Source organism: Ruegeria sp. 6PALISEP08, from assembly GCF_001238295.1.
Classification (GTDB): domain Bacteria; phylum Pseudomonadota; class Alphaproteobacteria; order Rhodobacterales; family Rhodobacteraceae; genus Ruegeria.
Window position 1 is genome coordinate 111,460 of sequence record NZ_LGXZ01000006.1, and the last position, 196,537, is coordinate 307,996.

At 57.2% G+C, this 196,537-nt stretch carries 195 protein-coding genes, 3 tRNA genes and 1 pseudogene (1 of these 199 cut by a window edge); 103 read left to right on the forward strand and 96 right to left on the reverse strand.

Annotated elements, in window-relative coordinates; genetic code table 11:
• Window positions 1-22, forward strand: the end of a protein-coding gene (locus ALB80_RS10665; RefSeq protein ID WP_050604049.1) for a pyridoxamine 5'-phosphate oxidase family protein. Its footprint begins 584 nt before the window's first position; the window shows 22 of its 606 coding nt (coding positions 585-606); its start codon lies beyond the left edge, outside the window; its stop codon occupies window positions 20-22.
• Between the two features lie 21 nt (window positions 23-43).
• On the opposite strand, the gene ALB80_RS10670 is transcribed toward ALB80_RS10665, so the two are convergent.
• Window positions 44-637: an NAD(P)H-dependent oxidoreductase gene (locus tag ALB80_RS10670; RefSeq protein WP_050604050.1), complete on the reverse strand. Its 594-nt coding sequence runs from the start codon at window positions 635-637 to the stop codon at window positions 44-46.
• Window positions 638-739: 102 nt separating this feature from the next.
• On the opposite strand from ALB80_RS10670, the gene ALB80_RS10675 reads away from it, so the two are divergent.
• Window positions 740-1,318, forward strand: coding sequence for a TetR/AcrR family transcriptional regulator (locus tag ALB80_RS10675; protein WP_050604051.1), 579 nt, complete (start codon window positions 740-742; stop codon window positions 1,316-1,318).
• A 22-nt stretch (window positions 1,319-1,340) separates the two neighbouring features.
• Here ALB80_RS10675 and lpdA read toward each other — a convergent pair whose 3' ends face one another.
• From lpdA to mdh, 11 genes are all read right to left on the reverse strand, one after another.
• Window positions 1,341-2,729 carry a dihydrolipoyl dehydrogenase gene (gene lpdA, locus ALB80_RS10680; protein ID WP_050604052.1) on the reverse strand — a complete coding sequence of 463 codons (1,389 nt, stop codon included), beginning with the start codon at window positions 2,727-2,729 and terminating at the stop codon, window positions 1,341-1,343.
• 69 nt (window positions 2,730-2,798) lie between these two features.
• Window positions 2,799-3,209: an MAPEG family protein gene (locus ALB80_RS10685; protein ID WP_050604232.1), complete on the reverse strand. Its 411-nt coding sequence runs from the start codon at window positions 3,207-3,209 to the stop codon at window positions 2,799-2,801.
• Window positions 3,210-3,293: 84 nt separating this feature from the next.
• Window positions 3,294-3,563, reverse strand: a complete 270-nt coding sequence (locus tag ALB80_RS10690) for a hypothetical protein (protein ID WP_050604053.1) — start codon at window positions 3,561-3,563, stop codon at window positions 3,294-3,296.
• A 2-nt stretch (window positions 3,564-3,565) separates the two neighbouring features.
• Window positions 3,566-5,065: a 2-oxoglutarate dehydrogenase complex dihydrolipoyllysine-residue succinyltransferase gene (gene odhB / locus ALB80_RS10695; protein WP_050604054.1), complete on the reverse strand. Its 1,500-nt coding sequence runs from the start codon at window positions 5,063-5,065 to the stop codon at window positions 3,566-3,568.
• 3 nt (window positions 5,066-5,068) lie between these two features.
• Window positions 5,069-8,026 (reverse strand): 2-oxoglutarate dehydrogenase E1 component, encoded by a 2,958-nt coding sequence (locus tag ALB80_RS10700; RefSeq protein ID WP_050604055.1) that lies wholly within the window; start codon window positions 8,024-8,026, stop codon window positions 5,069-5,071.
• Window positions 8,023-8,562, reverse strand: coding sequence for a DUF805 domain-containing protein (locus ALB80_RS10705; protein WP_050604056.1), 540 nt, complete (start codon window positions 8,560-8,562; stop codon window positions 8,023-8,025). The genes ALB80_RS10700 and ALB80_RS10705 overlap by 4 nt, the downstream gene beginning before the upstream one ends.
• Complete coding sequence (locus ALB80_RS10710; protein WP_157054187.1) at window positions 8,559-9,056, reverse strand: DUF805 domain-containing protein; 498 nt, start codon at window positions 9,054-9,056, stop codon at window positions 8,559-8,561. Before ALB80_RS10710 ends, ALB80_RS10705 begins: the two co-directional genes overlap by 4 nt.
• A gap of 122 nt (window positions 9,057-9,178) precedes the next feature.
• Complete coding sequence (sucD, locus tag ALB80_RS10715) at window positions 9,179-10,060, reverse strand: succinate--CoA ligase subunit alpha (RefSeq protein WP_050604058.1); 882 nt, start codon at window positions 10,058-10,060, stop codon at window positions 9,179-9,181.
• 12 nt (window positions 10,061-10,072) lie between these two features.
• Window positions 10,073-10,474, reverse strand: a complete 402-nt coding sequence (locus ALB80_RS10720; RefSeq protein WP_050604059.1) for a hypothetical protein — start codon at window positions 10,472-10,474, stop codon at window positions 10,073-10,075.
• Window positions 10,475-10,555: 81 nt separating this feature from the next.
• Window positions 10,556-11,749 carry an ADP-forming succinate--CoA ligase subunit beta gene (gene sucC / locus ALB80_RS10725; protein ID WP_050604060.1) on the reverse strand — a complete coding sequence of 398 codons (1,194 nt, stop codon included), beginning with the start codon at window positions 11,747-11,749 and terminating at the stop codon, window positions 10,556-10,558.
• A gap of 310 nt (window positions 11,750-12,059) precedes the next feature.
• A complete protein-coding gene (gene mdh / locus ALB80_RS10735; RefSeq protein WP_050604062.1) occupies window positions 12,060-13,022 on the reverse strand; it encodes a malate dehydrogenase in 963 nt (320 codons plus the stop codon).
• A gap of 161 nt (window positions 13,023-13,183) precedes the next feature.
• On the opposite strand from mdh, the gene ALB80_RS10740 reads away from it, so the two are divergent.
• A complete protein-coding gene (locus tag ALB80_RS10740; RefSeq protein WP_050604063.1) occupies window positions 13,184-13,939 on the forward strand; it encodes a sulfite exporter TauE/SafE family protein in 756 nt (251 codons plus the stop codon).
• Here the strand turns inward: ALB80_RS10740 and ALB80_RS10745 are convergent, their stop codons facing one another.
• On the reverse strand, window positions 13,940-14,245 hold the full coding sequence (locus ALB80_RS10745; protein WP_050604064.1) for a hypothetical protein: 306 nt from the start codon (window positions 14,243-14,245) through the stop codon (window positions 13,940-13,942). It abuts the gene before it with no gap.
• Between the two features lie 170 nt (window positions 14,246-14,415).
• On the opposite strand from ALB80_RS10745, the gene ALB80_RS10750 reads away from it, so the two are divergent.
• From ALB80_RS10750 to ALB80_RS10805, 12 genes are all read left to right on the forward strand, one after another.
• On the forward strand, window positions 14,416-15,273 hold the full coding sequence (locus tag ALB80_RS10750) for a CoA ester lyase (protein WP_050604065.1): 858 nt from the start codon (window positions 14,416-14,418) through the stop codon (window positions 15,271-15,273).
• A gap of 6 nt (window positions 15,274-15,279) precedes the next feature.
• The gene (locus ALB80_RS10755) at window positions 15,280-15,846 is read left to right on the forward strand and encodes an NnrU family protein (protein ID WP_050604066.1); all 567 of its coding nucleotides are present in this window, start codon (window positions 15,280-15,282) and stop codon (window positions 15,844-15,846) included.
• Entirely contained in the window at window positions 15,846-16,052 is a 207-nt protein-coding gene (locus tag ALB80_RS10760; RefSeq protein WP_050604067.1) for a DUF1737 domain-containing protein, read from the forward strand. The genes ALB80_RS10755 and ALB80_RS10760 overlap by 1 nt, the downstream gene beginning before the upstream one ends.
• Window positions 16,052-17,080, forward strand: coding sequence for a MaoC family dehydratase (locus ALB80_RS10765; protein WP_050604068.1), 1,029 nt, complete (start codon window positions 16,052-16,054; stop codon window positions 17,078-17,080). The genes ALB80_RS10760 and ALB80_RS10765 overlap by 1 nt, the downstream gene beginning before the upstream one ends.
• Window positions 17,081-17,134: 54 nt before the next feature.
• Window positions 17,135-17,797 (forward strand): DUF1194 domain-containing protein, encoded by a 663-nt coding sequence (locus tag ALB80_RS10770; RefSeq protein ID WP_050604069.1) that lies wholly within the window; start codon window positions 17,135-17,137, stop codon window positions 17,795-17,797.
• A gap of 215 nt (window positions 17,798-18,012) precedes the next feature.
• A complete protein-coding gene (gene sdhC, locus ALB80_RS10775) occupies window positions 18,013-18,399 on the forward strand; it encodes a succinate dehydrogenase, cytochrome b556 subunit (RefSeq protein ID WP_050604233.1) in 387 nt (128 codons plus the stop codon).
• Between the two features lie 13 nt (window positions 18,400-18,412).
• Window positions 18,413-18,784: a succinate dehydrogenase, hydrophobic membrane anchor protein gene (gene sdhD, locus ALB80_RS10780; RefSeq protein WP_050604070.1), complete on the forward strand. Its 372-nt coding sequence runs from the start codon at window positions 18,413-18,415 to the stop codon at window positions 18,782-18,784.
• Window positions 18,785-18,802: 18 nt separating this feature from the next.
• Complete coding sequence (gene sdhA, locus ALB80_RS10785; protein ID WP_050604071.1) at window positions 18,803-20,608, forward strand: succinate dehydrogenase flavoprotein subunit; 1,806 nt, start codon at window positions 18,803-18,805, stop codon at window positions 20,606-20,608.
• A gap of 95 nt (window positions 20,609-20,703) precedes the next feature.
• Entirely contained in the window at window positions 20,704-21,330 is a 627-nt protein-coding gene (locus ALB80_RS10790; RefSeq protein ID WP_157054188.1) for a sulfotransferase, read from the forward strand.
• Between the two features lie 31 nt (window positions 21,331-21,361).
• The gene (locus tag ALB80_RS10795) at window positions 21,362-22,141 is read left to right on the forward strand and encodes a succinate dehydrogenase iron-sulfur subunit (protein ID WP_050604073.1); all 780 of its coding nucleotides are present in this window, start codon (window positions 21,362-21,364) and stop codon (window positions 22,139-22,141) included.
• Between the two features lie 121 nt (window positions 22,142-22,262).
• A complete protein-coding gene (locus tag ALB80_RS22405) occupies window positions 22,263-22,403 on the forward strand; it encodes a hypothetical protein (RefSeq protein WP_172677882.1) in 141 nt (46 codons plus the stop codon).
• Between the two features lie 291 nt (window positions 22,404-22,694).
• Window positions 22,695-23,558, forward strand: coding sequence for a DUF1989 domain-containing protein (locus ALB80_RS10805; RefSeq protein ID WP_050604234.1), 864 nt, complete (start codon window positions 22,695-22,697; stop codon window positions 23,556-23,558).
• A 33-nt stretch (window positions 23,559-23,591) separates the two neighbouring features.
• Here ALB80_RS10805 and deoD read toward each other — a convergent pair whose 3' ends face one another.
• The 3 genes from deoD to ALB80_RS10820 all read right to left on the reverse strand — a co-directional run bounded on the left by deoD (window position 23,592) and on the right by ALB80_RS10820 (window position 26,727).
• On the reverse strand, window positions 23,592-24,302 hold the full coding sequence (deoD, locus tag ALB80_RS10810) for a purine-nucleoside phosphorylase (RefSeq protein WP_050604075.1): 711 nt from the start codon (window positions 24,300-24,302) through the stop codon (window positions 23,592-23,594).
• 18 nt (window positions 24,303-24,320) lie between these two features.
• Window positions 24,321-24,638 (reverse strand): H-NS family nucleoid-associated regulatory protein, encoded by a 318-nt coding sequence (locus ALB80_RS10815; protein WP_050604076.1) that lies wholly within the window; start codon window positions 24,636-24,638, stop codon window positions 24,321-24,323.
• A gap of 121 nt (window positions 24,639-24,759) precedes the next feature.
• Complete coding sequence (locus ALB80_RS10820) at window positions 24,760-26,727, reverse strand: protein meaA (protein WP_050604077.1); 1,968 nt, start codon at window positions 26,725-26,727, stop codon at window positions 24,760-24,762.
• Window positions 26,728-26,870: 143 nt separating this feature from the next.
• Between ALB80_RS10820 and ALB80_RS10825 the strand changes: the two genes are divergently transcribed.
• The 6 genes from ALB80_RS10825 (at window position 26,871) to ALB80_RS10850 (ending at window position 33,782) form a co-directional block, all read left to right on the forward strand.
• Window positions 26,871-28,235, forward strand: coding sequence for a 1-acyl-sn-glycerol-3-phosphate acyltransferase (locus ALB80_RS10825; RefSeq protein ID WP_050604078.1), 1,365 nt, complete (start codon window positions 26,871-26,873; stop codon window positions 28,233-28,235).
• Window positions 28,236-28,371: 136 nt separating this feature from the next.
• Complete coding sequence (ccrA, locus tag ALB80_RS10830; RefSeq protein WP_050604079.1) at window positions 28,372-29,655, forward strand: crotonyl-CoA carboxylase/reductase; 1,284 nt, start codon at window positions 28,372-28,374, stop codon at window positions 29,653-29,655.
• Window positions 29,656-30,022: 367 nt separating this feature from the next.
• Window positions 30,023-30,742 carry a LuxR family transcriptional regulator gene (locus tag ALB80_RS10835; RefSeq protein WP_050604080.1) on the forward strand — a complete coding sequence of 240 codons (720 nt, stop codon included), beginning with the start codon at window positions 30,023-30,025 and terminating at the stop codon, window positions 30,740-30,742.
• Window positions 30,743-30,825: 83 nt separating this feature from the next.
• Complete coding sequence (locus ALB80_RS10840; protein ID WP_050604081.1) at window positions 30,826-31,464, forward strand: acyl-homoserine-lactone synthase; 639 nt, start codon at window positions 30,826-30,828, stop codon at window positions 31,462-31,464.
• Between the two features lie 60 nt (window positions 31,465-31,524).
• Window positions 31,525-33,057 carry an ATP-dependent RecD-like DNA helicase gene (locus ALB80_RS10845; protein ID WP_050604082.1) on the forward strand — a complete coding sequence of 511 codons (1,533 nt, stop codon included), beginning with the start codon at window positions 31,525-31,527 and terminating at the stop codon, window positions 33,055-33,057.
• The gene (locus ALB80_RS10850) at window positions 33,054-33,782 is read left to right on the forward strand and encodes an SDR family oxidoreductase (RefSeq protein WP_050604083.1); all 729 of its coding nucleotides are present in this window, start codon (window positions 33,054-33,056) and stop codon (window positions 33,780-33,782) included. The genes ALB80_RS10845 and ALB80_RS10850 overlap by 4 nt, the downstream gene beginning before the upstream one ends.
• Before the next feature lie 3 nt (window positions 33,783-33,785).
• On the opposite strand, the gene ALB80_RS10855 is transcribed toward ALB80_RS10850, so the two are convergent.
• The 14 genes from ALB80_RS10855 to trpS form a co-directional block, all read right to left on the reverse strand.
• A complete protein-coding gene (locus tag ALB80_RS10855; RefSeq protein WP_050604084.1) occupies window positions 33,786-34,553 on the reverse strand; it encodes a TIGR02186 family protein in 768 nt (255 codons plus the stop codon).
• A 2-nt stretch (window positions 34,554-34,555) separates the two neighbouring features.
• Window positions 34,556-35,476, reverse strand: a complete 921-nt coding sequence (locus ALB80_RS10860; RefSeq protein WP_050604085.1) for a sulfite exporter TauE/SafE family protein — start codon at window positions 35,474-35,476, stop codon at window positions 34,556-34,558.
• Between the two features lie 90 nt (window positions 35,477-35,566).
• Complete coding sequence (locus ALB80_RS10865) at window positions 35,567-36,490, reverse strand: sulfite exporter TauE/SafE family protein (RefSeq protein ID WP_050604086.1); 924 nt, start codon at window positions 36,488-36,490, stop codon at window positions 35,567-35,569.
• Between the two features lie 90 nt (window positions 36,491-36,580).
• Window positions 36,581-37,549: an ABC transporter permease gene (locus ALB80_RS10870; RefSeq protein WP_050604087.1), complete on the reverse strand. Its 969-nt coding sequence runs from the start codon at window positions 37,547-37,549 to the stop codon at window positions 36,581-36,583.
• Complete coding sequence (locus ALB80_RS10875; RefSeq protein WP_050604088.1) at window positions 37,549-38,643, reverse strand: ABC transporter permease; 1,095 nt, start codon at window positions 38,641-38,643, stop codon at window positions 37,549-37,551. Before ALB80_RS10875 ends, ALB80_RS10870 begins: the two co-directional genes overlap by 1 nt.
• A 1-nt stretch (window position 38,644) precedes the next feature.
• Window positions 38,645-40,174, reverse strand: coding sequence for an ABC transporter ATP-binding protein (locus ALB80_RS10880; protein WP_050604089.1), 1,530 nt, complete (start codon window positions 40,172-40,174; stop codon window positions 38,645-38,647).
• Between the two features lie 86 nt (window positions 40,175-40,260).
• Window positions 40,261-41,259: a BMP family protein gene (locus ALB80_RS10885; RefSeq protein ID WP_050604090.1), complete on the reverse strand. Its 999-nt coding sequence runs from the start codon at window positions 41,257-41,259 to the stop codon at window positions 40,261-40,263.
• Window positions 41,260-41,416: 157 nt separating this feature from the next.
• On the reverse strand, window positions 41,417-41,830 hold the full coding sequence (locus ALB80_RS10890) for a GNAT family N-acetyltransferase (RefSeq protein ID WP_083445268.1): 414 nt from the start codon (window positions 41,828-41,830) through the stop codon (window positions 41,417-41,419).
• Window positions 41,827-42,417 carry a tRNA (adenosine(37)-N6)-threonylcarbamoyltransferase complex dimerization subunit type 1 TsaB gene (gene tsaB / locus ALB80_RS10895; RefSeq protein ID WP_050604091.1) on the reverse strand — a complete coding sequence of 197 codons (591 nt, stop codon included), beginning with the start codon at window positions 42,415-42,417 and terminating at the stop codon, window positions 41,827-41,829. Before tsaB ends, ALB80_RS10890 begins: the two co-directional genes overlap by 4 nt.
• Entirely contained in the window at window positions 42,407-42,970 is a 564-nt protein-coding gene (locus tag ALB80_RS10900; RefSeq protein ID WP_050604092.1) for a NifU family protein, read from the reverse strand. The genes tsaB and ALB80_RS10900 overlap by 11 nt, the downstream gene beginning before the upstream one ends.
• A gap of 69 nt (window positions 42,971-43,039) precedes the next feature.
• Window positions 43,040-43,633: a 2-hydroxychromene-2-carboxylate isomerase gene (locus ALB80_RS10905; protein ID WP_050604093.1), complete on the reverse strand. Its 594-nt coding sequence runs from the start codon at window positions 43,631-43,633 to the stop codon at window positions 43,040-43,042.
• A 9-nt stretch (window positions 43,634-43,642) separates the two neighbouring features.
• Window positions 43,643-44,098 (reverse strand): universal stress protein, encoded by a 456-nt coding sequence (locus tag ALB80_RS10910; protein ID WP_050604094.1) that lies wholly within the window; start codon window positions 44,096-44,098, stop codon window positions 43,643-43,645.
• 77 nt (window positions 44,099-44,175) lie between these two features.
• Window positions 44,176-45,039, reverse strand: a complete 864-nt coding sequence (locus ALB80_RS10915) for a branched-chain amino acid aminotransferase (RefSeq protein WP_050604095.1) — start codon at window positions 45,037-45,039, stop codon at window positions 44,176-44,178.
• Window positions 45,040-45,098: 59 nt separating this feature from the next.
• Complete coding sequence (trpS, locus tag ALB80_RS10920; protein WP_050604096.1) at window positions 45,099-46,127, reverse strand: tryptophan--tRNA ligase; 1,029 nt, start codon at window positions 46,125-46,127, stop codon at window positions 45,099-45,101.
• A gap of 87 nt (window positions 46,128-46,214) precedes the next feature.
• On the opposite strand from trpS, the gene ALB80_RS10925 reads away from it, so the two are divergent.
• Window positions 46,215-46,901: a rhomboid family intramembrane serine protease gene (locus ALB80_RS10925; protein WP_050604097.1), complete on the forward strand. Its 687-nt coding sequence runs from the start codon at window positions 46,215-46,217 to the stop codon at window positions 46,899-46,901.
• Here ALB80_RS10925 and murJ read toward each other — a convergent pair whose 3' ends face one another.
• Genes murJ through ALB80_RS10940 form a run of 3 tightly spaced genes read right to left on the reverse strand, consistent with a single transcriptional unit; the run spans window position 46,902 to window position 52,391 of the window.
• A complete protein-coding gene (gene murJ, locus ALB80_RS10930; protein ID WP_050604098.1) occupies window positions 46,902-48,443 on the reverse strand; it encodes a murein biosynthesis integral membrane protein MurJ in 1,542 nt (513 codons plus the stop codon).
• Window positions 48,440-51,259, reverse strand: coding sequence for a [protein-PII] uridylyltransferase (locus ALB80_RS10935; protein ID WP_050604099.1), 2,820 nt, complete (start codon window positions 51,257-51,259; stop codon window positions 48,440-48,442). The genes murJ and ALB80_RS10935 overlap by 4 nt, the downstream gene beginning before the upstream one ends.
• Entirely contained in the window at window positions 51,219-52,391 is a 1,173-nt protein-coding gene (locus tag ALB80_RS10940) for a penicillin-binding protein activator (protein ID WP_050604100.1), read from the reverse strand. Before ALB80_RS10940 ends, ALB80_RS10935 begins: the two co-directional genes overlap by 41 nt.
• Before the next feature lie 88 nt (window positions 52,392-52,479).
• Here ALB80_RS10940 and rsmI point away from each other — a divergent pair, with 88 nt between their 5' ends.
• The 3 genes from rsmI to gshB all read left to right on the forward strand — a co-directional run bounded on the left by rsmI (window position 52,480) and on the right by gshB (window position 54,704).
• The gene (gene rsmI, locus ALB80_RS10945; protein WP_050604101.1) at window positions 52,480-53,334 is read left to right on the forward strand and encodes a 16S rRNA (cytidine(1402)-2'-O)-methyltransferase; all 855 of its coding nucleotides are present in this window, start codon (window positions 52,480-52,482) and stop codon (window positions 53,332-53,334) included.
• A gap of 4 nt (window positions 53,335-53,338) precedes the next feature.
• Complete coding sequence (locus ALB80_RS10950) at window positions 53,339-53,710, forward strand: YraN family protein (protein ID WP_050604102.1); 372 nt, start codon at window positions 53,339-53,341, stop codon at window positions 53,708-53,710.
• Window positions 53,711-53,771: 61 nt separating this feature from the next.
• The gene (gene gshB / locus ALB80_RS10955; RefSeq protein WP_050604103.1) at window positions 53,772-54,704 is read left to right on the forward strand and encodes a glutathione synthase; all 933 of its coding nucleotides are present in this window, start codon (window positions 53,772-53,774) and stop codon (window positions 54,702-54,704) included.
• Here the strand turns inward: gshB and ALB80_RS10960 are convergent.
• The 4 genes from ALB80_RS10960 to cobU are packed head-to-tail and all read right to left on the reverse strand — an operon-like array spanning window position 54,701 to window position 58,299.
• Window positions 54,701-56,215 (reverse strand): YifB family Mg chelatase-like AAA ATPase, encoded by a 1,515-nt coding sequence (locus tag ALB80_RS10960; protein ID WP_050604104.1) that lies wholly within the window; start codon window positions 56,213-56,215, stop codon window positions 54,701-54,703. The genes gshB and ALB80_RS10960 overlap by 4 nt on opposite strands.
• Window positions 56,216-56,262: 47 nt before the next feature.
• Window positions 56,263-57,147, reverse strand: a complete 885-nt coding sequence (locus ALB80_RS10965) for a glutathione S-transferase (RefSeq protein WP_050604105.1) — start codon at window positions 57,145-57,147, stop codon at window positions 56,263-56,265.
• A gap of 58 nt (window positions 57,148-57,205) precedes the next feature.
• A complete protein-coding gene (locus ALB80_RS10970; RefSeq protein WP_050604106.1) occupies window positions 57,206-57,781 on the reverse strand; it encodes a histidine phosphatase family protein in 576 nt (191 codons plus the stop codon).
• Window positions 57,778-58,299: a bifunctional adenosylcobinamide kinase/adenosylcobinamide-phosphate guanylyltransferase gene (gene cobU, locus ALB80_RS10975; RefSeq protein ID WP_050604107.1), complete on the reverse strand. Its 522-nt coding sequence runs from the start codon at window positions 58,297-58,299 to the stop codon at window positions 57,778-57,780. Before cobU ends, ALB80_RS10970 begins: the two co-directional genes overlap by 4 nt.
• Before the next feature lie 99 nt (window positions 58,300-58,398).
• On the opposite strand from cobU, the gene ALB80_RS10980 reads away from it, so the two are divergent.
• The 6 genes from ALB80_RS10980 to ALB80_RS11005 all read left to right on the forward strand — a co-directional run bounded on the left by ALB80_RS10980 (window position 58,399) and on the right by ALB80_RS11005 (window position 64,969).
• Window positions 58,399-59,277 carry an RNA polymerase factor sigma-32 gene (locus ALB80_RS10980; protein WP_050604108.1) on the forward strand — a complete coding sequence of 293 codons (879 nt, stop codon included), beginning with the start codon at window positions 58,399-58,401 and terminating at the stop codon, window positions 59,275-59,277.
• On the forward strand, window positions 59,274-60,098 hold the full coding sequence (locus tag ALB80_RS10985) for a ChaN family lipoprotein (protein WP_050604109.1): 825 nt from the start codon (window positions 59,274-59,276) through the stop codon (window positions 60,096-60,098). The genes ALB80_RS10980 and ALB80_RS10985 overlap by 4 nt, the downstream gene beginning before the upstream one ends.
• A gap of 63 nt (window positions 60,099-60,161) precedes the next feature.
• A complete protein-coding gene (gene coaBC, locus ALB80_RS10990) occupies window positions 60,162-61,358 on the forward strand; it encodes a bifunctional phosphopantothenoylcysteine decarboxylase/phosphopantothenate--cysteine ligase CoaBC (protein WP_050604110.1) in 1,197 nt (398 codons plus the stop codon).
• Window positions 61,359-61,373: 15 nt separating this feature from the next.
• On the forward strand, window positions 61,374-61,829 hold the full coding sequence (gene dut / locus ALB80_RS10995; RefSeq protein WP_050604111.1) for a dUTP diphosphatase: 456 nt from the start codon (window positions 61,374-61,376) through the stop codon (window positions 61,827-61,829).
• Window positions 61,829-62,878: a molybdopterin-synthase adenylyltransferase MoeB gene (locus ALB80_RS11000; RefSeq protein ID WP_050604112.1), complete on the forward strand. Its 1,050-nt coding sequence runs from the start codon at window positions 61,829-61,831 to the stop codon at window positions 62,876-62,878. Before dut ends, ALB80_RS11000 begins: the two co-directional genes overlap by 1 nt.
• A gap of 75 nt (window positions 62,879-62,953) precedes the next feature.
• Window positions 62,954-64,969, forward strand: a complete 2,016-nt coding sequence (locus ALB80_RS11005; RefSeq protein WP_050604113.1) for a M3 family metallopeptidase — start codon at window positions 62,954-62,956, stop codon at window positions 64,967-64,969.
• A 2-nt stretch (window positions 64,970-64,971) separates the two neighbouring features.
• Here the strand turns inward: ALB80_RS11005 and ALB80_RS11010 are convergent, their stop codons facing one another.
• The 6 genes from ALB80_RS11010 to ALB80_RS11035 are packed head-to-tail and all read right to left on the reverse strand — an operon-like array spanning window position 64,972 to window position 71,538.
• Window positions 64,972-65,904 (reverse strand): glyoxylate/hydroxypyruvate reductase A, encoded by a 933-nt coding sequence (locus ALB80_RS11010; protein ID WP_050604114.1) that lies wholly within the window; start codon window positions 65,902-65,904, stop codon window positions 64,972-64,974.
• A gap of 15 nt (window positions 65,905-65,919) precedes the next feature.
• The gene (gene rodA / locus ALB80_RS11015) at window positions 65,920-67,059 is read right to left on the reverse strand and encodes a rod shape-determining protein RodA (protein WP_050604115.1); all 1,140 of its coding nucleotides are present in this window, start codon (window positions 67,057-67,059) and stop codon (window positions 65,920-65,922) included.
• Window positions 67,056-69,005, reverse strand: a complete 1,950-nt coding sequence (mrdA, locus tag ALB80_RS11020) for a penicillin-binding protein 2 (protein ID WP_050604116.1) — start codon at window positions 69,003-69,005, stop codon at window positions 67,056-67,058. The genes rodA and mrdA overlap by 4 nt, the downstream gene beginning before the upstream one ends.
• Entirely contained in the window at window positions 69,002-69,538 is a 537-nt protein-coding gene (locus ALB80_RS11025) for a hypothetical protein (protein WP_050604117.1), read from the reverse strand. The genes mrdA and ALB80_RS11025 overlap by 4 nt, the downstream gene beginning before the upstream one ends.
• On the reverse strand, window positions 69,531-70,433 hold the full coding sequence (gene mreC, locus ALB80_RS11030; RefSeq protein ID WP_050604118.1) for a rod shape-determining protein MreC: 903 nt from the start codon (window positions 70,431-70,433) through the stop codon (window positions 69,531-69,533). Before mreC ends, ALB80_RS11025 begins: the two co-directional genes overlap by 8 nt.
• A 58-nt stretch (window positions 70,434-70,491) precedes the next feature.
• The gene (locus ALB80_RS11035) at window positions 70,492-71,538 is read right to left on the reverse strand and encodes a rod shape-determining protein (RefSeq protein ID WP_039523195.1); all 1,047 of its coding nucleotides are present in this window, start codon (window positions 71,536-71,538) and stop codon (window positions 70,492-70,494) included.
• Window positions 71,539-71,693: 155 nt separating this feature from the next.
• On the opposite strand from ALB80_RS11035, the gene rlmJ reads away from it, so the two are divergent.
• Window positions 71,694-72,479 carry a 23S rRNA (adenine(2030)-N(6))-methyltransferase RlmJ gene (gene rlmJ, locus ALB80_RS11040; protein ID WP_050604119.1) on the forward strand — a complete coding sequence of 262 codons (786 nt, stop codon included), beginning with the start codon at window positions 71,694-71,696 and terminating at the stop codon, window positions 72,477-72,479.
• A 168-nt stretch (window positions 72,480-72,647) separates the two neighbouring features.
• Here the strand turns inward: rlmJ and ALB80_RS11045 are convergent, their stop codons facing one another.
• The gene (locus ALB80_RS11045) at window positions 72,648-74,216 is read right to left on the reverse strand and encodes a 2-isopropylmalate synthase (protein ID WP_050604120.1); all 1,569 of its coding nucleotides are present in this window, start codon (window positions 74,214-74,216) and stop codon (window positions 72,648-72,650) included.
• A 291-nt stretch (window positions 74,217-74,507) separates the two neighbouring features.
• Between ALB80_RS11045 and ALB80_RS11050 the strand changes: the two genes are divergently transcribed.
• Complete coding sequence (locus ALB80_RS11050) at window positions 74,508-75,173, forward strand: SDR family NAD(P)-dependent oxidoreductase (protein ID WP_050604236.1); 666 nt, start codon at window positions 74,508-74,510, stop codon at window positions 75,171-75,173.
• A 4-nt stretch (window positions 75,174-75,177) separates the two neighbouring features.
• Here ALB80_RS11050 and ALB80_RS11055 read toward each other — a convergent pair whose 3' ends face one another.
• Window positions 75,178-76,656 (reverse strand): MORN repeat-containing protein, encoded by a 1,479-nt coding sequence (locus tag ALB80_RS11055; RefSeq protein ID WP_050604121.1) that lies wholly within the window; start codon window positions 76,654-76,656, stop codon window positions 75,178-75,180.
• 153 nt (window positions 76,657-76,809) lie between these two features.
• Between ALB80_RS11055 and ALB80_RS11060 the strand changes: the two genes are divergently transcribed.
• From ALB80_RS11060 to ALB80_RS11070, 3 genes are all read left to right on the forward strand, one after another.
• Entirely contained in the window at window positions 76,810-78,468 is a 1,659-nt protein-coding gene (locus ALB80_RS11060) for an NAD+ synthase (protein WP_050604122.1), read from the forward strand.
• Window positions 78,469-78,732: 264 nt separating this feature from the next.
• Window positions 78,733-79,008: a hypothetical protein gene (locus ALB80_RS11065; RefSeq protein WP_050604123.1), complete on the forward strand. Its 276-nt coding sequence runs from the start codon at window positions 78,733-78,735 to the stop codon at window positions 79,006-79,008.
• Window positions 79,009-79,143: 135 nt separating this feature from the next.
• Window positions 79,144-80,475 (forward strand): FAD-binding oxidoreductase, encoded by a 1,332-nt coding sequence (locus ALB80_RS11070; RefSeq protein WP_050604237.1) that lies wholly within the window; start codon window positions 79,144-79,146, stop codon window positions 80,473-80,475.
• Between the two features lie 4 nt (window positions 80,476-80,479).
• Here ALB80_RS11070 and ALB80_RS11075 read toward each other — a convergent pair whose 3' ends face one another.
• The gene (locus ALB80_RS11075) at window positions 80,480-81,412 is read right to left on the reverse strand and encodes an MBL fold metallo-hydrolase (protein ID WP_050604124.1); all 933 of its coding nucleotides are present in this window, start codon (window positions 81,410-81,412) and stop codon (window positions 80,480-80,482) included.
• 116 nt (window positions 81,413-81,528) lie between these two features.
• Here ALB80_RS11075 and ALB80_RS11080 point away from each other — a divergent pair, with 116 nt between their 5' ends.
• Both ALB80_RS11080 and gltX read left to right on the forward strand, forming a co-directional pair.
• A complete protein-coding gene (locus ALB80_RS11080; protein ID WP_050604125.1) occupies window positions 81,529-81,963 on the forward strand; it encodes a DUF1801 domain-containing protein in 435 nt (144 codons plus the stop codon).
• A gap of 75 nt (window positions 81,964-82,038) precedes the next feature.
• The gene (gene gltX / locus ALB80_RS11085; RefSeq protein WP_050604126.1) at window positions 82,039-83,364 is read left to right on the forward strand and encodes a glutamate--tRNA ligase; all 1,326 of its coding nucleotides are present in this window, start codon (window positions 82,039-82,041) and stop codon (window positions 83,362-83,364) included.
• 51 nt (window positions 83,365-83,415) lie between these two features.
• On the opposite strand, the gene ALB80_RS11090 is transcribed toward gltX, so the two are convergent.
• Window positions 83,416-83,985 carry a gamma-glutamylcyclotransferase family protein gene (locus ALB80_RS11090; protein ID WP_050604127.1) on the reverse strand — a complete coding sequence of 190 codons (570 nt, stop codon included), beginning with the start codon at window positions 83,983-83,985 and terminating at the stop codon, window positions 83,416-83,418.
• Window positions 83,986-84,078: 93 nt separating this feature from the next.
• Between ALB80_RS11090 and ALB80_RS11095 the strand changes: the two genes are divergently transcribed.
• On the forward strand, window positions 84,079-84,525 hold the full coding sequence (locus ALB80_RS11095; RefSeq protein WP_050604128.1) for an Rrf2 family transcriptional regulator: 447 nt from the start codon (window positions 84,079-84,081) through the stop codon (window positions 84,523-84,525).
• 2 nt (window positions 84,526-84,527) lie between these two features.
• On the opposite strand, the gene ALB80_RS11100 is transcribed toward ALB80_RS11095, so the two are convergent.
• Together ALB80_RS11100 and ALB80_RS11105 are read right to left on the reverse strand one after the other, a co-directional pair.
• Window positions 84,528-87,056: an ABC transporter permease gene (locus ALB80_RS11100; RefSeq protein ID WP_050604129.1), complete on the reverse strand. Its 2,529-nt coding sequence runs from the start codon at window positions 87,054-87,056 to the stop codon at window positions 84,528-84,530.
• Window positions 87,053-87,748, reverse strand: coding sequence for an ABC transporter ATP-binding protein (locus ALB80_RS11105; protein WP_050604130.1), 696 nt, complete (start codon window positions 87,746-87,748; stop codon window positions 87,053-87,055). Before ALB80_RS11105 ends, ALB80_RS11100 begins: the two co-directional genes overlap by 4 nt.
• Before the next feature lie 66 nt (window positions 87,749-87,814).
• On the opposite strand from ALB80_RS11105, the gene ALB80_RS11110 reads away from it, so the two are divergent.
• Entirely contained in the window at window positions 87,815-88,438 is a 624-nt protein-coding gene (locus ALB80_RS11110) for an arylesterase (protein ID WP_050604238.1), read from the forward strand.
• Window positions 88,439-88,444: 6 nt separating this feature from the next.
• Here the strand turns inward: ALB80_RS11110 and ALB80_RS11115 are convergent, their stop codons facing one another.
• On the reverse strand, window positions 88,445-88,999 hold the full coding sequence (locus ALB80_RS11115) for a L,D-transpeptidase (protein ID WP_050604131.1): 555 nt from the start codon (window positions 88,997-88,999) through the stop codon (window positions 88,445-88,447).
• Window positions 89,000-89,162: 163 nt separating this feature from the next.
• On the reverse strand, window positions 89,163-89,369 hold the full coding sequence (locus ALB80_RS11120; protein ID WP_050604132.1) for a cold-shock protein: 207 nt from the start codon (window positions 89,367-89,369) through the stop codon (window positions 89,163-89,165).
• A 463-nt stretch (window positions 89,370-89,832) separates the two neighbouring features.
• On the opposite strand from ALB80_RS11120, the gene ALB80_RS22175 reads away from it, so the two are divergent.
• Window positions 89,833-90,222 carry a hypothetical protein gene (locus tag ALB80_RS22175; protein ID WP_157054189.1) on the forward strand — a complete coding sequence of 130 codons (390 nt, stop codon included), beginning with the start codon at window positions 89,833-89,835 and terminating at the stop codon, window positions 90,220-90,222.
• A 542-nt stretch (window positions 90,223-90,764) separates the two neighbouring features.
• Here the strand turns inward: ALB80_RS22175 and ALB80_RS11130 are convergent.
• Complete coding sequence (locus ALB80_RS11130; RefSeq protein WP_050604134.1) at window positions 90,765-91,496, reverse strand: hypothetical protein; 732 nt, start codon at window positions 91,494-91,496, stop codon at window positions 90,765-90,767.
• Between the two features lie 239 nt (window positions 91,497-91,735).
• Window positions 91,736-93,391 carry an energy-dependent translational throttle protein EttA gene (gene ettA / locus ALB80_RS11135; RefSeq protein WP_050604135.1) on the reverse strand — a complete coding sequence of 552 codons (1,656 nt, stop codon included), beginning with the start codon at window positions 93,389-93,391 and terminating at the stop codon, window positions 91,736-91,738.
• A gap of 66 nt (window positions 93,392-93,457) precedes the next feature.
• Here ettA and ALB80_RS11140 point away from each other — a divergent pair, with 66 nt between their 5' ends.
• The 4 genes from ALB80_RS11140 to dacB all read left to right on the forward strand — a co-directional run bounded on the left by ALB80_RS11140 (window position 93,458) and on the right by dacB (window position 96,949).
• A complete protein-coding gene (locus ALB80_RS11140; RefSeq protein ID WP_157054190.1) occupies window positions 93,458-94,288 on the forward strand; it encodes a hypothetical protein in 831 nt (276 codons plus the stop codon).
• The gene (locus ALB80_RS11145; RefSeq protein WP_050604137.1) at window positions 94,281-94,751 is read left to right on the forward strand and encodes an MOSC domain-containing protein; all 471 of its coding nucleotides are present in this window, start codon (window positions 94,281-94,283) and stop codon (window positions 94,749-94,751) included. Before ALB80_RS11140 ends, ALB80_RS11145 begins: the two co-directional genes overlap by 8 nt.
• A gap of 32 nt (window positions 94,752-94,783) precedes the next feature.
• Window positions 94,784-95,404, forward strand: coding sequence for a nicotinate-nucleotide adenylyltransferase (locus ALB80_RS11150; RefSeq protein WP_050604138.1), 621 nt, complete (start codon window positions 94,784-94,786; stop codon window positions 95,402-95,404).
• A 66-nt stretch (window positions 95,405-95,470) separates the two neighbouring features.
• A complete protein-coding gene (gene dacB / locus ALB80_RS11155) occupies window positions 95,471-96,949 on the forward strand; it encodes a D-alanyl-D-alanine carboxypeptidase/D-alanyl-D-alanine-endopeptidase (RefSeq protein ID WP_050604139.1) in 1,479 nt (492 codons plus the stop codon).
• A 24-nt stretch (window positions 96,950-96,973) separates the two neighbouring features.
• Here the strand turns inward: dacB and ALB80_RS11160 are convergent, their stop codons facing one another.
• From ALB80_RS11160 to ALB80_RS11170, 3 genes are all read right to left on the reverse strand, one after another.
• Window positions 96,974-97,396 (reverse strand): tellurite resistance TerB family protein, encoded by a 423-nt coding sequence (locus tag ALB80_RS11160; protein WP_050604140.1) that lies wholly within the window; start codon window positions 97,394-97,396, stop codon window positions 96,974-96,976.
• 102 nt (window positions 97,397-97,498) lie between these two features.
• Window positions 97,499-97,873 (reverse strand): EamA family transporter, encoded by a 375-nt coding sequence (locus ALB80_RS11165; RefSeq protein WP_083445269.1) that lies wholly within the window; start codon window positions 97,871-97,873, stop codon window positions 97,499-97,501.
• Window positions 97,870-98,607: a bifunctional 2-polyprenyl-6-hydroxyphenol methylase/3-demethylubiquinol 3-O-methyltransferase UbiG gene (locus ALB80_RS11170; protein WP_050604141.1), complete on the reverse strand. Its 738-nt coding sequence runs from the start codon at window positions 98,605-98,607 to the stop codon at window positions 97,870-97,872. The genes ALB80_RS11165 and ALB80_RS11170 overlap by 4 nt, the downstream gene beginning before the upstream one ends.
• Window positions 98,608-98,986: 379 nt before the next feature.
• Between ALB80_RS11170 and ALB80_RS11175 the strand changes: the two genes are divergently transcribed.
• The 5 genes from ALB80_RS11175 to ALB80_RS11195 all read left to right on the forward strand — a co-directional run bounded on the left by ALB80_RS11175 (window position 98,987) and on the right by ALB80_RS11195 (window position 104,381).
• Window positions 98,987-100,561 (forward strand): lysine--tRNA ligase, encoded by a 1,575-nt coding sequence (locus ALB80_RS11175; protein ID WP_050604240.1) that lies wholly within the window; start codon window positions 98,987-98,989, stop codon window positions 100,559-100,561.
• 49 nt (window positions 100,562-100,610) lie between these two features.
• Window positions 100,611-101,012 (forward strand): DUF4864 domain-containing protein, encoded by a 402-nt coding sequence (locus ALB80_RS11180; RefSeq protein ID WP_050604142.1) that lies wholly within the window; start codon window positions 100,611-100,613, stop codon window positions 101,010-101,012.
• Between the two features lie 138 nt (window positions 101,013-101,150).
• Window positions 101,151-103,439, forward strand: coding sequence for a glycosyl hydrolase family 28-related protein (locus ALB80_RS11185; protein ID WP_050604241.1), 2,289 nt, complete (start codon window positions 101,151-101,153; stop codon window positions 103,437-103,439).
• Between the two features lie 143 nt (window positions 103,440-103,582).
• Window positions 103,583-103,909, forward strand: a complete 327-nt coding sequence (locus ALB80_RS11190) for an antibiotic biosynthesis monooxygenase (RefSeq protein ID WP_050604143.1) — start codon at window positions 103,583-103,585, stop codon at window positions 103,907-103,909.
• 64 nt (window positions 103,910-103,973) lie between these two features.
• Complete coding sequence (locus tag ALB80_RS11195) at window positions 103,974-104,381, forward strand: universal stress protein (protein ID WP_050604144.1); 408 nt, start codon at window positions 103,974-103,976, stop codon at window positions 104,379-104,381.
• A 3-nt stretch (window positions 104,382-104,384) separates the two neighbouring features.
• Here the strand turns inward: ALB80_RS11195 and ALB80_RS11200 are convergent, their stop codons facing one another.
• The gene (locus ALB80_RS11200; RefSeq protein ID WP_083445270.1) at window positions 104,385-104,984 is read right to left on the reverse strand and encodes a pyridoxamine 5'-phosphate oxidase family protein; all 600 of its coding nucleotides are present in this window, start codon (window positions 104,982-104,984) and stop codon (window positions 104,385-104,387) included.
• Here ALB80_RS11200 and ALB80_RS11205 point away from each other — a divergent pair.
• Window positions 104,983-105,405 carry an excalibur calcium-binding domain-containing protein gene (locus ALB80_RS11205; protein ID WP_050604145.1) on the forward strand — a complete coding sequence of 141 codons (423 nt, stop codon included), beginning with the start codon at window positions 104,983-104,985 and terminating at the stop codon, window positions 105,403-105,405. The two genes, ALB80_RS11200 and ALB80_RS11205, sit on opposite strands and share 2 nt — an antisense overlap.
• Window positions 105,406-105,423: 18 nt before the next feature.
• Here the strand turns inward: ALB80_RS11205 and ALB80_RS11210 are convergent, their stop codons facing one another.
• On the reverse strand, window positions 105,424-105,852 hold the full coding sequence (locus tag ALB80_RS11210) for a hypothetical protein (protein WP_050604146.1): 429 nt from the start codon (window positions 105,850-105,852) through the stop codon (window positions 105,424-105,426).
• A 220-nt stretch (window positions 105,853-106,072) separates the two neighbouring features.
• Here ALB80_RS11210 and ALB80_RS11215 point away from each other — a divergent pair, with 220 nt between their 5' ends.
• A complete protein-coding gene (locus ALB80_RS11215) occupies window positions 106,073-106,363 on the forward strand; it encodes an antibiotic biosynthesis monooxygenase (RefSeq protein ID WP_050604147.1) in 291 nt (96 codons plus the stop codon).
• A 139-nt stretch (window positions 106,364-106,502) separates the two neighbouring features.
• Complete coding sequence (locus ALB80_RS11220; protein ID WP_157054191.1) at window positions 106,503-107,147, forward strand: hypothetical protein; 645 nt, start codon at window positions 106,503-106,505, stop codon at window positions 107,145-107,147.
• Between the two features lie 227 nt (window positions 107,148-107,374).
• Here the strand turns inward: ALB80_RS11220 and uvrB are convergent, their stop codons facing one another.
• Entirely contained in the window at window positions 107,375-109,561 is a 2,187-nt protein-coding gene (uvrB, locus tag ALB80_RS11225; RefSeq protein WP_050604149.1) for an excinuclease ABC subunit UvrB, read from the reverse strand.
• 81 nt (window positions 109,562-109,642) lie between these two features.
• Window positions 109,643-110,122, reverse strand: coding sequence for an SRPBCC family protein (locus ALB80_RS11230; RefSeq protein ID WP_050604243.1), 480 nt, complete (start codon window positions 110,120-110,122; stop codon window positions 109,643-109,645).
• A 157-nt stretch (window positions 110,123-110,279) separates the two neighbouring features.
• On the opposite strand from ALB80_RS11230, the gene ALB80_RS11235 reads away from it, so the two are divergent.
• The 15 genes from ALB80_RS11235 (at window position 110,280) to ALB80_RS11310 (ending at window position 124,241) form a co-directional block, all read left to right on the forward strand.
• On the forward strand, window positions 110,280-110,591 hold the full coding sequence (locus ALB80_RS11235; RefSeq protein WP_050604150.1) for an ETC complex I subunit: 312 nt from the start codon (window positions 110,280-110,282) through the stop codon (window positions 110,589-110,591).
• Window positions 110,592-111,068 (forward strand): GNAT family N-acetyltransferase, encoded by a 477-nt coding sequence (locus ALB80_RS11240; protein WP_050604151.1) that lies wholly within the window; start codon window positions 110,592-110,594, stop codon window positions 111,066-111,068.
• A 21-nt stretch (window positions 111,069-111,089) separates the two neighbouring features.
• A tRNA-Arg gene (locus tag ALB80_RS11245) sits at window positions 111,090-111,166 on the forward strand.
• A gap of 343 nt (window positions 111,167-111,509) precedes the next feature.
• Complete coding sequence (locus ALB80_RS11250) at window positions 111,510-113,030, forward strand: hypothetical protein (RefSeq protein WP_172677883.1); 1,521 nt, start codon at window positions 111,510-111,512, stop codon at window positions 113,028-113,030.
• Window positions 113,031-113,216: 186 nt separating this feature from the next.
• Window positions 113,217-113,285, forward strand: a tRNA-Lys gene (locus ALB80_RS11255).
• Window positions 113,286-113,662: 377 nt separating this feature from the next.
• Window positions 113,663-114,676 carry an inositol 2-dehydrogenase gene (gene iolG / locus ALB80_RS11265; RefSeq protein ID WP_050604154.1) on the forward strand — a complete coding sequence of 338 codons (1,014 nt, stop codon included), beginning with the start codon at window positions 113,663-113,665 and terminating at the stop codon, window positions 114,674-114,676.
• A 124-nt stretch (window positions 114,677-114,800) separates the two neighbouring features.
• Window positions 114,801-115,721: a sugar ABC transporter substrate-binding protein gene (locus ALB80_RS11270; protein WP_050604155.1), complete on the forward strand. Its 921-nt coding sequence runs from the start codon at window positions 114,801-114,803 to the stop codon at window positions 115,719-115,721.
• A 68-nt stretch (window positions 115,722-115,789) separates the two neighbouring features.
• On the forward strand, window positions 115,790-116,896 hold the full coding sequence (locus tag ALB80_RS11275) for an ABC transporter permease (RefSeq protein WP_050604156.1): 1,107 nt from the start codon (window positions 115,790-115,792) through the stop codon (window positions 116,894-116,896).
• Window position 116,897: 1 nt separating this feature from the next.
• Window positions 116,898-117,719: an ATP-binding cassette domain-containing protein gene (locus tag ALB80_RS11280; RefSeq protein ID WP_050604157.1), complete on the forward strand. Its 822-nt coding sequence runs from the start codon at window positions 116,898-116,900 to the stop codon at window positions 117,717-117,719.
• A gap of 147 nt (window positions 117,720-117,866) precedes the next feature.
• The gene (iolD, locus tag ALB80_RS11285) at window positions 117,867-119,699 is read left to right on the forward strand and encodes a 3D-(3,5/4)-trihydroxycyclohexane-1,2-dione acylhydrolase (decyclizing) (RefSeq protein ID WP_172677885.1); all 1,833 of its coding nucleotides are present in this window, start codon (window positions 117,867-117,869) and stop codon (window positions 119,697-119,699) included.
• Window positions 119,696-120,595: a myo-inosose-2 dehydratase gene (iolE, locus tag ALB80_RS11290; RefSeq protein WP_050604159.1), complete on the forward strand. Its 900-nt coding sequence runs from the start codon at window positions 119,696-119,698 to the stop codon at window positions 120,593-120,595. The genes iolD and iolE overlap by 4 nt, the downstream gene beginning before the upstream one ends.
• Before the next feature lie 48 nt (window positions 120,596-120,643).
• Window positions 120,644-121,825: a phytanoyl-CoA dioxygenase family protein gene (locus ALB80_RS11295; RefSeq protein ID WP_050604244.1), complete on the forward strand. Its 1,182-nt coding sequence runs from the start codon at window positions 120,644-120,646 to the stop codon at window positions 121,823-121,825.
• A gap of 47 nt (window positions 121,826-121,872) precedes the next feature.
• Window positions 121,873-122,679 (forward strand): 5-deoxy-glucuronate isomerase, encoded by an 807-nt coding sequence (iolB, locus tag ALB80_RS11300; protein ID WP_050604160.1) that lies wholly within the window; start codon window positions 121,873-121,875, stop codon window positions 122,677-122,679.
• Window positions 122,676-123,434, forward strand: coding sequence for an SDR family NAD(P)-dependent oxidoreductase (locus tag ALB80_RS11305; RefSeq protein ID WP_050604161.1), 759 nt, complete (start codon window positions 122,676-122,678; stop codon window positions 123,432-123,434). Before iolB ends, ALB80_RS11305 begins: the two co-directional genes overlap by 4 nt.
• 27 nt (window positions 123,435-123,461) lie before the next feature.
• Window positions 123,462-124,241 (forward strand): TIM barrel protein, encoded by a 780-nt coding sequence (locus ALB80_RS11310; RefSeq protein ID WP_050604162.1) that lies wholly within the window; start codon window positions 123,462-123,464, stop codon window positions 124,239-124,241.
• Window positions 124,242-124,256: 15 nt separating this feature from the next.
• On the opposite strand, the gene ALB80_RS11315 is transcribed toward ALB80_RS11310, so the two are convergent.
• From ALB80_RS11315 to iolC, 3 genes are read right to left on the reverse strand one after another with little or no spacing between them, the layout of a single operon-like run.
• On the reverse strand, window positions 124,257-125,096 hold the full coding sequence (locus ALB80_RS11315; RefSeq protein ID WP_050604163.1) for a class II fructose-bisphosphate aldolase: 840 nt from the start codon (window positions 125,094-125,096) through the stop codon (window positions 124,257-124,259).
• Entirely contained in the window at window positions 125,093-125,929 is an 837-nt protein-coding gene (locus ALB80_RS11320) for a 5-deoxy-glucuronate isomerase (RefSeq protein WP_050604164.1), read from the reverse strand. The genes ALB80_RS11315 and ALB80_RS11320 overlap by 4 nt, the downstream gene beginning before the upstream one ends.
• A gap of 9 nt (window positions 125,930-125,938) precedes the next feature.
• Window positions 125,939-126,919 carry a 5-dehydro-2-deoxygluconokinase gene (gene iolC / locus ALB80_RS11325; RefSeq protein WP_157054193.1) on the reverse strand — a complete coding sequence of 327 codons (981 nt, stop codon included), beginning with the start codon at window positions 126,917-126,919 and terminating at the stop codon, window positions 125,939-125,941.
• Window positions 126,920-127,031: 112 nt separating this feature from the next.
• Between iolC and ALB80_RS11330 the strand changes: the two genes are divergently transcribed.
• Both ALB80_RS11330 and ALB80_RS11335 read left to right on the forward strand, forming a co-directional pair.
• Window positions 127,032-128,135 carry a Gfo/Idh/MocA family protein gene (locus tag ALB80_RS11330; protein ID WP_050604165.1) on the forward strand — a complete coding sequence of 368 codons (1,104 nt, stop codon included), beginning with the start codon at window positions 127,032-127,034 and terminating at the stop codon, window positions 128,133-128,135.
• A 38-nt stretch (window positions 128,136-128,173) separates the two neighbouring features.
• Entirely contained in the window at window positions 128,174-129,307 is a 1,134-nt protein-coding gene (locus ALB80_RS11335; protein WP_050604246.1) for a Gfo/Idh/MocA family protein, read from the forward strand.
• Here the strand turns inward: ALB80_RS11335 and ALB80_RS11340 are convergent, their stop codons facing one another.
• Window positions 129,308-130,306 carry a LacI family DNA-binding transcriptional regulator gene (locus tag ALB80_RS11340; RefSeq protein WP_050604247.1) on the reverse strand — a complete coding sequence of 333 codons (999 nt, stop codon included), beginning with the start codon at window positions 130,304-130,306 and terminating at the stop codon, window positions 129,308-129,310.
• Between the two features lie 483 nt (window positions 130,307-130,789).
• On the opposite strand from ALB80_RS11340, the gene ugpB reads away from it, so the two are divergent.
• The 6 genes from ugpB (at window position 130,790) to ALB80_RS11370 (ending at window position 136,743) form a co-directional block, all read left to right on the forward strand.
• Window positions 130,790-132,106 (forward strand): sn-glycerol-3-phosphate ABC transporter substrate-binding protein UgpB, encoded by a 1,317-nt coding sequence (gene ugpB, locus ALB80_RS11345; RefSeq protein WP_050604166.1) that lies wholly within the window; start codon window positions 130,790-130,792, stop codon window positions 132,104-132,106.
• Between the two features lie 76 nt (window positions 132,107-132,182).
• Window positions 132,183-133,064, forward strand: coding sequence for a sn-glycerol-3-phosphate ABC transporter permease UgpA (gene ugpA / locus ALB80_RS11350; protein WP_050604167.1), 882 nt, complete (start codon window positions 132,183-132,185; stop codon window positions 133,062-133,064).
• On the forward strand, window positions 133,064-133,912 hold the full coding sequence (gene ugpE / locus ALB80_RS11355) for a sn-glycerol-3-phosphate ABC transporter permease UgpE (protein ID WP_050604168.1): 849 nt from the start codon (window positions 133,064-133,066) through the stop codon (window positions 133,910-133,912). The genes ugpA and ugpE overlap by 1 nt, the downstream gene beginning before the upstream one ends.
• A 1-nt stretch (window position 133,913) precedes the next feature.
• The gene (locus ALB80_RS11360) at window positions 133,914-134,999 is read left to right on the forward strand and encodes an ABC transporter ATP-binding protein (protein ID WP_050604169.1); all 1,086 of its coding nucleotides are present in this window, start codon (window positions 133,914-133,916) and stop codon (window positions 134,997-134,999) included.
• On the forward strand, window positions 134,996-135,973 hold the full coding sequence (locus ALB80_RS11365) for an HAD-IIA family hydrolase (RefSeq protein WP_050604170.1): 978 nt from the start codon (window positions 134,996-134,998) through the stop codon (window positions 135,971-135,973). Before ALB80_RS11360 ends, ALB80_RS11365 begins: the two co-directional genes overlap by 4 nt.
• A gap of 20 nt (window positions 135,974-135,993) precedes the next feature.
• Window positions 135,994-136,743, forward strand: coding sequence for a DeoR/GlpR family DNA-binding transcription regulator (locus tag ALB80_RS11370; RefSeq protein WP_157054194.1), 750 nt, complete (start codon window positions 135,994-135,996; stop codon window positions 136,741-136,743).
• Between the two features lie 89 nt (window positions 136,744-136,832).
• Here ALB80_RS11370 and ALB80_RS11375 read toward each other — a convergent pair whose 3' ends face one another.
• The 7 genes from ALB80_RS11375 to xdhA all read right to left on the reverse strand — a co-directional run bounded on the left by ALB80_RS11375 (window position 136,833) and on the right by xdhA (window position 146,211).
• Complete coding sequence (locus ALB80_RS11375) at window positions 136,833-137,906, reverse strand: BMP family ABC transporter substrate-binding protein (protein ID WP_050604172.1); 1,074 nt, start codon at window positions 137,904-137,906, stop codon at window positions 136,833-136,835.
• Between the two features lie 32 nt (window positions 137,907-137,938).
• Window positions 137,939-138,859, reverse strand: coding sequence for an ABC transporter permease (locus tag ALB80_RS11380; protein WP_050604173.1), 921 nt, complete (start codon window positions 138,857-138,859; stop codon window positions 137,939-137,941).
• Entirely contained in the window at window positions 138,859-139,941 is a 1,083-nt protein-coding gene (locus ALB80_RS11385; RefSeq protein WP_050604248.1) for an ABC transporter permease, read from the reverse strand. The genes ALB80_RS11380 and ALB80_RS11385 overlap by 1 nt, the downstream gene beginning before the upstream one ends.
• A gap of 63 nt (window positions 139,942-140,004) precedes the next feature.
• The gene (locus ALB80_RS11390; RefSeq protein WP_050604174.1) at window positions 140,005-141,522 is read right to left on the reverse strand and encodes an ABC transporter ATP-binding protein; all 1,518 of its coding nucleotides are present in this window, start codon (window positions 141,520-141,522) and stop codon (window positions 140,005-140,007) included.
• Window positions 141,519-142,454: a xanthine dehydrogenase accessory protein XdhC gene (xdhC, locus tag ALB80_RS11395; protein WP_050604175.1), complete on the reverse strand. Its 936-nt coding sequence runs from the start codon at window positions 142,452-142,454 to the stop codon at window positions 141,519-141,521. The genes ALB80_RS11390 and xdhC overlap by 4 nt, the downstream gene beginning before the upstream one ends.
• Complete coding sequence (xdhB, locus tag ALB80_RS11400) at window positions 142,454-144,856, reverse strand: xanthine dehydrogenase molybdopterin binding subunit (RefSeq protein ID WP_050604176.1); 2,403 nt, start codon at window positions 144,854-144,856, stop codon at window positions 142,454-142,456. Before xdhB ends, xdhC begins: the two co-directional genes overlap by 1 nt.
• A complete protein-coding gene (gene xdhA, locus ALB80_RS11405) occupies window positions 144,853-146,211 on the reverse strand; it encodes a xanthine dehydrogenase small subunit (protein WP_050604177.1) in 1,359 nt (452 codons plus the stop codon). The genes xdhB and xdhA overlap by 4 nt, the downstream gene beginning before the upstream one ends.
• 343 nt (window positions 146,212-146,554) lie before the next feature.
• On the opposite strand from xdhA, the gene dnaE reads away from it, so the two are divergent.
• The 3 genes from dnaE (at window position 146,555) to ALB80_RS11420 (ending at window position 150,744) form a co-directional block, all read left to right on the forward strand.
• A complete protein-coding gene (gene dnaE, locus ALB80_RS11410) occupies window positions 146,555-150,055 on the forward strand; it encodes a DNA polymerase III subunit alpha (protein WP_050604178.1) in 3,501 nt (1,166 codons plus the stop codon).
• Between the two features lie 85 nt (window positions 150,056-150,140).
• Window positions 150,141-150,359 (forward strand): hypothetical protein, encoded by a 219-nt coding sequence (locus ALB80_RS11415; protein ID WP_050604179.1) that lies wholly within the window; start codon window positions 150,141-150,143, stop codon window positions 150,357-150,359.
• Window positions 150,360-150,375: 16 nt separating this feature from the next.
• A complete protein-coding gene (locus ALB80_RS11420; protein ID WP_050604180.1) occupies window positions 150,376-150,744 on the forward strand; it encodes a hypothetical protein in 369 nt (122 codons plus the stop codon).
• 4 nt (window positions 150,745-150,748) lie between these two features.
• On the opposite strand, the gene ALB80_RS11425 is transcribed toward ALB80_RS11420, so the two are convergent.
• A complete protein-coding gene (locus ALB80_RS11425) occupies window positions 150,749-150,943 on the reverse strand; it encodes a SlyX family protein (RefSeq protein WP_050604181.1) in 195 nt (64 codons plus the stop codon).
• Window positions 150,944-151,072: 129 nt separating this feature from the next.
• Here ALB80_RS11425 and hisS point away from each other — a divergent pair, with 129 nt between their 5' ends.
• The 3 genes from hisS to hisG are packed head-to-tail and all read left to right on the forward strand — an operon-like array spanning window position 151,073 to window position 154,335.
• On the forward strand, window positions 151,073-152,557 hold the full coding sequence (gene hisS, locus ALB80_RS11430) for a histidine--tRNA ligase (protein ID WP_050604182.1): 1,485 nt from the start codon (window positions 151,073-151,075) through the stop codon (window positions 152,555-152,557).
• 3 nt (window positions 152,558-152,560) lie between these two features.
• Complete coding sequence (locus ALB80_RS11435; RefSeq protein ID WP_050604183.1) at window positions 152,561-153,649, forward strand: ATP phosphoribosyltransferase regulatory subunit; 1,089 nt, start codon at window positions 152,561-152,563, stop codon at window positions 153,647-153,649.
• Window positions 153,646-154,335: an ATP phosphoribosyltransferase gene (gene hisG, locus ALB80_RS11440; protein ID WP_050604184.1), complete on the forward strand. Its 690-nt coding sequence runs from the start codon at window positions 153,646-153,648 to the stop codon at window positions 154,333-154,335. The genes ALB80_RS11435 and hisG overlap by 4 nt, the downstream gene beginning before the upstream one ends.
• On the opposite strand, the gene ALB80_RS11445 is transcribed toward hisG, so the two are convergent.
• Window positions 154,332-154,763, reverse strand: a complete 432-nt coding sequence (locus ALB80_RS11445; RefSeq protein ID WP_050604185.1) for a DUF1489 family protein — start codon at window positions 154,761-154,763, stop codon at window positions 154,332-154,334. The genes hisG and ALB80_RS11445 overlap by 4 nt on opposite strands.
• Before the next feature lie 129 nt (window positions 154,764-154,892).
• On the opposite strand from ALB80_RS11445, the gene ALB80_RS11450 reads away from it, so the two are divergent.
• From ALB80_RS11450 to ALB80_RS11460, 3 genes are all read left to right on the forward strand, one after another.
• Entirely contained in the window at window positions 154,893-157,175 is a 2,283-nt protein-coding gene (locus tag ALB80_RS11450; RefSeq protein ID WP_050604186.1) for an adenosylcobalamin-dependent ribonucleoside-diphosphate reductase, read from the forward strand.
• A 42-nt stretch (window positions 157,176-157,217) separates the two neighbouring features.
• Window positions 157,218-157,706, forward strand: coding sequence for an autotransporter outer membrane beta-barrel domain-containing protein (locus tag ALB80_RS11455; protein WP_256364018.1), 489 nt, complete (start codon window positions 157,218-157,220; stop codon window positions 157,704-157,706).
• A gap of 221 nt (window positions 157,707-157,927) precedes the next feature.
• On the forward strand, window positions 157,928-158,107 hold the full coding sequence (locus ALB80_RS11460) for a hypothetical protein (protein ID WP_050604188.1): 180 nt from the start codon (window positions 157,928-157,930) through the stop codon (window positions 158,105-158,107).
• 57 nt (window positions 158,108-158,164) lie between these two features.
• On the opposite strand, the gene ALB80_RS11465 is transcribed toward ALB80_RS11460, so the two are convergent.
• On the reverse strand, window positions 158,165-159,067 hold the full coding sequence (locus ALB80_RS11465; RefSeq protein ID WP_050604189.1) for a LysR family transcriptional regulator: 903 nt from the start codon (window positions 159,065-159,067) through the stop codon (window positions 158,165-158,167).
• 154 nt (window positions 159,068-159,221) lie between these two features.
• Between ALB80_RS11465 and ALB80_RS11470 the strand changes: the two genes are divergently transcribed.
• The gene (locus ALB80_RS11470) at window positions 159,222-160,796 is read left to right on the forward strand and encodes an arylsulfatase (protein ID WP_050604190.1); all 1,575 of its coding nucleotides are present in this window, start codon (window positions 159,222-159,224) and stop codon (window positions 160,794-160,796) included.
• Between the two features lie 532 nt (window positions 160,797-161,328).
• Here ALB80_RS11470 and ALB80_RS11475 read toward each other — a convergent pair.
• From ALB80_RS11475 to ALB80_RS22485, 3 genes are read right to left on the reverse strand one after another with little or no spacing between them, the layout of a single operon-like run.
• Window positions 161,329-162,657, reverse strand: coding sequence for a HAMP domain-containing sensor histidine kinase (locus ALB80_RS11475; RefSeq protein WP_050604191.1), 1,329 nt, complete (start codon window positions 162,655-162,657; stop codon window positions 161,329-161,331).
• Window positions 162,657-163,316, reverse strand: a complete 660-nt coding sequence (locus ALB80_RS11480) for a response regulator transcription factor (protein WP_050604192.1) — start codon at window positions 163,314-163,316, stop codon at window positions 162,657-162,659. Before ALB80_RS11480 ends, ALB80_RS11475 begins: the two co-directional genes overlap by 1 nt.
• Before the next feature lie 38 nt (window positions 163,317-163,354).
• Window positions 163,355-164,053, reverse strand: coding sequence for a PepSY domain-containing protein (locus tag ALB80_RS22485; protein ID WP_050604193.1), 699 nt, complete (start codon window positions 164,051-164,053; stop codon window positions 163,355-163,357).
• A gap of 168 nt (window positions 164,054-164,221) precedes the next feature.
• Between ALB80_RS22485 and ALB80_RS22490 the strand changes: the two genes are divergently transcribed.
• On the forward strand, window positions 164,222-165,391 hold the full coding sequence (locus tag ALB80_RS22490) for a hypothetical protein (RefSeq protein WP_216597674.1): 1,170 nt from the start codon (window positions 164,222-164,224) through the stop codon (window positions 165,389-165,391).
• Window positions 165,392-165,635: 244 nt separating this feature from the next.
• Here ALB80_RS22490 and ALB80_RS11495 read toward each other — a convergent pair whose 3' ends face one another.
• Window positions 165,636-165,821 (reverse strand): hypothetical protein, encoded by a 186-nt coding sequence (locus tag ALB80_RS11495; protein ID WP_050604194.1) that lies wholly within the window; start codon window positions 165,819-165,821, stop codon window positions 165,636-165,638.
• Between the two features lie 1,131 nt (window positions 165,822-166,952).
• On the opposite strand from ALB80_RS11495, the gene ALB80_RS11505 reads away from it, so the two are divergent.
• The gene (locus ALB80_RS11505; RefSeq protein ID WP_305809694.1) at window positions 166,953-167,834 is read left to right on the forward strand and encodes a cation diffusion facilitator family transporter; all 882 of its coding nucleotides are present in this window, start codon (window positions 166,953-166,955) and stop codon (window positions 167,832-167,834) included.
• 163 nt (window positions 167,835-167,997) lie between these two features.
• Window positions 167,998-168,801 carry a hypothetical protein gene (locus ALB80_RS22630; protein WP_253276861.1) on the forward strand — a complete coding sequence of 268 codons (804 nt, stop codon included), beginning with the start codon at window positions 167,998-168,000 and terminating at the stop codon, window positions 168,799-168,801.
• 75 nt (window positions 168,802-168,876) lie between these two features.
• Here ALB80_RS22630 and ALB80_RS11515 read toward each other — a convergent pair whose 3' ends face one another.
• The 3 genes from ALB80_RS11515 to ALB80_RS11525 form a co-directional block, all read right to left on the reverse strand.
• Window positions 168,877-169,524 carry a response regulator transcription factor gene (locus ALB80_RS11515; protein WP_050604197.1) on the reverse strand — a complete coding sequence of 216 codons (648 nt, stop codon included), beginning with the start codon at window positions 169,522-169,524 and terminating at the stop codon, window positions 168,877-168,879.
• Window positions 169,521-170,846 carry a sensor histidine kinase gene (locus tag ALB80_RS11520; RefSeq protein ID WP_172677884.1) on the reverse strand — a complete coding sequence of 442 codons (1,326 nt, stop codon included), beginning with the start codon at window positions 170,844-170,846 and terminating at the stop codon, window positions 169,521-169,523. The genes ALB80_RS11515 and ALB80_RS11520 overlap by 4 nt, the downstream gene beginning before the upstream one ends.
• A 181-nt stretch (window positions 170,847-171,027) precedes the next feature.
• A complete protein-coding gene (locus ALB80_RS11525) occupies window positions 171,028-171,426 on the reverse strand; it encodes a MerR family transcriptional regulator (RefSeq protein WP_050604250.1) in 399 nt (132 codons plus the stop codon).
• Window positions 171,427-171,524: 98 nt separating this feature from the next.
• Between ALB80_RS11525 and ALB80_RS11530 the strand changes: the two genes are divergently transcribed.
• The 4 genes from ALB80_RS11530 to ALB80_RS22640 all read left to right on the forward strand — a co-directional run bounded on the left by ALB80_RS11530 (window position 171,525) and on the right by ALB80_RS22640 (window position 173,641).
• Window positions 171,525-171,848, forward strand: coding sequence for a hypothetical protein (locus tag ALB80_RS11530; protein ID WP_050604199.1), 324 nt, complete (start codon window positions 171,525-171,527; stop codon window positions 171,846-171,848).
• Window positions 171,849-171,852: 4 nt separating this feature from the next.
• Complete coding sequence (locus ALB80_RS22635; RefSeq protein ID WP_083445272.1) at window positions 171,853-172,071, forward strand: GDCCVxC domain-containing (seleno)protein; 219 nt, start codon at window positions 171,853-171,855, stop codon at window positions 172,069-172,071.
• An 861-nt stretch (window positions 172,072-172,932) separates the two neighbouring features.
• Window positions 172,933-173,505: a DNA helicase gene (locus tag ALB80_RS11535; RefSeq protein ID WP_253276863.1), complete on the forward strand. Its 573-nt coding sequence runs from the start codon at window positions 172,933-172,935 to the stop codon at window positions 173,503-173,505.
• Window positions 173,489-173,641 (forward strand): hypothetical protein, encoded by a 153-nt coding sequence (locus ALB80_RS22640; RefSeq protein ID WP_253276864.1) that lies wholly within the window; start codon window positions 173,489-173,491, stop codon window positions 173,639-173,641. The genes ALB80_RS11535 and ALB80_RS22640 overlap by 17 nt, the downstream gene beginning before the upstream one ends.
• Window positions 173,642-173,960: 319 nt before the next feature.
• Here ALB80_RS22640 and ALB80_RS21835 read toward each other — a convergent pair.
• Window positions 173,961-174,077, reverse strand: a pseudogene (locus ALB80_RS21835) (integrase core domain-containing protein); the annotation flags it as partial.
• A 225-nt stretch (window positions 174,078-174,302) separates the two neighbouring features.
• Here ALB80_RS21835 and ALB80_RS11545 point away from each other — a divergent pair.
• The 4 genes from ALB80_RS11545 to ALB80_RS11560 are packed head-to-tail and all read left to right on the forward strand — an operon-like array spanning window position 174,303 to window position 179,372.
• The gene (locus ALB80_RS11545) at window positions 174,303-175,553 is read left to right on the forward strand and encodes a sarcosine oxidase subunit beta family protein (protein WP_050604201.1); all 1,251 of its coding nucleotides are present in this window, start codon (window positions 174,303-174,305) and stop codon (window positions 175,551-175,553) included.
• Window positions 175,554-175,565: 12 nt separating this feature from the next.
• Window positions 175,566-175,862 (forward strand): sarcosine oxidase subunit delta, encoded by a 297-nt coding sequence (locus ALB80_RS11550; RefSeq protein ID WP_050604202.1) that lies wholly within the window; start codon window positions 175,566-175,568, stop codon window positions 175,860-175,862.
• Complete coding sequence (locus ALB80_RS11555; RefSeq protein ID WP_050604203.1) at window positions 175,859-178,816, forward strand: sarcosine oxidase subunit alpha family protein; 2,958 nt, start codon at window positions 175,859-175,861, stop codon at window positions 178,814-178,816. The genes ALB80_RS11550 and ALB80_RS11555 overlap by 4 nt, the downstream gene beginning before the upstream one ends.
• Entirely contained in the window at window positions 178,809-179,372 is a 564-nt protein-coding gene (locus ALB80_RS11560; protein WP_050604204.1) for a sarcosine oxidase subunit gamma, read from the forward strand. The genes ALB80_RS11555 and ALB80_RS11560 overlap by 8 nt, the downstream gene beginning before the upstream one ends.
• Window positions 179,373-179,375: 3 nt before the next feature.
• Here ALB80_RS11560 and ALB80_RS11565 read toward each other — a convergent pair whose 3' ends face one another.
• The 5 genes from ALB80_RS11565 to ALB80_RS11585 form a co-directional block, all read right to left on the reverse strand.
• Window positions 179,376-180,380 (reverse strand): GlxA family transcriptional regulator, encoded by a 1,005-nt coding sequence (locus ALB80_RS11565; RefSeq protein ID WP_050604205.1) that lies wholly within the window; start codon window positions 180,378-180,380, stop codon window positions 179,376-179,378.
• Between the two features lie 77 nt (window positions 180,381-180,457).
• Window positions 180,458-181,141, reverse strand: a complete 684-nt coding sequence (locus ALB80_RS11570; RefSeq protein ID WP_050604206.1) for a GntR family transcriptional regulator — start codon at window positions 181,139-181,141, stop codon at window positions 180,458-180,460.
• Window positions 181,142-181,247: 106 nt separating this feature from the next.
• Window positions 181,248-181,970: an NAD(P)-binding domain-containing protein gene (locus ALB80_RS11575; RefSeq protein WP_050604207.1), complete on the reverse strand. Its 723-nt coding sequence runs from the start codon at window positions 181,968-181,970 to the stop codon at window positions 181,248-181,250.
• Between the two features lie 13 nt (window positions 181,971-181,983).
• Complete coding sequence (locus ALB80_RS11580; protein WP_050604208.1) at window positions 181,984-182,316, reverse strand: hypothetical protein; 333 nt, start codon at window positions 182,314-182,316, stop codon at window positions 181,984-181,986.
• Window positions 182,317-183,012: 696 nt separating this feature from the next.
• A tRNA-Val gene (locus ALB80_RS11585) sits at window positions 183,013-183,088 on the reverse strand.
• 309 nt (window positions 183,089-183,397) lie between these two features.
• On the opposite strand from ALB80_RS11585, the gene modA reads away from it, so the two are divergent.
• Genes modA through modC form a run of 3 tightly spaced genes read left to right on the forward strand, consistent with a single transcriptional unit; the run spans window position 183,398 to window position 185,972 of the window.
• Complete coding sequence (modA, locus tag ALB80_RS11590; protein ID WP_050604251.1) at window positions 183,398-184,177, forward strand: molybdate ABC transporter substrate-binding protein; 780 nt, start codon at window positions 183,398-183,400, stop codon at window positions 184,175-184,177.
• 5 nt (window positions 184,178-184,182) lie between these two features.
• Window positions 184,183-184,875, forward strand: a complete 693-nt coding sequence (gene modB / locus ALB80_RS11595; RefSeq protein ID WP_050604252.1) for a molybdate ABC transporter permease subunit — start codon at window positions 184,183-184,185, stop codon at window positions 184,873-184,875.
• Window positions 184,872-185,972 carry a molybdenum ABC transporter ATP-binding protein gene (gene modC, locus ALB80_RS11600; RefSeq protein WP_050604209.1) on the forward strand — a complete coding sequence of 367 codons (1,101 nt, stop codon included), beginning with the start codon at window positions 184,872-184,874 and terminating at the stop codon, window positions 185,970-185,972. Before modB ends, modC begins: the two co-directional genes overlap by 4 nt.
• A gap of 2 nt (window positions 185,973-185,974) precedes the next feature.
• Here modC and ALB80_RS11605 read toward each other — a convergent pair whose 3' ends face one another.
• Together ALB80_RS11605 and ALB80_RS11610 are read right to left on the reverse strand one after the other, a co-directional pair.
• Window positions 185,975-186,901 carry a Hint domain-containing protein gene (locus tag ALB80_RS11605; protein ID WP_050604210.1) on the reverse strand — a complete coding sequence of 309 codons (927 nt, stop codon included), beginning with the start codon at window positions 186,899-186,901 and terminating at the stop codon, window positions 185,975-185,977.
• Window positions 186,902-187,414 carry a toxin-activating lysine-acyltransferase gene (locus ALB80_RS11610; protein ID WP_050604211.1) on the reverse strand — a complete coding sequence of 171 codons (513 nt, stop codon included), beginning with the start codon at window positions 187,412-187,414 and terminating at the stop codon, window positions 186,902-186,904.
• Window positions 187,415-187,596: 182 nt separating this feature from the next.
• Here ALB80_RS11610 and ALB80_RS11615 point away from each other — a divergent pair, with 182 nt between their 5' ends.
• A complete protein-coding gene (locus ALB80_RS11615) occupies window positions 187,597-188,004 on the forward strand; it encodes a hypothetical protein (RefSeq protein ID WP_050604212.1) in 408 nt (135 codons plus the stop codon).
• Between the two features lie 3 nt (window positions 188,005-188,007).
• Here the strand turns inward: ALB80_RS11615 and hemF are convergent, their stop codons facing one another.
• From hemF to clpS, 4 genes are read right to left on the reverse strand one after another with little or no spacing between them, the layout of a single operon-like run.
• Complete coding sequence (hemF, locus tag ALB80_RS11620; protein ID WP_050604213.1) at window positions 188,008-188,892, reverse strand: oxygen-dependent coproporphyrinogen oxidase; 885 nt, start codon at window positions 188,890-188,892, stop codon at window positions 188,008-188,010.
• Window positions 188,893-188,897: 5 nt separating this feature from the next.
• Complete coding sequence (locus ALB80_RS11625; protein ID WP_050604214.1) at window positions 188,898-189,698, reverse strand: SDR family NAD(P)-dependent oxidoreductase; 801 nt, start codon at window positions 189,696-189,698, stop codon at window positions 188,898-188,900.
• A 36-nt stretch (window positions 189,699-189,734) separates the two neighbouring features.
• The gene (locus ALB80_RS11630) at window positions 189,735-190,700 is read right to left on the reverse strand and encodes a class I SAM-dependent methyltransferase (protein WP_050604215.1); all 966 of its coding nucleotides are present in this window, start codon (window positions 190,698-190,700) and stop codon (window positions 189,735-189,737) included.
• A gap of 46 nt (window positions 190,701-190,746) precedes the next feature.
• The gene (gene clpS, locus ALB80_RS11635) at window positions 190,747-191,088 is read right to left on the reverse strand and encodes an ATP-dependent Clp protease adapter ClpS (protein WP_050604216.1); all 342 of its coding nucleotides are present in this window, start codon (window positions 191,086-191,088) and stop codon (window positions 190,747-190,749) included.
• Window positions 191,089-191,181: 93 nt separating this feature from the next.
• Here clpS and ALB80_RS11640 point away from each other — a divergent pair, with 93 nt between their 5' ends.
• Window positions 191,182-191,883: an HAD family hydrolase gene (locus ALB80_RS11640; protein WP_050604217.1), complete on the forward strand. Its 702-nt coding sequence runs from the start codon at window positions 191,182-191,184 to the stop codon at window positions 191,881-191,883.
• 301 nt (window positions 191,884-192,184) lie between these two features.
• On the forward strand, window positions 192,185-193,552 hold the full coding sequence (locus ALB80_RS11645; protein ID WP_050604218.1) for a D-alanyl-D-alanine carboxypeptidase family protein: 1,368 nt from the start codon (window positions 192,185-192,187) through the stop codon (window positions 193,550-193,552).
• Between the two features lie 87 nt (window positions 193,553-193,639).
• Here ALB80_RS11645 and ALB80_RS11650 read toward each other — a convergent pair whose 3' ends face one another.
• From ALB80_RS11650 to ALB80_RS11660, 3 genes are read right to left on the reverse strand one after another with little or no spacing between them, the layout of a single operon-like run.
• The gene (locus ALB80_RS11650) at window positions 193,640-194,401 is read right to left on the reverse strand and encodes a LamB/YcsF family protein (protein ID WP_050604219.1); all 762 of its coding nucleotides are present in this window, start codon (window positions 194,399-194,401) and stop codon (window positions 193,640-193,642) included.
• A 12-nt stretch (window positions 194,402-194,413) separates the two neighbouring features.
• Window positions 194,414-195,412, reverse strand: coding sequence for a biotin-dependent carboxyltransferase family protein (locus ALB80_RS11655; protein WP_050604220.1), 999 nt, complete (start codon window positions 195,410-195,412; stop codon window positions 194,414-194,416).
• Entirely contained in the window at window positions 195,409-196,158 is a 750-nt protein-coding gene (locus ALB80_RS11660; protein ID WP_050604221.1) for an allophanate hydrolase subunit 1, read from the reverse strand. Before ALB80_RS11660 ends, ALB80_RS11655 begins: the two co-directional genes overlap by 4 nt.
• Window positions 196,159-196,537: the final 379 nt, after the last annotated feature.

Below are 196,537 nucleotides of genomic sequence, written 5' to 3' on the forward strand. Positions count from 1 at the left end.
CGCCGCCAAAACGATGTGGTAGGCGAAACATGCTGCTGCGGTTTCAAACCGCGGCTGCTCCGATTCTGGAAACCTTTTCGATCCAGCGGTCTACGCTTCTCGGTTTGGGATAACTCGCGCCTGCGAAATAGGTGAAACGGGTTGGTTTGAAGCCGACAAATCCAAGGATCTGATCCCGAACCTGTCGGATAAGAGCTTGCCGATAGATCAGCCGCATAAACCAGCCCGGTGTGTCTGACGTCAGGATGACGCGTGCAGTCCGCCCTGTCAGCATGGGGGCAGGGAACCCGATCTTTGTAGTATTGCGCGTGTCGAAAGTTCGGCCAGGGATGAACGTTCGGTCGATCAGTCCCTTGAGTTTTGCCGGAAGGCCGCCCCACCACATCGGGGTGGTCAGAACCAGGTGATCACTCCACTCAAAGTCTTGCAACACTTGTTCCAGAACCGGCTCAAGCGGCTTGAAGTCGTGATAATTGCCCTGACCAAAATCAAAATCGAACTGCAGATCGCTCAGATGAACCATTCGGACGTCGTGCCCGTTTCTTAGGGCGGCGTCTCGATATGTTTCGGCAAAGGTGCGGGACAGACTGCTGTCTGCCGGGTGTCCGTCAAGGATGAGGATTTTCTTGGGTTGCATCGTGATTCTCCTAAAAATGACCGTGGTCAATTTGTAGGATGAAAAAATGACCACGGTCAATATTAAATTTGACCACGGTCAAAAACTGTGCGATTGAGCGGTATGCAAAAGGCGATTCAGAATCGTACAATCAAAACCCGCGCCAAGCTTCTCTCGGCTGCTGAGGCGGTTATCCAAAGTGATGGCTACCAAGCTTTGCGAGTGGAAGAAGTGGTAAAGGCGGCGGGCGTCGCCAAGGGCACTTTCTTTGCGCATTTCAACGACAAGGATGCGCTTATGGAAATCCTGATCGGTGAAAGATTGAATGCGTGTCTGGATCAGGCCGAAGCCGGAACACCGCCCAAAACCGTTCCTGAGATCATCGCGGCACTTGAACCGGCGCACAGCTTCATGACGTCCGAGCGATACGTATTCGATCTGTTGATCAGGTATTCCGGCGCGACTGCTGTCGCAGACATAGGCCCGATTGCCTATTGCTTTGAGCGATACTTCCGTGTCGTGATGCTGTGGCTTGAAGCTGCGGACATGCGCAAGGACGTGTCATCCGAGCTTTTGGCCGAAGGTGTGCAGGCCTTTGCAATTCAGGCCATGTCGTTGAGGTTTTGCGCGTTGCATTCAGCAACGACATTCACCGACAGGCTCGAGACTTATCTGGATGCGTGGCTGACCCCGACAGGCTGATGGGCTGCCGGGGTCAAAACTCTTAGCTGTGAATCGGGCCGTCCCCGCAAGCCAACGCAGCCTCACGAACGGCTTCGGAATAGGTCGGGTGCGCGTGGCAGGTCAGGGCCAGATCTTCAGCCGAAGCACCGAATTCCATCGCAACGCAAACCTCGTGGATCAGATCACCAGCGGCCGGGCCGATGATATGTGCACCCAGAATGCGGTCGGTTTCCTTGTCGGCGAGGATTTTGACGAACCCATCAGAGGCAAAGTTCGCCTTGGCGCGCCCATTTCCCATGAACATGAACTTGCCAACCTTATAGGCGCGGCCCTGTTCCTTGAGTGTCGCTTCGGTTTCACCCACATTGGCAACCTCGGGCCAAGTATAGATCACTCCCGGAATGACGCCGTAGTTTACATGGCCATGCTTACCTGCAACCTGTTCGGCTGCGGCCATGCCCTCGTCTTCGGCTTTGTGCGCCAGCATCGGACCTTCGGTTACGTCGCCAATGGCATAGATGCCCGGCACGTTGGTTTGCCAGTCGGCACCCACCTTGATCTGGCCGCGTGGGGTCATCTCAACGCCCAAAGCGTCCAGCCCCAACCCGTCGGAATAAGGCTTGCGTCCGGTGGCGACCAGCACGGTATCGGCGTCGATCACATGCTCGCTGTCATCCTTGAGCAGCTTGTACGTCACCTTGGCCTTGGTCTTGGTGGCTTCGGTCTTTTGCACCGCCGCGCCCATGACAAAGTTCAGGCCCTGCTTCTTCAGGATGCGCTGGAACGTTTTCTGTACCTCGGGGTCCATGCCTGGCGTGATTTCCTTGAGGAACTCGATCACCGTGACCTCGGCACCGAGCCGCTGATAGACCGAGCCAAGTTCCAGCCCGATCACGCCCGCGCCGATCACAACCATTTTCTTCGGGATCTTGCCCAGAGACAACGCGCCGGTCGAGGTCACGACAACCTTTTCATCTACGTCTACACCCGGCAGCGAAGATGGCTCGGAACCCGAAGCAATGATGATATTCTTGGTGGCGTGGACCTCGTCACCCACTTTGACCTGACCAGCGGCAGGGATCGAACCCCAGCCTTTCAGCCAGTCGATCTTGTTCTTTTTGAACAGGAATTCGATGCCCTTGGTGTTGCCGTCGATCACCTCGTCCTTATAGGCCTGCATCTGTTTCCAATCGACCGACGGGCTTTTGCCCTTTAGGCCCATCTTGGCAAAGTTATGCTCGGCCTCGTGCAACTGATGGCTGGCGTGCAGCAGCGCCTTTGACGGGATGCAGCCCACGTTCAGACAAGTGCCACCAAGCGTCTCGCGCCCCTCGACTACAGCGGTTTTCAGCCCCAGCTGCGCGCAACGGATGGCGCAGACATAGCCGCCGGGACCGGCGCCGATTACAATAACGTCATAGTTTGCCATGGAAGATCTCCTTGAGAATTCGGGCTGCTGCAGGGCGGGAACCTCTGAACAGGATATGGACTGGTGGTCTCACAACAACACCACCAAAAGCATGAGGGTGGTGGCGAAAAACCCGACGAACCAAACGACGCTGCGCCAGGGTTTCCAACCAAAATAGTACGCAGGAACATACAGCACGCGCGCGACCAGATAGGCCCAAGCGCAGGTGGCCGTCAGCGCGCTGTCTTTGCCTGACACGGTGACGACAACACAAGCGACCGCAAACAGGATCAGCCCTTCGAAATGGTTGTTGAGGGCCCGGTATAGGCGGGCGGTCCCATCCGAGAGCTGATCCTCCAAAGATCCACCCAACCTGGCTCTGTCACGGGGTGACATGGTTTTGCCCGGGCCCAACTCCAGGTTTGCAGGGACGGCCATAAGAACAAACTGCAAAACCTGTAGAAGGGCTGCCAAAGTCAGTGCTGTCAGTTCTGCGTTCATTACAAGACGCCGCATTGGAGTTTGATGTGTATGACGGCAGGGCGCAGAAGCAGATGTGTAACCGCTTGCGCTCTGCCATCGCGTTTAGACAGGTGTCAGAACCTTGGTCTGAATATGCGCCACACCTCCACGTTCGTGGTGCATGGCCAATTCTTCAGATTCGATAAAGTTCTGTGCGCGGTCCAGATCGGTGATTTCGAACAACGCCACCGCGTGATCCTTTTGCTCCGGATCTTGCCAGATGTGAAGGTCGCGGATACCCGCGGCCTTGCGCATTGGTTTGTCCTCGCGGAACACTTTCAACCACACGTCGAAATCGGCCACATCGGCCTGCCAGAGTACATGTGTTGCCATGATTACAGATCCATCAGCAGGCGGCGCGGATCTTCCAGCGCCTCTTTAACGCGAACAAGGAAGGTCACGGCGCCTTTGCCGTCAACAATCCGGTGATCATAGGACAGGGCCAGATACATCATCGGGCGGATCTTGATCTCACCATTGATGACCATCGGACGGTCCTGGATCTTGTGCATCCCCAGAATGCCCGACTGCGGTGGGTTCAGGATCGGCGACGACATCAGCGAGCCATAGACACCTCCGTTCGAGATTGTGAACGTACCGCCCTGCATCTCGGCCATCGAAAGCTTGCCGTCACGGGCGCGCTTGCCCTTTTCGGCGATGGCTTTTTCGATCGCAGCAAAGGACATTGAGTCCGCATCGCGGATCACCGGAACCACCAGACCCTGAGGCGTGCCAGCAGCAACGCCCATATGGACGAAGTTTTTGTACACGATGTCGGTGCCGTCGATCTCGGCGTTGACCTCGGGAACTTCTTTCAGCGCATGGCAGCAGGCTTTGGTGAAGAAGGACATGAAGCCCAGACGCGCGCCGTGCTTCTTTTCGAACTGGTCTTTGTACTGGTTGCGCAGCGCCATCACCTCGGTCATGTCCACCTCGTTGTAGGTGGTCAGGATCGCAGCTGTGTTCTGCGCATCCTTCAGACGCTTGGCGATGGTTTGACGCAGACGGGTCATGCGCACGCGTTCTTCGCGTGCTTCATCTTCAGCTGCAACAGGTGCGCGTGGCGCTTGGGCAACGGGCGCAGCCGCTGCAGGTGCCGGGGCCGCAGCCGTCGCCACGGCTTTTGCAACGTCTTCCTTCATGACGCGGCCATTGCGACCTGTGCCGGTGACTTGATCGGCGGACAACCCGGCCTCTGCCATCGCTTTTTCGGCGGATGGAGCGTTTGCCACGTCCTTGCCGGTGCTTGCTGCAGCCGGAGCCGCCGCCGGAGCGGGTGCGGGCGCAGCACCTGCGGCAGCGCCCGAGATTACAGCCAGCTTAGCAGTTGCATCCACAGTGGCACCTTCCGGCGCGACGATTTCGGCCAGAACGCCCGAAGCCGGGGCCGGTACTTCAACCGACACCTTGTCGGTTTCCAGCTCACACAACATCTCGTCCTGTGCGACGCTGTCGCCGACTTGTTTGAACCAGGTCGAGACGGTGGCTTCAGTGACAGATTCACCGAGTGTAGGCACCATCACATCAACCGACCCGCCAGTCGCAGGGGGCGAAGCTGCCGGAGCTGCCGCCGCCGCTGGGGCGGGGGCCGCGCCCTCGCCAGCCGTAATGGTGGCCAGCAGAGCATCGGCACCAACGGTATCGCCCTCGGCGGCTACAATCTCACCCATCACACCAGCAGAGGGAGAGGGCACTTCGACCGTGACCTTGTCAGTCTCCAGCTCACACAGCATCTCGTCCACGGCGACCGCATCACCGGGTTTTTTGAACCATGTTGCGACAGTGGCTTCGGTGACAGACTCGCCAAGCGTGGGAACACGAACTTCAATCGTCATCGCTTACTTTCCTTCGATGCTCAGCGCTTCGTTAACCAGCGCTTCTTGTTGGGCTTTGTGTTGGCTGGCCAGACCCGTCGCGGGCGAGGCCGATGTTGCGCGACCAGCATAAGCCGGACGAGTGTGTTTTGCTCCGATGCGGGACAGAACCCATTCGATATTGGGTTCGATAAAGGTCCACGCACCCTGGTTCTTGGGCTCTTCCTGACACCAGACCATTTCGGCATTCTTGAACCGTTCGAGCTCGTTGATCAGCGAGTGGGCCGGGAAGGGATAGAACTGTTCGATCCGCATCAGGTAGACGTCGTCGATTCCACGTGCATCGCGTTCCTCCAGCAGGTCAAAATAGACTTTCCCGGAACACATCACGACGCGTTTGATCTTCTCGTCTGCCACCAGCTTGGTGTCAGAGTTACCTTTCTGCGCATCATCCCAAAGCACCCGGTGGAAGCTGGACCCGGTGGTGAAATCCTCCGCCGTGCTGACTGCCAGTTTGTGGCGCAGCAGCGATTTTGGTGTCACCAGGATCAGCGGCTTGCGGAAGGTGCGGTGCAGCTGCCGGCGCAGGATATGGAAATAGTTCGCAGGCGTTGTACAGTTCGCCACGATCCAGTTGTCTTGACCGCACATCTGTAGGAACCGCTCCAGTCGCGCCGACGAGTGTTCAGGGCCTTGCCCTTCGAACCCGTGCGGCAGCAGGTTTACCAGACCTGACATCCGCAGCCATTTTGACTCACCCGAGCTGATGAACTGGTCGAACATGATCTGCGCTCCGTTGGCGAAATCGCCAAATTGCGCCTCCCACAGAACCAGCGCGTTGGGTTCGGCCAGCGAGTAGCCGTATTCAAATCCAAGAACCGCGTACTCTGACAGCATCGAGTCGATTACTTCGTAATGCGACTGACCCGCACGAATGTTGTTCAGCGGGTAATACCGTTCTTCGGTTTCCTGGTGGATGAACCCCGAATGGCGTTGGCTGAAGGTGCCGCGCGTGGCGTCCTGCCCGGCCAGACGTACCGGGTACCCCTCGGTCAGCAACGACCCAAAGGCCAGAGCCTCGCCGGTGGCCCAGTCAAAGCCCGTACCGGTTTCAAACATCTGCTTTTTGTGCTCAAGCAGACGACCGACTGTCTTGTGCATGGCAAATCCGCCTGGTGCGCGGGTCAGCGCACCGCCAATTTCGGCCAGAGTGTCCGGCGTGATCGCGGTCTCGCCGCGCATGTATTCGTCTTTGTTCTTGTCCAGATGCGACCAGCGCCCATCCAGCCAGTCGGCCTTGTTGGGCTTATAGTCTTTTCCGGCCTCGAATTCGTCGTTCAGATGCGCCTGGAAGGCGGCCTTCATGTCTTCGATCTCACCCTCGGGGATCAGGCCGTCCTTGACGAGGCGCTCGGTGTACAGAGACAGCGTGGTTTTGTGCGTCTTGATCTTCTTGTACATGATCGGGTTGGTGAACATGGGCTCGTCGCCCTCGTTGTGACCAAACCGGCGGTAGCAGAAGATATCCAGAACCACGTCCTTGTGGAATTTCTGACGGAACTCGGTCGCCACTTTGGCGGCGTGGACCACGGCCTCTGGGTCATCACCGTTCACGTGGAAGATCGGCGCTTCAACCATCAGCGCGATATCCGTCGGATAAGGGCTGGAGCGCGAGAAATGCGGCGCGGTGGTGAACCCGATCTGGTTGTTCACAACGATATGCATGGTCCCGCCGGTGCGATGCCCGCGCAGACCGCTCAGGCCAAAGCCTTCGGCCACAACACCCTGACCGGCAAACGCCGCGTCCCCATGCAGCAGAATGGCCATTGCCTTGGTGCGATCAGTATCACCAAGCTGATCCTGCTTGGCGCGAACTTTGCCTAGAACCACCGGGTTCACCGCCTCAAGGTGTGAGGGGTTGGCGGTCAGCGACAGGTGCACAGAGTTGCCGTCGAATTCGCGGTCGCTGGAGGCCCCGAGGTGGTATTTCACGTCACCCGAGCCATCCACTTCGTCCGGCTTGAAGCTACCACCCTGAAATTCATTAAAAATGGCGCGATACGGCTTGCGCATCACGTTGGCCAGTATGTTCAGACGACCCCGGTGCGGCATCCCGATCACGATGTCGCTAAGGCCAAGCGCGCCACCGCGCTTGATGATCTGTTCCATCGCGGGGATCAGAGCTTCACCGCCGTCCAGACCAAAGCGCTTGGTGCCCATGTATTTGACATGCAGGAATTTCTCGAAGCCTTCGGCCTCGACCATCTTGTTCAGGATCGCCTTGCGGCCTTCTTTGGTGAAGGCGATTTCCTTGCCATAGCCCTCGATCCGCTCTTTCAGCCACGCCGCCTCTTCGGGGTTCGAGATATGCATGTATTGCAGCGCGAAGGTGCCACAATACGTCCGCTTCACGATCTCGACGATCTGCCGCATCGAGGCGACCTGAAGCCCCAAGACGTTGTCGATAAAGATCGGGCGATCCATGTCGGTGTCGGTGAAGCCATAAGTCTTGGGGTCGAGCTCAGGGTGATTAGTTGCCGCGCGCATGCCAAGCGGGTCCAGATCAGCGGCCAGATGCCCCCGAATACGATAGGCCCGGATCAGCATCAGCGCCCGCAGACTGTCCAGTACCGCGCGCTTGATCTGGTCATCGCTGACCTCGACACCCTTGTCGGTGGCCTTGTCCTTGATCTTCTTGCCCGCCGCTTTGGCATCAATCTCGGCCCATTCCCCGGTCAGGGCACCAGTCAGATCGTCGGCAGGCACCGGGGGCCAGTCGGTGCGCGCCCAGGACGGCCCCTCGGCTTCGCGTTGCACATCCGGCGCGGCGTCGCCCATGGCCCTGAAGAACTCGACCCAGGCAGCGTCTACTGCACCGGGGTTCTTGGTGTATTGGGCATAAAGTTGCTCCAGGTATTCGGCATTATGCCCCTGCATGAAGCTTGAGGCATGAAAGGCAGAGTTGGGCGAGTGTTCGGTCATTGGGCTACCTCTGTTGGGTTGGGACCGTATTGATTGGCACCTGGTTGGCTGGGGCGGGTCAGCCACCACAGAACCAGAAGGGGCGACACAAACAGAACGATAAGTGTCGGAATGACGATCAGCAATGTTGCGCGGGTAAACAATATGTCGAGCGTTCCGCCATGGAACTGGCTGGCAAGGCCGATGCCGAAGATCAGAACGGCAAAGGCCCCAACAATCAGCAGGATCGGCAGCAGAGCATACAGCCCACTGCGCCCTGTATCGTGCATACGCCGGAACGCGACCGCCAGATGCGGGAAGAACACGATCAGACCGACGATGCTCTGCACCGGTTGGCGGGACGTAGCGGTGATGGATTTGACCTCGTCGCTTTCTGTGATCGCGACCTGAGTGAAGAACTGCCAGTCGATGATCCCTGCGATGAAGCTCCAGATCACGATGAAAAGAAAAAAGAACCAGTATTCGGGGCGCGAGGCACGGCCCGAGAAGGTGAAGAACTTGGAGAAACAGGTGCGGATGGCGTCAGAGAAGGTCATGCGGGCACATCTCCACATGGCACGCCAAATCGATTAATCTTGGGCTCAGACGCAACAAGCATCATTCCTACGATGTTTGCTGTTACCATCACACTCGCTACGAGTGCCGCCAGAAAAACTGGCCCTAGGGTCAGGAATGCTAAGATCAGCCACAAAATCGGCCCACCTATCAGCAAACTAAACCCCAAGAAGACCTGATATCCGAGCCAGACGAGGATAATCAATAGGAAAGGATACACGGCCTGGTGACCCTCCTCGCCAGCATCCTGTAGCCGTTGGCTTATAGCAGAGAGCAAAGGGAGAGAGGCCGCCATCACCAAAAGCAACTGCCCAACTCCCCAGCTCAAGGAAACGCTCCATTCAAGGCTCATTGCTACAGCTGCAGGCAGCATAGCGGCCACTGGCGCGAACCACCAAAACTCGGCGCGGGGAGCCCTGCCCGAGAAGACGAGCGCTTTTAGAAAACCAAACGATATGGCTTGTTTAGGTCCCATCAAGGCCATCCTGCCCAGCGACACTGCCAGGCAGCGCCCGACCGCTCCCATGGGCGGGCGCTTCGCACCCACCCGCGGACGGGTGCTGCCCTCAGCACATATGTGCAAGGGACAGTCACAGTTTACCCAATCGCTTCCAGCACAGCCTCACCCAGCTGCGCCGGGCTTTCGGCCACGACGATACCGGCTGAGCGCATGGCTTCGATCTTGTCCTCGGCACCGCCCTTGCCACCGGCGACGATGGCGCCCGCGTGGCCCATGCGGCGGCCCGGAGGGGCTGTGCGGCCTGCGATGAAACCCGCCGTGGGCTTCTTGCGGCCCTTCTTGGCCTCATCGGCCAGGAACTGTGCGGCTTCTTCCTCGGCTGACCCACCGATCTCACCGATCATGATGATCGAGTGGGTCTCGTCATCGGCCAGGAACCATTCCAGCACGTCGATATGCTCGGTGCCTTTGATCGGGTCGCCGCCGATGCCCACGCAGGTGGACTGGCCCAGACCCACGTCGGTGGTCTGCTTGACCGCCTCATAGGTCAGGGTGCCCGAACGCGACACAACGCCGACCGAGCCACGCTTGTGGATGTGGCCGGGCATGATGCCGATTTTGCAGGCGTCGGGAGTGATGACACCGGGGCAGTTGGGGCCGATCAGGCGCGAGCTTGAGCCTTCCAGTGCGCGCTTCACCTTCATCATGTCCAGAACCGGGATGCCTTCGGTGATGCAGACGATCACCTCCATCTCGGCATCGATCGCTTCGAGAATCGAGTCCGCTGCAAAGGGCGGTGGCACATAGATCACCGACGCGTTCGCTTCGGTCACATGCTTGGCCTCGTGGACCGAGTCGAACACGGGCAGGTCGAGATGGGTCATCCCGCCTTTGCCGGGGGTCACACCGCCGACCATCTTGGTGCCATAGGCGATGGCTTGTTCGCTGTGGAATGTGCCCTGCGAGCCGGTAAAGCCCAGACAGATCACTTTGGTATTTTCGTCGATGAGGACTGCCATTTTAGGAGTCTCCTATTTCAGTTTCTCTGCGGCGACAGAAAAGAAGCCCGTCGCCTTATCGAATTCTTGAACGCGCCAACCATGGTTTGCGCGCTGCGCGGGCAACCAAGGATCAGCAGCGCCATATCCTTGTCCGGGAAAACCATTGACTACGATCACGTCTACCCAACCATCGAACTCCGAAACGGCACGATCAAGGTGGTTCGTGCGCTTTTTGTGTCCGGGTAGGTTTCCCCAATCAGTCGAGCTAGGCGTCCCCCGTGTCCAAAGATCAAGACGCGGAGGTACTGGGGTCCATTGAACTTCGGATTTCCAGAGTGTGATGCAAACTCCATCATCTTTCTCGGCACTCCAATCCTGACGTGGATTTGGAACTTCGTACCCAAGTGAATTGAAGGCTTCTACATATTGCATCACATACCCCCGGGCTCCGCCCGTTCGTGCCTCAAACGCTCCGCTGGAGCGTTTGCCGGGGCAAAAGCCCCGGATTGGCCCTCACCCCTTAACCGCCTTCACGATCTTCTCGGCACCGTCTTTCAGGTTGTCCGCCGCGATCACGTCCAGGCCAGAAGTGTTGATGATCTCCTTGCCTTTCTCGACATTGGTGCCTTCCAGACGCACGACCAGCGGAACTTGCAGGCCAACTTCTTTCACCGCAGCGACAACGCCCTCAGCAATCACATCGCAGCGCATGATGCCGCCGAAGATGTTGACCAGAATGCCTTTGACCTGCGGGTCTGACGTGATGATCTTGAACGCTTCGGTCACTTTCTCTTTGGTCGCACCACCACCCACGTCGAGGAAGTTGGCAGGTTCGGCCCCGTACAGCTTGATGATGTCCATCGTCGCCATCGCCAGACCGGCACCGTTGACCATACAGCCGATCTCACCATCCAACGCGATGTAGTTCAGGTCGTACTTGGAGGCTTCCAGTTCCTTGGGGTCTTCCTCGGTCGTGTCGCGCAGCTCGGCGATATCCGGGTGTCGGTAGACCGCGTTGCCGTCAAAGCCAACCTTGGCATCCAGCACTTTCAGGTCGCCCTTATCCGAGACGATCAGCGGGTTGATCTCCAGCATCTCCATATCCTTCTCGACGAAGGCGTTATAGAGCTGGTTCATCAGTTTTACGCATTGCTTGACCTGCGCGCCTTGCAGACCCAGCGAGAAGGCGATGCGGCGGCCATGGTAGGGCTGATAGCCGGTGGCCGGATCGACCGAGAAGGACAGGATTTTTTCGGGCGTGGCAGCGGCTACTTCTTCAATGTCCATGCCGCCTTCGGTCGAGCAGACGAAAGAGATGCGGCTGGTCTGACGATCTACCAGCAGGGCGAGATACAGCTCGCGCTCGATGCCGGAGCCGGCCTCGATATAGATGCGGTTGACCTGCTTGCCTGCGGGGCCGGTCTGATGTGTGACCAGCGTACGGCCCAGCATCTTCTTGGCTTCCTCGGCCGCTTCTTCAACCGACTTGGTCAGACGGACACCGCCTTTTTCACCTGCATCGGCCTCTTTAAAGGAACCCTTGCCGCGTCCGCCTGCGTGGATCTGAGCCTTGACCACCCAAAGGGGGCCGTCCAGTTCACCGGCTGCGGTTTTGGCTTCCTCGGCGCGCAGCACGGCGCGACCATCGGAGACCGGAGCGCCATAGCTGCGTAGAAGAGCCTTGGCCTGATATTCGTGAATGTTCATCGAAATTGTCCCGTCTGACTGCGTTTAACCGTTATAGGGGTGTCTAGCGGTCAAATTTAAAGGGTTTTTTGACGTGCATGAGGTTTTTAGCGAAGATTTTTGCTATTTGTGATCACGGGTTTTTGGGGTGTGATCACAAAATTTGCCGCTTTACTCGTTGATTCGAAAAACTTGTGCAGGTACTGGAAATCACATTCAAAAAAAGGATTTGCGACGTTTGCGCCAACATTGGCGACCCGGATTAGCCTGGATCAAAAGAAAACCGGCCCAAAAAAATGGGCCGGCCTTATCTGTGAGTCTATGGTTTGACTTACGCCAGCGAGTTGTCGATGCCTTTGCACGCGTCGATCAGGCCCTTCACGGCGTTGACCGAGTTGTCGAAACCGGCTTGTTCGTCTTCGTTCAGCTTGATGTCGACGATACGTTCCACGCCACCGGCACCGATTACAGTCGGGACACCAACGTACAGGCCGTCTACACCCAGTTCACCGTTGCAGTACGCCGCACAAGGCAGAACGCGCTTTTGGTCTTTCAGAAAGGCTTCGGCCATTTCGATCGCCGAGGTGGCGGGCGCGTAATAAGCCGAGCCGGTTTTCAGCAGGCCAACAATTTCGGCACCGCCATCACGGGTGCGCTGAACGATGGCGTCCAGATTTTCCTGCGTGGTCCAGCCCATCTCGACCAGATCGGGCAGCGGGATACCGGCTACGGTCGAGTAACGTACTGACGGCACCATGGTGTCGCCGTGGCCGCCCAGCACAAAAGCGGTGACGTCACGCATCGAGACGTTGAACTCTTCCGACAGGAAGTGTGCAAAGCGTGCCGAGTCCAACACGCCAGCCATGCCGCAGACTTTGTTATGCGGCAGGCCAGAGAATTCGCGCAGCGCCCAGACCATGGCGTCCAGCGGGTTGGTAATGCAGATCACGAACGCATCGGGCGCATGTGCGGCAATGCCTTCGCCGACAGACTTCATGACTTTCAGGTTGATACCCAGCAGGTCATCGCGGCTCATACCCGGTTTGCGGGCCACGCCTGCGGTCACGATGCACACATCCGCACCGGCGATATCGGCATAGTCGCTGGTGCCTTTCATTGAGGCGTCAAAGCCTTCGGACGGGCCGGACTCGGCGATGTCGAGCGCCTTGCCCTGCGGCAAGCCGTCAGCGATGTCAAACAGGACTACATCACCCAGTTCTTTGACAGCTGCAAGATGCGCAAGCGTGCCGCCGATGTTCCCCGCGCCGATCAGCGCAATCTTGGGTCTGGCCATTTGGAATATCTCCGGTCGGTATTGAAATCGCGGTTGTGCTAGTCGTTAAAACGTCAATAGGCAAGGGTTCAGCGACGTGGCATACAACCGCATACCGTTTGCAGGCCCTGCTTTGATTGCGCTAAACGGCCTTTGAGACAAGCCAAAACCGGGACCGTCACATGTTCGAATTGAACCTGATGTTTTTTGCCGTGGCGATCCCGGCAGTGATCTTTGCCGGTATCTCAAAGGGTGGTTTCGGTTCTGGCGTGGCCTTTGCCTCTTCGTCGATTCTGGCCTTGATCCTGACGCCTGGGCAGGCTTTGGCCTTGATGCTGCCGATTCTGATGGTGATCGACGTGGCCACACTGGGTCCGTATTGGAAACGGTGGAACTGGCCGGATTCACGCCTGCTGATTTTGGGTGCCTTGCCGGGTGTCGCGCTGGGCGCATGGCTTTTTCGGGCAACGGATGACGATCTGCTGCGATTGCTGATCGGGGGCATTTCGGTCGGGTTTGTTATCTGGCACATTGCGCAGACCAGAGGCTGGGTACGTGGATTCGTCAATCGCCTGCCACCTTCGGCTGGGCTGTTTGCCGGATTGGTCGCTGGTTTCACCAGTTTTGTCAGCCACGCCGGAGGACCGCCCGCCGCTGTATATCTGTTATCGCAACGGCTGTCGAAGACCGAGTTTCAAGCCAGCACCGTGCTGGTCTTCTGGGTCATCAATATCGCGAAATTTATACCCTACGCGTTTTTGGGCATGTTCACTTGGCATACAGCATTGGCGGATTTGTTGCTGACACCCTTTGCCATCCTTGGGGCATGGCTTGGCGTTCGGGCGCATTTCATGATGTCCGAGCGCCTTTTCTTTGGAATTGCCTATGTGTTGCTGACGTTGACGGGCAGCAAGCTGATCTGGGACGCGCTCACATGATCAGGCATTTGGAGGCAGGGCATCGGCCACGTCCTCATACGCCTGACCAGAAGCCACCAGGCAGGTGATCCCGTTGGGCAAAGTCACGGTGATTGTCCAACTGCCGCTTTCGCCCGAGGCAAAAAGCTCCATCACAGCGCCTTGTCGGGCTAGCCCAAGGCCCCGGCGTGTTTCGCCATAGGCTTCATGCAACCGCGTCAACACGTCCTCTCGCGGTCCGCAATTCTGACCCTGAGCCTGAACCTGTTGTGCTGCCAGAACCATGATCCCAAGGCCCATCGTCATCTTAAGCAGTGTCTTTTCCATCCCGTACCCTTTTCGATTCCACGTTCTGGTCAGGGTGGGGCGGAGGCGACGAATTTCAGTTAAGGCAAAGCACGTTGCGTCGCTTTCGCTGCGCTGCGGCGTTTTTCTTCTTGAACTTTCCGACAAAAAATGCCCCATTTCGCGCAACTTTATTTCAAAGGGAGTGGTCCATGGATCCTCGTCAGCGCCCCTACCGTTCGGTTCTCTATATCCCGGGTTCGAAAGACCGGGCCTTGGACAAAGCCCGCACTTTGCCTGTGGATGCGATCATCTTCGATCTGGAGGATGCAGTCGCAGCGGACGAGAAGGACAATGCACGCGAAACTCTCAAGGCGGCTCTGGCTGCCGGAGGTTACGGGGCGCGGGTCAAGATCGTCCGGATCAACGGGCTGGACACCGAATGGGGCCGTGCCGATGCCGAGGCGGTGCGCGATATGGATGCCGACGTTGTCCTTCTACCCAAAGTGAACTCGGCGGCCGACGTGGATGCACTGGCAGCGATCACCGGAGATCTGCCGATCTGGGCCATGATGGAAACGCCGCGCGGAATGCTCAACGCGGCAGAGATCGCCACTCATCCCATGATGGCCGGGTTTGTGATGGGCACAAACGACCTTGCGAAAGAACTGCAAACCCGTTTTCGTCCCGACCGTCTGCCGCTGATGACCTCGATGGGTCTGTGCTTGCTGGCGGCCAAGGCCGAAGGGCTGATCATCGTCGATGGTGTCTATAACGCGTTCAAGGATGGCGAAGGTCTGGCCGCTGAATGTGCGCAAGGTCGCGACATGGGATTTGATGGCAAGACTCTGATCCATCCCGCGCAGGTTGAGATCACAAATGCCGCCTACGCACCGTCTGACGCGGAGATAGATCTGGCGCGCCGACAGATCGTTGCGTTTGAAGAAGTCGAAGCGCAAGGGCAGGGTGTCGCTGTCGTCGATGGCAAAATTGTTGAGAACCTGCACGTTGCAACTGCCCGCGAAATTCTGGCAAAAGCAGAAGCGATTTCAGCTTTGCAAGCGGGGTAAGCCATCATGGGCTTTGTTCTTCTAATTCTTGGTGTGGCGCTGTGGTGGGCGGCACATCTGTTCAAACGCGTGGCGCCTGAACGCCGCGCAGAGATGGGCGGCGAGGGTAAAGGCGGCGTTGCTTTGGCTCTGGTCGCATCCATTCTGTTGATGATCTTCGGCTATCGTATGACCGATTTCATCTATGTCTGGGCACCTCCAACCTTCCTGATCCACGTCAACAACCTTTTGGTGCTGATCGCGATCTACATGATGAGCCCTGCCGGTACAAAAGGCCGGGTGCTGAACAAGCTGCGCCACCCGATGCTGGGCGGTTTCAAGCTGTGGGCATTTGCGCATTTGTTGGTGAACGGCGATCTCTCCTCGATCATCCTGTTCGGCGGCCTTCTGGCTTGGGCCGTGGTCGAGGTGATCGTAATCAACAAGTCCGAACCCGACTGGACCCCGGCTGAGCCCGGCACTTATGGCAAGGATGCGATGTTCTTTGTGGGTTCGATCGTTCTGTTGGGGGTTATCGGCTATATCCATGGGCTGGTCGGCCCGTCTCCGTTCGGCTCATTGGGACCTGACTGATGGCAAAACTCTATCGTTTGTTGACCGAGGAAGACACATCGGCCTTCTGCCACAAAGTGTCTGACGCGCTGGCCAAAGGGTGGGAGCTGTATGGCGACCCGTCCTATGCCTTTGACACTGCAAACAACATGATGCGTTGTGCGCAGGCAGTGACCAAAGAGGTCGAGGCCGACTATTCCCCCGAAATGAAACTGGGACAGCAGTAATGGCAAAAACAAATCCGGGCCGATTTTTTGAGGATTATTCCGTCGGGCAGGTGTTGCAACATGCCGTGCCACGCACGGTGACTGAGGGAGAGCGCGGCCTGTACCATGCGCTCTATCCGGCACGCCATGCGCTGTACTCCTCGGACGAATTTGCCCGGGATTGCGGTTTGCCTGAAAGCCCGATTGATGATCTGGCCGCGTTTCATCTGGTGTTTGGTAAAACGGTGCCTGATGTTTCGCTGAATGCGGTTGCCAACCTTGGTTACGCAGAGGGTCGTTGGCTGAAACCTGTCTATGCTGGTGATACGCTTCGATCAGTATCCGAGGTGATCGGTGTCAAGCAGAACTCCAACGGAAAAACCGGTGTTGTTTGGGTGCGCACCCGCGGTCTGAACCAGTTGGACGAGGTTGTGCTCGAATACGTTCGTTGGGTCATGGTGCGCAAAGCAAATGTCGACGCGCCAGCGCCCGAAACAGTTGTTCCCGAGTTGAAAAAGACGCTCGATCCGAAGGACCTCATCGTTCCCGAAGGCCTCGATTTCTCGAACTACGATTTTGCTTTGGCTGGTGAGCCGCACCGCTGGGGGGACTATGAAATCGGCGAGAAGATCGACCATGTCGATGGTGTCACCGTGGAAGAGGCCGAGCATATGTTGGCCACCCGCCTGTGGCAGAACACTGCCAAGGTGCATTTCGATCTGACGTTCCGGCCTGAAGGCCGGTTGATCTATGGGGGCCATGTCATTTCGATGGCGCGCGCCTTGTCGTTCAATGGTTTGGCAAATGCGCAAATGATCGTTGGCCTGAACGGTGGGGCACATGCCAACCCTTGCTTTGCAGGCGATACCATCAAGGCTTGGTCCGAGGTTCTGGACAAGGCAGAAACCGGCGTACCAGGTGTGGGTGCGATCCGACTACGCTTGGTTGCGACCAAAGGAGGTGCGCCGTTCGCGTTGAAAAACGACGACGGACGGTATTTGCCAGACGTGCTTCTGGATCTCGATTATTGGGCGCTGATGCCGCAATAAGCGAACTGACGGTTATGTGACCTCATAGCGTGCAGGGCGTGCTAGGTTTGCACCATGCATGTTCTGCGCGCGATAGTGACCAGCCTTTTTTTGGCACCGGCGGCCCACGCCTGCGATTTGGCTTTGGCCTTGGCAGTGGATGTGTCCGGCTCGGTTGACAGCAATGAATTCCGCATTCAGATGGATGGCCTGGCCGCCGGTCTGCGTGACCCAATCGTGTCCGAGGCATTGGTCCGTGGTCAGGCGCAGCTGATGCTGGTGCAATGGACCGGATCGTCGCGCCAGCGGATTACGATTCCCTGGACCCGTATCGACAGTTTCGCTGCTTTGGATCGGTTTGCGGGTCAGGTTTCTGCTGATCCGCGCATCTGGCGGAATTTCTCAACTGCGATTGGGGAAGCGCTCCAAACGACGCTCGACTCGTTCGAGCCGGTTTCCAACTGCGCCCGGCATCTAATCGATTTGTCAGGTGACGGCGTCTCGAATGAAGGCGTCGAGCCGACGCAGGTCCACACGGCCTTGCGGGACAGAGGCGTTGTGGTAAACGCATTGGCCATCGAGGAAAGCGAACCGGATCTGACAGCATACTTCTTTGAAAATGTCATCGTGGGCGAGGGGGCTTTTGTGGTTTCCGCAGCCGGGTTCGCCGACTATCCGGAACGAATTCGCAAAAAACTGTTGCGCGAAGTGACGCAGCAAACCGCAGGGCTGAAATGACATGTTAAAGGATTCGTGATCACATCCTTTTGCCTTTGAAAACGCTAACATTGATGAAGAGGAATGTCATATGTGATCACGACATTATTTTGTGTGATCACATATTGGGAATATCCGCCAATTTGCGCCGAATTTACCGTTTTTTGCAGCCGCAGCACGTGACAGTGTCGCAAAAAACAGTAAAACGTTCGGTAGCCAACCGAAAAGGAGCCGCCATGGCCGATGTAAATCGGGGCAACCGCCCACTTTCGCCGCATCTGTCGATCTACCGTCCGCAGCTGACGTCGGTCACATCCATCCTGACACGCATTACCGGCAACGCCCTGCTTGTGGCTGGCCTGCTGATCGTCTGGTGGTTCTTGGCCGCTGCCACGTCGCCCGAGGCGTTTGCAGTGGCAAATGGGGTGATCACCTCGATGCTTGGGGATCTGGTAATGGCGCTGTCCGTTTGGGGCCTTTGGTATCATACGCTGGCAGGCGTCCGGCACCTGATCTGGGACAACGCGGTTGGCCTGGACCTTCCCACCGCTACAAAGCTTGGCTGGGCGGTTGTGATCGGGTCGGTCGTCCTGACCCTTCTGACCCTTGTTATCGTCGCGTGATTGGAGGACTGAGATGCGTTACCTAACCGATCGAAAACGCGCAGCGGGTCTTGGCTCGGCGAAATCCGGTACTGCCCACTTCTGGGCCATGAAAGTCAGCTCGGTGGCTTTGCTGATCCTCGTGCCGTTGTTTGTCTTCACTTTCGGCCCGGTTCTGGGTCAGCCGTTTGACGTGGTTCTGGATTACTATTCACGTCCCTTCCCTGCAATTGTTGCAGCGCTGACGTTGGCGGTCGGCTTCAAACATTTCGCAGACGGCGCGCAAGTGATGCTGGAAGACTATGTTCATGGCACGCTTGAAAAGGTCCTGATCATTCTGGTGACCTGTTTGTCTTATGGCGCAGCAGCGGCTGGCATCTTCGCCATCGCGCGCATTGCCCTTTAATTCCCGGAGCTGAAAGAAATGGCTGCATACGAATACGAAACGCATGATTATGACGTGGTCGTTGTCGGCGCCGGTGGGGCCGGTCTGCGGGCGACTTTGGGCATGGCAGAGCAAGGTTTGCGCACGGCCTGTGTGACCAAGGTGTTCCCGACCCGCTCTCATACTGTGGCAGCGCAGGGCGGCATCGCCGCATCGCTATCGAACATGGGTCCAGACACCTGGCAGTGGCACATGTATGACACCGTCAAAGGCTCGGACTGGCTGGGCGACACCGACGCGATGGAATACCTAGCGCGCGAGGCGCCCAAGGCGGTTTACGAACTGGAACATTATGGTGTTCCATTCAGCCGTACCGAAGAAGGCAAGATCTATCAGCGCCCCTTTGGTGGTCACACCACCGAGTTCGGCGAAGGCCCTGCCGTGCAGCGCACCTGCGCCGCGGCCGACCGGACCGGCCACGCGATCCTGCATACGCTGTATGGTCAGTCTCTCAAGAACAATGCTGAGTTCTATGTCGAGTATTTCGCCATTGACCTGATCATGTCCGATGATGGTGAATGTCAGGGCGTCGTCTGCTGGAAATTGGACGACGGCACGATGCATGTTTTCAACGCCAAGATGGTGGTGCTCGCGACCGGTGGTTATGGTCGTGCGTATTTCAGCGCAACCTCGGCCCATACATGCACCGGCGACGGTGGCGGTATGGTGGCGCGTGCCGGCCTTGCGCTGCAAGACATGGAGTTTGTGCAGTTCCACCCAACCGGTATCTACGGTTCGGGCTGCCTGATCACCGAAGGTGCACGCGGCGAGGGCGGCTATCTGACCAACTCGGAAGGCGAGCGGTTCATGGAGCGTTATGCGCCCCAGTACAAGGACCTCGCGCCGCGTGACTATGTCTCGCGTTCGATGACGATGGAGATCCGTGAAGGCCGCGGTGTCGGGGCGGAAGGGGATCACATCCACCTGAACCTGTCGCACCTGCCTGCCGAAGCTCTGGCCGAGCGTCTGCCCGGTATTTCGGAAAGCGCCAAGATTTTCGCAGGCGTGGACGTCACCAAGGAACCCATCCCGGTTTTGCCGACGGTGCATTACAATATGGGCGGTATTCCGACCAACTATTGGGGTGAGGTTCTGAACCCGACTGCTGATGACCCGACGGCTGTTGTCCCCGGCTTGATGGCCGTGGGTGAAGCTGGTTGTGCTTCGGTCCACGGCGCAAACCGGCTGGGTTCGAACTCGCTGATCGACCTCGTGGTGTTTGGCCGCGCGGCTGCAATCCGGGCTGGTAAAGTCGTGGATGCCGAATCTGCCAACCCGGTTCTGAACCAAGCGTCGGTCGACAAAGCCTTTTATCGGTTCGATGCGGTTCGCAACGCCAGTGGTTCAGTCCCGACCGCAGAACTTCGGCTGGAGATGCAGAAAACCATGCAGGCGGACGCAGCCGTTTTCCGTACCGCCAAAACCATGGCCGAGGGCGTCGAAAAGATGACCGCGATTGCTGCCAAGATGGATGATTTGCAAGTCACCGACCGCTCGTTGGTCTGGAACAGCGATCTGATGGAAACGCTGGAACTGACGAACCTGATGCCCAATGCGCTGGCCACTATCGTCGGTGCTGAAGCCCGCAAGGAATCCCGTGGTGCCCATGCGCATGAGGACTTCAGCGAGCGTGATGATGAAAACTGGCGGGTGCATACGGTCAGCCGGGTTGAGGGCGGCGCAGTTGACCTCAGCTATCGCCCGGTCATCGTTGATCCGCTGACGACCGAAGACCAGGGCGGTATCAGCCTGCAGAAGATCGCGCCCAAAGCGCGGACGTTCTAAGGGCTGGGAAAACTCGCAATGCAGTGCAAGCGCCAAATTCCCACGACCCTGACGTTGGCGATCAGCCTGCAGATGACGTGTGCTTGGTGCTTGTCATGACGGTCGAAGTTCTGAATTCGGGGTCAAGCGATCCCAAGATCATCCTGATCGGTTTGAACCGCTGTGCGACGACCTCGTTTCATAAGCTGTTCCAAAACAGCGGAATCCCGTCCGTGCATTGGGAAGATGAGCAAGGCCAAAACCTTGCACATCGCATGATGACCAATATTGCCATGGGGCGTAGGCCCTTGGATGGGTTCGGTGTGGTTCGGGCTTTCACCGACATCGCCTTTGTCAATTCGCGCTTCGTGCTGGACGGTGCACGGTTCTTTCGTGAACTTCACGCGGCTTACCCGGACGCCTACTTTTTGCTGAACACACGTAATCGCGAGGAATGGATCAACTCACGGGCCAGCCATTCCGGTGGTGGCTATCTGGAACGATGCTGCAAGGCCAATGGCCTGACAGCGGATGAGGTGAAACAAGGCTGGGCGTATATGTACGATGTGCACCACGCCGAGGTCGAAGCCTATTTCGACGGAAATCCCCGTTTCCTGCGCTATGATATCGACAAAGATGACCCGCAAAGCGTTGCGGACTGGCTCTCGCCGGATTTTGACGTGAACATCGCCCATTGGGGGCATTACAATCGAGGGGCGTCCCAGAACGCCCGGACAGGCTGAAAGGCGGCCTTGTGTTGAATGGAGAATTGACATGGTTCAACTGACCCTGCCGAAGAATTCCCGGATTACCACCGGCAAGACCTGGCCCAAGCCGGACGGCGCCAAAAATGTGCGCAAGTTCCAGATCTATCGCTGGAATCCCGATGACGGACAAAACCCGCGCGTCGACACGTATTTCGTCGATATGGACACGTGCGGTCCGATGGTTCTGGACGCTCTGATCAAGATCAAGAACGAGATTGATCCGACGTTGACATTCCGCCGGTCTTGCCGCGAAGGCATCTGTGGCTCTTGTGCGATGAACATCGATGGGATCAACACGCTGGCCTGTATCTATGGCATGGATGAGATCAAGGGCGACGTGAAAATCTATCCGCTACCGCATATGCCGGTGGTCAAGGACCTGATCCCTGATCTGACACACTTCTATGCTCAACATGCATCGATCATGCCGTGGCTGGAAACCAAGACCAACCGCCCTGCGAAGGAATGGAAGCAGTCGATCGAGGACCGAAAAAAGCTGGATGGTCTGTATGAATGCGTGATGTGCGCCAGTTGCTCGACATCTTGCCCCAGCTACTGGTGGAACGGCGATCGGTATCTTGGCCCAGCCGCGTTGCTGCACGCTTATCGCTGGATCATCGACAGCCGGGATGAAGCCACGGGTGAGCGTCTGGACGAGCTGGAAGATCCGTTCAAGCTCTATCGCTGTCACACTATCATGAACTGCGCCAAGACCTGCCCGAAGGGTCTGAACCCGGCCAAGGCGATTGCCGAAATCAAGAAGATGATGGTCGAACGCGCAGTTTAAGCGCGAAGTCGGTTTGCGATAAGCGCATGTCCAACTTGCAAAATTAGGCGATGCAGCCCCGGCTGTGTTGCCTTATTTTTTGGTCAGGGAGGAGTGATGAGATTAAGTCAGGATCACTCCAATGAGCACAGCGACATCCAAACAGAAAGTCGACGCCCAAGAGGCACTGAAACTGCTTGAACAGGCATGGGCTTATTACACGCCAGAGCCGGTTCAGGCCGACAAGGAACCCGAGCTGTTCGAATACGCAAACGCGGCCTAATAACGGGCTGCGGCACTTGAAAAGCGTCCGTTAATCAGCAAAGCAGAAGAATGCCTGTTCTTCTGCTTATTTTGGCGGCCGGAGTGTTCGCCTATTTTTTCTGGCGCGCGCGCCATTCTGCGCTTACGCGTGAGTGTCGGTGGCGACAAGACAAAAGCCATGGTGTTTGGCGGTGCAGCTACTGCGGTGCCGAAATCACAGCCCAAAGCCAACCTTTGCGATGTTTGAAGGCACGTGACGCGTGAAAATCTTGCCTTTTCGCCGACAGAGTTATGCGTCAATCTGCGTCGCATGACCAATATTGAGACCTCTACCCGCCCGCCCGAAGATGCCGAAGCGCGTCGCGCAGTGGCCCCTGTCATCTGCTATCCGAACGATGCCTTGCCGCGTCCCGATGTTTCATGGATGCGATCCGTTCGCCAACGTGCGGTAAAAACTGGCGAGGTCCTGATTCCTCCGCGCGATGCGCGCTGTTTTGATGTGCCCGCTGGGCACTTCTTTCGTATCACCTCAGTCGAAGGGCCGCAGGTCGGTGATTTGAACCTGTGGAACCTAAATGACTTGTCCGAGCGGTTCTATTCCGGGAAAACCCGCGCTTTACATGGAACGCATCTGACCACAGGCGAGCGGATGTGGTCCAGCTTCCCCCACCTGCGTCCGATGGCCACGATCATTGCGGACACGCTGGAATGGTACGGGATTGATCCTTTTGGTGGGTCGGTTCACGACGTGATCGGTACGCGGTGCGATCCATATACGGGCAATCTGTTGTCGGGCACGCAATATCATCATTGCTGCCATTCAAATCTGACCCGCGCGCTTGCAGACCATCTGGATCTTCCACTGGCCGAAGCCGAACCCGCGGTGCACGACGTTCTGAATGTCTTTATGTGCACGGGGTTCACCCGTGACACTGGTCAGTATTTCATGAAAGCCTCACCCGTGCGCCCCGGTGATCATCTTGAGTTCTTTGCCGAGATTGATCTGCTGGGCAATCTGAGCGCGTGCCCAGGCGGGGATTGTTCGTCCGAGCATTCTTCTGACACGGCGGCCTGTTTTCCGCTGTTGGTCGAAACCTTCGCCCCTGTCGAAGGTGATTTGAAAGGGTGGGAAAGCCCGGCGCGCAACGGGTATGATCGCACGCACGGGCGATAAAACTGACAGACACCGAGCGGTACCTGTCTTTTGTCAGCTGTTCGGGAAAGCCGCCTGAAGCGCAATTTCCACCATGTCACCAAAACTGCTCTGGCGTTCGGACGAAGGCAGAGCTTCTCCTGTCAGAAGGTGATCGGAAACCGTGAGTACGGCCAAAGCCCTGCATTTGTGGCGTGCCGCCAGTATGTACAGTTCCGCGGCTTCCATCTCGACGCCCAGAATGCCGTGACGCACCATCTGTTCGTTCAGATCCGGGCGCTCGTCATAAAAGACGTCGGATGAGTAGATTCCACCAATATGGGTCGGTGTTCCCTTTGCCGCTGCTGCCACTGCCGCAGCCTGCAACAAGTCCCAGTCAGCGCAGGGGGCAAAGTTCAGCTCTTTCATGATGCCGCTGGACGGTGTGTTCAGCGTGGTAGAAGTCATCGCCAGAATGACCTCGCGCAGTTTGACACTGTCCTGCATTCCACCACATGAACCGATACGGATCAGGGTTTTTGCACCGTAATCGCGGATCAGCTCGTTCACGTAAATGGAAAGAGAAGGCATTCCCATGCCACTGCCCTGAATTGTAACAGGGTTTCCTTTCCAATTTCCGGTAAAGCCAAGCATTCCTCGAACGTCATTGACCTGTTTTACATCGGTCAAAAACGTTTCAGCGGCCCATTTTGCCCGATAAGGATCTCCGGGCAATAGAACGGTTTCCGCGATTTCGCCTTGTTCGGCGCCAATGTGAATGGTCATTTGCTCAAGTTACCCAGATCAAATTTCCAGTTTAGAAATATCGGCACCCGCCTTTAGGGCATCATGCACCCATTGAGGTTTACGGCCACGGCCTGACCACGTCTGGTCCGGGTTCGACGGGTTGCGATATTTGGCTTTGGTTTTCGGCGCTTTTCCACTGCGTGGTGCGTCGGTGGACAACTCAGACAGCGAAAAGCCAAACTCTGCGACGGCTTTTTCGGCCGCCTTCAGCGCGTCCTGACGATCGCGCTTTTCGGCGCTTACAAGCGCTTTGTCGATGTCGTTACGTAAAGCCAACAGCTCTTTTCGTGACATCTCTTCCAGATTGATCCCCATTTTTTTCTCCGAGCAAACTTAATTACGGTGCGTATCGGCGCGCACCGTAATTCCAAATGCCGGTTTATTCCATCCCCAATCCCTAATGGATAGAAACGGGAATAAGACGCAGGCGCTTCAATTATTCAGCAGCAAGTGTTTTCGGGTCTGCCAAAACGACGATATCGCCCATGATTGCGTTTAATTCGAAGTTTTTCGGGGTATAAACCTTGGCCACACCCATGGCTTTCAATTTTTCGGCATCTTCATCGGGAATAATTCCGCCAACAACAACCGGTATATGGGGCAGCCCTGTTTTTTGCAGGCGCGCCAAAACCTCTTCGACCAGCGGCAGGTGGCTGCCGGACAGTATGGACAAGCCAATCACATGCGCATCGTCTTCGCGTGCTGCGTCCACGATTTCCTCTGGGGTCAGGCGGATACCCTCATAGCTGATATCCATACCGCAATCGCGGGCGCGGAAGGCAATCTGTTCGGCGCCGTTGGAATGGCCGTCCAGCCCCGGCTTGCCGACAAGGAATTTCAGGCGGCGGCCCAATGTGTCACTGACCGCGTCGACAGCGGCACGCAGATCGTCCAGCCCTTCGGTCTTGTTTGAAACCGAGCCCGAAACGCCAGTAGGGCCGCGATAGGTGCCATAGACCTTGCGCATCTCTTCCGCCCATTCGCCTGTGGTGACGCCCGCCTTGGCGGCCGCAATGGACGGCTCCATCACGTTGGCCCCGGTCTGTGCGGCCTCACGCAGCGCAGCCAGAGCTGCTGCAACAGCCGAGTCGTCCCGTTCGGCACGCCAGACGTTCAGGCGGTCAATCTGTTCCTGTTCCACGGCTGGATCGACAACCATGATGCCGCCATCTTCGGTCTGCAAGGGGGATGGCTCACCTTCGATCCATTTGTTGACGCCAACAACGACGGTTTCATTGCGTTCGATACGGTTCAGCCGTTCTGCGTTGGACTCTACCAAGCGAGATTTCATATACCCGATCGAGGCCACAGCGCCGCCCATCGAGTCTAGGTTCGCCAGCTCGGCACGCGCGCCTGTTTTAAGGTCTTCGACTTTGGCATCGACTGCAGGGTTGCCGTCGAACAGATCATCGAATTCCAGCAGGTCAGTCTCATAAGCCAGAATTTGCTGCATCCGCATCGACCATTGTTGATCCCATGGGCGCGGCAGGCCAAGCGCCTCGTTCCACGCGGGCAACTGCACCGCGCGCGCGCGCGCGTTTTTTGATAGCGTCACGGCCAGCATCTCGATCAGGATGCGATAGACGTTGTTTTCAGGCTGCTGTTCGGTCAGACCCAACGAGTTCACCTGTACACCATAGCGGAATCGACGGAATTTCGGGTTCTCGACACCATAGCGTTGTTGCAGAATCTCATCCCAAAGGTCGACAAAGGCGCGCATCTTGCACATTTCGGTGACAAAGCGGATGCCTGCGTTTACGAAAAACGAAATCCGGCCGCACAGGGCTGGGAAATCCTCTGCCGGAACGCGCGGGCGCAATTCGTCCAACACGGCGATGGCGGTGGCCAACGCGTATGCCAGTTCCTGTTCTGGTGTCGCGCCCGCTTCTTGCAGGTGGTACGAGCACACATTCATTGGGTTCCACTTGGGAACGTTGGTATAGCAATACTCGGCCACGTCCGCGATCATCTTCAGCGAAGGTTTGGGCGGGCAAACATAGGTGCCGCGGCTCAGGTATTCTTTGATCAGATCATTTTGCACCGTGCCCTGCAGTTTCGACACATCTGCGCCTTGCTCTTCCGCGACGGCGATATAAAGCGCCAAAAGCCATGGGGCAGTTGCGTTGATGGTCATCGAGGTGTTCATCTGCTCCAGCGGAATCTGGTCGAACAGAACCCGCATGTCGGCCAGATGGCAAACCGGTACACCCACTTTGCCGACTTCACCGCGTGCCAATGTGTGGTCGCTGTCATAACCTGTTTGCGTCGGCAGATCGAAGGCCACGGACAAGCCGGTTTGCCCTTTCGCCAGATTCCCCCGATAAAGCGCGTTCGAGGCTTTGGCCGTGGAATGACCGGCATAGGTTCGGATGAGCCAGGGGCGATCTTTCTGCGTCTGCGTCATAGCGGGCCTCGTGTTTCAGTGGGCAATAAAATTACGTCTTGAAGCTCTAAAGCGCAATTTTCGGGATATGTCAATTCGCTGCGTTGCGGCATCGTTTGATTGTTCAGATTGTGAGCGGTTGCGATTGATGGCAATGTGCGGCCATGACGCAAACCGTGGAACTTCCGCTTTGGCTTTTCCTGCTGATCGTGGTCTTTGCCATGGTCACTTTTGCTTCGCATTTCCTGTTCCCTTCGGTGCGTTGGTTTTTTCGCCGTAGGCTGGAACGGGCCGTTTCACGCCTCAATCAAAGGCTTCAACGTCCCATTCAGCCGTTCAAGTTGGCGCGGCGACACGACATGATCCAGCGGTTGATTTACGATCCACAGGTCGGCCAGGCCGTTCAGCAACACGCGCGGGACGAAGGCGTTCCTGAAGCGGTGGCCTCTGAAAAGGCGCGCCGCTATGCGCGCGAAATTGTCCCGTCGTTTTCAGCCTTTGCATATTTCAGCTTTGCTATCCGTCTGGCTCGCCTGCTGAGCAATACGTTTTACGAGGTCCGACTCAGTTATAAAGACGAGGCTGCGATAAAAAACATCGACCCTGATGCGACCGTGGTATTTGTGATGAACCATCGCAGCAATATGGACTATGTGCTTGTCACCTATCTGGCAGCACAGCAGTCGGCCTTGTCTTATGCCGTCGGAGAATGGGCGCGCGTTTGGCCGCTTAGCCGTTTAATCCGTGCGATGGGGGCGTACTTCATTCGGCGCAAATCGGGCAGCGAGCTCTACCGGCAGGTTCTGTCCTGTTATGTGCGCCACGCGACTGAAGCTGGTGTGACGCAAGCCATGTTCCCGGAAGGCGGTTTAAGCCTGACCGGCGCGTTGGGTCGCCCCAAGCTTGGTTTGCTGAAATACATTATGGATGGAACTTCGATCGACGGGCGCGATGTCGTTTTTGTTCCTGTGGCGCTGAACTACGATCGGGTGCTTGAAGATACGATCCTGACTCGCGCCGCCTTGGGCTCTGAGCGCCGGTTCCGTGCTCGGATCGGGGTAATCTCGCGCTGGGTTCTCAAGCAGCTCTGGCGACGCCTGATCGGGCGGTACAAGCGGTTTGGCGTTGCCTCGGTGCGATATGGGGTTCCGATTTCACTCAAGGAATTTCGCGCTGTCAGCGGTGACGATGTCATGACTGACCTCGCCCGAGAATTGATGCAACGCATCGGTCAGGCCATCCCGCCGGTTCCGGCACCGGCTGCGTGCCGGTTGTTGCAGGAAAACGGGTCTTTGCCTGAAGAAGCCGTACGATCCCAAATACTGTCCATGTTGGCTGAAGGTGGTCATGCATCAGATGGAGACGAAGCGGCGGTCGACAATGCCCTGAATCAGTTGGTCGAGCGCAGGATCTTAAGCCGGGAAAGGGGCAATCTGGCCTTTTCAGGTCAACGTGAGGATCTGTTGGATTATTATGCAGCCTCGGTTCCCATCCATGAGAAATCTGGAAATACTGCGGCTGCGAAATAACTTTCTGCATTTGCAGGGTCATAAAATTACAAATCCCGACCAAAAACAGTTGCATTATTACCCATCGACCAATATCTCAGTCTGTGAAGCGCGCGATTCTGCGTTGCGGCAATGATATTGAGAATAGGAGGCCAGCATGGCTTTGGACACCGAAAGCGGTATCGCGTCGTACGAGGCACCCGAAAAGGACCTCTATGAAATGGGTGAGATCCCTCCGATGGGATTTGTCCCCAAGCAGATGTATGCCTGGGCTATCCGTAAGGAACGCCATGGCGAGCCGAACACTGCAATGCAGCAAGAAGTGGTCGACGTACCCGAACTGGACAGTAACGAGGTGCTGGTTCTGGTGATGGCGGCCGGCGTCAACTATAATGGTGTCTGGGCCGCCCTGGGGCAGCCGATCAGCCCGTTTGATGGCCACAAAGCCCCCTATCACATCGCCGGTTCAGACGCGTCGGGCATTGTCTGGGCCGTTGGCGACAAGGTGAAGCGCTGGAAAGTGGGGGATGAGGTGGTCATTCACTGCAACCAGGACGATGGCGATGACGAGGAATGCAACGGTGGCGATCCGATGTACTCTCCCAGCCAGCGGATTTGGGGGTACGAGACGCCGGACGGATCGTTCAGCCAGTTTACCCGCGTTCAGGCACAACAGCTGATGCCGCGCCCCAAGCATCTGACCTGGGAAGAAGCGGCGTGCTACACGCTGACGCTGGCCACCGCATACCGGATGCTATTTGGTCATGAACCTCACGATCTGAAGCCGGGTCAGAACGTTCTGGTTTGGGGTGCGTCGGGCGGTCTGGGTTCGTATGCGATCCAACTGATCAATACGGCCGGTGCAAATGCAATTGGCGTGATCTCGGACGAAAGCAAGCGTGACTTCGTCATGGGGCTGGGCGCCAAGGGTGTACTGAACCGAAAGGACTTTAACTGCTGGGGTCAATTGCCCACGGTAAACACCCCGGAATATGCCGAATGGTTCAGGGAAGCCCGCAAGTTTGGCAAGGCGATCTGGGACATTACCGGCAAAGGCAACAATGTGGATATGGTGTTTGAACACCCCGGTGAAAGCACGTTCCCTGTATCGACGTTTGTTGTCAAAAAAGGTGGCATGGTTGTGATCTGCGCCGGGACCACCGGCTTCAACTGCACCTTTGACGTGCGCTACATGTGGATGCACCAAAAACGCCTGCAAGGTTCGCACTTTGCCCACCTGAAACAGGCGGCTGCCGCAAACAAGCTGATGGTCGAGCGTCGTCTGGACCCCTGCATGTCCGAAGTGTTCACCTGGAACGATCTGCCCGAGGCCCACATGAAGATGCTGCGGAACGAACATAAGCCGGGCAATATGTCTGTCCTTGTTCAAGCGCCCCGCACTGGCCTGCGGACCTTGGAAGAGGTTCTCGACGCAGGCTGATCACCCTTTGGGTCGTAGACAAAAAACACCCGCGAATCGCCTGTCCGGTTCGCGGGTGTATTGCGTTTCGACAAAGCCTTTCGGACTTTCAAACACTTACATTTTCCGCCCCCGCTATTTTTGGGGAGTAGAAACCGGTGAATAGGTCGAAAAAGATCATACATGTTATGGTTGTGTTAACGCTTCGTTAACTGTTTCAGAGAGACCCTAATGGCGCAGAATGAGTGGATATTGGACGTACTGTCGGACCTCAATGCTTTCGCCGTTGCGAACGGGTTGAGCGCGCTTGCCGAGCAGCTTGATGACACAAGATTGATCGCAGCGGCCGAGATTGCGTCCCTGAAGAACGAGGCACGAGCGCCCGCGGATGGGAACAGAAGTCGAATTGGGTCAGATCCTTCAGGATTTGGAAAACACCAACACGCTTGAAGAACTCAGCAATGTTGCAGAGCGATTGCGGGGTATTCTGCAGGTCGAACATTTGACCTATCACTGGGTCGATGGCGCTGGCGATCAATACGGCTACACCACCTATTCAGATGCCTGGGACGAGCGCTACCGAAACAAGAATTACCATCGTATTGACCCGGTTATTCTTGGATGCTTCCAAAGATTTCATCCGGTCGACTGGAAATCTCTGGACTGGTCGAGCAGGATCGCAAAATCCTTTCTTGAAGATGCCAGAAGCCACGGTGTTGGCAATCAGGGCTATTCCATTCCGATCAGGGGCCCGAATGGGCAGTTTGCCCTGTTCACTGTAAACCACAGTTGCGATGATCAGACCTGGCAACGCTTTATTTCAACCTACGGGCGGGAGTTAATTCTGGTTGCGCATTACATCAATCGCAAAGCGCTTGAATTCGAAAAAGACAGGCAACCGGATTCCGCACGCAATCTGTCACCACGGGAAATCGACGCGATCACCCTTTTGGCTTTGGGCTACAGCCGGGCACAAGTGGCGCATTCTCTGTCGATTTCAGAGCATACGCTGCGTGTCTATATCGAAAGCGCCCGGTCCAAATTGGGTGCCCATAACACCACCCATGCCATCGCAACTGCGCTCAGCCGAGGATTAATAGTCGTTTAAGGCGAGCGCGCCTTCCACACGCAATATTAACCACGACTCTGTACCCCCTTCGTTCCTGCACAGGACTACAAGGGGAACAAGTCATGTTGCGTTATTTATATGCCGATCAGTTGTACAGATTTCCAACTCTGGCGGAAGGGATGTTCAAGGATCGTGCGGATCAGTTCAAAACCCGGCTGGGGTGGGATGTCCATGTCAATGAACAGGGGGAAGAGCGGGGTGAGTATGATGCGCTCAACCCGCTCTATGTCATTTGGGAAGAGCCGGACGGCAGTCATGGCGGGTCAATGCGGGTTCTGCCCACAACGGGCCGGGTGATGATCAACGAGATATTCGGGCATCTTAACGGTGGCAAACCCATTTGCAGCCCGCTGATCTGGGAAGTGACCCGGTTCTGCCTGTCAAGCAACGCAGGTCCACATACGGCTGGAGCCAATATGCTGAGCGGCGGCGAAATGATGGAAGGTTTTGGCCTGACCCATATCGCCGGTGTCTTTGATGCGCGTATGATCCGTATCTATCGTCTGATCGGCTCGTCGCCCGAGGTTCTGGGCACCCAGGGCAGAGGACGGGATCAGGTCTCGATCGGGTTGTGGCCTTATTCGGCGGATGACTGCAATCGCGTGGCGGAACGCGCTGGTATCCCGCGCGAGCTTTCGCGCCTGTGGTTCAACACAGCGTTTGGGCCCAAAAAACAGCACCGGTTTGCCTTGTCCGCGTAAGCAGTTGAAAACGCCATTCCACATCTGGTGATGGTCGGCGCGGCCCTGTAGGGTCGCGCCATGTCTTTGCAAAATGTAACCTTCTCGGATGACCAGGCCGCCGCATTTGACAGCATCGCAGAGATGCTGCGATCAGCGGGTGTCGATCTGGAAGATGACGCCCTACTCAAGCTGCCGGGGGCAGGGAAATCCGGCGTAATGGCCGTAATCGGTAAGGCCGGTTCAGGTAAAACCCTGCTGTTGGCTGAACTGTACAAAGCGCTGGCAGAGACCGGGGTGCAGATCGTGTCCGGTGACTATGAAAGTCGCAAGTCCAGGGACAAGCGCAGCCTTGCCATTCTGGCCCCCACAAACAAGGCTGCAAGCGTTCTGCGACTGCGTGGCGTGCCTGCCACTACAATTCACCGCATTCTCTATACGCCGGTTTATGACCCGGAATACGAGCGCATTGCCGAATGGCTGGCGGGCAACGATGAACGCCCCGAGATCGAAGGGCTGACAGATGAAGCCCTGGATCGGGCCGCGGCGTTTTACGAAAACAACAAATCCATCCCGGGAGCACTGGCCGCGGCCGGTTTGCGGGGATCGGATTTCATCACGGGGTGGAAACGCCGCGAAGAACCTTTGGACATCGGATTTGTCGATGAAGCGTCGATGCTGGACGACCGTCAGTTCGAGGATCTGAAAGAGATTTTCGCAACTCTTCTGTTGTTTGGTGACCCGGCACAGCTGGCACCAGTAAATCAATCAGGCAGCATGGTGTTTGAGGCATTGCCCGAACCCCGGAAGCTGACCCTTGAACGGGTTCACAGGCAGGATGCGGACAATCCAATCCTCGATCTGGCCCATGCTTTGGCTGATCCGGCGATGGGGTTTGAAGATTTCGAACGTTTGGTCGAAGAGATAGCCCGCCGCGACGACCGGGTGGTCTGGGGGCAGCGGGTCGAGGTCGACCTGATGGCGCGCAGCCCGGTTCTGGTCTGGCGCAACGCCACGCGCATTCGTCTGATTCAGGCGTTCAGGAACGTCCATGGCGCACCAGAGACGGAGCTGTTGGAGGGAGAGCCGCTGATTTGTGACGGGCTCGAATTGCCGTTGAAACATCGAAAGAAACGTCTGGATCTTGAGGCGCGCGGACTGATCAAGGGGGCTCAGGTCGTGTATCTGGGGCCGGGGCGAAAGCCGGGATTCTCGCGGTTGCATGTTATGGGGGCTGAAGACCCTCAGGTCAGCGCGGCGTCGATTGTTCAGATCGAGAAGCCAGATGAGGAAGAACCGTTCATTCCTTTTGCCGCGCGTATGGGCGCGACGTTTCTGCACGGTGCGGCGGTGACGATTCACAAGGCGCAAGGATCGCAATGGGATACGGTTCAGGTCTTTGCGCCGGATATCTATGCCGCAGCCCGAATGGGCCGGACTGAGGCCGGCCAGCCCTTATGGAAACGTTTGGCTTACGTGGCGATCACCCGCGCGCAAGAGCGGCTGATCTGGGTTGTGCGCAACCGGTTGTCGAAACCAACGTACCCGTTGCAGGTGGATGACTTGCGGGCGGTTCCTGCGGCGTCACTGACACTGGAGGCAGAAGAGACATGACATCCATCATCGTTACCGGCGCAAGCTCTGGTATAGGTCTGGCCACGGCTGAACTGTTCCTGGCCCAAGGATGGACAGTCGGGGTGTTGGCGCGCAGTGCGGATAAGCTGAATGCCCTGGCGCAAAAACACGGCAATGCGGTATCCTTGCCAGCTGATGTAACTGACCCCGAGGCTGTGACGACAGCGTTCCGCAAGTTTAAGGACGAGGTCGGGCGTCTGGATGTCTTATTCAACAACGCCGGTATCTTTGCTCCGGGGGGCACTATTGACGAAATCGCACTTGAGGATTGGTATCAAAGCGTCAGTGTCAACCTGAACGGCATGTTCCTGTGCGCACGCGAAGCCTTTCGGATCATGCGTCATCAGAACCCGCAAGGTGGGCGGATCATCAACAATGGCTCGATTGCCGCACATGTTCCGCGTCCGAACTCTGTGCATTATTCGGCTACAAAACACGCGATTACCGGACTGACCCGCAGCTTGTCTTTGGACGGGCGGCCTTTTGGAATAGCCTGCGGGCAGATCGACATCGGGAACGCCCGCACGCAAATGGTTCAGGGTCTTGTGGAGGCCGCGCAGGCGGCGGGGGACACGCCAGACCCGACCATGGCCGTCGAAGACGCGGCGCGCTCCGTCCTGCATATGGCAACCCTGCCGCCCGAGGCGAATGTTCAGTTCATGACCGTCATGGCCACGACCATGCCTTATGTCGGCAGGGGTTGACCGTTACTTGTCGCGCAACAGACGGAAAGCCGTCGAAGCGCCCCAACCTGCCGCAATCGCGATAACCAGCGACATCAAACCGTACCAGACGGGTTGCTGGCGCGACATGTTGTACAGGAACCGTTCCAGGCCGACTTTGCGGACATCAATGGTCGTCTCGTATTGCGAAACCACCTCTCCACTGCGGGTCAGGAAAATACGGGCAGTATAGTCCCCCTCAGTCAGGTCGGCGGGCATGTCGATTGAGGTGCGGAACAGGGTTTGTTCGTCCACAGCCACCGTGGCTTCGCGAATGGAATAGAGGTTTTCATCTTCGCGGATGCGAACCACAGCATCTGCGAAATCCTGCGCTCCGCGGATATGCATCGCAGCACCAACAGAGCGGATCGCACGTTCGATCGACACGCGATAGCGCAGATCTTCAGTGTCAGTCAGAATGTCATCCAAAGGTCCGCTGGTGGCGACGGCATAGAAACTGGGCGCAAGGTCGACAAGGACACTGTCGGTGTTGACCCAGATCCCCAGCTTTCGTTCCTTGCGGCGCACGGTGACCGGCTCAGAAGGACCGGCGACCGCGACGATGACCTCGACGGGTGGGCCGGGCGGAATAGGGGTTTCCCGTTTGATGGCCCCGAAAATGAGAAGCTCGGAGCCGTCAAAGGTCGCCGTGATCGCAACCCGATCCTGGCTAAGACCCAGAACAACCTGTTCTTCCGCTGCAGATACGGGCAGGCACAACAGACAAAAAGCGGCAATGAGTGAACGCAGCATCCTCAGTGTCCTCCCCCGTTTCCAAGTGAGTAAAGCTCGGCAGGCTGCAAAAGCAGATCAAGAGCCAGCTTGCCACAAACCACCAGAACCAGAGCAGCCAGCAGAACGCGCAGCTGTTCCGCCGGCATCCGCGCGCCAATCACGGTACCGATCTGCGCACCAATTACGCCGCCGACCAACAACAATACGGCCAGAACAACGTCGACCGTGTAGTTGGTTGTGGCATGAAGCATCGTGGTGAAGGCTGTCACGAAGATGATTTGAAACAGGGATGTGCCAACAACAACCTTTGTAGGCATGCCCAGCAGATAGATCATGGCTGGAACCATGATGAAGCCGCCACCAACACCCATGATTGCCGACAAGACGCCGACGCAAAGCCCAACCAAAACAGGCGGAATGACCGAGATGTAAAGACCTGATGTGCGGAACCGCATCTTGAAGGGCAGGGCGTGAATCCAGCCGCGCTGACGGCGTTTGGCAGGGGCGGCTCCACCCCTTTTGGCCTTGCGCAGTGCCCTGAGGCTTTCGACGAACATCAGGCTGCCGATGACGCCAAGGAAAACCACGTAACACAGCATAACCAGCAGATCGACCTGACCCAGACTTTTGAGGTAGTTGAAAACAACCACACCCAAAGCAGCGCCTATAAGGCCCCCGACCAGCAGCACCGTTCCCATCTTGAGGTCCACGGTTTTTCGTCGGAAATGCGCCAGAACACCGGAAAAGGACGACGCCACAATCTGGTTGGCCTCGGTCGCAACGGCCACAGCCGGGGGGATGCCGATGAAGAACAGAAGCGGCGTCATGAGAAAACCGCCGCCGACTCCGAACATCCCGGACAGAACGCCAACCATCCCACCCAGACCAAGCAGGAGGAATGCATTCACCGATACTTCGGCTATGGGCAGGTATATATACATGGTACCGTCACTCTGCGTTTTTCTTCGCGTTGTCGCCTATTGAAGTTGAATAAAAAAGAGGTAGTTGCCGCGCGATGCGTTTTGTCACGGTCAAACCCCTCCGGGCTCGGTGAGCGAGAAGACCTCATCCGGATGCACAAGCAGGTCAAAGCCGATCTTGATAGCAACGCTCATGACAAGAAGCGCCAGCAGAATGCGCAACTGCTCAGCCCGCAAGCGGGCACCAATCATCGTTCCGAACTGCGCGCCCAGAACACCACCCAGCAACAATAGAACGGCCAGGATGATATCGACGCTGAAGTTGGTCGAGGCGTGGATCATCGTGGTGAACCCGGCCACAAAAATGATCTGAAACAAGGATGTTCCGATGACCACTTTTGTCGGGATGCCAAGCACGTAGATCATCGCGGGTACCATGATGAACCCGCCACCCACACCCATGATCGCCGACAGAATACCGACGCCGAACCCGACCAACACTGGCGGGATGACCGAGATGTATAGGCTGGAGGCCCGAAACCGTGTTTTGAACGGCAACGCATGTATCCAATTGCGCTGGCGTCGTTTGGGAGCGGGGTTTCTGCCTGCCTGTTTGGCGCGACGGATGGCGGACAAGCTTTCGATGAACATCAAAGTGCCGATGACGCCAAGAAAGAAGACGTAACACAACTGTACGGCCAAATCGACCTGACCCAGATGTTTCAGGAAATTGAAGGCCACCATACCCAATCCTGCACCAAACACTCCGCCGATCAGCAGCACCGTTCCCATCTTCAGATCTACGGTTTTGCGTTTCAGATGCGCCATCAATCCCGAGAAAGAGGATGCAACGACCTGATTGGCCGAGGTCGCCACCGCAACCGCAGGGGGAACGCCAATGAAAAACAGAAGCGGTGTTATCAGAAACCCGCCACCTACGCCGAACATGCCCGACAAAACACCCACAAGCCCACCGATCCCCAACAGCAGGAATGGGCTGACAGACACTTCGGCTATGGGCAGGTAGACGTGCATACCCCCTTAGAGCGGGTGCGGCATACAAAATCAACTCTGCATGCCGCTCTGCAGCGAACAGGATTTAAATTTGTCCCGGAACTGGACTTATCAGCGTTCCTTTACATAGGGCTCGCCACCCGCACGTGGCGGTACGGCCTTACCGACGAAGCCAGCCAGAATCACCACCGTCAGGATATAGGGCAAGGCGTCCATCATCTGCACCGGGATCACGATCCCGCCCAGATCGATATTCTGGAACCGCAGCGCAACGGCCTGCAACAGGCCAAACAGTAGGCAAGCCCACATGGCGTGCCAAGGGCGCCATTTGGCAAAGATCAGCGCGGCCAGCGCGATGAACCCGCGACCGGCGGTCATTTCCTTGACGAACCCAGCTTGCAAGGCAGTGGCCAGATAAGCGCCTGCGATGCCGCACAAAACGCCACAGATGGCGACTGCGGCAAAACGCAGACCAACCACGGATACACCTGCTGTATCCACTGCCGCGGGGTTTTCCCCCACGGCCCGCAGGCGCAGGCCGAACCGGGTGCGATACAAAACCCACCACGTTGCTGGAACCATCAGAAACGCCACATAGACCAGGATCGAATGACCCGAGAGCAACTCGGAATAAATCGGGCCGAAAATGGGTACACCACTGAGCGATTCAGCAAACGGGAAATTAATGGGTTCAAACCGCCCGCCGCCAAAAAGGGATGGTGTGCGACCGCCTTGCTGGAACCAGCTTTGGGCGATCAAAACGGTCAGCCCCGAGGCGAGAAAGTTGATGGCCACACCCGAGATCAGCTGATTGCCTCGGAATGTGATCGACGCCAGCCCGTGCAGGCCCGACAGCAACATCGAGGACGCGATACCGGCCAGCAACCCCAGCCAAACAGATCCCGTGACGGCTGCGATGGCTGCCGAAAAGAAAGCCGCCATCAGCATTTTACCTTCGAGGCCGATGTCAAAGATACCTGCGCGTTCCGAAAAGAGACCAGCCAGACACGCCAGAAGCAGGGGCGTGGACAGGCGGATCGTCGAATCCAGAACCTGGATGAGGGTAACGAAAAATTCCATCACTCAGCCCTCTTCCGCATACCAAGGAACAGTTTTTCAAGCGGCATCCGCACCATGTTGTCCAGTGCACCGGTGAACAGAATGACTAAAGCCTGAATGACCACGATCAGCTCACGCGGGATTTGGGTCCAAAGCGCCAGTTCCGCGCCGCCCTGATAGAGAAACCCGAACAACAGTGCCGCAAGGAAAACCCCAAACGGGTGCGACCGGCCCATCAGCGCGACGGCGATACCGATAAAACCAGCGCCTTCGGTTGGGTTCAGCACCAGACGTTCAGCCTCGCCCATGACGTTGTTGATGGCCATCATGCCCGCCAATCCACCCGAAATCAGCATCGCAATGATCGTGATCCGTACAGGCGAAATGCCGGCATAAACGGCGCCAGTTTCAGAATGTCCGTAGGCCCGAATTTCATAGCCCAGTCGCGTCCGCCAGATCAGGGCCCAAACCACAAAGCAAGCCAGAACTGCCACAAAGAAAGAGATGTTTGCAGGAGCGCCCCGGAATACAACATTGTCTGCGGTCGAGAACATCGACTGAAAACTCGGCAAGTGCGTGGCTTCGGGGAAGCGCGCCGTTGCAGGGTCCTGCGAGCCGGCCGGTTTCATTATATTCACCAGCATGTAGTTCAGGAAGGCGGCGGCGATGAAGTTGAACATGATCGTGGTGATCACGATATGGCTGCCACGCTTGGCTTGCAGATAGGCTGGGATTGCAGCCCAGGCCGCACCAAATAAGGCCGAGGCGGCGCAGGCGGCGAGCAAAGCAATGCTCCAGTGCGGCCATGGGACCGAAAGACAGATGATCGCGACACCCAGCCCGCCCAGCATGGCCTGACCTTCGCCACCGATGTTGAACAGCCGGGCGTGAAAGGCGACGGCGACCGCAAGGCCCGTGAACATGAAATTGGTCGCGTAGTAGAGCGTATAGCCCCAACCATAGGTCGACCCCAGCGCGCCGGTCACCATCAGCTTCACAGCGTCGATCGGGTTCTCGCCGATGGCCAGAATCACAAGCGCCGATAAAATGGCCGCCAGAAGCAAACTGATCAGAGGGATCAGGATTACATCGGCCCATTTAGGCATTTTTTCCATGTTACGCGGCCTCCCCCGCAACACCGGCCATCAACAGGCCCAGTTCTTTTTCATCTGTTTCGTGAGGCAGGCGTTCGCCCATGATGTGACCGTCGAACATCACCGCAATCCGGTCGGATAGCGAGAAGATCTCTTCCAGTTCGACCGAGACAAGCAGGATCGCTTTGCCCTGATCCCGCAGCGCGACGATTTGCTTGTGAATGAACTCAATCGCACCGATGTCCACGCCGCGGGTCGGTTGTCCGACCAGCAGAAGGTCCGGGTTCCGCTCAATCTCGCGCGCGACGACGATCTTCTGTTGGTTGCCGCCCGAAAAGCTCTTGGCGGCCAGCCATGCGTCGGGCGGACGGACGTCGAATTTCTCGATTTTGGCTTCGGTATCGGCGCGCAGGGCAGCATTGTCCATGAAGATGCCACGTTGGTAGGCCGGGTCGCGGTGATAGCCGAAGGCCACATTCTCCCAAGCGTGGAAATCCATAATCAGGCCCTCGCGCTGCCGATCTTCCGGCACATGCGCGATATGCTGGGCACGGCGGGCCTGCCCGTCCGATCCTGCGCCGCTCAGCGCCAGAGTCTGGCCGTTCAGTTTGATCGTGCCCTGACCCGGGCGCATACCGCCCAGAACCTCAAGCAACTCTGACTGACCGTTCCCGGCGACACCAGCAATGCCAACGATTTCACCGGCACGCACTGTCAGGTCGATACCTTTGACCCGTTCCACACCCGCCGCATCGAAAACGCTCAGTTTTTCAATTTCAAGGATGGGTTTGCCGGGTTTTGCGGGCACCTTGTCGACCTGCAACAGAACCTTGCGACCTACCATCAGCTCGGCCAGCTCTTCGGGGCTGGTCTCGGACGTTTTGACAGTCGCTGTCATCTGCCCCCGCCGCATGACCGAAACGGTGTCAGTGTTTTCCATGATCTCGCGCAGCTTGTGCGTGATCACGATGATCGTTTTCCCCTCGGCCCGCAGACGATCGAGAATGCGGAACAACTGATCGGCTTCAGCCGGGGTCAGCACGCCAGTGGGTTCGTCCAGAATCAGAATCTCGGCCTTGCGATACAGCGCTTTCAGGATCTCGACCCGCTGCTGCATCCCCACGCCAATCTCATCGATACGCTTGTCGGGATCAACGAACAGTTCGTATTCTTCCTCAAGCTCTTTGAGCTCTTTACGGGCTTTGGACAAAGACGGCGCCAGCAGCCCGCCATCTTCGGCACCCAGAACGATGTTTTCCAGAACGGTAAAATTCTCCACCAGCTTGAAGTGCTGGAACACCATCCCGATGCCCGAGGCGATGGCTGCCTGGCTATCGGGGATATCGGTCTTGGTGCCGTTAATCCAGATTTCACCTTTGTCGGCTTTGTAGAAGCCGAAGAGGATGCTCATCAACGTAGATTTACCCGCACCGTTTTCACCGATGATCCCATGGATCGTCCCGGGGGCGACGCTGATGGAAATGTCTTTGTTGGCCTGAACCGGCCCAAAGGCTTTGGAAATCCCTTTGAGCTCAATGGCGGGGACGGTCATGTCTTGTCCTCAATTGCCGAAGGGGCCGCGCAGACGGCGCGGCAGAGTAGAGGCGAGGCGGAGGAAACCCCCGCCCCGCGTGTGTCTTAGAACTGCAGTGCCGGGCAGCTGTCGTTCTCGTAGTAGCTGACAACGTTGATATCACCGTTGATGATACCCTTGCGGGCTTCGTCCACAGCATCGCTCATGCGAACCGAAACAAGCTCTTTGTTGTTTTCGTCCATGGCGACGCCAACACCGTCGTCGGCCAGACCCATTACGAAGACACCGGTTTCGACGCCGTCACCCGCTTTCATCGCTTCATACACGGCTACGTCCACACGTTTCAGCATTGAAGTCAGCACTTTGCCGGGATGCAGGTGATTCTGGTTGCTGTCGACACCGATCGACAGGATGCCTTCGTCAGCTGCGGTCTGCAGAACGCCAACGCCAGTTCCGCCTGCCGCGGCATAAATCACGTCAGCGCCTTGGCTGATCTGTGCTTTGGTAAGCTCGGAACCTTTTACAGGATCGTTCCATGCAGCTGGGGTCGTTCCGGTCATGTTGGCAATTACGTTAACATCCGGGTTAACGGCCTTGGCACCCTGTGCATAACCGCAACCAAAGTGACGGATAAGCGGTACGTCCATGCCTCCGATGAAACCAACCGTGCCAGATTCGGACGCCATGGCCGCCATCATTCCAACAAGATACGAGCCCTCATGTTCGGCAAAGCCGACCTGACGCAGGTTCGGCGCGTCCAGCCAAGTCACATCAACAACAACAAATTTGGTGTCGGGATAGTCCGGTGCGACCGTGCTGAGAGGGTCTGCCATGGCAAATCCCATGGTGATGATCGGGTTCGCGCCTGCTTCGGCAAAACGGCGGAGGGCCTGCTCGCGCTGGGCTTCCGATTGCAGTTCAATCTCGCGGTACTTCCCGCCCGTTTCGTTCGCCCAACGTTGTGCACCGTTATGCGCGGCTTCGTTGAACGATTTGTCGAACTTGCCGCCCAGATCAAAGATCAGCGCCGGTTCGGCCAGTGCGGCACCTGCGGTCAGCGCGACCGCAGCGGCAGCACCCATCAAGGATTTCATCAGGGTCATTTCAGTCTCCCAGTTTTATGTTGGCACGGGTTTAGATTAGTCCCGTTTACCCACTTTTAGCGAGCATAACTGTTGTGATGGCGGGTATTAAGAGGGTTTGCAACCGTCGGGGTCAATTGATTTCTGACCAAATGGTCTAAAAAATCACTGATTTCCGTTACGGCAAGCTGCGTTCCATTACGAGTGCGTCGATTTTCGGGCCGAATTCCCGCGCATAGTAGTCTTTTCGCAGGCCGCATTGATAATATTCACAGCGTTGGTACAGCTTGATGGCCGCCATATTGTCTGCCGCGACGTCCAGAAATGCCCGACTCGCCTTCATAGCGACGGCTTGTTCGTGCCAATGGCGCATGATGTTAAGCGCCAGACCTTGCCGTTGCATTGAGGGGTGAGTCGCAATCGTCAACAGTTCGGCCTCACCCGCGATCACCTGGACCAGGGCGAAGCAGTTTGAATCCCCAACATAATAGGCGAACGGGTTCACAAGCAGGCTGGCAAATTCGCTGGTAGACCACGGGCGCGATTGCGTGAAGGCTGCGGCATGAGTCGATGCCATCTCGTGCGGGGTCATTCGTCCAACAGGACCGGGGGCACATCGCGCGACGGGGCGGCATCTGCGGGTCTGACATACAGAGGTGCTGGTGATGCGCTGACATCGTGCCACCGTTCGGCGGTCAGTCGGGCAATGGCGCGGGCCTGTTTTTCTGGATCGGTGCAGGAAAACAAAGGTCCGAGCGACTCGGCTTCAACCCTTTGCATCAGACGTGGATCGAAGCCAGGGACCTGCACATAAACCTGATCACGCGGGGCAGGAATACAGGGAAGCTGGTCCGCATTGATTAGTTCCGTCAAAGCATCGAACCCTGAAACGCCCACGGCCGGAACGCCGAGACCCAACGAAAGCCCGCGTGCGGCAGAGACCGAGATTCGAATGCCTGTGAAATTTCCTGGGCCGATGCCCACACCGATTGCATCCAAGTCCGCCCATACGCAATCGGCCTGGGCAAGCACGTCTTCGAGCAGCGGTACAAGGCGCTCGGCTTGCCCGCGTGACATTGCTTCGGCCCGAGATGCAACGATTTCGCGGCCACGCAGCAAAGCGGCCGCGCAATGCGCGGCCGATGTATCAAATGCCAGAATCGTCGGGTCAGACGGCAACAGGGCGAACCTCGGTCACTTCTGGGATGTAGTGGCGCAGCAGGTTTTCGATACCCATCTTCAGGGTCAGCGTCGAAGACGGGCAGCCTGCGCAGGCCCCCTGCATGTGCAGGTACACGACGCCCCGATCAAACCCGTGGAACGTGATGTCACCGCCATCTTGTGCCACTGCAGGGCGTACTCGACTGTCCAGCAAGTCTTTGATCTGGTTGACGATATCAGCATCTTCTCCGGTGTGTTCGGCATGGCCCGAGGCCGCGACGGCATCTGCGCCCATGACTGGTTGACCGGATTGATAATGCTCCATCACCGCGCCCAGAATGGCCGGTTTGATGTGATCCCATTGAACGTCATCGGATTTGGTTACAGTGACAAAATCATTGCCAAAGAACACACCGGTGACGCCATTGACGGCAAAGATTCGATTGGCCAACGGGGACTTCTCGCCCGCTTCTGCCGTAGGAAAATCGGCGGTTCCAGCCTCAAGCACCGTTTGGCCGGGCAAGAATTTCAACGTGGCCGGGTTTGGGGTGGATTCGGTCTGGATGAACATGAGGCAGCTCCGTCTGATGTGCCTTTGATATGCGCGCAGGGGCGCGGGAAGTCAAGATTTGGAACTATTCTAAATTGTAGCCGCGTGATCCAGGGCTGCGTCCAGCCGATCATCACCCCAATACAATTCATCTCCGGCTAAAAAACTGGGTGCTCCGAACAGATCAAGCTCTTTGACGCGCGCCGATTGCGCAAACAGGGCTGCCTTGATGTCCGCGTCTTGTGTGCGGTTCAGTATGTTAAGCGGCAGACCCGCCGTTTCCAGGCACCTCTTCAACACATCCTTTTCCGAGATATCCTGGCCTTGCCCAAACTCTGCCCGATAGACAGCCCGCACAAATGCGGCCCTTTCGGAGTGCTGTTCGATGGCCAGTGTCAGGCGCGCCGCTGTCAGGGAGTTTTGTGGAAATGGGTCGGGTCGCACAAAGGGCAGCCCCCGTGCCGCGCAAAGGCGTTCCATGTCACGCCACATGTAACGGCCTTTGGCTGGATAGATGTTGAACGGTGAGTTGCGCCATCCCTGATCCGCGAAAACCGGCCCAAGCAAGAAAGGATGCCATTCGACGGAAACACCCTTTTCCTGCGCGGCATCTTCGATCCGCATCGCACTGAGATAGGAATAGGTCGAGGCGAATTCGAACCAGAACTGTATCGTCTTCGCCATCCTCGGTCCTCAGGTAATTTCTTCCAGCTTCTCTTTGCTCAGATCGCCGGGCACGATCGTGATCGGGATTGGCAGGCTGCCCGAGTTCTTCGTTAACTGAGTCACCAGTGGGCCGGGGCCCTTCTTGTCGGTACCCGCCCCAAGCACAAGCACGCCGATCTCGGGGTCTGACTGCACATGTTCTATGATTTGCGACACCGGATCACCTTCGCGAATGGCCAGCTCAGGTTCGATGTTTTGTTTGTCGCGCATCCATTTTGCAAAAACCTCGAAATGGGCATGGATACGCTCGCGTGCTTCTTCACGCATGGTTTCAGCCACACCAATCCAGTGGTTGAACTCATCTGGCGGGATCACCGACAGGATCGTCACTCCGCCACCTGTGTGTGCGGCGCGCATCGCGGCAAATCGCATCGCATTCAGACATTCGCGGCTGTCATCCAGAATAACTAGAAACTTACGCATGGGTGTCCTCTTCAAGTTTCAGGGATCATGCCCCAGAGGTTGCGCGCTGGCAACTCGGACACGTCCAAAGCGACAGGCTAGCGTTCGCTTGCAGCCCAGTCCCAATAAAGTGTGCGGGCCCGGCGGGCAATAGGGCCAACCTGAAATTGCGTATCGTCCAGAGCGGTGACAGGCGTGACCTTGTTCATGTTGCCGGACATGAACACTTCGTCGGCCTCGTGAAAACCCTCAAAGCTCAGAACCGTCTCGTGAATCGTCACACCATCCTCGCGCAGATTCTTGATATGCCGCGCCCGCGTGATCCCTGCCAGGAAAGTGCCGTTCGGGGCAGGCGTAAACACTTCGCCGTCCCTGACCATGAAGATGTTGGCTGTTGCGGTCTCGGCCACATTTCCCATCGCATCAGCGACCAGAGCGTTCGAGAACCCTTTTGATCGCGCCTCTTGCAGCATGCGTGCGTTGTTGGGGTACAGGCAACCGGCCTTGGCATTTACGACCGAACTTTCCAGCACAGGACGGCGGAATCGTGTCGTTGTCAGTGTGACCGAGGCGGTTTCCGGCGCCATCGGTATCTCTTCCAGACAAATGGCAAAACCCGTGCTGTTTTCCTGCGGAACGATCGCGGTTTGGTCCCCGTCGATCCCCCAATACATCGGGCGGATGTAGACGGCTGTGTCCGGGCTGTAGGCCTGCAATCCTTCGTGCACCAGTTCAACCATCTGTTCCGTCGAAAAGGTAGGGGTCAGCATCAAGGCTTCGGCGGACCGGTTCACCCGTGCGCAATGCGCGTGCAAGTCGGGCGCAAGGCCGTCGAAATAACGTGCGCCGTCAAAGACGGACGACCCCAGCCAGGCACCATGATCAGCTGCGCGCATGATTGGCGCGTTGCCCTCATGCCATTGCCCTTCAAAATAGGTCCGGATGTTCTTGCCGGTTGCCATGACGCCCTCCTCTTATTCAGGCAAACCCTAGGAGGGCGTCAGGCGAAGGTCCAGCCCAATCAGCGCGTTGCTGATCCAACCATACCCACGATTTCGTAGGTCTTTTGCAGGACCGGGGCTGCGATCTCGCGCGCGCGTTCAGCCCCACGGGCCAGAATCCGGTCAATCTCGGCCTGATCTGCCATCAAACGAGACATCTCGGTCGAAATCGGAGCCAGTTTCGCCACTGCCAGATCGGCCAGCATCGGTTTGAAGTCACCAAACTGCTTGCTGCCTACCTCTGACAGAACCTGTTCTACGCTCTGATCGTTCAGGGCTGCGTAGATATTGACTAGATTGCGCGCCTCGGGTCGGTCCTCCAACCCTTCGGTATCCGACGGCAGCGCATCGGGGTCAGTCTTGGCTTTGCGGATTTTCTTGGCAATCGTGTCTGCGTCGTCGGTCAGGTTGATGCGACTCATGTCCGAAGGGTCGGATTTCGACATCTTCTTTGATCCGTCCCGCAAGCTCATGACGCGGGTTGCCGCGCCTTCGATCACCGGCTCGGTCACAGGGAAGAAATCGACGCCAAAATCGTTGTTGAATTTGATCGCAATGTCGCGCGTCAACTCAAGGTGCTGTTTCTGATCCTCACCGACCGGCACGTGTGTCGCGTGATAGATCAGAATGTCAGCTGCCATCAGGGACGGATAGGCAAAAAGTCCCAGAGACGCGTTCTGCTGGTTCTTGCCTGCCTTGTCCTTCCACTGGGTCATCCGCTGCATCCAGCCCATGCGGGCGACACAGTTGAAAACCCACGCCAATTGCGCATGTTCGGGTACTTGGCTTTGGTTGAACAGGATCGATTGTTCGGGGTCGATGCCCGCCGCGATGAAACCTGCGCACAACTCACGTGTATTGTGGGACAGCGCTGCGGGATCCTGCCATGTGGTGATCGCATGCAGATCGACCATGCAATAGATGGTTTCGAACTCTGTACCCTGCATATCCACAAAGCGCTTCATCGCGCCCAGATAGTTGCCCAGGGTCAGCCCACCAGAAGGCTGGATGCCGGAAAACACGCGCGGCGTGAACTGGGTCTCGGTCATCGAAGGGAACTCCCGTCTGGAAAAATCAGCCCCCGTCGCTTACCCATGAGGCACAGGGACGTCAACAGCCGCGAAAGGCCCCGCCCAATGAGCAGTGAGCATTATACACCCGCCGTGAACCCTTTGCCGCCTGCAGTTGTGGCGCTGGTTCTGTTCATCATCGGAATTGAACTTGCTTTCACCTTGGGATCGCGCGGTTTGGTCGGAGGGCCTGACGCGGTGGGCTGGCGGTTGGATGCGATACAGCATTATGCGTTCTCAGCAGATATTTTCGACTGGATGGTGTTGAACGGGCGCTGGCCGTTTGAGCATGTGATCCGATTTGTGACCTATCCTTTTGTGTCGGCCAATTTTACGCAGGCTGTTTTTGTCTGCGTTTTCGTTCTGGCTATGGGCAAGATGGTCGGTGAAGTGTTTGGCGGCTTCCCCATGCTGCTGATCTTTGTCGTCTCAGGGATCGGGGGCGCATTGGCCTATGCTGTTTTGTTGGATCCCCGCTATCCGTTGATCGGAGGGTTTCCTCCGGTTTACGGGCTGATCGGGGCGTTCACGTGGTTGTTGTGGCGCAAACTGTCGTTGGTTGGCGCAAATCAGGCACGGGCTTTTCAGCTCATTGCCGTGCTGATGGGCATTCAATTCCTGTTTGGTCTGATATTTGGAGGCAATTGGGAATGGGTTGCCGACCTGGGCGGGTTTGCCACCGGTTTCGGCGTATCTTTCCTTGTCGCACCCGGTGCCTGGGACCGCATCGTTGGGCGCATTCGTCGCGACTGATCAGGATCGGCGCAGCGCGCGTTTGAACTCGGACAGTTTAAATGCGCCCAAGAGATGGCCAAGACAGAAGTAAGAAGCTGCCGCGACGCAAATCAGGACAAGAAGCGCCAGATATCGCCAACCGGGAACACCCAGCGTCCACCCAAATGCCTGAAGCGCCGCGTACAAGACCACGCCCATGCCGATCGAGGCCAGCACGATCCGGCCTGCGCGCTGTTTGAACCGGTCATCGAACCGCGCTTCTTCCCCCATGCTTCGCGCCCCCAAGGCCAACAGCACGACCATGGCCCAACCCGCTGTAGATGCGGCAATAGCTGGTGCGATCCAGCCCACTACAGGGAAGAGGCCAAAAGCCAAAGCCGCATTCACGATCATTGCCACGATGGCATAGTGAAACGGAGCGCGCGTATTCTCGCGCGCGAAATACAGGGGTTGCAGCAGTTTTTGCAGCGTGAAGGCAGGTAGCCCAACGCCATAAATCGCAACGGCTAACGCTGTGGCTGTGGTATCTTCGGCGCTGAACTGCCCCCGTTGGAACAGGACCGAGACCAGCGGGTTGGGGATGACCAGAAACGCCACGGTCGAAGGCAGGGTCAGCAGCAGCATGAATTCCCCAGCGCGGGAAAATGCGTTGCGGGCACCATCCTTGTCCTCTGCACGCAGGCGGCGCGAGAGATCGGGCAATAAAACAATGCCAATGGCGATCCCGACCACACCCAGCGGCAGTTGATACAGCCGATCTGCGGCAAACAGCCAGCTCACGGCTTTTTCGGTTTTCGACGCAACCAACTGTCCGACCACCAGATTGACCTGTGTGACCCCCATGGCCAGAGCGGCGGGGACTGCGATGCGGACCATCCGGCGCATCTCGGGCGTCAGATGGGGCAGGCCGGGTCGAATGCGAATGCCGGCGCGCTCGGTCGCCACCCAGACCAGCGCCAACTGTGCGATACCGGCAACCGGGATGACCGAGATCAGCCATCGGATCACTTCGCCGCCGGACAGGGCTCCGGCAATCAGGGCGGTGCAGGCAAAAATGTTCAGCAAAACCGGCGCGGCTGCCGCTGCCGCGAACCGACCGGTTGCGTTCAGAACACCGGAAAAGAGGGCGGCCAGAGACATGAACAGGATGTAAGGGAAGACAACATACCCATAATCCACCGCCAGATCGAACCGCTCATCTCCGTAGAACCCTTCTGCTGTCAGCCACACCAGACCGGGCATGAAAACCAGCGCCAGCCCGACCAGTGCCAAAACAGCAAGCGCCAACAGGTTAAACGCATCCTGCGCAAAACCCTGCGGATTTTGGTCCGCTTCCAACCGCTTTGAGAACAAGGGCACAAAGGCCGCGTTAAAGGCACCTTCGGCAAAAAAGCGGCGGAACATGTTCGGCAGGCGGAATGCTGCAACAAACGCATCCATAATCGGCCCGGGGCCGATAAGCGCGGTCAGCAGAATTTCACGCAGGAATCCCAGAATGCGGCTGGCCAGTGTCCAGAAGCCAACCGTGAAAAAGCCCGAAATCAACCGGATTTGCTTCATGAGGCCGCACGCTCGGCGCCTTCGGTGATCGCCGTGCGCAGTTTCGCCTCAAGCCCGCGCTGCTTGCTTTCCGAGTGGTATTTCAATCCGAACATATCCTTGACGTAAAAGGCGTCCACCACCTGTTCGCCATAGGTCGCGATCACGGCATTAGCGATGTAGACATTCGCAGCCGCCAGCGTTCGGGTCAGGTCATATAGCAGACCGGGTCGGTCGCGCGTGTCGACCTCGATGATCGTGTAGATTTCGGACCCTTCATTATCAAAGATGATGTGGGTCGGCACGTTGAAGGCGCGTTCGCGCTTCTTGATCTTGTCGCGTGATTTCAAGGCTTCCTTGGCAACCACTTCCCCACGCAACGTCTTGTGGATCATCTGCGTCAGGCGGGGCAGGCGCGTGGCTTCGAAGGGACGCCCGTCGGCATCCTGAATCCAGAACGCATCCGTGACATAGCCGTCTTTAGTGGTGTAGCTGCGGGCATCCACAACGTTCGCGCCGACAAGGGCCAGGGCCCCGGCGATGCGGGCAAAAATCCCGGGATGGTCGCCCATTGCAAAGCAAGCGCGCGTCGCGTCACGATCCTCGTCAGGTTCAAGCCTGATCTCCATTGCGCCCGGATCGCCGCTTTGTTCCAGTGCGCGCAGCATCTCGGCAAACTCGACATGCGTCGCCAGATTGAGACCTTGCCAATAAGGATCATAGTGACGCACTGTTTCAGCTTTGAGATCGGTTTTGGACCATCCCGCCAACTCCGTACGCAAGGCTTTCTTTGCCTCAGCCCCGCGATTGGCGCGGTTGAGGTCTTCCATCCCGGTTTCCAGCGCCCGCTTGGTTTCTGCGTGCAAGGCGCGCAGCAACGTGGCTTTCCAATTGTTCCAGGTGTTGGGGCCTACACCGCGAATGTCGCAGACCGTGAGTACGGTCAGCAGGTCCAGCCGTTTGACCGTTTGAACAGCCTTGGCAAAATCACGAACGGTGCGCGGATCCGAGATGTCGCGCTTTTGCGCCATGTCCGACATCAGCAGGTGATACCGCACGAGCCATTCAACTGTTTCCGATTCTGATTTGCTCAGCCCCAATCGCGGGGCCACCTTGCGCGCGACCTGCGCGCCCAGAATCGAGTGATCCTCGGGGCGGCCTTTGGCTATATCGTGCAGCAGCAGCGCGACGTAAAGCACCTTTCGGTTGACCCCACGTTCAAGGATCGAAGAGGCAAGCGGCAGGGATTCCACCAGTTCTCCGCGTTCGATCTGGGCCAGATTGACGATACACTGGATGGTATGCTCGTCCACTGTATAGCTGTGATACATGTTGAACTGCATCATTGCTACGATGTGCTCGAACTCGGGCAGGAAGGCCGAGAGGACACCCAGTTCGTTCATCCTACGCAAGGCACGTTCCGGGTTGCCGTGTTTAAGCATCAGATCCAGAAAAATGCGCTTGGCTTCTTTGTCGTTGCGCATTTCATCGTCGATCAGATGCAGGTTGGCGCTGACAAGTCGCATCGCGTCGGGATGGATTAACATTCCGGTGCGCAGCCCTTCTTCGAACAGCCGCAGAAGGTTTACCTTGTCCAACAGGAACGTCTGAGGGTCGGCCACATCCAGCCGACCATGCACCACCTTATATCCGGCCTTGACCCTTGGGCCTCTTCGAAAAATCCGCTCAAGCAAAGGAGCGCCTTTCATGTGCAACGCTTCGAGCTTGGTCAGGAAAATCCGCGTCAGTTCGCCCACACAGGTGGCCTCGCGGAAATAGCGCTGCATGAACACCTCGACCGCACGTCGCCCGGCGCGGTCTTCATAGCCCATGCGCGCTGCAACCTCGACCTGCATGTCAAAAGTCAGCTGCTCGGTGGCGCGGCCCGTCACCAGATGCAGATGAGACCGGACGGCCCAGAGGAACTCTTCGGCCTGAACAAAAGTCTCGAACTCCTCGGGTGTGAACAAACCTAAAGGAACCAATTCGGCCACATCCTGAACGCCGTATATGTATTTTGCGATCCAATAGAGGGATTGAAGGTCGCGCAGGCCGCCCTTGCCCTCTTTCACATTGGGCTCGACCATGTAACGTTCACCCTGTTTAAGGTGCCGCTCGTCCCGTTCCTTCAGCTTCGCTTCAATAAATTCGCGTTCGGTTCCTTTGAACAACTCGCTTTTCAGGCGTTGATCCAACTCATCCGCCAGCGCCTTGTCGCCTGCAAGGTAGCGTTGTTCCAACATGGCTGTGCGGATCGTGAAATCCTCTGCGCCCAGCCGCAGGCAGTCTTTGATCGTGCGCGAAGAATGCCCGACTTTCAGCCTCAGGTCCCACAAAATGTAGAGCATCGATTCGATGACGCTTTCAGCCCAGGCGGTGATTTTGTAGGGGGTCAGGAATAGCAGATCGACATCCGACGATGGCGCCATTTCTCCGCGCCCGTATCCGCCAACCGCTAGAACCGCGATCTTTTCGCCTTGGGTAGGCGTCGCCAACGGGTGCAGGCGTGTGCTGGATACTTGCATTGCAGTTCCAACAAGTTGATCCGCCAGATAGGTGTATGACCGCGTCAGCGCGCGGGCCTCGAAAGGCTGTTTGCCAAAGGCTTCGGCAATAGCTGCGCGCCCGGCCTTTTGTGCATCGCGCAGGACCCGTACTGTTTCGGCACGCATTTTGCTGTTGTCCGGACATGACTCAAACGCCAGTGCCAGCGCGTCATTGACGCCAGCGCTGTCGAAGATGTCCTTGGCGGGGCAGATGAACAGGCTTTCGGATGCGGGGCTGGCACCCGGCTGATCAGAAGCCGGCGCCAGAGAAGCTTTGTGGGGCAGGGTCAATCACAACTACCTGTTTGTTCTGGATCGTGGCGACCGCCAGACCGCGTTCATTGGTGCCGTTCGGACGCAGGCGGAAGATGCCGCCAACGCCTTGGAAACCGGCGTTCTGTGTCAGGGCCGCAGCTGTCAGAGCATCGGATTTACCCTGGCTGACCAGAGCGCCGATGGCCGCAATACCGTCATAGGCCAGCCCGCTGATCGGATGGGGCGCTTCGCCATATGTCGCGTTATAGCGTTGGCGGTAAGCTTGTGCCTTCGACGGATCGGGCAGGGCAAACCATCCGCCCTGGACACCCGGCAGTTCCAACGTCTGTGGGGGAATATCCCAGCGCGTCAGGCCGATGAATTGCGTCGTTGCCTGAGACACTCCGGCCTCGGGCAACAATTGCGAGAACAATGGCAGTGCGCCCGCCGTTGTGGCCGTCAGGAAAACCGAATCGGCTCCGGTCGAATCAATTGTGGCTTTGATTGCGGGCACCGAGTTGATAACGCCCTGCTGCGAGCGGTCGTATCCCACAGTTCCGGCGTTGTTGACCGGGCTGCTTGCGAGCGCGTTGGCGATGGCAGCTTGGCCCTGCTGACCGGCGGCGTCGTTGCTGTGCACGATCACGGTGTTGGCTTTGCCCTGCCTGCCCGCAAAGCTCACCAGCCTGTTGGCCGTATTGTCAAAGGTCGGACCCAGGACAAAGACGTTGCCGCCAGCGATGCTGGTGTTGTTCGAAAACGAAAGAACATTGACGTTGTTACTCAACACCGCCAATCCGGCAGCATTTGCGGCCTGAGCGTATACCGGGCCGATAATTATCTTGGCACCATCCGCGACAGCTTGCTGGGCGACAGCTGTCGCCGTATTCGGGTTTCCGGCGGTGTCGTAAACACGCAGGTCAATGGTCACATTGGGCAGATCAGACATCGCCAGACGCGCTGCATTTTCCAGGCTTTGCGCCAATGCAGCATCACCTGACTGGCCAGACCCGCTGGGAACCAGCAACGCCACCGGAACCGGAGCAGAGGTATTGATCGAAGGTCCACCCCCAAAGCCGCCCGGCTCACAAGCGGCCAGAAATGCGGCGGTTGTCAGGGCAGCGGCGACTTTCGCCAGCTTGCTAACGGGCTTGCAAACGGTAAACATCTAAATGAAAACTCCCTGGTCCGGCGGCGATGAATGCTTCTGTTCTGTCGAGCCGCGATAATAAACGTCACGCTGTGAGGGTCCAGCTTTGAATTTCCAAAAGATCAGATTGGCTGCGGGCCTGTATTTTGTTGCCACTCCGATTGGAACTGCGCGCGACATTACGCTCAGGGCATTGGACGTTCTGGCCTCAGCCGATGTGATCGCGGCAGAGGACACCCGAAGCCTGCGCCGGTTGATGGAGATCCACGGCGTCCCGCTAGAGGGGCGTCGAATTCAAGCCTATCATGACCACAGCGGCGCAGGCGCGCGCGGCAAAATCATGGAGGCGCTGGCGCAGGGGCAATCAGTTGCCTATGCGTCCGAGGCGGGAATGCCGCTTATTGCTGATCCGGGCTATGATCTGGGCAAGCAGGCGGCTGAAGCCGGGCATATGGTAACGTGCGCCCCAGGCGCATCGGCCGCTGTGACAGCGTTGACTCTGGCGGGTCTTCCGACGGATGCGTTCTTTTTTGCGGGGTTTCTGCCAAATGCATCGGGTGCACGCCGCTCCCGGATTGAAGCGCTGAAGGAAATTCCGGGCACGTTGGTGTTCTACGAATCTCCGAAACGTGTGTCATCCAGCTTGTCGGATCTGGCCTTGGTTCTGGGGGCAGACCGCCAGGCGGCGCTGTGTCGCGAATTGACCAAGAAATTCGAAGAGATCCGCCGTGGAACCCTGGCCGAATTGGCCGAGGAGTATCAAGACAAGACGGTCAAGGGTGAAATCGTTCTGCTGGTAGATCGCGGCCATTCGCAAAGCGTTAACGAATCTGACGTAGAAGACGCTTTGAAGCGAGCGCTGGAAAACCACTCGGTTCGGGATGCGGCAGATTTTGTTTCAAAAATGTATGACCTGCCGCGCCGACCGATTTACCAGAAAGCTCTGAAACTGGGAAAATGATGACATGGGTCGGCGGACAAATCAGGGCTCTGTTTCCTATCATGCCGGGCAAGCGGCAGAGCTGCGGGTCGCCGAGGACTATGAGCGCCGTGGCTTGACCATTCTGCATCGCCGCTGGCGCGGTGCGGGCGGTGAAATCGATCTGATCGCGCGCAACGGCGATGGGCTTGTGTTCATCGAGGTCAAGAAAAGCAGCAGTTTCGACAGGGCGGCTGCCCGGATCAGCCGCAAACAGATTGACCGAATCTGTACCTCAGCCGCGCAATTTCTCGAGAACGAACCCAACGGGCAACTGACCGATGTGCGCTTTGATGCAGCGCTTGTAGATGGTTCAGGCGCTGTTCAAATCATCGAAAACGCCTTCGGTCACGCCTAAGCCCCATTGAACCCCGGGACCTGCTGGGCCATGTATCTGGCGTGAAACTGAGGGACACGCCATGAAAATCGCCTTTCAAATGGACCCGATCGGGGCCGTGGACGTCAACGCCGACAGCTCATTCCGTCTGGCGGAAGAGGCGCAGGCGCGCGGGCATTCTTTGTTTTTCTACGGGCCGGATCAGTTGGCCTATCAAGAAGGTCGCATCACGGCGCGTGGCCATGACATGACCGTGCAGCGGATCGAGGGTGATCCGGCTGTGCTGGGGCCGGAACGCGAAGTTGATTTGGCCGATTTTGATGTGGTTTGGCTGCGGCAGGACCCTCCGTTTGACATGCACTACATCACGTCCACGCATTTGCTGGATCGCATCAACGGTCAGACGCTGGTGGTCAATGACCCTTTTTGGGTGCGCAACTATCCGGAAAAGCTGCTGGTCCTGGATTTCCCTGACCTAACTCCGCCGACAACGATTGCGCGCGACCTGCAGACGATCAAAGCGTTTAAGGAAAAACATGGGGATATCATCCTCAAGCCGCTCTATGGCAACGGCGGCGCAGGGGTGTTCCGGCTGGATGCCAAGGATCGCAATCTGACGTCCCTGCACGAACTGTTTACGGGGTTCTCGCGTGAACCCCTGATTGTGCAGAAGTTCCTGCCGGATGTCAGTAATGGCGACAAGCGGGTGATCCTTGTAGATGGTGAGCCGGTTGGTGCGATCAACCGGGTTCCTGCGGCGGGGGAAACGCGGTCCAACATGCATGTGGGCGGGCGTCCGGAAAAGATCGGCTTGTCCGAGCGTGATCTTGAGATTTGCGCAGCAATCGGACCCCTGCTGAAAGAAAAAGGTCAGATCTTTGTCGGGATCGACGTCATTGGCGACTATCTGACTGAGATCAATGTGACCTCGCCCACTGGCATTCAGGAACTTGAACGCTTCGATGGTGTCAACATTGCCGAAAAAATCTGGCAGGCCATCGAAACCAAAATCTAAGCCATGACACGGGCGCTGATGCGAAAGCTCAGCGCCTCGGCCACATGCGGTCTGTGGATGTTTGCGGAACCGTCCAGATCAGCGATGGTGCGCGCCACCCTCAGGATCCTGTGGAACGCGCGGGCGGACAAACCAAATCGGTCTGCAGCTTTCAGCAACAGCTCTTTGCCTTCCGCATCGGGTGTTGCGATCTCCTCCAGAACCTTACCTTCTGCATCCGCGTTTTGGCGCAGATGTGGGGTTTCTCGAAATCGGTTTGCCTGAATGGCGCGGGCATTATCGACCCGTTCGGCGACCGTGGCAGAGCTGTCGCCGGATGGCGGTAAGTCAAGATCGGTGAACGCCACCGGCGGCACTTCAATCCTCAGGTCGAACCTGTCCATCAATGGCCCTGAAATGCGGTTCAGATAGTCCTCGCCACAGCCCGGTGCGCGCGAGCAGGCCCGAGAGGGGTCCGTCAGATAGCCGCATTTGCAGGGGTTGGCCGCAGCCACCAGCATAAAACGGCAGGGATATTTCACATGGGCATTTGCACGCGCCACCATGACTTCACCGGTTTCGATGGGCTGGCGCAGGGTTTCCAGAACAGTGCGTGGAAACTCAGGAAACTCATCCATGAACAGCACACCGTTATGAGCCAGTGAAATCTCCCCAGGTTTCGCCCCTTTGCCGCCTCCGACGATGGCCGCCATCGAGGCCGTATGGTGAGGCTCGCGAAACGGGCGCGTGCGATTGATGCCGCCTTCGTCCAGCAAACCGCACAACGACTGGATCATCGAGGTTTCTAATGCTTCGACTGCGGTTAAGGGCGGCAGGATACCTGGCAGTCGCGCCGCCAGCATGGATTTGCCTGATCCCGGCGTGCCGATCATGATCAGGTGGTGACGTCCTGCTGCGGCAATTTCCAGGGCGCGTTTGGCACGTTCCTGCCCTTTTACATCGCGCAGATCTCTTGCGCTGCGCGTCAGATTCACCTCGCCGGGCTGCGCGGTAGGCAGGGGTGATTGGCCCGAGAAATGGCGGACAACATCGCCCAGAGATTCCGCGCCGATCACCTGGGTCGCGTCAACCCAGGCCGCTTCGGCGCTGGAAGCTTTGGGGCATAGCAACATGCGATCATCGGCCGCCGCCGTCATCGCCGCGGGCAGAGCGCCGACCACCGGGACCAGCGAGCCGTCGAGTGAAAGCTCTCCCAGCGCTACGGTGCTTTCCGCGGCATCGGCAGGAATGATCTCGAGCGCTGATAACAGCGCGACCGCGATGGGCAGGTCGAAATGGCTGCCTTCTTTGGGCAGGTCAGCGGGGGACAGGTTGATGGTTATCCGCTTTGAGGGCAAGGCGATTGCCATCGCGGTCAGCGCGCTGCGCACCCGGTCGCGGGCTTCGGATACGGCCTTGTCCGGCAGGCCCACGATGGAAAATGCCGGCAGGCCGGGAGACACGGCGCATTGCACTTCAACCGGGCGGGCATCGACCCCTTGGAAAGCGACAGTGTGGGCGCGGGCGACCATGGCAGTCCTGTTCTTGGTTAACAGGACGTTGATGTCATGGTTGTGGTTTAAGAGTCGTTAACGGATGCGCGCAAGGCAGTGAATTTGGACCACGCGCCGGGGTCAGCTACTGTTTTGTCGCGACAGAACGGATTGCAGAATCCCCAGCACTGGCCGTCCAATTCCAGAAAGTCGGCGACCGGTTTGCCGGAGTACGGGCAAATCTTGTTGAGAGAGGGGCCGCCTGAAACCGCCATGGCATTTGAAACCCCTCCGACGGGCCAAGGTGCGGACGGCAGGTCCTGCGGATAGGGAAACGGCTCATATCGAATGGTCAGACCCATTGCACGCCATTGTCTGACGGTCGGGTCTGACAGCAAGTCCAAACAATAGGCTCGGTTTGCTTCGGACACTGGCAGCCCATAGCCGATGATCCGTGCGGCAACAGGAGTGTAGAACACGTCTGCCAGAGTGTATGCGCCAAACAAAGGACCTTCTTCCGCGCCAGAGATGCGTCTCGCGTGCGCCCAGAGCGTCTCAATCCGCTCAAGATCGGCTAAAGTCTGGGATGACGGGGCAAATCCTTGCCACACATGCTGTAACTGCATCGGGCATTGGCCACGCAGGGCGCTGAAACCGGCGACCATTTCAGCGCAGAGCCAGCGCGCGGTTGCTCGTGCAGCATGATCTGCAGGCCACAGCCCTGCTTCCGGGTGACGTTCTGCCAGCGTTTCGGCCATGGCCAGGCTTTCGCCTACGACCGTCCCCTCGAGCAAGCGTAAGGCGGGAACCAGACGGGCCGGGGCAAGCGGTTCCATGTCTTGTTTCATGCTGCCCGAGTAAAGGCCGATCATGTGGCTGCGATAGGGCAGGTTGAATTTCTCAAGCATCAACCAGCCGCGCATGGACCAACTGGAAAAGAGGCGGTCGCCGATATACAAGTCATAAGTCATGTTGAAACGATGCCGCAGGTTTGCGGCTTGGTAAAACAGTGATTTGTGCGGGGCCTGTTCACGGAAGGTGATTGATCTTTCCGACCGACCAATTGCTGCCCAAAGTTACATCTGTAACTGACAGATTATCGATCCGGTGTGAAAAGGTCTGTTGCCCATCCAGATCGAGGGCGCGTTGTACCTGGGTAAGGATCACACCGAAATGTGCGACGATCACCAGATCTCGAGCTGTATGAGTTGAAACAAGCGCGTCGATGGCCGCGTCGACCCGGGCACGAACGTCGTTCCAGCTTTCGCCTTGTGGCGGACGGACGTCGCCGGGATTGTCCCAATAAGCAAAGGCCAGTTCCGGGTCTTCTGCTTCGATTTCTGCAAAACCCCGCAGTTCCCAGTTGCCGAAATGAATCTCACGAAGGTCTGGATCATGAGGCAGGCGTTGGCGCTGGCCCTGAATGGCTGATGCTGTGTCCATGGCGCGGGACAGGTCAGAAGAGATCACAAGTGCGTCGGGCGGCAGATGGTCGTGCAGACGCTTCAGGGCCTCTTTGTCGCTCAGGTCAGCGGGCAGATCGGACCAGCCAACCATGGTTTTTGCATGGGTTGGGCCGTGCCGGACGAGGTGAAGACGCGTCATGGCAATTGCCCTTTCAGAACCAAAGGCAACCCGGCTGTCACCTGCACCACCAGATCCGCCTGCGCCGCCAACGCGATGTTCAGCCGCCCTTGCGCCTCGCGGAATCGGCGGGCGAGCGCGTTGTCCGGGACGATCCCATGACCCACTTCGTTCGAGACGATCACAACCTGGGTCGGGCAAGCGCTCAGGGCGTCCAGCAGGTCGGTCTGTGCCGTATCCAGATCGGAGTCCGCCAGCAGATGATTGCTCAGCCACATGGTGGCACAGTCGATCAGGCAAATCTGATTTTGGGACAAGCGGGCCAGAACCGGACCCAGATCAAGAGGTTCTTCAACCGTGGTCCAGCCGTCGCCCCGTTGCACGAGATGGCGATCAACCTTCTGGCGCATCTCGTCATCAAACACTTGTGATGTTGCAAGGTAAACGCGGCTTTTCCCTGCGGAAACAATCCGTTCTTCGGCAAAAGCCGACTTTCCTGAGGCGGCTCCACCCAGAACCAAGGTTAAATCCGGCGACACAGTTCTTACCTATTGATGATCCACATAGCGCTGTTTTGCGTATCGGTCATAGGTCGGCAAAGCAAGCCCGGCCAACGCCTGCAAACACGGGAGAGGTTTATGGCACTGGATAATGCGACAGACTTTTCGATGTCCCGGCAAGCGATGAAGGCCGAGCTGCTGGATGCGGAGACGGAACTCAAGCTGGCTTACGCATGGCGCGATGAGCGTGATGAAAAGGCTCTGCACCGGCTGATTACGGCGTATATGCGGCTGGCGATTTCGATGGCGGCCAAGTTCAAACGCTATGGCGCGCCGATGAACGACCTCATCCAAGAGGCGGGCTTGGGGCTGATGAAAGCTGCGGACAAGTTCGACCCGGACCGTGGCGTGCGCTTTTCGACCTATGCCGTCTGGTGGATCAAGGCGAGCATTCAGGATTATGTTATGCGCAATTGGTCCATGGTGCGGACGGGTTCGACCTCGGCTCAAAAATCGCTGTTTTTCAACATGCGGCGCGTTCAGGCCCGGTTGGAGCGTGAGGCTGCAACGGAAGGGTTCGAGTTGGATCGCCACCAATTGCATCAGATGATCGCCACAGAAATCGGCGTTCCCCTGCGCGATGTTGAGATGATGGAAGGGCGTCTGTCCGGTTCGGATTTTTCTTTGAACGCCGTGCAGTCGGCGGACGAGGATGGCCGCGAATGGATCGACGCATTAGAAGATGATCGCGAACAAGCGGCTGAAGCGGTTGAACACAGCCACGATACCGAGCAATTGCGCGAATGGTTGCTGACGGCGATGTATGCGCTGAACGATCGCGAACGCTTCATCGTGCGCGAGCGTAAGCTGCGCGAGCCCGCCAGAACGTTGGAGAGCCTGGGCGATGAGCTGGGATTGTCCAAGGAACGCGTGCGCCAGCTTGAGGCTGCGGCCTTTTCAAAAATGCGTAAGAACCTTGAAGCCCAGTCGCGCGAGGTGCAACACTTCATCGCATGAAACATCTTGCGATTCTTGTGTGTGTTCTTAGCCTTACGGTTTCCTCAGCGCGACCGGGGGTGTCAGAAGGTTTGTTACCCGATAACGCGCTGACCGCGATGCGGGGTGCTGATGTCGTGATCCTGGGCGAAGTGCATGACAACCCCAGGCATCACCACGTACAGGCCGAAGCGCTTGAAGCTGTGTCGCCTTCGGCTGTTGTATGGGAGATGGTGACCGAAGAGGGCGCTCAACGGCTGTCGCAAAAGGCAGTTTCTGACCCTGATGAGCTGGGCCGTATCCTGAAATGGGCTGAGAGCGGGTGGCCGCCGCTCAGCATGTATTACTCCGTTTTCCAAGCCTCAAGTGCGCCAGTTTACGGGGCAATGGTGCCCCGAACGGCTGCGCGCGCCGCGATGGAACGCGGGGCGGCGACAGCTTTGGGCGCGGATGCAGCGCGGTATGGCTTGACCGTGCCACTGCCGCCCGAGGAACAGTCCGCGCGCGAGGCGGATCAACTGGCCGCCCATTGCGATGCTCTGCCGGCTGAAATGTTGCCTCAGATGGTTGCGATCCAACGCTTGCGCGATGCGGTTCTGGCCCGTGCAGTCGTGCGAGCGATGGAGGAAACCGGAGGGCCGGTTGCCGTGATCACAGGCAATGGCCATGCGCGGACAGATCGGGGTATCCCAACCTATCTCGCACGCCTTCAACCGGGGTGGAAGGTGGTTGCCGTAGGACAATCCGAAGACGGCGTCATTGATGGTGACTTCGACATCGTAATCGACAGTCCAACGATAGTGCGCGAAGACCCTTGTGCAGCGTTTCAGGTGCAGAATTAATCGCTGGAACTACCTGCGGGCCTTGCCTAATGTCAGGGCCGACCGGCACAGGAAGGGCTGAACATGCTGTCATCCAAACGCATTCTGCTGATCATCGGCGGCGGGATCGCGGCCTATAAGTCGCTGGACCTGATCCGCAGGCTGCGCGAGCGTGGGGCCGCCGTGACGCCTGTTCTGACCGGCGCAGCGGAAGAATTTGTGACCCCCTTGTCTGTGTCCGCGCTTGCAGGTGAAAAGGTGTATCGCGATCTGTTCGATCTGACCGATGAGGCCGAGATGGGGCATATTCAATTGTCACGCTCGGCCGACCAGATCATCGTAGCCCCGGCAACGGCGGACCTGATGGGCAAGATGGCTGCTGGGCTGGCCAATGATTTGGCGTCGACCCTTCTGATGGCCACCGACACACCTGTTCTGTGCGCGCCCGCAATGAATGTGCGTATGTGGGACCATCCGGCCACGCAACGCAACCTGAAGCAGCTTCAGGAAGATGGCGTGCGCTTTGTCGGCCCGAACGAGGGCGATATGGCCTGTGGCGAGTACGGCCCCGGGCGCATGTCCGAACCGCTGGAAATTGTGGCTGCGATTGAGGCGGAGCTAACCGCGGGCCCTTTGCTGGGCAAGTGCGTGCTGGTGACCTCTGGCCCAACGCACGAACCGATTGACCCGGTACGTTATATCGCGAACCGGTCGTCCGGGGCGCAAGGTGCCGCTGTGGCGCGTGCTCTGGCGGATTTGGGGGCCGAGGTGATCTTTGTCACTGGCCCCGCAGATGTGCCTCCTCCGGCGGGTGTGCAGGTCGTATCGGTCGAGACAGCGCAACAGATGTCGGATGCCGTCGATGCGGCTCTGCCCGTGGACGCGGGCGTGTTCGCAGCAGCAGTGGCGGATTGGCGTGTTGCCAGCGCGTCGGACAACAAGCTGAAGAAAAGCCGCGACGGCCTGCCTGTACTGGAATTTGCCGAAAACCCGGACATCCTGAAACGAGTATCCCGAATGGAGGTGGGCCGCCCACCGCTGGTGGTTGGCTTTGCAGCTGAAACGGACGATGTGGTCGAACACGCAACGGCCAAACGGTTGCGCAAAGGCTGCGATTGGATCGTCGCCAACGATGTCAGCCCGGCAACCGGCATTATGGGTGGGTCCGAGAATGCGGTCATCCTGATCTCGGACAGCGGAGCTGAGGAATGGCCGCGTCTGGGCAAGGACGAAGTTGCCCGGCGGCTGGCGGCAAAGATCGCAAACGCATTGGCAGGCTGAAGGAAAGGCAAGGGCATGGTTGCAATTCGAGTAATCCGTGAAGACGGAGCAGACCCCGCCGTGGCGCTTCCATCTTATGAAACGTCAGGGGCGGCTGGCGCGGATGTGCGTGCTAATCTACCCGACGGCGTGCCGATAGCTCTGGATCCCGGTCAACGGGCGCTGGTGCCAACCGGCCTGCGCATCGAAATCCCGCAAGGGTATGAGGTTCAGGTTCGGCCCCGCTCGGGTCTAGCATTGAAACACGGGATTACACTGCCCAACACGCCAGGCACCATTGACAGCGATTATCGCGGCCCCTTGGGTGTGATCGTTATGAATGCAGGCCAGGACCGGTTCGAGATCGCCCATGGCGACCGCATTGCGCAGCTTGTGGTCGCGCCGGTCGTGCAGGCCAAGTTTGAACTGACCGGGGTGCTGGGCGATACGGATCGTGGGGCTGGCGGTTTCGGCTCAACCGGGCGCGGCTAATGCTGCTTGTTCTTGGTCTGGCCGCGGGACTTTGGGGTGTTGGCTATATGGCCGGTACGTCAAAAACAGCGCGTGTGGTTTCGGTCAGTGTGCTGTTGGCGGGGGTGATCCTGTCTCATCTTACTCTGCCCGACGGACATCCGCTGCGTCAGGCGACGGGCGGCTCGGCTGCAATGTGGCTGATCCTTGCGGGTTTCGCGGCCATCATTTTGCTATATGGCAGAGTTCTGAAAGCCCTGCGAAATCGCGCGGGGTCAGTTTCAGACCAGGAACCCTCCATGCCCACCGACCGATTTACCGAGACCGAGCTGGACCGCTATGCCCGCCATATCGTATTGCGCGAACTGGGCGGGCCGGGTCAGAAAAAGCTGAAAAAGGCGCGGGTTCTGGTGATTGGCGCGGGTGGTTTGGGTGCCCCTGCTTTGCAATATCTGGCGGCCGCTGGCGTAGGCACAATCGGTGTCATCGATGACGACGTCGTCGAGAACGCCAACCTGCAGCGACAGGTCATTCATCGGGATACAGATATCGGGATGCCCAAGGTTTTTTCGGCTCAGCAAGCGATGGAGGCACAAAACCCGAACGTGGTGGTTCTGCCTTATCATCGCCGGTTGAGCGATGAGATCGCGACCGACCTGTTTGCCGACTTCGATCTGATTCTTGACGGCACCGACAATTTTGAAACCCGCTATCTGGCCAACCGAACGGCTGTTGCGCTGGGCAAGCCATTGATCTCGGGGGCTTTGTCGCAGTGGGAGGGGCAGCTGAGTGTGTTTGACCCGGCCAATAGCAGCCCTTGCTATCAGTGCATTTTCCCCGAAGCTCCGGCCCCCGGATTGGCCCCGTCCTGTTCCGAGGCTGGTGTGATCGGCCCGCTGCCGGGTGTTGTTGGATCAATGATGGCAGTTGAGGCGGTCAAGGTAATCACGGGCGCAGGAATGGCGCTGCGCGGCGAGATGCTGATCTATGACGCGCTGTACGGGGAAAGCCGCAAGATCACTCTGACCCGCCGCGCCGATTGCCCTGTCTGCGGTACCGCAAACGATTAACATTTCTTTACGCAGGCTTGGGGTTCTGGAACACCCGGCCATGGCGACTTAGCTATAGGGTCAAAGGAGATCTGCATGACCAATCCGATCCTGTCCAATTGGACCACCCAATATGAAATCGCGCCTTTCACTGATATCTCGGATGATGATTTCTCGCCTGCGCTGGATAAGGCGATGAATGCGCATAATGCCCAGATTGACGCAATTGCAGCGAATCCAGAGGTGCCTACATTTGCCAACACGGTTGAGGCGCTTGAGGCCGCAGGCGAGCAACTGGACAAGGTTCTGTCGGTCTTTTTCACTGTCGCAGGTGCAGACAGCAATCCCAAGCGGGAAGAGCTGCAACGGGAGTTTTCCCCCAAGCTTTCGGCACATTTTTCGGGCATTTCCTCTAATAAGGCGCTGTTCAAACGCGTTGCCGACCTTTGGACGCGGCGTGATGATCTGAACCTTTCCGAAGAACAGGCCCGCGTGCTGATGCTGACTCATCGGGGTTTCGTGCGCGCTGGTGCAGCTTTGGAAGGGGACGCTGACGCCCGTATGCAAGAGATCAAATCGCGTCTCGCCTCATTGGGCACATCCTTTACGCAGAACCTGTTAGCGGATGAGCGAGACTGGTTCATGGATCTGACCGAAGAGGATTTACAGGGCCTGCCGGAATTTGTCGTGGACGCGGCCCGTGCTGCTGGGCAAGAGAAGGATGCCGAGGGGCCAGTTGTTACCCTGTCGCGGTCATTGATTGTTCCGTTCCTGCAGTTCTCGCCCCGCCGGGACCTGCGTGAAAAGGCCTATCGCGCCTGGGCTGCGCGCGGTGCCAATGGTGGCGAGACTGACAACCGCGACATTGCGGCTGAGATTTTGGTGCTACGCAAGGAACGCGCCAACCTGCTGGGCTATGACACTTTCGCCGATTATAAGCTGGAAACCGAAATGGCCCGCACGCCGGACCGCGTGCGAGATTTGTTGATGCAAGTGTGGGAACCGGCCAAGTCCCGCGCCGATGCCGACGCTGAAATCCTGACGCAGATGATGCAGGAAGACGGCATCAATGGCCCGCTGGAAGCCTGGGATTGGCGTTACTACGCCGAAAAACGGCGCAAGGCGGAACACGATCTGGATGAGGCGGCGTTGAAACCCTACCTGCAACTGGATCGTATGATCGAAGCTTCGTTTGCATGTGCCAACCGGCTGTTCGGGTTGGAGTTCAAACCGTTGGATGTACCGCTCTATCACCCTGACTGCCGAGCTTGGGACGTCACTCGTGACGGGCAGCACATTGCCGTTTTCATCGGTGACTACTTTGCCAGGGGTTCCAAGCGATCTGGCGCGTGGTGCAGCGCGATGCGGGCGCAGGCGAAGTTCCCGATAGTTCAGGCACCGGTTGTCATCAATGTCTGCAACTTCGCCAAAGGTGAACCCGCCTTGCTGTCTTACGATGACGCGCGGACGCTGTTCCATGAATTCGGCCATACCCTGCATCAGATGCTGTCCGATGTGACCTATGAAAGCATCTCGGGCACGTCCGTGGCGCGCGATTTCGTCGAACTGCCCAGCCAGCTTTACGAACACTGGTTGGAAGTGCCCGAGGTTCTGGCCGAGTTTGCGACACATGCCGAAACGGGCGAACCGATGCCGCAAGAGATGCTGCAAAAGGTACTAAACGCCGCCAATTTCGATCAAGGGTTCCAGACAGTTGAATATGTCGCCTCGGCCCTTGTTGATCTGGCATTCCACGACGGTGAGGCACCGGCAGATCCGATGGCAAGACAGGCCGAAGTTTTGGCGGAATTGGGGATGCCGCGTGCCATCGGAATGCGCCACGCGACCCCGCATTTTGCGCATGTCTTTGCGGGTGATGGCTATAGCTCGGGTTATTACAGCTACATGTGGTCCGAGGTGATGGATGCAGATGCCTTTGCCGCCTTTGAAGAGGCGGGTGGTGCCTTTGATCCGGAACGTGCCAAGGCGCTAGAGGACAATATCCTGTCCACCGGCGGGTCGCGCGAGGCGGAAGACCTGTATCTGGCGTTCCGGGGTCGATTGCCGGGTGTGGACGCCCTGTTGAAGGGCCGCGGCTTGATCGCGGCCTGAGTTCAGTAGCCCAGAGTGCGATCCACCAGATGCACAAAGGGTTCACCGGCCTCGCCACGTCGGATGTTTTCGCAAATGACCTGCGCGGCTGTGACCGGGCGGGTTTCGGATGCGATGTGAGGGGTCACAGTGACGTTCGGATGCGCCCAATAGGGGTGATCGGCGGGTAGGGGCTCGACACGGAACACGTCCAGCGTCGCGTGGCCGACCTGCCCCGTGTTCAGGGCATCCAATAGCGCCTCGTCGTCGATCAGCGGGCCGCGACCCGGGTTAATGATCCGCGCACCCTTGGGCAGCAAGGCCAGCGTTTCGGCGTTCAGCGCGTTTTCTGTGGCGGGGGTATCGGGCAGCAACAGCGCCACGATCTCGGCCTGAGAAAGCGCTTGGCGGAGCCCTTCGTGGCTATGCAGGCAGGTCACACCGGGGATGTCCTTGGCGGTGCGGCTCCAACCGGTGACTTGAAAGTTAAGCGCCGCCAGCGCACGGGCTGCGGCTTCGCCCAAGGCGCCAAGGCCAAGAATGCAGACATTGCGGTCTTGGGCCAATGGAATTGCGTCCGGGGCCCATACGCCATCCTGTACGGTGATGTGCCGGTCCATCCTCAGATGATAGCGCAGCACGTGGCCAACCACCCATTCAGTCATGCCTTGCGTTAGGCCATGATCCACCATCCGGGCCAGCGGAACGGTCAGCGTTTCATTATCCGCGATCTTTTCGACCCCGGCCCAGAGACTCAGTACCGCTTTCAGACGCGTGAAGGGTGCAAAATCCAGCAACCCGCCATTTGGAGCGTAGATTACGTAATCGACTTGATCCGGTTCAAAATCCGTTCCAAGCCGGACGTCCACACCGGCCTCATCAAGATATTGCGTCAGCAGGGGTTCATACACAGGCCAAAGGGCAGGGCGCGCAGAAAACAGGACGTTTACGGACATCAGGGGCCTTTCAAATCAGCGGGGACGGTGGATATGTGCGCTTTGGACGATGCCAAATGCGGCCATCAGAACCAACATGGCCGAGCCGCCATAGCTGACCATTGGCAGCGGCACGCCGACGACTGGGGCCATGCCCATCACCATCGACATGTTGACAGCAAAGAACAGGAAGAAGTTCAATGCAATGCCCAGAGTGACCAGTGAAGAAAACCGATCCTTGGTTGCCAATGCTGTGACCATACAGAACAAAAGGATCAGCGCGTAGAGGATCAACAGCGTGATACCGCCGACAAATCCGAACTCTTCCGCCAGCGTCGTGAAAATGAAGTCGGTGTGCTTTTCAGGCAGAAAGTTCAACCGGGACTGTGTCCCTTGCATGAACCCGCGCCCGTTCCAGCCGCCGGACCCAAGGGCGATCTTGGACTGAGTGATATGGTACCCCGCGCCCAATGGATCGGTCGAAGGGTCAAGAAACGTGTCTATGCGGCGAAACTGATAGTCCTTGAGTAACTGCCACTCGGTTCCTCGGCTATTGAACACAGTGGCGATCAACCCCACAACCGCTGCGATAACGGCTGCGAAATAGGCCCAGTGGACACCTGCGAGAAACATCAATCCTCCACCTGCGGCCAACAATAGGATCGACGTACCAAGGTCCGGCTGTTTCAGAACCAACAAGGTGGGCAGGATGATCAGCGCCACCGGGATAAAAACCCATAGCGGGCGAGAGGTCTTGTGCGACGGCAACCAGTCGTAATAGGCCGCCAGAACCATGACCAGCGCGACCTTCATGACTTCTGAGGGTTGCAGACGCATGAAACCTAGGTCAATCCACCGTTGCGCGCCCATACCGATGGTCCCGAACAGTTCAACAAACACCAGCAATGCGACTGAGCCCAGATAGGCCAGAACGGACATGTTGCGCCAGAACCAGATCGGCACCAGCGCAATGATGAACATCGCAGTCAAGCCAAGTCCGAAACGTTCCATTTGCGGCTCGGCCCAGGGTGTCCACGACCCGCCAGCGACCGAATACAGCATCAGGAACCCCGCACTGGCCGTGCTGATCAGCAGCAGGGTCAGCGGCCAGTTCATGTACAGGAATTTGCGAAACCCCGACGGCGTGGATTTGACCGCATATTCAAGATAACTCATGCGCGGTCCTTTCCGTCCGGACGCGCTTTGGGCCGACGGTCGCCTTCAAGCCGTTTTTGCTGTTCCTTGATACGCTCGCGATCCGCAACGGGGTACGCATCGAGAGGAGGCGTGCCGTCATAGAGCGCTTGAAGCATGATATCCCGCGCCACGGGGGCCGCGGCCTTGGACCCGCCGCCGCCATGTTCAACCACGACCGCAATGGCGTATTTGGGTTTGTCGTACGGGGCAAAACTGACGAACAGCGCGTGGTCGCGGCGTTCCCAGGGCAGATCCTCGTTACGGATCACACCGGCGGCACGTTCGGCTTTTGTGATATTTCGCACCTGGCTGGTGCCGGTTTTACCCGCCATGCGGAAATCTTCCGCGATAATGCGGCTGCGATAAGCCGTACCGCGACGGTCGTTCGAAACAGACCACATCGCGTCGCGGATATATTTGAGATTGGTGGGGCTGATCTCAAGAGGTTCACCCGCACCGCTGGGCTGCTCAACCCCGTTGACAGATCGCACCAGACGGGGCGAGACCGCGCGTCCTGTGGCGATCCGAGCGGTCATCAACGCCAATTGCATGGGCGAGGCCAGCATGAATCCCTGCCCGATCGACGCATTGGCGGTATCGCCGCTAAGCCACTCTTGGCCATGGACCCGTTGTTTCCATTCCTGATTGGGTGCCAACCCGGCGCGCACGGCAGACATGGGGATGTTGTGCTTGATGCCAAGCCCCAAGGTGCGCGACATGTCGGAAATTCTATCGATCCCAACCTTCAAGGCCACGTCGTAATAATAAACGTCGCAACTGCGCTTCAATGATGTATTGAGGTCCACCATGCCATGTCCGCCGCGCTTCCAGCAGTGGAAGCGGCGGCTGCCGACTTTCAGATGGCCGGGGCAGTAAACGGTGTTGCCGGGGCCGATGACACCGGCCTCAAGTGCGGCCAGCGCGGTAACCATCTTAAAGGTCGAACCCGGCGGATAAGTGCCCTGGACCGTCTTATTCGCCAGCGGGCGGTACTTGTCCTGCGTCAGCATCCGGTAGTCCGCGACCGAGATACCACGCACGAACAGGTTTGGATCGAAACTGGGCGCAGAGGCCATCGCACGCAAGTCACCGGTTTCACAATCGATCACAACAGCGGCGGCGCTTTCCCCGGCCAGACGGGCCTGTGCGTATTGCTGCAGGTCTGCGTCGACAGACAGCTGCAAGTCGGCTCCGGGTTGGCCTTCTTGCCGGTCCAGCTCGCGCATGACACGACCGGTCGCGTTGACCTCGACACGCTTGGCGCCGGCCTTGCCGCGCAAAGAAATTTCTTGCTTCGCCTCAAGACCCACCTTGCCAATCTGAAATCGGGGGATTCGCAGAACGGGTTCAGGGTCTTCGATCAGGCTGAGGTCGTAATCACTGACCGGCCCGACATAACCAACGATATGGGCGAAATCCTCATAGCGTGGATATTGTCGCGTCAGACCTACTTCGGGTGTGACACCCGGTAGCGCCGGGGCGTTGACGGCAACTTTCGATATGTCTTCCCACGTGACCTGATCGGCCAGCGTGACCGGCAGGAACGGGGCCGAACGGCGCATCTCGGTCCGGGCCCGTTCGATCTCGTCATCATTCAGCGGGATCAGTTCGGACAATTTGCTGATCACCTGGTCCACATCACCTGCATCTTCGCGCACTATGACGATGCGGTACGAGGGCGAGTTCTGCCCAATGATCTGCCCGTTGCGGTCGTAGATTCGCCCGCGGTTCGGGGGGATCAGGCGGATGTTGATGCGGTTTTCCTCGGCCAGCAGGCGATATTCATCGGCCTGGTCCACTTGCATGAACCGCATACGTGCTGCCAGCCCGCCAACAAAGGCCGCTTGCAGACCACCCAGTAGCAGTGCCCGCCTTGGCAGGCGTTTATAGGCCAGACCCTGAGACTTGGGCTTGCGCGGTTTCATGCCCGACCTCCTACGGCACCGGCATCCGACGCAGACATGCGACGAACTCCGAACACGCCTTGGCTCAGTGCCACAAGGATCGGATAGCAGGCAAGTGTCAGCACGAGTTGGATCAATACGGGCCACAGCGCGGCCTGTTGCACGGACAAGATTGAAAGAATGACTCTGTTCACCAGAAAGACACCTGTGATGACCACGCCAACGGACATCCATTCACCGATAAAACCGGTATCTTTCATACCCGGCGCCGCCGAGCGCAGATAGGCTGATCCAAAGACAACCAACGCTGCCAAAAGGCCAGGTGGGCGTTGCAGTAGAAGATCCGCCATCAGCATGACGAAAGCAACCAGCAGGGTTGGGACATAGTCGGGGCGACGCAGCACCCAGGCAAAGGTCAGGGCAATCAGAACGTCAGGAAAGGGCCAACGGTCGGGTTGTGCATCCAACGGCAACAAGTGCAGGAACAGCACCACAAAGGCCAGCGCCGCATAAAGGCCACGCATGGCCCAGTTATGTGAGGTGGGCTTATCCATCGCTCAGCTCTTCGGGCGACAGGGCGACTTCGGGGCGGGTGGGGCCGACGATCCCGCCGGGATCTTGAATGGTCGGGGCCGAGTTGAACCGCAGAACCCGCAGAAACTCCAGCCGTTCGAAATCGGCCGACAAACGCACGCGCAATCGACCACCCGGGTCCGATGCGATCTGACCGACCAGCAATCCGGCCGGAAACACGCCGCCGTCGCCGGAAGTAATGACGCGATCTCCGGGACGAACCAGTTCACGGTTTTCAAGGAACTCGACCACGGGTGCCGACGTGTTGTCCCCTTTGATCAACGCGGTCTGGCCCGAGGGCTGGATGGTTGCGGGGATGGCGCTGGTGGCATCTGTCACCAGAATAACGCGGGCGGTGTCCGGGCCAACGCCCGATATACGCCCAACCAAGCCGATGCCATCCATCGTGGCCCATCCATCGACGATGCCGTCGCGTTGACCCACATTCAGCAAAACAGATTGCCGGAAGGGCGAGCCGCTGTCAGCCATCACAACACCGGTGATATAGGTCAGACGTGGGTCAAGCCGCACATTGTTCAGATCGAGCAGCCGCGCGTTTTCCTGTTCCAGTTGCAGCGCCGCTTCTTTCCAGGCGCGCATCAGGCGCAATTCGCTGCGCAGCTCACGGTTTTGTTCGCTCAGGCGCTGATAGCTTTGGAAATCGCGTACAAGGTTCACGGCGGCGGTCACGGGAACCATGGCCCATTCCATCGAAGGAACCACAGCATCCACCACCTGCGCGCGGAACCGTTCTACGCGCGGACTGTCGATACGCCAGACCAGAAAGATTCCCAAAAGGCACAGGATAACGATGCCCAGCAGCAAGCGCCGCAAGGGGGTTGTGTAGTCATCGCGCTGTGATCGGTCTTTTGCCACAGGTTACCTTCCCGTGCTGCTCGTGCCGAATTTACCCTATGTGCAAAGGGTGCGCGCCTTAGCTTTCGTAGTCAATTGCATGGCGCAGCTGTTTTTCATATTCTAGCGCCTTACCGGTGCCCAAAGCCACACAATTCAGGCTTTCGTCGGCAATCGACACGGCCAGACCGGTCTGTTCACGCAGGGCCAGATCCAGATCACCCAGCAGCGCACCGCCGCCGGTCAGCATCACGCCCCGGTCCACAATGTCCGCAGCCAAATCGGGAGGAGTGGTTTCCAGAGCGGTCATCACCGCCTCGCAAATCTGCTGAACAGGTTCCGAGAGCGCTTCGGCAACCTGCGCCTGGCTGATCTCGATTTCTTTGGGCACACCGTTCAACAAGTCGCGCCCACGGATGTGCATCGACTGACCACGGCCATCATCTGGCATACGGGCGGTGCCGATGGTGGTCTTGATCCGTTCTGCCGTGGATTCACCGACCAACAGGTTCTGCTGACGGCGCAGGTACGAGATGATTGCTTCGTCCATACGGTCTCCACCAACGCGGACCGAGCGGGCGTAAACGATGTCACCCAGCGACAAAACCGCAACTTCGGTTGTACCACCACCGATATCGACGACCATGTTGCCGGTCGGGTCGGTGATCGGCATACCCGCGCCGATCGCCGCTGCAATCGGTTCTGCAATGAGGCCCGCGCGACGCGCGCCTGCGGACAGAACCGACTGACGGATTGCGCGTTTTTCAACCGGGGTCGCACCATGAGGCACGCAGACGATGATTTTGGGTTTTGAGAAGGTCGAACGTTTGTGCACCTTGCGGATGAAGTGCTTGATCATCTCTTCCGCCGTGTCGAAGTCGGCAATCACGCCTTCGCGCATCGGGCGGATGGCTTCGATCGAACCGGGGGTCCGGCCCAGCATCAGCTTGGCGTCTTCGCCGACAGCGAGAACTTTTTTCACACCGTCCTTGACGTGGTAGGCAACCACCGAGGGTTCAGACAGGATGACACCGCGCCCCTTGACGTAAACCAGCGTGTTTGCTGTTCCAAGGTCGATAGCCATGTCCGCTGTGAACAGGCCGCCCAGATTGCCAAAGATCCCCATGTTTCCCCTGATCCTGTATGTCGGTTTTTCTACTGCCCGCGACTCGACGGTTCCGGGACGGATGACTTATAGGGTGCCATCACGCCCGGTAAAAGGGCTGATTCCGCGACAATCAGCACCTTTCCGCCTTATTGAATGGGACTTTAGAAGGCAAAATGCTCTCTTATCAACACATTTACCACGCCGGCAATCTGGCTGATGTCCAAAAGCACGCTTTACTGGCGTGGGTGCTGAATTATTTGACGCGCAAGGACAAGCCGCTCAGCTATGTCGAAACGCATTCCGGGCGGGGCTTGTACAAGCTGGATGCGGCCGAGGCCGTGCGCACCGGAGAGGCGGCTGCAGGGATTCAGCGGGCACGGCAAGAAGGGTGGTTCGGACCGGACCATCCGATGGCGCAGGTTTTGGAAAACGTGCAGGCCCGTCACGGCGTTTCCGCTTATCCGGGCTCACCTCTGGTTGCGGCCAATCTGCTGCGGGATCAGGACAGCCTGCATTTTGCAGAGTTGCATCCGCAGGAACATGCGGCTCTGGCTTTGGCCATGTCGCCCTATGGGGCCAGGGTTTACCAGCAAGACGGTTTTGCGCTGGCGCAGTCATTGCTTCCACCTACACCGCGCAGGGGAATGATGCTGATCGACCCGAGTTACGAGGTCAAAACCGATTATGACCGCTTGCCCGGGATCATCGCCAAGCTGCACCGCAAGTGGAATGTCGGGGTCATCGCGCTGTGGTATCCAATCCTGATGGACAAGCGCCACCTGCCCATGATCCGCGCGCTGAAGTCGCAAAGCTACCCCAAAGCAGCCTGTCACGAGGTGACGTTCCCTCCGGTTCGTGAAGGGCATCGGATGATCGGATCTGGGATGTTCATCATCAACGCCCCGTTTAGCATCGAAGATGAAATGGACCGTCTGTCCGCTTTGTTCGGCCGGCTTTGAACAAAGGTTTGGTGAACCGTACCGGCGGCTCCCTCCTCGTTGGGCTGCATCAAAGATGCTGTCAAACAAATTGGGCCCGGCGGCGCGTCTATGGCGCGCTGCCGGGCCCAAAACCCAAGAAGGGCCGGCGAAGCCGGGCCGCCGCGGATGCGGGAGCCCCTGGGCCGTTCAGGTCAGATCTTTGTAGCTGATCTCACGCGCGTCTGCGCCCGGACCGGCCTTTTCTCGACGCATGATCAGGCGGTTCAATGCATGGATATATGCTTTGGCCGAGGCAACGACCGTGTCTGTATTGGCCGACTGACCTGTAGCGATCATGCCGTCCTCGCTCAGGCGAACAGAAACGGTGGCCTGCGCATCGGTGCCTTCGGTGACCGCGTTCACCTGATACAGCTGCAGCCGTGCTGTATTAGGATAGATTGCCCGGATCGCTTTGAAGGTCGCGTCCACCGGTCCGTCACCATGTTCAGTGGCGACAATGTCCTTGCCGTCCATTTCCAATTCAACGGTCGCTTCCGCCTGACCACCCGTGCCGCAGGTCACTTTCATCGAGACAAGCTGCAGGAAGTCATCGTGTTCATCCATCGTCATCAACGCGATCAGGTCGTCGTCAAACACCTCTTTCTTGCGATCAGCCAGATCCTTGAACCGCACAAAGATGTCTTTGAGTTGGTTGTCACCGACCTCAAAACCCAAAGTCTCAAGCTTGTCGCGCAGCGCTGCGCGGCCCGAGTGTTTGCCCAACGGCAGAGATGTGCCGGAGAGGCCAATGTCCTCGGGGCGCATGATTTCAAAGTTTTCGCGGTTCTTGAGCATCCCGTCCTGATGGATGCCGCTTTCATGGGCAAAGGCGTTCTTGCCGACGATGGCCTTGTTGAACTGCACGCTGAAGCCCGACACGGTCGCCACCCTGCGCGAGATGTGCATGATCTTGGTGGTGTCGATACCGGTGTGCCACGGCATGATGTCATTGCGGGTGCGCAGGGCCATGACGACCTCTTCCAACGCTGTGTTGCCAGCACGTTCGCCCAGCCCGTTGATGGTGCATTCGATCTGGCGCGCGCCTCCTGCGACGGCGGCCAGCGAGTTCGCGGTCGCCATGCCAAGGTCATTGTGGCAGTGGGTGGCGAAGATTACTTCATCCGCGCCTGGAACCGTTTCGATCAGGCGTTTGATCAGGTCAGCAGACTCTACGGGCGCGGTATATCCCACGGTGTCGGGGATGTTGATCGTGGTTGCCCCGGCCTTGATCGCAATCTCGATCACGCGGCACAGATAGTCCCACTCTGTCCGGGTCGCATCCATCGGCGACCACTGAACGTTTTCGCACAGGTTGCGCGCGTGGCTGACTGTTTCGTGAATCTTTTCGGCCATTTCATCCATTGTCAGGTTTGGAATGGCGCGGTGCAGCGGAGAGGTGCCGATGAAGGTGTGAATCCGGTTCTTTTCGGCGTGTTTCACCGCTTCCCAACAACGATCAATGTCGGCGAAATTGGCGCGGGCCAGACCGCAGATGCGGCTGTTCTTCGCGCGTTGGGCAATCTCGGATACCGCTTTGAAGTCACCTTCGGACGCAATTGGAAAGCCGGCTTCGATGATGTCGACGCCCATCTCGTCCAGAAGCTCGGCGATTTCCAGCTTTTCGTCATGGGTCATGGTGGCGCCGGGGCTCTGCTCGCCGTCGCGCAAAGTGGTGTCAAAGATCAAGACGCGGTCTTGGTCGGTCACGTTGGTCATGGGAATCTCTTTCTTGTCTGTCCTAAAGCCTTATTGGCGCGCTGGCGTCCTCCTCTGAGCGGGCGCGCCGGATGGCACGCTCAGAGGCGGATTAGGATCAGTAGGCCACGCAGAGACGCACCGCGCAGGGCGGTGTCGGCACAATGGATATTTGCATGGTTGATCATGGGATTGAGGTTATACAGAGCCCGTCGGGAATGAAAAGACCAATTTGCGCCCAAGAGGTCATCCACTGGCATTCTCATTCCAGCCCAACTTGATTGTGCCATCTGCGCAGCTAGCTGGATGCAGATGAAAACAGCATTGATCATCGGAGCCTCGGGCGGAATTGGCGCAGCGGTCCGCACCATCTTGGAAACGCAGGGCATTTCGGTGACGGGCCTGTCGCGGTCATTGGACGGGTTCGATCTAACTGATCCGGATCACGCTTTGCAGATACTTGATGGGCAGGCAGGCCCGTTTGACTTGATTCTGGTCGCGTCCGGGGCGTTGGAGATCGAAGGGGCTGCGCCGGAAAAGACAATTCGTGCGGTTTCGGCCAAGGCGATGATGGATCAGTTTGCCCTTAACACGGTTGGTCCGGCTTTAGTCCTGAGCCGGTCGCATAAGCTGTTGCCCCGCAAGGGACGATCGGTTTTCGCGGTCCTGTCGGCGCGGGTGGGGTCCATAGGGGACAATCGGATGGGGGGCTGGATCAGCTACCGGGCCGCCAAGGCCGCGGTTAATCAGGTTGTTCATACCGCGGCCATCGAGCTATCGCGCACGCATAAACAGGCGATTTGCGTCGCCCTGCACCCGGGAACCGTGAAAACTGCGTTCACACAGAAATACCTGAACCGGCATCCCGCTGTAGAGCCTGAAGACGCCGCTCAGAATCTGTTGTCCGTGATCAGTGGGCTCACACCGACAGATACCGGCGGGTTTTTCGATTGGGCCGGGCATCCCGTTCCTTGGTGAGGGCTTACCCGTCGGATGCCTCGGGCGCTTCGGCTGGATCATCAGGCGCAGGCTGTGGATCTTGATCATCTGATTCGCTTTGCTGTTCAGAAGCCTCGCCCGGCAACACTCCGTTTTCCCAGATGCCGGTTTCTTCCTGCCCATTGGCATAGCGCATCGTACCGCTGCCCTGCCGTTTGTTGTCGACAAAGTTGCCTTCATACACATCGCCGTTTGAATAGGTGGCGACGCCCTCGCCTTCGATCTTGCCCTCGGACCAGTCGCCTACGAATTTGAACCCGGCAGGGGTCACAATTTCCCCTTTGCCATGCCGTTTTCCGTTCAGGAAATCACCAGTATAGACTGTCCCGTCGGAATAGGTCGCTTTGCCCTTGCCCTGCCGAACACCATCGATCCATTCACCGTCATAGACCGACCCGTCCGCACGTGTCACCACACCCTTGCCGTGGCTTTGCGCGTTCTTGAACTGGCCCTTGTAGATCATACCGTTGGCATAGGTGGCCGTGCCCTGACCCTCGATCACGCCCGCAATCCAATCGCCTTCATAGGTTGACCCATCGGGATACGTGATGCGGCCGGTCCCCTCGGCCAGATCAGCAACAAAATCGCCAACGTAGACCGAGCCATCGGGATAGGTCAGCTCTCCCAAGCCTTCGATCTGTCCTTGGTTCCAGTCGCCGGTATACACAAATCCATCCGTACCGGTGAACGTGCCCTTGCCCTGACGGCGATCATCGACAAAATCGCCTTCATATACGTCGCCTTGCGCGTGGGTCACTTTGCCTTTGCCCTGACGGCGCCCTTCCACCAGATCACCTTCGTATACATCGCCATTGGCATAGGTCAGACGACCGGTGCCTGTGATCTGATCCTGAGCCCATTCACCGGAATAGATCATGCCGTCGGGCATGGTTTGCATGCCTGTGCCATTGCGCAAGCCAGCACTGACATCACCTTCATACACACTGCCATCTGCATAAGTGATTTTGGCCTTACCTTGCCGCTGACCATCAACCCAGTCGCCATCATAGATGTATCCGTCGGGATAGGTCAGAACGCCTTTGCCGTGCCGCTGGGCGTTTTTGAACTCACCTTCATAGCGTGTGCCGTTTGCAAATTCGGCAACACCAGTGCCGTTGATCGACCCGTTGGACCATTCACCGTCATAGCTGCTGCCATTGGCGTAGACGATCTTGCCGCGCCCTTCCGGCTGGCCCTTGGCAAAACTGCCTTCATAGATCGATCCGTCGGGATAGCGGGTGACGCCCTGGCCTTGAATCTCGCCCTCGACCCATTGGCCAGTATATTCAAACCCGTTGGGCAGCCGGTATGTTCCCGTCCCGTGGCGCAACCCGTTTTCATAGGTGCCTTCATAGACACCGCCAACCTCGTCATCCTTTACGATGACAGTTCCGTCCTGAGCAAACGCCGTCGCAGCCAGACTCATCCCCGCTGCCAGAATCGTGTATCGGATTACGTTCATTTTTATCCTGCCTGCCGGGTCATCGCTGGTTGCATCTTTGCACGCAAAACTAGGATACCGTCGAGGGCAGGGCAACGGCTTTTGCCGCATTGGCCTTTTACTCGCGCGGTGATCTGCTAAATGGCAATAGGACTGACGAGGCAAGAGGGCAGCATGGCCGACCGTTTCCGCATCACTTTGGCGCAACTGAACCCGACTGTGGGCGACATCGAAGGCAACGCAGCCAAGGCCGTTTCCGCGTGGGAGAAAGGCAAGGCAGCCGGTGCTGATCTGGTGGCCTTTCCCGAGATGTTCATCACCGGGTACAACACGCAGGATTTGGTCCAGAAGCCGGTGTTTCACCGTGCAGCCATGGAGGCGGTCGAGGCGTTGGCCAAGACGTGTTCAGACGGCCCAGCGATTTCCATAGGCGCGCCCTGGTCCGAAGAGGGCAAACTGTTCAATGCCTACCTGATCCTCAAGAACGGGCGGATCACCAGCAAGGTTTTGAAACATCATCTGCCGAACGAAACCGTGTTTGACGAAGTGCGCCTGTATGATGCCGGTCCTCTAGGCGGGCCCTATTCAGTTGGAAACTTCCGAATTGGCAGCCCAATCTGCGAGGATGGCTGGCACCCGGACGTGGCGGAAACACTCGAAGAAACCGGGGCCGAGTTTTTGCTGATCCCCAACGGATCGCCCTATTTCCGCGACAAATACGACGTGCGCCTCAACCATATGGTGGCACGGGTGGTCGAAACAGGTTTGCCACTGATCTATCTCAACATGGTTGGCGGGCAGGACGATCAGGTCTTTGACGGGGCCAGCTTTGGCCTGAATCCGGGCGGAGAGCTGGCCTTTCGGATGCCTGTATTTGACGAAACTGTCTCTCAGGTTGACGTTGAGCGTGGTGACGATGGTTGGCGGATCGTGACTGCCGAAATTGTTCCTCAGCCAAGTGTGTGGGAGCAGGATTATCGCGCGATGGTGCAATCGCTGCGCGACTATATGGGCAAGACGGGTTTCAAAAAGGCGCTTCTGGGCCTGTCTGGGGGCGTCGATTCCGCGCTGGTGGCGGCAATCGCGGTCGATGCTATCGGGGCTGACAACGTGCGTTGCGTGATGTTGCCGTCGGAGTACACCAGCCAGGCCTCGCTTGACGATGCAGAAGCCGTCGCCAAGGCATTGGGCGTGCACTACGATTTTGTGTCGATTTCCGAAGGCCGGGCAGCGGTAACAAATACTTTGGCCCCTTTGTTCGAAGGTTTGGACGACGGGCTGACCGAGGAAAACATTCAGTCCCGCCTGCGCGGGCTGCTGCTGATGGCGATCTCGAACAAGTTCGGTGAAATGCTGTTGACCACCGGCAACAAATCCGAGGTCGCAGTGGGGTATGCCACGATCTATGGGGACATGAACGGCGGCTATAACCCGATCAAAGACCTGTACAAAACGCGCGTGTTTGAAACGTGCCGCTGGCGCAATGCCAATCATCGCGACTGGATGATGGGCCCCGAGGGCGAGGTGATCCGCCCCTCGGTCATCGACAAACCGCCAAGCGCAGAGTTGCGGGAAGATCAGAAAGACAGCGACAGCCTGCCAGATTATCCGGTGTTGGACGGTATCCTTGAGATCCTTGTCGATCAGGATGGATCCATCGCCGATTGCGTTGCGGCCGGGTATGACGAAGCAGAGGCGCAGCGGGTCGAGCACCTGATCTATATCAGTGAATACAAGCGGTTCCAGTCCGCACCAGGGACGCGCCTTAGCAAGCGGGCGTTCTGGCTGGATCGGCGCTATCCAATTGTGAATCGCTGGCGCGATCGGACCTGAGTTTCGGGTTTGAGTTGAAGCCTGCGGAAACAGTACCTAACCCTCAGGGTGATTGTGCCTATTTCGTGGGAAATGAGGTTTGATTTGAGGCGGTTACAGCTGTCTCAGTCTTGTTTTTGTGACATTTTTCTGCCACATTTTTGCTTGGAAGTTGCCCGATGTGGGGCGGATGCGGCGCATTTCTAAGTGGTACACGTAGTTTCGGTTCTAGGTACGTGCGGCGCATCCCGGGTTGGATGTCTGAGTGAATGGTGTGGTGTTACAATGTACAAGGAATATGATAACTCGCTTCATGGTCCGATGCGATTTCGGACCATGGAATCTCCACCGCAAGATGTGGATGAAGAAAAACTGGATGCGGCAATTGCCGGCCTTCTGGACGAACAGCGGGAATTGGATGAGCAAGCTGCGCTCCATTTCCGAACCGAGTTTCCGAGACTGCTGCCTCAGAAGGAAGTGACAGCACAAACACCTAGCAAACAAAGCGGGTTGTCCGCGATATTGCGCCAGAAATGGGCTGAGCTGTCGGGCGCAGCATAGCACAGCTTTAGCGACGCAGGTGTTGGTGTCTGGGCCACAGGCGCCAAAATACTGTAGCGATGTCTTAGATTCATATTGCTTAAATGCCATTAGCGGGTCTCCATGCCGGTCCGAGTGACCTTGTATGATCTGCTGATGACCGCGCCCAAGCCGACCCCTGTAGAATCCGAATTGGCCCTTCCCAAAGCAGTAGATGTTGTTGTCATTGGCGGCGGCATCATTGGGACGTCCACCGCGTTGGAACTGGCAGAGCGTGGTGCGTCTGTCCTTTTATGTGAAAAAGGCCAGATCGCGGCCGAACAAAGCTCGCGCAACTGGGGTTGGGTGCGTCTGGGAATGCGCGACCCCAGGGAAATCCCTCTGATGCAAGAGGCTTTGCGCATCTGGCAATCGCTGGACGAACGTCTTGGGCGCAAAACGGGCTATACCCAATCCGGCATCCTGTTTGGGGCGTCTGGCAAACGGGACATCGGCAATCTGAAGCGGTGGATGCAGCATGTGGAGGGCTTGCAGACGGGTGCCCGGATGGTGTCTGGGGATGAGCTTGCAGATTTGCTGCATGGGCATCAAACGGGTCTGGAAACAGCGCTTTTCATGCCGCAGGAGGGTCGGGCCGAGCCGCAATGGGTTGCTCCCGCAATTGCCGAAGCTGCACGAGCCCGGAGCGCCGTGGTCATGACGCAGTGTGCCGTCCGCAGTGTGGAAACCAAGGATGGGCGCATATCCGGTGTCTTTACAGAGCGTGGAAAAGTGAACTGTAAGCATGTCGTTCTGGCGGGGGGCGCGTGGTCGCGGTTGTTTGCCGGGAATGCGGGGATCGAGTTGCCGCAACTTAAGATTCTGAACACGGTTCTGCGCACGTCCCCCCTGCAAGAGGGGCCTGGGCCTGCCCTTTGGTCCGACGACTTTGCGATCCGCAAGCGGGCCGATGGCGGTTACTCAATCGCGTCCGGCCACGAAAACACCGTGGACATCGTACCTGACAGTTTTCGCTTGGCGCGGCAATTTCTGCCTGCCTTTGCGCTGGAGTGGAAATCTCTGCGTTTCCGTCTGTCCAAGCGCTGGGCCATCGAAGCGAGGCAAGATCGAAGTTGGTTGCCAACCGATGTGACGCCCTTCGAAAAGTGCCGGATACTGGACCCTGAGCCATCACAAAGGGATTTGCGCCAGGCTTGGGCCAGCGCCTGCAAAGGGTTTCCTGCACTGCTAAACGCTGAGGTTATTCAAAGCTGGGCGGGTATGATCGATGTGACCCCGGATGCGATTCCTGTAATTTCGGGCGTGGACGAATTGCCGGGAATGTACATTGCCACAGGGTTTTCCGGCCACGGTTTTGGAATCGGACCTGGCGCAGGGCGATTGATGGCTGATCTGGTTGCCGAAACAACGCCTTGTGTGGACCCGGCTGCCTTTCGCCTGTCGCGATTCACCGACGGGTCAAAAGTGCGACCGGATCCGGGGTACTGACAGCTTAACCCATCATCTGGTAGCTGACCGGGACAAAGCGGAAGCCTTCTCCGCGCGCCTCAACATAGCCGGCACCGGGGAAGGGCATGTGATAGCCGACCATCGGCACCTTGTCGGCAGCCAGCATGCCAAGCACTTTGCGGCGCGCGGCGGTTGCGGCGGCCTTGTCCATATCGAACCGGACCTCCCATTCCGGATGAGCGAAAGACCAGACATAGTGGTTGGCCAGATCCGCGGTCAGCACAAGACGCTGTCCGTTGCTTTCCAGATGGTAGACCGTGTGACCCGGAGTGTGGCCGAAAGCGGCAACTGCGGTGATGCCCGATGCGACCTCGCCCCCATCCTCGACAAAGGTCATCTTCTCGGCCAGCGGCGTGACTTTTTCAGCGACCAGATCACCGACACGATTGCCTGCATCCTGAGCTGCCCAGAAATCATATTCCGAAGCGGCCGTCACATAGCGTGCATTGGCGAAAGTGGGCGCACCATCGGTCGTCATGCCGCCGATATGGTCGGGGTGCATATGTGTGATCACAACCACATCGACCTGGTCCGGGGTCACGCCTGCATCGGCCAACGCGGCCTGAATGCCACCTTGCCCCAGACCGGTGTCAAACAGAACCAGTTCCGAGCCTGTGTTGACCAGTGATGGGGTAAAGAAGAACTGAGCGGCGTCTGCCGGAATGAAGTTTTCCGCCGAAACTTTGGCGAATTCTTCGTCCGTCGCTCCGCCGCCGAAAATCTCTTTGGCTCCGTCGCGTGGAAAGCTGCCATCCAGCAGGGTCGTGACTGTGAAGTCGCCAACATGAAGTGACTTGGCGATGGTCGAGTTTGCTTTGGTTTCCGGGCTTGCGGCCAGAACCGGTGCGGCTGCAGTTGCAAACGGCAAGGCAGCAGCAGTTCCCAAGGCGGCGCGGCGTGTGAGTTTAATCGTCATCTTCGTTCTCCCTGTCAGGACATCATTGGTTTAATTAGGGCGTCGTGAGTCTCTTGCCAGCTTATACGCCATCCAGATGGGGTGCGTGGATGAACATTACGTGTTAATTTTTGTTCATGGCGCGATCAGGCAACAAGACCCTTCCAACAGATCAAAGCGTTGCGGATTTCCTCGCGACGGTCCAACCGACGCGCCGCGCCGAAGAGGCACGTTCGCTGGACAAACTGTTTCGCGCCACCACCGGTTTTGCACCGGTCATGTGGGGCCCGTCGATCATCGGGTATGGCCGCTACCACTATCGCTACAAATCCGGTCGCGAGGGAGACTTTCTGGCAACCGGGTTTTCCCCCCGCAAATCAGCGCTGGTGATCTACATCATGCCGGGTTACGCAGATTTCGGGGAAATCATGACCAGATTGGGAAAGCACAAGCTGGGTAAATCCTGTCTCTATGTGAACAAGCTGGCGGATATCGACACGGGTGTTTTGTCTGAGTTAATCCGTGCCGGATTGGACGATCTGAACAGGTTGGGGCCAGTGGAACCTGTCTGAATCACCTGATTGACCAAGCGGCGGCTGGACAAAATCGCCCCTATGTGACAAGAGCCGCGCCAACAGGAGACACCCATGACAACCACCCGTTTTGCCCCGTCGCCCACCGGATACATCCACGTGGGCAACCTGCGCACCGCCCTGATGAACTATCTGATCGCCCGCAAGTCGGGCGGTACGTTCATTCTGCGTATTGACGACACCGACCCCGAACGCTCGAAAGAAGAATATGTCGATGCCATCAAGCAGGACCTGGAATGGCTGGGGCTGCATTGGGATAAGGTCGAGCGTCAGTCGGACCGACTGGACCGCTATGCTGAAGCTGCGGACAACCTGCGTGAGATGGGCCGGTTTTATGAGGCGTTTGAGACGCCGACCGAGCTGGACCTGAAGCGCAAGAAGCAACTGAACATGGGCAAACCGCCAGTCTATGACCGCGCCGCGCTGAACCTGTCGGAAGCCGAGAAAGAGGCGTTGCGGGCCGAGCGTGGCAGTGGCGTCTGGCGCTTCAAGCTGGATCACGAGCGGATCGACTGGACTGATGGAGTTCTGGGCGACATTTCGATCGACGCGGCTTCGGTATCAGATCCGGTTCTGATCCGGGGTGATGGTCAGGTGCTTTATACGCTGGCCTCCGTGGTGGACGACACCGAAATGGGCGTGACCGATGTGGTGCGTGGCTCGGACCATGTGACCAATACCGCGACCCAGATTCAGATCATCGAGGCGTTGGGCGGCACCTGCCCCCGATTTGCGCACCATTCGCTGTTGACCGGTCCGCAGGGCGAGTCGCTATCGAAACGTTTGGGGACGTTGGCACTGCGCGACCTGCGCGAGCAAGGCGTACAGCCAATGGCGCTGCTGAGCCTGATGGCGCGGCTGGGCTCGTCTGATCCGGTCGAGCTGCGTTCGGACATGGCCGAGCTGATCGACGGGTTCGACATCACGCGCTTTGGTGCTGCGCCGACCAAGTTCGACGAGCAGGACCTGTTCCCGCTGACAGCCAAGCATCTGCAATCACTGCCGCTGGCCGATGTGTCCGATGCCGTATCGGGTGCAGGTGTTCCGGCAGAACTGGCCGAGCCGTTCTGGGCCATGGCGCGCGAGAACATTACCACTCTGGCCGATCTTAAGGGCTGGTGGTCGCTGTGCCGCGACGGGGCCGAGCCGCTGATCGCCGATGAAGACCAAGAGTTCATCGCCGAGGCGATGGCTTTGCTGCCCGAAGGCCCGTTCGATGGTGAGAGCTGGGGCACCTGGACCAAGGCCGTTAAGGAGGCGACAGGCCGCAAAGGCAAAGGCCTGTTCATGCCGCTGCGCAAAGCGCTGACCGGTATGGAGCGCGGGCCGGAAATGGCCGCTCTGTTGCCGCTGTTGCAGGTGATCCGCGCGCGCGGCTAACCTGATTGAGAGATGCAGAATGGGGCCGTGCCAGTGGCGCGGCCCCTTTTGTTATGAGGGCAGGTCTTTCCGGACAGACAAGCCAGATAGTCGATCATCGACAAAATCCCGCTCAGCAGGTTGGAGTTGTTGGTGACGCGGATAACGCGGTTCGGCGCGATCATTCAGAATCGGGGCGTCCCAACCACTGGTTGTTGCGAAGAACCGGTCCGCGCCGTCCACTCCAAACGCTCGCAAATAACCCTGCACGACAACGTCGATGTAACTGAGTAGTAGCGGATGGTGGTTGCTGGGCGCGTTGTGCCGGTCATGGGGCACTGCGTAAACCGCGATTTCGACTTCATGCGTCAGCGGATGTGAAATGGCGTCAGTCGCGGGAATCCGGTCATAGGCCCATTCCCGCTGATCCAGAGCGATCCAGTCGTTTTTCGGTACATGGGCGATCATACCTTCGATCTCGGACCCTGCATCCGGCACTGCGGTCAGAAAGGCCACGGGGCGCAGGTCGGTGTGCCGCCATGCCCGTTTCCAGCCTTTCAGTTTTGCTGGGCGCGGGTCGGGAAAATCATGGGTGGCGAGGTTCACAAGGCTGCCATAGCCAAAGAAATAGGGGTCGGGCATGGATAAGGCGTCCTTTTGATCGATTGATGTATGTCAAACCGCTTTTTTCCCGGACATGCAATAAGGTTGCATCTTGAATTCAGGGAGGCCCTCATGCGGATTACCAAACGGACGAATATCGCTGTGCGCCTGTTGATGTATTGCGCAGCGCACCCGGACAGGCTGGTCACCAAGTCGGAAATTGCCGAAGTGTGCAATATTTCGGAAAACCATCTGGCGCAGGTGATCAACCAGCTGAGCCAGTTGGATTATCTGAGCACGCAACGGGGACGCAATGGCGGCATGTCGCTGGCACGCCCGGCTGATGAAATTCGGATTGGCGCAGTGTTCCGGCACGTTGAGGGAGCCTTGCCCATTGCCGAGTGTTTTGCGGATGCGGACAACACCTGTCCCTTGACGGATGCCTGCCGCTTGCGGCTGGCGCTACAGGACGCGGCCGAGGTGTTTTATGCCTCTCTCGATGATGTTTCGCTGGATGCGCTGGTCTGTGACAATGATCCGTTGCTGAAACTTCTGCAGCCCGTGGCTTGTGTGCGCTGAGCTCAGTCGCTGGCACGCAGGATACGGGCTGGTCGCGCAGAAAGCGGGCGCAGCGCAAAGGCGAGACCTGCGCAGAGCGTGACGCCGATCCCGGCCAGAACAATGCCGAGGGCCGAAGACCAGATGACCGCAAAACCCGTCTCGAATATGTAGGTGGCAACAGCCCAGCCGCCCAGAATGCCGACCAGCAATGCGACACAGCCTGCAGCGGCCCCTAGCAAAACAGAGCGCAGGCCAAAGCTGCGCAGGATGCGGCCCCGGTTGGCCCCCAGGGTTTTGAGGATCGCCGCCTCGTATCTGCGGGCAGGTTCGCCCGCTGCTGCGGCTCCGATCAAAACCAGAAACCCGGTCAGCAAAGACACACCCGCACCGTAAGATGTGGCGGCGGCGATACCGGCCAACAGGCCCGAAACGCGGTCGATGGCGTCGCGTACCCGAATGGCAGTTATGTTGGGGAACTGGCCAGCGAGGTCACTGAGGATGGCAGCTTCGGCCTGCTCTTCGGCATAGACAGTGGCGATGAAACTGTGTGGCGCGCCGGACAGGGCGGAGGGGTTCATTGACATGATGAACCCCATGCCTACGGTAGAGAAATCCACTTCGCGCATTGAGGTCAGTTCTGCCGTTATGTCGCGACCGAGGATATTGACGGTCAGTTGGTCACCAAGTTGCAGACCCATTTCGGCTGCTTCTTCAGCGGCAAAGCTGACCTGCGGCGCACCCGAATAATCCTTGGCCCACCACTCCCCTTCCGTCACGTTTGCGTTTGCAGGGGGCTGGGCAGAGTAGGTAACACCCCGGTCGCCTTCGAGCACCCAATGATCACCAGCCACGTCGCGGGCAGGACGGCCATTGATCTGTGTGATGATCCCACGCAGCATCGGCGCGCTTTCGATGCGGCTGACGGCGGGGTCCGAGTTCAGACGATCTGTAAAGCCTGGCATCTGATCCTTCTGGATGTCGACGAAGAAATACGAGGGCGCAACGTCTGGCAGGTTGCCTGAAATTGCATTGCGCAGCGTGCCGTCGATCTGTCCAACCGCGGCCAGAACGGACAAGCCCAGACCGAGCGACAGAACCACCGAGCCTGCGCCTTCACGCGGGTCTGAAATGGCGGACAAGGCCCATCGTAAGGCGGGGCGTCCACGTGCCAATGGAGCACCGGCCCGGGCCAGTTTGCGAATGGCATAGGCAGCGAGGGTCAGCAAAACCAGCGCACCCACAAGCCCGCCGCTTGTCCAAAGGGTCAATCGGGTGGATCCGCTGAACCACGCGGCGATGGCGATAAGCAACGTAAGCCCGATGCCGGTGGCGACGACATAGATCGGGCGAGGAAATGCGCGGGCCGTGCTCAGCGCATCGCGAAACAGGGTTGCGGCCCGTACATCTTCGGTTCTTGCCAACGGCCAGAGTGTGAACAGAAACGCTGTGAGCAACCCATAGATCGCGGCCTCGATCAACGGTTGCGAATAGAGCGAGAATACCGCCGGGACCGGTAACTGGCTTTCCAACAGAGGAGCCAGAAGAAGTGGCGCCAGTCCACCCAGCACCAGACCGATCACAATCCCTATCAAAGAAAGCACGCCGATCTGAATCATGTAGGTTTGAAAAATCGTCGCGCGATCCGCCCCCAAGGTGCGCAGGGTCGCCACGGTTTCCGTTTTTTGGGACAGATATGCGCGCACGGCCGCAGATACACCTATGCCACCCACCGCAAGACCGGAGAGGCCAACAAGGACCAGAAAGGCGCTGAGGCGGCTGACAAATTCGGATATTCCGGGGGCACCGTTGCGTGCATCGCTCCATCGCATTCCCGTGCCGTCAAAGGCGTTGCTGGCATCGGCAGCGACCTCGGCAAGGGCGACTGTGTCAGGCAGGTTCAATCTATACTTAGTCGTGAACAGAGTGCCGGGTTCCAGCAACCCGGAGGCCTGTAGTGCCTCGGTCCGCACCAATGTTCTCGGCCCCAGACCAAACCCGTCCGCCGCACTGTCCGGTTCGTTCAGCAGCGCGGCCGTCAGGATGAATTCCTGTGTACCAAGCTTGAAACGATCACCAACAGACAGCCCAAGCCGGTCGATCAGCACGTGCTCCATAATCGCTCCGGGCAAACCGGATGCCCCGCTCAGGGCGTCTTCCAACGCTATGTCAGGCTCAAGCTTAACCGAACCAATCAAGGGATACGCAGTGTCGACGGACTTAACCTGGGTCAGTGCACGTTCCGATCCGGCGGCGCGGGGCACAACAGCCATCGAACGGAAATCGACGATCTCGGACACCTGCTCGGACGCTTGCTGCATCCAGGCGCGTTCGGCCTCATCGGCAAAGCGATAGGTGAACTCAAGCTGGGCATCGCCGCCCAAAAGCGACGCACCTTCTTGCGCCAATCCGGTCTGGATGGCCTGCCGCACCGACCCGACGGCAGCAATGGCTGCGACGCCGAGGGCCAGACAGGCCAGAAAGATGCGAAATCCGCGCAAGCCGCCGCGCAGCTCGCGACGGGCGAGGCGTCCCGCCAGTCGCAGGCTCATTCGGCAGCCTCCTGCTGGGTCTCTTCTGCGATTCGCCCGTCACGCAGCCGAACGACCCGGTCACAGCGCTCTGCCAGGGAATGGCTGTGAGTGACAAGAACAAGAGTTGCCTCATATTTCCGACGCAGTCCAAACAGCAGATCAACAATCGCGGCACCGTTTGCTTCATCCAGATTCCCGGTCGGTTCATCCGCCAAAAGGATTTTGGGACGCGGCGCAGTGGCACGGGCCAGGGCCACCCGTTGCTGTTCACCGCCTGACAGTTGCGCCGGATAGTGATCGCGCCGATGGGAAAGCCCAACAGCGTCCAGTTCAGCCTCGGCACGGTCGAACGCATCCTTGTGACCCGACAGCTCCAGCGGGGTTGCCACGTTCTCCAGCGCTGTCATGGTCGGGATCAGGTGGAAGTTCTGAAACACCACCCCCATGGTGTTGCGGCGAAACCGGGCCAGTGCGTCTTCGTCCATGCTGGTCAGGTCCTGATCCAGAGCGGTGATTTGGCCACTGGTCGCCTGTTCCAACCCGCCCATCAACATCAGCAGCGAAGATTTGCCCGAACCGGACGGCCCGATCAGGCCCAGTGTCTCACCCTTGGTCACTTTCAACGTAATGTCATGCAGAATATCGACCCGTCCGGCATTGCCATCCAGAGATAAAGCAGCATTTTGGAGGGTGAGAACAGCAGATGTCATGGGTCTACCCGTTTGAGGAGCGGTCTTTTGGGATATGGAGCGATCAGCACATTGCGCAAGACTTTGATGACAGGTCTGTTTGTCTGCTGCGGTTTCACGGCCACAGCCGAGCAAGTGGTGATTGCCGCCTTGGGGGATTCGCTGACACAGGGCTATGGGCTGGTGGAAGAGGATGGGTTCGTCCCACAGCTTGACCGTTGGATTCAGGCGCAGGGTGCAGATGTACGGGTGATAAATGCCGGAGTTTCGGGTGACACAACGGCAGGCGGGGCTGCGCGGGTGGAATGGACCCTGACGCCGGATGTTGATGGAATGATCGTCGCCTTGGGCGGAAATGACTTGTTGCGCGGGATCGATCCTGCGGTCTCACGCACCAACCTGCGCAACATCCTTGAGGTTGCGCGGGATAGCGATGTCGCCGTTCTGCTGATCGGAATGCAAGCGCCGGGCAATTACGGTGCCGAATACAAGCAGGCGTTTGACGCTATGTATCCTGAACTGGCGCAGGACTATGGGGTCTTGTTTGCCAGTAGTTTCTTTGAAGGGCTGGCAGCAGACGGTGATCCCGGTGCAGTGTCGCAATTCATGCAGGCTGACGGCATTCACCCCAACGCCGCCGGGGTAGCTAGGATCGTCGACGCGTTGGGCCCATCCGTTCTAGAGCTTGTTGAACTGGCAACGGCCCCCTGATTTCGATCAGACGACCGTGACAACGGTTCCGATTGGGACCCGGTTGTACAAATCAACGACATGTTCATTCAGCATTCGAATGCACCCGTTTGATACTGCCCGACCAATTGTTTGCGGCTGAGTCGTGCCGTGGATGCGGAAATAGGTATCGACCCCGTTCTGAAACAGATACAGCGCCCGTGCGCCCAAGGGGTTATCTCCGCCACCGGGTTGGACATAGTCATTGTCCTTGAATTTAGCGTAGGCCACCGGGTCGCGCTCGATCATTTCATTGGTCGGACGCCAGGTGGGCCATTCCTTTTTCACGTCGATGGTGGCTGTGCCGGTGAACTCCAGCCCTGCTTTGCCAACACCACAACCATAGCGGATCGCTTTGCGCGGTTCAGTGACGTAATAAAGATAGAACGAGCGAGGGGCCACCAGAAGCTGCCCGGGCAAGAATTGCTTTTTGATGCGTACGAATTGCGGTGTCGGATCGTACTCGACCGCTTTCTTGGCGCTGGCGATACCTGGCAACAAACTGACTGCAGAACCTGCCAGAAAAACACGGCGTGTGAACATCGAAACCCTCATCGAATGACCAATGAAACCTAAGAACCAGTTTCATCATGATATGATATTTGGTCAATTCTAGGGCAAGCATCACACAGTCGTGATGTGTCCCGCCTGCCACCAGAGGTGGCGGTGGAAAAGGGCGAGGGGGACCCCTCACCCAATCTCAAGCTTATGCAAGCTGGATATTGTCGGCGCTTTCGCGACCGTCACGACCAGCGCGCAGCTCGTATGTGACTTTCTGGTTGTCGGCCAGACCGGTAAGGCCCGAACGCTCGACGGACGAGATGTGAACGAAGATGTCTTTGCCGCCATCTTCGGGTGCGATAAAGCCGTAGCCTTTGGTTGTGTTGAACCATTTTACGGTGCCTGCGGGCATATCCGTTGTCTCCTGTTTAGTGCTGCCCACGGTGTTGCGGCAGCCCGGCGTCGTTGTCTGTATCGATAGACTGAGCGCCGGAATCGGAGACAGTGGGTCGAATAGAAAAACGTTAGCCCTTTTCATATGGCATTGAGGTGGCCATGTGGCAAGGGACGATCGCCTGGATTAAACAATGGCACCAGAGCATATTGAGGCGATTCAAGGGAATTTTTTTCAAAGGGCCGGACCAGCCATACCTTGCTCACTCGACCAGCGGTCGCCCGCGTTTTCGAACAAACGCATAATGTGACTAATCAGAATCACACCTCTGCATTTTGGCGGTTTGAGGCTCAGGACCAGAGGTATCATGTTCGGGCACGTCTTCGTAGATCTCACAAGTTCTCATTTTTATTCAATTATTGTGATGTTTGAAAAAAGACTCCGGAATGCTATACTCAACTGCATAAACGTGGGGGCGGGTATGAGACTTGTATGCACATTAGCGGTTCTGTTCTGGGCCGGAGCTTCAGATGCTTTGACCATCTCGGATGGGTCGGAAAGTGCGACTGCGGGTAATGATCAAATTATACCCGAGCTTCAATCAGTCTTTGACAGTGAAAGACATCGTGAAGAGATGGAATGGGAAAACCTGCGTTTGACCAAAGTCCCCGAAACCTCAGACCATGACCGGCATCTCGAAGAGCTGGAGTTGTTGCAGGAACAGACCACTCAGGAGCAGGGCGTGACGGAAGGCAATGTGACAGAGGCAAACCTCTCGGCCGTCCCTATTCCAGCCAGTTGGTTGCTGCTGGTTGGCGCATTGGCGGGGCTGTTTGGTCTCGGGAAGCTTCACGGAAACCGGTCAGCTTAAGGGCCATAGCTGCAATCATCCATAAGAGTTTTGACTAGGACGCCGGAGTTTGGTTGCTTTGAGCAGCCTTGAGGCGATCGAGCGCGGCTAGTGGCATTCAGCCCCGTAACCGCATTCGTCCATCCATCGTGATATCCGCACGTGTCGGGTTGATCCGGAATGGAGTGGTGGTGTCACCAAGGGCATGCTCGCAGAGCCGTAGGATGGGGTTTTACCCCATCATTTGAGATAGTTGGATTTGGAGGAGTGAGGAGCAATGGGTGCGAGCACCCATCCTACTTTGGCTAGTCACTTCAAACCGTCATGCAGAATGGTCAGACTCGAAAATGGTCCGCTAGCTGATGGCTATACCTCTCTACGAGGTCTTTTCTCCAATGGATTGCGCTTTTTTAAATCGTTCAGACGGTCTGAAAAGATCTTTCGAAGGTAAGTGTAGTCTTGGTGCTATTCTGGCAAACCTCATATGCGGCCAAACCTTCTGTCAACGATTTGGCAGCTAAACACGCACGGATCTAGGTGTTAACTCATCTGCAGTCACATGATCAATCGGTCGCGGTCAGCGTGCCGCTTAATGCACGTTGCAGCAGGCTTTCGGCAGGTAGTTGGTCATAGGCTCCCGTGCTCGAATTCCGATAAAGTTCACCTGCCCTTCTTACCATCGAACCGAAGAAATGTATTGTCTCGCTCTGATCCGGGTATTCCAGGGGAAACTGTTGCGGGTCATGAATGTTTTTGCGGAGTTTGGGCGCTCCGAATGGGTAGTGCACGTGGGGTGGCGTTAGTTCGATGTTGCCGTGTTCGCGGGCCAGCAGTGTCAAAAGGATCGGACCAAAAAAGTTTCGGGGCAGGTTGTCGGAATAGAAATCCACCTCGCCCAGTCTTTCAAACATGTCCTTTGCGGATTTGTTTTCGACCCCGGTTTCCACATTGGTATCCCACGTGTCACGAAACTGGATTTTGTCGCCCTGTGTCAGGAACAGATAGTCCGAGAATAAATCCGAATCCGGATCCAGATACATTACACCGTTCCACAGATAGCGGGTGCCATCCCGGAATGCGCGACCAATCGTGATCAGATTGGTGTCGAAAGTCACCGGCTTGAGTAGATAGACATCGCAATCAACCCAAATAAGGTTCTCGGCCTGCATCACCTTCAGGCGGAAAAGGTCCGAAAAGCGGGCCGAGTGCTGTTGAAGAATGCGTTCCGACGCTTCCGTCAGTTCGAGCACGGTTGACGCGTCGCGCAGAATGACGCCTTCGGGAACACCGCTCATGTTTGGTTGGTAGCTGAATAACGTGATTGGTTGGCCAGCGCGCACAAAAGAAGACAGACAGGCCTGTTCCAGTGGACCAAGTGCCGACCCGGACCAAAATGTACCAAACCATTCTGCATAGTATGTCCTTGTTCAGAAATACTCCGTCGTTGCAGCGAAGGCGAGAGCAGCCCTTCGAACCGCTGGGTGAGGGCGGAGTGCACCCTCACCGTTCAAGGTTGCAGTGGTTCTGCCCGTTCTCACCGCGCAAACTTCTTATGCTTCAACCGCTTGGGCTCCAACGCGTCCGGTCCAAGACGGCGTTTCTTGTCCTCTTCGTAATCCTCGAAGTTGCCCTCGAACCATTCCACATGGGCATCACCCTCAAACGCCAGAATATGCGTGCAGATCCGGTCGAGGAAAAAGCGGTCGTGCGAGATGACCACGGCGCAGCCGGCGAAATCGACCAGAGCGTCTTCCAGCGCGCGCAGGGTTTCGACGTCCAGATCGTTGGTCGGTTCGTCGAGCAGCAGGACGTTGCCGCCCTCTTTCAGAAGACGGGCCATGTGGACGCGGTTGCGCTCACCACCTGACAGAAGCGAGACCTTTTTCTGCTGGTCGCCGCCCTTGAAGTTGAAGGACGAGCAATAGGCGCGGGAATTGACCTGCGCATCGCCCAATTGGATGATCTCGGCACCGCCGGTGATCGCCTCCCACACAGTGTCGTTGTCTTTCAAGTCGTCGCGGGACTGGTCGACATAGGACAGTTCGACCGTGTCGCCCAGCGAGATGGTGCCGCTGTCGGGCTGTTCCTGACCGGTGAGCATCTTGAAGAGCGTTGATTTACCGGCGCCGTTGGGGCCGATGACGCCGACGATACCGCCGGGGGGCAGGGCGAAGTCCAGCCCTTCGATCAGTTGCTTGTCGCCCATATGTTTCGACAGGCCTTCGACCTCGATCACTTTGCCGCCAAGGCGCTGGCCGTTGGGGATAACGATCTGGGCGCGGGTCAGCTTTTCGCGCTCGGACTGGTCTGCCAGCTCGTTATAGGCGTTGATCCGGGCCTTGGATTTGGCCTGACGGGCCTTCTGGCCCTGACGCATCCAGTCCAGTTCACGCTGCAGGGTTTTCTGCTTGGACTTGTCCTCGCGGGCTTCCTGCTCCAGCCGTTTGGCCTTTTGTTCCAGCCATGCGGAATAGTTGCCCTCGTAAGGCAGGCCGCGGCCCCGGTCCAGTTCGAGGATCCAGCCGGTGATGCTGTCGAGGAAATAGCGGTCGTGGGTGACGATCAGGATGGTGCCTTTGTAATCGATCAGATGCTGTTGCAGCCAGGCGATGGTTTCGGCGTCCAGGTGGTTGGTCGGTTCGTCGAGCAGCAGCATGTCGGGCGCTTCGAGCAGCAGCTTGCAGAGCGCCACGCGGCGTTTCTCACCGCCCGAAAGGTTGGCGATGTTGGCATCGTCTGGCGGGCAGCGCAGCGCTTCCATCGAGACGTCGATCTGGCTGTCGAGATCCCAGAGGTTCTGGCTGTCGATCTCGTCCTGCAGTTTGGCCATCTCGTCAGCGGTTTCGTCCGAGTAGTTCATCGCCAGCTCGTTATAGCGGTCAAGGATCGCCTTCTTCCCGGCCACGCCCAGCATGACGTTTTCACGCACGCTGAGGGTTTCGTCCAGCTTCGGCTCCTGCGGGAGGTAGCCGACCTTGGCGCCCTCGGCCGCCCAGGCTTCGCCGGTGAAATCCTTGTCCAGACCGGCCATGATCTTCATCAGCGTCGATTTACCCGCACCGTTAACACCGACAACACCGATTTTCACGCCGGGCAGAAAGCTCAGGTGGATGTTTTCAAAGCACTTCTTGCCACCAGGATAGGTCTTGGAGACACCCTGCATGTGGTAGACATATTGATAGGCGGCCATGTCGCGTCCTCTGGGTCGGGGAAATTGAGTTGGGCGGTGTGATAGCGGATGCGTTTGGTGGGGGCAATGAGGCACTATCTGTTTGAGCAACTGAGAGAGGACATTTTTATGCAGGGCGAACAACGCAGGTCGGTGGAATTTAGCGTACTGGAGTTTCGCGAAGCTGATCTCTCCGAAATGGAGGAATGGGAAGCTGCCGCACTAGCTTTAACTTCATATATTGCAAGTGAAGTTCGTACTATGATGCGTCTCTATCTCGCTTCGGCTCATGATTTAGACGACGAGTTCTTGGTAAACCTAGCTTCGATCTCTCAGCGCGCTGTGGTCTTACGCATTTGGTCCGCCAAGCTTTACGAGTTCATAGATTTCGTCGAGAAAAACAACCGGCAGGAGTCCAAGCTGCCGAAGCCGTTATTAGACTTGATAGATAAGACTGCGCAAAGACTGAAAGAAGTCAAAAGTGGCCAAGGTTGGGCTATTGCGAGAGCAATCAGAAACGAAACTGCATTTCACTACAATTTGAAAGCTGTGAAGAAGAACTTGAGGCACTTAACTTCTGGTGTGGATTTGAATTTTTATTTTAATTCCCAAGCTGCCAACAGCATGTTCCCAATAGGAGAAGAAGTTGTTTTCAATGGGCGATTACATCGAAGTGGTCACCCAGGAGCAACTGTTGAGCAGAGAGGAGCTATTCTAAAGGAATGGCATACTTGGAATGTTTCAGTGACACGCGAAGTTTTTAGGCTGCACCAAAAGATGGTCAAAGCCTACGTTCATCCTAAGCAGCAGTTTGCCATACCGCGAAAGCGTAGTGTCTCGATGGCGAATTGCAAAGTGAAAGACTTTGACTCTTTCAGGCTCCCTCTATTTGACGTCCCGGGTGAACGCAGTGAGTGATCTAAAATCCTTGATTGCCGGCTGGGCGCAGCCCGGACGGATTGAATGGATTGGTCTGCGGCCAAAACGGCGGGCGGAGATGGTTACGGTTGATGCTGGGATGATCTCCAACGACGGCCTCGAAGGCGACCGCAGCCGCGCAGGCAAGCGGGCGGTGACGCTGATTCAGCAAGAGCATCTGGCTGCGATTGGGTCTTATCTCGGGCAGGGGCCGGTTGCACCTGACATTCTGCGGCGCAATCTGGTGGCGTCGGGGATCAATCTGGCGGCGCTCAAAGGGCGCGAGGTTCAGGTGGGCGAAGCCGTTCTGCGCTTTACCGTGATCTGCGCGCCGTGCAGTCGGATGGAGGAGGCCCTTGGTCAGGGCGGCTACTCTGCCGTGCGCGGGCATGGCGGATGGTGCGCTGAGGTCCTCCGCCCTGGGCAGGTCAGGCTGGGTGATGCGGTGCAACCTGTTGATTGACAACGCCGCCGAGTTCTGAACATCAGCAAAGGATGTTGCGAAGCGCCATTCCATATGCGCGGCCCGGACAGGTCGTTGGTCTGTTCGGCGGGTCCTTTGACCCGCCGCATCAGGGGCATGTGCATGTCACGCGCGAGGCGATAAAGGCGTTTGGGCTGGATCGGGTGTGGTGGCTGGTGTCTCCGGGCAATCCGTTGAAAGAACATGGGCCAGCCCCAATGGCGCGGCGACTGCAAGCCGCGAAAGCCGTGATGCAACACCCGAAGGTCGAAGTGACGGATATCGAGGCGCTGACCGGCACGCGGGCGACAGCTGATACTCTGGCAGCGCTGAGGCTGCTGTACCCGCAGGTTCGGTTTGTCTGGCTGATGGGGGCGGATAATCTGGCGCAGTTTCATCGTTGGAAAGACTGGCGGCTGATTATGGACAGTGTTCCTGTTGGCGTCGTCGCACGGCCGGGGGATCGGATTTCGGCGCGGATGTCGCCTGCGGCTCGGGTCTATGCAAAGTACCGCATCGACGGGCAGGCGCGGCATCTTTTGGGTCAGGCGCAGGCTCCGGCATGGTGTTTCGTGAACGTTCCGATGGTTAATGTCAGCTCGACAGAGATCCGGACGCGCGGGGAATGGGGCGCGAAAGTGTTGCCGGAATAGCCCCCATGGGCGCATAATCTCGGCAAGTGGTTGTGTGCGTTTGCTCAGTGGGATTTTAATTCGGCTATGGCTGGTCGTTTTTCACGTCGTGTATTTCTGGGGGGATTGGGGGCATCTCTGATCCCGGCAGCGGGACTTGCGCAGGCGCCGCTGGTCTCTCTCAGGCCGCAGATCCGCGGGGTGCCTCTGAGCGGGGCCGAACGTCTGGTGGCTGCGGCTGGACTAAAGGGCGAGGTTGTGTTTGCGGTTGCGGAAGTGGAGACCGGGGCGCAACTGGAGGTGTTCGGAGATGGGGCCGCCTTGCCCCCGGCCAGTGTCGGCAAGGCGCTAACCGCGCTTTATGCGCTGGACGTTCTGGGCGCGGATCACCGGTTTGTAACCCGTTTGGTGGCGGATGGACCGATCGAGAATGGCATTCTGCATGGTGATCTAATCCTGGTGGGCGGCGGAGACCCCCTGCTGGATACGGATGCGCTGGCTACGATGGCGGCCAACCTGCGCGAGGCTGGAGTTACCGAGGTACGCGGTGCGTTCAAGGTCTATGACGGAGCGCTGCCTTTTGTGTTCAGCATCGATCCCGGGCAGCCGGATCATGTGGGTTACAGCCCAGCCGTCAGCGGGATTTCGTTGAATTTCAACCGTGTTCACTTTGAATGGAAGCGTGCTGGAAAGGGCTATGACGTAAGTATGGACGCGCGCAGTGCGCGCTATGTGCCTGCTGTGGATGTGGCCGCTATGCGAGTCGAGAGCCGAAGCCTGCCCATATACACCTATCAGCCAAGCGCGCGTCAGGATCGCTGGACCGTGGCCAAGGGTGCGCTGGGCAATGGGGGTGCGCGCTGGTTACCGGTACGCAAACCCGCGCTTTATGCAGGCGATGTGTTTCGAACCTTGGCGCGGTCAAACGGGGTTGTGCTCGGGCGGGTTCAAGTGACACGGCAAAGCCCGCAGGGCGTGGACCTTGTGGTGCATCGCAGTGACCCATTGGAGAGTATTCTGCGCGGGATGCTGAAATATTCGACCAATCTGACGGCTGAAATGGTCGGGCTGGCTGCAACCAAAGCACGGGGTGTCTATCCCGGAGACCTGGCTGAGTCGGCGGCCGAGATGAACCGTTGGGCGTCAGAGAGCTTTGGCGTCAGCGGTATCGCCATGGTCGATCATTCTGGTTTGGGTGACGCCTCTCGCATTGTGCCCGCAGATCTGGTTTCGGCCTTGGTGGTGGCGCAGAAGGCTGGAATATTGCGCCCCCTGATGAAGCCGTTTGCGTTGACTGATCGGAATGGTCGGATTGTCAAAAACCACCCTGTAAAGGTTGATGCAAAGACTGGGACATTGAACTTTGTCTCGGGGCTGGGTGGATTCCTGACAACGGCAGATGGGGTCGATCTGGCCTTTGCGATATTCACCGCGGACGTGGCGCATCGCGCAAACATACCACGCGCACAACGTGAACGTCCGGATGGCGCGCGCAGCTGGAACCGACGGTCGCGGAAACTGCAACGCGCGCTGCTCGAACGCTGGGGCGCGTTGTACGGCAGTTAAAATCTGAAACCCGACGGGCCCTTGTCAGACGGCGTGGCGCGCGCGGGCTCCGCGCTCAATTGCGGCAGCGTGCAGGCGGTCGATGTTCAATTCATAACGTATTTCTTCCAGCAATCGCAGCTCGGTTTCGGCCAGTGATCCGTCTGCGGCGGCAACATCACAGGCCAACGCATAAGCGGTTTCGTTTAACCGTTCTGGAAGGTTGTCGCGGATCAGGCCAAACAGAGCATCCAGCCCGTCTTCCTGTTCAAACAGATCAAACACGATCTGTGACACGTGGCGTATCCGGTCGATATCATACCCGGCGAAGACCGGAAGCATGTTCACCGCAACTTCTATCTTGACCAGTTCAGCGGTTCGGATCGTTTCATCAGATGCCGAAATCGCAACCATGATCGCCACAAGGCAATCCTGTGGGGACATCGGGTGGGGAACTTGCTCGGTCATTCGGTGCATCCTGCTTGGGGTTCTTCAAAGGCGCAGGATAGAAGGGGGGCAGGGCAGGTTCAACATCTTGTTTTGCCGGGTCTGTGCGGCAGGTTGAACCGATCAGGTGTTCATCACCACCATCCCGCCGAGCAAAAGACCGGCCCCAACCCAATAGCGCAGCCCAAGCGTTTCGCCAAAGAACAGCCATGAGGCAAGTGGAACCAGCACAAAGCTGAGCGCCATGAACGGATAGGCTTGCGACAAGGGCACATGTCTGAGGACATAAATCCACAAGATCGTTGCTGATCCATAGATCGCAAGTGCGACAAGTAAAAAGGGGTCAAGCAGGGTATGCAGAACGCCCATCACGCCTGTGGCGTCGCGTTCGTCGATCCGCCCGCCAGCGAGTTTAAAAAGCACCTGCCCGAGGGAAATCATGACAGGCGTCAACAGCAGGCCCGTCCAGATCAGAACCGTCGGTGTGGCGGCGCTCATGCCGCCTGATCCTTTACGGGCTTTTCGTTGGTTTGCTTCGCCGGGCGATCTTCGCAGTAGTAGATGTCGCGCCCGATATCTTCGCAGACATGCGCGCTGGGACTGGGATGCACAGCACGCAGAAAGCTGTGAGTGTAGGGGAAGAAGTTGAAATGCGGATTGAAGCTGTAGCGGTACTCCCTCTCGCGCGGGACTACAATTATGACGCGCTTTCGCGCGACCCGGCGCAGTTCAGCAATCGCGCGGCGATAGTCCAATAGGTGTTCGATCACATGGGTGCAGATAACGGTGTCGAAGCGGTTGTCTTCAAAGGGCAGATCCTCGATCCGTGCGGCAACATAAGTGATGTTGTCCAGGGCTTCTGCATCGTCGACCACAAAATCGACGCCGGTCAAATAGGTAATATCCGGGCGAAGGGCGCGGATACGTTGCAAAAGAACGCCGGTGCCGCAACCGACATCACAGATACTGCCGCCCACTAAGTCTTTGGCGACCCGATCAATGCAGGCTTCGGAATTGTCGGTTCCGTCGTGAACGCGTGGGTGGTCGCGATACAGGGTTTCGTATTCTTCATCCGTCAGAAAGGGCGCACGTTCGCGGAATGCGGCAAGCCGCGTAATATGTTCGCCCCAGACCCGGCGAGCCAGCCAGTGGAAAGCGGCGCTGTCACGCAGAATTGGCGGCACGATATCTTCGAGAACAAAGCGGATCAGGTTGGTAGTTTCGCGTCGCATCTTGTGTCCTCTGGTCCGGGAAGGTCCTGTTTTTCGCCCTAGTCATACATGGCCCGGGAAACACACGAAATACACAAGCCAAGCCAGAGTGTGTCGCACGTGTCATTTTTGTTTCGGGGTCACACTCATCTTGCCGATTTAGTTTCAAGAACGCTGGTTCGTGAAATGGAAGACATAGAAATGGCTGGTAGAGTGTTTGTGGGTCAAACAACCTGGGCGGTTCGAGCTTCTTTCAGCCCGACCGCAGACCTGTTTTCGACCGGGGTATGGCGCGAAATGCGCCACTGCTTTATTGACTCATGCTGCACTGGCACAATAGGAGGGGCCGGTCCGGTTGCATGGGGCGACCAGAACACCTTCCCCGATGGAGCATTTTGAAATGTCTGAACTGCGTGAAACCGCGATGTCGTCCAAGGCCTGGCCTTTTGAAGAGGCGCGCCGGTTGCTCAAACGCTACAGACAAGGTGCTCCGGAAAAGGGGTATGTCCTGTTTGAAACCGGTTACGGCCCGTCGGGCTTGCCACATATCGGTACGTTCGGTGAGGTGGCGCGAACCACGATGATCAAACGTGCGTTCGAGGCGTTGTCAGATATTCCGACCAAGCTGATCTGTTTCTCGGACGATCTGGACGGGATGCGCAAAGTGCCCAGCAACGTTCCGAACCCGGAGATACTGGAACAGCATTTGCAGCGCCCGTTGACATCGGTGCCGGATCCATTCGGCGAGTATGACAGCTTTGGCGAATACAATAACGCCATGCTACGACGGTTCCTCGACACTTTTGGGTTTGAGTATGAGTTCTACTCGGCCAAGGAGTTCTATGAGTCCGGACAGTTTGACGAGGTCCTCAAGCGCGCGGTTGAGCGCTATGACGAGATCATGGCGATCATGCTCAAAAGTCTGCGAGAGGAGCGCCAGCAGACCTATTCGATCTTCCTGCCGCTGCACCCCGAAAGCGGTCGGGTGATGTATGTTCCGATGAAAAAGGTCTGTGCCGAGACATACACAGTGACCTTTGACGACGAGACGGGCAGAGAATGGACCGTTCCCGTCACCGGTGGCCATGTAAAGCTGCAGTGGAAGCCGGACTTCGGCGCGCGCTGGGCGGCGTTGGGTGTCGATTTCGAGATGTATGGCAAAGAACACGCGACCAACGAAAAGATTTATGACGCGATCTGCCGGGCTCTGGGCGGTCGTGCGCCCGAACATTTCTCGTATGAGCTGTTCCTGGATGAAAATGGTCAGAAAATTTCGAAATCGTCCGGCAATGGCGTGGCTATTGACGAATGGCTGACCTATGCGCCGACCGAGAGCTTGGCGTATTTCATGTATCAAAAGCCCAAGACGGCCAAGCGGATGCATTTCGATGTAATCCCGAAGGCTTATGACGAATATCATCAACAGTTGCGTGCCTATCCGGGGCAGGATCTGAAGGCGCAGTTGAACAACCCGGTTTGGCATATCCATGGGGGTGATGTTCCTGAATCGACCTTGATCGTGCCCTTCGCGATGTTGTTGAATCTGGCATCGGTGTCTGGTGCGGAAGACAAAGAGGCGCTGTGGGGCTTTATCCGCCGTTATGCGCCGGAGGCGACGGCCGAGAGCCATCCCGATCTGGATCAGGCGGCAGGCTTTGCGGTTCGCTACTTCAACGACTTCGTCAAACCGACGCGCAAGCATCGCGCACCTACGGATCAGGAACGCGAGGCGTTGGAAGCGTTGAAAGCTGCGCTTGAAGCTTACGATGGGCCGACCGAGGACGAGGCGCTGCAATCTGTGGTCTATTCCATCGGACGCGAGCGGTTCGATCCCATGCGTGGCTGGTTCACGGCCCTGTACGAGGTGCTGCTGGGCGCATCACAAGGCCCGCGTTTTGGTGGGTTCATCGCTTTGTACGGTGTGCCTGAGACAATTGCGCTGATCGACAAGGCGCTGGCCGGAGAGCTGGTCTGATTTGACCTGAACAGGTGTGGGGCTACTCTTTTCACAAGGAGGTGACCCCATGCGTCGACTGTTGCTTGCTATATCCTTGAGTGCCGGATTGGCGTCAGGAGCGTTTGCACAAAGCGCCGAGATTGAGGCGAATATCGCGGCGCAAATACAAGCCTTCAAGGCGGATGATTTTGCGACGGCCTTTACCTTTGCCAGTCCCAACATTCAGCGCCTGTTCCAAAACCCCGACAATTTCGGAGCCATGGTGCGCAATGGGTATCCCATGGTTTGGCGTCCGGCGGACGTGCGCTTTCTGGAGCTGCGTGAGATCGCCGGAGCTTTGTGGCAGAAGGTAATGATCACCGACGGCAACGGCAGTATTCATATTCTGGATTATCAGATGATCCCGCTGGAAAGCGGTTGGAAGATCAACGGCGTGCAGCTTCTGGGAAAATCGGATCCTGCAGCCTGACGCAACACCACCGTCACGGTGAGATGAGCCGTGGTTAATTCCCTTTCGGTATCCAGACTTCCGCGTTCGGGACGGACCTGAACACGAGGTTTGGACGCGTTGCCAGATATGTGCGGCGCGATTGAGAAAGGGTTTTCAATGAACAAGGCAATCACCGACGGCATCGTGTTCATGCCACCGCAATTTGCGAATGGCTTGACGGTCTGGTCTGCTGGAGACGGGACACCCGGCTCGCCCACCTATGGCGGGTCCGGCACCGGGGTTTTTGCACCGTCGGACGCGGATTTTGGCGGCTGTCTTGAGATTCTGAAGGTGAACACCACGCAGCAACTGCGCTATATGGGGCAGACGCCGATCCTGCCGGGTTGCTATTTGCAGATCAAAGCCCGTGTCAAAGCGATTAGCGGCCCGCTGCCATCAGTGCGCATCGCCGCCTGGGCAGGCGGGGCGGGAGACGCACATGTGGCAGGTGTTGTAGAGCAAGGGCCAGCGACTCAGCTATCGGGTTATGGTTCTGTGCATGAGATCACCGCGATTGTGGGCACCGGACAGCGCCCAGGCGTGGATATGCCTTGGGGGCTCGCTGCGCTGTACGGGCATTTCGGCGTGAACATCGAAGGGGCCAATGGTGCCTTGGTGCGTGTTGACGATCTTGAGATTACTGACGTCACCAATGTTTTTCTTCGTGAAATGATCAGTCTGGTGGACGTTCGGGATTATGGCGCCTTGGGTGACGGTGTTACGGACGATTCCGCTGCGTTTGAAGCGGCAGATCAGGCAGCTGGCGGTCGCCGTGTCTATGTTCCGCAGGGCACCTATCACCTTGCAGAAAACACCAGTATTGCTTCCGAGATGGAGTTCGAAGGCACCGTTACGATGCCGGATGACAAGATGCTGTTGCTGACCAAAGACTTCCATCTGCCCAGCTATATCGCGGCCTTTGGAGATGAAGAGTCGGCGTTCAAAAAGGCGTTTCAGGCGCTGTTGAATAACTCGGATCATGAATCGCTGGATTTGGGTGGCCGCAAGATTTCAGTAACGGCCCCGATCGATATGGCCGCAGCGGTTCCGAACAAACAAGGCGGTTTCTCGACCCGCCGGGTGATCCGAAACGGTCAATTCGATGTCAAAAGCAGCACGGCTTGGGATACCGAGACCTTCACATCGGTAGCGACCTATGATCCTTCGGACAACACCCGGCTGACCAACGTCGCCAATGTCGCGAACATTCCCGTGGGATCTTTGGTACAGGGAAGCGGTGTCGGGCGCGAAATCTATGTGCGGTCAAAAAACATTGGGGCGGGCGAGATTATCCTGAACGCGCCTATCTATGATGCCTCGGGCACCCAGACTTTCACGTTTCACGCGTTCAAATACCTTCTGGACTTCAGCGGCTTTAACACGCTGCGCAAATTCGGCATGGAGCAGATCGAATTCCAGTGCAACAGCCGGTGCAGCGGCATCCGTCTGGCGGCATCGGGCAGCACATTCCAACTGAAAGACTGTTTCGTCAGCCGCCCGAAGGATCGGGGTATCACCTCGATCGCGACAGGGTGCAAAGGGATGTTGATCGACAATTGTCAGTTCCTGTCGGCGGAAGAGTCTTTCCCCGTGACGGATCGGTCTTCGATTGCGCTGAACACCAACTCAAATGACGTTAAGTTGCGGCACAATCAGGCGGTACGGTTCAAGCATTTTGCCGTATTGGGCGGCGACAACAACATGGTTCTTGGCAATCACTTTTTTCAGGGTGATGGCATTCCGCAGGGTGTTCGCACTGCTGGGCTGATCATGATCGGCACCTATAACAGTTCCACCATCGCCGAGAACTATATCGACAACTGTTTTATCGAATGGACCAATGAACGGGACGCGTCACCCACCTATACCAGTGGGTTCTCGTTCAGTGCCATGAGCATCACGGACAATATCTTCTACTCAAGCCAGGCGCCGTCCTGGTTCAGCTTTCTCATTGTGCGCCCTTATGGGGCCGGGCATTTCTTGAACGGTTTGGCTGTGACCGGAAACAAATTTCGCGCCACAAGCGGTTGGATAGATCGGGCGGAAAGGGTGGGCACGTCATTTGCGGATCTGAACAACAACAGGCACACGAATGTGACGTTCCAGAACAACACCTATCACGGTGTCACAAAAAAATCTGCGCATCCGTTGAGGATTCGTCACCAGCAGAACTCCGCGTCGAATTTTTGGATTATTCCTGCAAATGGAGAGCTGCAGTTTAACGGAAAAGCACGTAGCTGTGATGGAGTCACGATTGTTGACGGGATCTACGGTGTTTTCAATAATTTCGTTTTCGGCGTTCCTCATGTTGTGACCGAGCATGGATCTGCAGGTGAAAACTTGCTTTTGCGCTGGTCAGAACACGTCAGGGGTGAAGTGTCGGTTCTGATGCGAATGGAGAAGTAGCACCAGGGCTGGCCACCCCACTAAGGGTGGCCAGTTCACCATTCTTTGCCAGAGGAAATTGATCATGATGCGTCATGCCGGCAGTAAATAGGCGACGTTTGTTTTCGGTGTGCTAAGCTGAGGAAAGCAAATGGAGAGTCCCGATGCCGAAAATCGCTAAAAACGCCAGTGTTCAAACAGTTATCACAACCTTTGAAATGACCCCGGGAACGTGTCAGGACCTGTTGGAGGCCCTGACAGATGCTTATGCCGAGTTCATCTCAAAGCAGCCGGGATTTGTGTCTGCAGGGCTGCATGTGAACGACGCCCAAACGCGCATTGCCAACTATTCGCAGTGGGAGCGCCGCGAAGATTTTCTCGCCATGTTGCGGACGCCCGAAATGCGCGACCGCAACCGCAAGATCAACGAATTGTGCAAAAGCTTTGAGCCGGTCATGTATGACGTGGCCGAGACATTCGGAAGTTCCTGACCTGAATCAAAGCCTGTAGCATTTGTCTGTTTCACAGTTATCCTGCAAAACGGAGGCTCACGCTATGTATCACAACATTCTTGTCCCTATCTCTTTTGATGCTGAAAGAGACACGTCCGGGCCTTTGAAGCTGGCCCAGCTTTTGGCCACGCCAGACGCACAGGTGACATTGCTGCATGTGGTCGAGCATATTCCGAATTATGCGATTTCGTATATGCCGCCCGAGTATCTCACCGAAGCGCGCAAGGCGATTCAAGCGGAACTGGATGAGCTGGCATCTCAGTTGCCGAATGCACGTGGATTGGTGGTCGAAGGGCATTCCGGACGAACAATTCTGGACTGGACCGAAGCCAACAATCCCGACTTGATCATTATGGCATCGCATCGGCCGGGGATGCAGGATCTGTTGCTGGGCTCGACTGCATCTCATGTCGTGCGGCATGCGGGGTGCGCGGTGCATGTGGTTCGCTGACCGTCAGAAATCCCCCGCTGTCAGACGATAGGCTTTGCCAAAACCGCCATTCAGTAACCCATCCTTTATGGCGAACCTGACAAAGCTGAAATCTGCGAAATCGACGTATAGCTTTGCTTTGGGCCGCAGGCTCAGATACCGCTCGCGCAGCGGGGCATAGTCGGACATGTCCCGGTGTACCGGCCGTGCCACGGCATGAAGCGTCAGACGAGGATGCGTCAGCGGGTCGCCCTTCTCTTTGGGCTCTCCGACCAGAAGGGCGCAATTGGGATTGGCGTTCAGCGCGCGGGTGTGTTCAGCCAGAGAAGAGATCAGCGTGACGGGGCAGCCATCTGTATCCGTGGCCAGCGCGATGCGGGACAGCGTCGGCAGAGTCGTTTCGGGCTGCAGAACGGCCAGCGCAGCGAACTGGGCCTGCTCAAGAAGCTCTCTGGCCTGCGCACGAGCGTCGCCGTCCGGGGTTTGATATGGATTGGTCACTGTGTCGGCAAGACCTCGGAATCTGGGTTTGGCAATCACACTAGAGGGCAAAACAGGGTCCCGCCAACCTTTCAGATCGATTGCCTCGGCTTTGCCACATATCCATCGTAAAAGTCCGGACATGCTGTTCAAGAAGCCTACGCAGGATACGCCTGACCTGAACCCAAGATCGTCCAGACGCCATCAGCGGGCCGAGGCCACGCGCCGGCAGGCGTTGTCTCCGATACGTATCCTGACCATGGTTCTGTTGCTGCCTCTGACCACTGTACTGATCGCGGTGAGTGTTTTTATTCGACTGTCCGAGTACAATCGGGACGAGGCAGTGATCCATCTGATCGCCCTGGTAGGGTGCGATGCGACGCAGGCCATGGGGATCGGACCTTTCCGGGAAGGGCAGCCAGGGTATCACACACGCAACGACCCGGATGGGGACGGGGTGGCCTGCGGCTTTGCCGAAGCGCCCGTCTCTCAGAGTACGCAACCAGAGAACCGCCCAGAGCCGCAACAACGTTCTGTCGGCAACGCCAAATTCGTGCGCCCATAGCGGATAACGCAAACGTATTCAGGATAGCTGCGCGCCTGCACACGTGCGAAAAATACGCACCTGCGGCGCTGCGTCGTTCAGAGGAAACTCTGCGATCCCGTCTTGCGTGAACGCATAGGCGACCCGGTTGTGCTCCAACCCATCCAGCACATTGCCAAAGCCGGTATCCGTCACCGTCAACGCGGATCCTCCGTCGGACAAGACATGGCGTGGGGTGGCGATTTCGATGGGGTTTGGTCCTTCGAAACGCATCGCAAACCACGGGGATTGGGCCCACATCTGATCCTTTCGAGTGACCGTCACCGTATAGAGCGGTGCGGACGGGTCATAGGTCAGGAAAATCGTTGCCGCACCTGTGTCGTGCGACAGCGTGCAGATATCGCCCACCGTCGCCTCCCACGCGGAGGCCGGGGTGGCAAGGATCAAAGAGGTCAGAATTGCGCGCATGGGTGGGGATGTAGCCGCCGAACAGGGCAAGACAAGGTCCGGGGCTCCCACGGCGCAACCCTGAAGTGTCAGCTGCTTGGGCGCAGTGAGGCGCGTGGTTGAAAATACCTGCAAATCCCACGTATCAATGCGAGATATCAAGTCGCTGTGCTAGGGTGCGCGCGGCGCGGTCGTTCCGGTCGCGTCCCATGGCAATTTCGCCAGACGAGGGAGGAAAGTAATGTTTGCACGTATTACCCAATTCAAGATGAAGCCCGGCACGCGCGAGGCGGCGACCGCGAAAATGAACGCTTTGAAATCCGAGATCATGGGCATGCCCGGTATACACAGCTTTACCAACGTGATGAACGAGGACGGGTCGGGCTATGTGATTTCGGTGGTCGAAAGCGAAGCGACCTCGAACGCAAACGCGCCCAAAGTGGCCGAGCTGTGGGGTCATTTCGCCGAATTCATGGAAGGTCCGCCGACACCGGTTGGGTACGACGTGGTTGCGCATTGGGATAAGGGTTGAACGGCTGGGCGGGATATTCCCGCCCACCTCTTTACAAAAGAAACCACGACAGGTCCTCGGTCAGCACCAAGCGGGTGCCACGCACCAATTGGGTGGCGCTTTGAATTCATGCGAGCTGGGCTGCACGTTTGAAGTGTGAATGCAGCGTGTAGGATGGGTGATTTCACCCATCGTTGGGTGGGCGTCAGAAAAGATGGGTGCGAGCGCCCATACTACGCTTGCCAAATTGTTGAATGTTCTACAACTCCTTGAGGTCAATTGGGTTTTATGCATAAGTTGCGACAGTTTTTTAGAGCCGCGCGTTTTGATGTCCCAGAAAGAACTAGCGTTTGAGATTGCATACACTCAGTTGCGTTCGCAAAAGGAAGATTTAAGGAACGCTCGAAACCAAGCGGGCATGGCTGCCGCAATGACTGGTTTGGTTGGAACTGTTTTCGCCGGGCTAGTTGACCTCGAGAATGTTATTGGAAGTGATGGCTTCGTCATTTTGTCAATAAGTTTCAAATTTTGGTTAGTTATCATTACGTTCTCACTATCGTTGTATTTTGCTGCAATGGTCAGTGTTGCTCAGAGAACATGCCACTTTGAGCTCAATCCGACTTGGGTGTTGGACCGTGAAGTGGCAATGGAAGCTGTTGAGGAAACCAAGGCACAACTAGCCAGAGACTGTGATGCATTTTTTGATGAGAATGAGAAAGTCATCTTGGAGGCACGTATGAACCTGTGGCGTGCCGTTGTACTAGGATGCGCACAGATTCCAGCGTGGCTGTTGAATTTAGTATAAAGGGCAAAGTAATGGCGAAAAAACCATCTTCGGGAAAACCTAGTGTATCGTCCGGCAAAGGATCAAAGCGAGATTCTTCGTCACCTCAGTCAATTAATGAGAGTGGGCAAAGTCAAGGCAGCAACTCAAGCCAAAACACTGGCTCCGGAAAACCCACTACTCGAGGTAAGGACAAGTGAACTAACTGAGTAAGCAAAAGCTATTCGTCAGGCATTCGGAGGATGAAATCACCTTTTCCTCCGCTTCACATTCCCACCCCGCTGCCCCGGTCGCCCAGCCGTTGACCGACCGCGTGACTTCACCGCATCCTCCGAGGCTTTCTCGACCGCCCATTGGCGCGCCATGGGGTCGTCGGCGATGGCCAGATCAACTGCTTCCAGACGTTTGATCTCATCCCGGATATTGGCGGCCTCTTCGAACTCCAGGTTCTCGGCGGCTTTGCGCATCTTGTCGCGCAGGCCGTCCAGATGCGCCTCGAGATTGGCGCCGTGCATCGGTTTGTCGATGGTGGCGGTAACGCGGTTCATGTCGACGTCGCCCTGATAGAGACCGGCCAGAACGTCCTCGACGTTCTTCTTCACCGTGGCGGGCGTAATGCCGTGTTCCTCGTTATAGGCGACCTGCTTGGCGCGACGGCGGTTGGTTTCATTCAGTGCGCGCTCCATGCTGCCGGTGATCTTGTCGGCATACATGATCACCCGCCCATCGGCGTTCCGCGCGGCGCGGCCGATGGTTTGCACCAGAGAGGTTTCCGATCGCAGGAAGCCCTCTTTGTCGGCGTCCAGAATGGCGACCAGCCCGCATTCGGGAATGTCGAGGCCTTCGCGCAGCAGGTTGATGCCGATCAGCACGTCGAAAGCCCCCAATCGCAGGTCGCGCAGAATCTCGATGCGTTCCAGCGTGTCGATGTCCGAGTGCATATAGCGGACCTTGATGCCCTGTTCGTGCAGGTATTCGGTAAGGTCCTCGGCCATGCGTTTGGTCAACGTGGTGACCAGCGTGCGGTATCCGTCAGCGGCGACTTTGCGCACCTCGTCCAGCAGGTCGTCCACCTGCATGCTGACAGGGCGGATTTCAACCTCGGGGTCCAGCAGGCCGGTAGGGCGGATCACCTGTTCGGTGAAAACGCCTCCGGTCTGCTCGATCTCCCATTTCGCCGGGGTGGCCGAGACGAAGACGGATTGGGGGCGCATGGCGTCCCATTCCTCGAACTTCAAAGGTCGGTTGTCCATGCAGGACGGCAGGCGGAACCCGTGTTCGGCCAGCGTGAACTTGCGCCGATAGTCGCCGCGATACATGCCACCGATCTGCGGCACGCTGACGTGGGATTCGTCGGCAAAGACAATGGCGTTGTCAGGGATGAATTCGAACAGGGTGGGCGGCGGTTCACCGGGTGCACGACCGGTCAGATAGCGCGAATAGTTCTCGATCCCGTTGCAGACGCCGGTGGCCTCGAGCATTTCCAGATCGAAATTGGTGCGCTGTTCCAGGCGCTGGGCCTCCAGCAACTTGCCTTCGCCCACCAATTGGTCGAGGCGCATCCGCAGTTCCTTTTTGATGCCGATAATCGCCTGCTGCATCGTGGGCTTTGGCGTCACATAGTGCGAGTTGGCGTAGACGCGCACCTGCTCCATCGTGGCCGCGCGTTCACCAGTCAGAGGATCGAATTCGGTGATGGCCTCCAGTTCCTCGCCAAAGAACGACAGCTTCCAGGCGCGGTCCTCAAGGTGGGCGGGCCAGATCTCCAGTGAATCGCCGCGCACCCGGAACGATCCGCGCTGAAACGCCTGATCGTTTCGGCGGTATTGCTGGGCGACCAGATCAGCCATCACCTGCCGCTGGTCGTATTCTTTGCCGACCTTCAGGTCCTGCGTCATCGCCCCATAGGTTTCGACCGAGCCAATACCGTAAATGCACGACACTGACGCCACGATGATCACATCGTCCCGTTCCAGCAGTGACCGCGTGGCCGAGTGGCGCATGCGGTCGATCTGTTCGTTGATCTGCGATTCTTTTTCTATGTACGTGTCGGACCGCGCGACATAGGCCTCGGGCTGGTAGTAGTCGTAGTAAGAGACGAAATACTCGACAGAGTTCTCGGGGAAGAAACCTTTGAATTCGCCGTATAGCTGCGCCGCCAGCGTCTTGTTGGGCGCAAGGATGATCGCCGGGCGCTGGGTTTCCTCGATCACCTTGGCCATTGTAAAGGTCTTGCCCGTTCCGGTCGCACCCAACAAAACCTGTTCACGTTCGCCGTCCAGCACGCCGCTGGTCAATTCTTTGATCGCTGTCGGTTGGTCACCAGCGGGGGCAAACTCTGTATGCATGACAAACTGCTTGCCGCCTTCCAGTTTCAGGCGTGCGCGCACATCTTCGGTTGTCATTTGGGTCTTGTCGGAATGGGCGTATGGCATGGGCAGGCTCCGGGTCAGACCCCTACATTTGTTCTTATTTTGTCCAACTGCAAGGGCTGATCCGGTACGAAATCCTCAGATTCAATAATAGGCGGGCTGCGCTTCCGGAATGATATCAGAACTCACCTTGTCGGCTAGCGCCTTCAGGTTGCCGTCGAGAACTCTGGACATCATCATTTTCATCAGGCTTTGCCCCATAAGCCAGCCGAGAGGGCCATATTTCACGGTATAATCCATGCTCCAGGTCACTCGGGTTCGGGTCTGTGCCAGTGGTTCGATGGCAATAGCGGCGTGCGCTTCGATCAAGGGCATCGCCGACATCTCGGACAAGCGCACAGTGTAACCTCGGTTGGGGTCCCATTTGGTCACTTCTTCAACCAAAGAAGTTCCGTTCTCAAAATAACAGCGCCGCCTTGATCCAATGCCAGTGGCACCATAGGTCAGGGCCTCCACTTGCGCGATCTGCGGCGCAATCTCGTCAATCTGTATGAACCGGCTGAGTATCGCCCAGATTCTCTCAGGGTTCGCGTCGATTTCGAGGCTGCGTTCATGGTGGATCATCTGTCTATTCCTTCGGCTGATCTTTGAGCGATCATAGGTGGACCTAATGTCAGTTTCTGACATCAGCTCGCTGGAACCTGCCGCGACAATTGCAATCTTGCCCCCGGGCGCGCTCTGACGCATAAACAGCTCAGCCAAGTGAGTACGGAGAGGCGACATGCGCGCACGGATTTACCAGCCTTCGCGAAACGCGATGACCTCGGGGATGGCCAAAACCCGCAAATGGGTTCTGGAATATGCCCCGTCCTCGGCGCGTGAGGTTGACCCGCTGATGGGCTGGACCTCTTCCAATGACACGCAAACTCAGATTCGCCTGAAATTCGACACCAAGAAAGAGGCGCTGGATTACGCCAAGGACAATGGTATCGACGCTCAGGTCAGTGAGCCGCACAAGCGCAAACCCAACTTGCGCACGCGAGGCTACGGCGAGAATTTCGCCACGGACCGGCGCGGCCCCTGGACTCACTGAATGATCGAAATCCGCGAGGCTGATCCGACCTCGGATGCTTTGCTCCCGCTTGTCGAGGCGCATTTTGCCCATAGCGAATCGGCGGGGCCTGTGGAAAGCAACCACACCATGAACGCCAAGGCTTTGGCCGGATCGGGGATTCGATTCTGGGCGATCTACGAAGAGGCGCAGCCATTGGGGTGTGGAGCCTTGAAAGCTCTGCCCGATGGCACGGCCGAGGTGAAATCGGTACATATCCTCGAACAAGCGCGGGGGCGCGGTCTGGCGCGTGTAATGATGAAACACCTTGCTGAATTAGCGCGCGCCGAAGGTCTTGACGCATTGGTTCTTGAAACCGGAGCAGAGCATCTTGCGGAATACGATGCGGCCCGCAAGCTCTACGAGGCGTTGGGTTATTCCTATTGCGGACCGATCCATGGGTATAGTGATGATCCGAACAGCGCATTCATGCGCTTGGCTCTTGAACCCGGCCCGTAAAAACCGCAAGAAGGGCTCAGCGGTCCCTTAGCTCAACTGGATAGAGCAGCTGACTTCTAATCAGCAGGTTGAGGGTTCGAGTCCTTCAGGGATCGCCATAAAAATGACTCTGTACTTCCGAGAATTTCCAAGTGCTCATACGGAATCGGGTTTTGTCAGGAAGACAGTCACGCAGTTGGTGAAATTTGGTCACTAACGTACTGAAAATAATCCAGTAACTTTGGTGGCGGTATTGCCATATTTTAAGTTTCTGGATCAAAGTCGCCCCCAACTCACAAATTAGAATGCACTGGGGTTTTTCGAATGAGGTCTAGCTGGTTTTTTACCGGTCTGCTGGCGATTGCTCTCTTATCCAGCAATGCTACTGCTGTCGCCGTACTTAGTCGAAGTTTTGACCCCGTACTAATCTCGATATGCTGTTCGATCCTGACCTGTGCGGGCTTGGCCACAGTGGTCAATGGGTTGAAATTGAACTTTCGGCGCTATGTGTCCGATCCTCACTTCTTGCTTACCATTGGCTTGAAAGCTGCCAATGATCTGGCATTTTTTTTGGCAGTTGGGGGCAGTCAACAGATTGAAGCGACAATTTTGGTCTACCTTTATCCGATCAGCAATATGCTCATTGCGGGCTTTGTCTTAGGAGACAGCTACGAGCGTCTCACACCTGCGCACTGGATTCTGGTTGCCATCGCCGGATGCTCCATATTTGCGATCACCCCTCTTACCGGCACGAACGCTATGGAATGGTCCATTGTTTTTCTGGCGTTGCTGTCGGCTCTTTCCAGTGCTTATGTCGTTACCTTACAGAGCGCCGCAGATCGCTTGTCTGCAGACAACAATGATGAACGCGCGCTGATTTTGCTTTTGTTCCTCGGCAGCACGCTTCTGCAGATTATTTATGTTTTGATCAGCGGACATGACCTGAAGATTGATGAAGCGCTATCAAGCGAGCAGCTGTGGATGTTCGTTCTCGGGGTTGGTTGGATTTCGATTTTCGTCAACATTGCAAGTGAAAAGCTTTGGTTGCGGGCGTCGCGCGAATATCAGGGAATCTCACTAAAAAGCTTATTCTTCCTCTCTCCAGTACTGGGGGCGATTTATTTTGTGCTGCTTGGATTGGACACAGTGAACTCAGCGATGGTCTTTTCGCTGACTATCGTCGTTACGGTTAACTTGTTGTTGCATAACAAAGACATTGAGGAGTTGTCCTTTTTGATCCTGATATTCTCTTTCGTTGGTCTAACAGTGGTTCGAGAGATGCTGCCAGAAACCACAAATTTCTCGTCCTTTGTTGCATCACCTTTCGTGCTGGACAGCCAAATCGCGATCATCTCGATACTGATTGGCTTTATTTTGCTACGCGCTTTTGAGGTCTACACAAAGTCCATTGATGCATTGGTCAAGCTTCTCGAGGTCATGGTTGAGTTCGCGCGAAAGAAAAACCCGGGAATGCTGCCAGAACTTGAGACGCAATTCATGCATCTTCTACAGGCACCGGATGTCGCGTACTGGGAAAACAAAAAATATAGGAGTTTTAAGGACGCTGTAGCGAGCCCGGAAGTTGCTGCGACTTACATGCATTTCTTCAAACTGCGGTTCGCATCGACATCATACGCGGAGTATTTCCTTTGCTTCCTGATATGTTACTCGATGCTGCCTTTTATTTTGGGGTATTCGCTTCGGTCTGACGGTAGTGGATTTCTGGGTGTTCTGATTTCTTCAATATGTATCTTCCTGCCGTTCTTTATTCTTGAGCTGACGACACTGCGTATGGCGCAACCATATCTTGGGCTTTTGTTGCGCCGTGTCGCGTGGCTTCAGTTCAGTGCTGCGGGTGAAGATGTGCCAATGTACTTCGTGCCCCGCCAGAGGTTTAAGCGCGCGCGGTTCAAAAGAGCGCTGTCAATGGCGGGGATCGTGATGCTTGTTGCGATTGTAAGTTGGAACTTCTTGGCAAACTGATAGCAACGCCGCCGTTCCAAGAGACACCGAACAGCTGGCGCGTCAGGCGAGGAAACGTGTGATAGATGTGGCTCGTTACGAAACCGGGTAGCTATTGTTTTGGCAAAGGTTTCCGCCCATCTGCTGAGTTAATCGCTCGGCATTGGAAAGCCAGAGGTGAATCTTAAGAAGGCGCAGCGGCCCCGTAGCTCAACTGGATAGAGCGGCTGACTTTTAATCAGCAGTTTGAGGGTTCGAATCCTTAAGCGACCGCCATTTTTTAACAGATATCAGACACAGATGATCAGGGCCTTGATCCGGGGCGCTGTTGTGGCTGCTTGGTGGTGTGTAAGGGGCTGGACGAGGGGGTCATGCCAGCCCCTTTAAGGGGTCACAGAGTGGTAGTGTGTGTTCCTTAACCAATCATTAACCTGATTCATCGTTCTCCGATATTGGGGGATTCCCGTAGGGTCGAATTTGCGCGGATTTCAGCGCGTGAAGTTTGGCAGGACTTTCCGATTTGAAGATCGCTTCGCAGTTTTTGGGGTTTTCGAGTTCGGCGCGCAAAAGTGCCAGCGCTACGAAAAAAGATATTGCAACCGGTTGCAAAGAGAATCATTGTTGCGCGCAACACCAAGATTCGGGAGAGCCGCATGTTGAAGGTCGGACTGTTGGGCGCGGGGCGCATCGGGCGCGTTCATGCGCAGGCGATTACATCCCATCCGGGTTGCATACTTTCTGCTGTTTCCGACGCTCTGCCCGATGCCGCAGCAAGTCTAGCCAGCGAACATGGCGCCAAAGCCCGTAGTTCGGACGAGATCATCGCCGACCCGGGAATTGATGCGATTCTGATTGCAACTCCGACAGACACGCATTCTGATTTGATCGAGGCTGCGACAGGCGCAGGCAAGGCAGTTCTGTGCGAAAAGCCCGTTGATCTAAACCTACAGCGGGCAATGGACTGTCTAAATACAGTATCTGCACGCGGCAAGCCTGTGATGATTGGGTTTAACCGGCGTTTTGATCCGAATTTTGCGGCGTTGAAGGCCGGGTTGAGCGCAGGTGAAATTGGCAAGGCCGAGCTTTTGTCGATCACCTCATTTGATCCGGCGCCACCTCCTGTCAGTTACGTAAAAGTGTCGGGCGGACTGTTTCGGGATATGATGATTCATGATTTCGATATGGCAAATTATCTGATGGGTGATGTGCCGCAGACTATATCGGCGGTTGGATCATCGCTTGTGGATGCGGAAATCGGTGCGGTTGGTGATGTGGATACAGCGGCAGTCACAATGACTTACGCGGATGGCCGGATTGCAGTCATCAAGAATTCGCGGCGCGCGGCCTATGGCTATGACCAGCGGGTTGAAGTGCTAGGCTCTGACGGGTTGTTGCAGGCGCAGAACATGCTGGAAAACACCGTCGTGAAATCAACGGTGGACGGCGTTGTGGGGGCAAAGCCGACCCATTTCTTCCTGGAACGTTACATGACGGCCTACCGGGTTGAGTGGGCAGCTTTTGTTGATGCCGTTGAAGGCGGGTCCGAGGTTCCGGTCACGTTGCAGGACGGCGTTGCAGCTTTGGCAATGGCCGAAGCTGCAACGCTGTCGGCGCAGACCGGTAGGTCAATCCAGATGGAAGAAATTTTGAAACCGGTTGCAAAATGATCGAATTTCTTCAAACTTACGTTAGCTCGGCCCAGCGCCGCAGCCACTGAGATTCGGCACAGCCGGATGATTGGGGCCGGTACCCCAACAGAAGATCAGACTGAACCATTGGGAGGAAACTGAAATGAAGAAATTCGTTAAAGGCGCGCTTGCTGCTGGGGCACTGGCTCTGGCGACACCTGCATTTGCGCAGGAAATCGTGGTCGTGTCGCATGGTCAGGCCAACGACGCATTCTGGAACGTCGTGAAAAACGGTGTTGAGCAGGCCGGTAAAGATGTCGGCGTGAACGTGGAATACCGTGCGCCGGAAACCTTCGACATGGTGGCCATGTCGCAGTTGATCGATGCTGCCGTGAACCAGGAACCGGACGGCCTGATCGTTTCGATCCCGGATGCGGACGCGCTTGGCCCGTCAATCGAACGTGCTGTTGCCGCCGGTATTCCGGTGATCTCGATCAACTCGGGTTCTGACGTCTCGAAAGACCTGGGCGCATTGCTGCACGTGGGTCAGGACGAGTTTGATGCCGGCAAAGCCGCCGGTGAAGAACTCGCTTCGATGGGCGGTAAAACAGCGATCTGTGTGAACCACGAAGTCGGAAACGTTGCGCTGGACCTGCGCTGCGCCGGTTTTGCAGAAGGCTTTGGCGGTAACGTTGAAGTACTGCCGACCTCGAACGACCCAACGGAAATCGAGTCGAAAGTTTCCGCTGCTTTGGCTGCAAACGAAGCCGTCGACACAGTCATGGCGCTGGGTGCAAGCTCGGCTGGTGAACCGACTGTTGCAGCCGTCAAAGGCTCGGGCCGTGATGTGAATGTTGCGTCCTTCGACCTGTCGGCCAACTTCCTGCAATCGATTGCGGACGGTGACGCGGCATTTGCCATTGATCAGCAGCAGTACCTGCAAGGGTACCTGTCGGTGAATTTCATGGGTCTGCACGCCAAATACGGCCTGATGCCTGGTGGTAACGTGCCCTCGGGTCCGAACCTGATCACTCAGGACAAGGCTGCTCAGGTGATTGAGCTGTCTTCGCAGGGCATCCGCTGATCCGCGTCGAAATCTGAACCAAACGGGGCGGCGCAGCAGCGCCGTCCCCACCCAAATGGGAGGAAACGATGAGTGACTCAGCTCAAATTGCCGGGGACGAAAGGGTCAAAAAAGAACCTTTCATGACCAAGCTCATGAAGCGGCCCGAACTCGGTGCGATGGCCGGTGTTGTCCTGGTGGTCATCTTCTTTGCCATCACAGCAGACGACTCGATGTTTACTCTGGCCGGGATCATGAACTTCATGACACCTGCGGCACAGCTGGGCATTCTGGCAATAGGTGCGGCCCTTCTGATGATCGGAGGGGAGTTTGACTTGTCCATTGGTTCGATGGTGGCATTTGCTGGCTTGTTCTTCGGTGTCTGTGTGGTCACCTGGCAGTTGCCCCTGATCGTCGCCATCCCCATGACATTTGTATTTGCGGGCCTCGTTGGCGCGGTAAACGGCAACATCGTGATCCGATCCGGGTTGCCGTCCTTTATCGTCACGCTGGCCTTCCTGTTCATCCTGCGCGGCCTGTCACTGGTTGGCCTCAAGGCCGCCACCGGAGGATCGACTCAATTGCGTGGCGTGCGTGATGTTGTTGAAAACGACTGGCTGGCACCGTTCTTCTCGGGTGAAGCGTTCAGTAGCTTGTTCTCCTGGTTGGCAGCCAATGGCATGATTGATACCTTCAAAAGCGGCGCGCCCAAAGTGCCCGGTATTCCGGTCGAAATCCTGTGGTTCGTCGTGCTCGCACTGGTTGCAACCTATGTGCTGCTTCGCACTCCTGCAGGGAACTGGATTTTCGCGGCTGGCGGTGACAGTACTGCGGCCTCCAACTCGGGTGTGCCAGTGAACCGGATCAAGGTTTCGCTGTTCATGCTGACCGCTTGCTGCGCGGCACTGGTGGCCATCATCACGGTGATCGATGCTGGTTCGACTGATGCACGTCGCGGATTCCAGAAAGAGTTTGAGGCGATCATCGCGGCCGTAATCGGTGGTTGTCTGCTGACGGGCGGTTATGGCTCGGCCATTGGGGCATTCTTCGGCTCGATCATCTTCGGCATGGTTGTCATCGGCCTGACCTATACAGATTTCGATCAGGATTGGTTCCAGGTCTTCCTGGGCGGAATGCTTCTGATCGCCGTTCTGTTCAACAATGCGATCCGTAAACGCGTAACCGGGGAGCGCTGATATGACTGAAGATACCAAGTTCCACCACGGCGATACGGTGACCGATCTGGCGCCCATCGTGGAAATGAAGAACATCGAAAAGCACTTTGGCAATATCATCGCGTTGGCCGGCGTCAGCTTTGACGTCAAACCGGGTGAATGCCATTGTCTGCTGGGCGACAACGGTGCCGGTAAATCGACCTTCATCAAGACCATGTCCGGCGTGCATAAACCCACCAAGGGCGAGATCTTTTTCGAAGGCAAACCTTTGCATTTCGACACCCCTCGGGATGCGATGGAGGCAGGCATTGCGACGGTGTTCCAGGATCTGGCGATGATCCCGCTGATGAGCGTCACGCGCAACTTCTTCATGGGGCGCGAACCCACCAAGGGTAAAGGCCTGCTGAAGCGGTTCGATGTGGATCACGCAAACGATGTCTGCATGGAGGAGATGCGCAAGATGGGCATCAATCTGCGTGGACCGGATCAGGCTGTCGGTACCTTGTCTGGTGGCGAACGTCAGACTGTTGCCATTGCCCGTGCTGTGTATTTCGGGGCCAAGATCCTGATTTTGGACGAACCGACCTCGGCCCTTGGTGTGCGCCAGACGTCGAACGTTCTGGCGACCATCGACAAGGTGCGCAACCATGGTATTGGCGTGGTCTTCATCAGCCATAACGTGCGCCATGCATTGGCGGTGGGTGACCGGTTCACCGTGCTCAATCGGGGCAAAACGCTGGGCACGGCAACCCGTGGTGAAATCACGCCCGAGCAATTGCAGGACCTGATGGCAGGTGGTCAGGAAATGGCCGAGCTTGAGGGATCGCTGGGCGGTACGGTTTAAAAGTACTCGGGTGCCCCCAAAGGGGGCATTCTTCGGGTTGTGGCACCTGACGCCACTCTGTTTTCAGGCCCTGAAAAGGTCTGACACCTTCGCAAATGAGAAAACCCGCGGACCGCTGACGGCGGCTCCGAGTTGAGAGGGATCATGATGAGCAAGACAGTCCGACTGACCGCGGCGCAAGCTCTGGTACGCTATCTTGGGGCACAGATGAACGAGGCCGGAGAGCCCTTTATCGCCGGTGTCTGGGCGATTTTCGGCCACGGCAATGTGGCCGGATTGGGTGAGGCGCTGCATGGCGTAAAAGACAGTTTGCCAACCTACCGCGGCCATAACGAACAAACCATGGCGCATTGTGCGATTGCGTATGCCAAGCAACTGGGCCGGAGGCGCGCGATGGCTGTGACCTCTTCGATCGGACCGGGGGCCACTAATATGGTTACCGCTGCTGCTCTGGCCCATGTGAACCGCCTGCCTGTTTTGCTGCTGCCCGGAGACGTGTTTGCAACGCGTGGACCCGATCCGGTGCTTCAGCAACCCGAAGTATTCTCGGACGGAACCATCAGTGCGAATGACTGTTTCCGACCGGTCAGCCGCTATTTCGACCGCATCACACGCCCCGAGCATCTGCTGACGGCTCTGCCGCGTGCCTTTCGCACGATGACGGACCCGGCCGACTGCGGGCCGGTGACGCTGGCTTTTTGTCAGGATGTTCAGGCCGAGGCCTACGACTATCCCGAAAGCTTCTTTGAGCCGCGCGTCTGGTATCAGCGTCGCATTCGCCCGGATGAAGGTGAACTGGCGCGGGCTGTGGCGGCAATCAAGGCGGCTAGACGCCCTGTGATCGTTGCGGGTGGCGGCGTGCATTATTCAGACGCAACTGCCGCGCTGCAAAGCTTTGCCGAAGCGCATAACATCCCGGTGGCCGAGACGCAGGCGGGTAAATCCGTGCTGGCTTGGGATCATCCGCTGAACATTGGCCCAATTGGTGTGACAGGTGGCGAACCTGCCAACGATATCTGTGCCGAGGCCGACCTTGTGCTGGGTGTTGGCACCCGGTTTCAGGATTTCACCACCGGGTCTTGGGGTTTGTTTGCCAACCCTGAGCGTGAGTTGATCAGCCTGAACACCGCTGCCTATGACGCCGAAAAGCACGGTGCGATGCCACTGCAATCCGACGCGCGCGTTGGACTGAATGAACTGGCCGAGGCGCTGGGTAATCATCGCGCGCCAGACCTGCCTGCGACGTTGAAATCCGATTGGTTCGGAAAGGTCGACGCGCTGACCGATGCGCCGACAGACAGCAACGCGCTGCCCACGGATATGCAGGTGATCGGTGCCGTGCAAAGGGCGGCTAATGAAAACACCGTTGCGATGTGCGCAGCCGGCACAATGCCGGGTGAGCTGCACAAGCTGTGGAAAGCTCCGCGCCCGGGTGCCTATCACATGGAATACGGCTTCAGCTGCATGGGGTATGAGATCGCGGGTGCCATGGGCATCAAGATGGCGCAGCCGGATCGGGACGTGATCTGTTTTACCGGTGACGGTACTTATATGATGGCTAACTCGGAAATGGCGACGGCGGCGATGATGGGGATTTCGTTCACTGTTGTCGTCACCGACAACCGGGGCTTTGGCTGCATCAACCGTCTGCAGATGGGCACGGGCGGGGCCGAGTTTAACAACCTTCTCGACCACACGGTCCACGAAACCGCATCAGCCATCGACTTTGCAGCTCATGCGGCGGCGATGGGAGCGACCTCGGTCAAAGTCAGTTCAATTGCAGAGCTTGAGGACGCGCTGGCCAAGCGTGTAGATGTCAAAGGCCCTTACGTTGTGGTGATCGACACCGATCCCTACCCATCGACCGAATATGGCGGAACGTGGTGGGAAGTGGCGGTGCCCGAGGTCAGCATCCGCCCGGAAGTGAATGAAAAGCGCGCGGCCTATGAGGTCGCCATCAAGGAAAGAAACACGAAATGAGCGTGAAGATCGGTATCTCTCCGATTGCCTGGCAGAATGACGACCTACCGGATTTGACTGCTGCCTATACGATGGAGCAGGCGCTGAAAGAAGCCCGTGAGATTGGCTATACCGGCGTTGAGCGTGGGCAACGGATGCCTGCCGACACCGAAGGGCTGCGCGCCTATCTGGATACCAGCGATATTGCACTGTGCGGCGGTTGGTGCTCGGGCAGCACGCTGGTCAATGACCTTGACGCCGAGATCGCCGTCGTGCGCGAACAGGTCGAACAATTCGTTGCGCTGAACAGTCCGTGCATCGTTTATGCCGAGTGTTCCAATACGGTTCAGGGTCTGATTGGAACGCCGGTCAATGACCGCCCCAAGTTGTCCAAAGACGAAGTTTTGGCCTATGCGGCCAAGCTGAGCGAGTTGGCGAAATGGAAGGCAGATCAGGGTATGCCGATGGCGTATCACCATCACATGGGCACGATCATCGAAAGCGAAGATGAGGTGAACTGGCTGATGGAAGGGTCCGGTCCTGAGCTGAAGCTATGTTTCGATACAGGCCATTTGCTGTTCGGCGGCGGCGACGTGATGGCCACTCTGAACCGCTGGGGTGACCGGGTGCACCATGTCCACTTCAAGGACATCCGCCCTGGCGTCGTGCAGGACACGCGTGAAAACAATCGCAGCTTTCTTGACGCAGTGATCGCCGGTGCATTCACAGTGCCGGGTGATGGCTGCATCGATTTTCAGGCCGTAGCCAATGCGTTGAAAGCGATGGACTATAACGGCTGGATCGTGGTCGAGGCAGAGCAGGACCCCGCCAAGGCGCCGCCCTATGAGTACTCCAAAATGGGTTACGACCATATCGTCGAAGTTTGCGGCAAGGCAGGGTTGGAGATCACCACCTGAATCATCGCCCCAAGGGGCAACACCGAAGCCATGAAAGAGGAGTATGTCATGGTACATCAGGAACTTGGATATGTCGGTTATTTCGACCGGGAGTCCTGTGATCTGGATGAATTCAAGGTGTTGACCTCGCAAAACCTGACGCTCGATGTGGTCCCTCATGCCGCTTCGGTGGAAAAGAACGTTCCGATCTACGACATGCACGCGCTGCGCCCCGCCTTGGAGAATGCAGATCAAAGAAAAGCGCTGCTGGCAGAATGGGCGCGCGTGCTTGATAAATCGGCGGGCGTGATCGTTCTTAGCGGCGCTTTTGCGGATACGTCCGTGATCGACCGGGCGACCGGAGTGTTCCAACAGATCATCAAGGAGGAGCGCGAGGGCGCAGGTGGTGAAGGCGACCACTTTGCGGCCTCGGGCGCCAATGACCGGATATGGAACGCATTGCAAAAGCAGTGCATGCGTGACCCAGAGGGCTTTGCGCTGTATTTCGGGAATGTGGCTATTGCAGCGGCGTGCGAGGCCTGGCTGGGGCCGAATTACCAGATGACCGCGCAGGTCAATCAGGTGCGACCCGGTGGCAAAGCACAACAGGCGCATCGGGATTACCATCTGGGCTTCCAAACGGCGGACAGTGCCGCGCGGTATCCGGCGCATGCCCATCTGGTGACGGCTTCGCTGACCTTGCAGGGGGCCGTCGCGCATTGCGACATGCCAGTGGAAAGCGGGCCAACCAAACTGTTGCCGTTCTCGCAGCTCTACGCGCCGGGGTATCTGGCATTTCATGATCCGGCGCATCGGGATCATTTCGAGCAAGCCTACATCCAGTTGCCGCTGAACAAAGGGGACGCGGTGTTCTTCAATCCCGCGCTGTTCCACGCAGCGGGTGAGAATAGCAGCAACAACATTCACAGGATGGCCAACCTGCTTCAGGTGTCGTCAGCTTTCGGACGCGCGATGGAAGCCGTCAATCGTGCTGCGATGTCACAGGCCGTGTTTCCTGCGCTGTCGGCCTTGAGGCAACGCGGCGATCTGAGCGCCGCGGAAATCGACGCTGCCGTCGGGGCAACAGCCGAGGGCTATCCCTTCCCGACCAACCTTGATACGGACCCACCGGTTGGTGGCAACGCGCCAGACAGTCAGGCGGACATCCTGCATCGCGCCCTATCCGATGGGTGGAGCGATACAGAACTTTCTGACGCTCTTTCAGCATTGCAGTCACGACAAGCCGCTTAAGGCCCAAACGGGCGGACCAACGAGCCCGCTCCAATCGGAGAAGAACTATGGCAGATCTGCTCAAGAAACCCTTCGGCACCCGTGGCAAGGTGCATGACATCACGCCAGCCAGCGCCGGGTGGCGGTATGTGGGTTTCGGGCTTTATCACCTGAAGGCAGGGGACAGGGCGGCCGAGGCCACTGGGGACCGAGAGGTCATTCTCGTGATGGTCGAAGGCAAGGCAAAGATCACCGGAGCCGGGCAGGATTGGGGCGTGTTGGGCGACCGAATGAACGTGTTCGAAAAGACGCCACCGCACTGCTTGTACCTGCCGAACGGGACGGACTGGGAGGCGGTGGCGGAAACCGATTGCGTTGTGGCCGTGTGCTCGGCTCCGGGCAAAGGCGGTCACCAAGCGCGTCGCATTGGGCCGGATGGCATCACACTCACCGAACGCGGTAAGGGCGTGAACACGCGATACATCAATAACATAGCGATGGAGAACGAGGACTACGCCGACAGTTTGTTGGTCACTGAGGTGTTTACGCCAAATGGGCACTGGTCTTCGTATCCCAGCCACCGTCATGACGAGGATGACTTCCCCCGGATCACCTATCTGGAAGAGACATATTATCATCGTCTCAACCCTGCAAACGGGTTCGGGATACAGCGGGTTTATACGGATGACGGACAGTTGGATGAGACGATGGCGGTCTCTGATGGCGATGTTGTGACCGTCCCGCGCGGTCATCACCCTTGCGGCGCGCCCTATGGGTTTGAGATGTACTATCTGAACGTCATGGCGGGTCCCCTGCGGAAGTGGCGATTTGTACCGGCCCCCGAGGTCGAATGGATCATGGAGCGTGACGGATGAGCAAAGATTTCGCCAATTACCCAAGCCTTGCAGGCAAAACGGTTTTCATAACCGGCGGGGCTGGGGGAATTGGCGCGGAAACCGTTCGCGCTTTTGCCGATCAGGGGGCAAAGGTCGGGTTTCTGGATCTCAACGCTAATGCCGGGCTTGCTTTGATGTCGGAGCTGAACGGCGCGCATGCATTCGCCCAATGCGATCTGCGCGATATCGATGCCATGCAGGATGCGTTGGGGCAATTGGTAGAGGAGTTGGGCGAAGCGGATGTACTGGTCAACAACGCCGCCCACGATGACCGCCACGACTGGCGCGATGTGACGCCCGAGTATTGGGATGAGCGCATGGCGACCAATATCCGCCATATGTTCTTTGCTATTCAGACCGTGGCCCCGGGTATGATCGCAAAGGGCAAAGGCTCGATCGTCAACATTGGCTCGAATTCCTGGTGGGAGGCCGGGGCGGGATTTCCGGCCTACGCCACCGCCAAATCCGCAGTACACGGCCTGACCCGCACCATGGCGCGCGAGTTGGGTGATCACCGCATCCGTGTGAATACGGTCGTGCCGGGTTGGATCATGACCGATCGCCAGAAAGACCTGTGGGTCACGCCCGAGGCGCTGGCCAAGCAGGTGGACCGTCAGTGCCTGCCGGACCCGATTGAACCGGTCTATGTGGCGCGGATGGTGCTGTTTCTGGCCTCTGACGATGCTGCCATGTGCAGCGCTGGGAACTTCATGGTCGAGGGTGGCTCGATCTGAACCAATCAGAACAATTGGAGAGCTGACATGTCTCAACCCTTTCAACTGGCGGCATGTGCCGAGATGCTGTGGCTGGACAAACCCATGGATTGGCGCGCTGCGCGGCTGACCGAGATGGGGTTTGGTGTCGGCCTGTGGAACTGGTCAGCGTGGGATCTGGATAAGTTGGAACGCGTTGGCGCGAATTACACGATCATGGACGGGTATCTTCAGGGTCGTCTTGCGGATGATGAAGGGGCTGACATGTTGTTGGACTCTGCGCGTGAGACAGCGCAGATTGGCAAGCGTCTGGGCGTGGATCGTCTGAACCTGCACGGCACCGGTCTGGGTGATGGTGGAATTCCGATCTGGCAGCATGATGTCGTGACCGGTGACATGTGGCTGAAGGCACGGGACACTTTGCACCGCATTTGTGATCTGGCCGAAGAAGAAGATGTTGTTTTCACGCTTGAGAACCTGAACCTGCTGGATCATCCCGGTTGTCCCTTTGGATCGACAAAAGATGTTTTGACGCTGGTATCCTCAGTCAATCATCCACTTCTTCGGATCAATCTGGACCTCTATCACACACAGATCGGGGAAGGCGACCTCGTCCGTTGGTGCGAGAAATGCCTGCCATGGGTCGGAGAGATTCAGGTTGCCGACAACCCCGGCCGGTGTGAACCGGGAACCGGAGAGATCAACTATGCCGCTGTTGCGCGGGCGCTCAAGGATATGGGTTATCGTGGCCCCGTCGGCCTCGAGGCGACTGCCGCGGGCGACCCGGAAACAGCGCTCGAGGCCTTCCGGGCTGCCTTTACGATCTAAGGGAGTTTGGGCGCTTTACCTTTGCGGTGGGGCACCAAAGGCACGGATCACGGTGCGGGCAGCGGCCTCGACCGGGTCGTGTGTTTCTTTCAGGATAGAGACGCGATCAAACCGATCCGGATCGCGGTTGACAGCCTCGCGCATGGCATGGCCGAACGCCATACGCAGCTCGGTCCCGATGTTGAACTTGCAGATCGACGTCTTTTGCGCAAGCTTCATGCGCTGCTCCACTGGCACACCCGACCCGCCGTGAATGACCAGGGGTACTTCGGTCATGGCATCGATCTCGGCGATACGTGCCTCGTCCAAACCACCTTCCTTGTTCTGCTGAAGGTGAACATTGCCGACCGAAATCGCCATCGCGTCCACCCCGCTTTCACGTGCGAATTTCGCAGCTTCCTCGGGGTCGGTGCCATTGGATCCTTCACCGCCCGAGTAACCGACAAAGCCGATCTCGCCCTCGCATGAAATCCCGGCCGCATGAGCCATCTCGGCAATCGCGGCGGTCTCGTCGAAGTTTTGTTGCAAAGATTTGCGCGACCCGTCGAACATCAACGAGGTAAAACCGCTGTCCAGCGCAATCTTGCAGTCTTCGAACGTATAGCCGTGATCCAGATGTGCAACGACCGGAACCGACGCGTTTTCGGCGAGATACCGGAACATTTTACCCAGTACGGGCAGCGGCGTGTGTTCGCGACAGCTGGGGCCAGCTTGCAGGATCACCGGTGCATTTTCCGCCTCGGCCGCTGCCACGTAGGCGCGCATGTCTTCCCAGCCGAGGGTGACAAGCCCGCCCACGGCGTAACCTTGTTCATAGGCGGGTTGCAGGACGTCTTTCAATGTGACGAGAGTCATTTGAACTTCGCGATCATGTCTTTGATGCCTGGGATCGTTTCGATCTGATAGGCATGGGTGGGCTGGAAATACTGCACCAACGAACGCTGGGTCAGACCACCGAGGATGGTGAAATAATACATCTCATAGCCCGGCAGAACGCAGCAGGGATGATAACCGTTGTCGATACAGATCGTTGAGCCATCCACGATATGATAGGCATCGCCCGGTTCGTTGTCCTCGCGTTGCAACATCTGCAGGCCCGAGCCCCAGTTGGGCTTGAAGCGGAAATTATAGGTCTCGTCGTGGCGGGTCTCGTCCGGCAGGCGGTTGGTGTCGTGCTTGTGGCTGGGAAAGCCTGACCAGCCGCCCTGACCAACGGTGAACAGCTCACTCACCAGCAGGCGGCCAACTTTGTCGTGCTGTTTCTGGCCGAGGATGTGTTTGATCTTGCGGTGAGTTTTGGTGTCGTCGCTGCCGTATTGCACAAGGTCGTGTTCGCGCACATCGAACGGGTCCAGAACCTTGTCGTATTTGGCACCGGCAATGAAGACTTCGGCTTCATTTGAAACGCAAACCAATTGCACTTTTGCACCGACGGGCACGTAAACGCCTTCGGGATCGCCATCCCAGACATCTTCGCCCCGGTTGCCCAGCTTCGCGAAGGCAACGCCTTCGACGTCCACGTCGACACTGCCGGTGGCGGGCACGATGCAGGTCTCGTAGCCGGGAACCTGATATTCGAACGCTTCGCCCTTTTTCAGTTTGACGATGTTGAAATAGTTCAACGGGACAGTTGGATCATCGGCGTCGACGATTGGCTTATTCTGGTTGTCATAGGGCGCGATGTGCATGGGAGTCTCCTATGTGGTTGGACCGGGGTGTGAGGCGAGGAACGCATCCAGTTCAGCGGTCGTGGGCATGGCTGGCGCGCACCCTGACTTTGACACCACGATCGATGCGCAGGCCGAACCGCGCATGACAGCGTCTTTCAGGTCGTGCCCGGTAGCAATTGAAGCCAATAGGCCCGCCATGAAACTGTCGCCAGCCCCATTGGGTTTGACGGCGGTGACCGGGTAGATGCCGGTTTCAATCTCTTGCCCGTCCATCAATGTGACGGCGCCTTTCTCGCCCATCTTGTAGATGACCAGCCGACCAGGTTTTTCTGCCAGTTCCTTGGCCTTGGCAAAGCCCTTTTCGATACCTCCAGCCATGAACCCGAACTCTTCGTCATTGCCGACGATCAGGTCGCTGGCGTCTCCGGCCCGCGACAGGATCTCGGCGGCTACCTCGGGCGAGGGCCAGCTGTAGGGGCGGTAGTCGATATCGAAGATGATTGGCAGACCAACAGCTCGTGCATATTCGAACGCACGGAACGTAGCGCCGCGCGATGGTTCGGAGGCAAAGACCGTGCCTGCCGAGATGACTGCCGAGAAGGATGAAAAGTCGACCTTGTCCATGTCCTCTTCAGTGACCTGAAAATCGACGGCCCCGTTGCGGTAGATGACATTCTGAAAGTTCTCGATCCGGCTTTCGTAGACAGCCAGAGACATGCGATATTCACCACCCAATACCCGGATATAGGATGTATCGACGCCATAGTGCCGCAATCGGTTCAGGCAGAACCGGCCAACTGCATCATCCGAGACAGACGTGATCAGCGAGGCCTGACTGCCCAGCTTCACCAACCCGGTGCATATGTTTGCGGATGAACCACCCAGATCGGCATGGAACGTGTCGGCATCCTCGCTTTTGACACCGATGGGGTCTGCATACAAGTCCATGCCTGCTCGCCCGAAAACGGCAAAGCGGTTTCCTTTGATACCGTCTATCAAAGCGCTCAAGTCATGTCCTCCGGCACAGTGGGGTCGGCAAAGTTTGGACCTTGCGTTGAATCGATTCACACGATACTGATTTTGCAACCGGTTGCAAATGATATGTTCGGAGCCGTTGCAGATGCCTGAAATTGGAATTGGAATTGTGGGTGGCGGCTATATGGGCAAGGCCCATTCAGTTGCCATGTCGGCAGTTGGTGCGGTGTTCAACACCGCGTTGAGGCCCCGGCTTGAGGTCATTTGTGCATCCAGCCCCGAAAGCGCTGAACGTTACCGGACAGCCTATGGCTTTACGCGCGCGACTGACGATTGGCGCGCGCTGGTTGAAGACCCCAAGGTCGAAGCCGTTGTAATTGCTTCGCCTCAATCCACGCATCGTCAGATCGCCGAAACGGCTTTTGATCTGGGCAAGCCCGTGTTGTGTGAAAAACCACTAGGAGCATCGCTTGAAGACAGCAGGGCGATGGTTGCGGCAGCCGAAGCCGCGGGTGCCGTGAACATGGTGGGGTTCAACTATATTCGCACACCCGCCAGCCAGTACGCCCGCCAGTTGATCACCGATGGTGAGATCGGTGACATCACGTGGTTCAGGGGTGAGCATACCGAGGATTTTTATGCCGATCCGCATGCCCCAGCCACGTGGCGCACGACAGGAATGGCCAATGGCACAATTGGAGATTTGGCGCCGCATATGGTCAACGGAGCGTTGGCACTTGTTGGCCCGATTGCGCAGGTGATGGCCGATGTGGAGACGGTGCACAAAACCCGCCCGGGTGGCGAGGTTACAAATGACGACCATGCCCAGATGATGTGCCGGTTCAAAAACGGGGTTATGGGTAACCTGTATTTCAGCCGGGTCGCGACGGGTCGGAAAATGGGTTACGCTTATGAAATATCAGGCACAAAAGGCGCGATCCGGTTTGACCAGGAAGACCAGAACGCGCTGTGGCTGTATAAGCGGGAAGGGCCCGAAGCTTCGCGCGGGTTTACAAAGATCCTGTCAGGTCCCGCGCACCCGGATTATGAACCCTTCTGTCAGGGCCCGGGTCACGGAACTGGATATCAGGATCAGATTATCATCGAGGCCAAGGATTTCCTGCAGGCCATTCACACCGGAGAAGCGGCCTGGCCCACCTTTCGCGATGGGCATGAGGTGAACCGCGTGCTGGCCGCTGGCCTGGCATCGTCAGATCAGCGACGATGGAAAGACATCAGCGATTTCTGATCGCTTAACCTATGAAATTCTAAAGAGAGACGATGACCATGGCTAAGTTGAGATGGGGCATGATCGGGGGTGGTGAAGGCAGCCAGATTGGGCCTGCCCACCGTTTGGGCGCTCAGGCTGACGGGCTGTTTGAATTTGCCGCTGGCGCGCTGGATCACCGGCCCGAAGCAGGCCGGGAATACGCGCAGCGGCTGGGGGTTGCTGCTGACCGCGCCTATGGTGACTGGCAACAGATGCTGGCGGGCGAGAAAGACCGGGATGACCGGGTTGATCTGGTGACCATCGCAACACCAAACTCGACCCATTTCGAGATTGCCAAGGCCTATTTGGAAGCTGGCTTCAACGTTTTGTGCGAAAAGCCGATGACCATGACGGTGGAAGAAGGCGAAGAGATCGTCCGCGTGGCCGAAGCTTCGGGCAAGATCTGCGCGGTGAACTACTGCTATTCTGCCTACCCGATGGTGCGTCAGGCCCGTGCGATGGTGCGTGCAGGCGATATCGGCAAGGTGCGGTTGGTTGTGACGAACTTCAGCCATGGTCATCATGGCGACGCCACCGACGCAGACAACCCGCGTGTCCGCTGGCGCTATGACCCAGCTATGGCAGGGATCTCTGGGCAGTTTGCCGATTGCGGTATCCACGCGCTGCATATGGCCAGCTTTATCTGCGATGACGAGGTGAAGACCCTTGCCGCCGATATGGCCTCGACTATCTCCAGCCGTGAGTTGGAAGACGATGCAATGATCAACTTCCGTATGGAAGGCGGCACGGTTGGACGCCTTTGGACGTCATCGGTGGCGATCGGACGGCAGCATGGCTTTGATATTCAGGTCTTTGGCGAAACCGGCGGACTGCGCTGGGCATCCGAGCAACCCAACCAGTTGATTTACACGCCCGTCGGTGGGCGCACCCAAATCATCGAAAAGGGCGAGGGCGATCTGCATGACGAAGTTCAGCGTCTGTCTCGGGTCGCCATCGCGCACCCCGAGGGATTCCCTCTGGCGGTGGCCAATATCTATTGCGATCTGGCAGATGCAATTCGCGGTGAAGTCCGGGACGGGCTGCCCGGAGCAGCGGATGGAGTGAGATCCATCGCTGCGGTCTATGCAGCCGTTGCTTCGGGCAAAGCAGGTGGGGCTTGGAAGGACGCCCGTCCGCCGATGTTTCGCTAATCAGGGGCGGGGCCGCAATGTGCCCCGCTCAATTACGCGGCAGGGGAATATACGGGCCTCGGGATAGCGCTGAGGCTCTTTCAACATCTCGACAATCAGATCGACGGATGAGGTGATGATCTGCTTGATCGGCTGGTGAATCGTCGTCAGGTCGATGTTTTCCCATCGCGACATTTCCATGTCGTTCAGACCAATGATTCCAATGTCTTGACCTGGCTTCAACCCATGATCTTTCAGCGCTGATAGCGCGCCGATAGACAGGATGTCGTCACCGCAGAAGTAAGCTTCGGCCGGAGTTTCGGAGAGAAGGCGCAGCATTTCTGCCCGCCCAGCCTCGAAAGAGTAGGCCCCGGCAAAACAATGGCTCACGTCGATCTCAGGGTGGTCGGACAATTCCTCCATGAAGCCGCGATGCCGGTCCAGGGCCGAGGTCGCATCCTGAGGTCCGCCCAGATAGCCGATGCGCGTATATTTGCGTGCCAAAAGTTCGCGGGCGGCCATACGTCCACATTCCACGTTGTCGATGCCAACGACATGCACTTCGGGCGAAGTGGCCGACCGTCCAAACGTATGCACCACGGGCACGCCAGCATCATGAAACGCCTTGGCAAAGCTGGGTGGCAGCGTCGACGACGCCACGATAGCCGCATCTACCGAGTACTGCCGCAGCATTCGGACCGAATTGGCGGGTTCGGTCTCATCCGTCAGGTTCACGATCAACGGGCGCAGTCCACGTTCCTGCAAGGCACGGGTGAACTGATCGAAAACCTCAAGGAAAATAGGGTTGTGAAAATTGTTCGAAATCAATCCGATCAGTTTGGTGCGCCCGGTGGTCAGCGACGAAGCAAGGGCATTCGGGCTGTAGCCCAGTTCGCGTGCCGCTTTTTCGACCTTGCTGCGTGTTTTTGCCGAGACCGAGGCGCCTTCGGTGAAGGTGCGCGAAACAGCAGATCGCGATACACCTGCAAGGGCAGCGACGTCTTTTAAGGTCACGCTCACGGGCGGTGACTCCAAGGGCAAAAGGAAAGGGATGTCGAGGTGATTTTCATTGTCTGTGCATTATGCATCATCGTCCAAATCCCGCAACCGGTTGCAGAACAGTGCAGAGTTGATCTTGAACCGGAAGACATTTCTTTGAAAACGTCAGTTATGTGCCCCGAACCCGCGTAGAGGATCAAGTTTTTCCTGTCAGCTCAGTGTCGCTGGTCCGGCACACATTCACACCCAATGCTTTTGAAACAATGCAGTTGCGCTCAGCAAGCTGTGCTGGCCGACGTCTGTATTTGGAAAGGAACCAGCGCGTTCATTTGAAATAAACCTATCCAATTTGGTCTCTAACTCCGATGCTAATTCAGCATCTTAGTTCATATGAACACAGAGAAATTTCATATGAACGTTACAGAATCGCAGTAGGCGGCGGACAGGCGTCGAACCTGACACGACTTGCCCAATATCGCTTTGTGACCCAGCCTGGAGGATCCAATGAAAACATCGACGAAATACGCTGCCGCGACCGCTGCGGTTTTCGCTGCCCCCGCCGCCTTTGCAGCCGACAAGGCCGAAGTTCAATTCTGGCACGCCATGGGTGGCCAGTTGGGCGAAATCACCGACAAGTTTGCTGCTGACTTCAATGCTCAGTCGGACAGCTGCGTGATCAACTCGACCTACAAAGGCAACTACACCGAGAACATGACCGCCGCGATTGCCGCCTTCCGCGCGGGCGAACAGCCTCATATCGTCCAGGTGTTCGAAGTCGGCACCGCCACGATGATGGCTGCAGGCGACAAAGGCGCAATCTATCCTGTCCACAAACTGATGAAAGACGCGGGTATCGACTTCGATCAGTCGAAATACCTGCCCGCCGTGATTTCGTATTACACTGATACCGACGGCAACCTTCTGTCACTGCCCTTCAACTCATCGACCCCGGTTTTGTGGTACAACAAGACCGCTTTGGATGCGGCAGGTGTTGCCGTTCCGACCACCTGGGACGAAGTTGAAGAAGTTGCGCGCGCACTGAAGGCCAATGGTGTCGAAAAGCCGTTTTCCTTCGGCTGGCAGTCGTGGTCGAACATCGAGAATTTCTCGGCCTGGCACAATGTTGACATGGGCACCGAGCAAAACGGTTTCGCCAGCCTGTCGACCGAATTCACCTTCAACAACGATGCTGTTGTAAATCACATCCAGCGCATTGCAGACATGGGCGAAGAAGGTCTGTTCGTCTATGGCGGTCGCCGCGGAGACAGCCGTGGGCAATTCGTGAACGGTGAGACTGCGCTGTGGATCAATTCTTCGGCCTATTACGGTGGTTTCAAGAACGACATCAAGGACTTCGAATTCGGTCAGGCCATGTTACCGCTGGATTCCTCTCTGGCCGAAGCACCGCAGAACTCGATCATCGGCGGTGCGACCCTGTGGGTTCTGAACGGTCACGAGAAACCCGAATACACCTGCGCGGCTGAATTCTTCCAGTTCGTTTCAGCGCCCGAACAGCAGGCCTACTGGCACCAGACCACCGGGTACGTTCCAATCACCACAGCAGCGTATGAGCTGTCGAAGGAACAGGGTTTCTATGAAACCGATCCGGGCACCGACACCGCCATCAAACAGCTGAGCCTGAACGCGCCGACACCGGCTTCGAAAGGTCTGCGCTTTGGCAACTTCGTTCAGATCCGCGATGTGATCAACGAAGAGCTTGAAGCTGTCTGGTCGGGTGAAAAAGATGCCAAGACCGCAATGGATGACGCTGTGAAGCGCGGTAACACGCTGCTGCGTAAGTTCCAGGGCGCGAACAGCTAAGATACCCCCTCATGGCGCGGTTCCCTCTGATTGTAGGGGGCCGCGTTTTTGATCCCACTGACTGCCGAGATCTGACATGCAGAAACGCGTCGTCTACCGATCCAAGCTGCTGCCGTATTTGTTAGTTGCACCGCAGATCGCCATCACGCTGATTTTCTTTTTCTGGCCTTCCTATCAGGCGCTGGAAAGCTCGTTTTATGTTGAAGACGCGTTTGGGTTTTCCCGTAACTGGGTTGGAATGCAGAATTATGCAGAGCTGTTCGCCGATCCGGGTTATCTCAGATCTTTCCGAACCACGCTGATTTTCAGCGTCTCGGTCGCTGCGCTGACCATGAGCATCTCGTTGGGTCTGGCGGTAGCCGCCAACCGAGTGATCCGGGCCGCGACCGCGTATCGTACCCTGCTGATCTGGCCCTATGCAGTTGCACCGGCTTTGGCTGGCGTAATCTGGTATTTCCTGATGAACCCAAGCCTTGGCATTGTCGCTTATTGGCTCAAGGCGCTGGGAGTGAACTGGAATCATTACGTAAATGGCGACCAGGCGTTGTTGCTGGTGATTGTCGCGGCGGCGTGGAAGCAGATCAGCTATAACTTCCTGTTCTTTCTGGCCGGTCTGCAAAGCATCCCGAAATCGTTGATCGAAGCGGCTGCCATTGATCGCGCCAGCCCGGCGCGGCGATTCTGGACCATCGTGTTCCCGCTGCTGACGCCCACCACATTCTTTCTGCTGGTGATCAATCTGGTCTATGCCTTCTTTGACACCTTTGCACTGATCCACGCCACAACCGAAGGCGGCCCGGTCGATGCGACTTCGATTCTGGTTTATCGTGTCTATTCCACCGGCTTCGTTGGTCAGGACTATGGCAGCTCAGCCGCGCAGTCAGTTGTTCTGATGGCGCTGGTGGTCGGCATGACCTTCATCCAATTCCGCTATATCGAGCGCAAGGTGAACTACTGATGGTCGAAAATCGCCCCTTCCTGACCGTTCTGACCCATGCTGCGCTGATAATCGGAGTGCTGTTTCTATGCTTTCCGGTCTGGATGGCGCTGGTGGCATCAACACATAGCGCCGACGCGCTTTCCTCATCCCCGATCCCGATGTGGTTTGGCGATCAGGGCTGGCAAAACTATTCACTCTTGATCAGCCGGGGCCTGCCCGAAGCGGGTGGTGTGCCGCTGGGCCGTATGATGCTGAACAGTGCGATCATGGCGCTGGGGATCACGTTTGGCAAAATCGCCATTTCGATCATCTCGGCCTATGCGGTGGTCTATTTCAAGTTCCCGTTCCGCATGGTGTTCTTCTGGATGATCTTCATCACCCTCATGCTGCCGGTCGAGGTGCGCATTCTACCGACGTTTGACGTCGTCACCAAAATGGGGCTGCTCAACAGCTATGCGGGGTTGATCGTGCCGCTGATTGCATCTGCGACAGCGACGCTTCTGTTCCGTCAGTTCTTTCTGACCATCCCCGATGAGTTGGTCGAGGCCGCGCGGATCGACCGCGCCGGACCACTGCGCTTCTTCTGGGACATTTTGCTGCCGCTGAGCCGTACGAACATAGCGGCGCTGTTCATCATCCTTTTCATCTTCGGCTGGAACCAATACCTGTGGCCGCTTTTGGTAACCACGGACGAGGGGCTATACACCATCGTTATGGGTATTCAACGCATGGTGAATTCGGGTGAAAGTCTTCCTGTCTGGCATTTGATCATGGGTACGGCCGTTCTGGCGATGATCCCGCCGGTTCTGGTTGTGATTGCAATGCAAAAGCTCTTTGTCAAAGGGCTTGTGGAAAGCGAGAAATAATATGGCCAATCTGAGCATCAGGTCACTGGGCAAAACCTATCCCGGCGGCGTGTCGGCTGTACGCGACGTCGATATTAAGATTCAGGATGGTGAGTTCATCGTGTTGGTGGGCCCATCGGGCTGTGGAAAATCTACGATTCTGCGGATGATTGCGGGTCTGGAAACCATCACGACAGGTGATCTGGATATTGACGGGCGTCGGGTGAACGATCTGGAACCCGGAGACCGGGATATTGCCATGGTATTCCAGAACTATGCCCTTTACCCGCATATGACTGTGCGTGCGAATATGGAATATGGTCTGAAAAACGAAGGACTGCCCAAGGACGAGATCGCCGAGCGTATTGCCGAGGCGTCGCGCACGTTGCGCCTTTCGGATTACCTGGACCGCAAACCGCGTCAGCTTTCGGGTGGTCAACGCCAGCGCGTCGCCATGGGTCGCGCCATCGTGCGCAAACCGAAAGTGTTCCTGTTTGACGAGCCGCTTTCAAACCTCGACGCCAAGCTGCGCACCCAATTGCGGGCCGAGCTGAAGGCGCTTCATGCGCGCCTGAACGGTACCTTCATCTATGTGACCCACGATCAGGTCGAAGCGATGTCGCTGGCTGATCGTATCGTGATCATGAGCGAGGGAAAGATCGAACAGATCGGCACGCCGATGGATCTATATCTGCGCCCCGCAACACGCTTTGTTGCGGAATTCATCGGCACCCCGGCGATGAACTTTATCGACGCGACTGTCGGATCTGATGGGCATTCGTTGCAGATCGGAGAGCAGATGATTGCCGCAGACGCGCCGATACATGCACCGGCAGGTACCTTGGTGAGCGTGGGTGTCCGTCCCGAGCATCTTCATCGCGGACAGGATCATGCGATGCATGTGAAGCTGAAAACAGGCTTTGTCGAGCAATTGGGCGCCGACACGATCGTGCATGGCGAGGCCTCTACCAACGGCACAGCCTCACCGCTCGGTGTACGTCTTCAGGGGGTGCACATGCCCGAACCCGGAAGCGAGTTGCAACTGGGGGCGGCTTTGTCGGACCTGCATTTTTTCGACACAGCCAGCGGCCAGCGTTTGAATACATGAGCTCAGATTCGATCTCTCAGGCGATCACCCCGCGACTTGAACCGACAGGTCCTATTTGGGACGATATCTCGCGCGCGATCACGCCGGGTATGGCTTTCCAATGGTATGAAGACATTCGGGACCGGCTGCCAGATGCGCCAAGCCGATCAGGAGGGTTGCACCACATCCCCGATCTGGGGGCGATCACGGATCAGGCTGACGTTTTTGTCTTTGACGCTTATGGCGTGCTCAATACCGGAAAGCTTCCGATCCCGGGGGCGGCGGAACGGATCAAAAATCTGCGTGCGGCCAGTAAAACGATATTTGTTCTGACCAACGCAGCCAGCTATGCCGCCGCCCAAGCGCAGGGTGTGTTCCGGGGTCTGGGTTTCGACTTTTCGCTGAGTGAGATCGTGTCCAGCAGGATGGTGTGCGAGAATCACATGCCGCAACTGGCCAGCGGGCTACGATGGGGTGCAGCAGCCCCTGCCAACTGGACCCAGGACGAGGTAGAAGTTCCCACGTTGCACCTGCTGGACGATATCGAGGTTTACGATCAGGCGGGCGGCTTCCTTTTCCTAAGCACATTGGATTGGAACAGTGGGCGGCAGGCGCTTTTGCTGGACAGTCTGGCCCGAAATCCCCGACCGGTTGTCGTGGCAAACCCTGATCTGGTTGCGCCCCGCGAAACCGGTCTAACGCGAGAGCCCGGATTCTATGCGCATGATGTGCAGTCCCGTCTCGGGATAAAGCCAACGTTTCACGGCAAGCCTTTTGCTTCGGTCTACGAAGAGATCGAACGTCGCACAGGTGCGGTTGATCCTCGTCGCATTGTCATGGTGGGTGATACGTTGCATACAGATATTCTGGGGGGCCAATCGCGCGGCTGGGGTTCGGTTTTGATCATCAACCATGGTTTGTTTGCTGGGCAATCCGTGCAGAAATACATCGATGTGAGCGGGGTGTTTCCGGACTGGATTGCGCCGAGCATTTGAGAGGGATCTGGATTTTGGACTTGAACGACAGGCAACGGACGATCCTGGATCTCATCCGCCAGTCGGGTCTGCAATCAATTACGGACCTGTCCCAACATTTTGACGTGGCCACACAGACCATCCGACGGGACATCAACGCGCTGTGCGACGAGGGCCTTGCGCGCCGTGTTCATGGCGGCGTTGTGGCGCCGAGCAATCCTGTCAATCTGAACTTCAGGTCGCGTCGTGTGATGAACGAGGGGGCAAAGCGCGCCATTGGTCAGGCCGCCGCCCAAATGATCCCACAGGGCGCAACAGTCATGCTGGGCATCGGAACCACTGTGCAATACGTGGCCGAGGCCTTGCTGGAGCATTCCGACCTGACTGTTGTCACCAACAATCTTGAGGTTGCGACCATTTTTTGCGGTTCGGTCTCAGCCGAGGTTCACTTTACCGCCGGGGTCTTGCGGCCCGAAGACCGTGACGTCGTTGGCGGGCAAACTCTGTTGGATTATCAAAGGTTCCGTGCCGACTTTGGTGTTATCGGTGCAGGCGGCTTGTCTGCCGAATTCGGGTTGCTGGATTTCAAACCCATTGACGCGGATGTCAGCCGTATGATCCTGCAGCAATCCCGACAGTCGCTGCTGGTGGCCGATGCGGAGAAATGGAAAACATCGCCGAAGTTCCAGGTTGCCGGTTTCGACAGGATCGACACCATGGTGACAAACGCTGTGCCGCCTCGCGCGATTGATGGCTTGGCCCTGCATCAAGTCGCAGATCACGCGACCTGATCCTCAATGCGCGAGCTTCTGCAGGCGACAAAATGAAAAAGGCCCGCGCATCCACTGTGCGGGCCCTTTCGATCACTTAAGCGCGCAGATTACTGCGGAATTTCGCCTTCCAAACCTTCGACATAGAAGTTCATGCCTGCCAGCGTGCCGTCGTCAGCAGTTTCTCCTTCAGCCAACCAGTCGCTACCGTCCTGCTTTTTCAGCGGGCCGGTGAAGGGGTGGTACTCACCCGCAGCCATGGCGGCTTTCAGTGCCAAGGCCTCTTCCTTGACATCGGCAGGAACGGCTTCCGTGATCTCGCCGATTGCAACCATGCCTTCCCGAATGCCATCCCATGTGTTGGCGCTTTCCCATGTGCCATCCATGACAGCTTGGGTCCGTGCAATGTAGTAGGGGGCCCAATCATCGATGATCGACGAGACGCGCGGGAACGGAGCATATTCGCTCATGTCCGAGGCCTGACCAAAGGTGACAACGTTACCCGCCTCTTGCGCAGCTGCCTGCGGGGCAGTCGAGTCGGTGTGTTGCAGGATAACGTCCGCGCCCTGTTCAATCAGAACAGTGGCGGCGTCAGCCTCTTTTGCTGGATCAAACCACGTGTATGCCCAGACGATCTTGAACTCGACATCCGGGTTCACCTTCTTGGCGTGGATATAGGCCGAGTTGATGCCACGGATCACTTCGGGGATCGGGTACGAACCGATATATCCGATGATGTTGGATTTGGTCATGTTACCCGCGATGTGGCCCTGAACAGCGCGACCTTCATAGAAACGGGCCGAATAGACCGAGACGTTGTCGGCGGTCTTATAGCCGGTCGCGTGCTCGAACTTCACGTTCGGGAACTTCTGGGCCACGTTGATGGTCGGATCCATGTAGCCGAACGAAGTGGTAAAGATCAGATCGGCACCTTCCAGCGCCATCTGGGTCATAACACGCTCGGCATCGGGACCTTCGGGAACCGATTCAACAAAGACGGTTTCAACCTTGTCGCCAAAGTGATCCTCGACGGCCAGACGGCCCTTGTTGTGTTCATAGGTCCAGCCACCGTCACCCACGGGGCCGACATAGACGAAACCGACCTTGGTTTTGTCTTGCGCAACGGCACCAGTCGCCAGACCCAGCGCGATTGCAGCCGTTGTCAGAAGTGATTTGAATTTCATGTAGTTACTCCCCAAGTTGGTTCAGTTGGCCCCTAGTGTGAGGCATGGAAGATCCGGCCCAATGCGGCAGGTGCGCTGCTCTTGTCGGCCGAAAGGATCACAAGCACAAGGATCGTGATGATATAAGGCGACATTGCCAGATACTCGACGGGGATGGCAACGCCTGCTGCCTGCAAATTAAGCTGCAACACGGTGATACCGCCAAACAAGTAGGCACCCAACAAGGCACGCCATGGTTTCCAGCTGGCAAATACCACCAGCGCCAGAGCAATCCAGCCCACACCCGCGGTCATACCCTCGGTCCACTGTGGCACGCGGATCAGGCTGATATAGGCCCCGCCCAGACCCGCGCAGGCCCCGCCAAACAGGATCGCCATGACGCGGATCTTGATGACCTTATAACCAAGCGCGTGCGCGGCATCGTGGTTTTCACCAACCGCGCGCAGGATCAGACCGACACGGGTATATTTGAGCGTGGCCCAAACCGCTGCGGTCAAAGCGATGCCAACATAGAGGATCGGGTCATGCTGGAACAGGATCGGCCCGATGACGGGAATGTCGCTGAGTACCGGAATGTGGATATCACCCATACTCGGGGGTTTGACGCCCACATAGCTTTGCCCCATCAAAGCGCTGAACCCCAGACCGAACAGCGTCAGTGCAAGGCCGCTTGCCACCTGATTGGCCAATGCCACCTGTGTCAGCAGTACAAACAGCAGCGACAGCACTGCACCACCAATTGCCGCCGCAACAAAGCCTAGCCAGGGCGATCCGGTCTCGACCGAGATGGCAAAGCCACTGATTGCGCCCACGATCATCATACCCTCGACACCAAGGTTCAGAACGCCTGCTTTCTCGACGACCAGCTCTCCGATCGCAGCCAGCAGCAGGGGGGTTGCGGCCACCATCAGCGAGGCAACCAGAAGGACGGGATTGATTTCACCAAGGTCCATTATGCTACCTCGCTACGAGCCGCACGGATGCGGTAGTTGGTCAGAAGATCGAAAGCCAGCAGGAAAAACAGAAGCATCCCCTGGAAAACTTGGATCGCTGCGGCCGGCAGGCCCAGCTTCGACTGCGCGATTTCGCCGCCAATATAGGTCAGCGCCATCAGGCCGCCGGCCAGCAGGATACCCACCGGATGCAGGCGGCCCAGAAAAGCGACGATGATCGCGGTAAAGCCATAGCCAACGTTAAAATCGATGCTGACTACGCCCGAAGGCCCCGAGACCTCGAACATCCCGGCCAGCCCGGCCAGCGCCCCGGACAAGCCCAGACAGAACAGGATCAACCGCGCCGGGTTCACACCCGCGAACTTCGCCGCACGCGGCGCCTCACCCGTTAGACGGATGTGGAAGCCCAGCATGTGCCGGTTCAGCAGCACATACGCAAAGATCACGGCGATCAGTGCTGTCACCACACCCCAATGCATGCCGGACCCGGCGATCAGCTCGGCGTTATGCGCGCTGTCATATTGCTGCAGGTTGCGCGATCCGGGAAAGCCAAAGCCCTCTGGGTTCTTCAGCAGGCCCAGCGAGACCGAGGCCAGCATCTGCTCGGCCACATAGACCAGCATCAGCGACACCAGGATTTCATTGGTGCCAAAACGTACTTTCAGAAAGGCCGGGATCATCGCCCAGAGCCAACCGCCGAACGCGCCCGAAATCACCATGATCGGGAAGATGTAAAACGCATCCAAAGGATAGAAGGCCAGACCAGCACCAGCGCCAAAGATGGCACCCATGATGTATTGCCCTTCGGCACCGATATTCCAGATACCGGCCCGAAAGCCCAGCGACAGACCGATGGCAATCAGAACCAAAGGTGCGCCTTTGACCAACAATTGTGGACGGTAGTAGAAGGCAAACTCGCCAAACAGCGGTTCCCAGAAAATAGTGCCAATGGCTTCAATCGGGTTCTTGCCCAGAATGGTAAACAGCACCCCTCCAAACACCATTGTCGCCAGCACCGCCACCAGAGGGGTCGCATAAGACCACGCCTTGGACGGCTGTGGCCGCTTCTCCAATACAATCATCTGCTCAGCCCCCCACATTCTTCTTCTTTTCTTAAAAACTCTCGCCGAAGGCGACACCACGGATCACACATGCGCCACCTCCATGCCATGGGCACCACCCATCATCAGGCCGATCTCGTCCACAGTCAGACCTGTCGTTGGGCGCGGTGCGCTCAGCCGTCCTTCATTCAAAGCCGCAAAGCTGTCCGAAATTTCCATCAATTCATCCAGATCCTGGCTGATGCAGACTACCGCAGTTCCCTTAGCGGCCAGATCCAGAATGGCCTGCCGGATCGCTGCCGCCGCCGCTGCATCCACGCCCCAGGTGGGCTGGTTCACCACAAGAACGTCGGGGTTTTGCAACACTTCGCGACCAATCACGAATTTCTGCAAGTTCCCTCCGGACAAAGACCGCGCGGCATTCTCAGGCCCTGGCGTGCGAACGTCAAAAGCGCTTATGATCTTCTCGGCAAAGCTTTTGGTCTCGGCCCATTTCAAGAAGCCGTTGCTTTCCAGCCGTTCCCGCACCGATCCGGTCAGCAAGGCGTTTTCCGTCAGGCTCATATCCGGGGCTGCTGCATGGCCCAGCCGTTCTTCGGGGGCCGTCAGCACACCCAGCTTGCGCCGCGCGGTGGGGCCAAGTTTGCCGATCCGTTGACCGTTGAACTTGATCGCATCCGCAGCGGTCAGGATTTCACCCGACAGCACACCCAGCAATTCATCCTGTCCATTCCCGGCAACGCCACCAATGCCCAGAACTTCGCCCTTGCGGACGGTCATGTGGATGTTCTTCAGCGCCGTGCCGAATTCCGACGGTGACGGCACTGATAGCCCAGTGACATCCAGAGCAACCCCACCAAAGTCACGCCCCGAGCGTTCAGGCGTCTGCAGGGTCGAGCCCACCATCATCTCGGCCATGTCCCGCGCGGATGTCTCGGCGGGCACGCATTCGCCCACGTTCTTACCCAGTCTCAGGATCGTCGCGTGATCACACAGCGTCCGGATTTCTTCAAGCTTGTGCGAAATATAGAGGATCGATGTGCCTTCGGAGCGCAGCTTGTTCAGCGTCTCAAACAGGATGTCGACTTCTTGTGGAGTCAGCACGCTCGTCGGCTCGTCCATGATGAGCAGCTTGGGGTCTTGCAACAGACAGCGGATGATCTCGACCCGCTGACGCTCTCCTGCGGACAGATCCCCAACAGTGCGGAACGGGTCCAGTGGCAGGCCATATGCCTCGGACACTTCGCGGATACGTGAGGCCAGATCGCCCATTGGCGGTGGATTCTCCATCCCCAACGCGATGTTCTCGGCCACATTCAGCGCGTCGAAGAGCGAAAAGTGCTGAAACACCATTGCAATACCGTCAGCCCGTGCAGATCGAGGTTCAGGGGGCGCGAAAGGCTGGCCGCGCAACAGCATGGTGCCGCTGTCAGGCTTCACCAATCCATAGATCATTTTGACCAGTGTCGATTTTCCGGCGCCGTTTTCCCCCAGCAGGGCGTGAACTTCGCCCTCGCCGATGTCGAAAGACACCTGATCATTGGCCACGACGCCGGGATAGGCTTTGGTTAGCCCTTGCAGGCTCAAAAGTGGAGTGGTCACGCGCTCAGGTCCTTCTTCAACTCGTTCTGCCAGGCCGGGCGCAACAGTTGCGCGGCAACGCCAACGGCGATCAACTGCGGGTGTTTGCCCAGGTTCGGATCGCCAATCGGACAGGTTATCCGGCTGATCCGCTCGGGCGAATGCCCAAGCGCCGCCAGCCGCGACCGGAATCGCGCCCATTTCGTAGCCGAGCCGATCAGTCCCGCAAAGCGGAAATCATGCAAAAGCAGCCTGTTGCACAGTTCCAGGTCCAAATTGTGTGAATATGTCAGCACAAGGTGCTCGGCATCGGTCGGTGCGTGTCGGACCAGCTCGGCCGGTTTTACTGCCGGAACCACGGTTACACTCTTGGGGGCGGTGGTCGGAAACCGATCCGGGCCGGTGTCGATCCAGGTGATTGCAAGGTCGGGCAGCGGTGACAGAACATCCACCAGAGCCCGTCCGACATGACCGGCACCCCAGATCCAGAGGTGTCGGGTTGGTTTGTGCACCGGCTCAATCATCCAGCCATCGACTATCTGGGGTTCAGGAGTGATCCCCTGGCCACGCGCGGTTGCCAGCAATCGTTTGACCGATAACGGCATCTCCCCGCCAGATGTGGCACGCACGATGAGTGTTTCATCCAGCGTTTCCAGCGCCGCGCGGTCATAGACCTCGCTGAGCAGCGAAACCGCGCCACCGCAACATTGTCCCATCTCGGGTCCAAGCGCGTGGTGGGTCAGGCGCGAAGCTTGGGTCTGTGCCCGCGCCGCCCCGGCCGCCTGAAATTCCAGCGTACCGCCACCTATGGTGCCGCTTTGTCCGTCCTTCCAGACAAGCATGGCCGCGCCGACTTCGCGCGGGGATGATCCTTTGATCCCGGCAATGACCACGCGGACCACTTGTCCGTGGGTTTTGACTGCCTCCCTCAAAGCCTCCAGATCAAATCCCATCAGATGCCTCCCTTCATCCTTTGGACACCGCGCCAGACTTCCTCAGCGGTGGCAGGTGCGTTGAGTGCAGGGTACATGTCGCCACAGGCTGCCACCGCGTTGGACAGGGCCAGCCATGACGAGATGCCCAACATGAAAGGTGGTTCCCCGACCGCTTTCGAGCGATAGATTGTGTCCTCGCGGTTTGTACCACCCCAAAGCGCGACATTGAAAATGTCGGGCCGGTCGGAGCAGGCGGGGATCTTGTAGGTCGAGGGCGCGTGCGTGCGCAGGTTGCCCTTGCCGTCCCAGACCAGTTCCTCGGTCGTCAGCCAGCCTGCGCCCTGCACATAGCCGCCTTCGACCTGTCCAATGTCCAGCGCCGGGTTCAGCGATGCGCCCGCATCATGCAGGATGTCGGTGCGCAGAATGCGGTTCTCGCCGGTCAGCGTGTCAACCGCAACTTCGGTTATCGACGCACCATAGGCGAAGTAGAAGAATGGACGTCCGCGTCCTGCGATCCGGTCCCATTCGATTTTGGGTGTCTTGTAGAAGCCAGTTGCCGACAGGCTGATCCGGCCCTGATAGGCTAGCGCTGCAGCTTCGGCGAAGGTATAGCGCTCTTCGCCCACCGAAACGTGGCCGTCGGAGAATGTAACGGCAGAAGGATCGGCCTGATGCCGTTCAGCCAGATAGTCTGCCATCCGGTCGCGGATCGTATCACAGGCGGCTTTCACTGCCATGCCGTTCAGGTCACTGCCCGAAGACGCTGCCGTCGCCGATGTGTTCGGTACTTTGGCGGTGTCGGTGGCGGTAATCTTGACCATCTGCAGCGGGATGCCGAAGCGTGAGGCTGCGACTTGCGCCACTTTCTGAAACAGTCCCTGACCCATTTCGGTGCCGCCGTGGTTCAGATGGACCGAGCCGTCCTGATACACATGCACCAAAGCACCGGCCTGGTTCAGGTGGGTCAGAGTGAAGGAGATACCAAACTTGACCGGAGAGAAGGCGATGCCCTTCTTTATCACACTGTTCTCGGCGTTCCATTTATCGATAGCCGCTTTGCGCGCAGCGTAGTCGCTGGACTTCAGTAGCGCCTCGGTCATTCCGTGCAGTTCGAAATCGCTGATCTCCATGCCGTAGGGCGTCGTGTTGCCACCTGCGGGCAGCGGGCGCATGGGGGCGTCCCCTGTCTCGACAGCGCCCCGGCTAGTCAGGTCTTCACGCGGGTCGGGATGGCCCAGAGGCTTTTCAACTGGTGCAGGCTCGGCGACTGCGTGGGCCGGTTCATAGTAGTTCCGGCGGCGCAGCTCGACCGGGTCCAGACCAAGTGCATGTGCCGCGTGGTCCATAACCCGCTCTATACCTACCATGCCTTGCGGCCCGCCGAATCCGCGATAGGCGGTGGCGGATTGAGTGTTGGTTTTCAATCGGTGGCTTTCGATCCGCGCATTGGGCAGCAGATAGGCATTGTCCGAATGCAGCATTGCGCGGTCGGCGACGGGCAGGGACAGGTCCTGCGCCCAGCCGCAGATCGCATAGTGGAGGAAAGACACGCCCTGAATGTGGCCATTCTCATCGAACCCGGCCTTGTAGGAAATTCGGAAGGCATGGCGCTTGCCGGTGATGATCATGTCATCGTCGCGGTCATAGCGCATTTTGCAGGCTTTGCCTGTGGCACGCGCGGCAACGGCACAGGCAACGGCCAATGCGTTGCCCTGACTTTCCTTGCCACCAAAGCCGCCGCCCATACGGCGGGTTTCAACCCGGATGGCGTGCATCGGAACGCCCAAGGCATCCGCAACCTTGTGCTGAATCTCAGTCGGGTGCTGGGTCGAGCTGTGCACCAGCATATCCGCGCCTTCATTTGGCACCGCCAAAGCGGCCTGACCTTCCAGATAGAAATGCTCTTGTCCGCCAAGCTCAAACGTGCCTTCGATGACGTGCGCTGCGCCTGCGATGGCGGCGTCCGCATCACCTTTGGCGTATATGCGCGGTCCGTCCTCGAACCGGCTGTCAGAGGCAAGCGCCTCTTCGACCGTCAGGATCGGTGTGTCTTCGGCATAGTCGATCTTGCCCAGACGGGTGGCCTTGCGGGCGGCCAGATGGCTGGTTGCGACAACCAGAAACACGGGCTGGCCGATATAGTGAACCGTGCCGTCTGAGAGTAATGGCTCATCATGGATCGAGGGTGAGACGTCATTGGCGAAAGGCAGATTCTCGGCCGTCATCACCATCACGACACCTTCGGCGGCCTTCACATCCGATAAGTCCATCGCGGTGATCTTGCCCTTTGCGATCGGGCTGAGGCCAAATGCCAGATGCAGCGTGCCCTTGGGCGTCGGGATGTCATCCACATACCGCGCTGAGCCGGACACATGCAGCGGGGCCGCATCGTGTGGGAGGGGTTTGGTTACGCTCATGCCGACACCTCCAGCACGTTGGTGATCTCACCCTGGTCTTCGAGGAAATAGCGTTCCAGCATCGCTTTGGCCGTCTCCAGACGATAGGTGGCCGAGGCGCGCATGTCCGTGAGTGGTGCGTAATCGTCAGCAAAGGCAGGAAGCGCGGCTTTAATGGTGTCGCGTGTCCAGGGTTTGCCGATCAGCGCGGCCTCGACATGGGTTGCCCGTTTCGGAACTCCTGCCATGCCGCCGAAAGCGATACGCGCCTGTGTGACGCTGCCGTCCGAAACCGTGACATTGAAACACCCGCAAACGGCCGAGATATCCTGATCGAACCGTTTGCTGAGTTTGTAAGCCTTCAGCCTGTCGGGCTGACGCGGGAAGCTGACGGCTTCAACGAATTCACCCGGTGTGCGGTCTTGCTTACCGTAGTCAATGAAGAACTCGTCCAAGGGGATCGAGCGCCGCTTATCACCCTTGCGCAGATGCAAGGTTGCACCCAGCGCGATCAGTGCAGGAGGATTGTCCCCGATAGGCGAGCCGTTGGCGATGTTACCGCCGACGGTCGCTGCATGTCGCACCTGAACGCTGGCGTAGCGCCGGATCATTTCGGCGTAGGAAGGGTGCAGGTCAGCCAGGGCCTCTCCCATGCGATTCATGTCGACCATGGCGCCGAAGCGGACTTCGCTGTCAGTGATTGCGATCTGTTTCAGATCTTCGCAGCGGTTGAGGAAGATCACGGGATCCAGATCACGCAACTGTTTGGTGACCCAAAGGCCAACGTCAGTTGCCCCGGCAATAAGTGTCGCATCAGGGTATTCAACGTACAAAGCAGCCAGTTCATCTGACGAACCCGGTACTCGCCGTGCATCGGCTGCGGGGGCAGGCTTATCTTTGACCCAAACAGGCACGGGAAGTTTTGCTGCGGCCTCGGCAGCACGGATAATCGGGGCATAGCCGGTACAGCGACACAGGTTGCCGGCAAGCTGTGTGTCGTGATCGGTCGCGCCATTGGCGTGGCTGGCGACCATCGACATGACAAAACCAGGGGTGCAGAACCCGCATTGAGATCCGTGCAGGTCTACCATGGCCTGCTGTACCGGATGGGCTTCGCCATTGGGCCCGCTTGCGCCTTCGACAGTGCGGACGGCTTTGCCATGCAGTTGGGGCAGGAACAGGATGCAGGAATTCAGCGCCTTGTGGCCGCCTTCATCCGTGACCATGACGGTACAGGCCCCGCAATCGCCTTCGTTGCAGCCTTCCTTGGTGCCGGTCAGGCCGCGATCCTCGCGCAGCCAGTCCAGCAGGGTCGCCGTAGGATTGACATCCGCCAGCTCCACTGTCTCTCCGTTCAGAAGAAACGTGATATTCATTCGAGAAACCCGTCGCCTTACCCTGTTGCGCCCTTTAGACCCTCCTTCGATGCGACGTAGAAAGAGCGGCGGGCGAATAGCTTGCCGTAAGATGTTAGAAACAGTGCGGCTTATCTGGCAAGAAAAACTGCCTCTGTGATGCACCATTGGAAACGCACGGCATGTGATTTTTGTCTTCGTGTAGAAGGCAGGCGGTTGTAAATAAAGAGCTTTTTGAATACGTCAGCCGATCAATCCCGAAGCACCTTCTGGAAAAGCCGAATAATCAGCATCGATTTTTTGTGCATTCCGAAGCTACGGTTCCCGCTTTTGCAGAGCGCCTGGCTGAGATAGCTTGGTCCGTATGAGCAGTAATCCACGATTCATTCACCTCCGCGTTCACACAGAATACTCCCTTCTGGAAGGCGCCGTGCGGCTTAAAAAGCTTCCTGCGCTTTGCGAGAAGATGGAGATGCCCGCCGTTGCGGTCACGGACACAAACTCGATGTTCTCGGCTTTGGAGTTCTCGGTTACAGCAAGCGGTGCGGGCGTGCAGCCGATCATGGGCTGTCAGGTTGATCTGACCTTTGTGCAGGCGCAGCCCGGCGAGAAACCAAGAGCGCCCGCACCGCTGGTTCTGCTGGCGCAGTCCGAGGTCGGGTATGAAAACCTGATGAAGCTGAGTTCGTGCCTGTATGTGGACAAGGGTGGGCAGCTGCCACAGGTTTCTTTGGACGAGCTGGCAGATCGGTCCGAAGGTCTGATCTGTTTGACTGGTGGTCCGGACGGGCCGGTGGGCTTGTTGTTGCAGCAGGGCCAACGCCCTGCGGCTGAAATGCTGGTAGATCGTCTGGCGGGAATGTTCCCGGATCGGCTTTATATCGAACTTCAGCGCCATCCGGGCGAGGACGGTCAGCCAGAAGCAGAACGCTTGACCGAGCGCGGCCATATCGAAATGGCCTATGCCAAGAACCTACCGCTGGTTGCCACGAATGACGTCTATTTTCCGACCTCGGACATGTATGAGGCGCATGATGCGCTGATCTGTATCTCGGAAGGTGCTTATGTCGACCAGCAGGAAGGTCGCCGCCGCCTGACTGCGCAGCATTATTTCAAATCGCAGCAAGAGATGGTGACGCTGTTTGCGGACCTGCCCGAGGCTATTGAGAACACTGTCGAGATTGCCAAACGCTGCGCCTTCATGGCTTATCGCCGTGATCCGATCTTGCCGAAGTTCGCGGATGATGAGGTGGCCGAACTGCGCCGCATTGCGAACGAAGGTCTGCAGAAACGTCTGGCTGTGATCCCGCACGCGGTGACGCCTGAAGCGTATCAGGAACGTCTGGATTTTGAGCTGGGCATTATCGAAGGAATGGGCTTTCCTGGTTACTTCCTGATCGTTGCCGACTTTATCCAGTGGGCCAAGGATCACTATATTCCGGTAGGGCCGGGGCGGGGCTCGGGTGCGGGGTCTCTTGTGGCTTATGCGCTGACGATCACCGACCTTGACCCTCTGCGCTATTCGCTGCTGTTCGAGCGGTTCCTGAACCCCGAGCGGGTCTCGATGCCCGACTTCGACATCGACTTCTGCATGGATCGCCGCGAAGAGGTGATCCGCTATGTTCAGCAAAAATACGGCCGTGACAAGGTGGGACAGATCATCACCTTTGGTGCGCTGCTGTCGAAGGCCGCCGTGCGCGACATCGGGCGGGTGTTGCAGATGCCCTATGGGCAGGTGGACCGCCTGTCCAAGATGATCCCGGTTGAGGGGGTCAAGCCGGTTTCGATTGAGAAAGCGCTGAAAGATGAACCGCGCCTGCGTGAAGAGGCGCGGAACGAAGAGGTGGTGGATCGTCTTCTTACTTATGGCCAGCAGGTCGAGGGATTGCTGCGCAACGCGTCGACCCACGCAGCGGGCGTGGTGATCGGGGACCGACCGTTGGACGCGCTGGTGCCACTGTATCAGGACCCACGTTCGGACATGCCAGCAACCCAGTTCAACATGAAATGGGTGGAACAGGCCGGGCTGGTGAAGTTCGACTTTTTGGGTTTGAAAACCCTGACTGTGATCCAGAACGCGATGGATTTGATTTTCAAATCCGGGCGGCATCTGCATATCGCGGCAGATGGCACTGAGCTTTATGAACCCGCAGAAGGGGCCGAGAACGAGATCAACGCCATCCCGCTGGATGACGAGGCGACGTATAAGCTCTACTCAGCGGCCAAGACCGTGGCTGTGTTCCAGGTGGAATCCAGCGGCATGATGGACGCGCTCAAGCGGATGAAGCCCACCTGTATTGAAGACATCGTGGCCTTGGTGGCGCTGTATCGTCCGGGCCCGATGGAGAACATCCCGACCTATTGTGAGGTCAAGAACGGGCTGCGCAAGATCGAGTCCGTGCATCCTTTGATTGACCACATCCTTGAGGAAACTCAGGGTATCATCGTTTACCAGGAACAGGTGATGCAAATCGCGCAGGTCATGGCGGGATATTCGTTGGGTGGTGCCGACCTGTTGCGCCGCGCGATGGGTAAGAAGATCAAAGAGGCCATGGATGCCGAGCGTCCCAAATTTGAAAAGGGCGCGGGCGAGAACGGCGTGGATGCAAAGAAAGCCTCTGAGGTTTTCGACCTGCTCGAGAAATTCGCCAACTACGGCTTCAACAAATCCCACGCTGCGGCTTATGCGGTGGTCAGCTATCAAACCGGTTGGCTGAAGGCGAACCACCCGGTCGAGTTTATGGCGGGTGTCATGAACTGCGATATCCATCTGACGGACAAGCTGGCCGTCTACTTTGAAGAAGTCCGCAAAGGGTTGGAATTGCCCTATGTGCCGCCATGTGTGAATCGCTCGCTATCGACGTTCGACGTTGTGAACGGTGAGTTGGTCTATGCGCTGGGCGCATTGAAAAACGTAGGCGTCGAGGCGATGAACCTCGTGGTCGAGGGGCGGGCGGAAAAATCGTTCGTCAACCTGTTCGACTTTGCGCGTCGAGTGGATCTGAAGAAAGTCGGCAAACGCCCGTTGGAAATGCTGGCGCGGGCCGGAGCCTTTGACGAGCTCGACAAAAACCGCCGCCGCGTGTTCGAAAGCCTTGACCGGCTGGTGCAGTATTCGGCGGCGATCCATGAGCAGAAAAACTCCAACCAGGTGTCTCTGTTTGGTGAGGCCGGTGACGACCTGCCCGAACCACGCCTGTCACCGACGCCGGATTGGCTGCCTGCCGAGCGCCTCAGTGAAGAATTCAAGGCCATCGGTTTCTACCTGTCCGGTCACCCGCTGGACGACTATATGCCCGCTTTGAAGCGTAAACAGGTTCTGACGCTGGATGAGGTGATGGACAAAGCCCGCTCTGGCCCGCTGATCGCCAAAATGGCCGGAGTAGTCGCCGGACGGCAGGAACGGAAATCGGCCAAGGGCAACCGCTTTGCTTTTGCGCAGCTCTCGGACCCAACCGGAGCCTATGAGGTCACGCTGTTTTCGGACACGTTAGAGAAATGCCGTGAGTTTCTGGAAACGGGGGCTCAGGTCGTCCTGACCGCCGAGGCGACGATGGAGGCAGATCAGCTCAAACTGCTGGGTCGGTCAGTCGGACCTGCGGATTCGCTGGTGGCCGAGGCCGGGGCAACCGGGTTGCGCATTTTCGTTGATGAGGCGCAGGCATTACCAACTGTTGCCAAAGTGTTGGAAGACGCCGCGACCGCCGCCAAGGGCGCAGCGCGGGGTCCAATCCAACTGCTGTTGTTGGACCCAAGCCTGCCGGGGGATGTTGAAATGGATCTGGGGCGCGAGTTTCCGATCAACCCGCAAATCAAGGGCGCGATCAAATCGCTGGAAGGCGTGATGACTGTGGAAGAGATCTGACACCGCTTTGTTGCCAGACAGTTAACCCCTCGTTAGGCTGACCAGACAGAGATGTCTTTGGGTCATGCCACGGGAGGGCGTTGATATGACGATAGCAGGTCTCAAGTTCAGAAAATTTGTATTTGGAGCCGCCGCGTCGGTGGCTCTGGTTTCGGCCTCAGCCGGACTGGCGGACGACAAGAAAAAAGAAAACACGATCAAAGGCGCTGTAATTGGCGCGGGTGTCGGAGCCTTGATCGGTGATGGCAAGGGTGCTGCAGCAGGGGCTGTGGCTGGTGCGCTGATTGGTGCGAATTCTAAGTGAGTGAAGGAGCAACAAGATGCGTTTTAGTCCGCTGAAAGTGATTGTCGTCGCCGGAATGCTCACAAGCCCTGGCTTGGCGTTCGCCGACGAAGAAGCCGAACAGATGATGCAAGAGGCACTGCCGCTTATGTATCACACCTGCACCACGGTCATCGAAGAGGCCGATGGGAACGAAGAATACATTCTGGACGTTGTCGGGAAGATGACGGCCCTGTCGTTGTACAACCGTCAGGTCGATATCGAGGCGCATGCCACGTCGGATGAGGATAAGGCCGCTCTGCGCGAGACTTTTCTGGCTGCTTTGAAAGACGGCTGTGCTGGTGACGAAAACGCCTTGTTGGGTGGTGTTGTGGACAATGCGGTGAAGACGACGCTGGGGCTGTAAGGCTTTAGTAGTGCGGCGGCCGTTCGTCACCAAGGACAACGCCGCCCGATCCTTCCTGCGCACGTTCTGCTTCACGCTGCAGCAGCATTTCCACTCGGCGGGTCAGCCGGTCGATTTCCGACTGTTGTTTGGTCACGACCGTGTTCAGCTCGTCCACGGTACGGGTCAGATGTGCGATCTTTTCTTCCAGATGCTGCATTGGAAACTCCTGTCTTGCGCCGGTCATAGCGACCCTGTGCCGCCATGGCCAGAGAAAGCGCGCCTTGCCCCGATGCGGGCCATGGGATAGACCGCGCGCGGAACAAGGACACTCCCAAGGACGCCCCACATGGCCAAGCCCAAGAAACAGCCCCGCCCCAAGGCCGTCACGCCGAAAGGGTTCCGTGACTATTTCGGCGAGGAAGTCACGCAGCGCACCGAGATGCTGCGGACGATTGCGGGTGTGTATCATCGTTACGGGTTCGACGCCTTGGAAAGCAGCGCGGTCGAGACTGTCGAGGCGCTGGGCAAGTTTCTGCCCGACGTGGATCGCCCGAACGAAGGCGTCTTTGCGTGGCAGGAGTTTGACGAAGGCGGCAACGGCGACTGGATGGCCCTGCGCTATGACCTGACCGCGCCTTTGGCCCGTGTTTATGCGCAGCACCGCAATGACTTGCCGACGCCATATCGCCGCTATGCGATGGGCCCGGTCTGGCGGAACGAAAAGCCGGGGCCGGGGCGGTATCGTCAGTTCTATCAATGCGATGCGGATACGGTGGGTACAGCCTCGATGGCTGCTGACGCCGAGATTTGCGCGATGCTTTCGGACACGTTGGAGACCGTGGGTATTCCGCGCGGCGACTATCTGGTGCGGGTCAACAACCGTAAAGTGCTGGATGGTGTTCTGGAAGCTGTGGATCATAATCGAGTTTATGATCGAGAAGCGATTCTGAGGACAATCGACAAATTCGACAAAGTCGGTGAAATTGGCGTATTGGAGCTTTTGACCAGTGGCCGGCAGGACCAATCTGGCGCCTTCATTGAAGGTGTTGGTCTAACAAAAACAATGGCAGAGCCCGTCCTGGCATTTTTGACATCAAAAACCAATGATCAAGGGAAAACCCTCGCAAATCTTCGTTATGCAATTGGCAACAGCAAGATAGGTGCAGAGGGGGTCGCAGAGTTGGAACAGATCGGCGCTTTGTTGGACGCAGGTGGCTATGGTTCGGACCGGATCGAGATTGATCCTTCAGTCGTGCGGGGTCTGGGTTACTACACCGGACCAGTTTACGAGGCCGAGCTGACCTTTGAGATTTGCGACGAGAAAGGCCGCAAGCGGCAATTCGGTTCTGTCTCTGGCGGCGGGCGCTATGACGATCTGGTCAAGCGCTTTACCGGGCAGGAAGTGCCTGCGACCGGTATCTCCATAGGCGTTGATCGCCTGCTGGCCGCGTTGCGCGAAAAAGGCAGGCTGAGTGCGCAAGCCACCGGCCCCGTTGTTGTCACCGTCATGGATCGCGACCGGATGGCTGATTATCAGGCGATGGTGGCGGAGCTGCGTAATGCAGGCATTCGCGCCGAGGTTTATCTGGGCAATCCCAAGAACTTCGGCAATCAGCTGAAATATGCGGACAAGCGGAACTCTCCAATCGCAGTGATCGAAGGCGGCGATGAGAAGGCGAATGGCATCGTTCAGATCAAGGATCTGATCCTGGGTGCCAAAATTGCCGAAAGCGCCACGCTTGAGGAATGGAAGGAACGCCCCAGCCAGTTCGAAGTGCCGCGCGATGAACTGGTCGCCAAAGTGCGCGAAATTCTGGACAGTCAGGACTGAGCGATGCCCAACCGTTCACAGATACAGGCCCGCGCCGCAATGATGCGTGTCCGGTTCGAGGCTGCGGGCGCTCAGGTGGTGGACACGCCCCTGTTGCAACCGGCAGAAACGTTGCTGGATCTCTATGGGGAAGACATCCGTGCCCGCGCCTATGTCACGTCCGATGCGTTGCGGGGCGAACAGATGCTGCGTCCGGATTTCACGTTGCCCGTGGTGCAGATGCATATGAGCGACGGGGCTGAACCCGCGCGCTATACCTATTCCGGCGAGGTTTTCCGGCGGCAGGAACACGACCCGGACCGGGCCAATGAATACATCCAGGTTGGCTATGAGGTGTTTGACCGGAACGATCCTGCCGGAGCCGATGCCGAGGTCTTCTCGCTCTTTGCCTTGCAACTGCGCGGCTTGCCGCTGCGCGCAGCCACTGGGGATATTGGTATCCTGACTGCCGCTGTAGCTGGGTTGCGCACGACCGAGCGTCGCAAGGCCGCGCTGATGCGCCACCTTTGGCGGCCGCGCCGGTTCCGGGTGTTGCTGGACCGGTATGCGGGTCGGGCGGCAGAGCCCGAGTTGCGGTCCGATCTTCTGAATGCCACTGACCCGATGGTGATTGACGCGCCGATGATCGGTAAACGTCGGGCCTCGGAAATCGAGGCGCGGATCGAAGCTTTGCGCGAGGATCGCGACACCCCACCGATTTCTGACAGTGAGCTTGTTGGCTTGGAAACGCTGCTAAACGTGCGCGAAACCATGCCCTTTGCTCTGGAGCAACTGCGCGACGTCGCGGTGGATTTGCCACAGATCACCCCGGCGCTGGATCGGCTGGAGGCGCGCGTAGCCGCGTTACAGGCGCGCGGTGTTGATGTCGCGCGTTTGGATTTCGAGGCCGCCTATGGCCGGACCTCGATGGAATATTACGACGGGTTCGTTTTTGGTTTTTATGCCGCGGGCCGACCCGATCTGCCTCCGATCGCGACCGGCGGGCGTTATGACGCGCTGACCCGGCAATTGGGCAATGGGGCCGAAATCCCGGCTGTTGGGGGCGTACTGCGCCCCGATCTGATGCTGGAGATTGAGGAGGGTGCAGAATGAGCCTGAAACTGGGCGTGCCCTCGAAGGGCCGGTTGATGGAAAAGACGTTCTCGTGGTTCGAAAAACGCGGCATTACTTTGTCCCGCAGCGGATCAGACAGGGAATACGCTGGCAGGGTCGAAGGGATCGAAGGGGTCTCACTGGTTTTGCTTTCTGCTGGTGAAATCCCGCGCGAACTGGCCGCGGGGCGAATTCATCTGGGCGTCACCGGGATTGATCTGGTGCACGAGAAACTGCCGCGTTGGGAACAGCAGTTGGAAGAGATCTCGCAGCTTGGGTTCGGCAAGGCTGATCTGATCATCGCAACTCCGGCCTGTTGGGTTGATGTCGATACGCTTGATGATCTGGATGCGGCGGCTGCGGCGTTTCGTAGGACCCATGGCCATCGTCTGCGGATTGCCACCAAGTATCACAGGCTTGTGCGCGAGTTCCTGACTGATTCAGGCGTGGCCGATTACACGCTGGTCGATAGCCAGGGCGCAACCGAAGGCACGGTGATGAACGAGACCGCCGAAGCGATTGCCGATATCACCTCGACCGGAGAAACCCTGCGGGCCAACCACCTGAAGATTCTTTCAGATGGTCTGATCCTGCAATCGCAGGCCACGCTGTGGCGCAGTCGGGTCCCGAAATATGACGCGGCGAAGAAAGCGGTTCTGTCAGAACTCCTTGATCGGCTGCGTTAAAGCACACCGATTTCCGCAAGCGCGCGGTTAAGGTCATCAGGCAAAGCGTCGTCCTGCGCGCGCCCTTCGGGCAGGTCCGCAGGTGTGTCCTCGGGTTTGAGGTAACGCCAGCCCTGGAACGGGCGTTTCAGGGCCGTCTGCGTGCGATGTACTTCGGGGTCCAGCACGATGGCACAGCGGCGGATGCCGTCCTCTCCGATCACCTCATCCAGCCGCAGGATGCGCTGACGACACTGGATCACGCCTTTGATCACCCAATAGATCGATCCGCCGTTCAGAATCTCGGCCTCGCGTTTGGGCCACATGCGGGTCACATGACGCGGGCAGCCATCCTGATACAGCGGCATGCGGCTGTCTTGCCAGGCCATCAGCGTATCAACACTTTCCGATCCGACGGACAGTTTTATGAGGTTTACGTACTTATCCACAGCTTTCCCACAGAGTCGTCCCAAGGCCCATCTTTATATTGTAGCTTGTAGCGCGCAGTCATCAAGGTGTTGTGGTGTTGGGGTGATTTGGGGTACTCTGGATACCTCTTTCAGAACAGGGAATCACCAATGAGCCGCTTTGCCGCCCCCATCGCCGAGCAGATCTGGGACATGAAATACCGTTTCAAACAGGCGGATGGCACGCCCATCGATCAAACGGTGGAAGACAGCTGGCGACGCATCGCCCGCGACCTTGCGCGGGTCGAAAAAGACCCTGCGCATTGGGAAGAAGAATTCTATCAGGCGCTTGAGGACTTCAAATACCTGCCTGCAGGGCGGATCACGGCAGGTGCAGGAACCGCTCGTCAGGTGACACTGTTCAACTGCTTTGTCATGGGCACTGTCCCCGACAGCATGGGCGGCATCTTCGACATGCTGAAAGAGGCCGCGTTGACCATGCAGCAGGGTGGCGGGATCGGGTACGATTTCTCGACTATCCGACCGCGTGGAGCCGATGTGAAGGGCGTTGCAGCGGATGCCTCTGGCCCATTGAGCTTCATGGACGTGTGGGACGCCATGTGCCGCACGATCATGTCCGCAGGCTCGCGCCGTGGGGCGATGATGGCGACCATGCGCTGTGACCATCCCGATATCGAACAGTTTATCACTGCCAAATCCGATCCGGCCCGTCTGCGCATGTTCAACATGTCGGTGCTGGTGACTGATCCGTTCATGGAAGCCGTCAAAGCCGATGGACCATGGGAGCTGGTGTTTGGCGACAAGGTTTACCACACCGTTCAGGCGCGTGATCTGTGGAACAAGATCATGCAGGCCACCTTTGATTTTGCCGAGCCGGGCGTGATCTTCATCGACCGCATCAATCAGGCCAACAACCTGAGCTACGTTGAAACCATAGCCGCCACCAACCCGTGCGGTGAGCAGCCTCTGCCGCCTTATGGCGCGTGCCTATTGGGCTCGATCAATCTGGCGCGTCTGGTTGCAGACCCGTTTGAGGACGCAGCCCATCTGGACGAGGAGGCATTGCAGAAGCTTGTCGCCAAGGCTGTTCGGATGATGGACAACGTGGTGGATGCCTCAAAATTCCCGCTGGCGGAGCAGGAGGCCGAGGCCCAGGACAAGCGCCGCATCGGTCTTGGCGTAACCGGTCTGGCAGATGCGTTGCTGATGCTGGGTCTGCGCTATGGTTCGGACGAGGCGGCGCGTCAAACCGAACGCTGGTTGCACGCCATCGCCCGCGCCGCGTATCTGGCGTCGGTCGACTTGGCGAAGGAAAAAGGGGCGTTCCCCTTGTTCGACGCCGAGAAATACCTGGCCAGCGGCACGATGCTACAGATGGATGAGGATGTGCGCGACGCAATCCGAGACCATGGCATCCGCAATGCGCTTCTGACTTCGATTGCACCGACCGGGACGATCTCTTTGTACGCGGGCAATGTGTCGTCAGGGATCGAGCCGGTTTTTGCCTATGCCTATACGCGCAAGGTTTTGCAGAAAGACGGATCGCGCACCGAAGAAGAGGTCGTGGATTACGCGGTGCAGATGTGGCGTGACAAGTTCGGTGATAAAGCGTTGCCGGACTACTTCGTCAACGCGCAAACTCTGTCTCCGTCCGATCATGTCAAGATGCAGGCAGCGGCGCAGAAATGGATCGACAGCTCGATTTCCAAGACGATCAATTGCCCCGAAGATATCAGCTTTGACGCGTTCAAGGACGTCTACATGCAGGCTTGGGATCAGGGCTGCAAAGGTTGCACGACTTACCGTCCGAATGATGTCACCGGTTCGGTCCTGACCGTTTCGGAAAGCGATGACAAGGTGCCAGGAGAAAGCGCGGATGCACCCCATGAGGTCGATGGCGGAGACGTGATTTACATGTCCGAGCCGCTGGACCGTCCGCAGGCATTGGAAGGGTCCACTTACAAATTGAAATGGCCCGATAGCGAACACGCGATTTACCTGACCATCAACGACATCGTCATCGGAGGCCGTCGTCGCCCCTTCGAGGTGTTCATCAATTCGAAGAATATGGAGCACTATGCCTGGACGCTGGCACTGACCCGGATGATCTCGGCTGTGTTCCGGCGTGGTGGGGATGTGTCCTTTGTGGTCGAAGAGCTGAAGGCCGTGTTCGACCCGCGCGGCGGCGCCTGGGTGCAAGGGAAATACATCCCCTCGATTCTGGCCGCGATTGGCGGTGTGATCGAGCAACACATGATCAATATCGGTTTTCTTGAAGGCGAGGGGATGGGGCTGAAATCTGATCCTCAGGCGCAGGTCGTCAATATGGACGCCCCACGCGGCAAGGCTTGCCCATCCTGCGGTCAGTACGACATGGTGATGATCGAGGGTTGCATGACCTGCCGCAGTTGCGGGCATTCCAAGTGTGGTTAATCCAGCTACTGCATTTGTGTCACGTCTGGCACCAACGGGAATATTGCGACGGAAGCTGACTATTCCAGCGACATGATAACTGCCTTCGTTGCTGCAGAGCGGGAGTTTGCCTTGAAAAACGGCGCGATCCTGACCCCAAGGGCAAGCTTTATGTACGGCAAAGAAAACCTGGATGGCTATACTGAGACGGGTAGTTCCGCCAATGCAACAATTGGCGACAGGACTATCACATTCAATGAAACCCGGATTGGCGGTGAATACGCAACCTCTATGCTTGGTGGGCGTCTGTCAGCTTCATTGGCGGCAGTGCACCGGGACGCAGATGCGCCGTCAATTGTGGATGTGTCCATATTCGGGAATACGCTTGCTTTGGCCTCAGGCGGAGGGGGTACCGACACTTTCGGCGAAGTGGGGCTGAACTTCGAGAAACCTTTCGATAACGGGGGAATCCTGCATCTTGAAGCAAGGTCGACCCTCGGGGCCGACGTATCAACTCAGGCCCTCTGGGCATCCTATGAGTGGAAGTTCTAGGCGAAAAGTGTCCGTCCGGTAAGCGCAACCAAACGCGTTCGATAGAGGGCGTCTAAGTGTCCATCATCGATAGTGGACATCATGGGGCACTCCATGAGCAAGCGAAAGAAGCGGTTTTGGTCAGATGAAGAAAAGCAGATTGCGACAGCGGCGGCGACACAAGCCAGTTCTATCGCTCTGCCGAGGACAGCAAACCTTCCCGGCAACACAGCCGCAAACCGTTGCCCCAACATCTGGATCGGCAGGATCAGGTCCTGTCACCGGGTAAGGAATGCACTCGCTGGGGCGGAACACTGAAGACGCTGGGTGAAGGTGTGCCCGAGGAACTGGAATACGTTCCGGGCCGGTTCATCGCGAACCGTATTGTGCTGCCATTGGAGTTGAGGCAACAGGCAGGTTAATGAGATGCGTAGCGCAATCTTCATACCCATGGCAGCATTTTTCCTAGGCGCCACCGATCACGCCCGATATTTGGCAAGCTCGCTCCAGCACAATTCAAGTGCATCCGACGTGTTTTGGGACTTGCGCGCTGCGCAGATGTTCCACGTAAGGCTCTGTTTCATCGACACTGGTTTGACTTTCTTTGCTCTGATCAACTCCTCGAACGTGTCCGGCATCCCTCCTACGATGTAGTCCGGCTCTACCAACAACCCGGTCAGGAAATTGTAGTCGTCGCACTCAATACGCGGCTGTGCATTGACCTTTTCGACTGCCGCGGCATCGCCACCAAGTGACTTTGTCAAAGTCGCTTTCCAGTGTTTGTGAAGATGCGGCGAGGCAAAGGGAAAATCAAAGATGCCTGCCATTGTCTGAGGACCGCGCTGGTGAATTTCATGATCTCGATGGGCCACAAATTGAATTTCTTGCTTTTCCATCACCATGATCTCGACATCGTCGGCTTCGGGTGTGTAGGTCAGATCACCGAGGAAAACATCGAACTCTCCCGCCTGCAATAAGTCGAGCGGGCGCGCATAGGCGCTCACCAGAACTCGGAAGCGCAGGTCGGGCATCACTCGCCGCACTGATCGCAAGACGGGCAGGATCAAAGTTCTCGTGGTCAGAGGTCCACAGCCAATGAGCAAAGTTCCCGGCCCGGTTTCACGCAAACTGGTCACGCGGGTCGCAAAGCGATCCAGGTCTTCGCGCAAAGCCTTGGCGATCGGCAAAAACTCCTGTCCAGCGCGTGTCAGTGTGCTGCTGTTGCGACTTCGGTCAAAGAGCGCCACCCCCGCATGGTCCTCCACTTGCCCGACGTAGCGGGAAAACGACGCGTTGGAGACACCCATCGCGCGGGCCGCATTTTGGAAACTGCCAGTCTCGGCCAATGAAAGAAAGGCAGTCAGGGCGTTTTCATTAATCATGCGTTCAGTTTCTTTCCAGAATTTGGGTTTTAAATTCCACAATGCGAAATCTTAGTAAAGCCTTGTTGCAGCATCAAAGTTTCGACCGCTATCCCGAACGGACCTTTCGATAGTCCCACCACCGATATCGTCTTCTACGTCCACAGAGGTAAAAATGTTCATTCTTCGATCTGTTGCGGTTTCCGCCACGCTGGCCACGGCTTCGGTCTGTGCCCTGCCAGTTTTGGCCGAAACCGACCAACCTAATATCCTTGTCATCATGGCTGATGATGTCGGCTGGGCCAGTCTGGGCAGCTACCATCAGGGTGTGAAAAGCATCAAAACCCCCAACCTTGACCAGCTTGCTGCGGATGGCATGCGCCTTACGGATTACTATGCGCAGCCAAGCTGTACCGCCGGGCGGTCTGCCTTTATCACCGGACAATTTCCGGTTCGAACGGGGATGCACACGGTTGGCCTGCCCGGAGACCCGGAAAAAGGTCTGAGCGAAAATGACCCAACTCTGGCCAACATGCTGAAATCCCTGGGCTACACAACTGGTCAATTTGGCAAGAACCATCTGGGCGATATGAACAAGTTCCTGCCGACAGTGAAGGGTTTTGACGAATACTGGGGCTGGCTTTATCACCTGAACGCGATGGAATACACATCCGATCCGGACTGGCCGAAAGATCAAAAATTCAACGACACTTTTGGCCCTCGGAACATCATCCATGCCTACGCAACTGATACCGTAGATGAAACTGTTGATCCGCGCTGGGGTTTGGTCGGAAAACAACGCATTGTCGACGATGGACCCGCTCCGCCCCAGCGGCAGAAGACGCTCGACGATGAAGTAACGGCGCACACGCTGGACTTCATCAACCGCGCGGTTGACAGTGAAACGCCTTTCTTTGTTTGGATGGCTCCGGCGCGCGCGCATGTCTGGACACATCTGAGCCCCGATTACGAAGCCATGTTGGGTGCCGGACGCGGTTTGCAGGATGTGGTCATGAAAGAGCTTGACGACAACGTGGGCAAAGTCATGGCTCGGTTGGACGAGCTCGGCGTTTCAGAAAACACAATTGTCGTCTTCACCTCGGATAATGGCCCTGAAACCATGACTTGGCCCGACGGGGGAACAACACCGTTCCATGGCGAAAAAGGCACAACCTGGGAAGGCGGCTTCCGCGTCCCTGCCATCATTCGCTGGCCCGGAAAAGTTCCAGCCGGAACCGTGAGCAATGGTATTTTTGCCGGTCTAGACTGGATGCCCACCCTTGTTGCCGCCGCTGGCGGCCCGGACGATCTGCCTGGATCATTGCTCCAAGGCTACGAGGGCTATCAGGTGCATCTGGATGGGTTCAACCAACTGTCGTTTTTGACTGGTGACAGCGACAGCAACCGGGATGAGATCATCTACTACGAAGGCCCGGACCTGCAAGCGGTGCGGCATGGTGACTGGAAAGCGCACTTCACGATACAAACCGAAGGTTGGGCGGGACCCAAAGAAGAACTGAACGCACCCCTGCTGTTCAACCTGCGCCGCGATCCCTACGAAAAAGCGGCCGAGGAATCGGGGATGTATACACGGTGGATGGGCAACAAAATGTGGGCGTTTGGTCCTGCTGCCAAAATCGTCCAAAACCACCTGTCTACATTCAAGGAATATCCACCTCGGGGATCGGACATAACCAACCAGGGCCATGTCGAAGAACAAATTTCGACCGAAGGCGGGATGTCGCAGTAGAAGTTAATACTCGGGAGACATCAATCGCTGCCTCCCGGTCCATGCAAGAATTTGCACGAAAACACCTGCTGATGAGGGTCCGCTTTACACCTAAACTTGTCGTTTGGACTCCGCGCACCATCACTATATTTGGGCTCGCTGCCGACGTTCTCTGCGACGTGCCCCAACTGGTGCGGAGAGCCATTACCTGCCGTTGCCATGCCATCTGGATGCTTCGGATGCAGTCGGTCGGCCGCAGCCCTTTGGCGACATTGGCGGCCCAAGTGCCCGTCAATTGTTAGGGTGAAATGATCGGATGTCCGCCCCGAGCCCAAATTGCTCATTTGTCAGAGTAAAGCGCCTGGTAGCTTTGGGGTGCATGCACTTTGCTGTAGTGGATTTTTCAGCGGTGAAGAATAATAACTGATTTCTGCGCACCCTCAGTCAGCGGAAAAATTTCTTGGTTGCGTGAAGCGATACATCGATCCTATTTCGCAGACAGCTGAGATTTGCGGGAATGGTGGCTTCGTCGATCAAACATTTTTGGGTCAAATCAAGTCGAAATCACAATTCTACATTCCAGCCCGCCGAGCAACGCAGATGTTCCCAGATTTAAATGGAAGTTATAAGCGTTCAATAAATCGACTGCTATTGCCAGCCCCAATCCACTGCCGGTGACCGACGTGTCCAGCCGACCTCCTGATCGCAGAGCCTCTCGGTGGGCTTGTTGGGTAATCCCGGGGCCGTCGTCTTCGATACTGATTTCGATGCATCCGGGCTTGCGTGCGGCGGTCATACGCACACTTTGCCGACACCACTTGACTGCATTGTCCAGCAAGTTTCCCAGTACTTCTTCGATATCCTGTGCATCCATGCGTACCCAGAGTCCGGGATCACGTGCGATCTGTAGAGATTTTCCCTCGCGATCCACCATTGTCGAAAACAACCGTGCTAACCGGTCGATGGAGTTTGTCAGATCAGTCCGCGAATGGGTTAGATCCGCGGTGTGTAATGCCCGCAATCTGGCCAAAGATCGGTTTAACTGGGCATCTATCCGATCAAGTGCCTCTTGCGCAGTATCCGTTGTGGCACCCGTGCCGGAAAGCGAATTCAATTCGTTCCGCAAAATGGCGGCTGGAGTTTTCAAAGCATGCGCTAAATCCGCGGCCTGACGGCGTGATCCCGATAGAATCTCGCGGTTCCGGCTCAGGAGTTTGTTCAGGTCCTCGACAAGGGGTGAGACTTCTTCGGGGTAATCGGTCGGTCTGAGGTCTTCGTCTCGGTCCCAGCGACTCGCGACATCAGTACGCAATCTTCGCAGCGGCCCGAGTATGAAGGTCATCAGCAGCAACGATCCGACCACACCTATCAGACCAACAAGTGCGAACACGGGCAATAGGCTTTGCTGCGCAGCACGGCGCTCGGCGACAAGCTGTGCCCGGCTTTCTGCAACGCTGACGCCCCAAACTGAGCCGTCTTCGAAGGTGATTTTTTGAAAGGCACTACGCAGAACTTCATCTTCCGGGCCGTTTGTGTTCCAGAGCGTTGGAGCATCTGGATTGCCAGCCGGCTCGGCAACAACTTGGTCAAACAGTGAGGCAGATGTAAAAATCTCTCCGTCGTCGCTGCTGACTTGCCAGTACCGCCCAGAGTAAGGCGAACTATAGGCCGGGTCGAACATCAGATCACGAAGTGCATCCGGGCTTTGGGTGGTGACACTCAAACCTACAACAAGCTGTGTATGGCGATCCAATAGGGCTGTGTCGAAGCGGTCTGATACGCGGTCATTGATGTAAGAGAAGACGGCAAGTGTGCCCAGTCCTACAGACACAGCTCCGGATGCAACGCCACCCAACAATGCCCGTTGACGCAGTGATAACATCAGTTTGAGTCAATCATGTATCCGCGCCCTCGTACTGTAGTGATCAAATCGGGGCCTAGTTTCTTACGCAAGCGGGTTACGAAGACTGCAATGGTGTTTGAATCCCGGTCACCATCGTATTCATAGATATGTTCTGAAAGCTCAGTTCTTGAGATCATGCGCCCGGCATTATGGGCCAGATAGGTCAGCACAGCGATTTCCTGAGCGGTCAGGTCAATCGGAACACCATCGACTGTCACCCGCCCGTTGCGGGTGTCCAGCATGACATTCCCCATCTCGATCACAGGGTTCAACTGACTACTTTGCCGTCGTAGTATGGCGCGAACACGTGCGGCCAGTTCGGGCATATGGAAGGGCTTGGTCATATAATCATCTGCACCGGCATCCAGACCATCGACCCGCTCACTCCAGCCATCACGGGCGGTCAGGATCAGAACCGGGGTTTTGACACCCGAACTACGCCACTCTCGCAAGACCGAAATACCGTCCCGTTCCGGCAGGCCGATGTCCAGAATGATCATGTCGTACGGTTCGTTCGCGCCCAGATGTAACGCGTCGAGACCGTTTTTTACCACATCCACTACTCGACCTTCAGCATTCAGTAGCTTTTTGATCTGTTCGCAGAGGTGTGGTTCATCTTCTGCAAGCAAAACTCTCATACACCAGCACTATATGCACGTGCCTGAAAGTTTAAACATCATCTTTTTCCTCCGCTATTGCCGCCGCTATTACCGCCACTGTTTCCACCGGAGTTTCCGCCGCCATTGCCATTGCCGTTGCCGCCACCATTGCCGTTGCCGCCACCATTGCCATTGCCGTTGCCGCCACCATTGCCATTGCCATTGCCATTGCCGTTGCCGCCACCATTGCCATTGCCGCCGCCATTGCCATTGCCATTGCCGTTACCGCCGCCATTGCCGTTGCCGCCACCATTGCCGTTACCGCCGCCATTGCCGTTGCCGCCACCATTGCCGCCGCCATTGCCGTTACCGCCGCGGTTTCCATTGATGCTATTGTTCGCCGACGTCTGTCGCGACGTACCAACAGCGGAATTGCCTGGCGCTGTCTTAGCAGCGTCAGTCACCTGCCGCCCAACATTTGACCGATTGGGTACAACAACACCGGTTTTTGCGTTGACAATAACGCTAATTATCTTGCCATCGGGTTTTTTGACCAGAATGCGATAGTACACCTGATCCGTCTGGAACGCGCGCGCGTCTACTGGCGTGCCACCAAAGACGCGCTCCACACCCTTGATAACCTTATTGAGCCGAATGGCTTTTCCCGAACTTGTCGCCTTGCGTAATTCAGATTGTTTCAACTCGCGGGCGGCCGCATTGCTGTGTCCGGGTTGGAGAACAGCGAGAAGGCAGGCAATGATCAAGAGCTTTTTCATCTTTGGTACTTTTTACGGCACATACGCCCGTTCATTCTAGCGAAAGCTACATGAACCGGTGATGAACAACCAGTTTCCCATGGGTTCAACGACGATGGGTTTAGATGACAAAAGCCCGGGCACGAATCCAGCAAGCATACTGCGCCGGTACGAACCGGAATCTTGAGATTGCGGACCGCAGAAATCCAAACTCGAAGAAAGAGAATCGCCATGAAGAACACAATGTCTGGATTGTTAAAAACCTCAGCAATTGCCGTCGCTTTGATGGGTTCTGCCGCGATCGTCGGATCGATCGCCTTTCCCGACTTTGCCTACGCGAAAGGGGGCAACGGAAATGGCGGCGGAAACGGCGGCGGCAATGGTGGTGGAAACGGCGGTGGCAATGGTGGTGGAAATGGCGGCGGCAATGGTGGCGGAAACGGCGGCGGAAACGGCGGCGGAAACGGTAACGGCAACGGTGGTGGGAATGGAAATGGCCACGGCGGTGGAAATGACGGATCTGGAGACGGTAAAGGCTTAGGTAAGGGTGGGTCCAAAAGTGAAGGAAAGTCTGCGGCTGGAAAGTCAGACAAAAAAACAACCGGTGTCACTGGAGCACAGCCCCAATCTTCGAAAGGGAAAAAACTCTCTCTAAAGGACATATTTGGTGGCAAAAAATCCAAGGCCAAGAAAACCAAAACCAAGACTACGAAAGTAACGCGAACAACGAAAATTTCGCCTCAGGTCACCAAGTCCGTTCGCCCGGAAAAGCGCCCGACAGGGAATAAAATGGCCACGTTGCTTGGGGTGCACCCATCTGAACTGGGGGCGTTGAATGCAGCAAATGCAAGCGAGACGGCTTTGCTGAATGCAGCACCAAATTCGCGAGTGGGCCGAATTGCTACTTATCGTGATACTGTATTGGCCGGGGATGATCTGCGGGCGGCACTGGAGGAACAGCAGGATCTTCTGGAGGGGATGACGCCGCCGGATCGACCTGTCTCTGAAATCGAACAGGATCTTGAAGCAGCCCAGACAGACGTTGAAGAAAAGCAAGATCTTGTGAACGACCTTGAAGAGGCGCTGGCTGACGCCGGTGGCACCGATCCCGACATTGAAGCAGCGCTTGAGGAAGCAAACACCGATCTCCAGGACGCTATCGATACGGCTGAGAGTCTGGAATCCGAGAAGAAGGATGCCGTCGATTACGAGCAAGCGGTTGCCGAGGTCGATGAGTTGACAGAAGCCGTTGAAGATCAGGAACTGACTGAACGTGAAGCGCTGGAAAACGCGGCAAACAAGCCTGTCACTGATGAGGTCGAGGATGCGGTGAAATCACTTCTTGGACTAGATAGCTGACAGTATTGGCCTGCTATTTTGCAAGCCGATGGTGGCCGGGTCAGCCATGTCTTTACCACGAGCATGGTTGACCCGACATCATGTTGGCAGCGCTCTGTTTGGAAAGTCTGGATCACACTCTCCTGACTTTGAATGCATCAAAGTCACTCAAACAAATAAGCCCGCTCCGATTGCGGAGCGGGCTTTGTCGTTACCTGATTTGGTCGTCGTAGCCCGGAAGCGTGTTTTGCTTCCAATTGTCAGATCAGACGTCCCTGTTTGCCTCATCAAGTCGCTTGTTGCTGATGATATCAGTCAGTGCATTTTCGATAGGAGGGAAGCGATTGTTGCTCGAATTTTCGGTATTTGAAAGTTCGCCGCGAACGGCAGCACTTGTGGATCGCATCGATGCAGGAACGCAAAGCTCGACCTCAACGGCAGTCTTGATCATTCTTTTCCCCTTCCACTAAGCCGGACACTTTTTTAGCCCTGCGGGGATCAGTATGAGTGATACAGGTTGAACACTCAGAGAATACATTGTTCACGTTCTGTTAATGTTGTCTCTTGAGAGTAAACAAAAGCTAAGAGGATTTTTGCCGCGTAGAGAAAACTTGCCTTCCAAGGCCTTCCTCAAACAACAGCACTAATTGGGCAGAGAAGTTGTAAGTTTTCGATTTGGCGCAGGCGGCAATGACCTTAAAGCAGGAGCCAACGTTGGTTTCGACTGGCTCCCTTGGAGAGAAAAATTCGCTGTTCTTTGGATAGAGTTTCTTCATCAAGGATTGCATCGATACGCTATGTACAGGAGCGTTTGAATACATGTTGATCGGCACGGGCAGGTTCGCGGCGTCAAGTTACGGTTCTGATCTGAAGGTGCTAACTTTCTACTTACGTAGATCAATCGGTGGGAGCATACCAAAGACTTTGTGATCTACTGCGGATCCAACGGCTCAGGCAATGCGATCTGATCTCGGCGTCGACGCTTACACTCAACGTCCGTTGTGTCCGCATAGCCGCTGTCTACGGCTCCAAAACACAGAATTTTTTTGATCTAAAGTCCGCTTCCTCTGCATCACTGCTGTCGCAGAGGCCCAGTGCTGCAAACGCGGCGAAGGCCCTGTGTGGTTGGGTGAGAAAGATCCTGAATTTGATATGAAGGCCTTTCTCGATGAGATGTGGGAAGAAGACTGTGAAGAATCCGTCACTCTAGCCTCAATGCAAACCTCGTGGATCCCGCAACCAGATGGCTGATTGGAAAATCGACCCCCGCGAGCGTTTTTCAAGCTTTGTCACGCAGCCAGAACATTGGATGAGTGTTCAACCAACGCTCGCTTAAGCGATGACGAACGTTTGGCGATGGCAGTTTATCTCAAAGCCGTTTCTGTGCCGCAGAGTGAGCTCCCATCAGAGTAACAGGCGTTTGAGGTCGCGATGCAGATATCAAGGACGCTTCCCCCTGCTCGCAGGCAGAAAGCCCAGCGGCTCTATTTCTTTTTTGCCAAACACCTGTTTTAGATCTTGTGCACGTAAACTCACCTATCGCCCGGGTTTTCTTTGACGTTTGATTGGGGGTCGCGGCCAAGTGACACAAAAATTCGCCCTTTGGTCCATCCCAATTTCCATTGCCGTACTGGCCCTTAAGCTGCTGGCTTGGTGGTTGACTGGTTCAGTGGCCCTGCTGTCAGACGCGATGGAATCCACGGTGAACGTAGTGGCGGCGCTGCTTGCGTATTTTGCCGTGCGGGTTGCCAGCATACCGCCGGACGAAAACCACCCTTTTGGGCACAAGAAAGCAGAGTACCTTTCTGCTGTCGTGGAGGGCATACTGATTGTGCTCGCTGCGTTTTTGATCATCCGAGAGGCGGTGCTGGCGCTGCCCGATCCACATCTTGACGATGCGCCGCTGCTTGGAATCGCGATCAATATCATTGCGACTGGCGTGAATGGTGCATGGGCTTACTTGTTGCTCAAGATCGGCAGGCGCGAGGGGTCGCCTGCATTGGAGGCGAGTTCCCGGCACATCTTCACTGATGTTATGACATCAGTCGGTGTTGTCGTGGGACTAATACTTGCGCTTGTCACCGGCTGGCTGATCCTCGACCCTATCCTTGCAATTCTCGTCGCGCTCAACATCCTGTGGGAAGGATGGAAAGTTATTCGGGCCTCCGTGGATGGCCTGATGGATGTGAGCCTTTCGGATCATGACTTGCAGACTGTCTCTAAAGCAATCGAAGCAAACCTCGGTACAGCTTTAGAGTACCACGATCTCAAAGGGCGCAGATCCGCAAACATCATCTTCGTCGAATTTCACCTTGTTGTTGACGGAGCAATGTCTGTCAGCGCCGCACACGACATCTGCAATGAAATCGAACAAGCATTGGAACGTATTTACCCGGGTTCTGTCTTTGTCATCCACCTCGAACCCGATGACGAATTGAAAGGTAGCGGAGCAAAAGCACACTAAGTCTGTTCAACCCCTCTGCAGTATGAATTTCGATCGTTTTCGCAATTCTGACTAGGACGTTTGGCCTGCAATTCATCAGACCAAAGCCCGATGTCGGGGAGTAAAGCGTAGCGTAGCCTGCCTCCAACATCGCGAAATGCGTCTGACAGAATTGGAGGCAAAAATGAAAATTCAAAGAAAGTTTGGCCAACTTCTAAGCACAGCTGCACTGGCTTCGTTGATTGCGGCAACGCCTTACGTACCAAAGTTTGACGCGGACGGTCGCCTGCAACTTGAACCAGCCTATGCGTTTGCGAAGAGTGGCAAAGGAAAAGACGGGGATGGTCGCGATGACGACCGGGATGATGATCGTGACGATGATCGTGACGACAACTCAGGGTCAGGCAATAGCGGTCGTGGTGGTGATCGCGACGATGATCGTGACGACAATTCAGGATCAGGTAAAGGCGGTCGCGACGATGATGACGATGATGACGATGATGACGATGATGATGACTCGAAGCGTTCAAATCAAGGTAGCGGCAAAAAGGATCAGTCCCGAGCGGGGGGCGGGCCATCAAGCTCAGCCGGTATCACAAAGGTTGAGACCAACGCTAACGGCATCGAAGTGCGTTACGCCGATGGAACCAAGGAAGAAATCGAAAACGGTCGGTACGAGAGAAAGAATGCTCAGAATCGAACCGTAGAAGAACGGCCAGCTACGGGTGCTGACGTCTCAAGGCTTCGATCTTTGGCGGATGATATCTCAATCGACAACGTGCGCTCATCCGGGCAAGGGGGCGCCGCTGGAAGTCGCCCAACGAAAATAGAACGCCAGGGCAACAACATCGAAGTAAACTATGCCAACGGTTGGAAAGAAGAGATCGAGTTTGGCCGCTACGAACTGAAGGACCCATTCAACCGGACTGTTGTTGAGAGAAACGCAACTGCCTCTGATCGTCGGAGATTGCAGTCGGTTGCCAACTAGGCATTAACTCGGGTCGATGTTTAATAGGCGGTTTCTCATTGTGAGAGACCGCCTAACCCATAATAGACATTGCAATTAGTCTGCTTTGTTCCAAACGTCGTGCGCTATTAGAGCGGCTTCTACCCGATTTCGAGCGTGAAGCTTGGATAGGATTGCCGTCATGTAGTGCTTCACAGTTTTTTCCTGCAGGTTTAATTGTTCTGCTATTTCCCGATTGCTCATCCCCTTCGCCACACGTCGAAGTATGTCTTCCTCGCGGTGCGTGAGATCATTGAGCACGTCTCTGTCTTTGGAAATCCCCGCCTCGCTGTTGATCTGAAGCAGCACGCGCGAGGCCAGTCCTGGCGACACGAAACCTTCACCTGCGGCGATGCTGTGCAGCGAATCTGTCAATTGGCTGGCTGTCACACCTTTGACAATGTACCCGATAGCTCCTGCTTCCAAAGCATCCGCGACGTCACTGTTGTTCTCAGAGACCGTTAATATTGCGACGAAAGGCGGGTTCGCCATAGCAGCAATTTTGCGTGTCGCACTTATGCCGCCACCGGGCATCGAAAGGTCGAGGATGGCTATGTCTGGCTGATGAATGCTGACAAGCGAAACCGCCTCTTCAGCGTTTGAACCAGCGGCGAGAACTTCGAACCCGTCGGCTTCGTCCAATGTACGGTGCAAACCGTCCCTGAAGATCGGATGATCATCCGCAATAATGACAGATGTTGTCATGATGTACTCATCTTTCTGGGAAACAGTGTCATCGCAATTGAAGCGCCTTTGCCAGGGCTTGACGCGACTTCAAACCTGCCACCGATACTCTCGACCCGATCTCGCAATCCCATTAGTCCTTGGCCTCCATCGTCACGCAACACTGTGTCGTCTGAGGGATCAAATCCGGGCCCGTCGTCGCGGACATGTATGACGACACGGTCGCTTTGAGCCTCACAAGTGACAGTGCATTGAGAACCCGGAGCATATCTCGCAGCGTTAGAAAGCGTTTCTTGGAGGAACCGAAAGACACACAATTTGTCGGACAAGGACAACTCGGTTGCCTGGCTTCCTTGAAGCGAAACATCGGGTCGCAATGAACTATGTTCTGAGTGATCTTCTATTGCTCTCTTCACGACATCCATGAGCGCCAGATTGTCGATGTCCGGAGCAGACAGCCCCCGCGACAAAGCACGAATTTCAGCCAAGGACTTCTGCAGTGACTGTTGGATTTCTTCGGCCTCTTTGGGCTTTTCGGAGCCGTCGGGAAATGCGGCGTCTAATCTAAGGGCAGCGAGGGACAGATATTGAGCGGGACCATCATGAAGCTCGGAACCAAGTTTTTTAAGAAACCGATCTGTTTGCGTGGCATATCGTTCCGACGCTTCGACCACGCGCGACCGCAGCTTGGCATTCTGCTCGGCCATTTGTTCACTTTCTGCCAGACGCCTCTCTAAAAGGCGCCCCTGACGTCGAATTGTGTTGTCACCAATTGCCACGATGGAAAACAGAACGATTGTACTTGCCACAAATGCTGATCCGACGACCAACCAACTTGTTCGCCGGGCTCTGGCCATATCAATTTCCAGCTGTTCAGCTTTTTCATAAAACTCTGCAACAGCAATGATTTCGCCCGACCAAAGCTCGCGGATGGGACTATATACTTCGAGTAGCGGTATCCCAAGTGCCGCTTCAGCGGCGCTTTCGGCATGATCAAGCTCTTCGAAAGAGCCGGAGATCTCACCGCCCCATGCTCGCTTTAGATCGTCAGTTGGATCGAAACGGCTTCCAATGATGGCTGAATCCGATGCATGTGCAATCACTCCCCCTTGCTTCCAAAACTTGAAGGAGACAATGCGGTCACGCATTGGCTGGGTCATGAAAATCTCGTCCAGTGCTCGACTCGCTTGATCCGAAAGACGGTCGCCGTGTGCGAGTTCCTGGCTAAGAGGGGATACAATGCTCTCCATATATAACGCCGCAGAGTTGGCAGAATTTTGAACAACCGCGTTCTCGATCCGATTTGACACCCAAACACCAACAATTGCAGTGGCTGTTCCCATCACAACAATGCAGGCCGCAAGAAAAACTCGCGACAATGACCAATTGCCAATTGTCAGGTCAGAAATCTCCGGTCTCATTTCGCTTTTGACTATGAACGACAATCCCTTCGCGCACCACCGACCTTGGTCCGAAGCAATCTGAATTTAATCTCGGAAATTGGGTTGTAGCCCAGCCCGAGATTTAGATGTCCTCCACCATCCGTAATCGTGCGAGCATTGGGCAGCTAACATTCCCGGTTTCACAATTGGCAGAGAGTTCGCTCAAAGCTCCTTCCAAACGCTTCAATTCATCGATTTTGGATCGAACGTTGGCTATGTGGGCTTCAGCCATTTCTTTTACGGATCGGCAGTCTTCGTCGCCTCCCTCAGACAGGTCCAACAGCGCCTTCGCGTCGGAGAGTGGAAACCCCAGATCACGGCACTTCTTGAGCAAGCGAAGTCTGCCGACATCGCTTGCTGAATAGAGGCGGCGATTGTTCTGTGCACGTGCTGGCTTCGGCACGATACCTTCGCGTTCGTAGTAGCGGATGGTTTCGATTCCGACACCGCTTTGCCGGGAAGCCTCTCCTATCGCAATCACGTGAAACACTTCCTCTTGATCCTGTAGTAACTACAGAAGATATATGTCCAAGGTGTCAACGACTCAACTCAGCGAATTGAGCGCCACCGGAGCGAAAGATGAAGAAATACCTAACCCTCACTTACTTGGGGTCGTTTTCTGCACTTGGCGTCGCGACGTGCTGCGTACTTCCGATGACCATGATGTTGCTGGGTTTGGGCGGCAGCTGGTTGGCAATATTCGGAAAAATAGCAGCCGCTAGCTACTACGTGCTGGCCATCTTATCCTTATTCGTCGCGACAGCGTGGTTCGTATCCCATCGAAACGGATCGTTGGCGCACCTGAAGTGGTGGCTTGCTGGAAGCGCCGCGGTCACTGCGTTGGCATGTGTTATCGTGTTCACCGAAGCTCAAATCAACGACTACCTAATCATGCAGATGTGAGAAAATGACAAATACATCCGTGGTGCTCGAAAGCACATTGACCTGCCCTAAGTGTGGGCACTTCGAAACTGAAAAAATGCCAACGGACTGTTGCCAGTGGTTTTATGAATGTAAGTCATGCAAGTTAGTATTGAAACCGCAGGAAGGCGATTGCTGTGTTTTCTGCTCCTACGCTACCGTACCATGTCCGCCAATTCAGATTGGGGGCAATTGTTGTGGATAGATTTTTCAAGAACCGCTGACTGTGATGAATGACCAGTCAGAATGATTGCAGCATGTGCAAAATAGGGCTCTCAGTCAGATTTCGCAGCGCGGTTCCTCAATGCCGGCTGTTGATGTGGGAATGTCGGTGCATCTGAGTCGAAAGATTGTGTTGATAGGCATTGTGATGGCCACCTGGCCATGAATATGCAAGAAAGCCACGTTGGTCACGCTTCGGGGGAACCAATGGATAGCGCTCCGGATGGATCAAACGGAATGGAGCCTGATGAATGCAATCCATTCCTGTGTAATGCTCTGGCGCTGACGTTTCCAGATTCCGAAGTATCATTTGACCAGTCTGAGGCAGCGTTGGCATGGCAGGTAACAAGCTTCTCGACGCTCAATGAACCGGAAAGACCGGACAGACTACCTAACGCTTGAAACAGATTTCCGACGCTGTTTACGGCAGTGAACACGTTCCAGTGTGCTGTAAGAAATTTGCGGCTCCACTCTGTTACACAAGGTTAGGACCAGTACATGAACCGAGAATTTCTCCTGATCGGCGCTTGCGCCGTGGCAGCCGCCGCTGCCTACGTCATTCTACTTCCCATCCCGTCATCATGGCACGCACGCCGCACCCGGCTATAAAGGTCCACTCAATACATCTCCCCACCCTCAGCTCGTTCACCTCAGGTGTCAGACTGCGGAATTTTGTTCCGCGACGGTCAGATCATCCAACCGTTCCACTGGCCATTTTGTCTCCGGGATTCACATGCGAGCGTGTGATCGAATGTCAGGCCGAAGAAACCGGCACCGCCCGCAACCGCGCGGCGTTGGACGCGATGACGTTGCGCCCGAGCGGCTCGAAAGAGGAGGAACGCACATGCATTTATCCGCCTCAATCTATCGGTTGAAACGACAAGCCAGACTCGCGGCACGCAAGGAACGTATCCCTTTACACGAGGCGCTGGACCCAAAGGCCGTCGAAGAAGGGTTCCTGAGCTGGAGCCATCTTGCATCGTCTTCAACAACAAAAGGGCCAGTTGCAACCATCCTGTCGCAGCTTGTACCCGGAGACCTGATCCTTGTTGGCGCAAGGCCCGGTCACGGCAAAACACTCCTTGGGCTCGAATTGGCGTCAAGGGCGACAGAGCTTGGCCGGAAAGGGTTTTTCTTCACGCTAGACTATCATGAGCGAGACGTTGAAGATCGTTTCTCGGCTCTTGGGATTGGTCCAGAGTCCGAACGAGTGGCGATGATTGTTTACACGTCGGACGAGGTGTCTGCGGACTACGTTATCAGCCGTCTTGAACACTTTGGTGAACCGGTTGTTGTCGTGATCGGTTACCTCCAACCTCTGGATCAAAAGCGCACCAACCCAAGCCTTGACGATCAGATCTCTACGCAGATACGTGAAGGTCACAGGCGCAATTTGTGCCATGATCTCGCAATTTGATCGCTCGTTCGATCTCAGCGACAAGACTATGCCCGATCTGTCCGATGTTAGGCTACCCAACCCGCTTGATCTGTCTGCTTTCGACAAGGCCTGTTTCTTGCACAACGGTGAAATTCAGATGGACCAAGCTGCATAGTTTGGCGGCACAATGCAATGCCGCGCGCTGACACCGTTTGTATGTCGTGCGATCAGAGCCGGAACCATCATCTCAATAGCACGGCTGCAATCACTGAAACTGTTGACGGGTTTCCGGGGGGCACAGGGCGGTTTCTCGGTATATCTGGCGACAGCAATGAAAGCCTGAAAGCCGCTGCAAATCAGATGTTGAAGCGGCAATAAAAGACGAGCCGCAAAAACACGGGGTGCGCAACTGGCGCACTTCTATCATCAAGCAACTAAGATTGACTATTTCGATAAGAAAGTAACCGTCTAATAAGACACTGCCCGGCTAATGCTTATCCCAAAGCATTATGCGGGCGTTTGGTGTTGTAGTGTATCCTCCATCCTTCAATTAAAATCTGCGCCTCTCGGAGGCAGTGGAAGACTTCTCCATCCTGGAACTCAGCCCTGAATCAAGCCTTGGAGTTTTCACCGCAACCTTTCCACCGTCAGGGATTTTGGGACAGGCGGCAGCCTGATTTTTCCGCGTGTAATGCGCTCCTGGGCGGGCGTCTATTGGTCCGTTTTCGCCGTGTAATCTGGTTCTGTCGGTTCTGAGATGAATTCTGTCCGAAACAGCATCTGGAAAATATTCCGTAGTGTGCACAAGTCCTAGGTTGCAACGAACAGGAGCTTTCATGCGTTATTCAGCTCTGAGGATCTTCAAAGAAGCCTTGACCGGGCATAAGGGGTGGACCCAGCAATGGCGCGATGCGGCGCCAGCAGAGTCCTATGATTATGTCATCATTGGCGGCGGCGGGCACGGGCTGTCGACAGCCTACTACCTTGCCAAGGAATTCGGCGGCGCGCGTATCGCGGTTCTGGAAAAGGGCTGGATCGGTGGTGGCAATGTCGGGCGGAACACGACGATCATCCGGTCGAACTATCTACTGGACGGAAACGAGCCGTTTTATGAGTTTTCGCTGAAACTGTGGGAGAACCTGGAACAGGATTTCAACTATAATGCGATGGTCAGCCAACGCGGAATCCTGAACCTTATCCACAACGACGCTCAGCGCGATGCGGCGCGGCGCCGGGGCAATGCGATGATCCTGAACGGATCGGATGCCGAGTTGTTGGATACCGAAGGTGTCCGGGCCATGTATCCGTTCCTGAACTTCAACGACCAGCGGTTCCCGATTCAGGGTGGCCTGTTGCATCGACGCGGCGGTACAGTTCGTCACGATGCGGTCGCCTGGGGGTATGCGCGTGGCGCCGATATGCGCGGCGTGGACATCATTCAGAATTGCGAAGTCACCGGCTTCCGTATCGAAAACGGCAAGGTACTGGGGGTCGATACCACGCGCGGCTACATCGGTGCCAAGAAGGTCGGCGTGACAGTTGCGGGCAGTTCCAGCCGGGTCATGGCAAAAGCAGGCATGCGTCTGCCCATCGAAAGCCACGTGTTGCAGGCCTTTGTTTCCGAAGGGCTGAAGCCGATCATCCCCGGTGTGATCACCTATGGGGCAGGGCATTTCTATTGCAGCCAGTCCGATAAGGGCGGGCTGGTGTTTGGTGGTGACATCGACATGTACAATACCTATGCGCAACGCGGCAATTTGCCGGTGGTCGAGGACGTGATCGAAAGTGGAATGTCGCTGATCCCGGCGCTTGGTCGTGCGCGTCTGCTGCGCAGCTGGGGCGGGGTCATGGATATGTCCATGGACGGCTCGCCCTTCATCGACAAGACCCATATCGACGGCCTCTATTTCAACGGCGGCTGGTGCTACGGCGGGTTCAAGGCAACACCTGCCTCGGGCTACTGCTTTGCCCATCTGCTGAAAACCGATCGCCCGCACGAGGTTGCCACGGCCTATCGGCTGGACCGTTTCATGTCCGGCAACATGATCGACGAAAAAGGGCAGGGCGCCCAACCGAACCTGCACTGAGAGGCGAACCAGATGATTATCAACCATCCTTTGCTTGGCCCGCGTGACGCGCAGGAATTTACCTATCTGGGGGATGCCACGCTCATTAATCGGCCTGACTGGCAGTCGGAGAACGCGCTGAACGCATTTCATGACTATCTGTATCTGCGCGACAACCCGGCAGGCGAACATCGCGAGCTTTGGTATCACGAACAGGGCGACCGTTCCTGGCTGGTGGTCACGCGGAACACGATGACCCACGAAATTCTGAATGTCGAACTGGCCCACGACGTTGCAAAAGCGGCTGCGGCAGAAAGGTCTGCACAATGACGAACGGCAATCGTTTGAATGGCGGTCTGATCGACCGCAGCACAAACCTGAACTTCAAGTTCGACGGCAAAAACTTCAGCGGATTTCAAGGCGACACGCTGGCCTCGGCCTTGATGGCCAATGGCGTGCGGCTGATGGGGCGGTCGTTCAAGTATCACCGCCCGCGGGGCGTGTTGACCGCAGGCAGCGAAGAACCCAACGCACTGGTCGAGCTGCGCTCGGGTGGGCGGCAGGAACCTAATACCCGCGCCACAGTTGCTGAGTTGTATGACGGGCTGAGCGCGAATTCGCAGAACCGGTGGCCGTCGCTGGAACGCGATTTTATGGCGATCAATGACCGGTTCTCGAATTTTCTGACGGCCGGGTTCTACTACAAGACCTTCATGTGGCCCAAAGCGTTCTGGGAAAAACTGTACGAACCTGTCATCCGCAAGGCCGCAGGGCTTGGTAGCCTGACTGGGGAAGATGACCCGGATGCATACGACAAGGGTTTCCTGCATTGCGATCTTCTGATTGTTGGCGCAGGCCCTGCAGGTCTGGCCGCAGCGCTAACCGCCGGACGCGCGGGCGCACAGGTCATTCTGGCCGAGGAAGATTTTCATCTGGGCGGACGTCTGATCGCTGAAACCGGTGCCTTGGCTGATGTGTCGGGTGCGGACTGGGTTGCGCAAACTCAGGCCGAACTGGCAGGCATGGGCAACGTGCGCCTGATGCCCCGGACCACCGTGTTCGGAGCTTATGATCACGGGATCTATGGCGCAGTTGAACGCAACGCCGATCATCTGGCGATGCCGGCCGAGGGCAAACCGCGTCAGACCTTGTGGCGCATCTACTCGAAACGCGCGCTGATCACGACGGGTGCGATTGAACGGCCCATTGCGTTTGAAAACAACGACCGTCCCGGCATCATGCTGGCCGGTGCCGTGCGCGCCTATGTCAATCGCTGGGCCACGACACCTGCGCAATCTCTAGTGGTTTTCGCCAATAATGACGATGCGCATCAGACCGCACGTGACCTGATTGCGCAGGGCGTCAAGGTGCCCGCCATCGTCGATACGCGCCCCGATGCGCCGGATGTCGAAGGTACTGAGGTTCTGAAAGGTGCCGAGATCATCAACACATCCGGCCGCCTTGGCCTGACTTCGGTTCAGGTGCGTACGGACAAGGGTTTTACCCGCGATCTGCATTGCGAGGCTCTGGCGATGTCGGGCGGCTGGAATCCGAACCTCGGCCTGACCTGCCATCAGCGGGGCCGTCCGGTCTGGAACGCGGATATCCATGCGTTTGTTCCGGGTGAAGAGGGCCTGCCGGTCGGTCAGATCGTGGCCGGTGCCGCAAAGGGTGACCTGACCACCGATGCCGCCCTGCAAGGCGGGGCAAATGCCGCCGTTACCGCGCTTTCCGATCTTGGGATCACTGCGACCCCGGCAGACCTGCCCGCGGCCCAGGACGCACCCGTATCTCTGTCGCCGTTCTGGCATGTCAAAGGTGCGAAACGTGCGTGGCTGGATTATCAGAACGACGTGACCGTCAAGGACGTCAAGCTGGCGCACCAGGAAAACTTTACCTCGGTCGAGCATCTCAAGCGCTATACCACGCTGGGCATGGCGACGGATCAGGGCAAGACCTCGAATGTGGGCGCGCTGGCGGTGATGGCCGAGCTGACGGGCAAGTCGATCCCCGAGACAGGCTCAACCATCTTCCGCCCGCCCTATACGCCCGTTGCGATGGGTGCGTTGGCGGGCCGCGCAGTCGGCAAGGAATTCCACCCGACCCGCCTGACCCCCAGCCACAAATGGGCCGAGGAACAGGGCGCGGTATTCCTGGAGGTTGGCAACTGGCTGCGGGCGCAATGGTTCCCGCGCAAGGGTGAAACCCATTGGCGTCAGTCGGTGAACCGTGAGGTCCTGCAGACCCGCAACTCGGTCGGTGTTTGCGACGTGACCACACTGGGCAAGATCGACGTGCAGGGCGCGGATGCTGCCGCTTTCCTGAACATGATCTATGCAAACGGCTTTGCAAAACTGCCGGTTGGCAAGGTTCGCTATGGTCTGATGCTGCGCGAAGATGGCGTGGCCTATGACGACGGTACCGCCGCGCGTCTGGCCGAGGATCATTTTGTGGTGACCACCACAACCGCCAACGCGGTTCTGGTTTATCGCAACATGGAATTCGTCCGTCAGTGCCTGTGCCCCAATATGGACGTACAGCTGATCTCGACCACCGAAGCGTGGGCGCAATATGCGGTCGCCGGTCCAAACAGCCGCAAGTTGCTGCAAAAGATCGTCGATCCCGAATTCGACATCTCGAACGAGGCATTCCCCTTCATGGCCTGCGGTGAGATCACCGTGTGTGGTGGCTTGCGTGCGCGCCTGTTCCGTATCTCGTTCTCGGGCGAACTGGCTTATGAAATCGCCGTGCCAACGCGCTATGGCGACGGCCTGATGCGGGCGCTGATGGAAGCGGGTGAAGAGTTCGACGTGGTTCCCTACGGCACCGAGGCGCTGGGCGTCATGCGGATCGAAAAGGGTCACGCGACGGGCAACGAGCTGAACGGGACGACCACGGCCTTGAACCTTGGCCTTGGCCGCATGGTCAGCACCAAGAAGGACTGTATCGGCAACGTACTCAGCCGTCGTGAGGGCATGAACACCCCGGATGCGCTTGCTCTGGTCGGGCTGAAACCGGTGGATGCCAAGGACACCCTTCCGGCAGGCGGGCACCTGATGAACTTAACCGGGCCGGTCGATGCAGCCCATGATCAGGGATATGTCACCTCGACGGCTTATTCGCCGATCCTGAACAGCTCGATCGCCCTAGGCTATGTCAAAGGTGGTTTCGATCGCAAGGGCGAGCAATTGCGTCTGGTCAACCCGCTGGAAGGTCAGGAAGTTCTGGTCGAAATCGTCAGCGCTCATTTCGTGGACCCGGAAGGGGAGAAGCTTCGTGCATAAATTGAAACCAATCACCCCGCTGGGCAGCGACACACCGCGTCAGGACGTCATCGGCACGATCACCATTACCGAGGTTGTGGATCAGGCGCTGGCCTCGGTCGCGGCACGCACAGATCAGGGCGCAACTGTCAGAGACGCCATGTCCGACAAGACCGGACTGGCGCTGCCGGATGTCGGCAAAAGTGCCGAGGTTGGACCTTATAGCGCGTTCTGGATGGGGCCTGACCAATGGATGATCACCGCCGCGCATGACAGCCACGAGCTGCTGGCGGCAGAGCTGAAAAGCAGCTTGGGGGACAAAGCTTCGGTCGTCGAACAAACCGACGGCTGGTGCAGGTTTGACGTGGCAGGCGCAGCATTGTGTGATCTGTTTGAGCGTCTGTGCAACGCCCCGGTGCGCACCATGAAACCGGGCGCAGCAATACGCACGACGGCTGAGCATCTGGGCGTGTTCCTGCAGCGACTGGCAGACGACCGGATTGCCGTATTTGGTCCCCGCTCTTCGGCGGGATCCCTGCATCACGGGCTGGTGGCCGCAGCGCGATCAGTCGCTTAACTGTCAGCCTGATGGCAGCACGTCATCGCTGCCGACACGTAGTGAATTTTTGGCACGCCGGTCACTGATCGGCGTCACGCCAAAAGTCTCGCGATAATGCCGCATGAATGCGCTGGGCGTGGCGTACCCGACCATATAGGCAATCTCGGCAACCGGGTCGTTCGTGTACAGAACCAGTTGCCGTGCCTGTTTCATCCGCATCTTTCGATAGTAGCTAAGAGGGCTTTGGCCGGTCGCCTTCTTAAAACCGCGCTCCAGCGAGCGCGCGGATAGGCCAACGGCCTCAGCTACCTCGCTGATCTGTATCGGGTTTTCGATATGTTCGGCAAAATGCTGAATGGCGCGCGCAACCTGTTTCGGCATCAGGTCCTGACTTTTGGCTGTCGAAATCGCCGGAATTTTCTGCGTCACCGCCGCGCTACGAATGAAAGGGTGCTGAAACCAACAGGCGACTTCAGCCATCGTTTCACCATCCAGACGCTGTTCGATCAGTGTCAGCATATAGTCAAACACGGCTGACGCACCAGAGATGGTTGTAAATGCCCCTTCGGTGCAGATTACGGTGTCTTGTATCGGAATCTCTGGAAACTCTGCCTGAAATGCGGCCTCATAGCACCAATGAACCGAGAGGGGGTTTTCTCCGGTTAACCGGCTTCTGGCCAATGGAAACACACCGCCGCTGACCGCTCCAAGCCGTGTCTTACCTCGAAAGAGCCTTTGCAGGACCGCATTCGCCTTTGACGGGCTTTCAAACACGCTGTTTGGGCTTGCAGCAAACAGCAAATGATCCAGAGATTTGACTTCAGCCAGTGCACAATCGGGAGAGAAGTTCACCCCTGCAGAGGATTGCACGGCTTCGTCTTTTTCAGCAACCACCGTCCAGCGAAATGCATCTTGACCTGAAATCTCGTTGGCGGCGCGCAGAGGTTCGATACATGAGGTCAGGCAAGCCATGGGAAAGCCCGGAAAGATCAGGATGCCAATAGACGTCGTTTGTTGTTCTTCCATTTTTTCACATCATGCTTTTACTGGGCTGGGTCCGTTTGACCGGACCGCCAGATTGATTGAACCCATACGCTTTGGCGTTATTTTGGGTGGGTCAACAGGAGTTCCTCAATCGACTGGAATCCATAACCGATATGGGTTCTCTGCAAATACCCAACCGCCGCGATGTCTTTGCGCTCCACCGCCATCAACAAATCAAATGCCTCTCTGACCAGTGCATCATAGGCCTCTGATCCAATCAGTTGTTCCATTCGGTGCCAGACACTGGTCGCTTGGAAGTATGCCTGATTCCAGAAGTCCCGCAGAGACATGTTGCCGATCAAGGAAGTAATCAAAGCTTGCAGCCGCTGGTTCAGTTTCACGTATTCCTGAGAATCCATGCTTTCCCTCAGTGTCGGAGCGCTTTGACGGATCGAGCAGATTTCTTCCTGATGATGTGTTTCTATTGCGGCAGGTGACAGCTCTCCGATCAGTTCAGCCAGCTCCATCCGCATTTCATAGAGGTGCCGTATGCGTTCATTGGAAGGCTCGGTGACTATCGTACCGACGCCGTTGCGCGTTTCAACCAACCCCAGATGTCCAATACGCTGGATCGCATCCCGAACCGGCGTTCTGCTAACGTCGAAATCGTTGGCCAACGCGGTTTCTTTCAACTGATACGCGGGTCGATAAAACGCAAAGCAGATACGTTTCAGGATTTGCTCCTGAATGTGATCTACCGTGCCTTTGGTTGGAGCATCGATTTGTTGTTCAACGATGGTCAACTCATCAAACCTTCCTTGTTTGCTGACTTTGATTTTGACCGCTGATCAGATTTCTTTCAACAACATCCATGACGGGATACTGGGACGACGCACTGAACCTTTCGGGTCAGAGATCTGACAAGCCATCATTCAGTTGCTCAAGGATGCCCTGGGATTCCATATGTTTGCGAAGCCGCTGATTGTAGCCACCAGGCGTATCCAGAGATTGAAGAAGGTGCCGGCAATCCGGTGCTGATGTCAGGCTGGATCCGACCAAGGCGCGTAGGAAGGCTTCGCCTCGCTCTGCGTCCTGCACCTGCTGTCCAAGCCAGTCGCCGGCACCCCGAACCATCAGCACCGTCGGTGACAATACAGCCTGAGCAGCCAGATAGGCAGACAGTTCAGCCGCAGAATTCAGATGGAAAACAGGGTTCCGCGCGCCAAAAAGGTCGGTCACGATGGACGTATCTCCTAGAACCAGTATCGGAGATCCACCGACAGCAATTCCCGGAAAAGGTATCATATTCGCTACTGCGCTTGCGGGGGCGACCATATCCTCCAGCTCACTCAGGGACGGGCCTGACATGAGCGAGACGACCTTCTGGTCTTGGCGGAACTTTAGCTTTTCAATGGCAGAAGCTGCTTGTTCCGCTATCAAGCCCAAAAACACAACGTCGCTTGCGTCAACAACCTCCTGATTGTCCGCGACGGTTACGTTTGAAAACTTGCGGGCCAGCGCCGCTGATTTTGTATCGCTCCGGCGCGACACGGTGATTGGGTGGCCGTCCACTGCCATGCCTTCGACAACGGCTGCCGCAATGGTTCCCGTACCGATTATTCCAATTCGCATCGTACTATCACCTTCATTGCGGGCTCTTTGATTTTTTGGCCCGGCGCCCCGATGGTTTCTGTTCTTCCGTGGTTTCAAACAGACGTCTGCGGATCATACGATAACCGTATCCAATATGAATACGCTGCACATGTCCTACCGCTGATATGTCATCCTGTTCCCGTGCAACAAGCAGGTCGTTGGTTTCGATCACCAACGCGTCATGAACTTCTTGCCCCACGAACTCCTGCGAGTCGCGGTTTTCGCAAAGCTCAATTGCTCTTTGAGAGATCCAACGCGCCTCGTCACGATGTTCCTGAGTGATACGGGTTGGGGATAGCCCGCCGATGTATGATGCCAGCGTCATCCGAACCTCATAGAGGTGCCGTAAACAGTGATCGGTTTCCCGTCTCTGATCCTAGATCGCCAAACCCATTGGATTAACTCAGTGAGCGCATAGTCGTCCTGACTCACTGATCCTTTGCCGAGAATTCTTAGGATGTTGGGATTTAAGAACTGATTGTAGAGATAGATCAGGTGCGTTGCGTTCTTATAATCGTTCGTGCCTCTTGTCGTATTGGGGAGCCAATGAACACGCCCACTTCAGCCCTGAAGCCGAGAGCCTTTGGCGTATGGACCGGGACGGTACTTTCCCTTTTCTACCCCATCAGAACCAACTGTCGGGCTTTTTCCTCCGGCGAACCATTTTATCTTTGGACAAGTTAGTAAGATATTTTTAAGAGGAACTTCCCTAAGGGTATTTCGTGCCAACGTATGCAGCGCTTTAGGGACCAAATCATTGTAGACCATGGGTGAACCTGAGGTTTTGTCTGTTTGGTCTGTGTGACTGAATGAAAGCGGATCAAGAGACGTAATTCCTTTAACGGTAATAAGGCCTCTGACTTCTCGGACGAACACGCTTTCGGCTGCCCTTTACCTCTGAGGAACAGTCCTCTGGGTAGTCCAACACGGTTTTGAGGTTTCGATTCTCGTACATTCATCCCCAAATAGTCTCCAAGTTCTCGTTACAAGACCCTGAGTAAACCATTGAAAATGAAGGAAATGGTGGGTGATGAGAGACTCGAACTCCCGACATCTTCGGTGTAAACGAAGCGCTCTACCAACTGAGCTAATCACCCGTGACGCTGCGTTTAGCCAAGCCTGCGAGCGGGCGCAAGAGGGTCTGAGGGATTTTCTTGAATTCCATTGCGTGTAACCAATCTGCGTTGCACCGATTGGCGCGCAACCTGAGTGTGGTACAGTCCAGTGGTGTTCCAAATTAGCGCACGTCATCTTTGATGCGGCGTGATTCTGATCACTGCAGTGATCTTTTTGGACTTTCTGCAACGCAGCGGCAACGATCCCGGTAAATTCTCAAAGGCGCTTGCGTGAGGGCTATGCCCTCCGATATTCCCGAAGGGACTGCAACGTTCCGGTCGGGAGTGTACATGACCCAAACCTTCACCCGCCGTTCCTGGATGGTGGCACTGGTCTTAGGTGCATTGGCGTTGGCACCGGTCCGGGCCGGGGCCGAGGGTGTTTTGGTTTTTGCAGCGGCGAGCCTGAAAACAGCTTTGGATGAGATTGCTGAAGGCTATGAGAAGGAAACAGGGCACAGCGTTACGGTTTCTTATGCGGCATCGTCGGTTCTGGCACGACAAATTCAGCAGGGCGCGCCTGCGGACGTGTTCATCTCGGCAAACCCCGATTGGATGGACGTTTTGGAACAGGGAGGTCTGATCCGGGCGAATTCGCGGGTGGATTTGCTGGGCAACGCTCTGGTTCTTATTGGTGCTCTTGGCCGAACGAGTTGGGGTGAGATCCAACCGGATCATGATCTCGAGGCCGAATTGGATGGCGGCTTTCTGGCCATGGCCCTGGTTGATGCGGTGCCCGCAGGTATATATGGCAAAGCCGCGCTGCAAAGCCTGAACCAGTGGAATGAATTGCAAGATCACGTTGCACAGACTGATAATGTACGCGCAGCTCTGGCATTGGTGGCGGCAGGGGCTGCGCCATTGGGTATCGTGTATCGTTCGGATGCTGAGGTTGAAAAGCGGGTCAGTGTTGTGGCGACAATTCCCGCCGACCTGCATCCTGCGATCATTTATCCTGCTGCCATCACGACACAAGCAAAGGATAGCGCGCAAGCATTTCTGAACCATTTGCGTGGCGATGCGGCCTTATCCGTTTTTCAGGGGCAGGGGTTTTCTCTGCCGGGCGGGTGATGCTCGTGGACTGGTTGGGCCCTGCCGAAATTGAAGCGTTAAAGTTGTCACTGCGTGTGTCGTTCTGGGCGACGCTGGCGACATTGCCGTTTGGGATATTCGTAGCCTATGCGCTGGCACGCTGGCGGTTTCCCGGGCGGCAAGTGTTGAATGGTCTGGTGCATTTGCCCCTGATCCTTCCGCCTGTTGTGACGGGTTATTTGTTGTTGCTGACGTTTGGAATTCACGGGCCGTTGGGACGCGTTCTTGCCGAGTTCGGGGTCGTCGTCGCATTTCGCTGGACGGGGGCTGCCCTGGCCGCCGGGATCATGGCGTTTCCCTTGATGGTGCGGGCCATTCGTTTGTCGATCGAGGCTGTGGATCCAAAACTTGAACAGGCCGGGGCGACGCTGGGGGCGTCGCACCCGATGGTGTTTCTGACCGTGACCTTACCGATGATCCTGCCGGGCGTCATTGCCGGTGCCATTCTGGCCTTTGCCAAAGCTATGGGCGAGTTCGGAGCAACCATCACATTTGTGTCCAACATTCCGGGCCAGACCCAAACGCTCCCGTCCGCGGTCTACGCATTCCTGCAGGTGCCGGGCGGTGAGGCGGCTGCAACGCGGCTGGTACTCATCTCAATCGTTATCGCGATGAGCGCGCTTCTTTTGTCGGAATACGTAGGGCGGCGCGCCGCCGCGCGGGTGGCCGGGTCATGAGCCTTTCTGTTCGGGTGCAACATCATCTGTCGGATCTGGATCTGGATGTCAGCTTTGAGGCGCCGCCTGGTGTGACTGTTCTATTCGGGCGGTCCGGGTCGGGCAAGACGACTATTGTCAACGCGGTGGCCGGGCTGCTGCGGCCTCAGGCGGGTCGCGTGGCGGTCGAGGATTGGGTCCTGTTCGATACGGATCGTGGGCAGTGGCTTCCGCCGCACCGGCGACGGTTGGGGTATATCTTTCAGGAAGGGCGGTTATTTCCTCATCTGACCGTGCGCCAAAATCTTGCTTATGGTCGCTGGTTCGCCCCGAAAGGGGGGCGGCGGGAAGAACCTGAAAAGGTCATTGACATGCTGGGCATTGGCCGACTTCTGGATCGCCGTCCAGCCGGGCTGTCAGGGGGCGAGAAACAACGCGTGGCCATCGGGCGGGCGTTGCTGGCAAGTCCGCGTCTGATCCTTGCGGATGAACCTCTGGCGGCGCTGGACGAAGCGCGAAAAGCAGAAATCCTGCCGTATTTTGAACGTCTAAGGGACGAAGTGTCGGTCCCTATTCTCTATGTGACCCATTCGGCGGCCGAGGTTGCGCGTCTGGCAACCTCGGTGGTTGCCCTGCAGGACGGCAAAGCCGTGCGTCATGGGCCTGCGTCTGAGGTTCTGGCCGATCCCGCGGTGGCGCCTGCCGGCGTTCGCGCGGTTGGGGCCGTTTTGGAAGTTCAGGTGGCACAGCACCACGCAGACGGATTGACCGAGCTGGATGCAAATGGCGCGCGACTGTTCTTACCGCGCATCGCGCATGAAGTCGGGGCGCGCTTGCGTATCCGCATCCCGGCGCAAGAGGTGATCCTGTCCAACCAAAAACCCGAGGGATTGTCTGCATTGAACGTGCTCAGTGGTACGGTGGATTCGATCCGGTCGGGCGATGGGCCCGGTGCGATCGTGTCCGTTAAGACCCCGGCGGGTAATGTTCTTGCGCGCGTCACACGCCGGTCGGTTGCGGCGCTGAACTTGCAGGCGGGCAGCCCATGTCACGCGGTGATCAAGACGGTTGCCTTGGCCCCGCAGGATGTCGGGGGGCGCATCGCGACCGGATTGTAATCTCAGGCAAGGGCGCGAGCTTCGTGTTCGCGCAAAATCAAACGTGCCGCGCGCCCGAACCCGGTGTGAGCAGAGGTTGGCCGATCTGGAAAGATCGCCGCCAGTTCGCTCAGGGCGTCGGAGGACAGTGTATAAAGCGCCTCTTCCCCAAGAAACAGGCTTTCGGCCTGCGCCCCGTCAGCATTCAGAATCTCATGCTGATCCAAAAGGATGTGCAGATATTCGACCGTCTCTATCGAGGTGTCGATGTGTATCCCCGGCCAACTGCACAGATGCTTGGCTGCCACCAGCGCCTCGGCGGCACCGAACAGCAGTTCCACTTTCGGGCCCTTCACCAGAATGCGGTGCTGTTGCGAAACCAGAAGATCCCGGCAGGGTGTGTTCGGCCCCAGACTTCCTGCTGAGATGCAGACCGGCTGCAACGCGGGCTCATCACGCAATCGCTCGGGCGGAATTACACTGCTTTCGATCCAGCGAATAGGTTGCAGCCCGTGATCCGCGGTTGCCACTTTGTGACTTACGTCCAGCGTTTCTATGACCTTTGGACCGTCTTCGGTCTCGATCAATGTCCCGGCTGCAAAACAGACGCCTTCGATCCTGATAGTGACTGCAACCGGGTCCGGGTTGTTGGAAAACGGCAGGGTAAACGGCCCCACCTGCGTTGTGCCCGTGACGCTGATAAAGAAGGTATCGAAAACGATCTCGCCGTTGTCCAGGCTGTCAAAAAAGGTCGGGTCGACCGTATAGGTCCACTCGCCGGTGTTTGGATCAATCGAGGCGGTGCCGTTGGCGGGGGGCGTTGCGATCGTCCATGTCTGGGTCGTTGGTGTGAACGTGCCATTGTCCAGCGTCGGCTGACCCATCGCCACATTGGGCGGGGACCCGGTCACGTCTCCGGTCAATTCGCCTGTGATTGTAACCGAAACCACTTATCCTTCGCCCTGTTGCAGCACCTGTTCAAACTCTCTTTTTCGATACAGGCGCATATGGACTTCACCCGCCTGATCCCGCGTCCATTCCACGATCCGATTGCGTGTCATGTCGCTGTCCATTCGGTTGGTACGAACACACGGATGCGGTATTTCCTTTTTGAGGATATCAACAATCTGGTTCGTTTGTCCAAATGGGGCCACAAGATCGACGATCCAGAAGGAAGGCCCACTGGTGAAATCCTTTTCCTTCAGTGGCTTTTCCTGCACCGCATAGCGGTATTCGACCTCATGGCTGAGCCCGGCAAAGGTGACAAAGCCACGGGGAAACCCGTCTTGCCGAAAGATATGGTACTGGCCGAGACGGAACGGCGTCTCGAACGCGTAAAGAACCTGTGCCAGGTTGCGTTTCTGATGGGTCTTCGTCAACCCGGCCAGGTAGAACATCGCGCCCAGATCGGCATATTTCTCGGGCGGAAAATCGAACCAGTCTTTGGGGAAGCTCTTGCTCAAAGGATCGCCAATATCTGATGTGAACCAAAACCTTAGAGTTAGTGTACCCTTTTCCTGCCATTTGGGTAGAAGAAATTCCCAGCGCCGTCAGAGCGTCAGCGTTACCGGTCTGTTCCACTTTACTCAGGGGCTGTCCCGGCTATGCTTAAATCTGCGACCCCTCATTTCGGGAAGATTGGATCATGCGTTTTATTAGGGCTTTTGCCGCCGCGGCACTGATACTGATGCCTTCCCTGACCGAAGCGGTTGGGTTTGGCCTGAACATTCGGCCGCAATTTCGCACAGAGATTACGTCGCTGCCGGATGGGGTTTATGAGGTCAAGGCCATAGGCTCGTCAGCGCCCGTGAACTACTGGTGCGGTATCGGGGACTATGCGATCCGAACTTTGGGCGTGCCGAACAAACAGCGGATCTATATTTTTCGTGCTTACGAACCTGGCGTCCGAACAGTTCAGTTTTCTCTGACACCGCCACCCGGCGCAGATACCAAACCGGGGCATTCAATCACCGTTCGGAAGGTCGGTGCCAACATGTCCGCGTCGTCGGCACAGAACTACTGCTACGACAACTTCATCATGGACACATTCTGAACGTCAGACCCATTTCGCCATCGGCGGCAGGCTCATCAGAACCGCATCCGGGTCGTGCCCGGTTTCCAGTCCGAATTTAGTACCCCGGTCGTAGACCAGGTTGTATTCAGCATACAAACCACGGTGCACGAGTTGGGTGTTTTTGTCCGCATCTAAAAAGCCCTGCACGCGCCGCTTTTCGACCAATGGCAGGAAAGCAGGCAGGAAAGCCCGACCAATATCCTGCGTCAGGACGAAATCAGCCTGCCAGTCGCCGGTGCAGTAGTCATCCATGAAAATTCCCCCCACACCCCGCGCACGCTTACGGTGGGGAATATAGAAATATTCGTCTGCCCAGTCTTTTAGACGCGGGTAATGCGCAACGCCATGAGGGTCCAGATGGGCTTTTTGGGTGGCGTGGAAATGGCTTGTGTCTTCGGCATACTCGATGCAGGGGTTCAGGTCCGATCCGCCACCAAACCACCAGGCGTGTGGGGTCCAGAACATGCGCGTGTTCATGTGCACCGCAGGGACATGAGGGTTCTGCATATGCGCCACCAGGCTGATCCCGGAGGCCCAGAACCGGGGATCCTCGGTCATGCCGGGGATACCTTTGCGTGCCGCCATCGCTTGCTGTGCGCGTTCGCCCAACGTGCCATAGACGGTCGAGACGTTGACGCCAACTTTCTCGAACACACGCCCGCCACGCATCACGGACATCAGCCCGCCACCTGCGTCCGATCCGTCCTCGGATTGGCGTTTGGTCTCTTTGACTTCGAACCGACCGGGTTTTGCGTCAGAAAATGGGCCAGTGTCGTGGCTGTCTTCGAGGGCTTCAAACGCAGAAACAATGTCGTCGCGCAATTGGCGAAACCAGGCGGAAGCAGTGGATTTTTCTGTATCGAACATGTGTCTTAGTGAGCCGGGGCGGCGACGGGGTCAAGTAGGGTGCGACCGCCATCGATTGTCAGGATCTGGCCGGTTATGAAGCCGGCTGCATCAGACGCCAGAAACTGCGCGGTTTCGGTCAGCTCCGTAGCGGAAGCGATACGGGCCAGCGGCGTGTGTTTTTCGATATCGTCGCGGAAATCCCGGTTTTCCTTGAGGGTCGATTGCAGGGACGCGCTCATCACAGAACCAAGTGCGATGGAGTTGACCCGAATACGGTTCGGCGCAAGCGCAACCGCAAGAGACCGTGTCATCTGATCCAGCGCCGCAGTTGACACGGAATAGGCCATCAGGTCGGGATGTGTTCGGCGAGCCGCGATAGAAGACAGGTTGATAATCGACCCCGCAGGGTTTTCCTCGTCCCCATCGGCCTGTTTGATCATGCGTTTTGCAACCAGCTGGCTTAACCGCAGGGCGGGCATCAGATTCTGGTTCAGCAGAGTGCGGACCGAGTCATCTTCGGGATCCAGCGGATCAGATGGGATCACCTGCCGCGCGCCATTGATCAGGATGTCCACCTGATCAAACGCATCCAGTGTGGCCGATAGCAGGTTCGCTATGGTCAGCTTTTCCCGCAGATCGCCAGCAAAATAGCGGATATTTCCGTCTTCGGCCTGTTCGCCCAATTCATCGACCAGGCGCTTTTCGTCCATGTCGGCGAACATTACATTTGCACCTGCATCCGCGAATTGGCGTCCGATAGCCAGCCCGATGCCATTGGCTCCGCCCGTTACAATTGCTGTCTTGCCAGCGATGGAAAAGGACATCCGAATCCTCCTGAATTGGGGGCAGGTTAACGAGCCTTAGCGCCGAGGGCGAGAGGCCTGAAAAACCTTGAACCGGTTGTCTCCGGCAATTTCAGTGACCTGAGCGAAGTGTTCGTTCAGCGTTGTTTCATAGGGAAGATGTCGATTGGCAACCATCCACAGGGTTCCGTTGCGGGTCAGATTGCGCGCGGCTGCGATGATGAATCCCTGACCAAGCGCCGGGTCCGCGCTGCGCGAGGTGTGAAACGGGGGATTCATCACCACCGTGTCGATAGGTTCCGGCGCGGCCCAGGTGACGGCATCTGACCAGTAAAACTTTGCTTTCGGGTCCTCGGCGTTCATGCGCGCGCAGGTCAGAGCGGCGTGATCTGCCTCGACCAGATGCAGTGATTTAACGTCATCGCGCTTCAGGATGTCTGCCGACAAATACCCCCAACCCGCACCAAGATCCGCTATCCGAGCTCCCGGTTTGGCGGGCAATGCTTTTAACAACATGGCCGAGGCCGGATCGACCCCATTTGCCGAAAACACCCCCGGCGCCGTATAATAACCACCGACCTTCTGTGCGGTGGGCGCGGCCCAATCTGCAAAAGCAGAGGCGTCGGCCTGAAACCAGAATATTTTGCCATGCGCTTTGGACAGGGGCCCTTCGACGTCAGCCCGCTTGCGCACATCTTTCAATATGCTGTCCACCCCATTGGTCTTTGCGCCATCAATCACGACAACCCCCGCGGCCCGCGAACAAGCCCGCTGGATCATTGCGCGCGCCAGCGCCTTGGCACGTGGCAAAAACACGATTGCGTCCTGACACGGGTCTTCCGCTTCGGGCACCGAGTTAAAGCCTTGCGTGGCAAAATGGTCGTGAAAGGGTTTGAACGGTTGTACCACCTGTGCGTCAGAGGGAAGCACCGAAAGATCATGCTCTGGCACCGGGCAGATCACCGTCACAGGCTGCGACAGCGACAGGCCGTTTTGCAATGCAAGTTCCAAGCGAGGGGACATGGGCAGTTCCGTCAGAGAAAAGAGAGGGTGCGTCAGGCGAGATGCCTTATTCTTCACGTTCCATGGTGCATTGCAGCGGGTGTTGGTGCCTGCGAGCAAAATCCATCACTTGGCCAACTTTGGTCTCAGCAATCTCGTGGCTGAAGACGCCGACAACGGCCACGCCTTTTTTGTGAACCGTCAGCATGATTTCGAACGCCTGCGCGTGGGTCATTCCGAAGAACCGCTCCAGCACATGCACGACAAACTCCATCGGCGTGTAATCGTCGTTCAGCAACAGCACCTTATACAAGGGCGGACGTTTGGTTTTTGGGCGCGTCTGCAGCAGGATAGACGCGTCACTGTCGTCGTCCGGGGTGTCAGACATCATCCAGGTCTTGTCCAGCATCGTGTGCAACTGTCCGATTCAGGCTTGGGGTTTATCTTGGCGCTTATATAACGTGGGCATGGCCGGTGAAAAGAGCAAGCGGACTTAAATTGGATGACGGAAGAACTGACAACAATCGGGTTTGATGCGGATGACACCCTTTGGCACAATGAACGGTTTTTTCAGCTGACACAGGCCCATTTCGCTGAATTGCTGGCCGATCACGCCAACCGCGATCATCTGATGGAGCGCCTTTTGGCCGCCGAAAAACGCAACATCAGGCATTATGGCTATGGGATAAAAGGGTTCGTTCTGTCGATGATCGAAACCGCCATCGAGGTCACGGAAGACCGTGTTCCGGCCTCGGTCATTCGGCAATTGGTCGAAGCCGGGCAAGAGATGCTGGCACATCCGATTGAATTGTTGCCACATGCGCGCGATGCGATTGAGAACGTGACCGGCATGTACCGAGTCATTCTCATTACAAAGGGCGACTTGATCGATCAGGAGCGTAAACTGGCACAGTCCGGGCTGGGCGATTTGTTCGACGGGGTCGAGATTGTCTCGGAAAAGACCTCGGATACCTATCGGGCGATCTTTGAATCCCATGGGGATGGTCCGGCTGCTGCAATGATGGTTGGCAATTCCATGCGCTCGGATGTGGTGGCCCCGATTCAGGCCGGATGCTGGGGCGTTTACGTGCCCCACGGTCTGGTGTGGGAAGTCGAGCACGCCGAAGCCCCGGTTGAAAGCCCCCGATTCCGCGAGCTGCGCGATTTGGGGGATCTGGCCGATCTGATACACAGTCTGAAGTGATGTTGCTTTATGGTCGCAGTTTCAAAAAAACCCTGTTGCGCAACGGCAAAGCGCTGCCACAATCGCGCATCTGGTGGGTCAGGGCCGGAGTTTTATCAACATGTAGCCCAATGCGGCGCACATGACGAAATCGCAAAAAGCGCAGCTTTCAGTTTATTTCACCCCCCCCCTGTGTTAGCCTTGGTGATAATAAAATAAAACTTGCCGACCGGGAAAACTCGGCGGCGCGAGGCAGACAGAGGCAAAGATCGTGCAGATTCGGCGGACAGTTCCGGCCCGAACGGGCTTATTCCTTACAGCGATGCTATGTGTGCTGGCGTTTGCGCCGCTCAAATCCATAGCGGCACCTTACGCGGCAATGGTGATTGACGCCCGTACCGGAGAGGTTCTGCATTCGCGCAATGCAGACACGCGGTTGCATCCAGCGTCGCTGACCAAGATGATGACGCTTTATATCGCGTTCGAGGCGGTGCGAAACGGTGAGATTACGCTGGATACGCCTGTACGGATTACTAAGAAAGCTTCGGCCGAGCCGCCGTCCAAGCTGGGTCTGCGGACGGGACAGACGATTGCCTTCCGTTACTTGATCCGCGCGGCTGCTGTAAAATCAGCCAATGACGCAGCGACCGCCATCGGTATCGCCATCAGCGGGTCCGAAGCGGCCTTTGCCCGCCGCATGACCCGCACCGCTAAAGCGATGGGGATGAGCCGTACCACCTTCAAGAACGCGCATGGCCTGACCGAATCAGGGCATTTGTCCACGGCGCGCGACATGACCACGCTGGGACGGCATCTGCTGTATGACTATCCGCAGTATTATAATCTGTTCTCGCGTCAATCGACACATGCCGGGATCAAGACCGTGCCGAACACCAACCGTCGCCTTCTGGCTGCGTACAAAGGGGCGGACGGCATCAAAACCGGATACACCCGTGCAGCGGGCTTCAATCTGGTGGCGTCGGCCAAGCGTAAGAATGAACGGATCATCGCAACCGTCTTTGGCGGAAAGTCTGGCGCGTCGCGCAATGCCAAAGTGGCCGAGCTTTTGGATCTGGGTTTCCGTCGCGCCCCATCGCGTGCACCTATTCGCAAACCGGCACGCCCGGCTTATGCGGGCAATGTTGGGCTGGGCACGCAGGTCGCGCGCCTGAGCGGGCCTCCAAAGACCAGCCTGCGTCCGGTCGTGCGCCCAAGCGCATCGACACAGGTCGCAAGTGCAGTGGCGGCTACTGCGGATCAGAACAGCGCCCGGATCACCAATGGCATTGCGGCGGCCATCGCCCAGGCAGACGTCGCGCCGACCGCCTCGTCCAAGCAGGAACCGGGCACCCGTCCAGCACAACGCCCCGCTGATCTGGTTCTGGCGTCGACCGAAACGGCAAAGCAACCCGAGCCCGAGCAGGAGGTTGTCACCCGACTGTCTTCGTCCGGCGGGCATCTGTGGGGCGTCAATGTGGGGCGCTACACCACGCGGTATGAGGCCGAGAAGGTTCTGCTGAAAACCGCGTTGTCGGAAATGACTACGCTGGAGGGCACGCTGCGCAAGGTGAACCAAAGCTCGCGCGGGTTTGACGCAACTTTTCAGGGGATGACCCGGGAACAGGCCGATTTGGCGTGTCGCCGGTTGCAGGCCCGCAATGTGACCTGTTTCATGATCGGACCATCATAAGGTTCGGCAAATACTCTCCTGTTGGGTCTGGGCTGTGGTTCTCCGCAGCCCTTTTTTCATGACAGGGTGCGGCCACCATGGACGAGACTACCGGGTGAACTTTGTCACATCGACCCCACCAGCGATCAGGCTTTCCCGAACTGAGCGGGCGATCTGAACCGCCGTGGGCCCGTCCCCATGCAGGCAAATTGTGTCGATAGATGTCTCCAACCTCTTGCCGCTTTCAGTGATGATTGCGCCTTCGCGAACCATGTTCAAAATGCGCGGTCCCGCCACATCGGCGTCGTGAATCACGGCACCAAGCAGGCTGCGGTCCACCAAGGTGCCGTCGTCATTATAAGCGCGGTCGGCAAAAATCTCGCCAACCCATTTGCATCCGAGCTCGCGTACGGCATCTTCCTGCTTTGTCACCGCAAGGACCATGACAATAATGTCGGGGTCGACATCCAAAGCGCCCTGATAGCAGGCCCGCGCCATATCAATATCGATCGAGCACATATTGGCCAGCGCCCCGTGCAGCTTGAGGTGTCGCACTTTGGTGCCAATCGCCTTGGCCATGCCCTGTGCGGCACCCAGTTGATACCGGACCAGATTGCGCAGAGCGTCATGGGGCAATTTCATGTTCCGGCGGCCAAAGCCCTGCAGATCGGGAAAACCGGGATGCGCGCCAATACCAACATTGTTCTCGGCCGCCAGTTGCATCGTCGCTGCCATCACATCTGGGTCGCCTGCATGAAAACCACAGGCAATGTTAGCAGAGGTGATGATCTTCAGCAGGCTTTCGTCATCGCCCATCTTCCAGGGACCAAAGCTTTCCCCCATATCGGCATTCAGATCGACGCTGGGCATCGGCATATCTCCTTAGTCGGTGGCAGAGATCACTCCGCCAATCAATTGGTAGGACAACAGGTCCGGAATGTCGTGCGGGTCGCGGACCAGAGGTTCGACCCTTGAGGGCAGGCGCGCAAGATCTGACAGGAAACCTGTGTGCAACGCACTGGCTTCATCCATGCTGACAAATTTGAAGCGGATAGGACCGCCCGCAGGTGTCTGAGCTGCGCGCGGCATATCGCAGGGCAAAACGGTTGCGATACGAGGATAGCCCCCTGTGGTCTGGCACTCCGGCAGCAGGATGAAGGGGTCTCCTGCGCCAGTCATCTGAATATCGCCGGGGGTGATCACTTCGGACAATATGTTCAATTGGCCCGACGCAGCAAACCCGCCGCCGTCACTGTCCACCTGCATCCCCATCCGGTTGGCGCGCGTGCCGCGTCTGAAGGCGTTCGCGGCAAACCGATCCAGCGTCGCCTGATCGAACAACGTGGTCTGAAAGCTGGCCACCACGCGCAACTCTCCGCCCGCAAACCGATCAGCCGGCATCAGTTTCAGCCCGGTCTTACCTGTATGAAGTCCGCAGGTCAGCGTGTCGCCTTGTTGTACTGCACGACCGATCCGTGCCGTCAGATGTGCCGAGCGCGATCCCAGAAAAACCTTGGCCTCAATGCCGCCCCCAAGATGAAGATAGCCGTAGTTGCCTTGCACGGCTGCTCCGATGACCAGCCGTTGCCCGGCGGCCAGTTGGTGCGAAGCATTCCACGACACTGGGCCGCCATCGATGCTGGCCTGCATCCGCGCACCGGTTAAGGCGATGTGCATGTTTTGCGTGGCTTCGAATTCGCCCCCCATTCCGGCCATTTCCAGCGCCGCGAGGTCCGGGCTTTGCCCCAGTAATGCAGCCCCTTCATGCAAGGCCAATATGTCGGCAGCGCCGGAGCGGGACAAACCCTGATCCAGATACCCAACGCGGCCCTGATCCTGGATTGTGCATGAGGGGCCGATCCGATAGACGATCAGGCTCATGGCGCAATCTCCTCACAGGTGGCACCGCCGGTATTGTCTGTATTGTTGGCGCGGATATGCTGCAACTCTTCCCGAGATACAGGTGTGAACACCAATTCGTCTCCGGGCCGAAGCGGGAACGTGTCGGCCCTCTCCGGGCGAAAGCATCGAAATGCGGTTTGCCCGACATGCCGCCATCCGGTTGGTGTCGGCCCGGAAAACAGGACGAATTGCGAGATGGCCAAAACCAACGCGCCCTCTGGCACCATCGGGGTCAGACTTGGCAGTCGGGGAATGTTGAACTCGGGGCCCAATGGCCCAAGGTAGGGCTGTCCGGGCGCAAACCCGATAGTCAGAACCCGCACCCTCGACTGGCCAAGGCGCCGTATTGCCTCTTCCGGCGTCAATCCGGCGGCAGCCGCTGCGTCGTCCAGTTGTGGCGCCAGATCGGTTCCGTACACCGTTGGTACACGCCACAGCTTGCGGCCTGAGGGAAGAGGCGTGTTGTACCAGTCCTTTTGGCCTATGAGATGCTGAAGCTTTTCCAGCATCTGCTGATGAGAGACGCGCTGCGTGTCGAACCGCACAAAGGTGGACCCCAAAGACGCCGATGACTCGGTGACCTCATCCCATTGCAGATGATCCACTTCGGATCGAAATGCCAGAGCCGCACGGTTTGCGTTCTCGGACATGCGATCCGCAAATGTTACGAGCGCTCCGTCAAAACCAACGGTTCTGACCAAAGGAAACTGAAGGTCACGGGCCATACCGATCCTGCGTGTGTGCCGACAACAAAGTACTGGAACCAGACCTTATCCGAATAGGATGTGCAAGGCGGGTCTTGGAGGGGTGACGGCGAACGAATGAGATTTACGTGAGGCATAAGGATCCGAGTCGGCCTGGCTGATTTTCGACTCCCATGAGTTGATAGAGGCCAGATTTGTCTAAAATCGCGAGTCGTTTCACAGGTTTGAGTCGCGCCCACTTGTGCCCGAACTCTGCTTGCGCTCAATATGTAGTGGTAGGCTCATTTGTACGAGCCAGTCCAAGTAGGGTGCAATGAAAGGAATTTGCTCACCAGCTCGGCTTTTGCTATGTGTGATGTGCCGTAACTTACTGAATTTAATCATGCTTTGCGAAAGCATC

Bases quoted from the DNA above. Each gene is read 5' to 3' on its own strand.
- ALB80_RS10670 (WP_050604050.1), bottom strand. From the start codon at position 637: ATGCAACCCAAGAAAATCCTCATCCTTGACGGACACCCGGCAGACAGC.
- ALB80_RS10675 (WP_050604051.1), top strand. From the start codon at position 740: ATGCAAAAGGCGATTCAGAATCGTACAATCAAAACCCGCGCCAAGCTT.
- lpdA (WP_050604052.1), bottom strand. From the start codon at position 2,729: ATGGCAAACTATGACGTTATTGTAATCGGCGCCGGTCCCGGCGGCTAT.
- ALB80_RS10685 (WP_050604232.1), bottom strand. From the start codon at position 3,209: ATGAACGCAGAACTGACAGCACTGACTTTGGCAGCCCTTCTACAGGTT.
- ALB80_RS10690 (WP_050604053.1), bottom strand. From the start codon at position 3,563: ATGGCAACACATGTACTCTGGCAGGCCGATGTGGCCGATTTCGACGTG.
- odhB (WP_050604054.1), bottom strand. From the start codon at position 5,065: ATGACGATTGAAGTTCGTGTTCCCACGCTTGGCGAGTCTGTCACCGAA.
- ALB80_RS10700 (WP_050604055.1), bottom strand. From the start codon at position 8,026: ATGACCGAACACTCGCCCAACTCTGCCTTTCATGCCTCAAGCTTCATG.
- ALB80_RS10705 (WP_050604056.1), bottom strand. From the start codon at position 8,562: ATGACCTTCTCTGACGCCATCCGCACCTGTTTCTCCAAGTTCTTCACC.
- ALB80_RS10710 (WP_157054187.1), bottom strand. From the start codon at position 9,056: ATGGGACCTAAACAAGCCATATCGTTTGGTTTTCTAAAAGCGCTCGTC.
- sucD (WP_050604058.1), bottom strand. From the start codon at position 10,060: ATGGCAGTCCTCATCGACGAAAATACCAAAGTGATCTGTCTGGGCTTT.
- ALB80_RS10720 (WP_050604059.1), bottom strand. From the start codon at position 10,474: ATGCAATATGTAGAAGCCTTCAATTCACTTGGGTACGAAGTTCCAAAT.
- sucC (WP_050604060.1), bottom strand. From the start codon at position 11,749: ATGAACATTCACGAATATCAGGCCAAGGCTCTTCTACGCAGCTATGGC.
- mdh (WP_050604062.1), bottom strand. From the start codon at position 13,022: ATGGCCAGACCCAAGATTGCGCTGATCGGCGCGGGGAACATCGGCGGC.
- ALB80_RS10740 (WP_050604063.1), top strand. From the start codon at position 13,184: ATGTTCGAATTGAACCTGATGTTTTTTGCCGTGGCGATCCCGGCAGTG.
- ALB80_RS10745 (WP_050604064.1), bottom strand. From the start codon at position 14,245: ATGGAAAAGACACTGCTTAAGATGACGATGGGCCTTGGGATCATGGTT.
- ALB80_RS10750 (WP_050604065.1), top strand. From the start codon at position 14,416: ATGGATCCTCGTCAGCGCCCCTACCGTTCGGTTCTCTATATCCCGGGT.
- ALB80_RS10755 (WP_050604066.1), top strand. From the start codon at position 15,280: ATGGGCTTTGTTCTTCTAATTCTTGGTGTGGCGCTGTGGTGGGCGGCA.
- ALB80_RS10760 (WP_050604067.1), top strand. From the start codon at position 15,846: ATGGCAAAACTCTATCGTTTGTTGACCGAGGAAGACACATCGGCCTTC.
- ALB80_RS10765 (WP_050604068.1), top strand. From the start codon at position 16,052: ATGGCAAAAACAAATCCGGGCCGATTTTTTGAGGATTATTCCGTCGGG.
- ALB80_RS10770 (WP_050604069.1), top strand. From the start codon at position 17,135: ATGCATGTTCTGCGCGCGATAGTGACCAGCCTTTTTTTGGCACCGGCG.
- sdhC (WP_050604233.1), top strand. From the start codon at position 18,013: ATGGCCGATGTAAATCGGGGCAACCGCCCACTTTCGCCGCATCTGTCG.
- sdhD (WP_050604070.1), top strand. From the start codon at position 18,413: ATGCGTTACCTAACCGATCGAAAACGCGCAGCGGGTCTTGGCTCGGCG.
- sdhA (WP_050604071.1), top strand. From the start codon at position 18,803: ATGGCTGCATACGAATACGAAACGCATGATTATGACGTGGTCGTTGTC.
- ALB80_RS10790 (WP_157054188.1), top strand. From the start codon at position 20,704: ATGACGGTCGAAGTTCTGAATTCGGGGTCAAGCGATCCCAAGATCATC.
- ALB80_RS10795 (WP_050604073.1), top strand. From the start codon at position 21,362: ATGGTTCAACTGACCCTGCCGAAGAATTCCCGGATTACCACCGGCAAG.
- ALB80_RS22405 (WP_172677882.1), top strand. From the start codon at position 22,263: ATGAGCACAGCGACATCCAAACAGAAAGTCGACGCCCAAGAGGCACTG.
- ALB80_RS10805 (WP_050604234.1), top strand. From the start codon at position 22,695: ATGACCAATATTGAGACCTCTACCCGCCCGCCCGAAGATGCCGAAGCG.
- deoD (WP_050604075.1), bottom strand. From the start codon at position 24,302: ATGACCATTCACATTGGCGCCGAACAAGGCGAAATCGCGGAAACCGTT.
- ALB80_RS10815 (WP_050604076.1), bottom strand. From the start codon at position 24,638: ATGGGGATCAATCTGGAAGAGATGTCACGAAAAGAGCTGTTGGCTTTA.
- ALB80_RS10820 (WP_050604077.1), bottom strand. From the start codon at position 26,727: ATGACGCAGACGCAGAAAGATCGCCCCTGGCTCATCCGAACCTATGCC.
- ALB80_RS10825 (WP_050604078.1), top strand. From the start codon at position 26,871: ATGACGCAAACCGTGGAACTTCCGCTTTGGCTTTTCCTGCTGATCGTG.
- ccrA (WP_050604079.1), top strand. From the start codon at position 28,372: ATGGCTTTGGACACCGAAAGCGGTATCGCGTCGTACGAGGCACCCGAA.
- ALB80_RS10835 (WP_050604080.1), top strand. From the start codon at position 30,023: ATGGGAACAGAAGTCGAATTGGGTCAGATCCTTCAGGATTTGGAAAAC.
- ALB80_RS10840 (WP_050604081.1), top strand. From the start codon at position 30,826: ATGTTGCGTTATTTATATGCCGATCAGTTGTACAGATTTCCAACTCTG.
- ALB80_RS10845 (WP_050604082.1), top strand. From the start codon at position 31,525: ATGTCTTTGCAAAATGTAACCTTCTCGGATGACCAGGCCGCCGCATTT.
- ALB80_RS10850 (WP_050604083.1), top strand. From the start codon at position 33,054: ATGACATCCATCATCGTTACCGGCGCAAGCTCTGGTATAGGTCTGGCC.
- ALB80_RS10855 (WP_050604084.1), bottom strand. From the start codon at position 34,553: ATGCTGCGTTCACTCATTGCCGCTTTTTGTCTGTTGTGCCTGCCCGTA.
- ALB80_RS10860 (WP_050604085.1), bottom strand. From the start codon at position 35,476: ATGTATATATACCTGCCCATAGCCGAAGTATCGGTGAATGCATTCCTC.
- ALB80_RS10865 (WP_050604086.1), bottom strand. From the start codon at position 36,490: ATGCACGTCTACCTGCCCATAGCCGAAGTGTCTGTCAGCCCATTCCTG.
- ALB80_RS10870 (WP_050604087.1), bottom strand. From the start codon at position 37,549: ATGGAATTTTTCGTTACCCTCATCCAGGTTCTGGATTCGACGATCCGC.
- ALB80_RS10875 (WP_050604088.1), bottom strand. From the start codon at position 38,643: ATGGAAAAAATGCCTAAATGGGCCGATGTAATCCTGATCCCTCTGATC.
- ALB80_RS10880 (WP_050604089.1), bottom strand. From the start codon at position 40,174: ATGACCGTCCCCGCCATTGAGCTCAAAGGGATTTCCAAAGCCTTTGGG.
- ALB80_RS10885 (WP_050604090.1), bottom strand. From the start codon at position 41,259: ATGACCCTGATGAAATCCTTGATGGGTGCTGCCGCTGCGGTCGCGCTG.
- ALB80_RS10890 (WP_083445268.1), bottom strand. From the start codon at position 41,830: ATGACCCCGCACGAGATGGCATCGACTCATGCCGCAGCCTTCACGCAA.
- ALB80_RS10900 (WP_050604092.1), bottom strand. From the start codon at position 42,970: ATGTTCATCCAGACCGAATCCACCCCAAACCCGGCCACGTTGAAATTC.
- ALB80_RS10905 (WP_050604093.1), bottom strand. From the start codon at position 43,633: ATGGCGAAGACGATACAGTTCTGGTTCGAATTCGCCTCGACCTATTCC.
- ALB80_RS10910 (WP_050604094.1), bottom strand. From the start codon at position 44,098: ATGCGTAAGTTTCTAGTTATTCTGGATGACAGCCGCGAATGTCTGAAT.
- ALB80_RS10915 (WP_050604095.1), bottom strand. From the start codon at position 45,039: ATGGCAACCGGCAAGAACATCCGGACCTATTTTGAAGGGCAATGGCAT.
- trpS (WP_050604096.1), bottom strand. From the start codon at position 46,127: ATGACCGAGACCCAGTTCACGCCGCGCGTGTTTTCCGGCATCCAGCCT.
- ALB80_RS10925 (WP_050604097.1), top strand. From the start codon at position 46,215: ATGAGCAGTGAGCATTATACACCCGCCGTGAACCCTTTGCCGCCTGCA.
- murJ (WP_050604098.1), bottom strand. From the start codon at position 48,443: ATGAAGCAAATCCGGTTGATTTCGGGCTTTTTCACGGTTGGCTTCTGG.
- ALB80_RS10940 (WP_050604100.1), bottom strand. From the start codon at position 52,391: ATGTTTACCGTTTGCAAGCCCGTTAGCAAGCTGGCGAAAGTCGCCGCT.
- ALB80_RS10950 (WP_050604102.1), top strand. From the start codon at position 53,339: ATGGGTCGGCGGACAAATCAGGGCTCTGTTTCCTATCATGCCGGGCAA.
- gshB (WP_050604103.1), top strand. From the start codon at position 53,772: ATGAAAATCGCCTTTCAAATGGACCCGATCGGGGCCGTGGACGTCAAC.
- ALB80_RS10960 (WP_050604104.1), bottom strand. From the start codon at position 56,215: ATGGTCGCCCGCGCCCACACTGTCGCTTTCCAAGGGGTCGATGCCCGC.
- ALB80_RS10965 (WP_050604105.1), bottom strand. From the start codon at position 57,147: ATGACTTATGACTTGTATATCGGCGACCGCCTCTTTTCCAGTTGGTCC.
- ALB80_RS10970 (WP_050604106.1), bottom strand. From the start codon at position 57,781: ATGACGCGTCTTCACCTCGTCCGGCACGGCCCAACCCATGCAAAAACC.
- ALB80_RS10980 (WP_050604108.1), top strand. From the start codon at position 58,399: ATGGCACTGGATAATGCGACAGACTTTTCGATGTCCCGGCAAGCGATG.
- ALB80_RS10985 (WP_050604109.1), top strand. From the start codon at position 59,274: ATGAAACATCTTGCGATTCTTGTGTGTGTTCTTAGCCTTACGGTTTCC.
- coaBC (WP_050604110.1), top strand. From the start codon at position 60,162: ATGCTGTCATCCAAACGCATTCTGCTGATCATCGGCGGCGGGATCGCG.
- dut (WP_050604111.1), top strand. From the start codon at position 61,374: ATGGTTGCAATTCGAGTAATCCGTGAAGACGGAGCAGACCCCGCCGTG.
- ALB80_RS11000 (WP_050604112.1), top strand. From the start codon at position 61,829: ATGCTGCTTGTTCTTGGTCTGGCCGCGGGACTTTGGGGTGTTGGCTAT.
- ALB80_RS11005 (WP_050604113.1), top strand. From the start codon at position 62,954: ATGACCAATCCGATCCTGTCCAATTGGACCACCCAATATGAAATCGCG.
- ALB80_RS11010 (WP_050604114.1), bottom strand. From the start codon at position 65,904: ATGTCCGTAAACGTCCTGTTTTCTGCGCGCCCTGCCCTTTGGCCTGTG.
- rodA (WP_050604115.1), bottom strand. From the start codon at position 67,059: ATGAGTTATCTTGAATATGCGGTCAAATCCACGCCGTCGGGGTTTCGC.
- mrdA (WP_050604116.1), bottom strand. From the start codon at position 69,005: ATGAAACCGCGCAAGCCCAAGTCTCAGGGTCTGGCCTATAAACGCCTG.
- ALB80_RS11025 (WP_050604117.1), bottom strand. From the start codon at position 69,538: ATGGATAAGCCCACCTCACATAACTGGGCCATGCGTGGCCTTTATGCG.
- ALB80_RS11035 (WP_039523195.1), bottom strand. From the start codon at position 71,538: ATGGGGATCTTTGGCAATCTGGGCGGCCTGTTCACAGCGGACATGGCT.
- rlmJ (WP_050604119.1), top strand. From the start codon at position 71,694: ATGCTCTCTTATCAACACATTTACCACGCCGGCAATCTGGCTGATGTC.
- ALB80_RS11045 (WP_050604120.1), bottom strand. From the start codon at position 74,216: ATGACCAACGTGACCGACCAAGACCGCGTCTTGATCTTTGACACCACT.
- ALB80_RS11050 (WP_050604236.1), top strand. From the start codon at position 74,508: ATGAAAACAGCATTGATCATCGGAGCCTCGGGCGGAATTGGCGCAGCG.
- ALB80_RS11055 (WP_050604121.1), bottom strand. From the start codon at position 76,656: ATGAACGTAATCCGATACACGATTCTGGCAGCGGGGATGAGTCTGGCT.
- ALB80_RS11060 (WP_050604122.1), top strand. From the start codon at position 76,810: ATGGCCGACCGTTTCCGCATCACTTTGGCGCAACTGAACCCGACTGTG.
- ALB80_RS11065 (WP_050604123.1), top strand. From the start codon at position 78,733: ATGTACAAGGAATATGATAACTCGCTTCATGGTCCGATGCGATTTCGG.
- ALB80_RS11070 (WP_050604237.1), top strand. From the start codon at position 79,144: ATGACCGCGCCCAAGCCGACCCCTGTAGAATCCGAATTGGCCCTTCCC.
- ALB80_RS11075 (WP_050604124.1), bottom strand. From the start codon at position 81,412: ATGACGATTAAACTCACACGCCGCGCCGCCTTGGGAACTGCTGCTGCC.
- ALB80_RS11080 (WP_050604125.1), top strand. From the start codon at position 81,529: ATGGCGCGATCAGGCAACAAGACCCTTCCAACAGATCAAAGCGTTGCG.
- gltX (WP_050604126.1), top strand. From the start codon at position 82,039: ATGACAACCACCCGTTTTGCCCCGTCGCCCACCGGATACATCCACGTG.
- ALB80_RS11090 (WP_050604127.1), bottom strand. From the start codon at position 83,985: ATGCCCGACCCCTATTTCTTTGGCTATGGCAGCCTTGTGAACCTCGCC.
- ALB80_RS11095 (WP_050604128.1), top strand. From the start codon at position 84,079: ATGCGGATTACCAAACGGACGAATATCGCTGTGCGCCTGTTGATGTAT.
- ALB80_RS11100 (WP_050604129.1), bottom strand. From the start codon at position 87,056: ATGAGCCTGCGACTGGCGGGACGCCTCGCCCGTCGCGAGCTGCGCGGC.
- ALB80_RS11105 (WP_050604130.1), bottom strand. From the start codon at position 87,748: ATGACATCTGCTGTTCTCACCCTCCAAAATGCTGCTTTATCTCTGGAT.
- ALB80_RS11110 (WP_050604238.1), top strand. From the start codon at position 87,815: ATGACAGGTCTGTTTGTCTGCTGCGGTTTCACGGCCACAGCCGAGCAA.
- ALB80_RS11115 (WP_050604131.1), bottom strand. From the start codon at position 88,999: ATGTTCACACGCCGTGTTTTTCTGGCAGGTTCTGCAGTCAGTTTGTTG.
- ALB80_RS11120 (WP_050604132.1), bottom strand. From the start codon at position 89,369: ATGCCCGCAGGCACCGTAAAATGGTTCAACACAACCAAAGGCTACGGC.
- ALB80_RS22175 (WP_157054189.1), top strand. From the start codon at position 89,833: ATGAGACTTGTATGCACATTAGCGGTTCTGTTCTGGGCCGGAGCTTCA.
- ALB80_RS11130 (WP_050604134.1), bottom strand. From the start codon at position 91,496: ATGAGCGGTGTTCCCGAAGGCGTCATTCTGCGCGACGCGTCAACCGTG.
- ettA (WP_050604135.1), bottom strand. From the start codon at position 93,391: ATGGCCGCCTATCAATATGTCTACCACATGCAGGGTGTCTCCAAGACC.
- ALB80_RS11140 (WP_157054190.1), top strand. From the start codon at position 93,458: ATGAGGCACTATCTGTTTGAGCAACTGAGAGAGGACATTTTTATGCAG.
- ALB80_RS11150 (WP_050604138.1), top strand. From the start codon at position 94,784: ATGTTGCGAAGCGCCATTCCATATGCGCGGCCCGGACAGGTCGTTGGT.
- dacB (WP_050604139.1), top strand. From the start codon at position 95,471: ATGGCTGGTCGTTTTTCACGTCGTGTATTTCTGGGGGGATTGGGGGCA.
- ALB80_RS11160 (WP_050604140.1), bottom strand. From the start codon at position 97,396: ATGACCGAGCAAGTTCCCCACCCGATGTCCCCACAGGATTGCCTTGTG.
- ALB80_RS11165 (WP_083445269.1), bottom strand. From the start codon at position 97,873: ATGAGCGCCGCCACACCGACGGTTCTGATCTGGACGGGCCTGCTGTTG.
- ALB80_RS11170 (WP_050604141.1), bottom strand. From the start codon at position 98,607: ATGCGACGCGAAACTACCAACCTGATCCGCTTTGTTCTCGAAGATATC.
- ALB80_RS11175 (WP_050604240.1), top strand. From the start codon at position 98,987: ATGTCTGAACTGCGTGAAACCGCGATGTCGTCCAAGGCCTGGCCTTTT.
- ALB80_RS11180 (WP_050604142.1), top strand. From the start codon at position 100,611: ATGCGTCGACTGTTGCTTGCTATATCCTTGAGTGCCGGATTGGCGTCA.
- ALB80_RS11185 (WP_050604241.1), top strand. From the start codon at position 101,151: ATGAACAAGGCAATCACCGACGGCATCGTGTTCATGCCACCGCAATTT.
- ALB80_RS11190 (WP_050604143.1), top strand. From the start codon at position 103,583: ATGCCGAAAATCGCTAAAAACGCCAGTGTTCAAACAGTTATCACAACC.
- ALB80_RS11195 (WP_050604144.1), top strand. From the start codon at position 103,974: ATGTATCACAACATTCTTGTCCCTATCTCTTTTGATGCTGAAAGAGAC.
- ALB80_RS11205 (WP_050604145.1), top strand. From the start codon at position 104,983: ATGCTGTTCAAGAAGCCTACGCAGGATACGCCTGACCTGAACCCAAGA.
- ALB80_RS11200 (WP_083445270.1), bottom strand. From the start codon at position 104,984: ATGTCCGGACTTTTACGATGGATATGTGGCAAAGCCGAGGCAATCGAT.
- ALB80_RS11210 (WP_050604146.1), bottom strand. From the start codon at position 105,852: ATGCGCGCAATTCTGACCTCTTTGATCCTTGCCACCCCGGCCTCCGCG.
- ALB80_RS11215 (WP_050604147.1), top strand. From the start codon at position 106,073: ATGTTTGCACGTATTACCCAATTCAAGATGAAGCCCGGCACGCGCGAG.
- ALB80_RS11220 (WP_157054191.1), top strand. From the start codon at position 106,503: ATGCAGCGTGTAGGATGGGTGATTTCACCCATCGTTGGGTGGGCGTCA.
- uvrB (WP_050604149.1), bottom strand. From the start codon at position 109,561: ATGCCATACGCCCATTCCGACAAGACCCAAATGACAACCGAAGATGTG.
- ALB80_RS11230 (WP_050604243.1), bottom strand. From the start codon at position 110,122: ATGATCCACCATGAACGCAGCCTCGAAATCGACGCGAACCCTGAGAGA.
- ALB80_RS11235 (WP_050604150.1), top strand. From the start codon at position 110,280: ATGCGCGCACGGATTTACCAGCCTTCGCGAAACGCGATGACCTCGGGG.
- ALB80_RS11240 (WP_050604151.1), top strand. From the start codon at position 110,592: ATGATCGAAATCCGCGAGGCTGATCCGACCTCGGATGCTTTGCTCCCG.
- iolG (WP_050604154.1), top strand. From the start codon at position 113,663: ATGTTGAAGGTCGGACTGTTGGGCGCGGGGCGCATCGGGCGCGTTCAT.
- ALB80_RS11270 (WP_050604155.1), top strand. From the start codon at position 114,801: ATGAAGAAATTCGTTAAAGGCGCGCTTGCTGCTGGGGCACTGGCTCTG.
- ALB80_RS11275 (WP_050604156.1), top strand. From the start codon at position 115,790: ATGAGTGACTCAGCTCAAATTGCCGGGGACGAAAGGGTCAAAAAAGAA.
- ALB80_RS11280 (WP_050604157.1), top strand. From the start codon at position 116,898: ATGACTGAAGATACCAAGTTCCACCACGGCGATACGGTGACCGATCTG.
- iolD (WP_172677885.1), top strand. From the start codon at position 117,867: ATGAGCAAGACAGTCCGACTGACCGCGGCGCAAGCTCTGGTACGCTAT.
- iolE (WP_050604159.1), top strand. From the start codon at position 119,696: ATGAGCGTGAAGATCGGTATCTCTCCGATTGCCTGGCAGAATGACGAC.
- ALB80_RS11295 (WP_050604244.1), top strand. From the start codon at position 120,644: ATGGTACATCAGGAACTTGGATATGTCGGTTATTTCGACCGGGAGTCC.
- iolB (WP_050604160.1), top strand. From the start codon at position 121,873: ATGGCAGATCTGCTCAAGAAACCCTTCGGCACCCGTGGCAAGGTGCAT.
- ALB80_RS11305 (WP_050604161.1), top strand. From the start codon at position 122,676: ATGAGCAAAGATTTCGCCAATTACCCAAGCCTTGCAGGCAAAACGGTT.
- ALB80_RS11310 (WP_050604162.1), top strand. From the start codon at position 123,462: ATGTCTCAACCCTTTCAACTGGCGGCATGTGCCGAGATGCTGTGGCTG.
- ALB80_RS11315 (WP_050604163.1), bottom strand. From the start codon at position 125,096: ATGACTCTCGTCACATTGAAAGACGTCCTGCAACCCGCCTATGAACAA.
- ALB80_RS11320 (WP_050604164.1), bottom strand. From the start codon at position 125,929: ATGCACATCGCGCCCTATGACAACCAGAATAAGCCAATCGTCGACGCC.
- ALB80_RS11330 (WP_050604165.1), top strand. From the start codon at position 127,032: ATGCCTGAAATTGGAATTGGAATTGTGGGTGGCGGCTATATGGGCAAG.
- ALB80_RS11335 (WP_050604246.1), top strand. From the start codon at position 128,174: ATGGCTAAGTTGAGATGGGGCATGATCGGGGGTGGTGAAGGCAGCCAG.
- ugpB (WP_050604166.1), top strand. From the start codon at position 130,790: ATGAAAACATCGACGAAATACGCTGCCGCGACCGCTGCGGTTTTCGCT.
- ugpA (WP_050604167.1), top strand. From the start codon at position 132,183: ATGCAGAAACGCGTCGTCTACCGATCCAAGCTGCTGCCGTATTTGTTA.
- ugpE (WP_050604168.1), top strand. From the start codon at position 133,064: ATGGTCGAAAATCGCCCCTTCCTGACCGTTCTGACCCATGCTGCGCTG.
- ALB80_RS11360 (WP_050604169.1), top strand. From the start codon at position 133,914: ATGGCCAATCTGAGCATCAGGTCACTGGGCAAAACCTATCCCGGCGGC.
- ALB80_RS11365 (WP_050604170.1), top strand. From the start codon at position 134,996: ATGAGCTCAGATTCGATCTCTCAGGCGATCACCCCGCGACTTGAACCG.
- ALB80_RS11375 (WP_050604172.1), bottom strand. From the start codon at position 137,906: ATGAAATTCAAATCACTTCTGACAACGGCTGCAATCGCGCTGGGTCTG.
- ALB80_RS11380 (WP_050604173.1), bottom strand. From the start codon at position 138,859: ATGGACCTTGGTGAAATCAATCCCGTCCTTCTGGTTGCCTCGCTGATG.
- ALB80_RS11385 (WP_050604248.1), bottom strand. From the start codon at position 139,941: ATGATTGTATTGGAGAAGCGGCCACAGCCGTCCAAGGCGTGGTCTTAT.
- xdhC (WP_050604175.1), bottom strand. From the start codon at position 142,454: ATGGGATTTGATCTGGAGGCTTTGAGGGAGGCAGTCAAAACCCACGGA.
- xdhB (WP_050604176.1), bottom strand. From the start codon at position 144,856: ATGAGCGTAACCAAACCCCTCCCACACGATGCGGCCCCGCTGCATGTG.
- xdhA (WP_050604177.1), bottom strand. From the start codon at position 146,211: ATGAATATCACGTTTCTTCTGAACGGAGAGACAGTGGAGCTGGCGGAT.
- dnaE (WP_050604178.1), top strand. From the start codon at position 146,555: ATGAGCAGTAATCCACGATTCATTCACCTCCGCGTTCACACAGAATAC.
- ALB80_RS11415 (WP_050604179.1), top strand. From the start codon at position 150,141: ATGACGATAGCAGGTCTCAAGTTCAGAAAATTTGTATTTGGAGCCGCC.
- ALB80_RS11420 (WP_050604180.1), top strand. From the start codon at position 150,376: ATGCGTTTTAGTCCGCTGAAAGTGATTGTCGTCGCCGGAATGCTCACA.
- ALB80_RS11425 (WP_050604181.1), bottom strand. From the start codon at position 150,943: ATGCAGCATCTGGAAGAAAAGATCGCACATCTGACCCGTACCGTGGAC.
- hisS (WP_050604182.1), top strand. From the start codon at position 151,073: ATGGCCAAGCCCAAGAAACAGCCCCGCCCCAAGGCCGTCACGCCGAAA.
- ALB80_RS11435 (WP_050604183.1), top strand. From the start codon at position 152,561: ATGCCCAACCGTTCACAGATACAGGCCCGCGCCGCAATGATGCGTGTC.
- hisG (WP_050604184.1), top strand. From the start codon at position 153,646: ATGAGCCTGAAACTGGGCGTGCCCTCGAAGGGCCGGTTGATGGAAAAG.
- ALB80_RS11450 (WP_050604186.1), top strand. From the start codon at position 154,893: ATGAGCCGCTTTGCCGCCCCCATCGCCGAGCAGATCTGGGACATGAAA.
- ALB80_RS11465 (WP_050604189.1), bottom strand. From the start codon at position 159,067: ATGATTAATGAAAACGCCCTGACTGCCTTTCTTTCATTGGCCGAGACT.
- ALB80_RS11470 (WP_050604190.1), top strand. From the start codon at position 159,222: ATGTTCATTCTTCGATCTGTTGCGGTTTCCGCCACGCTGGCCACGGCT.
- ALB80_RS11475 (WP_050604191.1), bottom strand. From the start codon at position 162,657: ATGTTATCACTGCGTCAACGGGCATTGTTGGGTGGCGTTGCATCCGGA.
- ALB80_RS11480 (WP_050604192.1), bottom strand. From the start codon at position 163,316: ATGAGAGTTTTGCTTGCAGAAGATGAACCACACCTCTGCGAACAGATC.
- ALB80_RS22485 (WP_050604193.1), bottom strand. From the start codon at position 164,053: ATGAAAAAGCTCTTGATCATTGCCTGCCTTCTCGCTGTTCTCCAACCC.
- ALB80_RS11495 (WP_050604194.1), bottom strand. From the start codon at position 165,821: ATGATCAAGACTGCCGTTGAGGTCGAGCTTTGCGTTCCTGCATCGATG.
- ALB80_RS22630 (WP_253276861.1), top strand. From the start codon at position 167,998: ATGAAAATTCAAAGAAAGTTTGGCCAACTTCTAAGCACAGCTGCACTG.
- ALB80_RS11515 (WP_050604197.1), bottom strand. From the start codon at position 169,524: ATGACAACATCTGTCATTATTGCGGATGATCATCCGATCTTCAGGGAC.
- ALB80_RS11520 (WP_172677884.1), bottom strand. From the start codon at position 170,846: ATGGGAACAGCCACTGCAATTGTTGGTGTTTGGGTGTCAAATCGGATC.
- ALB80_RS11530 (WP_050604199.1), top strand. From the start codon at position 171,525: ATGAAGAAATACCTAACCCTCACTTACTTGGGGTCGTTTTCTGCACTT.
- ALB80_RS22635 (WP_083445272.1), top strand. From the start codon at position 171,853: ATGACAAATACATCCGTGGTGCTCGAAAGCACATTGACCTGCCCTAAG.
- ALB80_RS11535 (WP_253276863.1), top strand. From the start codon at position 172,933: ATGCATTTATCCGCCTCAATCTATCGGTTGAAACGACAAGCCAGACTC.
- ALB80_RS22640 (WP_253276864.1), top strand. From the start codon at position 173,489: ATGATCTCGCAATTTGATCGCTCGTTCGATCTCAGCGACAAGACTATG.
- ALB80_RS11545 (WP_050604201.1), top strand. From the start codon at position 174,303: ATGCGTTATTCAGCTCTGAGGATCTTCAAAGAAGCCTTGACCGGGCAT.
- ALB80_RS11550 (WP_050604202.1), top strand. From the start codon at position 175,566: ATGATTATCAACCATCCTTTGCTTGGCCCGCGTGACGCGCAGGAATTT.
- ALB80_RS11555 (WP_050604203.1), top strand. From the start codon at position 175,859: ATGACGAACGGCAATCGTTTGAATGGCGGTCTGATCGACCGCAGCACA.
- ALB80_RS11565 (WP_050604205.1), bottom strand. From the start codon at position 180,380: ATGGAAGAACAACAAACGACGTCTATTGGCATCCTGATCTTTCCGGGC.
- ALB80_RS11575 (WP_050604207.1), bottom strand. From the start codon at position 181,970: ATGCGAATTGGAATAATCGGTACGGGAACCATTGCGGCAGCCGTTGTC.
- ALB80_RS11580 (WP_050604208.1), bottom strand. From the start codon at position 182,316: ATGACGCTGGCATCATACATCGGCGGGCTATCCCCAACCCGTATCACT.
- modA (WP_050604251.1), top strand. From the start codon at position 183,398: ATGACCCAAACCTTCACCCGCCGTTCCTGGATGGTGGCACTGGTCTTA.
- modC (WP_050604209.1), top strand. From the start codon at position 184,872: ATGAGCCTTTCTGTTCGGGTGCAACATCATCTGTCGGATCTGGATCTG.
- ALB80_RS11615 (WP_050604212.1), top strand. From the start codon at position 187,597: ATGCGTTTTATTAGGGCTTTTGCCGCCGCGGCACTGATACTGATGCCT.
- hemF (WP_050604213.1), bottom strand. From the start codon at position 188,892: ATGTTCGATACAGAAAAATCCACTGCTTCCGCCTGGTTTCGCCAATTG.
- ALB80_RS11625 (WP_050604214.1), bottom strand. From the start codon at position 189,698: ATGTCCTTTTCCATCGCTGGCAAGACAGCAATTGTAACGGGCGGAGCC.
- ALB80_RS11630 (WP_050604215.1), bottom strand. From the start codon at position 190,700: ATGTCCCCTCGCTTGGAACTTGCATTGCAAAACGGCCTGTCGCTGTCG.
- clpS (WP_050604216.1), bottom strand. From the start codon at position 191,088: ATGCTGGACAAGACCTGGATGATGTCTGACACCCCGGACGACGACAGT.
- ALB80_RS11640 (WP_050604217.1), top strand. From the start codon at position 191,182: ATGACGGAAGAACTGACAACAATCGGGTTTGATGCGGATGACACCCTT.
- ALB80_RS11645 (WP_050604218.1), top strand. From the start codon at position 192,185: ATGCTATGTGTGCTGGCGTTTGCGCCGCTCAAATCCATAGCGGCACCT.
- ALB80_RS11650 (WP_050604219.1), bottom strand. From the start codon at position 194,401: ATGCCCAGCGTCGATCTGAATGCCGATATGGGGGAAAGCTTTGGTCCC.
- ALB80_RS11655 (WP_050604220.1), bottom strand. From the start codon at position 195,412: ATGAGCCTGATCGTCTATCGGATCGGCCCCTCATGCACAATCCAGGAT.
- ALB80_RS11660 (WP_050604221.1), bottom strand. From the start codon at position 196,158: ATGGCCCGTGACCTTCAGTTTCCTTTGGTCAGAACCGTTGGTTTTGAC.